The following is a 225212-nucleotide window of genomic DNA, read 5'->3' on the forward strand; positions in this document are numbered from 1 at the left end:
AGCGCGGGTGACCGAGAAAAGCCATTCTGTCCGGTTCGCCAGGTCCGTGGAACGTGGCCAGACGTAATGGACCGAAGCGCTTTACCCGGCGAATGGCGTGGGTAATGTATACGGCGGGTGCAGTGGGTCAGCGGTAGCAGGAGGCCGAAGTGCAGGTCAAGAAGGTTCTTACGTACGGCGGTATTGCTTTTGTGGCGTTCTTCCTGTTCACCCGACCAGGTGACGCCGCCAGCACGGTGAGGAGCGCAATGGACACTGTGTACAACGCGGCCGACTCTCTGGCCCAGTTCGTCTCCCATCTCTCATGAGGCTCGTGACCCACGGGGACTCAGCTCCCTCGTCGGTCAACCGCTACCTGCTCCCCCACGAACACCAGGTCATCATGGTGCGGCGTCACCCGGCCGTGCTGCTCCGCCCCGTCGCCGAGGTCTTCGGCGGCCTGATCCTCGCCGGGCTGCTGAGCAAGTGGTTCGGCGACCAGGGCGGCGGCGCCGCCCTCGTCGTCGTGTGGTGGGCCTGGCTCCTGCTGCTGATCCGCTTCGTCTGGAAGGTGGCGGAGTGGTCGGTCGACTACTTCGTCGTCACGTCCAAACGGATGCTGCTCACCACGGGCCTGATCACCCGCAAGGTCGACATGATGCCGCTGGGCAAGGTCACCGACATGAGCTTCCAGCGGTCGCTGCTCGGCCGCATGATGGGGTACGGCGAGTTCGTCCTGGAGTCGGCCGGCCAGGACCAGGCCCTGTCGAGGGTCAACTACATCCCCTACCCCGAGACGCTCTACCTCGAGGTGTGCCAGATGCTCTTCCCCGGAGGCAACGACGATGATTAGTGCCTCTTCGTCCTTTGCGGAGGCACGTTAGAGAAGAGTCCACCCGATATTTTTCACGCGGGGTTACCTTATTCGACTGCTTCGTGCAATCATGGCGGGAACATTGACCATCCCCCGCCCTGAGAGATCAGATGCCGAGTCAGGGAACCATCGGTGACCGCGTCCGCGGACTGCGGCTCAGTAGGCGCATGTCTCAGGCCCAGCTGGCCGGGCCTGACCTCTCCGACAGTTATGTCTCTCTCATCGAGTCCGGCAAGCGCACGCCGACCCCGGTGGTCGCGCGCCTCCTCGCCGAACGCCTGGGCTGCACCACCGAGTTCCTGCTGCACGGCATCGAACCGCGTCAGCGCATCGACACCGAACTCGGGCTGCGCCACGCCGAGCTGGAACTGCTCCACGGCGACCCGTCCGTGGCCGCCGAGCGGTTCGGCGAGATCGTCAAGGTGGCCGGCGAGGAGAACGTCCTGCTGGGCGCGCACGCGCGGTTCGGCCGCGCGCGGGCCCTGGAGGCCCAGGGAAGGCTCGGGCCGGCCGTGGAGGCGTTCGAGTGGCTGCGCCGTGAGGCGGCGGCCCATCCCGAGCGTCTGGCGGACCTGCCCCTCACCGTGGCGCTGAGCCGCTGCTACCAGCGCGCCGGAGACATCCTGCGCGCCCGTGACCTGGCCGCCCAGGCGCTCGTCCAGGTGGAGAGGCTCGCGCTGACGCAGGGCGAGGTCGCCGTCGATCTCGCCGCGTCCCTCATGGAGACCGAGAGCCCCCGGCAGCCGCGCTCGCCGGGCATGGACTACATCCGCAGGGTGCTGACGGACAACGGCGTGCCCGTCGTGGCCAACCGCACCGCCGAGATCCACGCGCTGTGGCGGGCGAGCCTCGTCGCGGCCGAGGGCGAGGACTCCGCCCTGGCCGTGCACCTGGCCGACGACGCCATCGCGACCGGCCGTCCGGCCCGGATGGCGTTCCGGCTCGCCGGCGTCGCGACGAGCTGGGCGCGGCTGGCCGCATCCACCGGTGAGGAGTCGCTGGAGCAGGCCCGGGAGCTGGTGACCTCCGCCGGTCGCGTCTTCGCCGCGTTCCCCGGAGCCGTCCACGAGCACGCCCGGAGCCTCGTCGCCCTCGCCCGGGTACGGTTCACCGGCGACGCCCCCGAGGACGCCGCCCGGCTGGCCGCGTCCGTTCTCGCCATGCTGGACGGACGGGCCTGTCCCGTCGCGGCGACCGCGCAGCTCCTTCTCGCGGAGATCGCGCTCGCCCACGGCGACCGCGACGTGCCGGTCATCCTGCACCGGGCCGGCCAGCTGCTCGACGAGCCGCGCCCGGCGGGTTCCGCACCCGACAGGGAGGCGGCGCGGGCCTGGCGTGAGCTGGGCGACCTGTACGGACGAGTCGGCGCGGACGAGGAACGCTCTAACGCGTATCGTAAGGCTCTGGAAGCCGCCGGAGTGCGCAGCGCGATGGTGGGGGTGACGGTCGACTCCGCTCTGGCCCGGTAGAGATCGGCGCTCCGCCGAACCTGGATTTGTATTCACGCCTCCGGAATAATTAGGGTCTACCAGTCATTGACTCATAGGATGATTGGTTTCCCCGGAGGAGGCGGACTGTGAGTCTGCGTACGGCGCAGCGTGCGTCCCTCGTCGACCAGGTGATCGATCAGCTCAAGGAGCAGATCACATCGAACTCCTGGCAGATGCACGCGAAAATCCCTACCGAGACCGTGCTCGCCGAACAGCTCGGGGTCGGACGCAACACCGTACGCGAGGCCGTACGAGCGCTCACCCACGCCGGGTTGCTGGAGTGCCGTCAGGGTGACGGCACCTACGTCCGCGCGACGAGTGAGCTTTCGGGAGCCATGCAGCGGAGGCTGCGCGCCGCCGAGCAGCTGGAGATCCTGGAGGTACGGCGCGCCCTGGAGGTCGAGGCCGCCCGCCTCGCGGCGACCCGGCGCACCGACGCCGACATCGCCCGCATCCAGAGCGCGCTGGCCGAGCGCGAGCGGGCATGGGAGTCCGGCGGACCCGAGGCGTTCGTCGAGGCCGACCTCGCCTTCCACATCGCCGTCGTCGAGGCGACCCACAACCGGGTGCTGAGCGACCTCTACGAGGACTTCTCGGCCGCCCTGCGGGCCAGCATCACCGCCGCGGGCACCTCCATCAACAGCACCTACATCCCGCACGAGGCCATCGCCCGCGCCATCGCGGACGGTGACGTGGCCGCCGCGGAACGCGCCGGCCACGCGTGCATGGAGCACATCCTGATCTCCCTGACCGAGGCCCAGGAACTGTCCAACTGATCCGCGGGCCCTGCCGGCGCACCGGATGCGCCCCGTCTCCTCTCCCTTCGGGGAACATCGAGGAGGCGGGGCGCATCCGTGTGTGGTCCGTCGCCGGGAGGCCCCGGGGCGGTGTCACACCGCGCGCAGGGACATCGTGAGATAGCGGAAGGCGGGATCGGCGTCGCCCGGGACCTCGGTGATGAGCGCCGGGCGGCTGGAGGACTGCATGCTGATCCGGGCGAACTCGGTCTCGACCCCGTTCAGGCCGTCGAGCAGGAAATGCGACTGGAAGGCGATCTGGATGGGGTCACCGGACAGCTCGGCCTCCATGGACTCGGCACCGCGACCGATCTCGCCGCCGCCCGCCTGAAGGAACACCCGGCCGTGGTCGAACGACAGGCGGATCGCGGTGTTGCGCTCGGCGACCAGCCCGACCCGCCTGATCGCCTCGACGAACGGGGCGACCCGCACGTCGGCCCGGATCGGCCAGTCCTCGGTCAGCCGGGACCGGTAGTCGATGAACTGCTCGTCCAGCAGGCGGACCGTGGTGCTGCGGTCGACGCTCTCGAACCCGGCGACGCCGTCGCCCAGCCCGATCGACACCTCGCCCCCGCGCAACGACTTCGCCACCTCGACGAGTGCCCGGGCGGGCACCACGGCGGCCGCGGCCACGTCGGGCCGCTCCGGTCGCCAGTCGAACTCACGGGCCGCGATGCGGTAGCGGTCGGTGGTCGCCATGGTCACGGTCTCGCCGGTGATGTCGATCCGGACGCCGGTCAGCATGGGGAGCGCCTCGTCACGGCTGGCGGCGGGGGCCACCTGGCCGACCGCGCTCGCGAAGACGCCGCCGCCGATCGCGCCGATCCTCGCCGGTGTCGGAGGCAGGGCCGGGAAGTCCTCCACCGGCATGGTGGGCAGTCCGAACTCGGTGTCACCGCAGGTCAGAATCGCCTCGGATCCGCTGGTGACGATCTCCACCGGCTGGGCGGGCAGACTGCGGGTGATCTCCGCGAGGACCCTGCCGGGGACGAGCGCCCGGCCGGGCTCGGCCACGTCGGCCTCGGCCGACACCCGGGCGGAGACCTCGTAGTCGAAGGCGGAGAGCACGAGGTCGTCCCCGGCCTCCAGGAGAAGGCCGGACAGCACCGGAACCGTCGGGCGGCTCGGCAGCGCCCTGGCCGACCAGGCCACGGCGTCGGCCAGGACATCACGGTTAACCCGGAACTTCACCTGATCACCCCTTCGTCCTGAACGGCATGGCGGAATCGCGGGCCGTATCCATCAGAAGGTAGCCGGTGTGACCGACAGAACTCCCGCGAAGCCATGCGATCCGGTGCTTCCCGGAAGCCGGGCGGCTCCTGGGCGGAGCCGGAGTCTTTGGGGGAACGGATGCCCTTTGCGGGAACGGATGTCCGGTGAGGAGCCGGAGGCCCGGTGAGAGCACCGGGCCGGGTGCTCTCACCGGACGCGTCCTCCGGTCCGGCGTCCGTCTACCGCACGTACACGTTGGGCCGCGGCGGGGTGGCCATGCCGTCCCCGATGAAGAAGCTCGGATGCGGCGGCTGGTTGTAGGCGGTGTTCTGCCAGGCGATCGCCACCCGGTACTGGGTGTCGTGCATGAGCGTGTGGATCCGCCGGTCGGTGACCGCGGTGGTGGTGTGGATCCGGAGCGCCCTGTTGTCGGTGGTCGGCCAGACGACCTCCTCCCGCCAGTCGCCGAACAGGTCGCCCGACAGCGACGGGGTGGACTTGGTGCCGTTGTTGGAGTGCACGCCGCTCGCGGTCAGCAGGCGGCTCTCGCCGCTCGTGCCGTACTTGTCGATGCGCGTGCCGTCCAGCAGTTCACGGACCGGGTCGGCGTCCCACCAGGCGAGGAAGTTCATCGAGGAGGGCTTGCGGCCGACGTTCCGGCCCCTGGTGTCGTAGACGCCGTCCACGGCCGCCGACCAGGACTCGGCGCCGGGGCTGCCCGCCCACACGTCGGCCGACACGCCGCGGCCGTTGTCGCAGCCGCAGGAGGCGTTGCTCCACAGGGCCCTGCCGGTGGCGGCGTCGGCGAACCACGCGGCGGGCTTGCTCGTGTCCTCGGAGATCTTGAAGACCTCCAGCCCGGCCCGGGAGGGGTCGAGGTCGCCGACGTGCAGCGCGTCGCCGTGCCCGTAGCCGTTGTTCCACAGCGCCCGGCCGTTGTCGTCGATCGCCATCGCGCCGAACACGATCTCGTCCCTGCCGTCGGAGTCGACGTCGGCGACCGAGAGGTTGTGGTTGCCCTGGCCGCGGTACTGGCTTCCGGCGCTGTCGCTGTCGAACTTCCACCGCTCGACCAGCGAGCCGTTGCGGAAGTCCCAGGCCGCGATGACGGCGCGGGTGTAGTAGCCGCGCGACATGATCAGAGACGGCCGCGAGCCGTCCAGGTAGGCGGTGGCGGCCAGGAAGCGGTCGACGCGGTTGCCGTAGGAGTCCCCCCACGACGAGACCGTGCCGCGCGGCGGGTCGTAGTTCACGGTGGACAGGGCCGCGCCGCTCCGCCCGTCGAACATGGTGAGGTACTCGGGGCCGGACAGGACGTAGCCGCTGGAGTTGCGGTGGTCGGCCGAGGCGTTGCCGATCGTCCGGCCGGCGCCGTCGACCGTGCCGTCGGCGGTCTTCATCGCGACCTCGGCGCGGCCGTCCCCGTCGTAGTCGTAGACCTGGAACTGCGTGTAGTGCGCGCCGGCGCGGATGTTGCGCCCGAGGTCGATCCGCCACATCCGGCTGCCGTCGAGGCGGTAGGCGTCGACGTAGACGTTTCCGGTGTAACCGGACTGGGAGTTGTCCTTGGAGTTGGTCGGGTCCCACTTGAGGACGAACTCGTAGCGGCCGTCGCCGTCGAGGTCTCCCACGCTGGCGTCGTTGGCCGCGTAGGTGTAGGCGACGCCGTCCTGGGTGGTGCCGCCGGAGGGCGGCTGGATCGGCACGTCGAGGTAGTCGCCGCCGGTGAAGCGGAGGGACGCTCCGGAGGCCGCCTGCTCGACGCCGTCGACGACCGGGCGCACGGTGTACGACGCGTCGGCCGCGGCGCCGGCGTCGAAGTGGTTCGTCGAGCCGGTGATGGGGGTGGTGTTGACCTTCGTCCCGCCCCGGTAGAGGTTGAAGGCCACGTTCGCCGGGTCGGTGCCGAGCAGCCGCCACGCGACGAAGTTGCCGGTGCCCGACCGGGCGCTGATCAGTCCACGGTCGAGGTCCTCCACCTGCCGTGCTCCCGCGGGCGGCGTCGTGGGGGTCGCCGTCGGGGTCACCGTGGGAGTGGCCGTCGGCGTCGCCGTGGGCGTCACGGTCGGCGTCGCGGTGGGGGTGGCCGTGGGACCGGTGGAGCCGGTGCAGGCGACGCCGTTGAGCGCGAACGCCGCCGGGACGGGATTGGCCGAACCGGTCAGGGAGCCGTTGAACCCGAACGTCGCGGCGGCGCCGGTGGCCAGCGCCGCGTTGTATCCGGCGTCCTTGGCCGTCACCTGGGAGCCGCTCTGGGTGACGGTCGCGTTCCACGCCTGCGTCACCTGCTGTCCGGCGGAGAAGCTCCAGGTCAGCGTCCAGCCGTTGACCGGGTCGCCGAGGTTGGTCACCTTCACGTCGCCCGTGAAGCCTCCGCCCCACTGGGAGGTGACGGCGTAGTCGACGCGGCAGCCCGCCGCGGCGTGCGCCGTGACCGGTTGCAGGCCGGCGGCGAGCGCGACCCCGGCCACCGAACAGGCGGCGAGCGCGTGACGGAGGGATGGTCCGTGCTGTCTGTGCATTCTTCACCCCTGCGGCTGATCGGATGGAAGCGCTTCGACGACCACGGTGTCGGAAAGCGTTTTCAAAGGCCGATCAAACCGCCATCGGTCGCCGGCGCGCCACCCCTCCGGCCGGGCCGGCGCCGTACGGCGGGCCGGCGCCGCCCCGCACCGCCCCGTGAGCTGCGGCGTTCCGCCGGACGGCCCGGCCCCGCGCCCGGGGACGGGCCGAAAGTTTCACAGGTCCCGGGCCGCGTCGAGATAGGCCAGGACAGCGAGGACCCTGCGGTTGTCGTCGTCCGACGGGGCGAGGCCGAGCTTGCCGAAGATGCTCGCCGTGTGCTTGCCGACCGCGCTCTCGCTGAGGTACAGGCGCTGGGAGATGGCGGCGTTGGAGCGCCCCTCGGCCATCAGGGAAAGCACCTCCCGCTCCCGCGGGGTCAGCGCGCCCAGCGGCTCGTGCCGGGCGTTGCTGGCCAGAAGCTTGGCGATCACCTCGGGGTCCATCGCGGTGCCCCCGCCGGCGACCCGGCGGACCGCGTCGACGAACTGCCCGGCGTTGAACACCCGGTCCTTGAGGAGGTAGCCGATCCCGCCGGAGCCATCGGCGAGCAGCTCGCGCGCGTACAACTGCTCGACGTGCTGGGACAGCACGAGCACCGGCAGGCCGGAGACCTCCCTGCGGGCGGCCAGCGCGGCCTGGAGGCCCTCGTCGGTGAACGTGGGCGGCAGCCGTACGTCCACCACGGCGACGTCGGGGCGCTCGGCGACCAGCGCCCGCAGCAGCTCGGGGCCGCTCTCGACGGCCGCGACGACCTCGAACCCGTGGGCCTGGAGCAGATGGACAAGGCCCTCCCTCAGCAGGTGGAGGTCCTCGGCGATGACGATTCGCAGGCTCACCCGTCCAACCCTAGGGCCGGGCCGGCCCGTTCGATCAGCCGCCGGTGGGAGTGCGCGGAGGTGATCACCATGGCCGCGCCGTACATGGTCAGGCCGAGGAGGATGTTGAAGACGATCATCGGCCACTGCCAGGGCTCGGGCAGGTGGAGGGCGAGGAACCAGCTCTTCGCGTCGGATCCGAAGATCTTCATGCACATCGCGACCAGGCCCTGCGGGAACAGGGGGAGCCAGCCCAGCCCCCAGCCCAGGACCAGCACGGCGAGCCGCCAGCCCTTCGGCGCCGGCCCGCCCTCGGGCGCGTCCCCGCTCCCCTCGATCGGGAGGTCGATGGTGGCCGTGGTCGGGCCGCCGGGCGGGCTGTTCAGCGCGAGCACCCCGTCGAAGGCCGCCAGCCGCCGCTCGATCCCGCGCAGGCCGCTGCCCCGGGCGGGGTCGGCGCCTCCCGAGCCGTCGTCGGTGACGGTCACCCGCAGCGACCCGTCCCGGACGCCGATGTCGATCCACACGCGGTCCGCGCCTCCGTGCCGGGCCGCGTTGGTGAGCAGTTCGCTGATCGAGAAGTAGATCGCCGACTCGACGGGCGCCGGGGACCGCCTGCTCAGGTTCGCGGTGACCGTGACCTTCAGCGGGCTGTCCAGCGCCATGGCGCGTACGGCGTCGCCGAGGCCGCGTTCGGCCAGGACCGGCGGGTGGATGCCCCTGACCAGGGCGCGCAGCTCGGTGAGCGCCACCGACGACGCCTCGCGCGTCTTGGCGAGCAGGGCCTTGGCCGCCTCGGGGTCCGAGTCCATCAGCTCCTCGACCGCGCCCAGCGTCATGCCCATGGCCACCAGCCGGGCCTGTGCGCCGTCGTGCAGGTCGCGCTCGATCCGCCGCAGCTCGGCCGCCTGGGAGTCGGCCGTCTCCGTCCTGAGCTGGTCGAGCCGCCGGACCCGCCCGGCCAGGACGGACCTGGCGGTGGGCGCGAGGCACAGGCGGGTCCACCAGCCGTAGAGGCGCAGCAGCCAGGGCACCGCGGCCACCCCGGCCACGGCGACGACGACTCCCGACGGCACCGTCAGGGGTGTCCAGCGCCCCAGCAGGTCCAGACCGCACCAGACCGCGGCGAGAGGCAGCGACAGCAGGCTTCCGCCGACGATCGGGTTCAGGGAGAGCCAGGCCAGGTCCCGCCAGGTGGCCGGGTCGGTGAACATCCACTTCCAGCGCTCGTGCCACGCGGGCCACCGCGGCGTCTTGTAGAGCTGGCGCTCGTAGCGGTACCAGCCGTCGGGCTGGGGCCGGGGAGGGGGCGGGGGCGGCAGGTAGGGCGGTTCCGTCACGACGCCCAGCCACGTGCCGGTCAGACGTCTGGCGAGCATGGCTCGGCGCCTGACCAGACCGACCATGGGCATGAAGAAGAAGACCAGGCCCAGAGAGGCGAGAACGGCGGTCACCAGGGCCGCCGCGAGCAGGAGGACGTCCGTCAGGGCCATGCCTCCCAGGGCCAGGGCCCGGCCGAACGTCACCGCGTGTCGTCTCATGTCTGACAGTGTGGACGATCGGCGCCGTCCGCCCAATGAAGCCGGCCGCACTCCGCGGGGTGTGGCTGGGTACACCCCGCCGGGTGCCCAGCCGGATTCCGCCCGATCCGCCGGATTCCTAACGTCGTCGTCATGAAGGTCATCGAAGTCAGCGATCTCCGCAAGGGATACCGCGGCAGGAACGTGGTGGACGGCGTCTCGTTCACCGTCGAGGAGGGCGAGATCTTCGGCGTCCTCGGCCCCAACGGCGCGGGCAAGACCACCACCGTCGAGTGCGTGGCGGGCCTGCGCGCCCCCGACTCCGGCACCGTACGGGTGCTCGGCGGCCTGGACCGCGCCGAGGTCAGGAGGAACCTGGGCGTGCAGCTGCAGAGCTCCGCGCTCCCGGACAAGATCAAGGTGTGGGAGGCACTCGACCTGTACGCCTCCTTCTACCCGGCGCCCGCCGACACCGACGAGCTGCTGGAGCGGGTCGGGCTCACCGCCAGGCGGGACGCCCACTACGGCAAGCTCTCCGGCGGCCAGCAGCAGCGGCTGTCCATCGCCCTGGCGCTGGTCGGCCGGCCCCGCGTGGCGATCCTCGACGAGCTGACCACGGGTCTGGACCCGCAGGCCCGCCGCGACACCTGGGAGCTCATCGAGCAGGTCCGCGCCGACGGGGTGACGATCGTGCTGGTCACCCACTTCATGGAGGAGGCCGAACGGCTCTGCGACCGGCTCGCGCTGATCGACGCGGGCAAGGTGGTGGCCCTCGACAGCCCGGAGGGGCTGGTGTCGCGGATCGGCAGCCCGCAGCGCGTACGGTTCCGGCCCTCCCGCCCGTTCGACGACGCGGCGCTCCGCGCCCTTCCGGAGGTGACCGGGGTTCGGCACGAGGGAGGCCGGATCGAGGTCTCCGGCACCGGCGACCTCCTCCCAGCGGTCGTCTCCGCCCTGTCCGCCGCCGGTGTCACGCCCGCCGACCTGCGGGTCGATCAGGCCGGCCTCGACGACGCCTTCCTCGCACTGACCGGAAAGAAGATCTCCGCATGAACAAGATGATCATCACCGAGGCCAAGCTCTTCCTCCGCGATCCGGCCGGGCCGATCTTCGCCATCCTGCTCCCGCTGGCGCTCCTGCTGGGGCTGGGCAGCATCCCCGGCTTCGGCGAGCCGGACCCGGCGATGGGCGGCCAGCGGGTCATCGACACCCAGCTCCCCGGCATGATGGTGATCCTGTCGGTGGCCACGATGGCGCTGTCGGTGCTGCCGGGCACGCTGGTCGCCTACCGGGAGAGGGGCGTGCTGCGCCGCATGTCCACCACCCCGGTCAGCCCGGTCCGGCTGCTGGTCGCCCAGGTGGTGAACAACCTCGCGGTGGCGGTCGTCGCCACCGCCCTGCTGATCACGCTGGGTCACCTGTTCCTCGGCGTGGCCGTGCCCGGGAACCTCCCGGCGTTCGCGGTCGTGTTCGTGCTCGGCACCGCCTCGGTGTTCGGCCTCGGCCTGCTGATCGCCGCGGTCGCGCCCAACGCGAAGGTCGCGCCCGGGATCGGCTCGCTGCTGATGTTCCCGCTCCTGTTCATGGCGGGCATGTGGATCCCCCGCGAGCTGATGCCGGACCTGCTCCGGCGGATCGGCGACTTCCTGCCGATGGCTCCGTTCGGCCAGGCGATCCGCGACACCTGGGCGGGTCACGCGCCGCAGCCGCTGCACCTGGCGGTGATGGCGGTGACCGTACTGGTCACGGGCGCGGTGGCGGCACGGCTGTTCCGGTGGGAGTGACGCGGGCGGGTACCGGCGTCGCCACCCCGGTCACGCCGCCCTCCCGGATCGTGCCGCCCCGGTCACGGCACCGGGACGGCGCCGGCCTGGTCGCGGCGACCCGGGGCCGCGGGCCGGGTGGCGCCGTTGACGGTCAGCATGATCGAGTAGAGCGAGGTGGTGGCGGTGACGAGCAGCAGGTTGCGCTTGGCGCCGCCGAAGCACAGGTTGGACACCGCCTCGGGGAAGCGGATCTTCCCGATCAGCGTGCCGTCCGGGTCGAAGCAGTGCACGCCGTCCCCGGCCGCGGCCCAGATCCGCCCGCCGGTGTCCACGCGGAGGCCGTCGAAGACCCCGGAGGAGCAGGTGGCGAGCACCGCGCCGCCCGTGAGCGCGCCGTCCTCGCCCACCTCGAACGCCCGCAGGTGACCGGCCCTGGTGTCGACGACGTAGAGCACCGACTCGTCGGGGGAGAACGCCAGGCCGTTGGGGCGGACGAAGTCGTCGGCCACGATCGCGGCCTCCCCTGTGACCGGGTCCACCCGGTAGACGTGGCAGGCGCCGATCTCGCTCTCCGCCCGGTGCCCCTCGTAGTCGCTGTCGATGCCGTAGGACGGATCGGTGAACCAGACCGAGCCGTCCGACCGCACCACCACGTCGTTGGGGCTGTTCAGCCTCCGCCCCCGCCACCGGTCGGCGATGACCGTGACGGAGCCGTCGTGCTCGGTCCTGGTGACCCGGCGGTTCCCCTGCTCGCAGGAGACCAGCCGGCCCTCGCGGTCGACGGTGTGGCCGTTGGCGTGACCGGCGGGCTGCCGGAACGTGCCGACCGCGCCGGTCGTCTCGTCCCAGCGGAGCATCCGGTCGTTGGGGATGTCGCTCCAGAGCAGGTACCGGCCCGCGGGGAAGTAGACCGGGCCCTCGGCCCAGCGGCAGCCCGTGGCGAGCCGCTCGATGCGGTCGTCGCCCCGGCACGCCCGGAACCGGTCGTCCAGGACCTCGAACCGCGCCTCGATCACTTCCATGTCACACCCTCCGAATGGCATCCTGTGCGAACCTAATCTCACAGGACACCATTCGGTCAAGTTACGAAATACAGACTTTGGTTCGGCGCTACGATGTCATCGTGGACGACATCGACCGCGAACTCCTCGCCCTGCTCCAGGCCGACGCCACCCGGTCCTACGCGGCGCTCGGCGAGGCCGTCGGGCTGTCCAGCGGCGCCACCCACGAGCGCGTGCGCAAGCTCCGCCGGCGCGGAGTGATCAGACGGACCTCGGTGGAGGTCGACCCGGCGGCGGTGGGCAAGGGCGTGGCCGCGTTCGTGATGATCGACGCCAACGCGTGGGTGGGCGGCACGGAGACGGCGGAGGCGCTGGCCGCGCTCCCCTGGATCGAGGAGGCCCACGTCGTCGCCGGATCCGCCTCGCTGCTCGTGAAGGTGCGCACCTCCAGCACCGAGGACCTGCAGGCCGTGCTGAGACACCTGCACGAGGTGCCCGGCGTCACCGGCACCCGGACCGTGGTGGTGCTGGAGACCTTCTTCGAGCGCCCCCTCGACCCCCGCGGCGACCGGCCCTGACGCTCCTGGGGCACCTCGGATCCGCGGTCGTGGGACTCGCGGGCGGCGCACACCTGCGCGATGTGACTCTCGGCCCACGACTTGACGGCCCCGGCCCTCCGACGGTCCCGGTCCCCTGACGCCTCCGGCCCTCCAACGGCCACGATCCCCTGACGGCCCCGATCCCCTGAGCGGCCCGGCCCTCCCCGGAGACCTCCGGCGGCTCTCCGTTCACGCCCTCACGGACGGCCGTCCCGCCCGCACGCGTCCGGTCGTCACGCACCCGGCCGTCGGATCGTCACGCACCCGGCCGCCCGGTTCGTCACGCACCCGGCCGCCCGGCCGCGGTCGCGGCTCCGGTCTCTCCGGTCCCGGGGGCTCCCGCCTCGCGGTACCGCTGCGGGCTGACGCCGAGCACGCGCTTGAAGGCGGCACTGAGAGCGAACGGACCGCCGTAACCGACCTGCCGGGCCACCGCGCCGACGGTGGCGTCGGTCTCGCGCAGCAGGTCGGCGGCCAGGGCCAGCCGCCAGCCGGTGAGGAACGTCATGGGCGGCTCGCCGACCAGCTCGGTGAAGCGGCGTGCCAGCGACGCCCGGGACACTCCGGTCCCGGCGGCCAGCCCGGCCACGGTCCAGGGGTGGGCCGGGTCGTTGTGGATCATCCGCAGCGCGCGGCCGACCACCGGGTCGGCGTGCGCCCGGTACCAGGCCGGGGCCTCCGCCTCGGGCCGGGAGAACCACGTCCGCAGCACGGTGATGAGGAGCAGGTCGAGCAGCCGGTCGAGGACGGCCTCCTGGCCCGGGTCGTCTTTGGCGATCTCCCGGTCGAGCAGCGCGGTCAGGGGATGGTCGCGGGCCTCCCCCGGGAGGACCAGCATCGGCGGCAGCGCCGCGAGCAGACGCCCGCTGACCTCCCCTCGCAGCTGGTAGGTGCCGGTGAGCAGCACCGTCGATCCGCCGGGGCCGTTGCCCCAGGTGCGCACGCCGAGGCCCATCTCCTCCTCCAGCGGCTCGCCGCCCAGGGTGGTGCAGCGCTGGCCCGGATGGATCACCACCTGCCAGGGGGTGGCCGGGTCGTCGGCGACCGTGTAGGGCTCGGGCCCGCGCGCTATCGCGACGTCCCCCGCGTCCAGCCGTACGGCCTCACCGTCGTCGGGGATCATCCACGCCCGGCCCCGCGTCACGGTGACCAGGGTGAGCGGCGCCTCATCCTGGATCCGCAGGGACCACGGGGGATCCAGGATCGAGCGCAGCAGGAAGGCCCGGTGGGCCCGCGGCCCGTCCAGCAGCCCGGCGAGTGCGTCCATGCCTCCACGCTAGACGAGTGAATATGGAACTGCGCTTCCCGAGCATGGAGAGTCTCACCCGGAACGGCTTCACTGGAGGCAGTCGGTCTTACGGAGAAAGTGATGTTCGAGTTGTTCAGAAGCGCCGCCCTGATCGCGTCCACCCTCGCCATGGGCCTCACGGCCGGCCTGTTCGCCGCCTTCGCCTACGCGGTCATGCCCGGCCTGGGCCGCGGCGGCGACCGTACCTTCGTCGAGGCCATGCGTCAGATCAACGTGGCCATCCTCAACGGCTGGTTCGCCCTCGCCTTCGGCGGCGCGCTGGTGCTGACCCTGCTGGCGGCGGCGCTGCACCTGCGCGGGGACGGCCGGGGCGTGCTGCCCTGGATCGTGGCCGCCCTCCTGCTGTACGGCCTCGTCCTGGCCGTCACCTTCGCGGTCAGCGTGCCGCTCAACGACCGGCTCGCCGCGGCCGGAACCGGTGACCTCGCGGCGGCGCGCGAGCAGTTCGAGGCGGCGTGGGTGCGCTGGAACGTCGTCCGTGCGGCGGCGTCGACGGCGGCCTTCGGCTGCCTCGCCTGGGCCCTGGTGGTCCACGGGGCGTCGGCCGCCCCGGGCGTAGGGGCGTAGGGGCGGAGCGCACGGGGGCCGCCCGGATCGGGTCACGCAGGGCATCGCGCAGACCGTCCGGGCGAAGCGGGAAGGGGCCGCACGGCGGGATGCCGGAGGCCCGGCGGGCGCGCCGCCTCGGGGAACGGCGCCGGGAGAACGCCCGGCGACGGAAAACCCTTCGACGCCGCGGCCGGCCCCTTCCTAAGATGACCGGCATGGCTTCGCCCCGGATCTCCTAGCTCGGACACAGGTTCCGCGTCCTTCCTGTGTCCTTGAGCGAATCCGGAGCGTATCTCCATGCTTACCGTAAGCGATGTCCATGTCCGCGTCGGCGCCCGCACCCTGCTCTCCGGCGCCTCCTTCCGCGTCTCCCCCGGCGACAGGATCGGCCTGGTCGGCCGGAACGGTGCCGGCAAGACCACGCTGACGAGGATCCTCGCCGGTGAGGAACAGCCCGCCACCGGCGCCGTGACCGTCGTCGGTTCCGTCGGGCACCTCCCCCAGGACCCCCGGACGGGTGACCTGGGCGTCACCGCGCGGGACCGCATCCTGTCCGCCCGCGGCCTCGACGAGGTCGTCCGCTCGCTGCGCGCCGCCGAGCTCGCGATGGCCTCTGACGACCGGACGGCCCGGGAGAGGGCGATGCGGGCCTACGTCCGTGCCGAGGAGGAGTTCCTCGCCCGCGGCGGGTACGCCGCGGAGGCCGAGGCCGCCCAGGCGGCGTCCGGCCTCGGACTGCCCGGCCGGGTGCTCGCCCAGCCGCTGGGCACCCTGTCCGGCGGGCAGCGCAGAAGGGTCGAGCTGGCCCGCGTCCTGTTCGCCGGCCACGACACGCTGCTCCTCGACGAACCCACCAACCACCTCGACGCCGACTCGATCGGGTGGCTGCGCGACTTCCTCGCCTCCTACCGGGGCGGGCTGATCATGATCAGCCATGACACCGGACTGCTGGAGGCGACCGTCAACCGGGTCTTCCACCTGGACGCCGACCGCGCCGTCATCGACGTCCACAACGTCGGCTGGCGCGCGTACCTCACCCAGCGCGAGACCGACGAGCGGCGGCGCAGGCGCGAACGGGTGAACGCCGAACGCAAGGCCGGCTCCCTCCTCGCCCAGGCGGACAGGATGCGCGCCAGCGTCGGTACGGCGAGCGCGGCGAAGAACATGGCCCGCCGGGCCCACCGCATGCTCTCCGACCTCGAACCCGAACGGCGCGCCGCCAAGGTCGCCCGGATCCGGCTGCCCGAACCGGCCTCCTGCGGCAGGACCCCCCTCACCGCGACCGGCCTGTCCAAGTCCTACGGCTCGCTGGAGGTCTTCACCGGCGTCGACCTGGCCGTGGACCGCGGCAGCCGGGTGGTCGTCCTGGGCCTGAACGGCGCGGGCAAGACGACCCTGCTGCGGATCCTGGCGGGACGCGAGCGGCCCGACATCGGCGCGGTCGTCCACGGGCACGGGCTCCGCCTGGGCTACTACGCCCAGGAGCACGAAACGCTGGACCTCACGCGTTCGGTCCGGGAGAACCTGGCGGGCACCGCGCCGCACCTCACCGACGGCGAGGCCCGGCGGATCCTCGGTTCGTTCCTGTTCTCCGGCGACGACGCCGGCAAGCCGGCGGGAGTGCTGTCCGGCGGGGAGAGGACCCGGCTCGCCCTGGCCACTCTGGTCTGCTCCAGCGCCAACGTGCTGCTGCTCGACGAACCCACCAACAACCTCGACCCGGCCTCACGGCAGGAGATCCTCGGCGCGATCCGCGGCTACCGCGGGGCCATCGTGCTCGTCACCCATGACGAGGGAGCGGTCGAGGCGCTCGAACCCGACCGGGTCCTGCTGCTGCCCGACGGCGTCGAGGACCTCTGGTCGCCCGGCTACGCCGGCCTGGTGCCGCTCGACTGACGGGAGCCGCCGGGTCGGCTGTTCGGGCGGACTCGGTGCCTGTAGCCGCCGGTGAGTGAGCGCTCTGACCCGCCGTCCCGCCGCCCGGTCCCGTCCCGCCTCCCGGCGCACACACCGGGAGGCGGGACGGAGCCCTGGGGCGGGGAGGCCGGATGAACGGCCGCGCGGTCTCCGGGGGTACCCTTCAGCCGGTGAGCCCGGTGGAACCGGCCGCCCTTTTCGCGGGTCCGCCGTCCGCGAGGACACCGTCCGCCCCGGACGGGATGCCGGGCCCGACCCGAGCACGCCGCGGTGGGCCGTCCGGCCCGGCAGGAGATCACCCACGTTGTCCGAGCAGCGCGAACACGCCGAGCCCCGACCCGACGTCCAGGCCGCCCCGGGCATCCCGGGCATCCCGGGTACTCCGGGGGCTCCGGCTGCTTCTGACGCTCCCGGCGGCCCGGGCGCTCCGGCGCCTGTGGGCCGGCCCGGCCGCCGGGACCTGCGCGCCGACTGCGAGCGGTGCTTCGCGCTGTGCTGCGTCGCCCCGGCCTTCGCCGCCTCCTCCGACTTCGCCATCGACAAACCCGCCGGGAAGGCCTGCCCCAACCTCCGGGACGACTTCCGCTGCGGCATCCACCGCGACCTCAGGAAGCGGGGGTTCACCGGCTGCACCGTCTTCGACTGCTTCGGAGCCGGCCAGAAGATCTCCCAGGTCACCTTCGGCGGACGCGACTGGCGGCGGTTCCCGGAGACGGCCGGCCGGATGTTCGAGGTGTTCCCGGTCATGCGGCAGCTCCACGAGCTGCTGTGGTACCTCACGGAGGCGCTCGCCCTGCGCCCTGCCCGCCCGATCCACGCCGAGCTCGGCCGCGCGCTCGACGAGACCGAGCGCCTCACCCACACCGATCCGGAGGCGCTGCTGGAGCTGGACCTGGAGGCCCACCGGCGGGACGTCAACGCCCTGCTGCTGCGCGCGAGCGAACTGGCCCGTGCGGACGCCCCGGCGCGGGACGGCGGAGCCGGAAAGAGCCGGAGCAAGGGCCGGGGCAAGAGCCAGGGCAGGGGCGCGGGCAAGGGCCCGGGGAAGGACCTCCGCGGGGCGGACCTCATCGGCGCCAGACTCAGGGGGGCGGACCTGCGCGGGGCCAGTCTCAGGGGCGCCTACCTCATCGGCGCGGACCTGCGCGGCGGCGATCTGCGCGGGGCCGACCTCATCGGCGCGGACCTGCGCGGCGCCGACCTGCGCGGCGCGGACCTCACCGGGAGCATCTTCCTCATCCAGTCGCAGCTCGACGCGGCCCGGGGCGACGCCACCACGAAGCTGCCGCCGGCGCTCACCCATCCGGCGCACTGGTCACCCGCCGCCGAGGCCGCGGCCCGCTGACGCACGGACACCGCTGTGCGCGCCCGCTGTACGGCCCGCATCCCGGCGAAAGCAGGATCTCGCCCCGGCCGCGCATGACCCGCCGGACCCGTTCCCGGCCCGTGATCGGGCCCCGATACCGCGATGCCCGCCGGCATCGATCACCGGGAGAGCGGAGCGGGGCCGTCCGCGATGGCTTCGTCCCCGATGACGCCGGGATCGCTGTGGAGGACCTCCCGTTGCCATCGGTGTCGCGGCTGGGTGTGCAGCCTCCAGTAGTGCTCGGCGATGTCGTCGGGGTCGAAGGCCGTACCCGGGGCCACGGGACCGTCCACGGTGACGCCGGCGACGTGGACGCCGGAGCGTCCGTATTCCTGGTCGAGCAGGACCACCAGGGTTCGCACCCCCGCCTTGCCCAGTGAGAGGCTGACATACTGCGGCTTCGGCTCGGGCATTCCGCCGGTGATGATGAACGAACCGCTTCCGCGCCGGGCCATCGCCGGTGCGACGTGGGCGGCGGCGGTGATTGCTCCGACCACGTTGACCGCCCAGGCGTCCAGGTGGTCGCGGCCGCTCAGATCCCCGGCCCGGTCCGGCTGGATGATCGCCGCGTTGTAGACCACCACGTCAGGGATGCCGAACTCCTCGGCCGCCGTGTCGAGAGCGGCGCGCAACGCCGTCTCGTCGGTGCTGTCGGCGGTCAGCGAGACGGTCGGCACGCCGAAGGAGGAAACCGCCTCGGTCACATGGGTGAGCGTTCCGGTGGTCCGCGCGATGAGGGCGATCGGCAGTCCCTCCCGCGCGAACCGGCATGCGACCGAACGGCCGATCCCCGGACCCGCTCCGATGATCACTGCTCCCGGCATCGTTGGCTCCTCCGCTTTCCCTGGATGATTGCCGACGACCGGAACGTTAAGGTGTCACATCGATGTGAAGGTCAACCCCCGGGGGAGTCACATGCGGATCGGCACCCTGGCGGACAGGACGGGGGCCAGCCGGAGGCTGCTGCGCTACTACGAGGAGCAAGGGCTGCTCCGGCCGCTACGCCTCGCGAACGGATACCGTGAGTACTCCGAATCGGACGTCGCCACGGTGCGCCGTATACGCGTCCTTCTGTCCGCCGGCCTGCCCACCGCGGTCATCGCCCGCCTGCTGCACTGCGTTCACGACGAAGGCGAACGGCTCATACCGTCCGCCTGCCCCGGGGTGGTCACCAGCCTGCGGCAGGAGCGTCGCCGCATCTCGGATGCGATCACCCGGCTCCGGTCGTCCCAGCAAGCGCTCGACGCCCTTCTCGCCGCCGTCCCACGGCAGTCCGGCGACACGTCCGGCCGGCGTTGAGCAGGACCGTCGGGCCTGACCTCGGGAGCCCGGCACCGCCGCACGGGTGCCGCCGAGGCGCGACCGGCGTCGTGGTCGCCGTGGCGGCCAGGCCCCTACGGCATCGTGTGGATCAGTGCGGGGCCATGTCGACGAAGCGGCTGTAGTGGCCCTGGAACGCCACGGTGACCGTCGCGGTGGGGCCGTTACGGTGCTTGGCCACGATCAGGTCGGCCTCGCCCGCCCGGGGCGACTCACGCTCGTAGGCGTCCTCCCGGTGCAGCAGGATGACCATGTCCGCATCTTGCTCGATACTTCCGGATTCGCGCAGGTCGCTCACCATCGGCCGCTTGTCGGTTCTCTGCTCCGGGCCTCGGTTGAGCTGCGAGATGGCGATGACCGGCACCTCCAGCTCCTTGGCCAGGAGCTTGATCGCCCGGGAGATCTCCGAGACCTCGTTCTGGCGGCTCTCGGTCTTCTTCGGCGAGGACATCAGCTGGAGGTAGTCGATGATGACGAACCGCAGGTCGTTGCGCTGCTTGAGGCGGCGGCACTTGGCCCGGATCTCCATCATCGACATGTTGGGCGAGTCGTCGATGAACAGCGGCGCCTCGGCCACCTCACCCATCCGCCGGGCCAGCTTGGCCCAGTCGTCGTCGGTCATCGTGCCGGACCGCATGTTGTGCAGCGCCACCCGGGCCTCGGCGGACAGCAGACGCATCGTAATCTCATTTCTGGACATTTCCAGAGAAAAGACGACAGTCGTCATACCGTGCTTGATAGCGGCAGATCTGGCGAAATCCAGCCCCAAAGTGGACTTGCCGATCGCGGGCCGGGCGGCGACCACGATCATCTGGCCGGGGTGCAGGCCGTTGGTGAGGGCGTCGAGGTCCTGGAAGCCCGTGGGCACGCCGACCATCTGGCCGTTCCGGCCGCCGATGGCCTCCAGCTCGTCGAGGGCGCCCGGCATGATCTCGGCCAGCGGGACGTAGTCCTCGGAGGTGCGCCGCTCGGTGACCTTGTAGATCTCGGCCTGGGCGCGGTCGACGATCTCGTCGACCTCTTCGTCCTGCCCGCCGTAGCCGAAGGAGACGATGCGGGTGCCGGCCTCGATCAGCCGCCGGAGGATGGCCTGCTCGCGGACGATCCGGGCGTAGTAGCCGGCGTTCGCGGCGGTGGGCACGACGGCGGTGAGGGTGTGGAGGTAGGCGCCGCCACCGACGCGGGCCACCTCGCCGCGTTTCTGCAGCTCACCGAATACGGTGACCGCGTCGGCGGGGTCGCCCCGGCCGTAGAGCTCGGTGATGATGTCGTAGATGATCTGGTGGGCGGGGCGGTAGAAGTCGTCGGCCCGCACGACCTCGACCACGTCGGCGATGGCGTCCTTGGACAGCAGCATGCCGCCCAGGACGGACTGCTCGGCCTCGATGTTGTTCGGAGGGGTGCGTTCGAATCCGGACTCGAAGACCGGCGGCTCCGCGATGCTCACCGGGCACCCCCTCTTTCGAACAAATTTACGGCACCTCTATTGTTACCCGGCCGGTCTGACAGTCTCGCCGCTTCCCACGCCGCATCGCAACGCGGCCTGTCGACAGAGGTGTGGATAAGGTGTGCACTTCGTCCCCAGACATGTGGGCAGCCTGGGGACAGCGCTGTGGATAACTCTCCCTCGAAATCCACAACACCGCTTCTACCAGGGAAAACTTCATCCACCGCCTGTGGAGGAAAGAAAGTCGGCGCGACACGCCGTGACGCTCCTCACCTGGGGCCCGGCGGACCGGGAAACCATCGATGGGTAAGAGGCACAATGATTGGGTGCCTCTTACCCGCCCCGCGAGCCGCGAGCACGACCGGCAGATCCTCCGGTTGGCCGTACCGGCGTTCGGCGCCCTCGTCGCCGAGCCGCTGTTCCTGCTGACCGACACGGTCGTCGTCGGCCGCCTGCCCGGTCCGGCGCTCGGCGCGCTGGGGGTGGCGAGCACGGTGCTGAGCGCCGTCGTGGGCCTGTGCGTGTTCCTCGCGTACGGCACGACGGCGTCGGTGGCCCGGCAGATCGGGGCGGGCGACACCCGGCGGGCGCTCCGGCAGGGGGTGGACGGCCTGTGGCTGGCCGCCGGGACCGGGCTGGTGATCATCGCGGTGGTGTGGCCGCTCGCCCCCTGGCTCGTCCACCTGCTCGGCGCCGAGGGCGAGCTGGCCCGGCTGGCCCTGACCTACCTGCGGATCAGCCTGCTGGGGGTCCCGTCCATGCTGCTCGTGCTGGCCGGGACCGGCGTGCTGCGCGGCATGCAGGACACCGTCACCCCGCTGCTGGTGTCGGTGGGGTCCTTCGCGCTCAACGCGGTGCTCAACGCCGTCTTCGTCCTGGTCCTGGGCTGGGGGATCGCCGGATCGGCCTGGGGCACGGTGCTGGCGCAGTCGCTCGCCGCCGCGGTGTACCTCGCCCTGCTGTTCGTACGGCACCGGGCGCCGTTCCGTCCCGACCTGGCGGGCATCAGGTCGGCGGGCTCCGCCGGGGTCGCCCTGGTCGTCCGTACGGTGTGCCTGCAGGCGGTGCTGATCGTGGCCACCGCGCTGGCCACCCGGATGGGAGAGGCGCAGATCGACGCCCACACGATCGCCTCCAGGATCTGGACGCTGCTGGCGTTCGCCCTGGACGCGATCGCCATCGCCGGACAGGCCATCACCGGCCGCACGCTGGGCGCCGGGGACGTCGCCGGGACCCGGGCGGCCACCTGGCGGATGGTGGTGTGGGGGGTGGGTTCCGGGGTGGTCCTCCTCCTCGTCGTGGCCGCGCTGCGGCCGTTCACGCCCGCGCTGTTCGACGCGTCGCCGGAGGCGGCCCGGGAGCTGCTCGCCGTCCTGTGGGTGGTGGCGGCCCTGCAGCCGATCGCCGGGGTGGTGTTCGTGCTCGACGGGGTGCTGATCGGCGCCGGCGACCAGCGCTACCTCGCCTGGGCGGGGGTGCTGACGACGCTCGCCTACCTCCCCGCCGCCGTGCTGGTGGCGGAGTCCGGCGGCGGCCTGGTGGCGCTGTGGCTGGCGCTGGGGGTGTGGATGGCGGCCCGGCTCGTCACCCTGGGGACGCGGGCATACGGCTCCCGCTGGCTGGTGACCGGCGCGTGACCCACCGGGCCCGACAGGCCCGGCGGCCCCGGAGGACCGGCGATCGCCGGGGTCAGCGAACCCGGCGGGCCGGCCGGGACTCAGAGCCGCCGGGCGTCGAGCACGCTCCGCAGGAACTCCCGGGTGCGGGGCTGCCGGGGGTCGGTGAAGACCTGCTCGGGGGTGCCGCGTTCCAGGAGCACGCCGCCGTCGAGGAAGCAGACGGTGTCGGCGATCTCCCGGCAGAAGCCCATCTCGTGGGTGGTCAGGATCATGGTCATTCCGGTGTCCTTGAGCTCCCGGATGATCCCGAGCACCTCGGTGACCAGCTCCGGGTCGAGCGCCGAGGTCACCTCGTCCAGCAGCATCAGGCGGGGCCTGGTGGCCAGGGCCCGGATGATGGCGACGCGCTGCTGCTGGCCGCCGGAGAGCCGGTCGGGGTAGGCCAGGGCCTTGTCCGCCAGCCCGAACCTGCCCAGCAGCTCTCGGGCCTGCTCCTCGGCCTGCTCCCGGCCGGTCCCGTGCACCTTGCGCGGGGCCAGGGTGATGTTGTCCAGCACGGTCATGTGCGGGAAGAGGTTGAACGCCTGGAAGACGATGCCGATCCTCCTGCGCACGTCGTCGGCGTCGGCCCGGACGTCGGTGATCTCCTGGCCGTCCAGGTGGATCGTGCCGTCGTCCACGGTCTCCAGGAGGTTCACGCAGCGCAGCAGCGTGGACTTGCCCGACCCGGAGGCGCCGATCAGGCAGACCACCTCGTGCGCCCCGACCGACAGGTCGATTCCGCGCAGCACGCTGTGGCCGTGGTAGTTCTTCCAGACGCCGTCGATGGTCAGCAGGCTCATGAGGTCTCCTTCCCCGTCCGCCGGGCGGGTCGCGGGCGGCCGTCCCCTCCGCGCGGCGGCTCGCCGTACGGTGGGCCCTCATCCCGCGGGCCGGGCCGCGGACGGTCCGTCCGGCGGCCGGGAGCCGCGCGCCGCCCGCTCACTGGCCCCGCCGCCGCTGCGAGCGGGCCGCCAGATAGTCGGTGAAGCGGGCCATGGGGATGGTCAGCACGATGAACAGCAGCGCGGCGGCCAGGTAGGGCGTGTAGTTGAACGTGCTCGCGACGTGGATCTGCGCCTGGCGCAGCGCCTCCAGCGGGCCGATCGTGGCCACCAGCGCGGTGTCCTTCTGCAGCGAGACGAAGTCGTTGAGCAGCGGCGGCACCACGCGTCGTACGGCCTGCGGCACCACCACGTACCGCATCGCCTTGCCGTGGCTCAGCCCCAGGGACCGGGCGGCGGCCACCTGGCTGGGGTGCACCGAGTCGATGCCCGCCCGGAACACCTCTGCGACGTAGGCGCCGTACGACAGGGTCAGCGCGACGACGCCCAGCGTCGCCAGGTCCGTCGGGGTGCCCTGCAGGCCGAGGGCGGGCAGGCCGAAGCCGACGAGATAGATGACCAGGATCGTGGGCACGCCGCGGAACACGTCGGTGTAGGCGACCGCCAGGGCCCGCAGAGGGAAGAAGACCGGCGCCCTGAGGCTGCGGACCAGCGCGACCAGCAGCCCCACCACCAGGATCAGCGGCTCGGCGATCAGGAAGATCTTGATGTTGAGCAGGAACCCGCTCAGGACGTCCGGCAGCGCCGAGACGAACTGCTCGGGGTCGAAGAACGTCTCCCGGACCCTGGGCCAGCCGGGCGAGGCGGTGAGGACCCACAGCAGCAGGACGATCACCAGCACCGTCGAGGCCGTCGCGATCGAGCCCGAGCGGGCCGTCCGCCGCCTGCGCAGGCGCTCGCGCTCCACCTGCCGCGCGCTCTTCACCCAGTCCGGCGCGACCGCCGCGGTCCCGGCCGGAGCCTGCGCGCCGTCGTCGGCCGGGACCGCGGCGCCACCGGACGGGGAGGCCACCCCGTCACCCGAGGTCCGCGCGCCGGCGGCCGGGGGTCCGGCGCCGTCACCCCGGACCCGCGCGCCGCCGTCCGCCGGGGTCGCTCGGTCCCGGTCGCCGCTTCCCGTCACTTCAGCTCCGGCGCGCCCGCGGCCGACCCGAGCCACTCGCTCTCGATCTTCGCCAGCTCGCCGGAGGCGGTGAGGTCGTCGATGGCCTCGTTGACGCAGCCCACCAGCGGGCTGCCCTTCTCGAAGACCGCGCCGAAGACCTCGGGCGTACCGGAGACGGAGCCGAACTGGCCGACGATCTTGGAGTTCTCGACCTGGGCCGCGGTCACGTAGAACGCGGTGGGCAGGTCCACCACCACGGCGTCGACCTGCTTGTTCTTCAGCGCGTTCACCGCGTCGATCTGCTCGTTGTAGACGTTCGGCTCCTTGGCGGGCCGGATGACGTCCTTGACCGCCTGCAGCGAGGTGGTGCCGATCTGAACGCCGATCTTGGCGTCCCGCAGCCCGGCGAGATCCGTCGCGGAGGCGATGGGGGAGCCCTCCAGCGCGACCACGGCCTGCTTGACGGTGTAGTAGCCCTTGCTGAAATCGACGACCTTGGCACGGGCGGGGGTCACGGAGACCTGGTTGACGTCGAAGTCGAACTTCTTGGCGCCGGGGGCGAAGGCGGCGTCGAACTTCACCGTCGTCCACTTCACCTGGCCGCCCTCGAAGCCGAGCCGCTTGGCGATGGCGTGGGCCACCGCGCTCTCGAAGCCCTTGCCGTTGGCCGGGGCGTCGTCCTTGAACCACGGCTCGTAGGCCGGCTTGTCGGTGCCGATGGTCAGGGTGCCCGGAGTCTTCAGGGCGAGCCCTTCCTTGGCGCAGGCGTCCGCCGCCGGGGTGCCCGCCGTACCGGACGGGGCCGCCTGGGTCGTGTCCGAGGCCGGGGCGCAGGCCGTCACGGCCACCGCGAGGGCGCCGAGCGCGAACAGGATCGAGGGACGGACCACGACAAACCTCCATGAACGAAGCAACAGCTTCGAAATTGTATGAATTTTCCGCGTCACCGATGTCCCCGTCTCGGCATACGGATACATACGGAGAGGGGCCCCTCCCGAGAAGACGAGAGAGACCCCTTCGCGACCCCCTCCCGAGAAGACGGAAGGGGGTCCTGGTCAGGCATGACCGGTCAGGCCGCGACGACCTCGACGTCGACGGCGGCGGTGACCTCCGGGTGCAGCTTGACGGTGACCCGGTGCGAGCCGAGGCTCTTGATCGCCGGGGCGATCTCGATCCGGCGGCGGTCGAGCAGGGGGCCGCCGGCGGCCTTGACGGCCTCGGCCACGTCGGCGGTGGTGATCGAGCCGAACAGGCGACCCGACTCACCGGCCTTCGTGGTCAGGACCACGCGCAGAGCCTTGAGCTGGCCGGCGACCTCCTGGGCGGTGCCCAGGTCACGGATCTCGCGGGCGTCGCGAGCCTTCTTGATCGAGGCGATCTGCTTCTCGCCGCCGCGCGTCCACAGGATCGCGTAGCCGCGGGGGAGCAGGAAGTTGCGGCCGTAGCCGCCCTTGACCTCGACGATGTCGCCGGGGGCGCCGAGGCCCGAGACCTCACTGGTGAGAATGAGCTTCATCTGTCCGGACCTCCTTAGCGCGCGGTGCTCATGTACGGCAGGAGCGCCATCTCACGAGCGTTCTTGATAGCGGTCGCCACGTCACGCTGGTGCTGGGTGCAGTTGCCCGTCACCCGGCGAGCACGGATCTTGCCGCGGTCGGAGATGAACTTCCGAAGCAGCGCCGTGTCCTTGTAGTCGACGTAGGAGATCTTGTCGTGGCAGAACAGGCAAACCTTCTTCTTGGGCTTGCGCAGTGCCGGCTTGGCCATCGTGGTGCTCCTTTCAGAGCCCCGCCGCGAGGCGGGAATGGTCGCTGCGGATATGGACTGGGTTGTGGGACGCGGTCCCCGGCCGCCCCGGAGGGCGGCGCCGTGGAACTGCCCGGTGGACCCCCGCCGCGGCGGGGACCCGCGGAGCAGGTCCTAGAAAGGCGGTTCGTCGCTGAAGTCGTTGCCGCCGAAGCCGCCGCCGCCCTGCTGCTGGCCGCCGCCGAAGCCGCCGCCACCGCCGCCGCCGTAACCACCGCCGCCTCCCTGAGGCGCGGTCGGCGTGGCGGAGGCCCACGGGTCATTGGCCGGACCGCCGCCGAAGCCACCGCCGCCGCCACCGCCACCACCCTGCCGGGTGGTCTTGTTGACCTTGGCGGTCGCGTTGCGGAGGGAGGGGCCGACCTCGTCGACCTCGACCTCGTAGACCGTGCGCTTCTCGCCTTCCTTGGTCTCGTAAGACCGCTGGCGCAGCCGTCCCTGGACGATGACCCGCATGCCGCGCTGAAGGCTCTCGGCGACGTTCTCCGCCGCCTGCCGCCAGACGTTGCAGGTCAGGAACAGCCCTTCGCCGTCCTTCCACTCGTTGGTCTGCCTGTCGAGGAACCGCGGAGTGGACGCGATGCGGAACCGGGCCACGGCTTGCCCCGTGGGGGTGAAGCGCAGCTCCGGGTCGTCGACGAGGTTGCCGACGATGGTGATCTGAGTGTCGCCTGCTGCCATGGCTAGCGATGCCTTTCCTGCGGCCTTAGCTGTTATCGGCTCAGAGTACGGCTGCCACCCGACAAAAGCCGGGGATTAGTGCACGTCCGGGCGCAGGACCTTCGTGCGGAGGATGCCCTCGTTGAGGTTCATCTGCCGGTCGAGCTCCTTGACCGTGGCGGGAGTCGCGGTCAGATCGATCACGGCGTAGATGCCCTCGGGCTTCTTGGCGATGTCGTAGGACAGCCGCCGGCGACCCCACACGTCGACCTTCTCCACCGTGCCGCCGTCATTGCGGACGACAGTGAGGAACTGGTCGAGGGAAGGGGCCACCGTGCGCTCATCGAGCGACGGGTCGAGAATGACCATCACTTCGTAACGACGCATGCTGGCTTCCAACCTCCTCTGGACTTTCGCGGTCACGACACCGTGCCGTGACAGGAGGACGCTGACGTCTTCGCCCCGGCGCCCATTTCGGCGGCGGAGGCGGCGGGCGGGCGGAAACACACCCGCGCGACGCAGCCGTGCAAGCCTACCAGGGTGTCAAGGGTTGGGCCGCCACCTCGCCGGGCACCCCCTACCAGAAGGAAGCACAAGCCCCCCACCAGGAAGAACACAGGGAGAACACAGGGAAAGTGGTGGGTCATGTCGCAGACGTCTCGCCCCGTGCGCGGCCAGAGGTTCCGGCTGAGGATGAACAGCGACGGACGGCGGCACCCGCTGGAGAACCTCCTGAGCGTCGTCACGCTGGTCTTCGGCCTGGTGGCCTTCGCCTGCGGGTTCAACCCCGGAGCCCACGTGTTCGCGGCGTGGCTGGGCGTGCTGGGGTTCGTCGGCGGGCTCTACTCCCAGTACATCTCGGCGACCACGGCGGAGCGCTCGCTGAACATCGTCGGCATCGTCGCCTCGTTCGTCGGCCTGGCCTTCGGCGTCTACCACGGCGGCTTCTACCCGTGATCCGGTGACTCCGTGGACTCATGGGCCCACGGGCCGCCCGGCCCACCGGTCCGTACGGTGGCGAGCCCGTGCCCGCGCGGGCTCGCACCCGCGCGGGCCCGTGTCCACAGAACAGAACCTAGAACCGCAGGTCCACGCCCAGCAGGACGAGGAACCACAGGAAGATCGCCAGCAGTGCCCTGGCGACGTCCTTCAGCAGCGCCGGGGTGATGTAGTCGTGGACCCAGGCCACGTAGACGCCGATGATGATGTAGATCAGCCCGATCAGGCTGATTCCTCTGCTGCGGTAAGCCATCTCGACTCCTTGCGTCGGCCCGCCGGGGGCCGGTGTGGGGGGTACGCCGGGAGCGCGTGGGGCGCGCCGTCCGACTGCCCGTGCGCGGGGCCCTGAAACGGTTAGGCTCGAACACATGCCGCGTATCGGAGCCCATGTCTCCTCGGACGACCCGCTCGCCCACGCCAGGGCGTGCGACGCCGAGGCCGTGCAGTTCTTCCTCGGTGACCCGCAGGGCTGGAAGGGCCCGGTCGTCGAGGAGAAGACCCGCGAGATCAGGGACTCGGGGGTCGACGTCTACGTCCACGCCCCCTACGTGATCAATGTGGCCACGGTGAACAACCGCGTCCGCATCCCCAGCCGCAAGCTGCTGAGCGCCCATCTCGCGGCCGCCGCGGAGCTGGGGGCCAAGGGCCTGATCGTCCACGGCGGGCACGTGACGGCCGGCGACGACCCGCAGAAGGGCTTCGACAACTGGCGCAAGGTGTTCGAGCGTCTGGAGGAGCACGAGGTCCCCGTGCTCATCGAGAACACCGCGGGCGGCGGCAACGCGATGGCGCGGCGGCTGGACCGCATCGCCCGGCTCTGGGAGGCCCTCGACGGCTTCGACGTGGGCTTCTGCCTGGACACCTGTCACGCCCACGCCGCCGGGGAGGACCTGGCCGACGTGGTCGACCGGATCAGGGCGATCACCGGCCGGATCGACCTGGTCCACTGCAACGACTCGCGGGACGCCGCCGGGTCGGGCGCCGACCGGCACGCCAACCTCGGCGCGGGCCAGATCGACACCGAGCTCATCCTCCAGGTGTGCCGGAGCGCGGACGCGCCGATCATCGTGGAGACCCCGTCCGCCGGCCAGGCCGAGGACATCGCCCTGCTCAGGAAGAGGCTTTAGGGCCCGCTCCGCGGGTCCCCGCCACGGCGCGGATCCGCGGAGCGGCCGCGGGAGGAGGGCCCGGAAACGGCCCGCGAAGGGCCCCGCGCCGGCCCCGGGGCCTCCGGCGGATTCAATCCACAGCCTGTGGATAACTTTTCTGGATTATTCACCGCCGAAATCGGGTAAAGGTATTCAGCCCACCCAGGCGCCCTGCATGAAGCTCAGCGTGTTGAGCGCCATGAGCGGGCCCGCCACCAGCGCGTATACGGCGATGGTCCACCGTCGCCAGGGCGGCCCCGTGGCGCTCACCCGCGCGAGGAGCAGGAAGAGCGGCCACCACAGCAGCGCGGACCGCGGGATCGACAGGTAGAAGGCGGAGCAGATCAGGGCGCCCACCTGGAGCCCCACGTAGACGAACTCGCTCCATCGGCGCAGGTACAGCAGGACCAGCACCAGCCCGACCCCGACGAACGCCCCGGCGATCTCCATCCGGAACGCCCACGCGAACTGCCCGTCGCCCATCGCGGAGGTCCACGTCGTGGACAGCGACTGCCAGGGCCACACCAGCTGGCGGCCCCAGCCGGCCTCCTGCGCGTGTTTCCAGGCCAGCCAGTCGCCGGTGCGGGTGTAGTGGTAGGCCGAGTACAGCCCCAGCGGGACGAACGGCACCGCGAGCCAGGCCGCCTGCCGTACCGGCCGGCGGTGGGTGAAGAACTCCACCACCAGCGCGAGCGCCAGGAACAGGCCGGTGATCCGCACGCAGGAGGCGCCGGCGGCGAGGGCGGCGGCCAGCGGCCAGCGGCCCCGACGCGCCGCCAGCCAGGCCGGGAGCGCGAAGGCCAGGAACAGCGCCTCGCTGTAGCCGACGAACAGGAAGACCGACATCGGCCACAGCAGCAGCGTCAGCACGGCGCGCCACCCGGTCCCCGGCGGCCCCTCGAACTCCGCCAGCCGGGCCAGCGCCACCACGGCGACGGCCCCCGCGACCAGGGAGATCAGCAGCCCCGCGAGCGTCCAGTCGCCGACCAGGGGCCGTACCGCCCGCAGCGCCAGCGGCATCCCCGGGAAGAACGCGGGCAGCCCCGCGTCGGGCTTGGCCGCGGGGTCGCCGCCGTACCCGTGCTCGGCGATGATGATGAGCAGCTGGGCGTCCCAGTGCCGCCAGCGGTCCAGGAACGGCATGGACGCCACCTGCGACACGGCCCCGGCCCCCGCGGCGAGGGAGAGGACGACGACTCCCAGCCGGGAGCTCAGCCAGAGCAGCATCGCCTCCGTGCGGGCGTCGCGCGGCGCTGGCGGCGCCGACGGCGGCGCGGTCCTCCGCGCGACGGCGGTCTCGACCGGACCGCCGGCACCGGGCCCGCCGGCGTCGGAGGTCTCCTCGGGTCCGCCGTCGCCGCCGGTCGGCACCGGCTCCGGGCCGGGCTCAGGCGTGCGCGGGGTCATTGTCCGGGAGCACGAAGCCGGGGGAGCCGCCGAGGCGGAAACGGTCGGGCGCCTCGTCGAAGACGCCTCCGGACGGGTCGTCGACGCCGCTCCGGCGGACCACGTCCTTCTCCGGCCGCAGGATGTCGCGGACCACGAAGGCCATCATGACCACGATGGTGATCGCCCGCCCCCACACCGCGGTGAAATAGGTGTCACCGGAGATGCCGAGGTCGGCGTTGCCCGGCTGGAGGGCGACGAGATAGAGCCAGATCGCGAAGAAGTACCAGCACTCGGCGGCCATCCACAGCGCGAGCGGCTTCCAGTTCGGCCGGGCCAGCACCGCGAAGGGGATCAGCCAGAGCACGTACTGCGGCGACCACACCTTGTTGGTCAGCATGAACGCGGCCAGCGCCAGGAAGCAGAGCTGCATCAGCCGGGGCCTGGTCGGCGCGGCCAGGGCGAGCAGCGCGATGCCCAGGCAGAGCAGGCCCAGCGTGACGATGCCGAGGCTGTCGACCCGCTCGGGGTCGCCCAGCAGCGGCCACTGCTTCTGGGAGAAGAAGAACCAGATCGATCCCCAGTCGGCGGGGCGCTCCTGGCTGAAGACGTAGAACCGCTTCCAGCCGTCGAAGGCCAGGAGCATGATCGGCACGTTGACGACGAGCCAGATTCCGGCCGCGCCGGCGGCGGTCTGGGCGAACTCCTTCCACCGGCCGGTGCGCCAGGTCAGCAGGAACAGCGGACCGAAGAACATCAGCGGGTAGAACTTCGTGGCGACGGCCAGCCCGAGCAGGACTCCGGCGAGTACGTGCCGCCGCTTCGACCAGGCCAGCAGCCCGCCGAGCGCGAGCACCCCCGCGGCCAGGTCCCAGTTGATGTAGGCGGTGAGGATCAGCGCCGGGGCGAGCGCGTACCACGCGGCGTCCCAGCGCCGGGCCGGCCCGGCGAGCGCCGCCGTCAGCAGCACGCCCCCGACCAGGCAGACGGCCATCAGGACCGTGGTCAGGTCGTAGAACGCCGTCGGGGGATCACTCGTCGGCCCGACGAGCCTGCGGAAGAACTCCATGATCCCGCCGATGCCGACGGGGTACTCGACGGGGTGGTCGAAGTAGGGGACCTTGCCCTCGTTGAGCTTCTCGTTCCACCACAGCGGATAGATGTCCGTGTAGCAGAAGTTGGTGAACTGGAGGGTGCCGTCGTTCCATGCCCCGCCGAAGCGGCACGGCCACTTCCACAGGTAGGCGAGCGCCGCCCCCAGCCCCGCGAGCAGGGTCAGGGGGAGGTACGGGATCTCTCCGCTCTCACGGGACGTGGTGAGCCACCCGGGCCGGTTCGCCTTCATCAGGGCCGCCGGCGGGACGGCTCGGGGCTCGGCATGATCGCCGCTCCGGGGCTCGTGGTGCCGACGTCGCCGCTCCCGTTCCCGTTGCCGGGACCGTTGCCGTTGCCGGGGCCGTTTCCGCCGCCGTTGCCGGGACCGTTGCCGATGTCGCCGCCCCCGCCGTCGTCGGGGAGGGGCGCGTCGTCGGTGCTGTCCTGCGGCGTGTCGCAGGACAGGTCGCCGGGCTGGCAGCCCCCGTCGTCGACGGACGGGTTGTCCGGGTCGCCGTCGTTCGGCCAGTTCTGGTCGAACGGGTCGTCGGGCTGCTCCGACTCCGCCGTCGGCGTCGGGGTCGGCTTGGGGTCGACCAGGTTGTGCGGCTGACCGGCGTCGACCCGCGTCGGGAACTGCTCGACCGGGTCCTTGGCGGTGGCCAGGGCCATGTAGTCGTGCCAGATCTGGGTGGGGGTGCCGCCGCCGCCGATGAACGGCGGCATCGGCTCCTCGGCCCAGGACGGCTTGGCCTTCTTGCTGACCGGCTGGCCGTACTTGTCGACCTTGAGCGGGCGTCGGCCGGCCGCGCCGATCGGCTTGTTGTACGGCACGTCCTTGGACATGCCGACCGCGGTGACGAGCCGCGGGGTGAAGCCGACGAACCAGGCGTCCTTGTAGGCGTTGTTCGTGCCGGTCTTGCCGGCCACCGGACGGGTGCCGAGGTTCGCCGCGGTGCCGGTGCCGCTCTTGACGACGGCCTGCAGCGCGACGGTCACGTCGGCCGCGGTCTCGGGGGTGATGACCTCGCGGGGGTTGGCCAGCTCGGGCAGCACGACCCCCCCGTCGAGGTTGGTCACCTTGATGACGGTGTGCCAGTCGGCGTGCTTGCCGCCGTTGGCGAAGATCGAGTAGCCGGCGGCCTGCTCGACCGGGGTGACCGAGGCGACACCGATCGTGGTCTGGTACTTCTGCTCCTCGATCGCGTAGTCGACCGCGTTCAGGCCGCGGTAGGCCGGGTTCTTCTTGGCCTCCTCGCCGACCCCGGCGTCCTTGGCGATCTGGGCGACGGCATCCAGGCCGACCTCCTCGCCCATCTGCGCGAAGACGGTGTTCACCGAGTCGGCCATGGCCTTGACCATGTTGATCGGCCCGTACGGCGCGGCGTGGGAGTTGCCGATCTCCGTGGTGCCCGGCATCTTGATCTTCGACACGCCGTCAACATAACTGTCGAGGGAGTAGCCCTTCTCCAGCCACGCCGCGAGGACGTACGGCTTGAACGCCGACGCCGCCTGCTTGGGCGAGGTGAACGCGCGGTTGCCGTACACCTTGAGGTAGTCGTCGCCGCTGTAGAAGGCGACCACCCGGCCGTTCCTGGGGTCCACCGAGGCGATGCTGGCGTGGATGGTGGGGTCGAGCCCGGCGGTGCGGGCCTTGACCACCTTCTGGGCGTCCTCCATCTTCTGCTTGTCGAAGGTCGTGTAGACCTTCAGCCCCTGGGTCTCCAGCATCTCCTTGGTGATGCCGCGCCGGGCGAGCTCCTGGCGCGCGATGTCGAGCATGAAACCGCGGATGCCCTTGTAGATGTCGGTGGTCTTGACCTTGACGAACTTGAGCTTCTCGAAGGGGGTGTCGGCGTACTTGCCGTACTTGGCCGGGTCCATCTCGGCCATGTTCCGCAGCGCGACGGTGTAGCGCTCCTTGGTGGCGGCGAAGTTGCCTTCCTGCTCCAGCACGTCGAAACGGCTCGGGTTCTGGATGCGGCCCGCGAGGTAGGCGGCCTGCGGCGGGGTGAGCTGCCAGACGTGCCTGCCGAAGAACGCCTTGGCGGCGGCCTCGATGCCGTTGGCGCCGCGGCCGAAGTAGATCGTGTTCAGGTAGCGGGTGAGGATCTCGTCCTTGGAGAGCTCTTTGCTGATCTTGACGGCGACGAAGATCTCCTTGACCTTCCGCTTGATCGACACTTCCTTATCGAGGCCGTCGTAGTAGCCGCGGGCCATCTGCTGGGTGATGGTCGAGGCGCCCTGGAGCTGGGTGCCGGACGCGGTGCTCCACAGCGAGCGGGCCATGCCCTTGATGTCGATGCCGCTGTCGGTGCGGAAGGTCCTGTTCTCCAGGGCGATCACCGCGTCCTGGACGTGCAGGGGGATCTTCTCGATCGTCACCGGGGTGCGCTTGGTGCCCATGCGGGCGATGACGGTCTTGCCGTCGGCGTAGTAGAAGACGCTGCCCCGGTCGTCCACGCTGGCCTTGGCGTCCGCGTCCGACGGGACGGGCGTGTTGGCGTAGCCGACCGCGATCATGCCGAAGACGCCGGCGGCGACGACCACGAAGCCGGCCACCAGGATCTTCCAGCTCGGCAGGAACCGCTTCCAGCCCTTACGCCTGCCGTCACCGGGCCCGTCGTCGCCGGATCCGTCGTCACCGTGCCCGCCGCCGGGGCCCTCGGGACCGCCCGGTCCGGACGCCCCGCGCCCGCGTGCCCGCCTGCGCCTGGGGCCCGGCGTGCCCTCGGCCGCGAAGCGGCCGGCCACCTGGGTCTCGTTGGCGTCCAGGGAACGGTTCCCCGGGCCGGCGGCCCGCACCCGGGTCTCCTGAGCCGCCGCGCGGTCACCGGCCCGCGGCGCCTCCCGGCCGTCCGCGGAGGCGCCGCCCCGCGCCGCGGCGAGCATCGCCTGGGTGTCCTCGAAGGCCGCCTCCTGGCGGCGGCCGGCGGCCGGGCCGTACGGCGCGCGGGGGTCGGGCCCCGCGCCCTGTGGCAGCCGTACCGTGTCGTTCCGGCCCGAGCCGTACGGAGGCCGCCCCGGCTGTGCCTGGGACGGCCCGCGGTTCACGGCCATGTCGCCGGTTTGAGACGGTTGAGCCGGGGGAACCGGAGGAGAAGCGGCCCCCGCGCCGGAGCGGCGGCGCCGCCCCTGGCGAGCCGAAGGGTCCGGACTTCGCCGGTCTCCGCCCGGCTCCGGGTCATTGCTGCTGCTGTAACTCACGCGTCCTCGTTCGGTCGTCAAGGTCTACGGCGGCGTACAGGCGCGGCGAGGTTACCTCCCGCAGGCGGATGATCTCGTCGCCTTGGCCCACAACTGGCCGGCCCGTTCGGGTGGATCTCCGTTGCCGAGGACGATCGAGGTCTTCCGGTGACTCCCAGAACAACCTTGGCAGACCTCGGCCGCGACAGGCCGGGATTTCCCGTATCGACGGGCGGTCCAGGCCATGCGGGACCCGTCTCCCGACACGATCAGCCGTGACCACATAGCCGCCAGACTACGGCTTTTTACGCTTTCCTCCCAACCTCTTGAGAAAGTCGTTAATTGCGGAGATATGACGCGCCGACGTATCCTCCTGATGTATCGGAGCGATACATCGACGCGAGAGGTGGTGTTCCCCGGTGGCCAGCGGACGTAGCGGCGTGCTGGAGCTCGCCGTGCTCGGGTCGTTGCACGAGACTCCACTCCACGGCTACGAGCTGCGCAAACGCCTGAACTCCCTGCTCGGGATGTTCCGGGCGTTCTCCTACGGCTCGCTGTACCCCTGCCTCCGTCAGCTGCTGGCGGACGGCCTCATCGTCGAGGACGACGGGGCGGAGGATGCCTCTGCCCCGGCGGAGGGCTCCATAACGCTCACCGGACGGCGATCGAAGATCGTCTACCGGCTGACCGCAGAGGGCAAGGAGCGGCTCCAGGAGCTGCTGACCCAGGCCGGTCCGTCTGCCTGGGAAGATGAGAGCTTCGGCATCCATTTCGCCTTCTTCAGGCACACGGAGGCCGAGGTGCGTCTGCGCATCCTCGAGGGCCGTCGCAGCCGGCTCGAGGAGCGGCTCGACGGCGTCCGCACGGCCCTGGCCCGGACGAGGGAGCGGCTCGACAGCTACACCCTCGAACTGCAGCGTCACGGGCTGGAGTCGGTGGAGCGCGAGGTGCGCTGGCTGAACGAGCTGATCGCCACCGAGCGGCGCGAGTCGTCGGCGGCGGAGGCCCTGCGTTCGGCCGAGGACGCTCCACAAGAGGAAACACCCCGGGCGCCCGCGCCCGGATCTGATAACCGGGGACGGCGTTCCGCCCCGGACGGCAAATGACGAACTAACGACCAAGGGGAGCGAGTGCCATGGGTTCGGTGCGCGTAGCCATTGTCGGTGTTGGCAACTGTGCCTCGTCGCTCGTGCAGGGCGTGCACTACTACAGGGACGCCGATCCCGGCACCCGGGTGCCGGGCCTGATGCACGTCAAGTTCGGCGACTACCACGTCGGCGACGTCGAGTTCGTCGCGGCGTTCGACGTCGACGCCAAGAAGGTCGGGCGCGACCTGTCCGAGGCGATCGTGGCGTCGGAGAACAACACCATCAAGATCTGCGACGTGCCGCCGCTCGGCGTGACCGTGCAGCGCGGCCACACCTTCGACGGTCTGGGCGAGTACTACAGCGAGATGATCGAGGAGTCCGACGAGGCCCCGGTCGACGTCGTGCGGGTCCTCAAGGAGAACCGGGTCGACGTCCTCGTCTCCTACCTGCCGGTGGGCTCGGAGGAGGCCGACCGCTTCTACGCCCAGTGCGCCATCGACGCCAAGGTGGCGTTCGTCAACGCGCTGCCGGTGTTCATCGCCTCCGACCCCGAGTGGGCGCGGAAGTTCACCGAGGCGGGCGTGCCGATCGTCGGCGACGACATCAAGTCGCAGGTCGGCGCCACCATCACGCACCGCGTCATGGCCAAGCTGTTCGAGGACCGCGGGGTGGAGCTGCTCCGCACCTACCAGCTGAACTTCGGCGGCAACATGGACTTCATGAACATGCTGGAGCGCAAGCGCCTCCAGTCCAAGAAGATCTCCAAGACGCAGTCCGTCACCTCGCAGATCCCGCACGAGATGGGCAAGGCCGACGTGCACATCGGCCCGTCGGACCACGTGCCGTGGCTGGACGACCGCAAGTGGGCCTACGTCCGGCTGGAGGGCCGCTCCTTCGGCGACACCCCGCTGAACCTGGAGTACAAGCTGGAGGTCTGGGACTCCCCGAACTCCGCCGGCATCATCATCGACGCCGTACGGGCCGCCAAGATCGCCATGGACCGCGGCATCGCCGGCCCGATCCTGTCGGCCTCGTCCTACTTCATGAAGTCCCCGCCGGAGCAGTACTCCGACGACGAGGCTCGCGAGTACGTCGAGAAGTTCATCCGCGGCGAGGTCGAGCGCTGACGCCCCGCCGATGACGAAGCCCTCCGCCCACCGGGGCGGGGGGCTTCTTCCGCGCCGGGCCCCCTGTGACCGCTCAGCGCGCCGGGCTCTTCCCGTGACCGCTCAGCGGGCGGCGGGCGGCAGCTCCGCCGGGTCAGCGGCCGGCCAGGTCAGCGGGTCGGCGCCGAGGCGGTCGAGGTGGGGGATCTGCTCCCGGCACCACGGGGAGATCTCCAGACTGCCGTCGAGCACCCCGGCCGCGAACTCCTTCCACGGCATCCAGCGGACCTCGCCCACCTCCTCGGGGTTGGGCGCGGCGTCGCGGGCGACGACGGCGCGGTAGACCGGGCAGAGCTCGCGCTCGACGATCCCGTTGTCCATGACCGCGCGGTAGGAGAAGCGGGGCAGGATCAGATCCACCCGCTCCACCTCCAGCCCGAGCTCGTAGGAGAGCCGGCGGATCACCGCGGCGGGGAGCGGCTCCCCGGGCAGCGGGTGGCCGCAGCAGCTGTTGGTCCAGGCGTCCGGCCATGTGATCTTGTGTGACGCCCGGCGGGTGAGCAGCACCCGGCCCTGGTCGTCGAACACGTAGCTGGAGAAGGCCAGATGCAGCGGGGTGTCGGAGCCGTGCACCGTCGCCTTGGGAGCCGTGCCGATCGCGTTGCCGTCGGTGTCGACGAGCACGACGTGTTCATCACGTGTCACCCGACCGAGGGTACGTGACCGGGCAGGTCCGCCGGGTCCGATGAGCATTAGTTCATGAAAGGTCCGTGTAACGCGGTTAACACCGGTTCACGAAGACCCGCCCGCGGCTGAGAGGCTTCTCAGGGATTTCCCCGATGCCGCCGTCGGCGGCCCCGCGTACGCTGATCGCGTGTCGTTCCTCTCCGATCTCCGCGTCGTCCTGGAAGGCCGGGACTTCCGGCGGCTGTACGCGACCCGCCTGGTCTCGCAGTTCTCCGACGGGGTCTTCCAGTTCGCGGTGACCGGATTCGCCTTCTTCAGCCCGGAGAAGAACACGAGCGCCGCCGCCGTCGCCGCCGGTCTGGCCGTGCTGTTCCTGCCGTACTCGATCCTGGGGCCCTTCGTGGGCGTGTTCATCGACCGGTGGTCCCGGCAGCGGATCCTGGTGGTCTCGCCGCTGGTGCGCGGCGCGCTGCTGCTGGTGACCGCGGCCATCGTCGTCTCGGACGCTCCCGAGCCGGTCTTCTACGCCGCCGCGCTCGCCGTCCTCGGCGTCAACCGGTTCTTCCTGGCCGCGCTCGGGGCCGCGCTGCCGCACGTCGTCCCGCCCGACCGGCTGATGGTGGCCAACGCCGTCACCCCCACCTCCGGAACGGTGGTGACCTTCCTCGGCGTGGGCCTGGGCTACACACTGCGGCTGGCCGTCGGGGGCGACGACCGGGGCACGGCGGTGCTGCTGGCCTTCTCCGCGGTCGTCTTCTGCGTCAGCGGCCTGGTCGCCAGGACCATGGACCGCGGACTGCTCGGCCCGGCCGACGACCCCGAGCGGCCGCAGGCCCGCGAGGCGGTGCGCAACGTCGTCCGCGGACTGGCCGACGGCGTCCGGCACATCGCCCACCGCCGCGCCGCGAGCGCCGCCCTGGGGGCGATGGCGACCCACCGGTTCATGTACGGCATGTGCACGGCGATGCTGGTGCTGCTGTCGCGCTACTACTTCGCCGAGAGCGCCGAGAGCGCGCTGAACGCGGTCACCCTGGTGCTGGCCACCTCGGGGGTGGGTTACTTCCTCGCCATCCTGGTCACGCCGTGGGCGACCGCGCGCTTCGGCATCGAGACCTGGGTGCCGGTCATGCTCGCCACCGCGGGGGTGCTGACGTTCGCGCTCTGCGCGTCGTTCCACCAGTGGGCCTTCGCCGTCGGCGGCTTCGTGCTGGGCATCACCGGCCAGAGCATCAAGATCTGCGCGGACACGAGCGTCCAGCGCGACGTCGAGGACCTCTACCTCGGACGGGCGTTCTCGATCTACGACATGCTCTTCAACGGCACGTACGTGCTCGCCGCCGCCCTGGCCGCGGTGATGCTGCCGCCCAACGGGAAGTCGCTGGTCGTGCTCTCGGTCATCTGCGCCGGGTACCTGGCGGGCGCGCTGGTCTACCGGGTCGTCGCGCCGGACCGCCCGCGCGAGCCGCTGCCGTCGTCGTCGCCGTCGTGACCCCCCGGGGCCGCCCGTCGCGGCCGGTCCCGGGGAGCCGCCGCCGGTGTGATCCACCCCGGGCGGCCCGCCGTACGGCGGGGGAACCGGTCCCGCCGGTCGCGGGGCGGCGGGCGGGACCGGTCACTCCGCGGGGGGCGTCAGCCCGTTCTCCCGGGCCCACGCGAGCAGGGCCTCGGTGGCGGCCTCCCTGCCCACCACGCCCGACTCCAGCCGCATCTCCAGGAGGAACCTGTACGCGCGGCCGACGACCGGGCCCGGGGGGACGCCGAGGACGGACTGGATCTCGTTGCCGTCGAGCTCCGGGCGGATCTTGCCGAGCTCCTCCTCCTCGGCCAGCCGGGCGATGCGCTCCTCCAACTGGTCGTAGGTCCGCGACAGGGCCTGGGCCTTGCGGCGGTTGCGGGTGGTGCAGTCGGCGCGGGTCAGCTTGTGCAGGCGGTCGAGCAGGTGCCCGGCGTCGCGGACGTAGCGGCGCACGGCCGAGTCGGTCCACTCGCCGGTGCCGTAACCGTGGAAGCGCAGGTGCAGCTCCACCAGGCGGGACACGTCGGCCACCACGTCCTTGGGGAACTTCAGCTCGGTCATCCGCCGCTTGGCGAGCTGGGCGCCCACCACCTCGTGGTGGTGGAAGGAGACCCGGCCGCCCGGCTCGTGGCGGCGGGTCTTGGGCTTGCCCACGTCGTGCAGCAGCGCGGCCCAGCGCAGGATCCGGTCGGGACCGTCCTCCTCCAGGTCGATCGCCTGCTCCAGCACGATCAGCGTGTGATCGTAGACGTCCTTGTGCCGGTGGTGCTCGTCGATCTCCAGGCGGAGCCGGGGCAGCTCGGGCAGGACGTGCTCGGCGAGCCCCGTGTCGACCAGGATCGCCAGGCCGCGGCGGGGGTCGTCGCCGCAGATCAGCTTGTTGAGCTCCTCGCGGATCCGCTCGGCGGAGACGATGTCGATGCGCCCGGCCATCTCGCGCATCGCGGCGAGCGCCGCGTCGTCCACGGTGAAGCCGAGCTGGCTGGCGAACCGGGCGGCCCGCAGCATCCGCAGCGGGTCGTCGTCGAAGGACCGCTCGGGCGGCCCCGGGGTGCGCAGCACCCGGGCGTGCAGGTCGTCCAGGCCGCCGTACGGATCGACGAACTCCCGGGAGGGCAGCCGCAGCGCCATCGCGTTGATCGCGAAGTCCCGGCGGGCGAGATCACCCTCCAGCGTGTCGCCGTAGGACACCTCGGGCTTGCGGGAGGCGGGGTCGTAGGACTCGCTGCGATAGGTCGTGATCTCCAGCAGCCAGCCGTTCTTGCGCACGCCCACGGTGCCGAAGTCGATGCCGACCGTCCAGACGGAGTCGGCCCAGTCGCGCACCAGCGCCAGGACCGTCTCCGGGCGCGCGTCCGTGGTGAAGTCGAGGTCGTTGCCGATCCTGTCCAGGAAGACGTCGCGGACGGAGCCGCCCACGAGGGCGATCTGGTGTCCCTCGGCCGCGAAGAGCTCGCCGAGTTCGTCGGCCACGGGGGCGATCTTCCGGAACAACGCGGTCACGCCGCTCCGCTGGCTCTCGGTCAGATTTGAAAGGGACAAGCCGGGTAGGTCCTTCGGTTACGGAACATGTTCCCTGCGGGGATACACCTGAAGCGATCACCAGGTTACGGTCGGTAAGAGACCGTCGGGGGCCGTGCGTCGAGACAGTCGAGGCAAGGAGCACACACATGAAGGACGCCCTCGCGATCCACCGCTGGCTCCTCGCACACCAGGTCCACCATGAGATCGTACGCCTTCCCCGGGCGATGACGTCCGTCCGGGAACTTCCGGACCTGCTGTCGGTGAGCCCGGAGACCTGCGTGGAGGTCACCGTCTTCGAGGTCACGACCCGCATCGGCCGCGAGCCGGTGGCGGTCGTCTCCGCCGTGGGCACCCCGCCGGCCTCCGGCGTCGTCGGCGGCATCGTGGGGGCCCGCCGGGTCCGCCCGGCGACGGATTTCACTGTGAACTCCGTCACCGACTACGCCGCCGGGCTGGTGTGCCCGCTGCTGCTCCCGGAGACCCTTCCCGTCCTGGTGGACGAGCGGTTGTCCGGGACCGAGCGGGTCGTCCACACTCCCACCGGAGAGCGCCGTACGGCCCTGCGGATCAGGGCCGATCACCTGCTCGCCCTTGTCCCAGGGAAGACCATCGGCCTGGTCCAGTCCCGGTCACGGAGAGAGCCCGCGACCTTCCCGCTCGCCGGATAGGCCATAGCATTACGGGCGTGCGCCGTACTCCGACCCAGGCCCGCACGTGATCCGCAAGGCCGCGTTGCTCGCCATGATGACCACCACGATGCTCTCCTCCGCCGTCGTGGTCCTTCCTGGTACGGCGGACGCCCGGACGACCGCGGAGGCCCGCCCCGGAACGGCGAACGCCCGGACGGCCATGGCGGAGGCCCGCGAGGCAGGGGTGGGCGCCCGTCCGGCGGCCGCCCGCCAGGGACGCCAGGAGCCGCAGCTCGTGGTGGAGTCGATCACCCCCGACGTGCCGCGCGACCCGACGGCGGAGATCAGGATCTCCGGTTTCTTCGCCAACACCGGCGAGGCCCGCAACGGCCTGCGGATCCGGCTGCGTCACTCGTCGCAGCCGTTCACCCGCCGTGCCGACCTCGCGACCTACCTCGGGGGCGAGGGCGCGCAGCCCTACTCCTACCACGACCGGTACCTGGAGCCCACGGTCGCCCCCTCGGCCAAGGCGCCCTGGGAGTTCACGGTCACCCCGCAGCAGCTCGGCATCAACCGGTTCGGGGTCTACCCGATCCTGCTGGAGGTGCTGGACGGCTTCGGCCAGCAGGTCGCCGTCCAGCGCACCGTGCTGACCTACCTCCCCAAGGACGTCACGGTCCCCCGCACGAAGATCGCCATGGTCCTGCCGGTCATCGACCAGCCGCGCCGGGCCGACGACGCCACCTTCGTCGACGACACCCTGGCCAAGTACATGGCGTCCGGGCAGCGGCTGGGCGACCTGCTGAAGATCGCCCAGGACAACACCTCCGCCAAGGGGCTCACCTGGGTAGTCGACCCCGCCCTGCTCGACGACGCCCAGGCGATGGCGAGGACGCACACGGTCAAGACCAAGGACACGGTCGTGAAGCGGCCGGCCAGCGCCGAGGCCGGCCGGTGGCTGCGCGACCTCCGCGCCGCCCTCGCCAGGCCGCCCGTGATCGCCACCCCCTACGCCGACCCCGACGTGACGGCCCTGACCCACAACGGCGTGGACGACGCGACGCGCAGCGGCATCGAGGCGGCGGCCCGCATCGGCCGGGAGACCCTCGGCCGCGACGTCATCGACTACGTCAACTGGCCGGTCAACGGCGTGGTCGACTACGACGGGCTGGACGCGCTGGCCGACGCCGGCGTCGACACCGTGCTGCTCGACCAGCGCAACCTGCCGCCCGCGGCCGACCAGCCCTCCACCGTGCCGCCCGAGGTCCCGGCCACCACCGGCGGCACGACCCCCGACGCCTTCGCCCGTCTGGAGAGCGTGGACGGCCCGGTCACCGCGCTGGTCGCCGACCCGGCGCTGAGCGACGTCCTCGGCGCCGACACCTCGGCCCCCGGGGCCGCGGCGCTGAGCCGGCAGCGGTTCGTCGCCGAGACCGCGATGATCGGCGCCGAGCAGGCCGCCCCCGACACCACCGCCACCGGGACGGCCGGGGCCCCGAAGACCGCCGCGAAGACCGTCATCGCGGTCCCGCCGCGCCGCTGGCACCCGGACCCCGGCTACGTCACCGGGCTCGTCAAGGCGACCGCCACGCTGCCCTGGCTCTCCCCGGTCACGCTCGACGCGCTCAAGCGGCCCAAGTCGCCGGCCACGCCGCGGGCCGGCCTCACCTACACCGAGCAGGACCGGCGGGCCGAGCTCGGCAAGCCGTACATGTCGAGCGTCAAGCGGGTGAACTCCCGCGCCGACCTGACGACCGGCGTCACCACCGCGCAGGACCTCGACATCTTCGAGCCGGCGCTGCTGCGGCTGGCCTCCTCCGCCTGGCGCGGCCGGACCGAGGACGCCACCCCCTACGTCAGGCAGGTCGCCGCCGCCGTCGACGGGCGGATCGCCAAGGTCTCCATCAGCGGCAGCGACCAGCCGCAGTTCCGCACCCTGGCGGGCTCCGACGGCAACGTGCCGATCAGCGTCCGCAACGACCTGACGGGGCTGGGCAGCGAGATCGCGGTGCAGCTGCGGGTGACGTCCGACAAGCCGAAGCTGCTGGAGATCGACCCGTACGAGAGCGAGGACTCCCCCATCGTCATCGCGGGGGGCCAGAACCGCACGATCCGGGTCCCGATGCGGGCGACCGCCATCGGCGGCCAGACGACCGTGACGGTCCAGCTCGTCACCAGGGACGGCCACAAGTACGGCAAGCCCGCGAAGCTGACCGTGCGGACCACCGGCTACACCGGCATCGCGCTGTTCATCGTCGGCGCGGCCCTGGCGGTGATGCTGGCGGCCGTGGTCATGCGCGTGCTGCGGCGCCGCGGAGCCCGCCGCGGCGCGGCGTCCCGGGCGTCCCAGGCGGCCCCGACGGCTCCGCCACGGCCGGCCGGCGCCCCCGCGGGCACCGAGTCCTGAAAGGCCGGGTCCCCCAGTGGAAGGAAGCCCATGAGCAGGGTCCTGCGCGCGAGCGCGATCATGGCGGCGGGCACGATGGTCTCCCGCGTCACCGGGTTCGTCCGCTCGGCGGTGCTGGTGGCCGCGCTGGGCAGCGCGCAGATGGGCGACGCCTACACCGTCGCCAACATGATCCCGTTCATCCTGTTCGACTACCTCCTCGGCGGGGTGCTGAGCAGCGTCGTGGTGCCGTCGATCGTGCGGCGCCAGAAGACCGACCCGGACGGCGGCCGGGCCTACGAGCAGCGGCTGATGACCGCGGGCGTGCTCGGACTGCTGGTGCTGACCGTCATCGCGGTGCTGCTCGCCCGGCCGCTGATCGGCCTCTACACCCACGACTGGGGTCCCGAGCGGGTCGAGGTGACGGTCACGCTGGCCCGCTACCTCCTGCCGCAGGTCGCCTTCGTCGGCGTCGGGGCGCTCGCCGGGGCGATCCTCAACACCCGGGACCGGTTCGCCGCCCCGATGTGGGCCCCGGTGCTGAACAACATCGTGATGATCGCCGTCCTGGCCCTGTACTACGTGAAGGCGGGGCGGGCGGGCGCGGACGTCACCGCGGTGAGCGGCTCCGACCTCACCGTCCTGGGCCTCGGCACCACCCTCGGGATCGTGGCCCAGTGCCTGGTGCTGATGGTCTCGCTGCACCGGGCGGGCTTCCGCCTCACGCCCCGGTTCGACCTGCGTCAGGCCGGGCTGGGCGAGATGGCCAAGGCCGGCTCCTGGACCTTCCTGTACGTGACCATCACCCAGCTCGGCTTCCTGGTCACGACCAACATCGCCTCGGCGGCCGGTGACCGGGCGCCGGGCGCGGGCAACACCGCCTACTCCCAGGCGTTCCAGCTCTTCCAGCTCCCCTACGGGATCATCGCGGTCTCGGTGATCACCGCGATGCTGCCCCGGATGAGCCGGTCGGTCGCCGAGGGCGACCTGACCTCGGTCCGCGACGAGTTCGCCTCGGGCGTTCGGCTGGTGGCGTCGCTGCTCGTGCCCGCCGGGGTGCTGCTGATGGTGCTGGGCCCGGCCGTGACCGTGCTGATCTACTCCTGGGGCAACAACGACCCCGCCAACGCCCTGTACATCGGCAGCGTGCTGCAGGTCTTCGGGCTGGCGCTGGTGCCGTTCTCGCTCTTCCAGCTCCTGCTGCGCGTGTTCTACGCCTTCGGCGACACGAGGACCCCGGTCCTCATCGGGGCGGGCAACACGGCGGTGAGCATCGCGCTCAGCTTCCTCGCCGCCGCCGTCCTGCCCCCCGAGTACGTCGTCATGGGCCTGGCGTTCGCACTCACCGTCTCCTACGTCGTAGGCACCGCGGTGGCCTGGCGGATGGCCGCCCGCCGCGCGGGCGGGCTGAACGGGCGCGTGGTGGCCGCCGGGCTGTCCCGGATGTACCTCGCGGCCCTGCCGGCCGCGGCGCTCGCGCTCGGCGTGCTGTGGATCACCCGGGGACTCGCCGACCTGACCCCCTTCAACGCGGCCATCATGCTCGCCGCGGGCGGAGGTCTCGGTATGGTGCTCTATCTGGCCTTCGCGCACCGGATGCGCATCCCGGAGGTCGGCTCGATCGTTGGAATGGTGGCAGGACGGGTAGGCCGGTAACCCCAAGACTTGTCCCAAGCGTCTGACAAGCGGAAGACGGGCGGAACCGGCGCGGGACTACCATGGTGCGACGCGTGTGACGACATGCGGCTAATGGAAGCAGGAGGGCGTGGGCGGATCCACCCGGCATATTGTGATGTGTCTTGACGTGTCGGCCGTCGAGGTTGACGGTGTCGCGTCTCCAGTAGCGGAGACCTCATGAGCTCCGCCGCCGTCGAGCCGGGCACGAAGCTGGCCGACCGTTTCCGGCTCGAGGACCGGGTCCACGAGTCAGGCGGGGCCACCCTGTGGAAGGCGATCGACGAGGTGCTCGCCCGCCCCGTCGCGGTCCACACCTTCGACCCCGACTTCCCACGTCTCAACGAGGTCGTCACCGCCGCCCGCGCGGCGAGCCGGCTGACCGACCCGCGCCTGACCCAGGTGTTCGACGCCACCGAGGACGACGGGCGCTCCTACGTCGTCAGCGAGTGGGTGAGTGGCGAGACCTTCGGCGACATGGTCGCCTCCGGGTCGCTGGAGGCCGAGCGGGCCGCCGCGCTGGTCGCCGAGGCCGCCGAGGCGCTGGCCCACTCGCACGAGGCGGACATCGCGCACCTGTGCCTGACCCCCGACCACCTGGTGTGGACCTCCGGCAACACGGTCAAGCTGCTCGGCGTGGGGATCGACGCCGCCCTGGCGGAGGTCGCCAGCGACGACCCGGCCCGCGCCGACGCCGAGGGCCTCGGCCGCCTGCTGTACGCCGGACTGACCGGTCACTGGCCGGGCGAGGAGCAGGAGGGCGGGCTGCCGGCCGCCCCCGTGGACGACGGCCACTACTGCACGCCGCGGCAGGTCACCGCCGGGGTCCCGGGCTATCTCGACACCATCACCTGCCGGGCGCTGCTGCCGGCGAGCCGCAAGGGGCTCACCCCGCTGACCACGCCGGCGGAGTTCGCCGAGGCGCTCAGCTCGGTGCCGAGGCCCACGCCCATGCCCATGCCGCTGCCCTCGACGGCCCTGCCGCCGGTGACGGCCTCGCGCTCCGAGGCGCCTCCCGCCACGACGCAGGCGTCGGCCGGGCCCGGCGCTCCCGTCACCCGGCCGCCGTACCAGCAGTCGTACCAGCAGCCCTACCAGCAGCCGCGTCCGGCGGGCGGCGGGACGGTCAACAAGGTCGCCATGACCCTCGTCGTGCTGCTGGTGATGGTGGCCGTCGGGCTGGTCGCCTGGACGCTGGGCCGCAGCATCGGCGCCTCCGGGCCGCCCACGGCCGCCCCGACCGCCACGCCCACGCCCACGCCGGCCACGGCCACCCGCGAGGTCAAGGTCCAGAACGCCGACGGCTTCGACCCGCAGGGCGACGACAACGGCTACGAGCGTGACGAGCTGGCGCCGGGCGCGATCGACGGCAAGCCCTCCACCGACTGGCACTCGGCGTCCTACGACTCGGCCGACTTCGGCAACCTGAAGAAGGGAACCGGGCTGCTGCTCGACCTCGGTGAGAGCGTGCCGGTCAAGCAGGTCACGGTCGACTTCGGGGCGGGCTCCGGCGGCACGGCCGAGCTGCGGGTCGGCCCGTCCGCCGACCTCGACTCCCTGAAGCCGGTCCACAAGTTCACCGACCTCGGGGGCAAGAAGACCTTCAGCGCCGACTCCCCGCAGAAGGGCCGCTACGTGTGCGTCTGGTTCACCAGGATGCCGACCTTCCAGGGGAAGTACCGAGGAACGATCATAGATGTGAAGATCCTCGCCACCAAGTGAGAGCTGTACGGATTCAGACGCTTTTACCCTGCTTCTTGCCGATCATCAGAGATTTCGTGGCACCATCTATCCCGTAGTGGTGATTCTCCCCGGACCGGCAGCAGGACTTTCCTTGTGAACCTCCCACCAGAGACCCCGCCAGCGGCGGAGCAGATGGCGCGGCCAGCCGTGTCCGACGCCGATCTGCTGACCCGGCACATCGCCGGGGATCCGCACGCTTTCAGTGAAATAGTCAAGCGTCACCGAGACCGCATGTGGGCGGTCGCCCTGCGCACGCTGGGTGACCCCGACGAGGCGGCCGACGCCGTACAGGACGCGTTCGTCTCCGCCTACCGCAAGGCCGACAGCTTCCGCGGCGAGGCGGCCGTCACCACGTGGCTGCACCGCATCGTGGTGAACGCGTGCCTGGACCGCATGCGCAGGAAGTCCGTCCGCCCGGTCGCCGACGACGAGCTCGTCGAGGCCGCGGAGCGCGACACCCCCGTGCAGGACCAGACGGCCGAGCGCGAGGTCTCCATGGAGGTCTCGTCCGCGCTCCGGCTGCTGCCCGCCGACCAGCGCGCCGCGTTGGTGCTCGTGGACATGATGGGCTACTCCGTCGAGGACGCGGCCCAGGTCCTCGGGGTGCCGAGCGGCACCGTGAAGAGCAGATGCGCCCGCGGCCGGGCGAAACTGGCCCCGATTCTTTCTCACCTACGGAACCGATCAGACCTCACTCGCGTCTCATCCGCGAAGGGAGCAGAACTTCGTGACGGGTGACACGCACTACGACCTGGAGACCCTGGCCGAATTGGCCGAGGGTCTTCTCGACGCCGCCACGGCTCTGCAGGTACGCGAGCATCTCGCGATCTGCGATCCCTGTGGCGAAAGCCTCGCCGACCTCGCAGCGGTCCGTGAGGTGCTTGCCGCGACGCCCACCCCGGCCATGCCGATGGGTGTCGCCCTCAGGATCGACCGTGCGCTGGCCGCTGAGGCCGAGAGCTTCCGTGGAGGTGGAGTAGGCCTGGTGGAGGCACCGGCCTGGGACGACATAATGCGCGGCGCGCCGTGGGAGACGACGTCCTCCCCCGAGCCGGTGACGCGCCTCGGGATCGTCGGCGACGACGGCACCGTGGTCCCTGTCACGCGGCCGGGAACAGGTGGGGAAGGCGACGCCCCCGCCGTGCGGCCGGAGGTCGCCGGCGACGACCGCGACCGTGGTTTCGACGGTTTCGACGGCGAGCCCGCCGTGCCGGCCGCCCGCCTCGGAGTCGTCGGCGACGACGGCACCGTGGTCCCGGCGCCGGTCAGGCGGCGCCGTGGTTCCGGAGCCGCGCGGCGCCGGTGGGCCCTTCCCGCGGTGGCGGGCATGGCGGCCGCGGCGGTGATCGGCGCGACCGTGGTGTCGAGCAACATGTTCGCCGCCTCCGGACCGGGTCAGAACGACCCGATCGCCCTTTCTCCGTCGGCCAGCGAGCCCGCCTACCAGCTGACCGACAGCAACTGGAACTACACCGAGCAGGAGCTCAGCGGCTCGCTGCTGGAGTACATCGGTCCGGCGCAGATCGTGGACGCCGCCCAGGCGACCGACGCGTCCAAGATCGACCAGTGTGTGCAGCAGGTCTCCAAGAAGATCGGGAGATTCCCGTTCGCGGTGGACCAGGGCTTCTACAACGGGCAGGAGGCCAACATCATGGTCTTCTGGCAGAACAAGGCGAAGAACACCGTGCGCGTCCACGTCGTGGGCCCGCAGTGCGAGAACGTGCGCAAGCCGGCCTTCGCCCGGTGGAAGTAGGTCCGCGGGGACGACGATCCGCGAGGACATCGGGGCCCGGCACGGAGTCATCCGTGCCGGGCCCCGCCCGTCTTCGCGCAGGTGGACGCGCCGTTTCGGGTGAGGGAATCACCGGCGCCTAGTATCTGTTGACGCCACTGGCAACGACGACGGGAAAGGTCACCGCAGTGATGGACGTCCGGAATGTGATCATCATCGGCTCGGGTCCCGCCGGTTACACGTCGGCCGTGTACTCGGCACGCGCCGATCTGAAGCCCCTCGTCTTCGAGGGCTCGGTCACGGCCGGTGGCGCGCTGATGAACACCACCGAGGTGGAGAACTTCCCCGGCTTCCCCGACGGCATCATGGGGCCGGACCTGATGGACAACCTCCGCAAGCAGGCGGAGAGGTTCGGCGCCGAGCTGATCGCCGACGACGTGGTCGAGGTCGACCTGCAGGCCGACCCCAAGGTCGTCAGGACCGCCACCGACACGTACCACGCCAGGACCGTCATCCTGGCCACCGGCTCCGGCTACCGTGAGCTGGGCGTGCCCAACGAGAAGCGCCTGTCCGGCCACGGCGTCTCCTGGTGCGCCACCTGTGACGGCTTCTTCTTCCGCGACCAGGACATCGTGGTCGTCGGCGGCGGCGACACCGCCATGGAGGAGGCGACCTTCCTGACCCGGTTCGCCAGGTCGGTGACCGTCGTGCACCGCCGCGCCGAGCTGCGCGCCAGCAAGATCATGCAGGACCGGGCGTTCGCCAACGACAAGATCCGCTTCGTCTGGGACAGCGAGGTGGTCGACGTCCTCGGCGACACCAAGGTCTCCGGGCTCCGGCTGCGCAACGTCAAGACGGGTGAGGAGAGCGAGCTGGCGGCCACCGGCCTGTTCATCGCGATCGGGCACGACCCGCGCACCGAGCTCCTCAAGGGCCAGGTCGAGCTCGACGAGGAGGGGTACATCAAGGTCGACGCCCCCTCGACCCGCACGAACGTCGACGGGGTGTTCGCCGCCGGTGACGTCGTCGACCACACCTACCGGCAGGCGATCACCGCCGCCGGCACCGGCTGCGCCGCCGCGCTCGACGCCGAGCGCTGGCTGGCCGACCACGAGAGCTGACCCGACCGACACACCCGGACACACCGATACACGAAGAGGGAGCAAGACCTTGGGCGCCATCAAGAGCGTGACCGACGCCAGCTTCGACGCCGACGTCCTGAAGAACGACAAGCCCGTCATCGTCGACTTCTGGGCCGAGTGGTGCGGCCCGTGCCGCCAGGTCGCCCCGATCCTGGAGGAGATCGCCGGCGAGCAGGCCGACAAGCTGACCGTCGTCAAGCTGAACGTCGACGAGAACCCGGCGACCGCCGGCAAGTACGGTGTACTCCAGATTCCGACCCTGAACGTCTACAAGGGTGGAGAGGTCGTGAAGCAGATCATCGGCGCCAAGCCGAAGGCCATGCTGCTCCGCGAGCTCGAGGGCATCATCTAGGACCGCCCGCACGGTCCCGCTCCGGCGGGGCCGGACGGACGGGCCGGAGAAGGCCCCCTGCGGCACGGCGCACCCCACGGCGTGCGGGCCGTACCACCGCTTCCGAGCGGCACACCCACCCGCGAAAGCCCCCTGCCACCCACGGCGGGGGGCTTCCGCATGCGTGGCGGACGGCCGCGACGGCGTGCCGCGGAGTCGCGCCGGTCGCGCCCACCAGGCTGGGCCGTCGAGCGCCGGGCTGGGCTGTCGAGCGCCGGGCGTCCCGCCGCGTACGGCCGCGCGGGACGGAAGGCGACTGAGGCCGCCTCAGACCGGCCGCAGCGCCCTCTCCGGGCTCATGGAACCCAGCAGCCGCTCCAGGGCCACCTCGACGTCCTCACGCCACGACACGGCGGTCTTCAGCTCCAGGCGGAGCCGGGGGAAGCGCAGGTGCGGCCGGACGGTCTTGAAACCCACCGAGAGCAGGTAGTCGGCAGGCATCACGCACGCCCCCGGCTGCTCCCACTTCAGGTCGCCGAACGCCTCGATCGCCCGCACCCCGCGCCGGGTCAGGTCCTTGGCGACGCCCTGGACCAGCATCCGGCCCAGACCGCCCCCGGAGAACTCCGGGATGATGTGCGCGGTCATCAGCAGCACGGCGTCGGCGCTGACCGGCGAGGTCGGGAAGGCGACCGAACGGGGCACGTGGTGCGGGGGCGCATAGAGCACGAACCCGGCGGGCACGCCGTCCACGTAGACGATCTTCCCGCAGCTCCCCCACTCCAGGAGGGTGGAGGAGATCCACGCCTCCTTCTCCAGCGCCGGGTCCCCCGCCTCGACGGCGCGGTTGCCGCTCATGGGATCCAGCTCCCAGAACACGCACCGGCGGCACCGGTGCGGCAGGTCGTCGAGATTGTCGAGAGTGACGTTGGCCAGCCGACGCGACACCTGTTGGCCCCAATCCTGGCGAGACGAGTGCGAGCCATGACGAAAACCCCGCGAAAACGGCGTCCCCAGCTGGCATCGTAGCCCAGTGGGGGTCCGCGTTTCAGACTGTCGTATCCCCCCACGCAGACGACATCATTCACTGACGTACGCTGGTTTCTCTGGCATGAGCACTCGCGTGCTCCACATGAGCTAGGAGGTGGACCGTGCCCCACGATTCTGATCACGGTCGGACCGTCGCGCCCCAGGGTTCGCGGATCGACGCCTACGTCGACCGGTACGCCGCACGGGCAACCGGGATGGTCGCCTCCGAGATCCGGGCACTCTTCGCCGTCGCGTCGCGGCCCGAGGTGGTCTCGCTGGCCGGCGGCATGCCGTACGTCACCGCGCTGCCCCTCGACGTGGTGGGGGAGCTCGTCGCCGACCTCGTCTCCCGCCGCGGCCCGGTCGCGCTGCAGTACGGCTCCGGCCAGGGCGACCCGCACCTGCGTGAGCAGATCTGCGACGTCATGCGCCTTGAGGGCATCGAGGCGGGCGCCGACGACGTCGTGGTGACCGTCGGCTCCCAGCAGGCCCTCGACCTGATCACCCGCATCTTCATCGACCCGGGCGACGTCGTGCTGGCCGAGGGGCCGTCCTACGTCGGCGCGCTCGGCACCTTCTCCGCGTACCAGGCCAAGGTCGTCCACGTCGCCATGGACGACGAGGGGATCGTCCCCGAGTCGCTCGCCCAGACCATCTACGCGCTGCGGACGGCGGGCGCGCCGATCAAGTTCCTCTACACGATCCCCACCTTCCAGAACCCGGCCGGGGTGACCCTCAACGCGGTCCGTCGGCAGCAGGTCCTGGAGATCTGCCAGCGCGCCGGCATCCTGATCGTCGAGGACAACCCGTACGGCCTGCTCGGCTTCGACGGCGAGCCCATGCGGACGCTGCGCGCCGACAACGCCGACGGCGTGGTCTACCTCGGCTCCTTCTCCAAGACGCTGGCCCCGGGTTTCCGGGTCGGCTGGGCGCTCGCCCCGCACGCCATCCGCGACAAGCTGGTGCTGGCGATGGAGTCGGCGGTGCTCTCGCACTCCACCTTCACCCAGCTCGCGGTCGGCGAGTACCTCTCCGTGCAGCCGTGGCGCGAGCAGATCAAGACCTTCCGGGAGCTGTACCGCGAGCGCCGCGACGCCATGCTCGCCTCGCTGGACGCCCTGATGCCGGCCGGCATGACATGGACCCGTCCCCAGGGCGGGTTCTTCGTCTGGGCCACGCTTCCCGAAGGCCTCGATTCCAAGGCCCTGCTGCCGCGCGCGGTCGCCGAGCGGGTGGCCTTCGTCCCCGGCACCGGCTTCTACACCGACGGCGGCGGCGCCAGGAACATGCGCCTGTCCTTCTGTTACCCCGAGCCGGACCGCATCCGCGAGGGCGTCCGCCGCCTGGCCGGGGTGATCGAGCAGGAGCTCCAGTTGCGTGACACGTTCGGTCCGGGCGCCGCGCCGGACCACGTCGGGGTGGACACCCCCGGCCCCGACATCGCCTAGATTCTGCTTTGTGGATCTTCGCTCGGGCGGACACGGCCGGCGGGGTGATCCGCGGAGCAGGACCCGAACCGCTTCTCACCGTCCCGCGGAGTCCTCGCCCAGCCCGTCCCCCCGCGGGCCGGGCGAGCACGGACCGGCGCGGTGCCGTACGGTGACTTCCGCCGCCGTCGCACGGCGGACGGCCCGGCCGTGACGGGAGCGGACCCGGGACGCGGCAGGGGTGGGAAAAAGAGAGGTGTTTCGGGTGAGTGATCTGGGCCACGTCCTCGTGCTGTCGGGCGGGCTGTCCTACGAGCGTGAGGTGTCCCTGCGCTCCGGCCGCCGGGTGAGCGAGGTGCTGCGCGCGGCGGGGGTCCCGGTGGAGATCCGCGACACCGACGCCTCCCTCGTGCCCACCGTCCTCGCCGACCCGCCCGACGCGGCCTTCGTCACGCTGCACGGCGGGTCCGGTGAGGACGGCGCCATCCGCTCGGTTCTGGAGCTCCTCTCCGTCCCGTACGTGGGCGCCGGACCCGACGCCTGCCGGGTGGCCTACGACAAGCCCACCGCCAAGGCGGTCGTGCGTTCCGTCGGCCTCCGCACCCCCGAGTCGGTGACCCTGCCGAAGGAGACCTTCCACGACCTCGGCGCGTCCAAGGTGCTGTCCCGGATCGTCGAGCGGCTGGGCCTGCCGCTGTTCGTCAAGCCGTCCCAGGGCGGTTCGGCGCTCGGCGCGTCGGTCGTCCGCACGGCGGAGGAGCTGCCCTCCGCGATGGTCGGCTGCTTCGCCTACGGCGACACCGCGCTGATCGAGCAGTTCGTCGAGGGCGTCGAGGTGGCGGTCTCCGTGCTCGACCTCGGGGAGGGTCCGATGGCCCTGCCGCCCGTGGAGATCGTCCCGGACGGAGGGGTGTACGACTACGCGGCCCGTTACACCGCGGGCCACACCGAGTTCTTCGCGCCCGCCCGGCTGTCCCCCGAGGTCGCCGCGGCCTGCGCCGAGATGGCGGTGACCGCGCACACCGCCCTGGGACTGCGGGACATCTCCCGTACGGACCTCATCGTCGACCCTTCCGGTCTGCCGCACTTCCTGGAGGTCAACGTCGCCCCAGGCATGACCGAGACGTCCCTCCTACCGATGGCCGTCGAGGCGGCCGGAGACGACCTCGGCACCGTATGCCGGGTGCTGCTGGAGCAGGCCGCCGCCCGCGGCACGGCCTGACCCTCCCGCGACGCACCTGGCCTCACCCGACCCGCCGGGCCGGCGTGCGGGCGCGAGGCCGGACTCATCCGGCCTCGCGCCCGCACTGACGCCGCGCCACCTTACGAGCGGTGCGGCGCCGTCGCCCCGGGCCACCCGCGCCGAGTTCCGTTCCGTGGACTCCCGCCTCGGGGAAGACCCACGAAGCAGGTTCTAGGGTGGTCCCCGTGCTGACTTCCACCCCCTTCCCGAAGAGCTTCGCCAGCGACAACCACGCGGGCGTCCACCCGGCGGTCATGGCCGCCATCACCGAGGCGAACACCGGAGACGCCCCCGCGTACGGCGGGGACCGCTGGACCCGGGAGATGGAGGACGCCTTCCGCGCCGAGTTCGGCGACCGGGCGACCGTCTACCCCGTGTTCAACGGCACCGGAGCCAACGTCGTCGGCCTGAGTCTCCTCCTGCGGCCCTACGACGCGGTGCTCTGTCCCGTCAGCGCGCACATCAACACCAGCGAGTGCGGCGCTCCCGAACGCCTTCTCGGCACGAAGCTGGTCCCCCTTGCCACAGAGGACGGCAAGATCTCGGCGGAGGACGTCCGGGGACAGCTCTCGGCGCTGGGCAGAATCCAGCATTCACAGCCCCGCGTCGTATCCATCTCCCAGGCGACCGAGTGCGGCACCTGCTACACCGCCGACGAGGTCGCCGAGCTCGCGGAGTTCGCCCACTCCCGCGGTCTCCTCCTGCACATGGACGGGGCGCGGCTGGCCAACGCCGCGGCCGGGCTCGGCTGCTCGCTGCGCGCCCTCACAACGGACGCGGGGGTGGACGTCCTCAGCTTCGGCGGCACCAAGAACGGCGCCATGGGAGCCGAGGCGATCGTCATCCTCAACCCCGAGCTGGACGCCTCCGCGTTGTTCCTCCGCAAGCAGGCGATGCAGCTCGCTTCCAAGATGCGTTTCGTCTCCGTCCAGCTGGCCACGCTCCTCGCCGGTGAGCTCTGGCGCGAGAACGCCGCCCAGGCCAACGCGATGGCCCGCCGGCTGGCGGAGGGCGTCACCGGGCTTCCCGGGGTCTCGCTCCGCTACCCCGTCCAGTCCAACTCCGTCTTCCCGGCACTTCCGGAGAAGGTGATCACCGAACTCCAGCAGCGGCATCCCTTCCACGTCTGGAACGCCGAGGAGCACGTGGTCCGGTGGGTCACCTCGTTCGACACCACGGCTGAGCACATCGACGCCTTCCTCGCCGACATCCGGCTCACCGTACGGGCGGCTGCCGACGCCTGACCGGCTACGGGTCCCGGGCCACGGGTCCCGGGCCACGTCGACCGCGATCCGTGAACAGTCGCGGTGCGCGCCAACCGCGGCCCGTGACGGTCGCGGTTCGCGTCGCCCGCAACCCGCGACGGTCGCGGCCCGTGGCAGTCGCGACCCGCGACGCTCGTGACCCGGGGCGGCCGCTGCCCGCGACGCCCGTGGCCCCGCGACGGTCGCTGCCCGCGGTGGTCGCCGCCCGCACCGACTTTTCCGGGCCGCAAGGCCGACCGGCTGGCCCCGACGGTACGGGTCGGCCGACTCTCTCGACCGTACGGCCGGCCACCGCCGTCCGGCCGTACGATCACCGATACAGCCGAATGAACGTCAGGCCGCGCGGGCGGTGATGTTTCACGTGAAACACCGCCCACGAGCTGACCCCACGGAGCAATCCACGGCTTTCTCCGGAGAGCCGGTCACCGGGGTGGAGCGCCTATGGACGGCCACTGTTTCACGTGAAACATCGCCACCAACGGCTCCCGGCAAAACGACTACGGCCGTATCCGTCCCCCTGGACGGTGGTTGATCTGCACGTGAGGAAGGGTGAGCAGCCTCCGTGGATCGTCTCAGACGGCTTGGGGGAACGGATCGAGCCGCTGTGCCGAAGGCGGAGCGACGGCAGCGCCACCCCGGTCGCACGCGGCTGGATGACGCAAAGCCCCGTGGCATCCTGTTCGTGCTCCACACCGCGATCCCGTGGGAGTTCCTGCCCCGGGAACCCGGCTTGGGCTCGGGAATGACCTGCCGGCGGCGGCTGCGCGGCTGGCATCACGCCGACATGTGGGAATGACTGCGCCGGTTCCTGCTGGCCGCGTTGCACTGCGCCGACAGGCTCGACTGGTCCAGGGCGGCTGATCATTCTGTTGGGAGTCGCAGCAAAGCATTACTGGGAGGAGTTGCCGGTGAGCGCCGAGCGGGTCGCGTGCAATGACGCCAGGAGTTGCAGCCGGTCCGCGTCAGCGCTGCCCGGCTCGGCGGTGAAGACCAGCATGACCGGGCCGGGGTTGCCGGGCAGCGGATAGGTGTCCCAGTCCAGGACGATGTCACCGACCTCGGGAGCCCGGAAGGTCTTGGTGCCGCTGACCGACGCGCGTACGTCGTGCCGGGCCCACAGCCGCTGGAACTCGACGCTGCGGATGCTCAGCTCACCGACGATCGCGGTGGCGCGCGGATGGGTGGGGTCTGTGGCGACGGCGGCGCGCATCATGCCGATGTAGTCCAGGGCCTGCCGCTCCCAGTCCGGGCACCTCCGCTCGCCGGTCAGCGTGTCGTCGAACATCAGCAGGAGCATGTTGAGCCGGTGGGGCGGGTAAGCGTCCGGGGCACCGAGCAGCGCCTCCGCCATCGGGTTCCAGGCGAGCAGGTCGAGGTGCCAGCCGAGCACGACCGCCGGGGTGTCCATCACCCGCAGCAGCCGCCGTGTGCTGTCCGGCACTCTTTCCGGGCCCCGGTCCACCCGGGTGGATACCGGCCGGCGGGCGGCACGGGCCAGGGCGAACAGATGTCGGCGTTCCTCGCCGTCGAGGCCGAGCGCCCCGGCGAGCGCGTCCAGGACATCGTCGGACGGGCGCACTTCCCGGCCCTGCTCCATCCGCTGGTAGTAGTCGGTGCTCAGCCCGGCCAGCAGGGCCAGCTCCTCGCGCCGCAGCCCGGTGACCTTTCGCCGGCCGCCCGGCTCCAGGCCGACGTCGTGTGGATGCAGCCTGCCGCGCCGGGCTCGCAGGAAATCTCCGAGTTCACGAGCGTACGGATTGGTCATGCCGTAAGTGTGCTGCCTCACTGGGCCGTCCATGGTAGGTCCCGCAGACCTAGGCAGCCGGGAACGATCGAACCGGCCCGCGTTGCTCCTAGTGTCGTCGGTCTACCGTACCGATGCCCGCAGGAGCAGCAGATGACCGGATGGACCGCCGACCACGTCCCCGACCAGCACGGCCGGATCGCGGTCGTGACCGGCGCGAACTCGGGCCTCGGTCTGATCACCGCGACCGAGCTGGCCCGCCACGGCGCCCATGTCGTGCTCGCCGTCCGCAACACCGCCGCCGGAGAGGAGACCGCCCGCCGGATCGGCGGCGACGTCGAGGTGCGCGAGCTGGACCTGGCCTCCCTCGATTCGGTACGCGCGTTCGCCGCGAAGCTGGCCGCCGACCACTCGGTGATCGACCTGCTGGTCAACAACGCCGGCGTGGTGTTGCTCGGCCCGCGCCGCACCTCCGCCGACGGTTTCGAGCTACAGCTCGGCACCAACATGCTGGGCCACTTCGCGCTGACCGGCCTGCTGCTCAACAGGCTGGCGGCGGCGAGGCGATCCCGGGTGGTCAGTCTCAGCTCGATCACCCACAAGAACGCGCACCTCGACTTCGACGACCTGATGTTCGAACGTGACTACCGGGCCGCTCCCGCCTACGGCCGATCCAAGCTCGCCACCACGATCTTCGGCGTGGAGCTGGACCGCCGCCTGCGCGCCGCCGGATTGCCGATCGTCAGCACGCTGGCTCACCCCGGTCTCACCCGTACCAACCTGACTCCACGTGCCTGGGAGCACCGTGGCCGGTTCGGGCAGATGATCGCGCGGCTCGGCCTGCTGGTCACCCAATCGGTGGAGCAGGGCGCGCTGCCGCAGTTGCGCGCCGCGACCGAGCCCGGTGTGCGGGGCGGTCAGTTCTTCGGGCCGTCCAGACTCTGGGAGACACGGGGGCCGGTCACCGAGGCTCGGCTCAGCCGGGAGGCGGCCGATCCGGCCGTCGGCAAGCGGCTCTGGGCGGCGGCCGAGGAACTGACCGGCGTCAGCTACCTGTGAACCCTGTCGGCAAGCGAGCCCGGGCGGAGCCCGCAGGGGTGGCTGATGTTTCACGTGAAACGTCAGCCACCCCTGTACGACCCCGGAGGTCGCCCTCACCGAGATCGGACGAGTGGTCACCGAGATCACATCCGCGGTCGTGGAGGTGACAGCCCTCTCTGGATCCGACCGGATGGAACCACCAAGACAGGCCGGGTGGGCCGCCAAGACCGGCCGGGCCGTGGCCGGCCGGGCCGTAGCTGGGTGGGCCGTAGCCGGGTGGACGCGGCCGGGTGGACGCGGCCGGGTGGACGCGGCCGACCCGACCGTGGCCGGGTGGCCGTGGCCCGGCCGGGGCCGAGGCAGGGTTCAGCGCCGAAACGGCGGCGATTCGATTCGGCACGGTGATGACGGCCAGGCTACGGCTGGACGACGGCCCGGCCGCGGCCGAGCAGCGAACGGTCCTCGCGGGGAGGTGCGGTTCGACCTGGAGCGAAGACCACGGCGGCCCGATGTTTCACGTGAAACGCCGGGCCGCCGTCACAGCTGGACCGTCAGCTCTCGCTGTCCCCCATGGAGTCCGGGGCCATCGTCGCGATGATGCGCTCCAGATCGTCGATGGTGGCGAACTCCACCACGATGCGCCCTTTGCGGCGACCGAAGTCGACCTTCACCCGGGTCTCGAACCGGTCGGAGAGCCGGTCGGCGAGCTGGCGGAGAGCCGGCTCCTCGACGGGTTTCGCCCGAGGCGCCCGGGGAGCCGGGGCCGGAGCGGCCTTGGCGTCGCCGACGGCCACGATCTCCTCGACCTCCCGGACCGACAGCAGCTCCGCCACGATCCGGCTGGCGAGGTGCTCCTGGGCGGCCGGGTCGTCCAGTGTCAGCAGGGCACGGGCGTGCCCGGCGGTGATCGTGCCCGCCGCGACCTTCCGCTGGACGTTGGGTGGCAGCTTGAGCAGGCGCAGCGTGTTCGTCACGTGGGTACGGGAACGACCGATGCGGGTGGCGAGCTGCTCGTGGGTCGCGCCGAAGTCATCGAGGAGCTGCCGGTAGGCGGCGGCCTCCTCCAGAGGGTTGAGCTGCTCCCGCTGGAGGTTCTCGATGAGGGCGTCCAGGAGGAGCTTGTCCTCCTGGGTGTCGCGGACGATCGCGGGGACCTCCGAGAGCCCGGCGCGCTCGGAGGCGCGCCAGCGGCGTTCCCCCATGATGAGCTCGTAGGCGTCGTCGTCCACCGGCCGGACCACGATCGGCTGGAGCAGCCCGACCTCGCGGATCGAGATGGCCAGCTCGTCCAGCGCGTAATCATCGAAGATCTCGCGGGGCTGGCGCGGGTTCGGCCTGATCCTCCCGATCGGGATCTCCAGGAAATAGGCGCCCGCGACCGGCTGAAGGCCGGGCTGCCGCCCCTCCGGCGACTCGGGCTCCATGATGACCGTCGCTGCGGTCGCACCGGTGGTCACGACCGGCTCCTGGACCGGCGTCCGTACCTCCGTCATGGCCGGGCCGGTCGGGATGAGCGCTCCCAGTCCCTTGCCCAGTCCCCTCGGCGGCTTGCTCACTGCCTCTCCCGGCTCACGTCGGCGTCCCTGATGATCCTCGTAATGATGACAGCCACAGTCCCCTGGACGCTCACACCGCAGCGCCGCGGTAGGCGATTTCGCGTGCGGCGTCCATGTAGGCCATCGCGCCGCTGGAGCCCGGATCGTAGGTCATGACGGACTGGCCATAGCTGGGTGCCTCGGACACGCGGACGCTCCGCGGGATGACCGTGTTCAGCACGGTGCCGCTGAAATGCGACCGCACCTCCTCCGCCACCTGGGAGGCCAGGCGGGTCCGCCCGTCGTACATCGTCAGCAGGATGGTGGACAGGTCGAGCGTGGGATTGAGGTGGGCGCGGACCAGGTCCACGTTTCGCAGCAGCTGGCCGAGGCCCTCCAGCGCGTAGTACTCGCACTGGATCGGGATCAGCAGCTCGTTCGCGGCCATCAGGGCGTTGACCGTCAGCAGGCCGAGCGAAGGAGGGCAGTCGATGAGGACGTAGTCGAACTCCTGGGCCTTGTAGGCGTTCAGCGCCCGCTGGAGACGTGCCTCGCGGGCGACCATGGAGACGAGCTCGATCTCGGCGCCGGCCAGGTCTATCGTGGCGGGGGCGCAGTGGAGGCCCGGCATGTCCGGGACCTCCTTGACGACCTCCTCCAGCGGTACGTCCTCGACCAGGACCTTGTACATGTCCGGCACGTCACCGCGGTGGTCGACGGACAGTGCCGTGGAGGCGTTGCCCTGCGGGTCGAGGTCGACCACCAGGACCCGCTGACCGTGCATGGACAGCGCCGCCGCGAGGTTCACCGACGTGGTGGTCTTACCCACCCCGCCCTTCTGGTTGGCGACCGTGAAGACGCGGGTCTTCGGCGGACGCGGCCATACGGCGTCCCGGGGCACGCTGGAGTTTCCTGGAGCGGTCATGGTCGTCTGGGCCGATGTTTCACGTGAAACCACTGAACTGAGTGCCTCTCGTACCAGCGGCGAGTCGCCGGGGCTAAGGGGTGGCTGGGTCACCTGGGTCACGGTCGCCGCCCTTTCGATCGGCCGGGCCACGGCTTCGGAAGCCGGGACCGGCCAGCCCAGACCACCGGGGTGTCCCGCTGGCAGGGCGACGGAATTCTCGGGCCAGCCGAGACCGCGTGTCGCGCCCGAGATCGCATTTCCACGGTCATTCACTGGCTTCGTACTCGCTTTGCTCGGTCTTACCGGTGGCGCTGCCCGGCTGTCTACTGCTGCCGGGTCCGTTTCACCCGCGGAGTGCGGTCCTTCCCGCGGACCGCCTGGCGCGCTTTCCCGGGGGGCCGACCGGCGACCACCCGGATGAGAGTTGCCGGCGGCTCGACCTTACCCTGCCCGACGGACACAAGTTCGGCGGTTTGTACCCCACTGGCCCGCAACTGGGCTTCTGCGTCCGCCAGTTCCCCGGCCGCCCGCTCTCCCTTGAGCGCCAGGAGCTCACCGCCCTCGCGCAGCAGGGGGAGCGCCCATTTCAGCAACCGGTCGAGCGGCGCCACCGCCCGCGCGCAGGCCACGTCGAACTCCCGCCGGCCCGCGACCTCCTCCGCCCGGCCGCGCAGTACCTCGACGTTGCCGAGCCCCAGCGTGTCCACGCACTCCTGGAGGAACGTCGTCCGGCGCAGGAGCGGCTCCAGGAGCGTGACCTGGATGTCGGGCCGCACGATCGCCAGGACCAGGCCGGGAAGGCCGGCGCCCGAGCCGATGTCCACCAGACGCACACCGGCGGGGACGGCCTCGGCGACCACCGCGCAGTTGAGCAGATGACGGTCCCAGATCCGGGGCACCTCACGCGGGCCGAGCAGCCCGCGAACCACCCCTGGACCGGCCAGGAGCCCGGCGAACTCCTCCGCTCTCGACCAGGCGTCGCCGCTGAACACCTCGCGCGCGACCTCGGGCGCCTCGGGGATCTGCTCGCTCACTCGACGCTCACTCTTTCTCAGAAACTGTCATGGTCAGGGCGTTCCAAGGCTAACGGGCCGCTCTCGTCGACAGGCACCGAAGAGGGCCGGGGAAAAGGCCGTCGTGTCCGGGGGAGCGGTTCCCTGGCGAAAAGCCGTACCTGGAGAGGGCCGTTCATCGGGGCAGATCGTGACAGTCAGAGGAGGCGGTTCACCGGCGAAAGGCCATGCCCGGAGAGGGCACGGTTCGCCGGCGGGCAGGCCGTACCCGGAAGCCAGCCGGCGAAAGCCCTGGAGGAGGCCCTGGAGGAAGCCCTGGAGGTTCGTCGGGGAGAACCGTGCCCGGACGGCGTGGGAGGGGGACGGTCCGGTGACGAAAAAGGCCGCCGCCCCTGGACGGACCAGGGGCGGCGGCCGGTGCTCGCGTCCGCCGCGGGGAGTCAGGCGGGCAGGACCACCACGAAGCGCCGGGGTTCCTCGCCCTCGGACTCACTTCGCAGGCCCGCCGCCGCGACCGCGTCGTGGACGATCTTGCGCTCGAACGGGGTCATCGGCTGGAGCGCCTTGGGCTCGCCGCTGTCCCTGACGTCCGCGGCGACCTTCGTGCCGAGGTCACGCAGTTCCGCCCGGCGGTGGTCGCGGTAACCGGCGATGTCGAGCATCAGCCGGGACCGCTGGCCGGTCTGGCGGTGGACCGCGAGCCGGGTCAGCTCCTGGATCGCCTCCAGTATCTCGCCGTTGGCGCCGACGAGGTCACCGCCCTTGACGTCCACCACCGACACGACGGCGCGGTCGCCCTCGACGTCCATGTCGATGTCACCGTCGATGTCGGCGATGTCGAGCAGACCCTCGATGTAGTCCGCCGCGACCTCGCCTTCCTGCTCCAGCGCGGCGAGGTCCGGAGCCGTCTTGACGGTCTCCTTCTCGGCCTCGGTCACTCCGCCACTCCTTCGTGCTGTCGGGGCTGGGTCGTCATGACTTCTTGCTACCGGTCCGCTTGCTGCGGGGCTGACGGGTCGGCTGCTGGCGGACCACCTTGGGGCCCTGCTCGACGGGAGGAGCGGGGGGCTCCTCGGTCTTCCTGACCTTGCTCAGCAGGCCCGGCTTGGGCTCGGGGGTCACCACGTTCCCCTTGGCGTCGATCGTGGGCGAGGGGTTGCGGCTGTAGAACCAGTGCTGCTGGCCCAGCGTCCACAGGTTGGTGGTGACCCAGTAGAGGATCAGGCCGAGGGGGAAGTTCAGCGAGAAGATGGCGAACAGCGGCGAGACGTACATCAGGATCTTCTGCTGCTGCGCCATCGGGTTGTCCGGCATCTGCGCCGCCGAGCGGGTGACGCTCTGCCGGACGGTGAGGAAGGTGGTCAGCGAGCTGATCGCCACGAAGACCGCGAGCACGATCTTCGTCTGGATCGGGTTGGCGCCGCCCAGGGCCTGGATCTGCTCGGAGCTGGTCCAGAAGGTGGCCGGCAGCGGGGCGCCGAAGATGTGCGCCGCCTGGGCGCTCTTGACCAGCTCCCACGACATGCCGAACTTGGGCTGGCCGTTCACCGTCGCGCCGTGCGCCATCGCGTTCAGCACGGTGAACATCGAGATGAAGATCGGGAACTGTGCCACGATCGGCAGGCAGCCGCCGAGCGGGTTGGCCCCGGCCCCCTGGTACAGCGCCATGACCTCCTGGTTCATGCGCTGCTTGTCGTTCTTGTAGCGCTTGCGCAGCTCTTGGACCTTGGGGGCCAGCTCCTGCATCTTCTTCGACGAGCGCATCTGCTTGAGGAAGAGCGGGAAGATGAGCAGCCGCATCAGCACGGTCAGCGTGATGATGGTCAGCGCCCAGGTCAGCCCGCTGTCAGGGGCGAGGAAGCTGCTATAACCCTGGTGGATCCAGGTGATGACATGGGCGACGGCCGTGTACAGCCAGTTCAGCCAGGACAGCTCCACGGAGCTAGCTCCCTTGCGTTTCGTCGGACCGGACCGGGCGTGGGGGCACCGGGTCAAAACCTCCGGGATGGAATGGGTGGCAACGCCCGATTCTCCGGATCGTCAGCCATGTGCCGCGCAACGCGCCGTGAACGGCCAGGGCCTCCAGACCGTAGGCGCTGCACGAGGGGTGGAAACGGCAACGGGGACCCAGCAGGGGGCTCACGTAGGCCCGGTAGAGCCGGATAGGAGCCATCAGGGTCCTGGCGGCGGGAGTGCCGCCGTCGGTCTGCTGCGCCGTCATCATCGCCCATCCATGCGAGCCTTGGGAGGCTCTCGCCGCCTGAGTAAACGATCCAGCGCGACGTCGAGTTCGGCGGCAAGGCGCTCGCTTCGCGCGGACGCGGCCGGTGGATTGGCGCGTACAACCAGCAGGCTACCTCGCGGGAGACGATCCAGGCGTTCTCGCATGAGGTGTCTCAACCTGCGCTTGACGCGGTTGCGGACGACCGCGCCTCCCACGGCCCGGCTCACCACGAACCCCACCAGCGGCGGATCGCCGTTCTCCGGGCGCATGCCCAGATGCGCGACCAGGGTGGGACGGCCTGCTCGGCCTCCCCTTCTGACCGCGCCGGCGAACTCCTCGCCCCGGCGCATGCGGGATTCGGACGGCAACATGAGTGGGTCTTCGCGGGATCCGGGCAGGTACGGCTATCGCCCGCCGGCTGTCACGGCCGGCGGGCGAAGAGACGCTGCTGCCCCGGCCCGGCGAACCGGGCCGATGGATACGTCAGGCGGAGAGCTCGGCGCGGCCCTTGCGACGGCGGGCGGCCAGGATGGCGCGGCCGGCGCGGGTGCGCATACGGAGCCGGAAGCCGTGGGTCTTGGCGCGACGACGGTTGTTCGGCTGGAAAGTACGCTTGCTCACGAGTGGGCTCCAGGCTCAGGGCGCGGCCCCCAGCACATGGGGACGCTTGACAGAGTGGCTGGCTTACCGAAAGCGGGGCATGCGAAATAGCCGCCGCATGGTAAGCCGACCGTCGTACGTTACGGTGCCCGCGTGTCCCAGGTCAAACCGGCGAGCGGGCGCCGGACGGGTTTTCCACGAATCCACAGCCCCTTCGTCCACCGCCGCCCCGCCGTCCACAGGACGTGCACCCAGCCTCCCCCGTACTGCCACTAGGCTGTGGACAACGTCTTGAACAGAGATGTGGACAAGACTACTGTCGGCCCTTCCAGACCCACTCTCCGCTGCGACGATGCGCCGGGCGGCGGGCGCGGGGCTGTGTACACCGTGTGGATTGCCTGTGGATTCCGGATGGTGGCCCTCCGGGCCTCCGGGGCGCCCGGCGGGTGGACGGCGGGAGGATCCGGTGGAACCGGCGGCCGCCGGTTGTGGATAACGGGAATCGCGGTGAAGCTCGGTCGGGGGCCGCGTCTGAGGAGGTGAGCCGGGCCGTGGATGACGTGGATCTCGGTGCGATGTGGGCACGCGCGCTGGAGAACTCCCTCAACGAGAGCGTCCCGTCCCAGCAGCGTGTCTGGCTCGGCATGACCCGGCCGTTCGGCCTGATGAACGACACCGTGGTGCTCGCCGCGCCCACGGACTTCGCCCGTGACGTCCTGGAGAACAAGCTCCGTCCCCTGATAAGCCACGCGCTGTCGGCGGAGTTCGGCCGTCCCATGAAGGTCGCGGTCATGGTCGATCCCGGGGCCGCCGGCCCCGAGACCGCTGTCTCTCCCCGGCGCGACACTTTTCCACAGGCTCCGGCCCTGGGTTACGCACAGGGCCAGGGACAGCCACAGGGTTATGCACAGCCCATGTCCTCCCAGCTCGGAGACGGTTCCTCCGCTCAGGACGGCTACCGGGACCCGGGGTCCGGGGCGACGCCGTCCACCGGTTATCCACAGCATCAACCACAGGGTGGACGGTTTCCCTACCCGTACGGGCGGATGGACGAGCCGGCTCAGCCGTACCTTCCTCCGGACGACGCGGAGGCGGAGCGTCCGGGCGAGCGCGGCCCCGGCGGGCACGCCGGCCCCGCGGGCTCCGGCGGCTACGGCCAGGGAGGTCCCGACGGCTACGGCTCCGCGGGTCCCGACGGTTACCGGCCCGCGGGCGCGGGAGGCCCCGGCGGGCACGGAGGCCCTGGCGGTCCCGGCGGCTCCGACGGTTACCGGCCCCCGGGTGCGGGAGGTCCGGCGGGTCCCGGCGGGTACGACCCGCGGCCCGCGCCGCCCCGCCCCGAGAACGACGCCTTCGACCGGCCGTCACCCGTGCCGGGCCCGCCGCCAGCCCAGACGCAGAACAGGTGGGACGGCCGCGGCGGCCGTCCACAGGGGGAGCCGGCCAGGCTGAACCCGAAGTACACCTTCGAGACGTTCGTCATCGGCTCCAGCAACCGGTTCGCCCACGCCGCGGCGGTCGCGGTGGCCGAGGCGCCGGCCAAGGCGTACAACCCGCTGTTCATCTACGGTGACTCCGGCCTGGGCAAGACCCACCTGCTGCACGCGATCGGCCACTACGCCCAGAGCCTCTACGACGGCGCGCGGGTGAGATACGTGAGCTCCGAGGAGTTCACCAACGACTTCATCAACTCCATCCGCGACCACAAGGCCGACGGCTTCCGCGCCCGTTACCGGGCCGTGGACATCCTGCTCGTGGACGACATCCAGTTCCTGGAGGGCAAGGAGCAGACGCAGGAGGAGTTCTTCCACACGTTCAACACCCTCCACAACGCCAACAAGCAGATCGTCATCTCCAGCGACCGCGCGCCCAAGCAGCTGGTCACGCTGGAGGACCGGCTGCGCAACCGCTTCGAGTGGGGTCTGATCACCGACGTCCAGCCGCCGGAGCTGGAGACCCGCATCGCGATCCTGCGCAAGAAGGCGATCCAGGAGGGGCTGGCCGCGCCGCCGGAGGTGCTGGAGTACATCGCCAGCCGGATCTCCACCAACATCCGCGAACTGGAGGGGGCGCTGATCCGGGTGACGGCGTTCGCCAGCCTCAACCGGCAGTCGGTCGACCTGCAGCTCACCGAGGTCGTGCTCAAGGACCTGATCACCGAGGACGCCGGCTCGGAGATAACGGTCGCCACGATCATGGCGTCCACCGCGTCCTACTTCGGCCTGTCGGTCGACGACCTGTGCGGCGGCTCGCGCTCGCGGGTCCTGGTCACCGCCCGGCAGATCGCCATGTACCTGTGCCGGGAGCTCACCGACATGTCGCTGCCGAAGATCGGGCAGCAGTTCGGCGGCCGTGACCACACGACGGTCATGCACGCCGACCGGAAGATCCGTTCCCTCATGGCGGAGCGTCGTTCGATCTACAACCAGGTCAACGAGCTGACCACGAGGATCAAGCAGCAGTCTCGCGGCTGATGAGACTCGCCACTCCGTGATGCACAGGCTGTGGAAAACCTTGTGGACTGAAGGTGCGAGTCGCCCGAAGACGGATTATCGGGGCATTCGGCAGTGGTCATCACCTGCGAACGAACATGACTCGGCCTCATCGGCTGGGGACAAAGCTGGGGAGAACCTGGGGAAAAGCTGGGGAGAACTCGTGGACAACCTGTGGACGCCCTGTGGGGAGAGTTTTCCCCAAGGACAAAACGGTCTCTTACCCAGTGGATAACCTGGGGAAACCTCGTGGATAACCGGTGGATGAACACCCCTTGATCTGGGGACGGCCTGTGGGCAAACCTCGGCCGTCCACAGGCCGCCGGGTTCTCCACACCCTTAACCCACACCCCCGGTGGATGAAAAAACTATAGTTGACCTGCGGAAACAATGGTCTTCCACAGTTTCCACACCCCCTACTGTGATGACTCCATGTATCTCTCTAAGAACATCAAGACCCATAGAGGGGTCCCGGAGCACACAGGTGCGGGACAGTGAACACCCGAACCCAAGGCGGCGAGCGACGAGCGCTCGCCACACAGGAGGCAGATCCCCGTGATGTTCCGGATCGAGCGAGACGTCCTCGCTGAGGCGGTCGCATGGACGGCGCGCAGCCTTCCGGCGCGTCCCTCCGTGCCGGTGCTGGCCGGCATGCGTCTCGAGGTCACCGACGGCGGCCGGCTCAAGCTCTCCGGCTTCGACTACGAGGTCTCCGCCGAGGTGACCCTCGAACCCCAGAGCGGCGAGGCGGGCGTGGTGCTGGTCTCGGGCCGGCTCCTCGCCGAGATCACCCGGGCGCTGCCCGCACAGCCTGTGGACTTCGTGGTGGACGGCGCCAAGGCCGTCGTCACCTGTGGAAGCGCCCGGTTCACACTTCTCACCATGCCTGTGGAGGACTACCCCTCCCTGCCCGCCATGCCGCCGGCCGCCGGACGGGTGGGCAGCGATGTGTTCGCCTCGGCCGTGGGCCAGGTCGCCGTGGCAGCGGGCAAGGACGACACCCTGCCGATGCTGACCGGCGTGCGCATGGAGATCGAGGGCGACACCGTGACCCTCGCCGCCACCGACCGCTACCGGCTGGCCGTACGCGAGCTGAAGTGGCAGCCGGGGCAGCCCGACTTCTCGGCGATCGCCATGATCCCGGGCCGCACCCTCGCCGACGCCGCCAAGGCCCTGGGCAGCACCGGCGCCGAGGTCGAGATCGCGCTGAGCTCGGCGGGCGGCACCGGTGAGGGCATGATCGGCTTCTCCAGCGCCGGTCGCCGCTCCACCACCCGGCTGCTCGACCCGGAGTTCCCCAAGTACCGCTCGCTGCTGCCGACGGAGTTCTCCGCCCGCGCCGACCTGTCCACCAGCGCCTTCGTCGAGGCCGTCAAGCGCGTGGCCCTGGTCGCCGAGCGCAACACCCCGGTCCGGCTGGCCTTCCGCGGAGGCGAGGTCGTCCTGGAGGCGGGCACCGGCGACGAGGCCCAGGCGGTCGAGGTGCTGCCCGTCGACTTCGACGGCGACGACATCAACATCGCCTTCAACCACCAGTTCCTGCTGGAGGGGCTCGGCGCGATCGACTCCGACGTGGCCCGCCTGCAGATGACCACCTCCACCAAGCCGGCGATCCTCACCGGCGGCAAGCCCATGGAGGACGGCGGGACCCCCGACTACCGCTACCTGATCATGCCGATCCGCCTGTCGAGCTGACGCGGCCCGGGTCCCCGGCCGCTCCTGCCCCCGGAGGGCGGGGGCGCGCCAAGGGCGGGACGTGCCGAAGGACGGGACGCGCCGCCCGCCGGGTGAGTCCGCGGCGGGCCCGGGTACGGTTCACCGGTGACCGAGATCATGCTGAAGGCGTGCCTCAACGGTTCGAGGAGTCCCGGCGAGCACCCGGCGCTGCCCCTGACCCCCCTGCAGCTCGCTCAGGAGGCCCGTGAGGCCTGTGAGGCGGGTGCGGCGGCAGTTCACATGCACCCGCGCGACGAGACCGGCAGAGAGTCTCTCAGCGCCGCGCACATCGGCGCGGCCGTCCGCGAGGTGCGGCGGGCGTGCCCCGGCGTGCCCGTCGGCGTCAGCACGGGCCTGTGGATATCCGGCGGGGACGCCGGGGAGCGGCGGCGGGCCGTACTGGGCTGGGCGGAGCTGCCCGCCGGGGACCGGCCCGACTTCGCCTCGGTCAACCTCTCCGAGCCCGGCTTCGCTGAGCTCTGGCACGACCTGCGCGAGTTCGGGGTGGACGTCGAGGCGGGGGTCTGGTCCACCGCCGACGCCGAGGCGCTCGCCGCGAGCGGCCTGGAGTGCCTGCGGGTGCTGGTGGAGATCATCGGCGGTCCGGCCGCCACCGCCGTGTCCCGCGCGCACGCCGTCCTCGCCCGCCTGGACGAGCTGGGCGTACCCGGGCGGCGGCTCCTTCACGGCGAGGAGGAGCCGACCTGGATACTTGTGGATGAAGCGGGGCAGATGGGTCTGGCTACGCGCGTCGGCCTGGAGGACGTCCTCCACAGCCCTGTGGGCGACCCCGTTGCCGGAAACGCCGATCTGGTACGGCTTGCGATGGCGCGCCTGACGTAGATGGATGAAGAAACCCGAATAGAGGGGGTGCTCGTATGCAAATCGGCATGATCGGGCTGGGCAAAATGGGCGGCAACATGGCCGAGCGCCTGCGCCGCGGCGGCCACGACGTGGTCGGCTACGACCGCGACCCGTCGATCAGCGACGTCGCGAGCCTGAAGGAGCTGGTGGACCGGCTCCAGGAGCCGCGCGCGGTATGGGTCATGGTGCCGGCCGGCGCGCCGACCCAGGCGACGATCGAGCAGCTCGGCGAGCTGCTGTCGCCCGGTGACGTCGTCGTCGACGGCGGCAACTCGCACTATCTCGACGACCGCAAGCACGGCGAGGAGCTCGGCGCCCGGGGCGTCGGCTTCGTCGACTGCGGCGTGAGCGGCGGCGTCTGGGGCCTGCAGAACGGCTACGCGCTGATGACCGGCGGCTCCGACGAGGACGTCCGGAGGCTGATGCCGATCTTCGAGACCCTCAAGCCCGAGGAGGGCGGCTTCGTCCACGCGGGCGGCATCGGCGCCGGCCACTTCGCGAAGATGGTCCACAACGGCATCGAGTACGGCATGATGCAGGCCTTCGCCGAGGGCTGGGAGCTGCTGGAGGCGTCCGACGTCGTGACCGACGTGGCCGGCTCCTTCAAGAGCTGGCGCAACGGCACGGTCATCCGCTCCTGGCTGCTCGACCTGCTGGTCCGCGCCCTCGACGAGGACCCGGGCCTGGCGGACCTGAGGGGCTACGCCCAGGACTCCGGCGAGGGCCGGTGGACCGTCCAGGCCGCCGTGGACCACGCGGTGCCGCTGCCGGTCATCACCTCCGCCCTGTACGCCAGGTTCGCCTCCCGCCAGGACGACTCGCCGGCCATGAAGGTCGTCGCGGCCCTGCGCAACCAGTTCGGCGGTCACGCGGTCACCGCCAGGGAGGGCCAGGTCGCCAAGGGCGCCGACGCCCCGGGCGCCGACGTGGCCCCGCCGCCGGAGGCCGACAGGTGACGCGGTGCCCGTACGGCCGCGCACCCCGCCGCGAGAGGTGCGGGGCGCGCGGCCGTACGGGCACCCTCACGAACGCCCCCGCGCACGCCCTGCGGGGATCCGCCCGCCGCCCGCCGCCCGCCGTCGGCCGGTGACCCGTGACGGGCGCCGGCGACCGGCGGGGCCCGCCGTGAACGGTCGTGAACGGCCGTGGACCCCTGTGACCCGCTGTGGATGACAGGAGCGGCGTGCCGCGGTGGAAACCGGTGACCGGTGGGGCCGACCGCGGCTCCCGGGGTGCGGCTAGTCTTCGAGGGGTGTACGTCGCCCATCTCTCGCTGACCGACTTCCGGTCCTACGACACCGCCGACCTCGGCCTGGAGCCGGGCGTCACGGCCTTCGTCGGGCCCAACGGGCGGGGGAAGACCAACCTGGTCGAGGCGCTGGGCTACATCGCGACGCAGTCGAGCCACCGGGTGGCCACCGACGCGCCGCTGGTGCGGCACGGAGCGGCACGGGCGGTCGTCCGGTGCGTCGTCGTGCGGGAGGACCGCCGCGCCCTGGTCGAGCTGGAGATCAACCCGGGGAAGGCCAACCGCGCCCGGCTGAACCGCTCGCCCGTCTCCCGCGCCCGCGACGTCGTCGGGCTGCTGCGCACGGTCCTGTTCGCGCCGGAGGACCTCGCGATGGTCAAGGGCGACCCCTCGGAGCGGCGCCGCTACCTCGACGACCTGCTGGTGGCCAGGACGCCCCGCTTCGCCGGGGTCCGCGCCGACTACGACCGGGTGCTCAAGCAGCGGGGGGCGCTGCTGCGCACGGCGGCGCAGGCGCGGCGCGGCGGCCGGGGCGGACGCCGGGCCGAGAACGACGCGGGCTTCGCCGCCGCCGGGGCGGGTGACCCGCTGAGCACGCTGGAGGTGTGGGACGCCCACCTCGCCAGGCACGGCGCCGAGCTGCTCGCGGCCCGGCTGGAGCTGGTCGAGGCGCTGCGGCCGCTTGTCGCCGCCTCCTACGCCGCCCTGGCCCCCGACTCGGCCCCGGCCGACCTGGTCTACCGCGGCACGCTGCCCGGGGACGCGCCGGACGCCGGGGACGACGGGAACGCCGGAGGCGCCGGGGAGGCCCCGGCCGACCGCTCGGTCCTGGAGAAGCGGCTGCGCGAGGCGCTGGCCGAGGTCAGGAGCGCCGAGCTGGAACGCGGCGTCACCCTGGTCGGCCCGCATCGCGACGACCTGTTCCTGGGCCTGGGGGACCTTCCCGCGCGCGGCTACGCCAGCCACGGGGAGTCGTGGTCGTTCGCGCTGGCCCTCCGGCTGGCCGCCTACGACCTGCTGCGGGCCGACGGCGGCGACCCGGTCCTCATCCTCGACGACGTCTTCGCCGAGCTGGACAGCCGCCGGCGCCGCCGCCTGGCCGAGATCGTCGCCCCGGCCGAGCAGGTGCTCATCACCGCCGCGGTGCCCGCCGACGTGCCGCCGGAGCTGGCCGGGGCCAGGTTCGACGTGACCGAGGGGAGTGTCGGGCGTGTCCGCTGACGACGCCGCGCGGGACCGGCCGGGCCGGCCCGCGCGCGGCTCCGGGAACTCCGGGGACTCCAGGACTTCGAGGGCGGCCGGCGAGGGCGCCGTATCCGGTGCGGACGCCGGCACCGGTTCCGGTACGGGTTCCGGCGCCGGAAACGGCAGCGGGAGCGGTACGGGTTCCGGTACGGGGACCGGCGCCGCGGCGGCGGCCGAGGCGTCCGCGGACACCGCGGCCCGGGGCGCCGCACTGGCCAGGGAGAAGCTGGCCCAGGCCAAGGCCGACGCGGCCAAGCGCGGCAGGCTGCCGCGGCGCGAGCCCAGGCGCGCGGCGTCCGGCGCCCGCAGGGACGGCGGCGACCCCCAGCTCCTCGGCCGGGCCATCGCCGACCTGCTGGCCGACCGGGGCTGGGAGCGGCCCGCCGCGGTGGGCGGGGTGTTCGGCCGCTGGCCGGAGATCGTGGGCCCGGACCTGGCCTCCCACACCCGGCCGGAGACCTTCGCCGACGGGGAGGTCGTGGTGTCCGCCGACTCCACGGCGTGGGCCACCCAGGTGCGCCTGCTGGCCAGGACCCTGGTCAGGCGGCTGAACGAGGAGCTCGGGGACGGCACGGTGCAGCGGGTGCGGGTGCGCGGCCCGCAGCACGGACCCCGGCCCGGCGGCCTCCGGGTCACCGGCAGCCGAGGCCCAGGTGACACGTACGGTTGATCACGGAGGTCCGGCTGACGCCGAAAACGGATCAGCGGCCCCTCTCGCGCGATGACCCCCCACCCCCGAGGGGGGATGCCCAAATGGAGGGTGGACGCGCTAGAGAGGCTTCTGGAGCCCGTCAATGCCGCATCACGCGCTTCGAGCCGCTAGAATGGAACTGAATTCCGGACACGTCCGTTTGCGTGACACCCCGGCCTGTGAGGCCGACTCCCCCGGGTGGGCGCATCGGGGCATTCACGACGGTGACGGGCAGGGCGGGGCTGAATCGCGTCCCCGCTGCGTGTCCGCGGCAGGAGGATTCCGCACTTGTCCTACGACGCTAGCTCAATCACCGTTCTCGAAGGGCTCGAGGCAGTCCGCAAGCGCCCGGGAATGTACATCGGCTCGACCGGCGAGCGGGGTCTCCACCACCTCGTCTACGAGGTGGTGGACAACTCCGTCGACGAGGCCCTCGCCGGTCACGCCGACAGGATCGAGGTCACCCTGCTCGCCGACAACGGCGTGCGGGTCGTGGACAACGGCCGTGGCATCCCGGTCGGCATGCACCCCGTCGAGAAGCGTCCCGCGGTCGAGGTCGTCCTGACCGTGCTGCACGCGGGAGGCAAGTTCGACAGCAAGTCCTACGCCGTCTCGGGCGGCCTGCACGGTGTCGGCGTCTCGGTGGTCAACGCCCTGTCCAACCGGCTGGAGGTGGAGATCCGCACCGACGGCCACTACTGGCGGCAGAGCTACGCCGACACCAGGCCGACGCACCCGCTGGCCAAGGGCGAGCCGACCGACGAGACCGGCACCTCGATCACCTTCTGGGCCGACCCCACCATCTTCGAGACCACGACGTGGAACTTCGAGACGCTCTCGCGGCGCTTCCAGGAGATGGCCTTCCTCAACAAGGGCCTGACGATCTGCCTGCGCGACGAGCGCCCCGGCCACTCCGCCGGCGAGGACGGCGAGGACGGGCCGGTGGAGGTGACCTACCACTACGAGGGCGGCCTGTCCGACTTCGTCAAGCACCTCAACTCCAAGAAGGACGCGGCGCACGTCTCCGTGATCGACTTCGAGGAGAGCGGCGAGGGGATCTCGGTCGAGATCGCCATGCAGTGGAACAACTCCTACAGCGAGTCGGTCTACACCTTCGCCAACACCATCAACACGGCCGAGGGCGGCACCCACGAGGAGGGCTTCCGCGCGGCGCTGACGTCGATCGTCAACCGCTACGCGCGCGAGCAGAAGTTCCTCAAGGAGGGCAAGGACGACAACCTCACCGGTGAGGACATCCGCGAGGGTCTCACCGCGATCATCTCGGTGAAGCTGGCCGACCCGCAGTTCGAGGGCCAGACCAAGACCAAGCTGGGCAACACCGAGGCCAAGTCGTTCGTCCAGAAGGCCTGCAACGACCATCTGCGCGACTGGTTCGAGCGCAACCCCGGCGAGGCCAAGGACATCATCAACAAGTCCCTGCAGGCTTCCCGCGCCCGCCTCGCGGCCCGTCAGGCCCGCGACCTGACCCGGCGCAAGTCGCTGCTGGAGGCCGGTTCCGGGCTGCCCGGCAAGCTGGCCGACTGCCAGTGGAGCGACCCGGAGAAGTGCGAGCTGTTCATCGTCGAGGGCGACTCGGCCGGTGGTTCCGCCAAGGGCGGCCGCGACTCCAAGTTCCAGGCGATCCTGCCCATCCGCGGCAAGATCCTGAACGTGGAGAAGGCGCGGATCGACAAGGTCCTGAAGAACGCCGAGGTCCAGGCGCTGATCACCGCCATGGGCACCGGCGTGCACGACGAGTTCGACATCTCCAAGCTGCGCTACCACAAGCTGATCCTGATGGCCGACGCCGACGTCGACGGCCAGCACATCAACACGCTGCTGCTGACGCTGCTGTTCCGCTTCATGAGGCCGCTGATCGAGGCCGGGCACGTCTACCTGTCCCAGCCGCCGCTCTACAAGATCAAGTGGGACCGCCGGGGCGAGGACGCCTCCTACGCCTACTCCGACCCCGAGCGCGACGCGATCATCAATGAGGGCATCGGAAGGGGCAGGCGCGACCCGCGCCTGCACGACGGCGTCCAGCGCTTCAAGGGTCTGGGCGAGATGAACGCCGGCCAGCTGTGGGACACCACGATGAACCCCGAGACCCGCGTCCTGCGCCTGGTCACCCTCGACGACGCCGCACAGGCCGACGAGCTGTTCAGCGTCCTGATGGGTGAGGACGTGGAGGCGCGCCGCTCCTTCATCATCCGGAACGCGCGGGACGTCCGCTTCCTCGACGTGTAGCGGCGGTTCCCGATGTGTAGCGGCAGCCGTACAGATCTCTCTTCGAAAAGGACCCATCACCCGTGACGGACGTGAACACTCCGCCCGCAGAGCCGGCAGAGCCGACAGAGCGCATCGAGCCGGTCGACATCCAGTCGGAGATGCAGCGCAGCTACATGGACTACGCGATGTCGGTCATCGTGTCCCGTGCGCTGCCCGACGTCCGCGACGGGCTCAAGCCGGTGCACCGCCGCGTGCTGTACGCCATGTACGACGGCGGCTACCGCCCCGACCGGGGTTACTTCAAGTGCTCCCGCGTCGTCGGCGACGTCATGGGCTCCTACCACCCGCACGGCGACTCGTCGATCTACGGCACCGTCGTACGGCTGGCACAGCCCTGGGCGCTGCGCTACACCCTGGTCGACGGCCAGGGCAACTTCGGATCGCCCGGCAACGACATGCCGGCCGCCATGCGGTACACCGAGTGCAAGCTCGCGCCGATCGCCATGGAGATGATCCGTGACATCGACAAGGACACCGTCGACTTCCAGCCCAACTACGACGGGCGTTCGCAGGAGCCGCTGGTCCTGCCGTCGCGGTTCCCGAACCTCCTGGTCAACGGCTCGGCCGGCATCGCGGTCGGCATGGCCACGAACATTCCGCCGCACAACCTGCGCGAGGTCGCCGACGGCATCAAATGGTGCCTGGAGAACCCCGAGGCGGACGACGACGAGCTGCTGGAAGCGCTGATCGCCCGGGTCAAGGGCCCCGACTTCCCCACCGGCGCGCTCATCGTGGGCCGCCGCGGCATCGACGACGCCTACCGCACCGGCCGCGGGTCGATCACCATGCGGGCGATCGTGGAGGTCGAGGAGGACGCCAAGGGCCGCCAGTGCCTGGTCGTCACCGAGCTGCCCTACATGGTCAACCCGGACAACCTCGCGCTGTCCATCGCCGAGCTGGTGAAGGACGGCCGGATCAACGGCATCGCCGACGTCCGCGACGAGAGCTCCTCCCGGGTCGGCCAGCGCCTGGTGATCGTGCTCAAGCGCGACGCGGTCGCCAAGGTCGTGCTGAACAACCTCTACAAGCACACCCAGCTGCAGACCACCTTCGGCGCCAACATGCTGGCCCTGGTCGACGGGGTGCCGCGCACCCTGCGGCTGGACCAGTTCGTACGCCACTACGTGGCGCACCAGGTCGAGGTCGTGGTCCGCCGTACCCGCTACCTCCTGCGCAAGGCCGAGGAGCGCGCCCACATCCTGCGCGCGCTGCTCAAGGCGCTGGAGCGGCTGGACGAGGTCATCGCCCTGATCCGGCGTTCGCCGTCGGCCTCGGCGGCCCAGGGCGGCCTGATGACGATGCTGGAGATCGACGAGGTCCAGGCGCAGGCCATCCTCGACATGCAGCTGCGCAAGCTCGCCGCCCTGGAGCGGCAGCAGATCACCGACGAGCACGACGCGCTGATGACGCAGATCACCGACTACCAGGAGATCCTGGCCTCGCCGCAGCGGCAGCGGACGATCATCCTCGACGAGCTCACCGAGATCGTGAACAGGTACGGCGACGAGCGCAAGTCGGAGATCATCGCCTACGAGGGCGACATGTCGATCGAGGACCTCCTCGCCGAGGAGGACATGGTCGTCACGATCACCCGCGGCGGCTACGCCAAGCGCACCAACATCGACCTGTACCGGGCGCAGCGGCGCGGCGGCAAGGGGGTGCGCGGCGCCCAGCTCCGCCAGGACGACATCGTCGACCACTTCTTCGTCACCACGACGCACCACTGGCTGCTGTTCTTCACCAACAAGGGCCGCGTCTACCGGATCAAGGCGTACGAGCTGCCGGACGCCGCCCGCGACGCGCGCGGCCAGCACCTGGCGAACCTCCTGGCCATGCAGCCCGACGAGGTCATCATGGAGGTCCTGGACCTGCGTGACTACGACGTGGCCCCGTACCTCGTGCTGGCCACCCGGCACGGCCTGGTGAAGAAGACGCGCCTCACGGAGTACGACTCGCCGCGCTCGGGCGGTCTCATCGCCATCAACCTCCGGGAGGACGACGAGGTGATCGCCGCCCGGCTGGTGTCCGAGGACGACGACCTCCTTCTCATCTCCCGAGGCGCCCAGTCGATCCGCTTCACCTCCACCGACGAGGCGCTGCGCCCGATGGGCCGGGCGACCAGCGGCGTGATCGGCATGCGGTTCCTGGAGGGCGACGAGCTGCTGGCGATGAACCGCATCGCCGACGGCGACGACGTGCTGATCGCCACCGAGGGCGGCTACGCCAAGCGCACCCCGGCCGACCAGTACCCGGTCCAGGGAAGGGGCGGCAAGGGTGTCCTGACGGCTAAGATCGTCAGCTCCCGTGGCAAGCTTGTGGGTGCTGCCATGGTCAGGCCGGAGGACGAGGTCTTCGCGATCACGTCCAACGGCGGTGTCATCCGGACCAGCGCAGGAGAGATCAAGCAGTCCGGTCGCCAGACCATGGGGGTACGTCTGATGAATCTCGCGGAAGGTGACAGCGTCGTGGCGCTCGCGCGCAACGCCGAGGCCGCCGGGGCCCGTGACAATGCCGAGGCCCTCGCGGTCCCGGAGAACGGCGAAGGGGAGTGACACGTGGGTGCCCAGGGAAAAAAGGGTCCACGTTCGGCTTCCTCGTCGACACGCGATCAGGTAACGGAGAAGATGGACAAGACCGCGGGGGCCGAGGCCGCCGGAGCGGTCGAGTCACCGGCCGACGGTAGAACGCCGGGGACCGGTGAATCGGTGACCGACGATCTCAAGGGCAGGCAGAACGTGACGGCGATCGAGGACGGCAAACCAAGCGAGTCCGCGGTGCGTATCCGCCCGGCGTCCCCGGACGCGGGCAACTCCTCCTGGACTCCCGGGGACCTGTCGTCCTCCGGGTCGCCGGGCATCCCGGCCACCGACAAGAAGGTCGCCGAGGCCCCCGCGAAGGCGCCGCGCAAGGCCCATCTCGTGCTGCGCCGGGTCGAGCCGTGGTCGGCGATGAAGTTCAGCTTCGTGGTGTCGCTGGTCTGCTTCGTGGTGCTGTTCGTCGCGGTCGCCGTGCTCTACATGGCGCTGTCCAGCCTGGGGGTGTTCGACAACATCATCCAGATGGTGAACCAGGTGACCACGGCGGACGGCAAGTCCACCGGCGGCATCGACGCCGCCTCCTGGTTCGAGCCGGTGCGGATCCTGGGCTACACCGCCCTGATCGGCGCGGTGAACGTCGTGCTGATCACCGCCCTGGCCACCCTCGGCGCCGTGATCTACAACATCGCCTCCGACCTGGTCGGCGGTGTCGAGGTCACCTTCAGCGAGGCTGAATAGCCGTCCCGCGCCGTGTCCCCGGCAGCCCGGCCGTCCCCGGTTCGCGGGCCGGGGACATGGCGCGAACGGGTGCCGGAAGAGGGTAAGCTTTTCCCTGTTCGAACGAACGGATTCGCCTCCGCAGAGCGGATGCGATACCGTTTCTTCGCGACGAGGGGCTATAGCTCAGTCGGTTAGAGCGCTTCCCTGATAAGGAAGAGGTCCCAGGTTCAAGTCCTGGTAGCCCCACCACGAAAAAGCGGTTCAGAGGCCGGTTCCCGAGATTCGGGAGTCGGCCTTTCGGTTGTCCGACCGTCATCTGGCCGTCGCGCCGTCCGCCACGAGTGGGCGCTGACGTGTTCAAGAGGTCCTCCCGGCGTCCTGGGTGTCATCCTGCCGGCCCGTATGTACTTCACCGGGCGCGGCCGCCGTTGGGCGCCCTCGTTGAGGCGAGGGGTCCGAGCCTTCCTGCCGGACGGTGAACGGCTCAGGCGAGAGACCGGGCGGAGCAGGTTCGTGCGCGAGCTTCGCGGACCACGGGCGGCGTCCCGGTCGTGCTTTCCGTACCGCACACCTCGGTTCCGTCGTCGGGTCCCCCTGGCTTCTGTTGGAGTAGCACCGAGTTCTGTTCATTCGTGGCGAAAGTCGTTAATCTCGTCGTAATCGGCCCCGCGGGTCCGAGCCGCATCTCCCCATCCAGGGGTCGTACCTCATGGAGCGAGAAGTGATGATGGCGCGCTGCCTGGGCCGGTTGCTTCTGGTGGTCGTCGTCGGCGCGCTGGCGACCGCCGCCCTGGCGGCGCCCGCTTCCGCCCACGGCCAGCTCGCGATGTCGACGCCGGTCAAGGGCGGCACGGTGCGCGAGCCGATGAAGTCCCTCGCGCTCTACTTCACCGAGGTGCCCGCCTCGAACGCGTACTTCGCGGTCACGGCTCCCGGCGGCGCCCGGGTCGACCGGCCCTGGACGCACGGCCGGCCCAAACGCCTCGACAAGCCGGTCCAGGAGTACAACCTCGTCAACGGGGTGTGGGAACCGAGCGTGTACAACACCGGATTCCCGGCGGAGATCCCGGTCGCCTACTGGCCCGAGCGGGGCGAGTACGTCGTCCGGTACCTGTCGATCGCCTCCGACGGGGAGCCGGTGCGGGGAGAGCTGCGGTTCACCTACAAGGGCGGGACCTCGGGGCCGCCGAAGGGCTGGCGGGCTCCGGACAACGAGCCCGACCCCGCCCTGCTCGCCTCGGCCGGGCCCGGGAACGGCACCCAGGCCCCGGTGCCCGAGACCGGCGGCAGCCCGGCGGCGATCGGCCCGGCGGCGCCGCAGACCGGCGGCACCCAGGCCGCGGTTCCCGAGACCGGCACGGCCGGTGCTCCCACCGGCGACGCGCAGCCGGCCGGCTCCGGCACCGGGTCGTCGGTATGGCTGGTCCCCGCGCTCCTCGTCGTCGGAGCGGGCGTCCTGGTGGTACGGGCCGCGCGGCGGCCCGCACCCGCCGCCGCGGCGGCCCGGCGGCCTTCCAGCCGCCCGCAGGCCAGGGCGCCCTCACGCGCGCCGGCGTCACGCACCCCCCACCGCCCCAGATCCGCCAAGCGACGCTGACTCGCCGCCCTGCCCCCAGGAGAACCCCCCCATGACGATCGTGCCCGCGCGCCTGCGCCCGCTGCTCGCCGCGCTCCCGCTCGGCGTGGCCCTGCTGACGGCCACGTCGGCCTGTGGAGGGCCGGATGCCGCCGCCCCCACCCGGTCCGCCGCCCCGGGATCCGCCGAGACGGCCGCCCCCGCTCCCGCGGAGCCGGATCCCGCGACCTCCGGAGAGCCGGCGTCCGCCGCCCCCGCGGACCCGGCGGTGAAGGAGATCACCGTCACCATCGCCGGCCGGAAGGTCACGCCGCCGACGAGACGGATCGAGGTGGCCAGGGGCCAGACGGTGCGGATCACGGTCACCGGCGACACCGCCGACGAGGCGCACCTGCACGGGTACGACAAGGAGGCCCACCTGAAGCCCGGCACCCCCGCGAGCATCGAGTTCGTCGCCGACGAGACCGGGCTGTTCGAGATGGAGACCCACGAGTCGGGGCTGCAGCTGTTCCAGCTCGTCGTCCGTTAGGCCGGCCGGGATGTGGCCGGCTCACGGCGTCGGCGGTCGTCAGGACCTGCCGATTCCGTTCTCGGCCGCGCTGACCGGCGCGGCCCTCGCGTTGCTGGTGTCGTTCGTGGCGCTCGGCGCGCTGTGGAGGGAACCACGGCTGGGCGCCGCCCTCGCCGGTGCCCGCTCGTTGCCCGCCGCCGTCCGGACGGCGATGACCGCGCCGGCCTGGCGGTGGGTCTGGCGAGCCGCCGGGCTCGTCGCCGCGGCGTACTTCTGCATCGGGCTGATCTTCGGTCCCGATCGGGCCGACAACCCCACGGCCGGGGCGTTCTACGTTCTGTTCTGGGTCGGCCTGGTGCCGCTGTCACTGCTCTTCGGCCCGGTGTGGCGCGGCCTGAACCCGCTGCGGACGCTGCACCTGCTGGCCTGCGAGGGGCTCGGGCGCGACCCGGAACTCGGCCTGCGGCCGCTGCCCGCGGACGTCGGATACCGGCCCGCCTGCGTGGGACTGTTCGCCTTCGTCTGGCTGGAACTCGTCGCCCCGGAGCGGGCCACCCTGCCGGTCATCGGGGCCTGGCTCGCGGCCTACGCCGTGCTCACACTCGCCGGGGCGGTGGTCTTCGGCTCCCGGTGGTTCGACCACGCGGATCCGTTCGAGGTCTACAGCGACCTCGTGGGCAGGCTCGCCCCGGTGACCGGACACCGCGACGGCGTGCTGGTCTGGCGCAACTCCCTGGACGGCATGGCGGGGCTGCGACCGGCGCCGGGGCTGACGACACTGGTGGTCGTGCTCCTGGGCTCGACCATGTACGACAGCCTGTCCAACGCCCCGGTCTGGGTGCGCTTCACACAGGAGAGCGCGGTGCCGGCCCCGGTCACGGGCACCGCCGGCCTGGTCGCCGTCATCGCCCTTGTGCTCGCGGCGTACCGGGCCGCGACGGCGCTGGCCGGCCGGTGGGGTGCGGCGGAGCCGGGTACGACGGCGGGAGAGATCGCCCACTCGATGGTGCCGATCGCCGTCGGGTACGTGGTGGCCCACTACTACACCCTGTTCCTCCTGGAGGGGCAGCGGACCATCGCCCTGCTGTCCGATCCGCTGGACACCGGCGCCGACTGGCTGGGCACCACCGGGTGGACCGTCCAGGCGCTCGGCACCACCCCCGCGGGGGTCGCCACCCTCCAGGTCACGGTCATCGTCGTCGGTCACGTGCTGGGCACCGTACTGGCCCATGACCGCGCGCTGGCCCTGTTCCCCCGGCGTACCGCCGTCCTCGGGCAGATCCCCCTGCTCGTGCTGATGGTGGTCTACACCGTGGCGGGCCTGCTTCTCCTGTTCGCCGCCTGAGCCGCTCGGGACAGGCGGCGGCCCAGGGACTGGGCCGGGCGCTCGACGACCCGGTAGGTCAGCTCCGCGCAGCCGAGCACCACCGCCAGCAGCAGGACGGCCATGACGAGCCGTTCGGCGAGGGGGAAGCGGGCGGGGTCCGCCGTCAGCCGCCGGAGGACCTGGATCGCGAGGGGATGCAGCAGGTAGACGGAGTAGCTGATCATGCCGAGCCGGACGAGGAGACGGGGCATCGCCCGGTGCCGCAGAAGACGGGCGGCCAGGAAGGTCGCCCAGGCCGCCGCGACGGCGGCGGTCCAGCCCCAGGTGAAGGCCCGCGCCTGGTCGTCGGGCATGCCCCAGCCCGGGCCGAACGCCCACGCGGCTCCGGCGGACGCGACCGGCACGAGGCCGAGCAGCCACCCGGTCCTCCTCCAGCCGGCCTGTCCCTGGTCGAGGCGGTAGAAGACGGTGCCGGCGAACATCGTCGCGAGGATGGCGAGACTCTGCCACGCCCCGACCCGGCTGTTGACGCCGAGCAGCACCAGGGCGAGCACGGCCGCCGCCGCGGTGCCGTACCGGCGGAGGCTCCCGCCGCAGGCCAGAGACGCGGCGGCCGCGAGCAGCACGACCGCGGTCGTCACCACGACCGGCGTGGTGCCCAGGCCGTGTGACAGCGCGCCCGCCGGGAGCAGCCCTCCCACGGTGACGGCCGCCACGGCGAAGGCGAGCATGCCGGTGACGCTGAAGCGGTGCACGCCGGCCGTGAACATGGCGGTCACGAGGAGGTAGAAGACCATCTCATAGGAGAGGGTCCAGAACACGTTGACGACGCCGTTCACCTGAAGCAGGTCCTGGAGCATCGTCAGGTGCGCCAGGGCCGCGACGCCCGGGGCGTCCGCCAGCTGGTCCGGCAGCGGGGTGTACACGCCCGCGACACCGAACGCCGTCCCGGCCGCCGCGGCGACGAGCCACAGGGGGTACAGCCGGAAGACCCGGTTGATCCAGAACCCGCCGACGCTGCCGCGCCGTTCGAGCGAGACCGGCACCACGTAGCCGCTGACGAGGAAGAACACGAGCACGCCGTACTGGCCGAAGTCGAACCACGGGCCGGCGGTCGCGCGCACCTCCGGGAGGAGCGCGTCCAGGGAGTGCTCGAACACCACGACCAGCGCGGCCATGCCGCGCAACGCGTCCAGCCACCCCTGCCGTGGTGCGGACGACGGCCGCGACCGCGGGGGCGGGGCCTCCTCCCGGGCAACGCTCCGACTCGTCTCCACAGCTCCGGCGAACATCCGGTCAGGCTAGGCGGTCATCCTGGGAGATTCGTAAACGCATCCTGAAGGCGGGCTCGACGGACCGGCGCCGGTACCGCCTGGCCCAGCAGGACCGGGCCAGGGCCATGGTGCTCGACGAGCGGGCCCGCATCGCCGAGGAGCTGGACGTCATCGCGCGGCGGGCCGCCGGCGGATTCGACGATCAGGTTTCATGCCTTTTCTTCATCGTCCTGCTTGTTCAACGAGACCATGAGCCGTGCTCCCGTTTTAGGAGAGCGTAAATATTCACAACTCATGCGTTCTGACGTGCTTATTGCTATCTTGGGGATAAAACTCCTTATTTATATTTTTATGCCCCCGATAAAGATTAAAAAACGGTAATGTGCACGGCTGACGTCGTCATGAGGAGGACCTGTGCTTGATGCTCGCTCGCGCCGCCGGCGCACATTGCTGGGGGCCGGACTGGCCGCTTCGGTGCTCGTCGCCACCGGCGTCGGCGCCGCCGGGGCGGCTCCCCTGGCAGGCGACCGGACGGACGCCGCGAAGGGGGCGATCCAGGGCGGCAGGGCCCGCAACGTCATCCTTTTCGTGGGTGACGGCATGGGTGACAGCGAGATCACCATGGCGCGCAACTACGCCAAGGGCGCCGACGGCCGGCTGAACATGGACATGCTCCCGCTCACCGGTGCGTACACGACGTACTCCCTGCACAAGGACACGGGCAAGCCCGACTACGTGACCGACTCCTCGGCCGGCGCCACCGGCTGGGCGACGGGCACGAAGACCTACAACGGAGCCATCTCCGTGGACCGGTTCGGCAGGGACCTGCCGACGGTCCTGGAGCTGGCGCAGAAGGCCGGCTACGTCACCGGCGATGTCACCACCGCCGAGCTCACCGACTCGACCCCCGCCGCCATCGCCGCCCACGTCCCCGACCGCAGCTGCCAGGGCCCGGCCGACATGAAGGAGTGCCCGCAGGACGCCAAGGAGAAGGGCGGCCCGGGTTCGATCGCCGAGCAGCTCGTCGACCACGGCGTCGACGTCCTCATGGGCGGTGGGAAGCGGCGGTTCGACCAGACGGTGACCGGCGGGAAGTACACCGGTCAGACGGTGCTCGCCCAGGCTCAGGCGCAGGGGTACACCACCGTGTTCGACAGCGCGGGCCTGACCGGCGTGCGGAAGGACCAGAAGGTCCTCGGCCTGTTCAGCCCGGGCATCATGCCGCCCCGCTGGAACGGCCCCGCCGCGACGCCGTTCACCGCGGAGGGCGCGGACAACACGGTTCCGCAGCCCTGCCCCGACACCTCGAGCGCTCCGGCCGGGCAGCCCACCCTGGAGCGGATGACCGCCGAGGCCCTGAGGCTGCTCGACGCCAAGGCCGAACGGAACAAGGACGGCCGCGGCTTCTTCCTGCAGGTCGAGGGTGCCGGGATCGACCTGCTGGGCCATGTCTCCAACCCGTGCAGCCAGATCGGTGAGACGGTCGGCTTCGACGACGCGATCGCACTGGGCAGGGCCTACGCGGCCAAACACCCCGACACCCTGGTGATCGTCACCGCGGACCACGCGCACGCCAGTCAGATCGTCGAGTACCCGCAGACCGCCGGGAACCACTCGGCCGGCGGCATCCGGACGCTGCTCACCACCGAGGGCGCCCCGATGGTCATCAGCTACGCGACGAACGCGGGCGCCCCGGAGGCCATCCAGGGCCACACCGGCAGCCAGGTCCGCGTCGCCGCCCAGGGGCCGCAGGCGGCGAACGTGCTCGGCATCACCAACCAGACCGACCTGTTCCACACCATGTCCCGCGCGCTCGGCCTGAGGTAACGGTCCCGCCCGCCGCGCACCCCATGCGTATGGCGTCGTCCCGCGCGGACGGCTTCCCCCTTCTCCGCGGTCTTCGCGCGGTCTCCGGCCCGGTCGCGAGCGTGACCGGCCCGGAGGCGCCCTTCCGGCCGGTGCCGGAGGGGCCCTTCCGGCCGGTGCGGGACGCCCGCGGCGGGCCGCTCCCGCCGTGTTCCCGCTGAGCCCGCTGTTACCTGGTTATTCGTATGGGTATGCGATCCGGTGACCGATATGGCCCTCGGATGGCCGTGACCTCCACGCGGAAGAGGAAAGTCCCATGCGCGCCTTGCTGATCACCCTGGGAGTCGTCGCGGTGGTGTTCATCCTGCTCGGCCTGTTGCTCAAGGCCCTGAAGTGGCTGCTCATCATCGGTCTGATCGCCCTGGTCGCCGCGGTCGTGATGGGCGTCGTCGAGGCCCGTCGCGCCGGCCGCGAGCCGTAGGCGCGCACGAGGACCTCCGGCCCCGCCGCCGCGCCGTACGCCCCGGGGCGCTTCAGTGCCCGCCGCTGCGGGCCGTACGGCGGGCGCCGGTGCGGGCCGCCAGGAACGCGACGAGGCCGACGCCGAGGAAGACGGCGGGAAGCAGCAGGACGGAGCCCACGGCCCACAGCCCGCTGTCGTCGGACGTGGCGGCGCCGACCGTCCAGGCCAGCCAGGTCACGCCCGCGACGGCGAGGGTGCCGGACTTCGGGACGCCGTACCGGCCGGCGAGGAAGGCGAGCACCCCCAGGACGACGACGAAGCCCGCCACCTGCCACGGCTGGTAGGGGCCGCTGACGCCGCCGTCCGGCGCGACGTCCTTCTGCCGGTCCCAGCCCAGCCAGGCGAGGTAGTTCGCCAGGGAGGCCACGGCCAGGATCACACCGATCCGGGCGCTCCGCGCGGCGCCCGCGCGGGATCCGTTGTCTTCGGGCACCGTTCCACGGTAGCCCGCCGGGGGCCCGTCGCCCATATGTTCACGCCGCCGGGGTTCACGGCCGCGCGAAACGGGACGGGCCGTTCTCCAGGCCGGCGATGATGAGGTCCACGGCCACCGCGAACGTCGCGTCGGCGTCGTCCACGCCGTCGAGCTCCGCGAGCTCCGCGAGCTCCGCGAGGAGGCCCTCGCTCTCGGCGGTGATGAAGCCGGAGACGAACGTGAAGAGCGCCGTGCGGGTGTGGGCGAGCCGGTCCGCGGGGACCCCGGCGGCGACCAGGATGCGGTTGTAGACCACCCAGAGCGCGCCCGACTGGTCCACGACGTCGGGGTGGGTGTTCATGTGGGACCACAGCGAGGGGTGGGAGCGGGCGATCGAGCGGTAGACGTGCGCCAGGGCCCGGAGCTGGTCCTGCCAGGGGGCGCCGTCGTCGGGGGGCAGTCGCACCTCGGCGGCGACGAGGGCGCAGACGCCGCGCAGCAGGTCGGTCCGGTCATGGACGTGGTGGTAGAGGGACATCGGGTTGACGTCGAGCTCGGCCGCCAGCTTGCGCATGGACAGCTTCTCCACGCCCGCGGCATCGATCAGCCGCAGAGCCGTCATGTGGATTTCCTCCGGAGTCAGGGGTCGTCCCCTGCGCGCGCTCACTGCCATACACCGTATGATAGCTTCCATACGGTGTATGGCTGGCGGTGTGGAAGCCGCCGCCGAAGGAGGGATTTCCATGGCCGCGACTCGGTCGATTCCCACCCCCCGTGGGCTGCCCGTGCTCGGTAACACCCTGCAGGTCCCGGCGCACTCGCCCGCCGCGTTCTTCGACGAGACCGCGGCGGAGCACGAGGAGGGGATCTTCCAGCTCGATCTGCTGGGCCGCCGGGTCCTGTTCGTCTACGACCCCGACCTGGTCGCCGAGGTCTGCGACGAGACGCGCTTCTACAAGGGCATCGACCCGCCGCTGTCGATCGTGCGCGACTTCAGCGGCGACGGGCTGTTCACCGCCCGCCACGACGAGCCCGTCTGGGGGCAGGCGCACCGCATCCTGATGCCGGCGTTCGGCCAGCGGTCCATGAAGACGTACTTCCCGCAGATGCTGGAGGTCGCCGAGGCGCTGGTGGACAAGTGGTCGCGGTCCGACCGGGTCAACGTACCCGAGGACATGACCCGGCTCACCCTCGACACGATCTCGCTGACCGGGTTCGGCTACCGGTTCGACTCCTTCTCCTCCGACGAGCTCCACCCCTTCCTGCGGTCCATGGGCAACGCGCTGACCGAGGCGATGCTCCGCAACCGGCAGTTGCCCGTCGTCACCAGGATGAAGAAGAGGCGCGAGGAGGACTACCGCGCAGACATCCGCGTGATGCAGGACCTGGTGGACGACGTGATCAGGCGGCGCCGCGAGGAGGGCGGCGGGGGCACGGGCGACCTGCTCGGCCTGATGCTGGAGGCCGCCGACCCGCGCACCGGCGAGCGGCTGTCGGACGAGAACATCCGCAACCAGGTCCTCACCTTCCTGATCGCCGGGCACGAGACCACGAGCGGCCTGCTGTCGTTCGCGCTGTACAACCTGCTGCGCAACCCGCACGTGCTCGCCCTCGCCTACGCCGAGGCGGATCGGCTGCTGCCCGGCGACACGGCGCCGACATACGAGACGATCATGAAGCTGGACGTGATCCCGCGCATCCTGGAGGAGACGCTGCGGATCTGGTCCCCGATTCCGGCGTTCGGCGTCAAGGCGTTCGACGACACCGCGATCGGCGGTTACCCGGTCCGCAAGGGGCAGACCTGCGTCGTCCTGCTGCCGTCGCTGCACCGGCACCCGAAGGCGTGGGACCGGCCGGAGGAGTTCGACATCGACCGCTGGCTGCCGGAGAACAAGGCGGCCCACCACCCGGCCGCCTACAAGCCGTTCGGCAACGGCGAGCGGGCCTGCATCGGGCGGCAGTTCGCGCTGACCGAGGCCCGGCTCGCCCTGGCGATGGTGCTGCAGAGGCTCGCGGTCTCCGACCCCGGCGCCTACCGGATGCGGATCAAGCAGACGCTCACCCTCAAGCCCGACGACTTCACGATCGGCGTGCGGGAGCGCAGGCCGTACGAGAGGGGGACGGCGGGGGCCGCGGCGGACACCGGGCCGGACGCCGCCGAGGCCGCCGAGACGGCGCTCGCCGTCGGCTCCGGCACCGCACTCACCGTCGCCTACGGTTCCAACCTCGGCAGCTCGGCCGACATCGCCGAGCGGCTGGCCGACCGGGCCGCGCGGTCCGGGTTCGCGACCACGCTGACCACGCTCGACGACCTCGTCCCGCCGTCCGAGGGGGCCCTCGTCGTCGTCACCTCCACCTACAACGGCAAGGCTCCCGACAACGCCCAGCGCTTCGACGCGCTCGACGGCCTGTCGCCCATGGACGGCGTACGGCTCGCGCTGCTCGGCTGCGGCAACACCCAGTGGCCGACCTACCAGGGTTTCCCCCGCCGCGCCTTCGACAAGCTCGTCGGCGCCGGAGCCGTGCCCCTGGTCGAGCGGGGCGAGGCCGACGCCGACGGCGACTTCGACGGCGACGTGTCGGCGTGGACCGCCGGGCTGTGGGCGGCGCTGGCGGCCGAGTACGGCACCGCCGCCGCCGACAGCGCGCCCCGCTACGAGATGGAGGTCCTCACCGAGGCCGACGTGCGTCCTTCCGTCGTGTCCCCGGAGGCGGTCCCGCTGACCGTGCTGTCCAACGAGGAGCTGACCGGCGACCCGGCCGGGCTGTGGGACTTCTCGCTGGAGGCCCCACGGCCGGGGGTGCGCTCCATCGTGGCCGAACTGCCGGAGGGCGTGACCTACACCGCGGGCGACCACCTGGCCGTCTTCGGCAAGAACGACCCCGAGCTGGTCGAGTGGGCGCTGCGCTGCCTGCGCGTCCCGCGCGACCAGGTGGTACGGCTCCGCGCGCGGGGCACGACCCACCTGCCGGTGGACACCCCGGTGACGGCCGGGCTGCTTCTGTCGGAGTTCGCCGAGCTGCAGGAGGTCGCCACGCGTTCCGACCTCGCGGCGCTGGCCGCGCACACCGGGTGCCCCTGGACCACGGAACGGCTCGCCGCCCTCGCCGACGACTACGCCGACGAGGTCCTGGCCAAGCGGGTCTCGGTGCTCACGCTGCTGGAACGCTTCCCGGCGATCACACTGCCCCTGCCGGTGTTCCTGGAGCTGGCCGGCCCGATCCGGCCGCGCTACTACTCGATCTCGTCCTCGCCGCTGGCCGGCCCCCGCCGGGTGCGGATCACCGTCGGGCTGGTCGAGGGCCCGGCCTGGTCGGGCGGCGGCTCCTACCGGGGGATGTGCTCGGCCTACCTGGCGGGGCTGGAACCCGGCGAGGTGTTCTACGGCTACGTGCGGGTCCCCGCCCCGCCGTTCCGGCTGCCCGACGACCCGGCCACGCCGGTGATCCTGGTGGGGCCGGGCACCGGGTTCGCGCCGCTGCGGGGCTTCCTGGAGGAGCGGGCGCTGACCGGCGCGACCGGCCCGGCCGAGGTGTTCTACGGCTGCCGCCACCCCGGGCACGACTGGCTGTACCGCGACGACCTGCGGGCGTGGGAGGACGCTGGGACCACCGGGGTGCACCTGGCGTTCTCCGCCGTGCCCGGCCACCCCTCCCGGTTCGTCCAGGACGCGATCGCGGCCCGCGCCGACCGGGTGTGGGAACTGCTGGAGCGGGGCGCGCACGTCTACGTGTGCGGTGACGGCCTGCGGATGGCGCCCGCCGTACGGCGGGCCCTGGCGGAGATCCACCGGGAGCGGACCGGTGGCGACGGCGAGGAGTGGCTGCGCGCCCTGGAGGCCGAGGGCCGCTACCAGCAGGACGTCTTCGCCTGACCCTCCCGGCCCGTGTCACGCCGTGGCCGTCGGGACGGGCGGCCGCCCGTGGTCCGGCCCCGGTCCGGCGGTGCCGTCCGGGGTCGCGGCTCTGGAGTGGAGGACCTCGCGGCCCTGCTCGGCGGCGCGGATGAGCCCTTCGCTGACGAAGTCGAGGAAGCGGGCCGAGTTCTCCAGGCGGACGGCGGCCGGGGTGCCGGGGCCGAGGACGGCGACGCCCTGCCGGGCGGTCTCGATGAACCGGTCGTTGGCCCGGGCGCTGGCGATCATGGACTGGTACCAGAGTTCGTCGTCGACGACGTAGCGCTCACGGCGGCGTTCGTCGCGCTCCCGGCGGACGAGGTCCTGGCCCTCCAGGAAGGCGATCGCCTTGGAGACGGAGGCGGGGCTGACCTGGAGACGCCGGGCGAGTTCGGAGGCGGTGAGACTGCCGGCGTCGGTGGTGTAGAGGCAGCCCATCACCCGGGCCATCATCTTGGGCAGACCCGAGGCCATGAGGACGGTGGTGAGGGTCTCCTGGTAGTCGCGCACGGCCTCGGCGTCGCGCCCGTGGGGCTGCGGGGACGCCTGCGCCCCTCCGGGCGAGGACTGCCCGCGCCGGCGGGTGCGCTGCTGGGCGGTGCGGTGGGCCAGGTCGGCGCGATAGCCGGTGGGGCCGCCGTTGCGCATCACCTCACGGGTGATCGTGGAGGTGGGGCGGTCGAGACGGCGGGCGATCTCGGCGTAGGCCAGGCCGTCGGCCAGTCCCAGTGCGATCTGCTGGCGGTCCTGCTGGGTGAGCCTGCCTCCCGGCATCGTGATCTCCTTCGTGCCCCGTGGGCGCCCGGTGCTCCCTGACGCCTCCACCATAGCGTTCACTTTCAATTCGTTGCAACGGACAACGACTCCGCAGTTGCGTTAAGCGAGAGGCGACTGCAACGATTAATCTGCGTTTACCTGCTGAAACACTGTTTCAAAGCAAAGATTTTGTTGCATGAATATAGAAAGCAACGTAGCTTTTCCATTGTTCGAAACACCGAGCCGCAAGCACGACGGAGAGCCACGATGCACACGTTCGACACCCCCGCCCCGATCACCGCCGTCCTCGACATCCCCGCCGGACGCGTCCGGCTCATCGCCGCCGACCGGACCGGCACCACGGTCGAGGTCCTGCCCGCCAACCCCGCCAAGGACCGTGACGTCACCGCGGCCGAGCAGACCACCGTCGGATACGCCGACGGCGTCCTGCGGATCGAGACTCCCGCGAAGAACCGGCACTTCGGCCCGACCGGAGCCGTCGAGGTGACGGTCAAGCTGCCCGCCGGCTCCCGCGTCGAGGCCAAGACGGCCGCCGCCGAACTCCGGACCGTCGGCCGCCTCGGCGACGTCGTCTTCGACGGCGCGTACCACCGGATCAAGCTGGACGAGACCGCGAGCCTCCGTCTCACCGCGACCGACGGCGACGTCGAGATCGGCCGGCTGGGCGGCCCCGCGGAGATCGCCACCGAGAGGGGCGACATCACCGTCGCCGAGGCCGTCAGCGGCAAGGTCGTGCTCCGCACCCAGTCCGGCGACATCTCGATCGGTGCCGCCGCCGGCGTCTCCGCCACCCTGGACGCCGGCACCTCCCACGGCCGCATCGTCAACGGTTTCAAGAACGACGGCACCGCCGGCCTCGACGTCCACGCCACCACCACCAGCGGTGACATCACCGCCCGCAGCCTCTGACCCACGGCCGGCCCGCGGCACACTCTGCTCACCCCGTCCCGGCGCACAGGGACGGGGCACGCGAGATCGAAAACCACACTTGAGGAGATTCACGATGAGTCAGGTCGACGGCGGATTCTCGGCGACGGGGCTGCGCAGGCTGCGCGAGGTGCTGGAGCGGCACGTCGAGTCGGGGAGGATCCCCGGGCTCGTCGCCCTGTTCAGCCGGGGTGAGGAGACGCACGTCGAGGCGATCGGGACGATGCGCCACGACGGCGGCGCGCCGATGGGCCGGGACACGGTCTTCCGGATGGCCTCCACCTCCAAACCGGTCTCGATCGCCGCGGCGATGGTGCTGCTGGACGAGTGCCGGCTGCGGCTGGACGACGTGGTGGACCCGTGGCTGCCCGAGCTGGCCGACCGCCGGGTGCTGACCCGGCCGGACGCCGAGCTGGACGACACCGTGCCGGCCCGCCGCCCGATCACCGTCCGGGACGTTCTGACCTCCACCTTCGGTCTCGGCCTGGACTTCACCGCGCTGGGCAAGCCGATCATGAACGCGGTCTTCGAGCAGGGGCTCACCCCCAACCTGCCGGTCGAGGTGCCGGAGCAGGACGAGTGGATGCGCCGCCTGGGCGCGCTGCCGCTGGCGTACCATCCCGGCGAGCAGTGGCAGTACCAGATCGCCAGCGACCTGGCCGGCGTGCTCGTCTCCCGGGTCAGCGGCCGGTCGTTCGAGGAGTTCCTGCACGAGCGCGTCTTCGAGCCCCTGGGCATGAACGACACCGGCTTCCACGTGCCCGCCGACCGGATCGACCGGCTGCCGCCGCTCTACGCCCCCGACCCGGCCACCGGTGAGTTCCTCGTCTGGGACGAGCCCCGGGACGGCCGCTGGAGCAGGCCCCCGGCATTCCAGGGCGGCGGTGGCGGCCTGGTCTCCACCGCCGACGACTACCACGCCTACTTCCGGATGCTGCTCAACGGCGGGGTCCACGAAGGCCGGCGGATCCTGTCCCGCCCCGCCGTGGAGCTGATGACGACCAACCGTCTCACGCCCGAGCAGAACGCCGCCCGCACTGCCCTGGCCACCGGCAACGTGCACATCTCCTTCGGCCAGGGGCAGCAGGGCGGCTGGGGCCTCGGGATGGCGGTGCGCACCTACCGCGGCGACTACGCGCCCGTCGGCCAGTTCGGCTGGGACGGCGGCAGCGGCACCTCGGCCTACGCCGACCCGGCCAACGACCTCGTCGGCGTCCTGCTCTGCCAGCTCGGCTACACCGTCCCGAACCCGGCACACCTGATGAACGACTTCTGGACCACGCTCTACCAGGCCCTCGACGACTGACGGCGATGATGGAACGGGCGCCTTGCCCGCGGTGCACGGTTGATCCCGGACCTTCGACGGGACCGGCCGGGCTCGCGCGGGGAGGCGCCCGTCCGCGTTTCCCGGACGTCGGGGGAGCGGGTCAGGGAGAGGCCGTGCCCTGGCGCGGTCGCAGACCGTTGAGAGCGGTCTCGACGACGCTGTCGGCGTATTCGGTGGTGAGTGCTCCACCGCGCTGGAGCCATCGGTTGAGCAGCGGTCCCCACAGCATGTCCACGGCCACGTCGAGGTCGAGGTCGTCGGCCAGCTGGCCGGCTCGCTGAGCGCTGCGCAGCCGTTGTTTCTTCAGCTCTCGCATCGGGCCGTCCAGCCGCTCCGCGTAGAGGGCGGCGAGCGCCGGGTCATGCGTGATCTCCGTGTTCAGGGCGCGCATCGGCTCGTCGTACCGCGGGTCGTTGAGTTCTCCGACCGTGGCGCGCAGTACCGCCTTCAGGTCCACCTCCAGATCACCGGTGTCCGGCAGGGCCGCCTCTCCGTCGTCCGGCCGCTCGCTGAGCATGAGAAAGGCGTCGAAGAGGACCGCCCCCTTGGAGGGCCACCAGCGGTAGATCGTCTGCTTGCCGACACCGGCACGGGCCGCGATGCCCTCGATGCTCAGCTTGGTGTATCCCACCTCCTGCACCAGATCGAACGCCGCAGTGAGGATGGCCCGCCGGGATCCCTCGCTCCGGCGGGCCGTGCTGGAGAGGGGCTTGTGCGCTGGCGTCATGGCGTCAAATCTAACAAAGAGCTAGACGAGACGGTCCGTCTTGACGCAGTCGCCGAAGACCATTACTGTTCACATTGTCCGAGACGGACCGTCTCGTCTTGGATAATGTGAACACAATCGATGGGAGCCCCCGTATGCGTACCCCGGCCACCGCCTCCCCCCGCACCTGGTTCATCACGGGAGCCAGCCGCGGCCTGGGCCGCGCGTTCGCTCTCGCCGCGCTGGAGAGCGGCGATCGAGTGGTCGCCGCCGCCCGCACCGTCACCCGGCAGGACTTCGGCGACCGGTACGGAGACCGGCTGCTCGCCCTTCCCCTGGACGTGACCGACCGCGCCGCGGTCTTCGCCGCCGTGAACACCGCCGTCGAGCACTTCGGCCGGCTCGACATCGTGGTGAACAACGCGGGAACCATGTCCTCGGGCATGGTCGAGGAGTTCACCGAGGCCGAGGCGCGCGCCCAGCTCGAGGTCAACTTCTTCGGGGCGATGTGGGTCTGCCAGGCCGTCCTGCCGCACCTGCGCGAGCAGGGATCCGGCCACATCGTGCAGGTCTCCAGCATCGCCGCCCTGGGCGGCTTCCCGAGCACCGGCATGTACAGCGCCAGCAAGTTCGCATTGGAGGGCATGAGCGAGGCGCTGGCCATGGAGGCCGCGTCCTTCGGCGTCAAGCTCAGCATCGTCCAGCCCGGCGGCTACTGGACCGACCTCTACACCAGCATGACGACGACGTCACCGCTGGAGGAGTACGGCCCGCTCCGCGCCGAACTGGAGAAGCAGTGGGCCGAGGGCTCGATCGACAGCGAGCCGCGTCTGGCGGCCGAGGCGCTGCTCGAACTGGTCGGCAGCGAAGACCCGCCGCTGCGGCTGCTACTCGGCAGCATGGTCTACGACCTGGCCTTCGACATCTCCCGCCGGCGGATGGAGACCTGGGCCGCCTGGGAACGGGTCAGCCGCGCCGCCGAACACGCCGTGCCGGCCCCCGGCGGACCCGGCCCGGCGGAGCAGCCGCACGACGTCTCCTGATCCGAAGGAGATCACCGTCAGCGGATGATACGCGAGGAGGCCCGCCCCGTCCCGGGGCGGGCCTCCTCGCGTATCCGGGGCTACAGGTCCATGACGTCCACCCGTACAGCGCGGTCACCGGGGACGACGATGGGGTCGGCGACCTCGACGACGCGCTCGCCCGAGTAGGTATGCCGGGTGATGGAGAACACGGGTACGCCGGAACCGATCCGCAGTCGCTCCGCCTCCTCCGGCGCCGGCATGCGAACCGCGGTCGTCTCCTTGATCCGGGTCACCTCGATGCCGAGGCTGCGCAGTTGCCCGGTGTTGCCTCCGGGCCAGGGCTCGTTGCGCGGGTCCGCCAGCGGCGTCCCCTCGACGTCGGACGCCAGCAGGCAGGAGCGTGACAGCTGCGACGGCTCGTCACCGGCGTAGAACACGAATCTGCGCTCCAGCACGCGGGTTCCGGTCGCGACGCCGAACAGACCGGCGAGTCGCTCATCCGCTTCGATCCACGCGAACGCCTTGTCGAGGCGGTACTGCGACCAGGTGATGCCCGCGTCGTGCGTGAACGACGTCTGCGGGTTGGCCATCGATCCCGTGGCGTCGGCGAGATAGCGATCCATGGAGAGCCGGCGGACCGGTGGGCGGATGCGGACACGGCTGCCCGATCCCTGCCGGGATTCGATGAGACCTTCGTTGCGGAGGATGTCGAGCGCGCGGCGGATGAGGATCTCTGAGACACCCTGCTCCTCGGCGAGAAGCCGCTGCGATGGTAGCTTCTCGCCCGGTTTGAACTGTCCTGAGCGGATGCGATCTCGCAGGTCATCGGCTACGCGGAGGTAGGCGTGTGTCCGACCGGTCACGCTCCCCCTCCAAATCTTCGTATCTGGCTTGACGGGAGCGTACACGATCAGGAAATTCCGTATACGAACATGTTGTTCAGGTATACAAGACTGAGTTTGGATTTCAAATGCCCGTCCCTCATGCTCCGGTCCGTCGTGCCTGCTCGTCCCATGGGTGGCAGGACGGACAGCGGCACCTCGTCGACGCGCCCGAGTCGGCCGTCATCCTGATCGACGACCACATCCTGGATGGCGACGATCCCGGGAAGCTCGCCATCGCCCTGCACGAACAGGCGGAGAAGCCATGAAGGCTCAGCCCCCTTGGAGTGCCGCCACCGCGGTTGCGAGCCGGAGCGCAGGGTCGGGCCGAACGGTCCTGTCCACCTGCGGCGGGTCGGCCGCTGGGACCTCGACACCGACCGTGTGCCCTGTGTCGAGCCGGAGACCACCGGCAAGCACGAGCCGACGCCTCATCAGGAGTCGCCGGTCGTCGACACCCTCTGACCTCAGCCTGTCACCACTGCTCCAGACCCCCGGCGCTGTGAGCGGGGTAAGGGCCCATCACAGGCTCCCGGCACGCCGGTACCCCCAGGCGTGACCGGGCCGGCCCGCCCCGCGTCCCCTCGGGGCGGGCCACATCGGACGTCCGGCCGGGCGCGGCATCCGGGGGCTATCGGACGCAGCAGGTGGAGCAGGGGTCGGCGTCCGGGAGGGTGACCCACAGGCAGCAGGTGCGGCGGCGGTAGCCGTCGCCGTCCGGGACGAGCAGGCCGTCCACGGGCGGGCCCATCTCGGCGAGCAGCCGGGTCACGTCGTCCCGGGGGACGAGCGGCAGCAGCGGGTGGGCGATGGCTTCGGCCGTCGAGCCCCACAGGGTGCGCTCACCGAGCCTGGTCTGCGTGCAGAGGGCGCGGATCAGGGGGTGCTGGCCGTCGAGGAGCGCGTCCCGTAGGGCGGAGGCGAGGCCGGGGACGACGACCGTCCCGGGGGCGCCGGCCAGCGGGTCGCCGGGGAGCACCGCGACGGTCACCGCGCTCCCCGTGGCCGCCGCGATCGTCACCCCGGCGTCCGACGGCCTGACCAGCGTGTCGGCGAGGCGCATCAGCGGCACGCGGCGTTCCAGCGCCCAGCCCAGCACCATCGGCAGGGTGTGCCAGTAGGTGTAGGTCTTCCACAGCAGGGCCGCGGCGACGTGCCGCGGCGCGCTCCACCGCTCCGCCGTCTCGTCCACCAGGGCGAGCAGCGGCCCGTACGGCTCCCGCGTCAGCTCGGGGACGGGGATCCATCCCGGGGAGTCGTCGGCCACCAGACCGGGCGGCACCCCCAGGACGCCTCCCCGCTCGCCGGCCAGTTCGCGGAGGTGCTCCGACAGGGCGGGCAGCGGGATCATGCCTCCCTCAAGCGGTGACATCTCTCCCTCACGAGGCGGCAGGGCGGCAGGCGGAACCGTACTCCCCTCGTGCGACGTCCGGGGCTCCGGCGGAGCGGTCAGCGGCATCGGTCCTCCCCCGTGGGATATCCATCATTCCGTCTTAAAAGCTGAAAAATGGTCATATACGGCCTGCTCTCCGCCTGGCGGTGAGCAGCCAGACGAGGTATCCGCCGCCGAGCAGGCCGGTCAGAACGCCGACCGGGAGCTGACGATCGGCGAACAGCCGTTGCGCGGCCCAGTCCGCGCAGAGCAGCAGGGCCGCGCCCGCGAACATCGAGGCGAGCGGGCCTGGGCCCGCCGTACGGGTGGTCCGCCTGGCGAGCTGGGGCGCGGTGAGCGCCACGAAGGCCACCGGTCCGGCGGCGGCCGCCGCGAAGGAGGCGAGCAGCACGGCCGCCGCCGACAGGGTCAGGCGCAGCGCGCCGAGCCGTACGCCGAGGCCGAGCGCCACGTCGTCGCCCATCTCGGCGACCGCCAGAGCCCGCGCGCAGCCGAGCGCCACCGGGACCAGCACGGCCATGGCGACGAGCAGCGGCAGGGCGTCCCTCCAGCCCCGGCCGTCCAGGCTGCCGGTGATCCACAGCAGGGCGCGCGCCGCCTCCATGAGCTGGGCCCGGGTCATCAGGTAGCCGTTGACGCCGGTGAGGATGGCGGCGGCGCCGATGCCGGCCAGTACGAGGCGGTGCCCGTGCACGCCGTTGCGCCAGGTCAGGGCGAGCAGCACGGCCCCGGTGGCGACGCCCCCGGCGGCCGCCCCGGCCGCGAGCGCCACGCTGCCGCCGCCCGCGACGACCGCGAGCAGCGCCCCCGCACTGGCGCCCTGGGTGAGGCCGAGCAGGTCGGGGCTGCCGAGCGGGTTGCGCACGAGCGACTGGAGGAGGGCTCCGGCCAGGGCCAGGGAGGCGCCGACGAGCAGGGCGGTCACCAGGCGGGGCAGCCGGAGCTCGTTGACGATGAAGTCCTCGGCGGGCGTGCCGCCTCCGGTGAGGATCCGCAGGACGTCGGACGGGGTCATCGGGTCGTCACCGCCGCCGAGGGTGAGCGCGGCGGCGGCGAGCGCCAGCAGCGCCCAGCAGACGCCCGCGACCAGGGCCCGCGGCCGGAAGGCCACCGAGCGGTCCCCCGGGAACCGCAGGACGGCCGCCGAACCGCTCCGGACCGGGAGCGAGCCGATGGCGGAGCCGCCACGAGTCGTTCGCGGGGCCGCCGCGGGGACGTCCGGGGCCGTTGCGGAGGCGTCCCCGGCCGGTCGCGGGTCGTTCGCGGAGCCGCCGCGCGCGGAACGGGCGGAGATCACAGCTGCGCCGTCCTGGTCCGGCGGATGAGGTACAGGAAGAACGGGCCGCCCAGCACCGCGGTCACGATGCCGGCCTGCAGCTCGCCGGGCCGGGCCACCACCCGGCCGAGGACGTCCGCGCCGAGCAGCAGCACCGGCGCGAGCACCGCGCAGTACGGCAGCAGCCAGCGCAGATCCGGGCCGGTCACCGCCCGTACCAGGTGGGGGACCATGAGTCCCACGAAGACGATCGGCCCGCAGGCCGCGGTGGCGGCCCCGCACAGCAGCGTGACCGCCACGATCGAGACCGTGCGGATCCGCGCGGGGCGGACGCCCAGCGCGCGGGCGGTGTCGTCGCCGAGCGAGAGGGTGCCGAGCGGACGGGCCAGGGCCAGGGCGAGCAGCAGGCCCGCGCCGATGAACGGCAGCACCTTGGCGACGGTCACGGGTTGCGCGCCGGCCAGCGAGCCGACCGTCCACATGCGCATCCGCTCCAGCGAGCCGCTGTCCAGCAGCATCACCGCGCTCACGTAGGAGTAGAGCGTGGCGTTGAGGGCGGCGCCGGCCAGCGCCAGCCGGGCCGGGGTCGCCCCGCGCCCGCCGCCGACCGTGTGGATGAGCAGCGCGACGGCCGCGGCTCCGGCCAGCGCGAACCACACGTAACCGTCGAACGTGGCGACCCCGAGGAAACCGGCTGCCGTGGCCACCGCGGCCGAGGCGCCGGCGTTCACCCCCAGCAGTCCGGGGTCGGCGAGCGGGTTGCGGGTCAGCGCCTGCATCAGGCCGCCGGCCGTACCCAGGGCGGCTCCGGCGAGCAGGCCGAGCAGGGTGCGCGGCAGGCGCATCCCGTGCACCACGGTGGACGCCGCCGAGTCTCCGGCCACGAGCCCCTGCCACACCTCGGACGGGGAGAGCTGCCTCGCGCCGAACCCGACGCTGAGCACCAGTACGGCGAGCAGCACGAGGGCGGCGCCTGCCAGACCGGCGGCCCGCGCCGCGTTCCCGGTCCCGTTCCGGGCTCCCTTCCCGGTTCCGGGCGCGCGCCTCCGGGCCACCCGCCGGTCCGTCGCGGCGGACCCGGCCGGCCCGGTGGACGCGGCCGGCGGGACCTCGGCGGGTTCGGTGACAGGCAGGGCGGGCTCCGGTGCGACGAGGGCGGCAGTGGCGGCAGTGGCGGCGGGGACGGTGGGCAGGGCGGGTGCGGCGTTCCTCGGGGGCCGGTGCGGTGTCCCCTCCGGTCAGGTTAGGTTAACCTAACCAAAATCTCCTTTAGGTTAGCCTAACCGAACTCACGAGAGAAGGCCGGATCATGCCCAATCCCGGGGTCGTCCCCCGAATGTCCCGCCGCGGGCTCCTCACCGCGGGCGGCGCAGCCGCCCTGGGCGTCCTGCTCGGCGCCTGCGGCGGGAACGACGGGAAGCCCTCGTCCGCCGCGCCCTCCGGAACCGGAGACGGTGCCGCGGGCGGATCGTGGTCCTTCACCGACGACCGGAAGCAGGCGGTCACCGCCGCCGCGGCCCCCTCACGCGTCGTCGCCTTCACCGGTACGGCGGCGGCCCTCGCCGACTTCGGCCTCTCCCAGAAGATCGTCGGTGTCTTCGGCGAGACCGTCCGCAAGGACGGCACGCCCGACCCGCAGGCCGGCTCCCTGGACGTGGGCGGGCTGGAGATCCTCGGCAACGCCTGGGGCGAGTTCGACATCGAGAAGTACGCCGCGCTGCGGCCCGGCCTGCTGGTCACGCACATGTACGACCCCGGCGCCCTCTGGTACGTCCCGGACGAGAGCAAGGACAAGATCCTGAAGCTCGCGCCCAGCGTCGCCATAACGGTCGCGCGGGTCCCCCTCCCCGAGCCGATCGAGCGGTACGCCGAACTCGCCGCGTCGCTCGGCGCCGACCTCGGCGCACCGGAGGTCATCGCCGCCAAGGCCCGCTTCGAGGCCGCCGCCGAGTCGCTGCGCCGCGCGGCGGCGGGGAACTCCGGGATCAAGGTCATGGCCGTCTCCGGAAGCCCCGACCTGATGTACGTCTCCAACCCCGAGGTCAACACCGACCTGATGTACTTCGCCGAACTCGGGGTGGACGTCGTCCGCCCGGAGAAGACCGACACCGGCGGCTACTACGAGAGTCTGAGCTGGGAGAACGCCGACAAGTACGACGCGGACCTGATCCTCCTCGACAACCGCTCCACCGCCCTGCAGCCTCCGGACCTCGCCTCCAAGCCCGCGTGGACCCGGCTGCCCGCGGTGAAGGCGGGTCAGGTGGCCTCCTGGGACACCGTGCCCCGCTTCTCGTACGCGGGCGCCGCTCCCCTGCTGGAGAACCTGGCCAAGTCGGTGGGCGAGGCCGAGAAGGTCCGCTGACCCGCGCGGACATCTGTACGGCGGAGCACCGGGAAGCCCGGCCGTACGGCCACGGCGTCCGGCCGGGGCGGTCCGGCGCGCCCGCGGGCACCCGGGACGCCCGCCGTACGCGGTCCCGGACGCCCGCCGTACGCGGTCCGGGACGCCCGGCCTGCGGCGCGCCGGGCCGTCCGCCGGGTTTCCGTGATCCATCGACCCGATGACGGTAGTTTGTCCGTCATGGACAGCGGTACGGAGATCGGCCGGCGCCGGGCGCGCCTCGCACCCTGGGCCGCGCTGCTCGCCGTCGCCGCGCTCGCCGCCTGCGGCACGGACCCCGCGGGCACGGCCGCGGTGGCCCCGTCCGCCCCGGCGTCCGCCGCGGAGCGCACCTCGCCGGCCCCGCGGTCCTCGCCGTCCGGAGGGGAGGGCGGGGAAGCAGGTGGACGGGCCGCGTCGCCGGACGAGGCGGACCTGCCCGCCCCCGGCGAGCCGATCCCCCGGGACCCGGCGAAGCTCGCCAGGGCGCTGGAGACCACCACGCGGCGGCTCCACGACGCCGTCGACGGCTGGACCGGCGGAGGGACCGGCGGGACCGGTGGCGGGACCGCGAAGGGCCGCCCGCCGCGGGCGGTCGTGCTGGAGGCGCTGTACCAGCAGCGGATCTACCGCTTCACCGCCCGCAACCCCGGCGTGGCCTCCCGCGCCTTCGCCCGGCTGCCGGCCCGGCTCGCCGCCGAGGCCCGCGACAACACGACCGCCATCCGCGGGCTGCTGGCGCTGGCCCACCCGGTCAAGGACGCCTCGAAGTTCCGCATCGAGGAGCCGCCGGCCGCCTCCGCCCTCCTCGGCCACTTCAAGAAGGCCGAGCGGCGGTTCGGCGTCGAGTGGGAGGTCCTGGCGTCGGTGATGTTCGCCGAGACGAAGTTCGGCCGGGTGCGCTCGCCGAGCTACGTGGGGGCGAAGGGCCCGATGCAGTTCATGCCGGGCACGTGGAAGGCGTACGGCATGGGCGGCGACATCCACGACCCCGGGGACGCCGTCATGGCCGCCGCCAACTACCTCCACGCCTCGGGCGCGCCCCGCGACTACCGGCGGGCGCTGTACGCCTACAACCACTCCACGGCGTACGTCGACGCCATCCTGCTGCACGCCCGTCAGATGAAGCGGGACCCGCGCAACTACTACGCGTACTACAACTGGCAGGTGTTCGTCATCACCACGAAGGGCGAGCGCCGCATCAGCGGCCCCTGATCCGGCGCCGCCGGGTCTGGAAGCGGACGAGGAGCGGGTCAGTGCGAGACATCACCGTGTTCGGCGGCGGCGCCCACCCCCGGCTGGCCGCCGGCATCTGCTCCCACCTCGGGACGCCGCTGCACCCGGTCCGGGTCACCCGCTTCGCCAACGACTGCCTGGAGGCGCAGCTGCAGGCCAACTGCAGGGAGCGGGACGTCTTCATCATCCAGCCCCTCGTCCCGCCGGTCCAGGAGAACCTCGTCGAGCTGCTCCTGATGCTGGACGCCGCCCGGGGTGCCTCGGCGGCCCGGACGACCGTGGTGATGCCGCACTACGCCTACGCCCGGTCGGACAAGAAGGACGCCCCGCGCATCTCCATCGGGGGACGCCTGGTCGCCGACCTGCTGGTGACCGCGGGGGCGGACCGGGTGCTCACGATGGCGCTGCACTCCCCGCAGGTGCACGGTTTCTTCAGCGTCCCGGTGGACCACCTGCACGCCCTGCGCGAGCTGGCGGCGTACTTCCGCCGGTACGACCTGTCGAACACCGTCGCCGTCTCCCCCGACCTCGGCTACGCCAAGCAGGCCGCGGCCTTCGCCCGGCTCCTGGGCGTCGGCGTCGCGATGGGCGCCAAGCAGCGGCTCAGCGACGACCGCGTCGTCATCGGCTCGGTGATCGGCGACGTCGCGGGCCGGGACGTCATCGTCGTGGACGACGAGATCGCGCGGGGGACGACCGTGCTCGAACTGCTCGACCGGCTCCGCGACCTCGGGGCCGGCTCGGTGCGGGTGGCCTGCACGCACGGTCTCTTCACCGCCGGGGCCGTGGACCGCATCGGCGGCCGGCCCGAGGTCGAGGAGATCGTCTGCACCGACACCGTGCCGGTCCCCGAGGCCGCGCCCGGGTCCAAGCTGCGCGTCCTGTCGGTCGCCCCGGCGTTCGCCGAGGCCATGCGCCGCATCCACGACGGCGAGTCGGTCAGCGCCCTGTTCGACGCCTCCTGATCGCGGCTGTTGACGTTATCGGGGGAAAGATATACGTTCCGGTAGATTTCACGGTTGTCCGAGGGAAATCCGGTGAGATGCCGGTGCGGACGCGCCACTGTATCCGGGACTGAGATCCCGGGAGCCAGGTCGCTCGGGCGATCGTGACCTCACTGACCGGGACGCGTCATCCCTGAGGAGGCACTGATGAGCGATATCTCCGCTCCTTCCGCGATACCCCTGCCGCGCCTGCGCCCCTGGCTGTTGCTGGCCGTACCGGTGCTGCTGCTGATCGCCTACCTAGTTCTGATGGACAACGGCGCGATCTCGCAGACCGGCACGTTCCTTCACGAACTCATGCACGACGGGCGGCACCTGCTCGGCGTGCCCTGTCACTAGGGGCGGAAATGATCCGCACCCTGTTGGTCAGGGGCCTGCTCGTAGGGCTCCTGGCCGGATTCGTCGCGGGCGCGTTCGCCTTCGTCCTCGGAGAACCGCGTGTGGACGCCGCCATCGCCCTGGAGGAGGCCGAGGCGGCGGCCGGACCCGGAACCGGGCCCGCGTCCGCCGGGGAGGCCGGTCACGACCACGCCGGGGCGGCGGGACACGACCACGGTGAGGGGGCCGTCGTCAGCCGGCCCGTGCAGAAGGCCGGGCTCTTCCTCGCGACCGGGCTGTACGGCCTGGCCGCGGGCGGGGTGTTCGCCCTCGTGTTCGCCGGCCTGCGCGGCCGGTTCGGGCCCCGCGGTGACGGCGCGCTGGCGCTCGCCGCGGCGGCGACGGCGTTCGTCGCGGTCATTCTCGTGCCTTTCCTGAAATATCCGGCCAACCCACCGGCGGTGGGCGACCCCGAGACGATCAACAGCCGGACGGCCCTGTACGTGGTGATGATCATCGTCGGGCTGGCGGCCGTGGCCGTGGCGGTGGCCACCGCCAGAAGGGTCACCGCCGGACCATGGCAGCGCCGGGTTGCGGCCGGCGTCGCGTTCCTGGTGCCCGTCGTCGCGGCGTGGCTGCTGCTGCCGGCGGTCGACGAGGTTCCCGGCGGGTTCCCCGCCTCGCTGCTGTGGGACTTCCGGCTGGTCTCGCTGGGCACGCAACTCGTCTTCTGGACGGCCTTCGGTGTGCTGTTCGGCTGGGTCAGTGACCGGGTGGCGGGGCGGTCCGCGCTCTCGCCGGCCGCGTCGAGCGGCTGAACGGGATGCTGTTCCTCCGGCAGGCCGGCACGCCCGGCACGCGTTCGGCGTGCTTCCCGACGGACGAGCCCGCCGACGCGGCGAGCCTGCGGAAGGCCGCGAGCCTGCGGAAGGCCGCGAGCCTGCGGAAGGCCGTGGGACCGCGGAAGGCGGGGAGCCCGGCCCCCGCGTGGACCGCGGCCGTGACCTGGGTCGCGCCGGTCACGGCCGCGCGGCAGACCGCCGCCGCCCTCGGGTGCGAGGCGCTCGACGCGCCGGAGCTCGCCGAGGCGGACGCCGGTCGTTGGCGCGGCCTGCCGTACGCGCGGGTCGCCGAGGCGGAGCCGGGCGGTCTCGCCGCGTGGCTCGGCGACCCGGAGGCGGCCCCGCACGGCGGGGAGAGCCTGGCCCGTCTCGCCGCCCGGGTGGCCCGGTGGCTCGACGCCGCCGCGGCCGACGCCGTCGTCATCTGCGACGTCGGGGTCATCAGGGCGGCGCTGGGCCACGCGCTCGGCCTCGGCCCGGCGGCGACCGCGCGGTTCGACGTGGCGCCGCTCTCGACCACCGAACTCGTCCCCGTACGCGGCGGCTGGCGCGTCGCCCACGTCAACCGGAAGGTCGTCACTTGACCGTCACCTATCCCTTCAGCGCCGTGGTCGGCCTCGACGACCTCAAGCTGGCGCTGATCCTCAACGCCGTCTCCCCACGGGTGGGCGGGGTGCTGGTGCGCGGAGAGAAGGGCACCGCCAAGTCGACGATCGTGCGGGCCCTGGCGGCCCAGCTTCCGGCCGTCGACGTCGTCCGCGGCTGCCGCTTCGCCTGCGACCCGGCCGCGCCCGACCCCGGCTGCCCCGACGGCCCGCACGCTCCGGACGCTCCGGACACGGAGCGGGTACGGCGGGCGGCGTCGCTCGTGGAACTGCCGGTCGGCGCCTCGGAGGACCGGCTGGTCGGCTCGCTGGACCTCGAACGGGCGCTCACCGAAGGGGTGAAGGCGTTCGAGCCGGGTCTGCTGGCGGCCGCGCACCGCGGGGTGCTCTACGTCGACGAGGTCAACCTGCTCCACGACCACCTGGTCGACCTGCTGCTCGACGCGGCCGCCCTGGGGACCTGCTACGTCGAGCGTGAGTCGGTGTCGGTACGGCACGCGGCCCGCTTCCTGCTGGTCGGCACCATGAACCCGGAGGAGGGCGAGCTGCGGCCGCAGCTGCTCGACCGGTTCGGGCTGACCGTCGAGGTGAGGGCGTCGCGCGATCCGGACGAGCGGGCCGAGGTGGTCCGCCGGAGGCTGGCCTTCGAGTCCTCGCCCACCGGATTCGCCGAGCGGTGGGCCGGGCGGGAGGCGGAGCTGGCGGGGCGGATCGCCGCGGCGCGCGAACTGCTCGCCTCGGTCCGCCTGCCCGACGCCCGGCTGCGGCAGATCACGGCCGTCTGCGCGGAGTTCGAGGTGGACGGCCTGCGCGCCGATCTGGTCGCCGCCCACGCCGCGATCGCGCACGCGGCCTGGCACGGCCGGACTGCCGTGGAGGTGGAGGACGTCCGGGCCGCGGCGCGGCTGGCCCTGCCGCACCGGCGGCGGCGCGACCCGTTCGACGCGCCGGGACTGGATGAGGACAGGCTGGAGGAGGTGCTGGAACGGACCTCCGGGGACGACGACGAGCCGCCCCCCGGACCGCCGGGGGGAACGCCTCCGGAAACCGGTCCGCGCGGCGGCCCGGAGGAACCGGGAAGGCGCCCCGAACCCGGCCCGGGTGACCCGGAAGGCCGGGGGGAGTCCGCCGGCCGGGGGCCGGAACCGGCTGATCGGGGTCCTGAACCGGCCGCACCGGGACCGGACCCGTCCGCGACGGATCCGGGACGGGCCTCTCAGGGTCCGGCACAGGCCGGACCCGGCTCGGAACCGGTCGTCCCGGGTCCCGGACGCCCTTCCCTGGAAACGGCCGGCGCCGCCGCGCCGTACCGGGTGCGCCTGCTGGCCGTACCCGGTGTGGGCGAAGGCGCCGCCGGACGCCGCTCGCGGGCCCGCACCGGGCGGGGCCGGAGCACCGGCTCCCGCCTGCCGGAGGGCAGGGCCCGTGACCTGCACGTGCCCGCGACCCTCCTGGCCGCGGCCCCGCACCAGGCACGGCGGGGACGGCGGTCGGCCGGGCTGGTGCTGCGCGCGGGCGACCTGCGGGAGAAGGTCCGCGAGGGCAAGGAGGGCAACCTCGTCCTGTTCGTGGTCGACGCCAGCGGCTCGATGGCCGCGAGGAAACGCATGACCGCGGTGAAGACCGCCGTGCTGAGCCTGCTGCTGGACGCCTACCAGCGCCGGGACAAGGTCGGCCTGGTCACCTTCCGGGGCGGCTCGGCCCGGCTGGACCTGCCGCCGACGTCGTCCGTGGAGACGGGCGCGGCCCGGCTGCGGACGCTTCCGACCGGGGGCCGCACCCCGCTGGCCGCGGGGCTGGCGAAGGCCGCGGAGGTGCTGCGCCTGGAGGGCGTGCGCGATCCCGCGCGCCGTCCGCTGCTGGTCCTGGTCACCGACGGGCGGGCGACCGCGGGAGGGGACGTGGAGCGCGCCGCCGGGTCGCTGCGGGGCGTGGCGAGCGTGGTCGTCGACTGCGAGAGCGGTCCGGTCAGGCTCGGACTGGCGCGGCGGCTGGCGGCCCTGCTGGGCGCGCCCGCCGTACCGCTGGAGGACCTCGGATCGGTGGTCCGCGACCACCGGAAGGCGGTGTGAGATGCCCCAGGGAAAACCGGACGTCGTGCCGGACGACGGCCTGACCACGAGGCAGCGGCGCAACCGGCCGCTGCTGATGGTCCACACCGGGCCGGGCAAGGGCAAGTCCACCGCGGCCTTCGGGATGGCGCTGCGCGCCTGGAACCAGGGCTGGCCGGTCGGGGTGTTCCAGTTCGTGAAGTCCGCCAGGTGGCGGGTGGGCGAGGAACGCGCGCTGCGGGTCCTGGGTGACAGCGGCGAGGGCGGCACGGTGGCCTGGCACAAGATGGGCGAGGGCTGGTCGTGGATCCAGCGGCCGGGCGCCGACCACTCCGATGACGCCCGCGAGGGCTGGGCGCAGATCAAACGCGACCTGGCGGCCGAGACCTACCGCTTCTACGTGCTGGACGAGTTCACCTACCCGCTCAAATGGGGCTGGCTGGACCTCGACGACGTGGTGGAGACGCTCACCGGCAGGCCGGGCGCGCAGCACGTCGTGATCACCGGTAGGGACGCCCCGCAACGGCTGGTCGAGGCCGCCGACCTGGTGACCGAGATGGGCAAGGTCCGCCATCCCATGGACGCCGGGCAGAAGGGGCAGAAGGGCATCGAGTGGTAGTGCCCCGGCTGGTCGTCGCCGCGCCCGCCTCGGGCGGCGGCAAGACGACGGTGGCCACCGGCCTGATGGCCGCGCTGCGGAGCCGGGGCCTGCGGGTCTCGCCCCACAAGGTGGGCCCCGACTACATCGATCCCGGCTACCACGCCCTGGCCAGCGGGCGCCCGGGACGCAACCTCGATCCGTGGCTGGTGGGCGAGGAGCGGATCGCGCCGCTGTTCCGGCACGGCGCCCGCGGCGCCGACCTGGCCGTCGTCGAGGGGGTCATGGGGCTGTTCGACGGCCGGGGCGGCACGGACTTCGCCTCGACGGCGCACGTCGCCCGGCTCCTGGACGCGCCGGTGGTCCTGGTCGTGGACGCGGCGGGGCAGAGCCGGTCCGTCGCGGCGCTCGTGCACGGCTTCGCCGGCTTCGACCCGCGGGTGCGGGTGGGCGGTGTGATCCTCAACCGGGTCGGCTCCGCCCGGCACGAGGAGATGTGCCGGGCGGCACTGGCCGGCGTGGCGCCCGTACTGGGCGCGCTCCGGCGCGACGACGCCGTCGAGACGCCGTCCCGCCACCTCGGGCTCGTCCCCGCGGCCGAACGCGCGGGGGAGGCGGCCGCCGCGGTCGCCCGGCTGGGCGGGCTCGTCGCCGGTTCCTGCGACCTGGACGCGCTGGTACGGCTGGCCGCGAGCGCGCCCCCGCTGCCCGGCCCCGTCTGGACGCCGCCGGAACCGGCCGGCGCCCCGGAAGCGGCGGGCTCCGTGACCACGGCCCCGGCGGCCACGACCCGGGCGGCCGGATGGGGCGCGGGACCGGCCGCCGCGCGGGGCCCGCGGTCCGGGCCGGTCGTCGCCGTCGCCGGTGGGGCCGCCTTCACCTTCGGTTACACCGAGCACGTGGAGTTGCTGCGCGCGGCCGGGGCGGAGGTGGCCGTGTTCGACCCGCTGCGCGACGAGCGCCTGCCCGAGGGGACCGGAGCCCTCGTCATCGGCGGCGGCTTCCCCGAGGTCTACGCGTCCGAGCTCGCGGCCAACGAGGCGCTGCGCCGCGAGGTCGCGGCCTTCGGCGGGCCGATCGCCGCCGAGTGCGCCGGGCTGCTCTACCTGTGCGAGGAGCTCGACGGCAGGCGCATGTGCGGGCGCGTCCCGGCCGGTGCGCGGATGACGCCCAGGCTGACCCTCGGCTACCGGGAGGCCGTGGCCGGGCCGTCCCTGCTGACGCGTCCGGGCGAGCGCTACCGCGGCCACGAGTTCCACCGGACCGCCGTGGACCCGCCCGGCGAGCCGCTGTTCCGCTGGGAGGGCGGCGCCGACGGCTACGGCGACGCCCTCCTGACCGCCTCCTACCTGCACCTGCACCTGCACTGGGCGGGCGCGCCGGAGGCGGCTCAGCGGCTGGTGTCGTCCTCCAGGTCGCCCTCGGTTTTGAGGTAGACCTCTTGGAGACCACGCAGGATGTCCGGGTCCGGATGCTCCCACATGCCCCGCTCGGCGGCCTCCAGCAGGCGCTCGGCGACGCCGTGCAGCGCCCAGGGGTTGGACCGCGCCATGAACGCCTGGTTCTCCGGGTCGAGCACGTAGGTCTCGGCGAGTTTGTCGTACATCCAGTCGGCCATGACCCCGGTGGTGGCGTCGTAGCCGAACAGGTAGTCCACGGTCGCGGCCAGCTCGAAGGCCCCCTTGTAGCCGTGGCGCCGCATCGCGGCCAGCCACCGGGGGTTGACCACGCGGGCGCGGAAGATCCGCGACGTCTCCTCCGAGAGGGTCCGGGTGCGGACGGCCTCGGGCCTGGTGCTGTCGCCCACGTAGGCTGCCGGAGCCCTGCCGGTCAGCGCCCGCACAGTGGCGATCATGCCGCCGTGGTACTGGAAGTAGTCGTCGGAGTCGGCGATGTCGTGCTCGCGGGTGTCGATGTTCTTGGCGGCGACCGCGATGCGGCGGTAGGCGCTCTCCATGGCGGGACGCGCGGGCACGCCGTCCAGGTCGCGGCCGTAGGCGTAGCCGCCCCACACGGCGTAGACCTCGGCCAGGTCGGCGTCGTCGCGCCAGTTGCGGCTGTCGATCAGCGGCAGCAGCCCGGCGCCGTACGCCCCCGGCGCCGAGCCGAAGACGCGCAGCGTGGCGCGGCGCTCGTCGCCGTGGCCCTCGGCGCGTACGTGGGCGCGCACGTGGTTGTCCTCGTCGTCCTCCTCCAGCCCGGCGACGAGCCGCACGGCGTCGTCGATCAGGACGACCACGTGCGGGAAGGCGTCGCGGAAGAAGCCGCTGATGCGCACCGTCACGTCGATCCGGGGACGGCCCAGCTCCTCCAGCGGAACCGGTTCCAGACCGGTGACGCGCCTGGACGCCTCGTCCCACCGGGGCCGTACGCCGAGCAGGGCGAGGACCTCGGCCACGTCGTCGCCCGCCGTGCGCATGGCGCTGGTGCCCCACACCGACAGGCCCACCGAGCGCGGCCACTCGCCGTGGTCGGCGCGGTAGCGCTCGAGCAGAGAGTCGGCCATGGCCTGCCCGGTCTCCCAGGCGAGCCTGCTGGGCACCGCGCGCGGATCGACGGAGTAGAAGTTGCGCCCGGTCGGCAGCACGTTGACCAGGCCGCGCAGCGGCGAACCGCTGGGTCCGGCGGGCACGTAACCGCCGTCGAGGGCGTGCAGCACATGGCCGATCTCGTCCGTCGTACGGCTCAGCCGGGGCACGACCTCGGTGGCCGCGAACTCCAGGACGCGGGTGACGAGCGGGACGCGGTCCCCGGCTCCGACGTCCGAGGTTCCGACGTTCGCGGTGCCGACTCCCGAGGTTCCGACGTCCGCGCTTTCGACGTCCGCGGTTCCGGCTTCGGTTTCGGCTCTGGCTTCGGTGGAGCCGGTGGGCGCGAGTACGGTGCCGGCCACCTCGGCGGCGGCGGCCGGGTCCCAGCCGCGCTCCTCCATCGTCTCGACGAGCGTCCTGGCCACCGCCTCGACGCGGTCCACCTCACCCAGCGCGGCGCTGCCGTCCTCGGCCAGCCCGAGCGCCTCACGCAGGCCGGGCAGCGTCCGCGCGCCCGCCCACATCTGCCGGGCGCGCAGCATCGCCAGTACCAGGTCCACCCGCGCCGGGCCCTCCGGGGCCTGGCCGAGCACGTGGAGGCCGTCGCGGATCTGCGCGTCCTTGACCTCGCAGAGCCAGCCGTCGACGTGCAGCAGGAAGTCGTCGAACTCGGCGTCGTGCGGCCGGTCGGTCAGGCCCAGGTCGTGGTCGAGCCTGGCCGCCTGGATCAGCGTCCAGATCTGCGCCCTGACGGCGGGGAGCTTGGCCGGGTCCATGGCGGCGATGGAGGCGTGCTCGTCGAGCAGCTGCTCCAGCCGGGCGATGTCGCCGTAGGTCTCGGCCCTGGCCATGGGCGGCACCAGGTGGTCGACCAGGACGGCGTGCGCCCGCCGCTTGGCCTGGGTGCCCTCGCCCGGGTCGTTGACCAGGAACGGGTAGACGAGCGGCAGGTCGCCGAGCGCGGCGTCGGTGCCGCAGGAGGCGGACATGCCCGCGGACTTGCCCGGCAGCCATTCCAGGTTGCCGTGCTTGCCCACGTGCACCATGGCGTGCGCGCCGAAGGACGACGACAGCCAGCGGTAGGCCGCCAGGTAGTGGTGGCTCGGCGGCAGGTCGGGGTCGTGGTAGATCGCGATCGGGTTCTCACCGAAGCCGCGCGGCGGCTGCACCATCACGACCACGTTCCCGGAGCGCAGCGCCGCCAGCACGATGTCGCCCTCGTGCACGAACAGCTCACCGGGGGGCGGCCCCCAGTGGCGCTCCATCCCCTCACGCAGGTCCCCGGGAAGGGTGGCGTACCACTCCGCGTAGTCGGCGGCGGCGATGCGGATCGGGTTGCCCGCGAGCTGCTCCTCGCTCAGCCAGTCGGGGTCCTGGCCCCCGGCGGCGATCAGGGCGTGGATCAGCGCGTCGCCGTCCTGTTCGGCCACCCCCGGGAACCCCTCGCCCAGGTCGTAGCCCGCCTCGGCGAGGCGGGCGAGCAGGCGCACGGTGCTGGCGGGGGTGTCGAGGCCGACGGCGTTGCCGACGCGCGAGTGCTTGGTCGGGTAGGCCGACAGCATCACCACCAGGCGACGCTCGGCGGGCGGGGTACGGCGCAGCAGGCCGTGCCGTACGGCGATGCCGGCCACCCGGGCGGCCCGCTCGGGGTCGGCGACGTAGACGGTCAGGCCGTCGGGGTCGATCTCCTTGAAGGAGAACGGCACGGTGATGATCCGACCGTCGAACTCCGGGATCGCCACCTGCGAGGCCGCGTCCAGCGGGGAGAGGCCGTCGTCGTTCTCCTCCCACGCCTTCCGGCTGCTCGTCAGGCAGAGACCCTGCAGGATCGGGACGTCGAGCCGGGCGAGCGCGCCGACGTCCCAGGCCCCGTCGTCGCCGCCCGCGCCGGCCGCCGCCGGGTTGGAGCCGCCCGCCGCCAGCACGGTGACGACCAGCGCGTCGGCCCGGCGCAGCGTTTCGAGCAGGCCGGGCTCCGCCGTGCGGAGCGAGGAGCAGAAGACCGGGAGCGCCCGGCCGCCCGCGGCCTCGACGGCCCGGCACAGGGACTCGACGAAGGCGGTGTTGCCCGCCATGTGGTGGGCCCGGTAGTAGAGCACCCCGATCACCGGACCGGTCGTGTCCGCCGCCTCGCGCTCCAGCGGACCCCAGGCCGGGGCCGGCAGGGGCGGTTCGAAGCCCCGGCCGGTCAGCAGCACGGTGTCGGTCAGGAAGGCGTGCAGCTCGGCCAGGTTGGCGGGGCCTCCGTGGGCCAGGTAGGAGTGCGCCTGCGCGCAGACGCCGCCGCTGACGGTGGACAGCTCCATCAGTTCGGCGTCGGGGGCCTGCTCGCCGCCCAGGACGACGACCGGCCGGGGCCCGGCCAGCAGCGCGTCGAGGCCCTCCTCCCAGGCGCGGCGCCCGCCCAGCAGGCGCACCACGACCAGGTCGGCGCCCTCCACGAGGCCGGGGACGTCGTCGGTCAGGAGCCTGGCGGGGTTGCCGAGCCGGTAGCCGGCACCGCTGGCCCTCGCGCTCAGCAGGTCGGTGTCGGACGTCGACAGCAAAAGGACTGTGGGCACGGGGATGTCCTCCCTCGGGGTCCTCGCCCCGGTCGCGGGTGTCGCGACGGCCGGAGTCTCCTGGCTCCCGGATCGACGCTCACCCCGGCCTTCCCTGTGACGGTGGCCTGCGGTGGGGTTCGCTCCCCGGTGACAGTGGCGGGACCGCGCCGGACTCACACCGGCTTCCTCCTGACCTTCGCCTCCGGCAAGCCTATGACGGGAGATCCGCCATGACCATCCACGACTTCCCCCCGGACGGCCGCCCCGGACGGACCCGCCCTGACGGACCGCCACGCCCTGACGGACGGGCGAGTCCCGGTGGGCGAGCACGTCCCGACGCCTGCCCGGGGACGGTCCAGGTGCACCAGGCCGCCGACGGCCCGCTGGCCCGGGTGCGCACGCCGGGCGGCATCCTCACCGCGTCACAGCTGCGGGAGCTGGCCCGCTGCGCCCGCGACCTCGGCTCCGGGGTGATCGAGCTGACCTCGCGCGCCAACGTGCAGGTACGGGGCCTGCGCGACCCCGCCGCCTTCGCCGCGCGGATCGCGGAGGCCGGGCTGCGGCCGTCGGACACGCACGAGCGGGTGCGCAACATCGTCGCCGCGCCGTCGGTGGACGGCGCGCTCGTGGCCGAGCTGGACCGGTCCCTGTGCGCCCGGCCGGAACTGGCCGGACTGCCCGGCCGGTTCCTTTTCGCGCTGGGCGGCACCGGGCTGCCCGCCGACGCGGCCTCCGTCGACGGCCGGCTGCTGCTGGCCGGGTACGAGGTGGACGGCGTGCCGGGCACGGTCCACGGCCTGCTGGAGGCGGCGGCGGCCTTCCTGCGGCTGCGTACCGACGAGTGGCGCGTCTCCGAGCTGGTGGACGGCCCGGCGAGGATCGCCGCCGAGCTGAACGGGACGGCGGGCGCGTACCGGCCGCCCCTCCATCCGGAGCGGCCCGCCGGACTGGTGGAGGCACTGGTGCCGCTGGGCCGCCTCACTCCGGAACAGGCCCTGGCGCTCGCCGGCCTCGCCGAGCGGGCCTCGACGCCCGCCGGTCCCGCCGGTCCCGCCGAGCGGCCTCCGGAGCCGCCGACGCCGGGGCGGCCCGTCGCGCACCCCGGCCCCGCCGGGCGGGTCACCGTACCCCCCGACTCCGAGGTACGGCTGTCGCCCCGCCGTACCGTCTTCGTCGCGGACCGCCCTGGCGTCGGCGGCGCGCTGGAGGCGGCCGGGCTCATCACCGACCCGGACTCCCCCTGGACGGGCGTGACCGCCTGCGCGGGACGGCCCGGATGCGCCAAGGCCCTGGCCGACGTGCGGGCCGACGCCGCGCGCTGGGTGCCCCGGCGTCACACGGAGCTGCCCGTGCACTGGGCGGGCTGCGAGCGGCAGTGCGGGCTGCCGCCCGGCCGGGTCGTGCGGATGGTCGCCACCGCCGACGGATACGAGGAAAGGCATCAGTGACCGACTACATACGCGACGGCGCCGAGATCTACCGGCTGTCGTTCGCCACGATCCGCGCCGAGAGCGACCTGGACGGCCTGCCACCCGAGGTCGCCCGGGTGGCGGTACGGATGATCCACGCCTGCGGCATGACCGACCTGGTGCGCGACCTGGACTGGTCGCCCGGGGCGGTCGTCCGGGCCGAGCGGGCGCTGCGCGCGGGCGCGCCCGTGCTCTGCGACGCCATGATGGTCGCCTCCGGCGTGACGCGCCGTCGTCTCCCCGCGGGCAACGAGGTCGTCTGCACGCTCGGCGACCCGCGCGTCCCGGAGCTGGCCGAACGCCTGGGCACCACGCGCAGCGCCGCCGCCCTGGAGCTGTGGCGGGACCGGCTGGAGGGCTCCGTGGTCGCGATCGGCAACGCGCCCACGGCGCTGTTCCGCCTGCTGGAGCTGGTCGCCGAGGGGGCGGGACGCCCGGCGGCGGTCCTGGGGATCCCGGTCGGCTTCGTCGGCGCGGCCGAGTCCAAGCGGGCGCTGGCCGACAGCGACCTCGAACACCTGGTGGTGCACGGCCGCCGCGGCGGCAGTGCGATGACGGCGGCGGCGGTCAACGCCATCGCGAGCGAAACGGAGTGAGTCACATGTCGGGACGCCTGTACGGCGTCGGCCTCGGGCCCGGCGACCCCGAACTGGTCACCGTCAAGACAGCCCGGCTGATCGGCGAGGCGGACGTGGTCGCCTACCACGCCGCGCGGCACGGGCGCAGCATCGCCCGGTCCATCGCCCGGCCGTACCTGCGGGAGGGGCAGATCGAGGAGGCGCTGCAGTACCCGCTGACCACGGAGACCACCGGCCATCCGGGCGGCTACCAGGGAGCGCTCGACGACTTCTACGCCGAGTGCGCGGCCCGGCTCGCCGCGCACCTCGACGCGGGGCGGACCGTGGTGGTGCTGAGCGAGGGTGACCCGCTCTTCTACGGCTCCTACATGCACATGCACAAACGGCTGGCGCACCGCTACCCGACCGAGGTGGTGCCGGGCGTCACCTCGGTCAGCGCCGCGTCGGCGGTGCTCGGCCGCCCGCTCGTGGAGCGCGACGAGGTGCTGACCGTGCTGCCCGGCACGCTGCCGGGCGAGGAGCTGGCCGAACGGCTGCGCGGCACGGACTCGGCGGCCGTCATGAAGCTGGGACGCTCCTTCGCCAAGGTGCGCGACGCCTTCGCCGAGGCCGGACGGCTCGACGACGCCTGGTACGTCGAGCGGGCCACGATGGGCGGCGAGCGGGTCGCGCCGCTCGAAGACGTGGACCCCGAGGGGGTGCCGTACTTCTCCCTGGCGCTGCTGAGCAGCCCGGCGGAGCGCGCCTTCGTGCCGCGACCCGTGCCGGACCCGGTCCCGGGCACCGCGGCCGGGGAGGTCGTCGTGGTCGGGCTCGGCCCGGCCGGGCGGCCCTGGCTCACGCCGGAGGCCCAGGACGCGCTGGCGACCGCCACCGACCTGGTCGGATACGGGCCCTACGTGGACCGGGTCGAGCCGAACCCGCGCCAGCGGCGGCACCGAACCGACAACCGGGTGGAGGCGGAACGGGCCCGGCACGCCCTGGAACTGGCCGGTGAGGGACGCCGCGTCGCGGTGGTCTCCTCGGGCGACCCGGGGGTGTTCGCCATGGCCAGCGCGGTCCTGGAGGCCGCGGCCGGCTTCCCGGACGTGCCGGTGCGGGTGGTGCCGGGGCTGACGGCCGCCCAGGCGGTCGCGGCCAGGGCGGGCGCGCCGCTCGGGCACGACCACTGCGTGATCTCGCTGTCCGACATCCTCAAGCCGTGGGAGGTGGTCGCCGAGCGCCTGTCCGCCGCCGCGCGGGCCGACCTGGTGCTGGCGATCTACAACCCGGCCTCGCGCAGCCGTACGTGGCAGTTGTCCGCCGCCCGTGACCTGCTGCTGGAGCACCGTGATCCGGGTACCCCGGTGGTGATCGGCCGCGCCGTCGGCGGCCCCGACGAGAGCGTCACCGTCACCTCGCTCGGCGAGCTGGACCCGGCCGCGGTGGACATGCGCTGCCTGCTCATCGTCGGCTCCTCCACCACCCGCGTCACCGGGACGGGCGCGGTCTACACGCCGCGCCGCTATCCCTGAGCCCGGCCGGCGGACACCCCGCCGCGTCGCCCTCGGGACCGGCTCGCGGGCACGGCCCGCGCCGCTACCCCTGAGCCCAGTCCGCGGCCTCGGCCACGGTGGCGACGCGGCGCAGGCCCGGTGGTGGCGGCGGCCGGTCCACCATGACCACCCGGAGGCCGGCCCGCCGTGCGGCGACGAGCTTCGCGGTGGTCATGGAGCCGCCGCTGTCCTTGGTGACGAGGACGCCGAGCCGGTGGTCGCGGATGAGGGCCAGCTCGCCCTCCACCGTGTACGGCCCGCGGCTGAGGATCACGTGGACGTTGTCCGGGACCGGCGGCTCCGGCGGGTCCACGGACCTCGCCAGGAACCACGCGCCGGACAGACGCGTGAAGACCGGCAGGCTGCGGCGGCCGGTGGTGAGGAACACCCGGTCACCCGCGCCGATCAGCCCGGCGGCCCCCTCCAGCGTGGGCACCCGCAGCCAGGCGTCCCCCGGCTCCTCGTGCCAGCCGGGCCGCCGCAGGATCAGCAGGGGGACGCCCGTGCGGTCGGCGGCCTCCGCCGCCGACGCGGTCATCCTGGCCGCGAAGGGGTGGGTCGCGTCCACCACCGCGTCGATCCGCTCGGCGCGCAGCCAGGCCGCCAGCCCGTCGGGGCCGCCGAAGCCGCCCTCGCGGACCTCCCCGACGGGCAGGCGCGGGTCGGAGACCCGGCCCGCCAGCGAGGAGACGACGCGCACGCCACACGCGGTCAGCTCTCCGGCCAGGGCGCGGGCCTCCGCGGTGCCGCCGAGGATCAGGACGCGCCGCACGCGCGGTCCCGTTCGGCGCTGTAGAGGTGGCTGTCCGGGAACCGGCTCGCGGTGAGCGCCCGGCCCACGACGATCACCGCGGTGCGCCTGATCCCCGCCTCCTTCACCTGCCCGGCGATGCCGGACAGCGTGCCGCGCAGGATGACCTCGTTCTCGCGGCCCGCGTAGGCGACCACGGCGACCGGGCAGTCCCCGCCGTAGTTCGGCAGCAGCTCCGCCACGACGGCGTCGATGCGCTGGACGGCCAGGTGCAGCACCATCGTGGCGCGGCTGGCGCCCAGCGTCGCCAGGTCCTCGCCGGGCGGCATCGGGGTGGCCCTGGCCGAGGTCCTGGTGAGGACGACCGTCTGGGCGACCCCCGGGACCGTCAGCTCCCGCCGCAGGGAGGCGGCCGCCGCGGCGAAGGCGGGCACGCCGGGCACCACCTCGTACGGCACGCCGAGCTCGTCGAGCCTGCGCATCTGCTCGGCCACCGCGCTGAAGATCGACGGGTCGCCCGAGTGCAGCCGGGCCACGTCCCGGCCGCAGGCGAGCTCCTCGACGATCTCGTCGAGGGTGAGACCGGCGCTGTCGACGAGCCGGGCCCCGGGCGGGCAGGCGTCGAGCAGCTCGCGCGGCACCAGGGAGCCCGCGTACACGCAGACCGGGGCCTTCTGGAGGACACGCAGCCCCCGTACGGTGATCAGGTCGGCCGCGCCGGGACCGGCGCCGATGAAGTACACGGTCATGGGGTGTCCTTCCTGACGGACCAGACGGTGACGGGCATCGCCGCGCGCCAGCCGGTGAAGCCCCCGACGGGCGAGGCGCGCTGTACGGCCAGGCGCACGAGGTCGCCGCCGAGCCTGCCGTACCAGCCCGCGACCACCGCCTCGGACTCCAGCGTGACGGCGTTGGCCACCAGCCGGCCGCCCGGAGGCAGCGCGGCCCAGCACGCCTCGACGAGGCCGGGCACGGTGACGCCGCCGCCGACGAAGACCGCGTCGGGGCGGGGCAGCCCGTCCAGCGCGGCGGGCGCGGCGCCCTCGACCACCCGCAGGGCGGGCACGCCGAGGGCGTCGGCGTTGCGCCGGACGCGGGCGGCCCGTTCGGGACGGCTCTCCACGGCGACCGCCCGGCAGGACGGGTGGGCGCGCATCCACTCGATCGCGACGCTGCCCGCGCCCGCGCCGACGTCCCACAGCAGCTCGCCGGGGAAGGGCGCGAGCCGCGACAGGCTCACCGCGCGGACCTCGCGCTTGGTCAGCTGGCCGTCGTGCTCGAAGGCGTCGTCGGGCAGGCCCGGCACCCGGGCGAGCGGCCGCGACCCGGGCGCGGCCACGCAGTCGATCGCGATCACCCTCAGATCGCTTCCGGTCGTCCGCGGACCGTTCCCGGTCGTCCGCGGACCGTCCCCGGTTACCCGCGGGTCGTCCCCGGCCGTCCGGGGGTCGTCCCCGATCGCCTGCGGGCCGCTTCCGGCCGTCCGCGGGTCGCTCTCGGCGACCACCGTCTCCGTCGGCGCGCCCAGGTCGGACAGGACGACGACCCGGCTCGGGCCGTACCCGGCCTCGTCCAGCGTGTCGCCGACGACGGCGGTGGAGCCGCCCAGCACCAGGACGCGGCGGCCGGGCTGCAGGGCGGCGCGGAGGGCGGCGGGCGGGCGGCCGACGAGGTTGACGACCTCGACGTTCTCCATCGGCCAGCCCAGCCGGGCGCAGGCCAGCGACACCGACGACACGTGCGGCAGCACCCGGACCCGCTCGGCCCCGAGCAGCCGGACCAGCGTGGAGCCGATCCCGTGGAACATCGGGTCGCCGCTGGCCAGCACGCATACGACCCGTTCCGGTGGTGGGCCCGATGACGGGTCCGGCGGTGAGCCCGGTGGTGAGCCCGGTGGTGGGTCCAGCAGCGAGTCCAGCAGGCCGGGGAGGTTCGGCAGAAGCGGCGAGGGCAGCGGGACGCGCTCCGCGCCCGTCTCGGGCACCAGGGCGAGCTGGCGGGCGCTGCCGACCACGACGTCGGCGGTCTCCACCGCGCGGCGAGAAGCGGGGACGAGCCCCTCCCAGCCGTCGGCGCCGATGCCCACGACGGTGATCACACGTCGCCCGGAACCGGCCACATGCCGTCCGGTGTCGGCCACACGCCGCCCGGCGCGCGCGTGACCCGAATTCCCGGCGTCGTCCGGGCCTCGGCCGACCAGGTTCACCTGACTCCTTGAGGCTGATAGCAGGAAATATCGTACAAGTCGCCGCGTGACAGACTGTGGACCGTGAAGCGGCTACTGATCATCGGCATCGGCGCGGGCGACCCCGACCATCTCACCATCCAGGCTTCCAAGGCCATCGCCGCCACCGACGTCTTCTTCGTCATCGGCAAGGGCGAGGAGAAGGACGACCTGGTAAGGCTGCGCAGAGACCTCATCGAGGAGCACGGCCGCCCGCCGTACCGGATCGTCGAGGGCCGCGACCCCGAGCGGGACCGGACCGCGGACGCCTACGCCGAGGCCGTCGAGGACTGGCGCGCCCGGCGGGCCGCGCTCTACGAGCGGATGATCGACGACTCCCTGGCGGACGGCGAGACCGGCGCCTTCCTCGTCTGGGGCGACCCCGGCGTCTACGACAGCACCCTGGCCATTCTGGAGCGGCTGCCCTTCCCCTTCGAGGTCGTCCCCGGCATCAGCGCCGTCTCCGCGCTGACCGCCCGCCACCGCACCACCCTCACCAGCGTCGCCAGACCCGTGCACATCACCACCGGCCGCCGCCTCGCCGAGGAGGGGCCGACCGCGGACGACATGGTCGTCATGCTCGACGCCCGCTGTGCCTTCTCGGGCCTGGACGACTTCCACATCTACTGGGGCGCCTATCTCGGGACCGAGGACGAGATCCTGGTGGAGGGGCCGGTGGGAGAGGTCGGCGACCGGATCCGTGAGCTGCGGGCCGAAGCGCGGGCCCGGAAGGGCTGGATCATGGACACGTATCTCCTGCGCCGCCGCACCTGACGGACGCGGAACTTCTCCCCCGCGGATTCGTTGGAACAGATCATGCCGGTCCCCCTGAAAGACCAGACGTTGCGCTACCCCGCCCGCTCCCTGGTGATCCTGACGGGGCTGCCGGGTGCGGGGAAGTCCACCCTGCTGTCGCGGCTGTACGGCCTCGACGCGGCGGCGAGCGAGCCCGTCGTCGTCGGGAACACGGTGGTCATCGACTCCTACCAGTCGCGTAACCGGTGGGCGGGGCGGCTGCCGTCGGCCCCCGCGCCGGTGCGCCGCGCCGTCGTGTTCGCCACCCATTTCTGGCGGATCGGCCGCTCGGTCGCCCGCGGGCACCCGGTGATCGCCCACAACCGGGGGTGCGGCCCGCTCGTGCTGTACGGGTTCGCCCTGCTGGCCCGCAGAAGTAAAGCGCAGCTGCACCTGCTGATGCTCGACGTCGAGCCGGAGACGGCGCTGGCCGGTCAGCGGGCCCGCGGCCGGGTGGTGGACGAGGTCACGTTCGACCGGCACCGCCGCCGCTGGGAGGCGCTGGCCGGCCGGGCGCGGGCCGGGAGACCGGTTCCCGCCTCGGGGGTGACGGTGATCGACCGGAGCGTCGCGAGCCGGCTCCGGTCGATCGACTTCGGCTGACCGCGCCCCGACCGGCCCGCCGGCCCGGCCCCGCCCACCGGCCCGGTGTCCCGGGCGCGCGGCGGACCGGGGTCAGGGCTGGAAGCGGTAGCCCATGCCGGGCTCGGTGATCAGGTGGACGGGACGCGCCGGGTCCCTCTCCAGCTTGCGGCGGAGCTGGGCCAGGTACTGGCGCAGGTAGTGCGTCTCCCTGACGTACCGCTCGCCCCAGACCTCGGTCAGCAGCTGCCGCCGGCCGACCAGTTTGCCGGGGTTGCGCACCAGGATCTCCAGCAGGCGCCACTCGGTGGGCGTCAGCCGCGTCCCGCCGGAGACGGTCTTGCCGCTCAGGTCGACCACGTGGTCGCCGATCCGGACGCTGGCCGGCTCGGCCTCCCGTACGGCGGAGCGGCGCGAGACCGCGCGGACGCGGGCGAGCAGCTCGTCGATGCCGAAGGGCTTGGTGACGTAGTCGTCGGCCCCCGCGTCCAGCGCCTCGATCTTGTCCTGGCCACCGGCGCGGCCGGACAGCACGATGATCGGGACACTGGTCCAGCCGCGCAGGCCGCAGATGACCTCCACCCCGTCGAGGTCGGGCAGGCCGAGGTCGAGGATGACCAGGTCGGGATGCCAGTCGGCGGCCTGCCGCAGCGCCGAGCCGCCGTCGGCGGCGACCGCGACCTCGTAGTGGCGGGCGACGAGGTTGATCCGCAGCGCGCGCAGGAGCTGGGGCTCGTCGTCGACGACGAGGATCCGGGTCACGACGGCGCCCGCACGGCCTGTGCCCGCGAGGAGACGGGCATTCTCAGGATCATGGTCAGACCTCCTCCGGGTGTCTCCTCCGGCGTGAGGGTGCCCCCCATGGCCTCGGTCAGGCCGCGGGAGAGCGCGAGCCCCAGCCCGACGCCGGTGTGGTTGTCGCGGTCGCCGAGACGCTGGAACGGCATGAAGACCCGCTCGTACGCCTCCGGCGGGATGCCGGGGCCGCGGTCGACGACGCGGATCTCGACGTGGTCGCCGTACAGGCCGGCGGTGATCAGCGTCTTCTCCCCGGGCGGACTGTAGCGGACGGCGTTGGCCATCAGGTTGACCAGCACCCGCTCCAGCAGGGCCGGGTCGGCGACGACCTCGGGGAGCTCCACCGGGATGTCGCCCTCGACGCCGTCGCGGAGCGGGCCGAGGTCGTCGACCGCCCGGGGCACGATCTCCTCCAGCCCGACGGGCTGCAACGCCAGGCCGAGGACCCCGGCCTGAAGGCGGCTCATGTCCAGGAGGTTCGCCACCAGCCGGTCCAGCTTGACCAGGGACTCGTCGGCGGTGGCCAGCAGTTCCTCCCGGTCCTCGGGCGACCAGTCGATCTCGGTGTTGCGCAGGCTCTCGACCGCGGCCCTGGCCGAGGCGAGGGGGCTGCGCAGGTCGTGGCTGACCGCGGCGAGCAGCGCGGTGCGCATCCGGTCGGCCTCGGCCAGCGGCCTGACCCGCTCGGCCTCCGCGCGGAGCCGTTCCTGGCGCAGCGCCACGGCCGTCTCGGCGGCGAACGCCTCCAGCACGCGGCGGTCGGCGGCCTGGAGCAGCCCGCCGGAGGCGGCGAGGGAGAGCTCGTCGTCGATGACCACCTCGGTGCCTGCGGCGGCCGGGCACGTGCAGGGCGGGCCGCCCGCGGTGGCGACGATCCGCCACGCCTCCGGGTCACCCTGGTCGTCGGGCGTCCGGCGCGCCTCGGGCCGCCGTTCGAGCAGCGTCACCGACTCCAGGCCGAAGGTCTCCCGGATGCGCGCCAGCAGCGACGGCACGGCGGCGTCGCCGCGCAGGACGTGCCCGGCCATCGTCGCCAGGGTCTCGGCCTCCGCGCCGGCCCGCGCGGCCTCCCTGGTACGGCGGGCCGCGAGGTCCACGACGGCGCTCACCACCACCGCGACCAGGACGAAGACCACCAGTGCGAAGAGGTTCTCCAGCGCGTAGATCGTCAGGGTGTGGACCGGCGGGGTGAAGAAGTAGTTCAGCAGCAGCGAGCCCAGCACCGCCGCCGTGACGGCCGGCCACATGCCTCCGACGAGCGCGACGCCCACGACCGCCGTCAGGAACAGCAGGATCTCGCTGGGCAGCGCCAGCCGGTCCCGGAACGGGACGAGCGCCGCGGTGAGCGCCGGCATGCCGGCGACCGTGATCGCCCAGCCGGCCAGCCGGCGCGTCCGGGTCAGCGCGGCGGCCGACCGCGCCCGGCCGCGGCGGCCCCTCTTCGCCTCGGCATGGGTGATCATGTGGACGTCGATGGAGCCGGACCGCGCGGTGGTCTCCACCCCCACCCCGCGGGAGAGGATCTGCGCGAACCGGCCGCGGCGGGAGGCGCCGAGCACGAGCTGGGTGGCGTTGACGCCGCGGGCGAAGTCGAGCAGCGCGCCGGGTACGTCGTCGCCGACGACCTGGTGGTAGGTGCCGCCCAGGTCCTCGACGAGGGTGCGCTGACGGACCAGGCCGGCCGGGTCCGCGCCGGTCAGGCCGTCACCGCGGACCACGTGGACGGCCAGCAGGTCGGAGCCCTTGGTCCGCGCGGCGATCCGGGCGGCCCGCCGGATGAGCGTCTCGCCCTCCGGGCCGCCGGTCAGCGCGACGACGACGCGCTCGCGGGTCTCCCAGGTGCTCTCGATGCCGTGCTCGGCGCGGTAGCGGTCGAGCTGGTCGTCCACCTTGCCCGCCACCCACAGCAGCGCCAGCTCGCGCAGCGCGGTGAGGTTTCCGACCCGGAAGTAGTTCGCCAGGGCGGCGTCCACCTTCTCCGGGGCGTAGACGTTGCCGTGCGCCATCCGGCGGCGCAGCGCCTCGGGCGCCATGTCGACCAGCTCCACCTGATCGGCCCGCCGTACGACCTCGTCCGGAACGGTCTCGCGCTGCGGGACGCCGGTGATCTCCTGGACGACGTCGTTGACCGACTCCAGGTGCTGGACGTTGACGGTGGTGATCACGTCGATGCCGGCGTCGAGGATCTCCTCGATGTCCTGCCAGCGTTTGGCGTTCCGCGACCCCGGCACGTTGGTGTGGGCCAGCTCGTCGACCAGCGCGATCCCTGGGCGGCGGGCGATGACCGCCTCGGCGTCGAGCTCGGCGAAGGTCGTTCCCCGGTGGGACAGGACCTTGCGGGGGACCACCTCCAGATCGTCGAGCAGCTCGGCGGTGCGGGGACGGCCGTGGGTCTCCACCAGGCCCACGACCACGTCCTGCCCGCGGTCCCGCCTGCGCCGGCCCTCGGCGAGCATCGCGTACGTCTTCCCGACGCCGGGAGCGGCGCCCAGGTAGACACGCAGCCGCCCGCGTGGCACGTCGATCACCACTTCTCGTCGAGGGCCAGGTTGAGCAGGAGCACGTTCACCGCCGGTTCGCCCATGAAACCCAGCGCGCGCCCCGTGGTGTGCTCGTCGATGAGCGCCTTCACCTTATCCACGGGGACGCCGCGTTCCTTGGCGACCCGGGGCGCCTGCAGCTCGGCGTAGGCCACCGAGATGTGCGGGTCGAGGCCCGAGCCGCTCGCGGTGACGGCGTCCGCCGGCACGGCGGGCGTCCCGGCCCCGCCTCGCACCGGGACGGTACGGCCGGCCGAGTAGTCCTCGCCGGGCCTGCCGCACTCGACCTCGACGCCGCGGTAGACGGCGACGAACGGCGTGGCCGGACACGCCTGGTTGACGCTGACCGCCCGGGTGGGCGTGCCGACGGCGGGGAAGACCTTGAGCACCGCGCCGACGCCGTCGGCCGTGCAGTACGGCCGGGCGCCGCTGACGCCCTCCAACTCGCCGACGGCCTTCGACCGCGCGCACACCTGGGTGAGCAGCGACAGCCGCCCCTCGTCGGGGTCGCCGCCGGCGTCCCTGGCGCCGGGCACCGGCAGGGTGTCCACGACGTCCTCGGGTCCGAGGTTGCTCGCCCCGGAGGCCAGCGGGTCGTAGCCGTTGCCGGCGGCCGACGGGCGGCTCTGGAAGTACTTCCTGACCGGGGCGCCGTCGGCGTCGGTGAAACTCTGGCCGATGGCGGCGCTGCCGACGGCCCGGCCGTTCCGTTCGATCAGTGATCCGTCCGCCCTGTCGCCGAGCAGGACCTGGGCGATCCCGGTCACCGTGAGCGGGTAGGCGAGGCCCAGCAGGACGGTCAGGACGACGATCGCGCGGACGGCGGCGAGGTGCCGGCGGATCCAGCCTGGCATGCGTTCCATTTAAGACATCCCCGGAAGGAACTGGATGAGGAGATCGATGATCTTGATTCCGGCGAACGGGGCGACGATGCCGCCGAGGCCGTAGACGCAGAGGTTGCGGGAGAGCAGCTTCGACGCGCTGGACGGCCGGTACCGCACGCCCCGCAGGGCCAGCGGGATCAGCGCCACGATCACGATCGCGTTGAAGACGACCGCGGACAGGATCGCCGACTGCGGGCTGGACAGGCGCATGACGTTGAGCGCGTCGAGGCCCGGGTACACCGCCGCGAACATCGCCGGGATGATCGCGAAGTACTTGGCGACGTCGTTGGCGATGGAGAAGGTGGTCAACGCGCCCCGGGTGATGAGGAGCTGCTTGCCGATCTCGACGATCTCGATGAGCTTGGTCGGGTTGGAGTCGAGGTCGACCATGTTGCCGGCCTCCTTGGCGGCCGACGTGCCGGTGTTCATGGCCACGCCGACGTCCGCCTGGGCGAGCGCGGGGGCGTCGTTGGTGCCGTCGCCGGTCATGGCGACCAGCCGGCCGCCCTCCTGCTCCTTCCTGATCAGGGCGAGCTTGTCCTCGGGCGTGGCCTCGGCCAGGAAGTCATCGACCCCGGCCTCATCCGCGATCGCCCTGGCGGTCAGCGGGTTGTCTCCGGTGATCATGACGGTCCGGATGCCCATCCGGCGCATCTCGTCGAACCGCTCCCGCATGCCCTGCTTGACGACGTCCTTGAGGTGGACGACGCCGAGCACGTGATCCCTGTCGGCCACCACCAGCGGGGTGCCGCCCGAGCCGGAGATGGCGTCCACGAGGTGGCCGACGTCGTCCGTCGGGTGACCGCCTTTCTCACGGACCCACTTCATCACCGCGGTCGCGGCGCCCTTGCGGATCTCGCGGCCGTCGAGGTCGACGCCCGACATGCGGGTTTGCGCGGTGAACGGCACCCACTTGGCGTGGACCAGCTCACCCGGCGCGCGCTCGCGCAGGCCGTAGCGCTCCTTGGCGAACACGACGATCGAGCGGCCCTCGGGGGTCTCGTCGGCGAGACTGGACAGCTGCGCCGCCTCGGCCAGCGCCTCCTCGGTCACCCCCGCCACCGGGACGAACTCCGCCGCCTGGCGGTTGCCCAGCGTGATCGTTCCGGTCTTGTCCAGCAGCAGCGTGCCGACGTCGCCCGCGGCCTCGACCGCGCGGCCGCTCATGGCCAGGACGTTGCGCTGGACCAGCCGGTCCATGCCGGCGATGCCGATGGCCGACAGCAGCGCGCCGATCGTCGTCGGGATGAGACAGACCAGCAGCGAGACGAGCACGACGCCGGTGACGCCGTCGCCGGTCAGCGCGAGGGAGTCGGGCACGCCCGGGTTGACGTTCTTGGAGTGGATCGCGAACGGCTGCATGGTGACGGTGGCGACCAGGAAGATGATCGTCAACGCGGCCAGCAGGATGTTGAGTGCGATCTCGTTCGGCGTCTTCTGCCGATCGGCGCCCTCGACCAGGGCGATCATCCGGTCGATGAAGCTCTCACCGGGCTTCTGGGTGATCCGCACGACGATCCGGTCGGAGAGCACCTTGGTGCCGCCGGTCACCGCGGAGCGGTCGCCGCCGGACTCCCGGATGACGGGTGCGGACTCACCGGTGATGGCCGACTCGTCCACCGAGGCGATGCCCTCGACGACGTCGCCGTCGCCGGGGATGATCTCTCCGGCCTCGACGACGACGAAGTCGCCCTGCGTCAGCTCCGGGGCGCCGACGACGTCCCACTCGGCGGAGTCGCGGCCCTTGAGCCGGCGGGCGGTCATGTCGCGTTTGGCCGCGCGCAGCGTCGCCGCCTGGGCCTTGCCCCGGCCCTCGGCGACCGCCTCGGCGAGGTTGGCGAAGAGCACGGTCAGCCAGAGCCATACCGCGATGGCCCAGGCGAAGAACGACGGGCCGAGGACCGCCAGGACGGTGGTGAGCGCCGCGCCGATCTCCACGATCAGCATGACGGGGTTGCGCCAGAGGGTGGCGGGGTTCAGCTTGACCAGCGCGCCGGGCAGAGAGGTGAGGAGCTGCCTGGGGTCGAGCAGCCCGCCGCCGACCTTGCCGTTCCGTTCGGGGGCCGTGGGGCGGCCCCGGGCGGGGACCTGGGTGGTCATGAGAAGAGTCCTTCTGCGATCGGCCCGAGCGCCAGGGCGGGGAGGAAGGTCAGGGCGACGAGGATGATCGTCACGCCGACGACCATGCCGACGAACTGCGGCCGGTGCGTGGGCAGGGTGCCCGCCGACTCGGGGACCGGGGTCTGCCGGGCCAGTGATCCGGCCAGGCCGAGTACGAAGACGATGGGCAGGAACCGGCCGAGCAGCATGCACAGGCCGAGCGCCACGTCATACCAGGGGGTGTTGACGGTGAGGCCGGCGAACGCCGAGCCGTTGTTGTTCGAGGCGCTGGTGAAGGCGTAGAGGACCTCGGAGAGGCCGTGCGGGCCGCCGTTCAGCAGGCCGGCCAGGCCCGCCTCGTTGCCCATGGCCAGCGCGGTGCCGACCAGGACGAGGATCGGTGTGACCAGGAAGTACATCGAGGCCAGCTTGATCTCACGGGAGCCGATCCTCTTGCCGAGGTACTCGGGCGTGCGGCCCACCATCAGGCCGGCCACGAAGACCGTGATCACGGCCAGCACGAGCATGCCGTACAGGCCGGAGCCCACGCCGCCCGGCGCGACCTCGCCCAGCATCATGTTGAACATCGTCATCATGCCGCCGAACGGGGTGTAGGAGTCGTGGAAGGAGTCCACGGCGCCGGTGCTGGTCAGGGTGGTGGCCGCGGCGAAGGTGGCCGAGTTCGCGACGCCGAACCGGGTCTCCTTGCCCTCCAGCGCCGCGCCGGCGGCCTGCGGGACGGTCGCGCCGCCCTGCAGCTCGAAGACGTTGGTCAGGGTGACGCTGACCAGGGCGATCGTCGCCATGACGGCGAGGATCGCGTAGCCCTGGCGGACCTGGCCGACCATCTTCCCGAAGGTGCGGGGGAGCGAGAACGGGATGACCAGGATCAGGAAGATCTCGAACCAGTTGGTCCAGCCCGTGCCGTTCTCGAAGGGGTGGGCGGAGTTGGCGTTGTAGAAGCCGCCGCCGTTGGTGCCCAGCTCCTTGATGGCCTCCTGGCTCGCCACCGGGCCGCCGGTGATGCTCTGCGTGCCGCCGGTCAGGGTGGTCAGCTCGTGCGGGGCGGCGAGGTTCTGCACCACGCCGCCGGCCACCAGTACCAGCGCGCCGGCGAACGCGATCGGCAGCAGGATCCGGACGGTGCCGCGCACCAGGTCCGCCCAGAAGTTGCCGACGGTGTCGGCGTTCCGGCGGGCGAACCCGCGGACCAGGGCGATCGCCACGGCCATGCCGACCGCGGCCGAGACGAAGTTCTGCACGGCCAGGCCCGCCATCTGGACCAGGTGGCCCATGGTGGACTCGCCCGAGTACGCCTGCCAGTTGGTGTTGGTGACGAAGCTGACCGCGGTGTTCCACGCGATGTGGTCGGTCACCGGGGGCAGGCCGAGGGAGAGCCAGAGTCTGTCCTGGAGGCGCTGCATGCCGTACAGGGCGAGGAGCGAGACGGCGGAGAAGGCGAGCAGGCTGCGCGCGTAGGCGCCCCAGTGCTGCTCGGCGTCGGGGCGGACGCCGAGCAGCCGGTAGATCAGGCGTTCGGGCGCGGCGTGCCGGTCGCCGGTGTACACCCGGTACATGTGGTCGCCGAGCGGCTTGTGCACCAGGGCCAGCGCCAGGACGAGGGACGCGATGAAAAGGGCCGCCATGTCAGAAACGCTCCGGGAAGAGGAGGGCGGCGACCATGAAGATCACCAGCACGACGGCGACTGCCAGGCCGGTGGCGTTGATCACGCTCACAGGCGCTCCACCGCCCTGACGACGAGCCCCAGGATCACGAACAACGCGATCGTCAGGGCGACGAAGACGACGTCGGCCATCTCCACTCCTCGAATCCGGATCGACTGCTGACGGCCGTCCATGGACGGAGGGCCATGAAGCAAGCAAATCGCTGGATTTGTCGCACTTTGCGGTTCTTGACGGGTTCCATACGGCATCCGGCCGAGAATTGACGGGATCCGTACACGTGCCCCCGCGGAGCGGGCCGCCCCGGTGGGGGAGACGGGAGCGGAACCGGCGAGCGAGCGGTCCGGCCGGATCCCGGCGACGGCCGTGAGAGGCCGCGTGACGGGCGGACGACGGCCTCGCCGTAGGCTTGCCCCGGTTCGGAGGGGCGGGGGTTCTGAATGTCGCGGGTTCCGGTGCCCCGCCTGGCGCGGATGATCGCCGGCGTGGTGTTCGCCGGTTTCGCGGCCGTCTACGTCCTCGCGGGCTCACCGCTCGCCGCCGTGGCCTTCGGGCTCCAGCTCGTCCACGTGTCGCCCGGCCTGCGGCGGTTCAGGCGGCCGTGGCTGCCGGCCGTACAGGTGCTGGTCTGCTACACGGCCGTCCTCGGCTTCGGCACCTCCGTCGGGATCCTGGGGTTCGCCGGCGGGTCCCTGCTGCTGACCCGCGCCTGGCCGCTGGCCGTGCCGGTGGCGGTCAGCGCCGCCGTCATCGGCCCGGCGGACTCGGTGATCAGCATGGTGCTCGTCTCGCTGGTGATCTGCGGCCTCACCCGGCTCGCCGAGCGGGTGGAGGAGGTGCACGCCGCCCGTCTGGCCTTGGCGATGGCGGCGGCGGCCGAGGAGCGGCTGCGCATCGCCGCCGAACTGAACGACGGCATCGGCCGGGGGCTCGCCGGGATCGCCGGGGGCGTCCGGCTCGCCCTCGACCGGCCGGAGAACGCCGGTGAGGTGCTCGGCGAGGTCGTCGGCGCCGCCCGCCGCTCGCTGGCCGACGCCAGGGCCGCCGCCGCCGGCTACCGCGCCACGTCCCTGACGCCCGAGGTGACGACGGCGCGGGCGATGCTGGCGGCGGCGGGCGCCGAGGTGGAGGTCCGCGCCGGGCACACCGAGCCGCTCGGCCCGGCCGGCGCGCTGCTCGCGACCGTGCTGCGCGAGGTCGTGGTCGGGGCGGTGCGGCAGAACACGGTCAGGAAGTGCCTGATCGAGACCGTCGCGGCACACGGGACGGTACGGCTGCGCGTCGTCCACGACGGCGCCCGCACGGCCGACGGCGAGGGCCTCGCCGAGTCGGCCCGGCAGGCCGCGCTGGCGGGCGGCGGCCTGTCGACGGACCTGACGGCCGAGGGATGGCTGACCGTCGAGACCGTGCTGCCCGCGCCGGCCGCGGACCAGGGGCCGTCAGCGCCCGCCGAGGACCCGCGCGCCTACCGGCTGTCCGTCGTGCTGCTGGTCGCCGTGCTGCTCGGGTTCTCGGCCAAGGCGCTGCTGACCGTCCCCGCGCATCTGTTCGCGCCGGCCGCCGCCTGCCTCGCGGTGATCGCCTTCATGCAGGTCCGTTCGGTCACCGGGCGGCACATGGCCGCGCTCGCGGTGATGGCGCTGCTGGCCTTCGCGCCGATCCCGGTGTTCGGCAGGGCGTGGCTGGGCGTGTCCGGGTTCCTCGCCGGCCCGGTCCTGCTCGCGTTCCCGGCGGCGGTGGCCTGGCCGCTGACCGGGTGCGTGGTCGCGGGCACGGCGGTCGCCGCGGTGCTGCTCGGCCTGCCGGTCCCGGTGACGGTCAACTTCACGGTGAGCACGCTGGTGACCGGACTGGTGATGTACGGGCTGGTCAGGCTCGCCCAGCTGGTCAGGGAGCTGCGGGAGGCCAGGCAGGGGCTGGCCCGCTCAGCCGTGGTCGAGGAGCGCCTGCGCGCCGCCCGTGACCTGCACGACCTCCTCGGCTCCAGCCTGGCCGCGATCCTGCTCAGGTGCGAGCTGGCCAGGCGGCTGGACCCGGAGCGGGCCCGCGCCGAGCTGGTGGAGGTCCTGGCGATGACCCGGAAGGCCGAGACGGACCTGCGGGTCGTCTCCGGTGAGCGCGCGGCGGTGTCGCTGGCGGACGAGGTGGAGACGGCGCGGTCGGTGCTGGCCGCCGCGGGGGTCCGCGCCGAGGTCTCCCTCGCGCACGGCGCGCTTCCCGGCGAGGTGGACGCCGTGCTGGGCACGGTGCTGCGGGAGGCGGTGACCAACGTGCTGCGGCACAGCGCGGCCCGGCACTGCGTGATCACGACGGCGGCGGAGGAGGGCGGCGTACGGCTCGACGTGCGCAACGACGGCGCGGACGGCGGGGCCGGGGTCCGGCGGGGCTCGGCGGGGCTCGGCAACCTCACCACCCGCGTGGCGGCCCTGGACGGACGGCTCGGCACGGCCCGGGACGGTGACCGGTTCGAGCTGACGGCCTGGGCGCCGTACCGACCGGCGGGCGGGTCGGTACGGTGACCGGTTCGAGCCGGCGGCCTGGGCGCCGTACCGACCGGCGGGCGGGTCAGATCCAGCCGGCCTCGGTGGCGATGCGGACGGCGTCGGTGCGGTTGCGGGCGTTGAGCTTGGCCACGATGGCGGTCAGGTAGTTGCGCACCGTTCCGGCCCCGAGGAAGAGCCGGGTCGCGATCTCGGCCGCGTCGGCGCCGCTCGCCGCCAGCCGCAGCACGTCGGCCTCCTGGGGGGTCAGCGGGTTGTCGGCCAGGTTCCAGGCGGTGACCGCGAGCGAGGGGTCCAGCACCCTCCGCCCCGCCATGACCGCGCGGATCCCCGCGACCAGGTCCTCCGGCGGTGCGGTCTTCAGCAGGAACCCGTCCACCTGGGCGCCGAGCGCGCGGCGCAGGTGACCCGGTTTGCCGTGCCTGGTCAGCATGAGGGTGCGGCAGCCCGGCAGCCTCTCACGCAGCTCGGCGGCGGCGGCCAGGCCGTCGAGCGCGCCGGGCATGTCGATGTCGAGCACCGCGACGTCCGGACGGTGGACCAGGGCCGCGGAGAGGGCCGCGTCGCCCGAGTCGACGGCGGCCACGATCTCCAGGTCCGGTTCGAGGCCGAGCAGTGCGGCCAGGGCGCCCCTGATGATGTGCTGGTCCTCGGCGAGAAGCACACGGATCACAGGGATATGTCTACCAGTGTCCGGATCATGATGAGGTCATGCCCGATCGGTGATCACCTCCGTGGTCCGCGCCGAGCCCCGCCGCGAGGGTTGGAGACATGACGGACGTGGTGCGGTTGGACGCGGTGAGCAAGGTGTACGGGAAGGGACAGGGCGCGGTCGCGGCCCTGCGCGAGGTGTCGGTGGGGATCCCGCGCGGGAGCTTCACCGCGGTGATGGGACCTTCGGGGTCGGGCAAGAGCACGTTCCTGCACTGCGCGGCGGGACTGGACGTGCCGTCCTCGGGGTCGGTGCGGCTCGGCGGCACCGAGCTGTCCGGGATGGACGAGACCGCCCTGACCGAGCTGCGCAGGCGGCGGGTCGGCTTCGTGTTCCAGGCGTTCAACCTGGTCTCGGCGCTCACCGTGGAGGAGAACATCACGCTGCCGCTGCGGCTGGCCGGGACGCGGGTGGACCGGGCGTGGCTGGACGAGGTCGTCTCCCGGGTGGGCCTGCGGGGGCGGACCGGCCACCGGCCCGCCCAGCTGTCCGGCGGCCAGCAGCAGCGGGTCGCCATCGCCCGCGCGCTGGTCACCCGGCCCGAGGTGGTGTTCGGCGACGAGCCGACCGGGGCGCTGGACACGATGACCGCCCGGGACGTGCTGACGCTGCTGCGGGAGATCGTGGACGCCACCGGGCAGACGGTGGTGATGGTCACCCACGACCCGATGGCCGCCTCCTACGCCGACGCGGTCCTGTTCCTGGCGGACGGCCGGATCGTGACCTCCATGACGGCCCCCACCTCCGAGAAGGTGGCCGAGCGGATGACCCGGCTGGGAGCGTGGGTGTGATGATCTCCCTGGCGATGAGGACGATCCGGCACCGCGGCGCCGCCTTCGCGGGCGCGTTCGTCGCCCTGCTCTGCGCCGCCGCGCTGGTCTGCGCCTGCGGCATGCTGCTGGAGACGGGGCTGCGCGGAAGCGTCGCCCCGGAGCGCTACGCGGGCACCCCGGTGGTCGTCACCGGCGACCGGTTCGTCCGCGAGACGATCAGCAAGTCGGCGGAGAAGACCAAGACCAAGGCCAAGCCGCTGGCCGAGCGGGCGTGGGTTCCGGTGTCCCTGGCCGAACGGCTGCGCCGCCTCCCCGGCGTCTCGCGGGTGGTCACCGAGGTGACGTTCCCCCTCTACGTCGCCGGCCGCCCCTTCGAGGGGCACGGCTGGGAGTCGGCGGCGCTGACCCCGTTCACCCTGAGCGCGGGCCGTGCGCCGCGCACGGACGGAGAGGTGGCCGTGGAGGCCGGGGCGGGCCTGGCGCCCGGCGCGCGTGTGCCGGTGCGGACGCCGGACGGTGACCGGACCTACCTGGTCACCGGCGTCACCGACCGGGACCTGCCCGGCGGGGAGACGCTGTTCCTCTCTCCCGCCGAGGCCCGCCGCCTGGCCGGACGGCCGGGCATGGTCAGCGCGGTCGGCGTCTTCCCGGCGGTGGACGTGTCCGCGGCGCTGCGCGAGGCCGCCGCGGCCCCCGGCGGCGTCCGGGCGCTCGCCGCCACCGGGGACGAGCGCGGTGTCGTGGAGTTCCCGGACGCCGAACAGGCGAGGGTACGGCTGATCAGCCTCGGCGGCGCGCTCGGCGGCACCTCGCTGCTGGTGGCGATCCTCGTCGTCGTCGGCACGTCCGCGCTGTCCGTCCAGCAGCGCCAGCGGGAGATCGCCCTGCTGCGGGCCGTCGCGGCCACTCCCCGCCAGGTGCGGAAGATGCTGGGCGGCGAGGCGCTGCTGGTCGGCGCGGTGGCCGGGCTGGTCGGCGCGGCGGCCGGTGTCGGCCTGGGATTCTGGTTGCGTTCCCGGTTCGTCGCGCTGGGCGCCATGCCGCCGAACCTGCGGCTGGTCGTCAGCCCGTTCCCGGCGTTCGTGGCGCTCGCGGCGACCATGGTGGCGGCGTGGGCGGCGTCCCGGCTCTCGGCCCGCCGCGCCGTACGGATCCGCCCGGTGGAGGCGCTGGGCGAGGCGGCGGCGCCGGCCGCGCTGCTGCCGGTGGGCAGGCTGGTCGCCGGCCTGCTGTGCGCCGGGGGCGGTCTCGCGCTGACATTGGTGCTGTCGTCCCTGTCGGCCGAGGCGGCGGCGACCCCGGTCACCATGCTCACCACGCTGGTGTGGACGGTCGCCGTGGCGCTGCTCGGCCCACTGGTCGCCCGGGGGGCGGCCGGCCTGCTCGGAACGCCGCTGCGGGCCTTCCGGGCGAGCGGGCACCTGGCCGCGGCCAACCTGCGGACCGGCGCGCCGCGCCTGGCCTCGATCATCACACCGCTCAGCCTGATGGTGGCGATGACCTGCACGATCCTGTTCACGCAGACCACCGTGGAGGACGCCGCCCGGCGGGAGGCGGCGGCCGGCACCGTGGCCGGGCACGTCCTCGGTCCGCACCTGCCCTCGGGGGCGGCGGCGGCCCTGCGCGGCCTCCCCGGCGTCGAGGCGGTCACCGAGACGCTGCACACCTCGGTGCGGGTGGGCCTGGAGAAGTACGGCGCGCAGGGCGTCACCGGTGAGGACCTCGGCAGGACCCTCGACCTGGGCGTGGTCGCCGGACGGCTGGACGGCCTCGGCGAGGACGCGGTCGCGGTCAGCCGTAAGGCGGCCGAACGGCTCGGCGTCCGGGTGGGAGGGAGGCTCCGCCTGACGCTCGGTGACGGAACCCCGGCCGACCTGCGCGTCACCGCGATCTACCGCCGCGGGCTGGGATTCGGCGACCTCACGCTCTCCCACGCGCTGGTGGCCCGGCACGTGGACGACCCGCTCGGCACCGCGCTGGTCTCGGCGCCCTCCCTGACCCGGGCGGACCTCGCGCGTGCCGTGCCCGGCACCGGCGTGGCGGAGACGGCCGGGGCCGCCTGGGCCGTCCCGGCGAACGCCGAGGTGAACTACGTCGCGATGGGCCTGATCATCGCGTTCACCGCGATCGCCGTGGTCAACACCCTGGCCATGTCCACCTCGGCGAGGTCACGGGAGCTGGCGCTGCTGCGCCTGGTCGGCACGACACGGCGGCAGGCGCGCCGGATGCTCGGGCTGGAGACCCTGGTCGCGCTCGTGGCCGCGGTGACGCTGGGAACCGGCATCGCGCTGATGACGCTCACGGCGTTCAGCGCGGGCATGACGGGGTCGGCGGCGCCGTACGTCCCGCCGCTCGGCTATCTCGCGGTGATCGGCACCGTCGCCGTGCTCGCCTTCGCGGCCACCGCGCTGCCGGCCCGCGTCGTCCTGGGCCGGCGCCCGGCGGAGGCGGTCGGCGCGCGGGAGTAGGGGCGGGAGCCCGGGACCCGGAGCCCGGACGGGCTTCGGACCCCGGCGGTGGACCGGGGCGGGGCCGGGCGGCCGCGGCCCGGCCCGCGTTCCTCCGGCCGTTCCGTTTGTCCTCGTCACCCCGGGTATGGCCACTGAACTGGAACGAAGGCGTCGAGGAGGCAACGATGACCAGGTTCGGATACTTCCTCTCCAGCGAGGAGCACGACCCCAAGGAGCTGGTACGGCAGGCGAAGCTGGCCGAGCGGGCCGGGTTCGAGGGGCTGTGGATCTCCGACCACTACCACCCCTGGATCGACGAGCAGGGGCAGAGCCCGTTCGTGTGGTCCGTCATCGGCGCCATCGCCGAGGCGACCTCGCTGCCGATCACCACGGCCGTCACCTGCCCGCTGGTCCGCATCCACCCGGCGGTCATCGCCCAGGCCGCCGCCACCAGCGCCGTGCTCACCGGCGGCCGGTTCCGGCTCGGCGTCGGCACCGGAGAGGCGCTGAACGAGCACATCATCGAGTCCCGCTGGCCCCCGGTCTCCGAGCGGCTGGAGATGCTGGAGGAGGCGGTCGAGCTCATGCGGGAGCTGTGGTCGGGCAAGCTGGTCACCCATCGCGGCGTCCACTACGACGTCGACAACGCCCGCCTGTACACGCTGCCCGACAGCCCGCCGCCCGTCTATGTCTCCGGCTTCGGCGAGAAGTCCGTGGAACTGGCAGGGCGGATCGGCGACGGGTACATCTGCACCGGCCCCGCGGGCGAGCTGGTGGAGCGGTTCCACAAGGCCGGCGGTGAGGGAAAGCCCACCCAGACCGGCCTGAAGGTCTGCTACGCCACCGACGAGGCCGAGGCCCGCAGGACCGTGCACCGGCTCTGGCCGAACCAGGGCATCCCGGGGGAGGCGTCCCAGCTCCTGCCGCTGCCGCGGCACTTCGAACAGCTCGCGGAGATGGTCACCGAGGAGCAGGCCACCGCCTCCACGCCCTGCGGACCCGATGTCGAGAAGCACGTCCAGTCGATCAAGGAGCACGTGGACGCGGGCTTCGACGAGGTCTACATCAGCCAGATCGGCCCCGACCAGGACGCCTTCTTCGACTTCTACGCACGCGAGGTGCTGCCCCGCGTGCGCTGAGGCCGGTGCTCACGCCGCCTCCGCGCACCGGAGGCGGCGTTCCGTCCACGATCCGCCGGCCGGTGACGCCGCTCCGCGTGTGCCGAGGCGGCGGAACCGGAGTGGGATCCGCGCTCCCGGGAAAACAGAGAAGGGTGACGGATGAGGGTCTCGTTCTCCTGATCGCCTGGGGGCAGCTCGCCGTACTCCTCGGCGTACTGGCCTATTTCCTGCTGAGAAGGCGCACGTGAGGCGCGCCTCCGGGCGGGCGGAGCAGGCCGCCGTGACCCGCACGGCGGCGTGGGTCGCCATGGCCCGTACGGCGGCCCGCCCTGCCGTGGCCCGCGCGGCCGTCCTCGCGGCGGCCCGCGCCGCGGTCCTCACAGTGGTCCTCGCGGCGGTCCTCGCGACGGCGGGATGCGTCAGCCCGGCCTGGGACGACCACGACTACGCGCTGAAGGCCGCCGCGTCGGCCGAGACCGCCGCCTCCGGCACCGAGCTGGTACGGCTGGCCGTGCAGCGGCAGGACGAGCTGTTCACCCCCTACCTGAAGACGGTGCTGACCGAGAGCGCCCGGGAGCTGGGCAGCGTCAACGACCAGTTCGGCGGTGTTCAGCCGCCCTCCGACGCCTCCGACCGGGTCCGCGAGGAGCTGATGGGCCTGACGACCCGGGCCGAGGACGAGGTGGACGCGCTGCTCGTGCAGGTCCGGCGCGGCGGCGTGAAGGACCCGGCGCGGGCGGCGGCGGAGCTGCGGGACCTGGCGGCGCGGCTGCGGCGGTTCGGCGAGGAGCACCGCTCGTGAGGCCGCGCGGCACGGCGGAGAGCGGGAGGGAGCCGGGCGCGGCGACCCCGTGGACGCACGGCACGGGACGGACCGCGTTCCCGGCGAGTCCGGCGATCCCGGCGATCCCGGCGTGGGCACGCGGCGTGGGACAAGGGCGGTCGCGGTGAAGAAGCTGTTCGCCGTGACGCTCGGCATCCTGACCGCGTTCGGCGGGTTCGTCGACATCGGCGACCTCGTGGGCAACGCCCTGGTCGGCTCCCGCTTCGGGATGTCGCTGGCCTGGGTGGTGGTCGTCGGGGTCGTGGGGATCTGCCTGTTCGCCGAGATGTCCGGCAGGGTCGCCGCGGTCTCCGGCCGGCCCGTCTTCGACCTGGTCCGCGAGCGCCTCGGACCCCGGGCCGGCCTGGTCAACCTGGCGGCGTCGTTCTTCGTCAACGTCCTCACCCTGGCCGCCGAGATCGGCGGCGCCTCCTTGGCACTGGAGCTGGCGACCGGGGTGAACTACCTGCTGTGGGTGCCCGGGGTCGCGCTGGTGGCCTGGCTGGTGATGTGGCGGGTGAGGTTCGAGACCATGGAGCGGGTCTTCGGGCTGGCCGGGCTCGCCCTGGTGGTCTTCGCCGTGACGCTGTGGACGCTCGGGCCCGACTGGGGTGAGCTGGCCGGGCAGCTGGCCGGTCCGCCGCAGGACGAGGGCGCGCCGACGTACTGGTACTACGCGATCGCGCTGCTGGGCGGCGCGATGACCCCGTACGAGGTGTTCTTCTTCTCCTCGGGAGGCGTGGAGGAGCGCTGGAGCGCGCGGGATCTGGCGGTCGAGCGGGCCAACGTGTTCATCGGCTTCCCGCTGGGCGGATTCCTCTCCCTGACGATCGCCGGGTGCGCGGCGACGGTCTTCCTGCCGCTCCAGGCCCAGGTCTCCAGCCTGAGCCAGATGGTGCTGCCGGCCGGGATCGGGCTGGGCGGGATCGGCCTGGCCCTGGTGATCTTCGGGATCTTCGCCGCCACGTTCGGCGCGACGCTGGAGACCGCCCTGTCGTCGGGATACACCCTCAGCCAGTACTTCGGCTGGCAGTGGGGCAAGCGGCTGCGGCCCAGGGACGCGGCCAGGTTCCACGCGGTGGTGCTGGTCGTCATGGTCGCCGCGACCGCGCTCATCCTCACCACCATCGACCCGATCACGGTCACGGAGTACTCCCTGGTCTTCTCCGCCGCCGCGCTGCCCCTGACCTACCTGCCGGTTCTGATGATCGCCAACGATCCCGACTACATGGGAGACCGGGTCAACGGCAGGTTCGCCAACACCCTGGGAACGCTGTACATGGTGCTGCTCTGCGTGGTGGCCGTGGCGGCGGTGCCGTTGCTCATCGCCACCAAGGCGGGCCAGTGACGGCGGCCCGTCGGGCTCCCGCGGGGGCTTCCCCGGCGAGGAGGGAGGACCGATGACGGCGGCCCGGTGCGTCCACGCCCAGCTGCACCTGCTGGACCGCCAGGTGGTCCGGGCCGGAGACGGCCGCCTGCTGTGCAAGGTCGACGAGCTGGAGCTCCTGCCGGGACCGGACGGCCGGCCGTACGTGGCGTCGATCCTGGCCGGACCGCTCGCCCTGGGGCCCCGGCTCGGCGGGGTGCCGGGCCGGCTGACGGTCGCGGTGACGGAGCTGTTCCGGCCTGAGGAACGTCCCGGGCCGCGGCGGATCCCCATGGCGCTCGTCTCCGAGATCGGCAGCGCGATCAGGATCGGCGGGGAGACCGGGGACCTCGCTCTGGAGCGCTGGGTCCGGGACCACGTCATCGCCCCCATCCCGGGCAGCGGTGAGACCGGAGCCCCGGAGCGGGCCGCGTGGCCGCCGCCCGGGGAGTCCGCCGCGGACGCGAGACGGCTGAGCGCCCTCCTCGGCCGGAGGGTCGTGGACGCCGCGGGCGAGCCCGCCGGACGGGTGGCCGACGTACGGCTCAGCCAGGACGGGCCGATGCTGGGCGAGGTCCAGCGGGCCTTCCGGGTCGAGGGGCTGATCGTCGTCCCCCGACGCGCCGGGCGGCTGTTCGGCTACGAGCGGGGCCCGGGCGGGAAGGCTCCGTGGCTGGTCAACAGGCTGATCAGGTGGCTGAACCGGGGCGGCCGGTTCGCCACCTGGGAGCAGATCGCCTCGCTGGGCGATCCGGAGCGCGGGGACGGCGACGGCGAGCCGGTACGGCTGGCCGTACCGGCGGGGGAGCTCGCGCCGCTGGACGAACTGTACGAGCGGGCCCCCGGCTGACCCGCCCGTCGACCGTCCGCGGGCCGGACGCGCCACGCCTCGCATCCGTACGGTCCCGGCGCGTGTACGGGACGTATTCGCGCCGGTGTGACTTACGGGAACGCCGGGGTAGAGGGAGCCGATGAACAGTCGAGCAATTTCATTGGCATTGATGTCATTGGTTGTGATTTTGACTGGTTGTTCCTCTGCCGAGCGTGAGACCGCGGAACAGGCGGCCATCCGTTTCTACGGCGCGGTGCACGACCGCCAGGGAGAGCAGGCGTGCTCGCTGCTGGCGCCCTCGGCGGCCGAAGGGCTCAGCACCGGCGGCCAGAGGTGCGCCGGCGCCGTCCTCGACCTCGAACTGCCCGGCGGCCGGCCGGTGGACACCGAGGTCTGGGGCGACGAGGCGCAGGTACGGCTGTCACGGGACACCGTCTTCCTGCACAGGTTCCCCCAGGGCTGGCTGGTGCGCGGCGCGGGTTGCACGGCCCGCGACGAACTCCCCTACCGGTGCGAGGTGACGACCTGACATGCGCGTCATGTTCATCGTCACTCTGGTCCTGATCGGCGTCGGCCTGGCCTATTTCCTCGCCATCGGCCTTCTGCAGCGTTAGGGGGGCTCCGTGAAGGACTCCGTGAAGAAGTTCGTCAAGAACAACGCCCTGAGCCTGTTCTTCCTCGTCGCGTTCCTGCTGTCCCTGGTGGGACAGTCGTTCGCCGGGAACGCCGCCGCCAACCAGGAGCGGCTCGCCGAGGGCGGCGCGCCGCTGTCGTGGATGGCCTACGTGACCTCATCCGACTTCACCACCGACGTCGCGGAGAACTGGCAGTCGGAGTACCTCCAGTTCCTGCTGTTCATCCTCGCGACGGTCTGGCTGGTGCAGCGCGGCTCCACCGAGTCGAAGAAGCCGGGCGAGGAGGGCGGCGAGAGCGACGCCGAGCAGAAGACGGGCCGGTACGCCGAGCCCGGCAGCCCCGCCTGGGCCGCCGCGGCCGGGTGGCGCCGGTCGCTGTACGGCAACTCCCTCGGCCTGGTGATGGGAGCCGTCTTCCTGCTGTCGTGGCTCGCGCAGTCGGTGTCGGGCCAGGCCTCCTACAACGCCCGGCAGCTCGCGCAACTGGAGGACCCGGTGGGCTGGGGCGGCTACGTCGTCTCGGCCGACTTCTGGAACCGCACGCTGCAGAACTGGCAGTCGGAGTTCCTCGCCGTGCTGTCGATGGTCGTGCTCTCCGTGTACCTGCGCCAGCGCGGCTCGACGCAGTCCAAACCCGTCGGGGCCGCCCACGACGCGACCGGCGTCGAGGGGTGACGCCGCCCGGGGGCCGCGCGCCCCCGGGGCGGCACCGGACCCCCGTACGGCGGGTCCTCCCGGACCGGATCATCACGCGACCGGATCCTCATGAGCCGAATCGGCGCCGGAGAGGCCGTCAGACCTCCAGGCACCTTTCCCCCGCCACGATCTTCGCCCCCATGTTGCGCTCCATCATCCGCAGCGAGGCGTCCGCCAGGTCGGCGTGGATGCCGGCCACGCAGTCGCGCGGGACCCTGATCGAGAAGTGCCGCACGTAGGCGTCGAGCGCGCTGTAGAGGACGCACTGCTCGGTGACCTGGCCGGCCAGCACCACGGTCTCGACCTCCTCCCGTCGCAGCAGATACTCCAGGGAGGTGCCGTAGAACGCGCTGTGGCGAACCTTCTGCAGGAAGGGCGCCTCCTTCGGGGGCAGCACCGGCTCGACCAGTTCGGGCCGCCGGCCCGCGAGCGCCCGCTCCGCCAGATCCTCCCGGGTCACGGAGAAGTCCCCGTAGTTGTCGTTGACGTACACCAGCCCGACGTCGTCGCGCTCGTGCGCCCGGCGCATCAGATCGGCCAGGGGACCGACGATCCCGGCGACGTTCTCGGCGAGCGGTTCCGCGTCCTTGTGGTCGTAGGGGTTCAGCATGTCCACCACGACCAGCGCAATCTTTCCCATGCATCGCTTCTCTCCCTTTCGGCCCCGTTCATTCGGCCCCGGTTTCATCGGTGGACCCCCGGGTAGCCGCAGAGGCTCCGGAGCACAGAAAGGAGCGAGGATGACGACCGCACGCGAGATCATGACGCCGAACGCCGAGTGCGTGAGGGCCGACGAGACCGTGCTCGATGCGGCCACCAAGATGGCTCGCCTCGATGTGGGCTCCCTGCCGATCTGCGGCACGGACGACCGGCTCAAGGGCATGCTGACCGACCGCGACATCGTGGTGAAGGTGCTGGCCCAGGGCAAGGATCCGAAGTCCTGCCAGGCCGGTGAGTTCGCCCAGGGCGAGGCGGTCACCATCGGCGCCGACGACGATGCCGGGGAGATCCTCACCACGATGGCCAAGCACAGGGTCCGCCGGCTTCCGGTGATCGACGGACACAAGCTGGTCGGGATGGTCGCCCTGGCCGACGTGGCGCGGGCGCTGCCCGACGCGCCGGTGGGTGACCTCATGGACGCGGTCACCTCCGACTGACCCCGGCCGACCCTGGCCGACCCACTGCCGGCGCCCCGGATCCTGCGTCTCCGGGGCGCCGGGCTCTTCACCGGCCCGGATCCGTGTCTCCGTGTCTCCGGGTGCCGGACGCTCGCCGCCCGGATCCCGCGTCTCCGGGTGCGGGGCCCTTCGCCGCCCGGGTCGCCTCCCGGGTCTTCTCACGCCCTTCACCCGGGCCTTTCCCGCCGGTGCTCTTCACCGGGGCCTTTCCCGCCGGCCGACGTGGTCTTCCCGCCGGTTCGCCGTGTCTGCCGTACGGCGGGCTCCCCGTGCCCGCCGTACGGCGGAGCGCGCAGCTCTGAACGGCCAAATATTCCCCGAAATGTCACTCTAAGCAGCGATTCATTACAGAGTGTAGCGTACGCTGAGAGGCATGGTCGTATCGATACGGCGGTGCGTGCGGCCCGGAGGCATCCTCCGGGCGCTGTACTCGACCGTGCTCGGTGCCGCCGTCCTGCTCCACCTCGTGCTGTGCTCCCACGCCCACTCGGCGCACGTCCATTCGGCCCACGCTCACTCGGCCCCCACCCACTCGGTCCCCGCCCACTCGTTCCACCACCATCGTCACGAGCTCCGGACCGTATCCTCCGGGGAGACGTGCCACGGAGAGGCCCGGGGCGTGACCACCGGCCCCCGGAGCACCGCCGGTTCCCTCGTCGCAGCCGTCATCGGTCCCCGGCTCGCCGCCGGTTCCCTCCCCGCAGCAGCAGCCACCGCAGCCGCCACCGGCCCCCGGACCGTGTCCGGCTACCGTGCGATCGCCCGCCACCGCACCGTGTCCGGCGCGGTGGCGTACTGCGGCGGCACCCCGTGTCCCCTGCGTCCCCTGCTGCCCGCGGGCGAGGACCACACGCTGTGCGGGGCGGCGGCCGGGCCGTCGATCACCATCCTCCGTGTCCTGCTCCCCGCCGGCCGCGCCGCCTGCGACGCCGCGACCGCCGAGGTGACCGCCGAAGCCCCGGCCGTTCCGGCGGCGCGGCGCGCCTCCCGTCCGGTCCGCCCGCTTCCGGGCGCGGCCCTGCTCCTGCTCAAGTCCGTTTCCCGGGTGTAGCCGGTCCGGCGGCGCGCCCCGTCGCCCGTGCCATCGGCGCGGGCCGTATCTCCGGCGTGCCCTGAGGCGGATCATCCGATCACGTTCGAGGGAAACGGACCATGACCTACACACTCAACTCACCGGACATCTCACTGCTCCCGGCCGGCCGGCTGGTCACCGGGAACACCTGCCACACCCCGGAGCACGTCGTCGGCAACACCCCGGTCCTGTGGATCCCGGAGCTCGTCACCGGCCGGGGCCGCGGCTTCTGGGCGAAGCTGGAGGGCGGCAACCCCGGGGGCATCAAGGACCGGCCCGCCCTGCACATCGTCGACCGGGCACGCCGGTCGGGCCTGCTGCGCCCGGGGGCGCCCATCGTGGAATCCACCAGCGGGACCTTCGGCCTCGGGCTGGCGCTCGCCGGCATCGTCCACGGACACCCGGTGACGCTGGTGACCGACCCGGGGATGGAGCCGCTGATGCGTCACCTGCTCGCGGCCTACGGGGCCCGGGTCGTCGTCGTCACCGAGCCGCACCCGGTGGGCGGCTGGCAGCGGGCACGCCAGGACCGGGTGCGCGAGCTGCTGGCGGGGCACCCGGACGCCTACTGCCCGGACCAGTACGGCAACCCCGACAACGTCACCGCCTACGCGGGACTGGCCGCCGAGCTCGCCGGTCAGCTCGGCCGGATCGACGTCCTGGTGTGCAGCGTCGGAACCGGCGGCCACAGTGCGGGCGTCACCCGGATGCTCCGCCGCTTCTATCCGGACCTGCGGCTCGTCGGCGTCGACTCGACGGGATCGACGATCTTCGGCCAGCCGGCCCGTCCCCGGCTCATGCGCGGCCTGGGCAGCAGCATCCACCCGCGCAACGTGGCCTACGAGCTGTTCGACGAGGTGCACTGGGTCGCGCCCGCCGAGGCGGTGTGGGCGTGCCGCCGCCTGGCGGCCCTGCGGTACGCCACCGGCGGCTGGAGCGTCGGGGCGGTGGCCCTGGTGGCGTCGTGGCTCGCCCGCACGCTTCCCGGCCACACGCGGACGGCGGCGGTCTTCCCCGACGGGCCGCACCGCTACTTCGACACCGTGTTCAGCGACGACTACTGCGCGGCCAACGGCCTCCTCGGGGCGCCGCCGGCCGCCGGCCCGGAGGAGATCGGTCACCCCGCGGAGCGCGAGCCGGTCCGCTGGACGCGGTGCAGGACCGTGGTCGACCCCCTCGCGGGCCCGCCGCCGGGCGCCCCGTCCGGTACGGCGGGTCCGCATCCCGCAGGCACGGCCGGCGCGGACCAGGCCGTGGCGGGTCAGGCCGTGGCGGGCCCCGCCGGAGAGGACCCCACCGTAGGGGACCTCGCCGGAGAGGACCCCGGTACGGCGGGCGCCGTCTGGGAGGATCGGTGACCGGCGCCGAAGAGGGGAAACCGATGACCGGGACCCCCGCGCTCATCCGGTCCTTCGACCGGCCGGTACGGCTGCTGCTGGTCAACCAGCTCACCATCAACACCGGCTTCTACATGCTCATGCCGTACCTCGCGGGTCACCTGTCCGGGACGCTGGCGCTGCCCGCGGCGCTGGTCGGGCTCATCCTCGGCGTCCGCAACCTGAGCCAGCAGGGGTTGTTCCTGGTCGGCGGGACGCTCGCCGACCGGCTCGGCTGCAAGCCCGTGATCGTGGCCGGATGCGGGGTGCGGGCCGTGGCGTTCCTGATGCTGGGGGTGGCCGGCTCGATCCCCGCGCTGGTGGCGGCCTCGGCGCTGACCGGGTTCGCCGGGGCGCTGTTCAACCCGGCCGTGCGGGCCTATCTCGCCAGGGAGGCCGGTGAGCGCAGGGTCGAGGCGTTCGCCGCCTTCAACGCCTTCGGCCAGCTCGGCATCCTGGTCGGGCCCCTGGTCGGGCTGCTGCTCAACGGGGTGACGTTCACCCTGGTCTGTCTGACCGCCGGGACGATGTTCGCGGTCCTCACGGTCGCCCAGATGCGGGCGCTGCCGCCGGGCGCGGGGGCCGGCTCGGGCGGTCCGGCCGGTCCGGGAACGGCCGGCGTCCCCGGAGCGGCGACCGGCGAGGGGAGGGCCGGTGACGAGGAGAAGGCCGGTGACGAGCGGATCGCCGAAGACGAGCGGAAGGCCAGGGACGAGCGGGTCGCCGGCCGGCGGGCGGCCCGGCTCCGGAGGCGTGTCCGGTCCCGGGAGCGTGTCCGACCCCGGAGGCGTGTCCGGCGTCCGGAGCCGTCCCTTTGGCGGGAGGCGGCCGCCAACCGGTCCCTGCTGCGGTTCTCGCTGGCCATGGCGGGTTCCTACGCGCTGAACTTCCAGATCTACCTCGGCCTGCCGCTGGAGGTCAGGCGGGTGACGGCCGGCGAACTCGGGGTCACGCTCGTCTTCGTGGTCTCCGGCGTCATGACCGTCGCCGGGCAGGCCCGGGTGACGGCGTGGGCGGGCCGGCGCTGGGGACCGTCCCGGGCCATCGCCCGGGGACTCGTCCTGATGGGCCTGGCATTCGTCCCGCTCGCGGTGGCCGCGCCGCTGACGGCCACCGCCGACGCCGCGGATCCGCCGTCCGCCGCCGTCCGGTTCCTCCTCCTGCTGCCCGTGCTGGGCACGGCGGTGCTGCTGAGCCTGGCCACGATGATCATCTACCCCTTCGAGATGACGACCGTCGTCGCGCTCGGCCCCGAGCACGCGGTGGGCACCCGCTACGGGCTCTACAGCACCCTGGCGGGTCTCGGCGTGGCCGCGGGCAACCTGCTGTCGGGGTGGGCGCTGGACCTGGGCAGGGCGGTCGGCCTGCCCAGTCTGCCGTGGCTCGGCCTGACGGCGGTCGGCGCCGGGTGCGCGGCGGCCGTACACGCCCTGAACCGGGCCGGACGGCTGCCGGAGCACCCCGCGGCCACCCCGGACGGGGCGTCTTCGGAAGAAGCCTCCTCTGGGCAGGACCCCCGAGATCCGCTCTCCCCGGACGCGGCTTCCCCGGACACGGCCTCTTCGGACGCGACCTCCCCGGACCCGTCGTCTCCCGGTACGACCTCACCGGCCGCCGCCCCGGCCGCGGCGGTACGGCCGCCGTCCGGTCCGCTCGCGCGGGCGCGCTCGTCCGGAGCCCATCTCAGGGACGCAGCCGCCGGGCGAGGTCGTGCAGGGCGGTGGCCAGGAGGTCGACGTCGTCACGCGAGGTGAAGAGCGCCGGCGTCACCCGGACGCAGTCACCCCGGACGGGCCCGCCCCGGCGCACGGTGAAGATCCGGTACCTGGCGTACAGGTCATCGGTGATCGCGACGTTCTCGGCCTCCGACGTACGGCCGGCGAACCGGAAGGCGGTGATCGCCCCGTACATCGCCGGGTCCTCCGGGGTCAGGATCGCAAGGCCCGGGATGTCGCGCACCCGGTGGACCCAGCGGTCGCGCAGGAAGCGCAGCCGCGCCTGCTTGGCCGCGGCGCCCAGCGCGTCGTGGAAGTCCAGGGCCGCGTCCACCGAGAGCACGGCGGCGGCGTCCAGCGTGCCGGAGTGGACGCGCGAGCGGATGTCGGTGGCCGGGTAGGTCTCGTCGGCGAACGCGAGGTCGATGTCGGGCAGGCGCTCCTTCCGGATGTGCAGGAAGCCCGTGCCCAGCGGCGCCCCCATCCACTTGTGCAGGGAGAACACGGTGAAGTCCGATCCGAGGTCGCCGAGGGTGAAGTCGAGCTGGCCCCACGAGTGCGCGGCGTCGACGATCACGTCGGCGCCGCGGGCCCGCGCCATCTCGACGATCTCCCGGACCGGCGTCACCAGCCCGGTGCGGTTGTTCATGTGGCTGAGCAGGAGAAGCCGTACCCGCGGGTGGTCGCGCAGCGCCGCGGCGTAGGCGTCCAGCACGGCCTGCCGGGTCGCCGGCTCGGGGATCGCCAGCCGCTCGACCGTGACGCCGCGCCGGTCGCGTAGCCAGTTCATCGCGTACCGGGCGCTGTGGTAGTCGAGGTCGGCGTACATCACCGCGTCGCCCGGCCGCAGCCGGTTGTAGCCGCCGATCAGGTTCTGCAGGGCCTCCGTGCCGCCTCGGGTGAGGGCGATCTCCTCGGCGGAGACCCCGAGGAGGGCGGCGACCCGCCGCCTGATCCGGTCGGCCCGCTCCTTGTAGTCCGTGCGCAGTAGACGGGAGTTCTGCTCGTTGAGCAGGTCCACGTTGCGGTGGTAGGCCAGGCGCACCGGCTCGGGCATGATCCCGTAGTAGCCGTTCTCCAGGTTCACGAAGTCCGGGCTGACGCGGTACCGCCGCGCGACGTCCCCCCAGAACGCCTCGTCCCCGGCCGATCGGCCCGGAGCACGGCCGGTGGCGGGGGTCCCGGGGATCGGAGCCGCCGCCGGTCCCCGGGCGGCGGGCGGCTCCAGGCCCGGCGGGGCCGCCGCGGCGAGGGAGGCGGTCAGCGCGCCCAACCCGGTGATCATCTTGCGTCTGGACACAGTCATCGAAATCCCCCGTACCGCATCAGCGGGCGACCGCGGCGCGCGCCGTCCGGCCGTCCCGGAGCGGAATCGGCGGGCCGGGCGGAATCACTCCGGCCCGAAACGGAACCGGCGGGCCGGGCGGATCACTCCGGGCGGGGCCGCGGCGGCACCCTGGTCGACGCTTCCAGTGTGCGGCGGACCGGCGCCGTCACGCCGTCACCGCCGGGGGCCCGGCGTGGCGCGGGCACCGGCGGTGACGGCGTGGACCGCCTTGTGACGAGGCCCCTCTCACGGCTCTCACGGCGGGCGTCGGCGGTGACGGCTTTTCAACGAGGACCGCTTCACGGCGAGCGCCGGCGGTGACGGCGGTGACGGCTGGGACCGTCTCGCGGCGGGGACCGCTTACTTGAAGCCGCGCAGCCGCAGGCTGTTGGTGACCACGAACACCGACGAGAACGCCATGGCGGCTCCGGCGATCATCGGGTTGAGCAGCCCCATCGCCGCCAGCGGCAGGGCCGCCACGTTGTAGGCGAAGGCCCAGAACAGGTTGCCCTTGATCGTGGCGAGCGTCCGGCGGGCCAGGCGGATCGCGTCGGCGGCCACCCGCAGGTCGCCGCGGACCAGCGTGAGGTCGGACGCCTCGATGGCCGCGTCGGTGCCGGTGCCCATCGCCAGCCCGAGGTCGGCCTGGGCGAGCGCGGCGGCGTCGTTGACCCCGTCGCCGACCATCGCCACCGACCGCCCCTGCGACTGGAGCCGCTTGACCACGTCCACCTTGTCGGCGGGCAGCACCTCGGCGATGACCTCGTCGATGCCCACCTCGGCGGCCACGGACCGGGCGACGGCCTCGTTGTCGCCGGTGAGCAGCACCGGGGTCAGGCCCAGCGCGCGCAGCCTCCGGACCGCCTCGGCGGAGGTGGGCTTGACCACGTCGGCGACCACGAGGATCGCCCGTGCCCTGCCGTCCCAGCCGACCGCGACCGCCGTACGGCCCGCGGCCTGCGCCTCCGCCAGGGCCCGCTCCAGCTCGGCGGGCAGGTGCTGCGACCACTCGGCCAGCAGGCGGGGACGGCCGACGAGGACGGCGTGCCCGTCGACGACGCCCTGGACGCCCAGCCCTTCGACGTTGGCGAAGTCCTCGGGGGCGGGCAGTTCGCCGACCCGCTCGGCGGCGCCCCGGGCCACGGCCTGGGCGATGGGGTGCTCGGAGGCGTGCTCCAGCGCCCCGGCCAGCCGCAGGACCTCGGCGTCGTCCTCGCCGTCGGCGGTGACGACGTCCACCAGGGTCATCCTGCCCTCGGTGACCGTGCCGGTCTTGTCCAGCACGACGGTGTCGACGCCGCGGGTGGACTCCAGGACCTCCGGCCCCTTGATCAGGATGCCGAGCTGGGCGCCCCGGCCGGTGCCGACCAGCAGCGCGGTCGGGGTGGCCAGGCCCAGGGCGCAGGGGCAGGCGATGATCAGCACGGCCACCGCCGCGGTGAACGCGGCGCCCGCGCCGCCGCCCGTGCCGAGCCAGAAGCCGAGCGTCCCGACGGCCAGGGCGATCACGATCGGCACGAAGATCCCGGAGATCCGGTCGGCCAGGCGCTGCACCTGCGCCTTGCCGGTCTGGGCCTCCTCCACCAGCCTGGCCATCTGGGCGAGCCGGGTGTCGGAGCCGACCCGCGTGGCGCGGACGACCAGGCGGCCTCCGGCGTTGACGGTCGCGCCGGTCACCGCGTCGCCGGGCCGTACCTCGACCGGGACCGACTCGCCGGTCAGCATCGAGGCGTCCACCGCCGAGGAGCCCTCCTCGACCACGCCGTCGGTGGCGATCTTCTCGCCGGGCCGCACCACGAACCGCGTCCCCACCGCCAGGCTGTCGGCGGGGACGCGGACCTCGGCGCCGTCGCGCAGCACGGAGACGTCCTTCGCGCCGAGCTCCAGCAGGGCGCGCAGCGCCGCGCCCGCGCGGCGCTTGGAACGGGCCTCGAAGTAGCGGCCCGCGAGGATGAACGCCGTCACCCCGGCCGCGGCCTCGAGGTAGATGTTGCCCGCGCCGTCGGTGCGCTCGATGGTGAGCGCGAACGGGTGGGTCATGCCGGGGGTGCCGGCCGTACCGAAGAACAGTGCCCACAGCGACCAGCCGAGCGCGGCGATCGTGCCGAGCGAGACCAGGGTGTCCATGGTGGCGGCGCCGTGGCGCAGGTTGGTCCAGGCGGCCTTGTGGAACGGCCAGCCGCTGTAGACCACGACCGGCGCGGCCAGGGTCAGCGACAGCCACTGCCAGTTCCTGAACTGCAACGCCGGGATCATCGCCATCGCGATCACCGGGACGGCCAGGACGACGGCGGTGATCAGCCTGGCCCGCAGCGGGGCGAGCCCGTCGGCCCCCTCTCCGGGCTCCCGGGACTCCCCGGCGCCCTCGGCGCGGGGAGGCGGGGGCAGCTCGGCGGTGTAGCCGGCCTTCTCGACCTCGGCGACCAGTTCGCGGGGGTCGAGATCGGCGGGGAAGACGACCTTGGCCTTCTCGGTGGCGTAGTTGACGGTCGCGGTGACGCCGTCGAGCTTGTTCAGCTTGCGCTCGATGCGGTTGGCGCACGACGCGCAGGTCATGCCGCCGATCGAGAGCTCGACCGCGCCGGTGTCCGGCGGCCGTTCGTCCGTGATGGAGGACATCACCTCTCCTTTCTCCGCGTCATGCCCTGGTCAGTGTGAGTGGTCGTCGGCGTGTTCCGCGCCGCTTTCCGACGGCTCGGGCGTGCCGTTCCCCGACGGCTCGGGTGTGCCGGACGGGCCGGTCGGGGCCTCGGACGGCGCCGGGACGTCCCCGGCGCGGACGGTGAAGTCCGCCGTGCGCACCTCGCCCCCGTGCTTGAAGTCCAGGAACAGCCGGTAGGTGCCCCGGCTGGGCGCCTCGGCGTAGAAGGTGACCTCCGGGCCGGAAGGCGTCCTGCCGTCGCCGGGCTCCCCGTCGGGGTGGACGTGCAGGTAGGCGAGGTCGCCGTCGCGCAGCGCCACGAGGTGGCCGTAGGCGCCGAGGTAGGGCTGCAGGTCGGTGACCGGCTTCCCGTCCTTGCTCACCTTCAGCGTAACCCTGCTGGAACGCCCGGGAACCAGGTCGCCCGCGAGGTCGACGGTGTACCCGTCCACCTTCGCCGTACGGCGCGGCTCCAGTGCCCCGGAGGGCTTGTAGTCGCCGCCGGCTCGCAGGTCGGCGCCGAGCGTCAGCGGGTGGCCGCCCTCGGGGGCGAAGTCGGCGAACGCGCGGTAGGCGCCCGCCTCCGGCAGTGTCAGCCGTACCGACCAGACGCCGTTCCCGGCCTCCTCGGGGTGCAGGTGCCGGAACTCGCCGAGGTCGCGTGAGACCACGATGAAGTGCAGCTTCTTCTCGTGCTGCGTCTGGTAGGCGGTGACCGGGCGGCCGTCCGGGCCGGTCACGGTGAACCGGAGCCCGGTCTCCTCGCCCGGGGTGAACACGGTGGTCTCGGGGACGAGGGTGTAGCCGTCCTGGGAGATCTGCAGGCCCGCCGGGACGGACGCCACATCGTCGCCCTGTTCGGCGCCGGTGTCGCCGTGGCCGCCGTGCCCGGCGTCCGGGCTCCCGGTGGGCGCGGCGTGCGCCGGGTGGGCGGTCTCCGCGGGCGGCGCGGCGGCCGGGCCCACGGCCCGGCCCGCGCCCAGCGCGCCGCCGAAGACCACGGCGAGCCCGAGGGCGTAGGCCCCGATCCGGACCGGGGTGTTCACGACGTGGCCGCCACTTCGTAGCCGGCCTCCTGGACGGCGGCGGTGATCGCGGCCGCGTCGACGGGGGCGTCGCTGCTGACGGTCATCGCACCGGTGGCGAGATCGACGTCGACGCCGGTGACACCGGGAACCTGGCCGACCTCCTCGGTGACCGAGCTGACGCAGTGGCCGCAGGTCATGCCGTTGACGGTGTAGGTGGCGGTGGTCATGTCCGGCCTCTTTCCTCGCTATTTTTACCCTGGGGGGGTATCCGTATATCGACAACATACCCCTCCCCCGTTCTATTCCTCAACTCCGGCACCCGCTGCGGACGGCCCCGGGGCCCGATGCGGACGGTCCCTGCGCTCGGTGCGGAAGGCCTCCCGGGCCCGGCGCGGAGGGCCTCCGGGCCCGGCGCGGACGGCCCCCGGGGCCTCTGGGCCTGGCGGTGGCCCGCGGAAATGGGCGCGACAGCGCGGCCGGGGAGCGGGAGGATGGTCTCCCCCGACATCCGTGAACCGGCGCGTGGCCCGGTGCGTCACGCGGCCGTGAGAAGGAGACCCCCGGTGCACAGCTTCAGGAGCGACCTCGCGTTGCTCCGGGACAGGCGCTTCGCCCTGTTGTTCGCGGCCCGCACCATCTCGGTGCTCGGCGGCTCGTTCGCCCCGGTGGCCCTGGCCTTCGGCGTCCTCGGGCTTCCCGGGGCCACGCCGGGGACGCTCTCGGTGGTCCTGACCGCCGAGGCGCTGCCCACCGTGGTCTTCATGCTCGCGGGCGGGGTGATCGCCGACCGGTTCCCCCGGCACCGGGTGATGATGACCGGTGACGTGCTCAACGCGGTGGCGTTCTTCTCCATCGCCGCGATGATGCTCACGGGGTGGACCCCGGTCCCCGTCCTGGCGGCGGCCGCGGCGCTCAGCGGGGTGGCGATGGCCGTCCTCTTCCCCGCCCTGGCCGGAATCGTCCCCGATGTCGTCCCCGCCGACCGGCTGCAGACCGCCAACGCCCTGCTGGGACTGGGCGTCAACAGCTCGCGCGTCGCCGGGCTCGTGCTGAGCGGTGCCACGGTGGTCCTCATCGGCGGCGGCTGGGCGCTGGCCGTCAGCGGCGTCATGTTCACCGTGGCGGCGCTGCTCGTCGCCGCGCTGCGCCTCACCCCGGCCGGACGCGCCGCGGGGGAACGGCACTCCGTCCTCGCCGACCTGCGCGGCGGCTGGCGCGAGTTCGTCTCCCGGCAGTGGCTGTGGGTCGTGGTGGCGCAGTTCTCGGTGCTGGTCATGGCGGCGCAGGCCGCGCACGGGGTGCTCGGCCCGCTGGTGGCCAAGGAGAGCCTCGGCGGAGCCGCGGCCTGGTCCGCGGTGCTGACGGGCGAGGCGGCCGGCATGATCTTCGGCGTCTTCCTGGCGCTGCGGCTGCGCCCCCGCCGCCCCATCCTGGTCGGCACCGTCCTCACCGTGCCGACGGGACTCCCCTACCTCCTGCTCGGCGTCGGAGCCCCGCTGTGGACGGTCGTCGCCGGAGCCGTGGTGATGGGCGTCTGCTTCGACCTCTTCGGCGTGCTGTGGAACACCACGATGCAGCGGGAGATCCCGCCCGCCTCCCTGTCGCGGGTCAGCTCCTACGACGCCCTGGGCTCGCTGATGTTCGGCCCGCTCGGACTGCTGCTGGCCGGCCCGATCGCGATCACGGCCGGTCCCCGGCCCGCCCTGGTGGGATGCGCCGGGATCATCCTCGTGGTGTCCCTGGCCGCGCTGCTCTCCCCCGGTGTCCGGAACCTGCGGGCCCCGGACACCGCCGCGGCGGACCGGGCCCCGGGCACCGCCGGAGACCGGGAGCCCGGCACCGCCGCCGGGGACCGGGAGCCGGTCGGGGACGCGGCGGGGCCGGAGGCGGCGGACCCGAAACCGGCGGCGGACGCGGTGGACACGGCGGACGCGGTGGACATGGTGGCCCGGGGGCCGGTGGCGGACGCGGAGCCCGGCTCACCGGCCCGTCAGTAGCCCGCCGTACGGCCTCGGCAGCCCCGCCGTACGGGCCCGTCGGTGACCGGCTCTGCGGTCCGTCAGTAGCCGAGGGCGCGGTCGGTGAAGCGCTTGGCCAGGAAGGGCGACTTGAACTTCGGGTAGGCGACCGTCTTCGGATCGCCGTCGGAGGTGTAGCGCTCGTCGGGGTGCGCCTTCAGCCAGTCGAGCCAGGCGGTGGAGCAGAACTTCACGCAGTCGCCCTTCTTGTCCATCGACCTGATCCGCGGGATGCCGACCGGGTCGAACTTCTTGCTGAACGGCGACTCCGCCGGGGTGTAGCCGGCGAGGAACACCCCGCCGAAGTCGTAGCCGGCCTTCCCCGACCCGCCCTTCAGGCCCCAATCCTTGGTGCTCGGCTGGTTGCCGTACGGCAGGGCCAGCGTGACCGGCTTGAAGCCGATCAGCTTGTCGATCAGCTCCTGACCGGCGCCGATCTCGGCCGTCACCTGTTCCTTCGACTTGCCGTGCAGGTTCTTGTGGTCCCGCGTGTGGTTGCCGATGTCGTAGCCCCTGTCGCGCAGCCAGAGCAGGATCTGGGCGGCCTCCTCCGGGAGGTTCTCCTTCCCGAACAGGTCACGGATCACGTAGAACGTCGCCACCGGGCGGAACCCGGGGTTCTTCTTCGCGACGTCCTCCAGGATGCCGACGGCCGTGTCCGGCATGGGGTTCCCCGCGCCGTCCAGGGTGACCTGTGAGGGGGAGGAGTCGTCGAAGGTGAGCACGACCGGGTGTTTGCCGGCCGGGATGTCCATGTGCCCGGTGACGTACTCCGCCGCGGTGACGGGGACGTAGCCCTCCCGGGCGAGCCGCTCCAGTTCGGTGCGGAACTGCTGAGGAGTGCGGTCGTCCTGGGTCGCGGGCTTGTCCACCACGCGGTGGTACATCAGGACCGGTATCTGACCCAGCTCGTTGGCGTGGGCCTCCGCGGCCTTCGCCAGCTTGGCCTTGAGGGTCGCCTGCTGGGCGGCGGCGGCGGATTTGGCCGCGGCCGGCTTCGCGGCTCCGGCGTTCGTGTCGTGTGCGTCGTTCTGCCCGGACATGCATCCGGCCAGCAACGAGCCCGCCGCCGCGGCGACCATACCGGTCCTGACCACTTTAAGACGGTTCATTGAATCCCCCCAGCGCACTGATCAAGTGCCTGTTATCCCCCGCTGACCTGCGGATGGATCTCCACGTGGAGCAAAGGATTCATACCCGCGGGACAGAAATCGCAGGCAGTGACGATGGTCAAGGATTGAGAGCGCCGGGGCGAGGATGACCTACGAAGCCAGGGGGGCGCCAGCCGTACTTCCGGGCAGGAGTCTGCGAAAGGGACAGATGGTACGGCGGCGCGTCCCGGCCGGGAGAGTGCGGACGGCGGCTCCTTCGGGAGGCTCCCGGGCGCCGGTGGCGTCCATGGGAGGCGCCCGGGGCGTCAGCCGGTGGCGCCCTTGAGGGCGGAGCGGTCGATGAGCGACATCCCCGGTACGGCCCGCATGCCCAGCCGCGCGTAGTAGGGCTGGAGCCGCTCCTCACAGAGGAGATCGACGGAGTAGAAGCCCTCGGCGCCGGCCAGGATCCTGCGCATCAGCTCGGTCCCGATCCCCCGCCCCTGGTACTCCGGCAGGACCTCCAGCCACGGGATGTAGGCCGTCAGGACACCGTCACTGATCATGTTGACGAACCCGACGACGCGGCGGGTCTCCTCGTCGATCGCGACGACCGCGCGGTGGCTTCCCCGCAGGACGGCCAGATGCTGCTCGGGCGAAGCCGGCGTCGGCCACCCCACGAAGAAACCGGTGAGCCGGTCGGCCTCGATCGCGTCGACGTCGTCGGTGTAGCGGATCATGGTAACTCCTCGCGGCAGGGCGCCGGCATCGGCCGATCACGCCGGGCCCGTAGAAGATATCCACCGGCTGTTCCGGCCGTCGATCGGATTTCCGGACGACCGGAACAGCCGGGCGGGGCGGCGCGGGGATGCGGCGGCGCTCAGCGGACGGACGCGGCGGGTGAGCCGGGCACGGCCGACGCTCGACGGGCACTCGATGTGCGCTCGATGTGCGCCCGGAGGATGAGCGGCGGGCAGGTGCTCAGCAGGCGGGCGCGGAGTCCAGGCGCATCCGGAGGCGGACCCGGGACCCCTCGTCGGCCTGGTCGATGGTGAGCTCGTCGCAGAGCTGGCTCATCAGCCACAGCCCGAACCCGCGCACCGTGTCCGTGGGACGCTCGGGCGGCACATGCTTGGCCGCCAGATCCCCCGAGTGGTCGGTGATCTCCACGGTGACGCAGGCGGCGTTGTGCCAGATGCTCAGCGTGCCCTCACCCCCGCCGTGTTCCAGGACGTTGATGACGGCCTCGTTGGCGGCGAGCAGCAGGTCGTCCAGCCGGTCGCCGCGCATGCCCGCCAGGGTCGCGTGCCGGAGGAGGCGTTCGCGCAGGGCGGTGAGGTCGTCATCGATCGGCCAGTGCTGACCGCGCTCGCCGGTCACGACACCCCCCTTGGCTCCGCCCTGTACGGCGACCACCGGGGGGAGCGGACCCGCTCCTCCGGAACCGGACGTCGCCGATGACTTGTCGATGCCGGACATCTGCCCGCTCGGAGCGGGCTTACGACCGTGCGGGCGGACGGAATATCCCTCGGGTCGCCGTTCGCCGTACCGTTCGCGGGGAACCTGCCCGTTCACTCCGAATTCCCGTTTCGCCGCAGGAACCCGACGGCCTCCTCGACCGTGGGATGTACGGCGAAGGCATCGGTGAGCCCGGTCAGATGGAAGATCCGCTGTATCCGGGGATGCGGACTGGCCATGGCGAGGTTGCCCCCGCGGTCCTGAACGAGCTTGCGGACGGCCAGGAAGACCCGGATGCCGGTGGAGTCGCAGAACGACAGCCCGGCGAGGTCCATGACGAGGTGCCGCCGATCGGAGCCGATGGCCCCCAGAAGGTCGTGGCGGAACCGCTCGGCGTTGGTGTAGTCGAGCTCGCCCGACACGGCCAGGAGGGACACCCCCTCCGCCGGGCCGCCGGACGTCGTCACGGCGTCCTCGGGCACGATGCTGATGTGGACGGCAGTGCTCACGGGCGACCTCCACAGCCGGCCGAAGGGGAAGGGGACGGTGGCGGGGCCGTCACCCGGACGGCGCGAACGCGGACCGGCGGGCGTCCGCCGGGCTCCGGGGCGCGGTGCGCCGGGACCGGGACGGCGCGAACGCGGACCGGCGGGCGTCCGCCGGGCTCCGGGGCGCGGTGCGCCGGAACCGGGATGGTCTGCTGGACGCCGACATCGTTCACCCGCAATCTCGATTCCTCTCGCGAGGCCGCCGACCACATCGCGGCGTCCCGCCGCGGAGACGGGCCGACCGTGATCGCTCTAGCCTATTGAATCCCCAAATTTCATGCTTGACACCCCTTTGTCGGGCGACCGGCCCACGCCCTGGGCGGGGCCTGAACGCCTCCGCGGGCTCCGGCCACCGGACGGCGCCGGCCGGAGCGTCCCGGACCCTCCGGGACGCATACCTTGCCCGCTTCGGGAATGAACACCGCTTCGGGAATGAACACCGCTTCGGGAATGAACACCGCTTCAGGAATGAACACCGCTTCGGGAATGAACACCACGGAGAATCGGCTGACCCAGCGCCGCCGTCCGGCGGCCGGAGAAGGGAGAACCCATGCAGGTCGACGTCAGGCTCCTGCCCGGTGGAGGTTCCTACGCGGCGGAGGTCGGCGGCGAGCGGGTGGGGCGGCTGGACCTCAGCCGGCGCGACGGCGCCATCGCCTACACCCACACCGAGGTCGATCCCCGTTTCGAGGGCAGAGGCGTGGGCGGCGCGCTCGTCCGGGTGGCGCTGGACGACGCCCGAGCCGAGGGCGCGAAGGTCGTCCCGCTCTGCTCGTTCGTCGGCGCCTGGATCCGGAAGCACCCCGAGTACGCCGATCTGGTGAAGAACACCTGACCGAGTCCCTCCCCGGAGCCGTGTCCATGTCCGAGGGCGCCTGACCAGATCCCTCCCTGGGGCCGTATCCAAGGACGGACCGGATTCCTCCCTGAGAGCCGTGTCCGAGGAGGCCTGGCCGGCCCTCTCCGGGATCGCCTCCGGGGAGAGACCCGCACCGGGCCCGGGCGCGCGGCGCCCGTCCCGGTCCGGCAGCATGGGCGCATGCTGCATCACGTCGAGCTCTGGGTGCCCGACCTCGACCGCGCTGTGCGGTCGTGGGGATGGCTGCTCGGGGAGCTGGGATACCGGCCCTTCCAGGAGTGGGAGGCGGGCCGGAGCTGGATACTGGACGGCACCTACGTCGTCGTCGAGCGGTCGCCCGCCCTCACCGCGTCCACGCACGATCGATGCCGACCCGGTCTGAACCATTTGGCCTTCGGCGTAACCGGACAGGCACGGGTGGATGAGCTGGTCAGCGCATCAGCCGGGCACGGGTGGACACTGATGTTCCCTGATCGACACCCCTACGCGGGCGGAACCGGCCATTACGCGGGTTATCTTGAGAACGAGGACGGCTTCGAGGTCGAACTCGCCGCGGTTCGCGAGTGCTGAGCGCGGCCGTACGTCATGACTGTAAATCACCTGGTTGATGCGGGTTTGCCACGTGGGCTTACCGTGTGAACCAGATCATGGCCCGATCCCTTGCTAGGCTGCAGGGAACCGTTTGAACCGGGCGTTGTCTCACCCCGGCAGGTGAGACCGTCGAGAAGTGGGGTCACACCGTGAAGAAGCTGCTCGTTCTGGTGCTCGTCGCCGTTGGGGGACTGCTGGTCTGGCGGAAGGTGCAGGCTGATCGCGCCGAGCTCGACCTGTGGACCGAGGCCACCGGCGGAGAGAACTGATCAACGCGGCTACCGATTTGGGTGCTTTCATGATCCCTGCCCGCGATGGGGAAGCAATGCCCATCAGGCTCGCCTGTCTGGATCTGGCAGGCACCACGATCGGTGATATCGCCATGGTTGAGCGGGCGTTCGCCGACGCGATCGCCACTCAGGGCATCGTTCCCGGGACCGGTGCGTACGCGCGCGCCATGGTGCACGTGCACCGGTCCCGGGGATGCCCGACCATCGAGGTCTTCCGTGGCATCTTCCCCGACAACGAGGCCCAGGCGCGGGCGGCCGACCTCACCTTCGAGCGCTCCTACCAGGGTGCCATCGGCCGTGCGGGCCTGGTCCCGGCGCCCGGTGTCGCCGAGGCGCTGGACGACCTCCGCGACGCGGGCATCAAGGTGTGCCTCACCACCGGCTTCAGCCGGGTGATGCTGGGAGGCGTCCTGGAGGCGCTGAGCTGGTCCGGCAAGGCGGACCTCGTCCTGAGCCCGGAGGACGTCGGGCGCGGCCGCCCCATGCCCGACATGGTCCTCGCCGCGGTCATGCGTCTCGGCATCGAGGACGTCCGGCAGGTGGCGGTGGCCGGTGACTCCGAGAGCGACATGATCTGCGGCCGCCGCGCGGGCGCCTCAGTGGTCGCCGGCGTCCTGACCGGGGCCCACAGCAGGGAGCGCCTCCTCAAGGGCGGAGCCACCCATCTCATCGGCTCCGTCGCCGACCTCCCCGCCCTGCTCCTCGGCGGCAGGCCGCTCCAGCCCACCGCCACCGCCTCCGCCGCCCTCTGACGGTCCGGAAGGCACGGCGGGCCTTCGCCCTCCGACCGTCCGGAAGGTACGGCTGGCCTCCGCCGTACGGCTCCGCCGTGGGGCCGTAGCCGAGTGGCGCCGAAGCGGGTCCTGTTGCTACGGTGTACGACTGGAAGCGAGCCGCGTCCCGGAAGAATCCGGCGACCCCGACGGCTCACCGGGGGCCTTAGCTCAGTTGGCAGAGCGCCTGCTTTGCAAGCAGGATGTCAGGAGTTCGAATCTCCTAGGCTCCACCACTCTCACGACACGAAGAAGCTCAGGTCAGGCATGGTCGCCTCACCCGGGCTTCGATCTTCATCCGGCCTTCTTCCGCTCTCGTGCCCATTGCGTACACCCAGGTGCAGATTCGGTTCGCAAAGCCCGACGGGCTGGGGCCGTGTACCGCACATCTCACTGCGCGGCCTCCCTTGAAAGAGCGGAGGCGGGTCGAGCACGAGCAAATCCAAGATGCAGGACGCTTCTGGGTCCGTACGGCGGACCGGCGCGCGTTGATTCACGGTTGATACACGGCTGAGCCGTCGTGGAGGTCCGGCATCGGCACCATGGACACCTGCGCCGCAGGGCGGCCGAGGCGCGCTATCGCGGCGTACTCCTCGTCAGAGAGGGCCGACGACGTCTTTCGTACCTCCACGAAGAGAGTCCTTTTATAGTTATTTATCAACTATCGACAGTATTTGGGGAGAAATGTCGGTTTCAGATGTCGGTAGCAAACCGTCGACCCCTGTCACCGTGCTGCTCGTCGAGGACGACGAGGTGATCCGCAAGACGGTCGCGATGGCGCTGGAGCGCTACGGCTATCGCGTGAGCACGGCGGGCGACGGTCTGACCGGCCTCGAACTGTTCAGGGAGCAGCGGCACGACGTGCTGCTGCTGGATGTGATGCTGCCGGGACTGGACGGCATCGGGCTGTGCCGGAAGGTCAGGGAGTCCAGCATGGACCCGATTCTGATGATGTCCGCGCGTGGTGACGCTCTGGACGTGGTGTCGGGTCTGGAGGCGGGAGCCGATGACTACGTCGTCAAGCCGGTCGACACCTCCGTACTGGTGGCCAGGATCCGTTCCCTGCTGCGCCGAGCCTCCTTCGCCCCAGGCCCTGAGCGCACTCCGGAGCCCGCTCCCGGCGGTGGCACCGACCTGGTCTTCGGGGATCTGGCCATCGATCCCCAGGGTCTGGAAGTGCACCGGGCCGGTGAGCCGGTCGCGCTGGCTCCCACCGAGCTGCGCCTGCTGCTGGAGTTCGCGGCGAATCCGGGGATCGTGCTGGACCGGCAGACGCTGCTGCGCAACGTTTGGGACTACGGCTGGGACGGGGACAGCCGCGTCGTCGACCTGTGTGTGCAGCGGCTGCGCAAGAAGATCGGCTCCGACCGGATCGAGACGGTCCGCGGCTTCGGATACAAGCTGCGGCGCTGAGGTGGGACACACCATCGCCCGGGCGGCACGTGGGCTGCTGAACTGGAGGTCGCTACGCTGGAAGATCGCCGCGCTGGTGGCCATGGCGTCCTGCGCGGTCGCGCTGGCCCTCGGGGTGCTGGTCCACCAGAGCACCTTTGAGCGTTCCATGACCCTGGGCAGGGATCGGGCTTTCAGCAAACTACTGGTCGAGGTGGACGGCTACCGGCGTACGGGCAGGACGTCGGCTGATGCGGATCCCGCAGAGATTCCGCCCGTACTGCTCCAGCAGGCCGGGAGCGCCGGGCAGTACATCACCTGGTACGACGATCGTCGGCCGGACATCCCCTGGATGTGGGCGATGCAGCCAGTCGACGGCCAAGCGCTGGCTGTGAAGATCGACATGGGGGCCGAGATGCGCAGTCTACGGGCCCTGGACCGGCACATCGTGATGGCCTCGCTGGCTGTGCTCGCCATTGTCGTGCCCCTGGCGGCGTTGGTCGCCGAGTTGCCCAACCGGCGGCTGAGGAGGGTGGCCCGGACCGCGCGGCGTATCGCGGAAGGCGACCTGGATGCCCGGAGCATGGTGGGCGGCCGGGGCGGCGACGAGATCACCGATATCTCGGCCACCGTCGACTCGATGGCCGACAGTTTGCGGGACCGGCTGCTCAGTGAACAGCGCTTCACCGCCGATGTCGCCCATGAGCTGCGTACCCCGCTGATGGGCCTGGTCACCTCGGCCGAACTGCTCCCGGAGAGCGAGGTGACCGAGCTGGTCAGAGGTCGGGTGCGGGTGCTGCGGACGCTGGTGGAGGACCTGCTGGAGATCTCCCGCCTCGACGCGGGCGTGGAGCGGGCCGATAGCGCTCGGGTGCCGCTGGGCCGGGTCGTCGAGGAGTCCGTAGGCCGGACGGGGCTGCAGGTCCAGCTAACGGTGGCCGGTGATCCGGTTACCGACACCGATTCGCGGCGCCTCGACCGGATCATCGCCAACCTGATCATCAACGCCCACCGCCACGGACGCTCTCCGGTCGAGGTCATCGTGAACGGCACGGTGATCGTCGTACGCGACCACGGCCCCGGATTCCCCGACGAGCTGCTGGCGGACGGACCGCAGCGCTTCCGCACCGGTGCGGCCGAACGCGGCCGGGGCCACGGCCTGGGCCTCATCATCGCCCTTGGCCAGGCCCAGGTGATCGGCGCCGGGCTCGCCTTCGCCAACGCTCCGGACGGCGGCGCGGTCGCCACGCTTCACCTGCGGGGCGATGCCAGCTCCGAGGGCTGATACATGTCTGATGCTCCCCGAAGACCGCTGAAAGCCGGGCGATCCGCGGCCGAGGGCTGACACACACCCGATACCTGTCCAAGCGGCCGCGGATACGCGACCGTGACAGCGCGGACAACCGCACCGCGCATGGTGGCTGACGTGCGCTACCGCGGCGTACCGACCTCTCGGAGCGAGAGCTTTCCATGTGCTCTGCCCACCACTCGTTCCGATCGCAGGTCGACCATGGCAACGAAAGAAGACCATGCCGAGCACACTTCACCTACCTCGTACTCGCGTCGCACTCGCGGCCTTCGCCTGCCTCGCGGGCCTGCTGGCCGGTTGCGGTAACGCCGACGAGTCGAGCGGCACGCCGAACAACTCGTCGGGTGCCGCGTCTGATTCCGATTCCGCCGGTACGGCCGACCAGAAGTACACCGAATGGGAGGCCAAGTTTCGGTCGTGCCTGAGCGACAAGGGCTTCGAGCTTCCGAAGGAGGCCGGAAAAATCGACTTCGGTGACCGGCAGGACGCGTACGAGGTAGCGAGGGAAGCCTGTATCAAGAAGATCGGCAAGCCGCCGACGGCCGCTGACGACCAGCCCGCCATGTCCGACGAAGAAGCAAAGGAGAAGGAGCTCAAGACCCTCCAGTGCCTCCGCGACCACGGGTACAACGTCAAAGATCCTGCCCCCGGGGAGGCCGCCCAGGTCGAGGTGCCTGATGGCGTCTCGCAGGACGGCTTGAAGGAGTGCTACGGCGAATGACGTCCGAGCATTCCTCCGGAAAGTCAGGAGATGGGCCTGCGCCGCGGGGACATGGCCGCACGTGGCTGCCGGTGATCGCATCCCTCGCCGCCATCGCCGTCGGCGCGGTCGCGACCTTGACGGTGAGCCGGTCCGGGGGCGGCGCTGCCGAGGAGATCGAGCGGAAACACGTGGCGAACACCGCTGTCGTGGAACGGAGGACGCTTCGAGAGACCATTACCTCGCCCGGATCGCTGAGCTACGGCGCGTCGGGTCGGCTCGTCGCCGGCCGCGCCGGCACCATCACCCGCCTACCGCGGGAAGGCGGCAAGGTGAAGCCCGGCGGTGTGCTGCACTCGATCGACAACCAGCCAGTGGTGTTGCTGCGCGGCAGGCTTCCCGCGTGGCGGTCCTTTGAGAGCGGCATGAGCAACGGGCCGGATGTGCGGCAACTGGAGCGGAACCTCAAAACCCTGGGCCACTTCGCCGGGAGGCCCGACGCCCATTTCGACTGGTACACGAAGGTCGCGATCCTGCGCTGGCAGGATGCCATCGGCATGAAGGAGACCGGGTCGATCAAGCACGGGCAGATCCTCTTCGCCCCACGCGAAGTGCGTGTCGCGGAGACCGTGGTGCACCTCGGCGACCAGGTCGCAGCGGGTACCGCTGTGGCGAAACTGTCGGGGCTCACAAAGATCGTTACTGCCGAGCTCAAGGCGGCGAACCGGGCCGTCGCCAAGGTGCGCGGCAAGGTGACCGTGAACCTGCCCGGCGGCAAGGCGACGACCGGCACCGTCTCCAAAGTCGGCGCTCCCAGGCAACGGGAAGACGGCAGCGACAAGAAGATCATCGTCCCGGTGGACATCACCCTCGACCGTCCTGCCGCCGCCGGTTCCCTCCAAGAGGTCTCGGTGTCGATCGATTTCCCCACCGCCAGTCGCAAAGACGTCTTGACCGTGCCCGTCGCCGCTCTCATCGCCCTGCCTGACGGCGGGTACGGCGTCGAGGTGGTTCGCGACGCCGTGACGACCCAGGCGGTCGCGGTGAAGACCGGACTGTTCGCCGGCGGCTCCGTGGAAGTGACCGGCAACGGACTCGACGCGGGGCAGAAAGTCGTGGTCCCGACCCTATGAGTGATTCCGTCATCGAACTCGATCAGGTGGTCCGCGATCACGGCAGTCCACCGGTGCGAGCGGTCGACCATGTGTCGTTGTCGGTCACTCGCGGCGAATTCGCCGCCATCGTCGGCCCCAGCGGCTCGGGCAAGTCGAGCCTGCTCAACATCATCGGTACCCTCGACCGGCCCACGAGTGGACGTACGACCATCGACGGCCATGACGTCGACACGATGAGCGACGCGGCACTCTCGGCGCTGCGCGCGTACCGAATCGGGTTCGTCTTCCAGCAGTTCCATCTCACGGACGGGGTCAGCGCGCTCGACAACGTCGCGGACGGTCTCATCTACACGGGAACATCCCGCGCCGAGCGGCGGCGCCGGGCGGCGGCGAGCCTTACTCGCGTCGGCCTGGCACACCGCCTCGACCACAAGCCCCACCAGATGTCCGGCGGCGAACGGCAGCGCGTCGCCATCGCCCGGGCGACGGTGTCCGATCCGACGCTGCTGCTGGCGGACGAGCCCACTGGCAACCTCGACCAGCGCTCCGGCGCGAGCGTGATGGAGTTGCTCCACGAGCTCAACGCCATGGGCACCACCATCCTCGTGATCACGCACGATGTGCAGCTCGCCGAACAGGTTCCGAGACGAATCACCATCCGCGACGGTCGCGTCGTCGATGACGATCAGGAAGCTTCGGCATGAGTCGTGGCAACCAGACCGAGATACGCCGGTCGCGCCTGCTCCGCTCCGATGTCTACCGGTTGGGCGTATCGGGGCTGAGATCACGGCCCACCCGGGTCGTCCTCTCCGCGCTCGGCATCGCGATCGGCATCGCAGCGATGATCGCCGTCGTGGGCATCTCCACCTCGAGCCGGGCGAAGCTGGACGCCCAGCTGGCGTCGCTGGGCACGAACCTGCTCACCGTCCAGCCGGGTACGTCGCTCACGGGCCAGGACACCACTCTGCCCGCCGAATCCACCGGTAAGGTCAGGCTGATCCGAGGGGTCTCGATCGCCGGAGCGATCGCGACGTTGCCGGACGTCAAGGTGTACAGGAGCCGGCTCATCGACGCGGACAAGTCCAGTGGCCTCGTCGTGCAGGCCGCCGACCCGCATCTCCTCGGCCTCCTCGACGGTACGCTCCGCCAAGGAGCATGGCTCACCAAGGCGACCGCGAACTACCCCACCGTCGTGCTCGGCAGCATCTCCGCCGATCGGCTCGGCATCGTGAGTCCGGGAAGCCAGATCTGGCTCGGCGACACCCGGTTCACGGTCATCGGGATACTCGACGCCCTGCCTCTCGTCCCGGAACTGGACACCTCCGCGTTCATCGGTGAGGCGTTCGCCGCCGCGCGGTTCGACTGGGACGGCAAACCGACCACCATTTTCGAGCGCTCGGCCGACGCGGAGGTGGAAACAGTGCGCAAGCTCCTGCCTCGCACCGTGAACCCGGAGAATCCCGAGGGTGTGAGCGTTTCGCGGCCCTCCGACGCTCTGGCGGCGAAGAACGCCGCGGACCTCGCATTCACCGGCCTTCTGATCGGGCTGGGCTCCGTCGCGCTGCTCGTCGGAGGGATCGGCGTCGCCAACACAATGGTGATCTCCGTCCTCGAACGTCGCAAGGAGATCGGGCTGCGGCGTGCTCTCGGCGCCACCCAAGGACACATTCGGACCCAGTTCCTTGCCGAAGCCCTCCTGCTGTCCACGCTCGGCGGGCTTGCCGGGACGGCCATCGGGTTCGGAGTCATCGCGGTGTTCGCCGTGACGAACGGCTGGCCCATCTCGGTGCCTCCCGTCGTGTTCGCCGGTGGCATCGGCGCGACCATGCTGATCGGAGCAGTCGCCGGCCTCTACCCGGCGATCCGGGCGTCGAAGACGCCTCCAACGGTCGCCCTGAACGGTTGATCGCACCATCGGCAGGAACCCGCTCCAACCGAAATGCGGAGAAATGGAGTGGACGCATCGCGTCCCTCCGTTTCCAGGGTCAAGCGAATTTCATCGCCATGCGATTCGGTCCGCCGAACGCAGGTATCCGCCCCCGACGCCGATCAGAAATGGGATCTCTCATGGATGAGGAATTCGGTACACGCCCCACCCTGATCCGCCGGAACCCCGCCGTCGCGCGTGGGAAGCGGCTCAAGCGCATGCTCATCGCCGTATCGGCGATCACCGTCATCATCGGTCTCGGTTCGGCGGCATTCGTCTTCGGTACCCGATGGGCGGACACCGCTTCACCCTCGGACAGCTCAGGTACTTCCGTCCCGCGGGGGAGCACCGACCATACCGTCGGCCTCAAAGACGAAGTCATTCCGGACGGCGGGCGCCTTTCCCCCCACGACACCGGGCAGCCCGCGATCGCAAGCTTGAACCCGAAGCTCCTGCACGCCGTACGGCAGGCGGCGGATGACGCGGCCGACGACGGCATCGACATGTTCCTGACGGCCGGCTGGCGGAGCAAGGTGTACCAGCAGCGGTTGTTCGACGAAGCAGTCGTCGAATACGGCAGCGAGCGCGAGGCCCGCCGTTACGTCGGCACCCCCGAACAGTCGCACCACGTCACCGGCGATGCGGTGGACATCGGTCCGACCGACGCGGACAGCTGGCTCAGCCAGCACGGGACCGACTACGGGCTATGTCAGATCTACGCGAATGAGATGTGGCACTTCGAACTCGCCACGACGCCCCGAGGTGTCTGCCCCGAGATGCGCTCCGACGCGAGCAACGGATAGCCCGGCCGCGCTGTCCGGGGACAGGCTCCCAACCGGCTCGTGCCCAAGCCGCCGGAGGGCTCATTGAGGACGAGGTCAGTGGTGACCCCGAAAGGCCGGCGTGACGGCAAGGCCTCCGGTCAACATCACGATCACAGGACGCGAAGATGTGCTTCCAGCGAGGGATTCCGAATCAGGGGTGATCACCGTGCGGAGTGCCAGGGCCGCAGGTTACTGAGCTGGAAGCCTGATCATCCCGCCTGCGACATGGCTGACCTGATCACGGCGTCGCGAGACGGGTGCGGCGGCGCGGGCACGGGGAAGAGACCGCGCCGCCGCACCGTCAGCAGTGACGCCGATGGATCCCGCGGGGGAACGCCGGGGCTCCATCACCACCAGGGCGTCACTGAGCACGGTGGTCACCAGGGAATCGCCCGCCGGGAACTCGCAGCTGAGCCGCCTCCAACGCCGACGGGTGTGCCCACGGGCATTGCGTTCATGGCTCCAAACCCTCCTGGCCACGGAGCTGCTGAGCGAGTTCGGGAACGTTGTCGGCATCGATCGTCTGACAGAGACCGCGGCTTACCTCTTCATCCGTGAGGTGCCGGCCATTCCGGGTAGCCCACAATCGGCCTTCGAAACTTCGCCAGATGCACCAGCCGGGGAAGGCCGCCTGAAGATCTTCCAGAATCACGGGAGCCGACATGGATTAAAAGTCATTCGGCGGGAGTGACGTACCCACCTCATTCCAGAGACGTCTAGGACGCTTCAATATTAGAGTCGAAAACGTCCCTGACGTCCTCGATTCCATGAGGTGAACAGTGGCTAATGTCGCTTTGCGCCGCGCAATGCTGGACGCAAAAGTGAACGACCAGCGCCTCGCGGATCATTGCGGGGTGGACGTCAAGACTGTGGCACGCTGGTTGCAGGACGAGACACGCATCCCGCATCTCCGACACCAGTGGGCCGCCGCTGAGATCTTGGGAGTTGATTCGGCAGTGCTGTGGCCAGAGGCGATCCGCAACACCGTGAAGACCGGTCCCGACAGGGAGATCTTGACCGTCTACCCTTACCGGTCGGCCTGCCCCAAGTCCGTCTGGCGTGGTCTGATCACGTCGGCCCGCAACGAGATCGTGTTCGCCGGGTACACCAATTACTTCCTGTGGCTGGAACACCCCAACCTCGCCAAGATCCTCAAGCGCAAGGCCGAGCAGGGCTGCAAGGTCCGCTTCCTGGTCGGTGACCCGGACAGTGAGGTCACCCGTCGCCGTGAGGAGGTGGAGAACGTCCCGCTGACCGTCTCCACTCGTATCCGGATCACCCTGTCCGAGATCGAGCAGGTTCGCAGGGTGCCCGGCATCGAGGCGAGGTTCAGTGACGAGCACATCGCCATGAGCGTCTTCCGGTTCGATTCCGAGATGCTGGTGATGCCGCACCTGGCGAAGCTGGTCGGGCATGATTCGCCGATGCTGCACCTGCGCCGCTACCAGGATGACGGCTTGTTCGACCGGTTCGGCTACCACGCCTCCGAGCTGTGGACCAACGGCCGGAACGTCTGGGCGGAGGAGCCGAAAGAGCGCGCCGAGAGCGCCAGCCCTGGGTGACCAGCTGAGTGACGACGACCACGGACGATGCCGGACGACCACGGATCGCCGTGGACCATATGCGCAGGTGGGAGCGGGTATTCGCCATGGCCCCGCCCCCACCCGAGGTGCTTTGCAAGCAGGATGTCAGGAGTTCGAATCTTCTGGGCTCCACCCCACATCAGAGGCCATTTCCCAAGATCAGGAAGTGGCCTTTTTGATCTTGTACAGCAGCAAAGTACAGCCACGGCGACAGTGGCTGTCATGTGCTCCCGCCCTGATCATCTCGCCTATGTGTGGCTGCTCCCACGGGACGCGCATCGGGCTCACCTCATCTCCCGCTGGGATGATCCACCCCATGAACCGGGGTCTCGCCGCTGGGTCTTGAGTCCTGAGCAAGATCTGTACGATCAGTGCGTGTCAGAGGGCAACGGAAGTTCCCCGAGCGCGGACTTGAGCCCCGGCGAGCTCGATTGAGGGTCCGGGCGTGGGCGCCGAGACAGTGACGATTGACACCCGCCGACCCGGCTGCGATGACGGAGCGGGATGGTCGGGTGACGGTGCCTACGCAGGACCGTCCAGCATCGCCACGTGCGACTCGGTCAGCAGTTCATGGCCGGCCGCGCGCAGCAGCCATCGTTCGGCTCGATCGAAGGTCCAGCCGCGGTCGCCGACCAGACTGCACCAGGCGTTCTGGCCGAAGTGGAACCACAGCACGTCCACCGCGTCGGTAACGGTGATCTCAGGCCGGAGGCCGTTGAGTTCCCACAGCCGGCGCGCGATCGCGGTGAGCGCCTCCAGGCATTTGGCCGTGATGTTGGCGATCGCCTGCTGGGCCAGCGCCTCGTCAGGCGGATATCGCATCAGCTTGTAGATGAGGTCCCAGTATCGTTCCTGACCGTGGCGGGCGGCCCGCGCGCACAGGGTCAGCACCTGTACCGGATCGTCGGCCGACCGCGCCGCGGTGCCGGCGGCCGCGGCTGCCGGGTCGTTGATGGCCGGTCGCAGCAGCTCCGCGAACATCGCCGCCTTGCCGCCGGCGCTCGTGTAGACCGTCTGCGTGGCCACCTGTGCGGCGCGGGCGATCTCGGGCACCGTGGTGGCGCCGTAGCCGCGTTCGAGGAACAGCTCGCGGGCGCACGCCAGGATCGCCGCGCGTGTCTCAGCGGCAGCGTCCTCGCGCCGCGGTGAGTGATATCGACCTCCCATGATGTTCAGACCTTATATCCGCAGTGCACTAACTTGACTAGAGGATCCTCTATTCAATAGCGTCACATCGGCGCCAGCCCGGCGCCGAGTGATGCCGAGTGATGAGGTTGAGATGAGCCTGCCGTATGTGGCGCGAGCCGCCGACCACGAGCAGTTGGAGTGGCTCGGCGGTGGCGTCATGCGCATACTGCTCGACGGCGCGAAGACCGACGGCCAGTTGGCGATGATTCGGTCCGACGCGGCGGGAGGATCGGCGTCGCCGGTGCATGTCCACGCCGACGAGGACGAGGTGATCGTGCTTCTGAGCGGCAGCGGCATCTTCTGGGTCGGCGACAAGCGCTTCGAGCTTTCCGAAGGTGGGGTCGCATTCCTGCCGCGCAGGCTCCCTCACGCGTACCGGTTCACGTCCGAGGTCGTCGACATGCTCGCCGTGTGCACACCGGCCGGAACCGAGAACTTCTTCCGGGCGGCCGGTTGGGACCTGTCTCGTCCCAAGCCGTACGGCTGGCAGATCACGCCGGCTGATATGGCGGCGGCTGCCGCGGCCACCGGTCAGACGGTGCTCAGGCCGCCGCTGGCCGCCGACGAGATGATCCCCGAAGAATTTCTGACCGGGCATCAGGGTGGTCTCGCGAGCTGACCCCACCGGGCGACCGGCGACGGCCACCGGCACGGCGCAACCGGAGGCAGTCCGGTTCTACCAACGTGAGGGCTATCGGCCGACCGACGGCCTCGGTCCGTTCGCCGTGCGAGTCGATTGACAGGCAGCGGCTCAGAATTCTTGGCCGTACAGCCACGAGTACAGCCAAGAGAGCGAATGACAGCGGAACTCGACGGACGCCCAAAGACACCATTCTCAAAGGTCAAGGCCTCTGTCCTTGATCGAATCGACTACTTTTAATCCACAGGTTTCTGGGTCGCCCTATCTCCCTGGGGCAAAGGGTGGTGACGGTCTCCGGTGCTGTCCAGCATCCCCGGCATCGTGCCCGATCGCCTACGGCAAGCCGTACCCATGCGGTGAGGCGCGGCGCAATTCCGGAGACCGTCTCAGTGAGAATACCGCGGGGAACATCGGGAAGTCGCAGGGAATACGGCCAGTGCCGTGAGCTGTGCATTCGCAGGTCGGGCAAGAATGGCATGCGCCTTTGCAGGCAGGATGTCAGGAGTTCGGATCTCCTGGGCTCCACCACCCTCACGACACGAAGAAGTTCGGGTCGGGAATTGTCTCCTCCCCTGGATTTCGATTATCGGTCCGGGTGGTGACGTGTCGTCAGGTCAGGTGGATCCGCACAGCCTGTCGAGCTCCGCGACGTCCGTGTTGATATCCGCGATCACCTGGTCGGGGTCGCCGCCGGTCATGCCGGTCAGGCGGAAGTTCAGCTCCTGGAACTCGGCGGCCAGCCGACTGATCTTCGCCCCCACCACCCCCTGCGCGTCGAGGGCCGCGCCCATCAGGTCGCGGTACGTCTGCTGGGCCGCGGCCGCCTGGCTGCTGCGGACGGTCCCGGCGTTGCGGCTGTACGCGGTCAGCGCCGTCGCCGCCTCGTCGCAGCCGCCGGGCCGGGCCGCCGGCAGCAGCGGGGTGGAGACCGGGGCCGCCCGCGTGGGGCGCGGTGGCTGGGGCGCGCTGGACTCGGGCGATGACCTCGAGGCCGGCGGTTCATGCCGGGCGGTGACCGGATCCGGTGACGATGACTGCGGGACCGGAGTGGGAACCACCGTGCCGGGCTGGGGCTGCGGAGTCGGGGCCGGCGGCATCAGGTAGGCGACCAGTGCGATCACGGTGGCGATCGCACCCGCCAGAGCGCTCACCGCCGTCCAGTTCAGTCGCGAGCCTGCTCCTCCGCCCGCTGCCGACGGCCGCGCCGATCCCCTTCCGGTCATGTCCTCATCGTGGCCGAGCCGCCGGGTCCGGTCCAGGGATTCCTCTGCTGACCCGTGGGCGCGCGTGCGCTGCGTGCTCGACGAGGCGGGGCAAGGCAGCCGAAGGGCTGCATGTCGACGAGATGAGCCTGCTCCTACCGTGCCTATCCCTGGCAGAGTGTGGCTGGCCCGCGAACCGGTCGCGAATACTGTGAGCCATGAACAGCAGACGACAGCTCGGGGCGTTCCTTCAGACAAGGCGCTCTCAGCTGCGACCCGAGGACGTGGGGGTGGCCACCTACGGTGACCGGCGCCGGGTCCCCGGGCTGCGTCGGGAGGAACTGGCACTGCTGGCGGGCGTGAGCGCGTCGTACTACTCACGGCTGGAGCAGGGCCAGGCGTCCAACGCCTCGCCCGACGTACTCGACGCGCTGGCCCGAGCCCTGCGCCTGGACGACGCGGAGCGCCTGCACCTGCATGAACTGGCCGCCGGTGGCCGCCGCCGGGGCACCGTACGCCGTGCCGCGGCCGAACGGGTCAGCCCCGCGACACGTCAACTGGTCGCGGTGCTCGGTGACGTGCCCGTGCTGGTGCTCGGCCGGAGCGGTGACGTGCTGGCGTGGAACACGCCGGGCCATGCCCTGTACGCCGGCCATCTGGCCCCGGAGGGTCCGGAGACACCCCGGCAGCGGCCCAACATGGCTCGCCTGGTGTTCCTGGACGCGCACACCCGCGACCTGTACACCGACTGGCCCGCGAAGGCACGGGGCGTCGTGGCGACCCTGCGCATGGCCTCCGGCCGTCATCCGGACGACCCACTGCTGGCTTCGCTGGTCGGAGAGCTGACGGTCAAGAGCGCGGAGTTCGTCACGATGTGGGCCGACCACCGCGTCAAGACCGGAGGCGACACGGTCTACGAGATGCGGCACCCGCTGGTGGGCGCCATGCGAGTGACCCAGCAGACCCTTCGGACCACCGATGACCAGACGGTGGTCGTCGCCACCACCGAACCCGGCTCGCCCTCGCACTCCGCGATGACGCTGCTCGTCCACAGCGCCCTGACGGGTCGGTCGTCCCGGCGCACCCGAATCACCAGCTGACCCCGCACGTTCCCCAGGCGCTTCGACCGGAGCGCCCGATGTCGCACGCCCTCATTCAGACAGGACCAGGTATGCGCACCAGATTGCTCGCCCTCGTGATCGCCGCCGGAATCGGCCTGACGACCGTATCCCCGTCATCCCCTTCGGACGCGGCGACGTCCCGGATAGCGGTGCACTTCGACGTGACGAAGGGCCGGCAGCCGGAGAACATCGCCCTCTCCCCGGACGGCACGGCCTATGTCACCTTCGCCGCCGCCCGCCAGGTCGCCGCGATCAGCCCGAAAGGCACGGTCCGGATCCTGGCGACCCTCCCCGCCCCGGCTGACGGCGGCGCACCGGCCCTCGGGTTCGCCCTGACCACCGGCATCGTCCGCACCGCCGACGGCACGCTCTATTTCCTGTACGCCAGCGGCGACGCCGCGACCACCGGCCTTTACCGGCTGCGCCCCGGCGGGGGACCGCAGCGCATCGCCGCGCTCCCGGCGAACGGCCTGCCCAACGGCCTGGCCTACGACGAACCGGCGGAGACCTTCTACCTCACCGACTCGGTCCTCGGCTCCATCTCCACGGTGCCCCTGCACGGCGGCCCCGCCCGGACCTGGTCGTCGGCACCGGAGCTCGCCGCGGCCGGATTCCTCGGCGCCAATGGCATCAAGGTACGGCACGGCGCGGTCTGGGCCACCAATCTCGACCAGGGCACCCTGCTCAGGATTCCGATCGGACAGGGCCGCCCCGGACCCGTCCAGGTCAAGGCCACCGGCCTGGTCGGCATCGATGACATCGCCTTCACCCGCGACGGGGACGACCAGGTCATCGCGGCCCTCAACGCCCCGAACAAGGTGGTGCGCATCGACACGGACGGCCGTGCCGTGACCCTTCTCACCGCCGGACTCCAGAACCCCACCTCGGTGGCGGTGCGCGGCCGGACCCTCTACGTGCTCAGCGCCGCCTACCTCACCGGCACCGACCCCAACCTGATCCTGGCCACCATCGGAGCGCCCCATGCATGAGATCAAGCTCGGCGACGTCACCGTCACCCGCGTCGAGGAGACCCACGGCCCGATCACGCCTACCAGGGACTTCTTCCCGGACCTGCCGATCAGGGAGTGGGCACCCTTCAGCCGCCACTGACCGTGCCGTCCGTGCCGTCCGTGCCGTCCGTGCCGTCCGTGCCGTCCGTGCCGTCCGTGCCGTCCGTGCCGTCCCGCCGTTCGCGGCGGGACGGCGGGACCGGCGAAGGCGCCCATGTCCTTGAGCGCGCCCGCCCATCGTGGTCACCCGCCTTGACAGGCAACCATATGGCTGCCTAATTTATAGGCAGCCGAAAGGCTGCATATCGGCGGACGGCGACCCGGATACGAGGGCGGGCATGGACGAGGTGTTCAAGGCACTGGCCGATCCGAGCCGGCGCGCGCTGCTCGACTCGCTCAACGCCCGCAACGGGCAGACGCTGCGCGAGCTGTGCGCCGGGCTCGACATGGCCAGACAGTCCGTCAGCAAGCACCTCGCGGTACTGGAGGAGGCCGGGCTCGTCACCACCGTGCGGCGGGGCCGGGAGAAGCTGCACTACCTCAACGCCGCGCCCGTGCACGAGATCGCCCACCGGTGGATCAGCCGTTACGACCGGGCCAGGGTCCAAGCCCTGGCGGATCTGAAACTCGCCCTGGAGGAGCCCCCGATGGACGCGCCGACCTTCGTCTACACCACCTACATCCGCACCACCCCGCAGAAGCTCTGGCAGGCGCTGACCGAGCCCGCCTTCACCCGCCGCTACTGGGCCACGGAGTTCATCACGGACTGGTCCACCGGCTCGCCGATGACCTGGGACAACCACGGCGTGGTGATCGAAGACCCGGAGCAGGTCGTGCTGGAGGCCGATCCCTACAACCGGCTCTCCTACACCTGGCACTCCGTCACCCCGGAGCTCGCCAAGCGCTTCGGCTGGGATGAGGAGACGCTCGCCCGGTTGTCCGGCGAAGCCCGCTCGAAGGTCACCTTCACGCTTGAGGAGGTTTCCGGGCAGGTCGTGAAGCTCACCGTCGTGCACGACGGCTTCGAGGCCGGATCGAGCATGGTCGAGATGCTCAGCCACGGCTGGCCGAACGTGGTGGCGAGCCTGAAGTCACTGCTGGAGACCGGTGAACCGCTGCCGGCCGACGCGTGACCTCCCTGCCGGGGCCGGAGACTCCGCTGGAGGACTCAGCGCCGCACCAGCGCCAGCACGCTCAGCCCGAACATCAGGACGCCCAGGGGGAGATGGGCCGACGGCACGTGCATGATGCCGAGCAGAACCTGGGCGGAGGCGAGGACGAGGAAGCCGGACGCGTGCAGGACGGGCCGGGGCGAGCCGCCGCCCGGCTTCCACGCCAGCACCGCCGCGAGCACGTACAGCACCGACGCCCCGTACATGACGCGGGCTCCGGCGCTGTGCAGGGTCTCTCCGTAGGGCGTGGTCAGCAGCAGCCCGGCGGAGACCGCCTGCAGGAAGATGGTCAGGGTCTGCAGGGCGATCGCGATCCGCAGAAACGAGAAGCGGCGTCGTGCCGTCGCCTGGGTGGTCATGCCGGCCATGTCACGGGCCCCCTGTTCCGCCCCCGGGGGCGGTGGATCGATAAGGTCTCACCGACCTGACGACGCGGGCCTGCGAAAGGTAAGGCGGGAAGGCGGCCGGGAGCATGGTGACGACCGGGACGGGCACCGACGAGACGGCCGGTGAGCGGCGCCGGCTGATCAACGTCGCCTACCGGCTGCTCGGTTCGCTGGCCGAGGCCGAGGACGCCGTACAGGAGGCCTACGCGCGCTGGTACGCGCTGCCGCGGAGCCGGCGGGAGGAGATCGTGTCCCCCGGCGCCTGGCTGACGACGGTGACCGGCCGCGTCTGCCTGGACGCGCTCGGCTCGGCGCGGGCCCGGCGTGAACGCTATGTCGGCGCGTGGCTGCCCGAGCCGCTGCCCGACCGCGCCGGGCAGGGGTACGGCGCCGGCCTCGGCAACCCCGGCGACCCCGCCGATCAGATGGTCCTGGACGAGTCGGTGACCATGGCCTTCCTCGTCGTCCTGGAGTCGATGACGCCCGCCGAGCGCGTGGCGTTCGTCCTGCACGACGTCTTCCGTTACCCCTTCGCCGAGATCGCCGCCGTCCTCGGCCGGACCCCCTCGGCTTGCAAACAGCTGGCGTCCTCCGCCCGGCGGCGGGCGGAGGACGCGCGCGCCCCGGTGACGGCGGCCGGGCGGGCCGACGTGGTGCGGCGCGTCAAGCAGGCATGGGAGACGAAGGACATCGCGGCCCTCGTCGGCCTCCTCGACGCGGCCGCCGTGATGACCGCCGACGGCGGCGGCAGGGCCGGCACCGTTCCGCATCCGATCGAAGGCGGCGCGCGCATCGCCCGGTACATGGCCGCCATCGCCGGCAGGGCTCCGGGGCTCGAACTCCTGGAGCGGTCGGTCAACGGCACGCCGGGCCTGGTGGCCCGGGTCGCGGGCGTCGTCACGACCGTGGCCTCGTTCGACGTCGCCGACGGCCGCGTCACCCGGATCTGGGTGGTCCGCAACCCGGAGAAGCTGCGACCGTGGACGCGGGAGGGTCTGGACCCGGCGGTGCGATCGGCGTCGCGTTGACGCGGACCGCCGTGCTCCGTGCGGTTCATCGGACATGTCGGGATCGGAAGGGCGGGCTCGGCGCATGCCCGCCGTACCTCGGTGTCTCACCGGCCGTCCATGCAGCCCGGATCGATTCCCGCGTTGGGGGACGCCTTGGTCCCGGGAGGCGGTGGGACTCGTTCAGGACCGGCTGCGGGGGCTTCGCCTGGCGGTGATGTCCGCCGCGATGAGCAGTCCGGCGGGGATGATCGCGAAAAGGAAGCCACTCGGTCCGATCAGGCCGACGGCCAGCGCCGCCCAGACGAGGATCACCCATCCGACGTACCCGGGGACGTGCTGCCCCCGCCGGCCCGCCCGTGACACCAGCAGTCCCAGCAGGACCAGCACCACGACGAACCCGCCGGGCAGCGCCCAGAACGTCGCCACCGAGTCGCTGTCCGCGGAACGGTCGCGGAGGCTCCCGGCGAGCCAGTCACCCCAGGGGGCGAGACGGACGAATACGACGGTGTGCAGCGCGGCGATCAGGATCATGGTCCGGCCGGCCCATACGGTGAGCAGGCTCGGGGACGCGGACGGTTCAGACGGGCGGGTGACGGGTGCGGTGCTCATGGTGGCCAGTCTCTCCAGGCGGCGGTCCCGGCGTATTCCCCCGCGGGAGGGGTGTGGCTCCCTCGCTCCGGGGAGCGGAGCACGGGTGCGGCGCCCACCGCCGCAGCCAGGCCCGCCGGTCGATGACGGAGGCCGTTCCTCCAGGAAGACCCGCGCGCACGCGCACGGACGCCGTAGGCCGCGCCGTGGAGGCAGGAGAGACACAGGTCACATTCAATGGGTGTTATGTCTTCGCCGGGTCGCGTGTCCTAGGGGGTGGAACAGCAGGAAGGCGGCGCCGGTCCCGGAACGCCGCACCACGCGAAGAACGGAAAAGACATCATGAGCAAGGTCTGGTTCGTCACCGGTTCGTCGCGCGGCCTCGGCCGTGAGTTCGTCGAGGCCGCGCTGTCCCGCGGTGACAGGGTGGCCGCGACCGCCCGGAACCCCGCAAGCCTGGAGGAGCTGGTCGCGGCCTACGGCGACGCGGTGCTGCCGCTCGCGATGGACGTGACCGACAGGGCCGCCGTCTTCGAGGGTGTGAAGCGGGCCAGGGAGCACTTCGGCCGGCTCGACGTCATCGTCAACAACGCGGGCTACGCCCAGGTCGGCGCGGTCGAGGAGCTGACCGAGCGGGAACTGCGCGACCAGATGGAGACCAACCTGTTCGGCGCGGTGTGGGTGGTCCAGGCCGCGCTGCCGTACCTGCGTGAGCAGCGTTCGGGACACATCATCCAGCTGTCCTCGGCGGCCGGGGTCATCGCCATGCCGCTCGGCGGCGCGTACCACGCCTCCAAGTGGGCCCTGGAGGGTCTGAACGAGGCCCTCGCCGGCGAGGTCGTCGACTTCGGCGTCAAGGTGACCATCGTCGAGCCCGGCGGCTTCGCCACCAGGGACGGCAGGAACCCCGACCCGCTGGCCAACGGCCACATGGCCGAGACCGATCCGGCCTACGACGGTCTGCGCCGGCGTCTCGGCGCGTTCACCGGGAAGCAGCCCGCCGGTGACCCGGCCACCGCGGCCCAGGCGCTCCTGAAGCTCGTCGACTCCGGCAACCCGCCCCTGCGGGTGCTCTTCGGCCGGGGCTTCTATCCGGTGATCCAGCAGGCCTACGCCGACCGGCTCCGGACCTGGGACGACTGGCAGGGCCTGTCGGCGGAGGCTCACGGCGACCGCGACCAGAGCGATCGCTGACACCGGTCCGGCGCGCCGGGCGGTGGGGCGGATCGAGTGAAGGACCCCGCCGCGGACGCGCGTCCGGACGTCCCGGGCCGCCGGGGCCGGCCACCGAGGAGAAGGACCGAGACATGAGCGACCACGCCGCCGACGAGGCGACCGAGACCTTCCTCGCCCACCGCAACCTGCTGTTCACCGTCGCCTACGAGATGCTCGGCTCGGCGGCCGACGCCGAGGACGTCCTCCAGGAGACCTGGCTGCGATGGGTCAGGGCCGACCTGGCGCGGGTGCGCGACCGGCGCGCCTACCTGATCCGGATCACCACCCGGCAGTCGCTCAACCGGCTGCGCAGCATGAGGAGCCGCAAGGAGGCGTATGTCGGCCCCTGGCTGCCCGAGCCGCTGCTCACCGCGCCGGACGTGGCCGAGGACGTCGAACTCGCCGAGAGCATGTCGATGGCGCTCATGCTCGTGCTGGAGACGCTGTCGCCGACAGAACGCGCCGTCTTCGTGCTGCATGAGGCGTTCGACGTCGGCTACGACGAGATCGCGGCCGCCGTCGGCAAGAGCCCCGCCGCCGTCCGCCAGATCGCCTACCGCGCCCGCCGGCACGTCGACGCCCGCCGTCCTCGTGAAGCGGTCTCCTCCGGAGAGACCAGGGCGGTCCTGGAGTCGTTCCGGAACGCGCTGGAATCCGGGGACCTGCGGGGCCTGCTCGACGTGCTCGCCCCCGACGTCGTCCTGGTGAGCGACGGCGGCGGCATCAGGCAGGCCGCGCCGCGGCCCGTCGTCAGCGCCGGCAAGGTCGCCCGCTTCATCGTCGGCGGCATCGGCAAGAACGAGGTCTCGCTCACCGGTGAGCCCATCGTGGTCAACGGCGGCCCGGCGCTCCTCATCCGCGTGGACGGCGAGATCGACGGCGTCGTCACGATCCGTGTCGAGGACGCCCGCATCACCGGCCTCTACTACGTCCGCAACCCGGAGAAGCTGCGACCGTGGACGCGGGAGGACCTGGACCCGGCTGTGCGACCGGTATCGCGTTGATGCGGGCCGCCGTGCTCCGTGCGGTTCGTCGGGCATGTGTGATCGGAGGAGGGCGGGGCCGCCACTCCTGCCTGCCGGGACCTCACGCCGTGCGGATGGAGCGCCTCCCGACGAGAGAGGTGACGCCGAAGGTGACGCCGACCCCGATCACGATGGTGACCGCGTAGGGCAGGGGCGCCGCCGCCTGCAGGGGATCACCGGTTTTGACGATGGCGAAGGGCAGGACGGTGATGAACGCTCCCGTGCTTCCGGCGATGACGCTGACGGCGGTGGCCGCACCGACCTCGCGTACGAGCATCCGCTGCGTTTGGGCGTCGGTCGAGCCGATGAGGGACATGACCGCGAACTCCGGGCGGCGCTGGGTGATGGAGGCGACGAGGTTGTTGGTGAGGGCGATGGCCATGAACGCCGCGATCAGGGCGACGACGAAGTAGTTGATCGTGGCGAGGACCTGGGCCGTGCTGTTCGCCGTGCCGACGCCGTTCTCGATGCCCTGCATGCTGAGGGTGCCCGCGGCGACGCTGACGAAGAGGGTCAGGAAGGTCACGGCCGGTCGCATCCGGTCCGGGGCCGCGGAGAGGTTGATCGCGGCCAGATGGGAGGGGGCGGCGGCGTGTGCTGAGCGGAGGGCGTTGAGCGTGGTGTTCGCCGTGGCGATGAGCTCCGGGGCGAGGACGCACAGACCGACGGCGACGAGCACGCAGCCGGGCCCGGTCATCGCGGTGGTGAGCACGTCGGCCGGATCCATGGCGAATACCGCGGCCGATGAGGTCAGACCGGCGGCGATCGTGATCGCCGCGGCGATCCGGCGTCGCCGTCCCGGATGCCGTCCCGTACGGCGGCGTGGGGGCGGGGAGGCATCGGCCACCGGGCTGCGGTGGGCGAGGGAGCGGCTGCCCACCCATGCCGCGAGTACGCTCGCGGCCAGAACGATGAGCACACCGAGGGCCGGGAGGAGCACGCCGGGTGCGAAGACCGAGGCCGCGTCGGTGAGTCCGGCGGAGTGGATGCTCCGTGTGACGATCCAGCCGACGAGGTAGCCGATGGCGAGTCCCGGGAGCGCCGTGATGGCCGTGACGGCCGCCGTCTCGATGACGAGCATCCGCTGCACCTGCCGGGGGCTCGCGCCGATGAGACGGATGCCCGCGATCTCCGCGGCGCGGCCCGTGAGAGCGACGCTGATCGTCGAGACCATGGCGAACAGGACGATCGAGACCGCCCAGCCGCCCATGATGAGCGGGAACTGCACCAGGAACGGGCGGTCGGCGGCGACCGTGCTCGCGGCCAGCCCGGTGCCGAGCAGGCACATCATGCCCGTCACCAGGACGGTGCCGACGAGCGCGACCAGGCCGGTGGTGACCGCGGAGGTGCGGTGATGCGCGAGAGAGCGCGCGGCGATCCTGATCACCGGTGCGCCGCCGCGTCGTGGACGGCCTGTTCCGCCGACTCGACCAGGACGGCCATTCTGCCGGCGACCTGCTGCGCGGTGGGACGCGGGAGGTGGTCGACGATCCGGCCGTCGGCGAGGAAGAGGACGGCGTCGGAGTAGGAGGCGGCGACCGGATCGTGTGTGACCATGATGATCGTTTGGCCGTGGTCCGCGAGTTCACGCATCAGTCGCAGGACCTCCCTGGCGCTGCGGATGTCGAGGGCGCCTGTGGGCTCGTCGGCGAAGACGATGTCGGGATCGGCGATCAACGCTCGCGCGACCGCGACGCGTTGCCTCTGGCCGCCCGACAGCTGATGCGGGCGGTGGCCGCCCCGGTTGCCGAGCCCCACGCGGGTGAGCAGCCGAGTCGTGCGCGCGGATTCGGTCTTCCGGGAGTCGAGGCGCAGGGGGAGTTCGATGTTGTCGACGGCCGAGAGCGCGGGCAGAAGGTTGAACGACTGGAAGACGAATCCGATGCGGCGCCGGCGCAACCGCGCGAGCTGTGCCTGGTCGAGCCCGCGAAGGTCCTGGCCGTCGAGCTCGACGGAGCCCGACGTCGGATTCTGCAATCCGGCGGCGCAGTGCAGGAGGGTGGTCTTACCGGATCCCGACGGCCCCATGATCGCCAGGAAGGACGACCGGGCGACGTCGAGGTCGACGGAGCGCAGGGCGTGGACGGGGCCGGCCTCCCCTGGATATTCGCAGCTGAGCGCGCGGATGCGCAGTATGGGCGGCGTGGACGCGGCGGTGGCGTACGGAGTCATGGAGCCCCCTGAAGCATCGTTTTAAACGATCGTTTCATACGAATGTTTATTTGATACGGTAGGGCATGTGAGTGCCAAGGACAAGCTGCTGCTGGCGGCGCGGGACTGCCTGCTGGCCAAGGGGTACGCGCACACGACCGTGCGGGACCTGGTCGCGGCGTCGGGGGCGAACCAGGCGTCGATCAACTACCACTTCGGGTCCAAGGAGCAGCTGCTCACGCGGGCTCTGCGCGACCTCAACACGGAGTGGGGCGAGCTGCTGTTCACGGTGCTCGAGGAATCCGGCCCCGCCGGCGAGACGCGGTCCCGGCCCGGCGATCAGGTGGACCTGTGGAGCCGGATCATCGACTCGATCCAGGCCAATCGATCACTGTGGCTCGTCAACTTCGAATCCGTCGCGTCCGTACGGCAGGACGACGAGATCCGGGGGATGATCGCCGACGGCCAGAAGCTCGCGAGGGCCTCGCTGGCGCGGGCGTTCGCCGGCCTGGGGCCGGACAGTGATCCGGAAACGGTCCACGCGGCCGGATCACACTATCTCGCCCTGCTCGTCGGGCTCGCCGCGCAATGGCTCACCGACCCCGAACACGCGCCGACGGCGGAGCGGTTCGCCGCTGCCGGCCTCGGCTCCGGCGACCGCCGCTGACGGCGGGGCTCCTGGCGAGGCGGACAGCCGTCGTCGCTGGCAGCGATCATGGGCCGCTGAAGAGCGAGGCGCTTCTTTTTGCACCGTTTTGGGAACCCTAGGCAAATTGTGCTGATCCGCAGTACGTCTCAGCCCGCGGGCCCTTCAACGGCCGGCGCCGTCCCCCAGATAGGCCAGCGCCGAGACCACGGCCGCCTGCACGCCGGTGTCCAGGGTGGGCTGGATGACCGGGGCGAAGGCGGCGTTGTGGTTGCCGGGGACATCGGTGGCGATCGTGCCCTCCGCGGCCGCCTTCGCGTACAGAGCGGGGTCCGTGCCGCCGAAGCCCCAGTACGTGAACGGCACGCCGAGCGCCTTCGGTATCTCGCTGAAGTCCTCGCTGGCCGTCTGGAGATCGAGGGCCCCGGCCCGGTCGCCGAAGAAGGCGGCGAAGGACGCCGCGACCTTCCGGGTGGTGTCCTCGTCGTTGATCGTGGCGGGGAAGGCGCCGAAATGGTCGATATCGGGGGGCTTGGGGGCGTTCGAGGCGGCGCATTCGGCGTGGGCGATACGTGCGATGGCGTCCTTGACGCGCTGCCGCACGTCCTCCCGGTAGGTGCGCACGTTCAGCTGGATCTCGGCCGTCTCCGGGATGTTGTTGGGGTTGGCTCCGGAGTGGATGCTGCCCACCGTGAGCACGACCGGGGTGAGCGGGCCGACCTCGCGGGAGACGACCGTCTGCAGGCGGACCACGAGCATCGAGGCCATCACCACCGGGTCGATGCCCCGATCGGGAGACGAGCCGTGGGCCGAGCGGCCGTACAGGGTGATGCGGTAGTCGTCGGCGGCCGACAGCGCGGACCCCGGCCGGGTGAGCACCTGGCCCGCCGGGTAGGGCAGCACGTGCTGGGCCAGGCAGACGTCGGGTCTGGGAATCCGGTCGGCCAGCCCGTCGGCGATCATGCCGCGGGCGCCGTCGCCCGGCTCCTCCGCCGGTTGGAACAGCGCGATGTGCGTGCCCTTCCAGGCTTCTCTGGCCCGCGACAGCAGCCGGGCCGCGCCCAGCAGGGCGGTGACGTGGGTGTCGTGCCCGCAGGCGTGCATGATCGGATGACCGTCGTCGCCGGTGGCCGTGCTGGCGTACGGCAGGCCGGTCCGCTCCTCGATCGGCAGGGCGTCCATGTCGGCGCGGAACAGCACGCCCGGCCCGTCTCCGTTGGCCAGTACGCCGACCACGCCGGTGCCGCCGACCTGGTCCTGCACGTCGTAGCCGTACGCCCGCAGCCGCTCGGCCACCCGGGCCGAGGTCCGTCTCTCCTGGTGCCCGAGCTCGGGATGGGCGTGCAGGTCACGGTAGTACGCCTCCAGGCCGGGTCTGATGGCGTCCAGTCCGGCCAGCACCGTGTCGACGGACATCGACCGCTCCCCTCAAGCTTCCCCTGCGGGGGATGCTTTCCGGGTATGAATCCCTACTACTCCAAACGGCGGCAAACGTTCGGCCGGCCGGTGAGCGGGCCGGCGCCGGTTCTCCGGGAGCGTCCCTAAGCTTCCTGCCTGTGCGGGTCGAGACGATCACGACGGTGCTGGACCTGGTCGGAGTGTTCATCAACAGCCTGCTCGGCGGCTCGGTGGCACGCCGCCGGGAGCTGGACCTGTTCGGGTACGTCGTGATCGGGGTGGTGTCCGGCCTGGGCGGCGGACTGATCCGTGACGTTCTGCTGCAGCACGGGCCGCCGCTCGCCCTGACCAACCCCCTCTACATCCCGATCGCGCTGGCCGGGGCCGGGGTCGCTTTTCTGCTGAAGTTCACCGAGCGGGAATGGAACCGGCTCTTCTATGTGCTGGACGCGATCGCGCTGTGCGTGTGGGCCGTCGCGGGGGCGCAGCGGACGCTGGCCGCCGGGCTCGGCTGGCTCCCGGCGATCCTGCTGGGGACCATCACCGCGGTCGGCGGCGGGGCCACGCGTGACCTGCTGGTGCAGCGCGTTCCGGTCGTGTTCGGAGGGAACGGCCTGTACGCGTCGGTCGCCGCCCTGGTCGCCGCGGTGCAGGTGGTCTGCTCGGCGTTCGGCGTGTCCATGGTGGTGGGCACGTCCCTGGGGGTCGTCGCGGGTACGGCGCTGCGGCTGGTCGCCTACCGGCGGGGGTGGGAACTGCCCGCCGGCAGGGAGTGGGAGGCGCGTGACGTCCTCGGCAAGGCCGTCCGTCCGGTGCGCCGCCGTCGCGACCGGCGTCACGACGACGGTGGCTGAACGAGGACGCAGTCGGTCCGTGTTCTTTCGCGGGCGGGACGTCAGGGGTCCGGGCCCAGGCTCCACCGCCCTCCCGGCGCGAAGAAGCCCAGGTCAGGCGTTGCCGCCTCACCTGGGCTTCGATCTTCGTTCCGTCCGGCGCTCCTTCCGCCGTCCGAGCGGCCCGATTTTCGTTTCCCGACCGTACGGGCTCCTTTCGTTACTTGACCGCACGGATGCCGACGATGGCGGGGTTGGTCCGGAAGTCATCCCAGAACGGGTCGTCGCGGTCGGCGGGCAGCACCGGAGGAACGATCTCCACCGAGCGGAACCCCGCGTCGCGCAGGGCGGTGACCACCGGTTCCTCCTCCCAGAAGCAGGCCTGGAATGAGATGGGCGGGTTCACGTGCGCTGTGACCGTCAGCTCCTTTCCGCCGGGGAAGTCCGCGTCGGGCCGGTGGGTCAGGCCGTACTTGGTGGCCAGGGGGCCGTCCCAGTCGAAGTTCGGGTTCATCTCCAGGCCGGTGTAGACGCCCCCGGGGGCGAGGTTGTCGTGGATGGTGCCGGCCATGGCGGCGAGGTCGGACCGGTCACGGGCGTAGCACAGCAGCCACACCGCGTTGACCTGGTCGAACCGGCCGACGGCCCCGAGCGTCCGGGCGTCGTGGACCTTGTAGGAGATGCCGAGCGGCTCGCGGGCCTCGGTGTGCTCGGCGACGGCGACCATCTCCTCGGAGATGTCCACCCCCAGCACCGAGGCCGCGCCGGCGCGGGCGATGATCCTGCTGTACCAACCGGTGCCGCACGCCAGGTCCAGCACGGACCTGCCCGCCACCGCGCCGGTCAGGGCCTCGACAGTGGCCCGTTCGGGGCCCCTGGCCAGGGGCATCTCCCGCTTCAGCCGCTCGTAGGATCGGCCGATCTCGTCGTACTGGGTCCGCATCAGGCCGCCCTGCCCACGGGGGCCACCCGCTCGCGGACGGCGGCGACGACGTCCTCCCTGGCGTAGCTCTGGGCGTTGTAGAGGGAGCGGAGAGGGTCGCGGATCCTGCGCCTGCCGTGCATGAGCCGGCTGTTGTCGACCAGCGCGACGTCACCCGCGTGCCAGTCGATCTCCTCGGTCTCCAGTTCGGTCGCCTCGATGATCTGGCGCATCAGCATGGCGTCCAGGGGACGGCCGTCCTCGAACTCGATCACCGGGGGCTCGTAGTTGACCGACGGGGTCAGGATGCTGTTGGTGAACACGACGTCCCCGCCGAACAGCGTGGTGTGCGCGGCGTAGGTGAAGTACTTGTAGTGGACGGAGCCGTCGGGGCGCAGCCGGTACTTGACGTCGACGTCGTCGTCGGTCACCGCGAGCAGGTCGTCGAAGACGACCTCGTCGGCGGTCTTGGCGCCGTCGAGCAGGCGGACGACGAGGTTCTTCCACTTGTCCTCGGGCATCGGCCTGGCGAAGGTGATCCGGGTGGACAGGAACAGCTCCTGGGTGCGCGCCGGCAGCCGGTCCCACACGTGCAGCCCGTCGCAGATGGTGGTCTGCGAGCCGACCTTGGCCGGGGTCTCGCAGTAGAACCACACCAGGTCCGGCACCCACGGCGTGGCGCCGTTCTCCACGTGCAGGCCCTGGGGCACCAGCCCCGCCTCGATCTTCTGCGCGACGTTGCCTCCGGCGAACTTGCGCGCCGGGTCCAGGGTGATCTTCGAGGAGACGCTCTGGATGAGCGTGGAGAAGGTGGCCGGGTCGGTGTCGAAGCCGCGCAGGAGGACGTAGCCGTGTTCGGCCAGCGCGGTCATCAGCTCGACGCGGTCGACGGTGTCGAGTCCGGCGCGGTCGGCGGCGGTGACGACCAGGCCCTTGCCGTCGATGTGGTCGGTGGTGGTGAAGTCGCTCAGCATTTCTCAGACCTCCGTCAGGCCGAAACGGCCGGTGGTGAGTGCTTCCTTGATCTCTTTGCGGCGAGGGCGTCCGGTGACGGTGAAGAACTCGGCGTAGAACGTCTCGTCGGCCTCGACGAACGCGGCGCTGCCGACCTGTTCGATCTCCGAGAGGACCTCGGCGTTGACGTGGCGCACGTCGGCGAGCGCGGTGGCGGTGTCGGCGCCGCGGCTGACGACGAAGACCGCGATCAGCCGCTCCATGTTGTCGCCGAACACGGCGGCGGCCTCGATGCCGGGCCGGCTCTTGTACTGCGCCTCGACCCATTCCGGGCTGACGTTGCGCCCGTTGGAGGTGATGATGATGTTCTTGAGCCTGCCGGTGATGGTGACGTAGCCGTCGTCGTCGATGTCGGCGATGTCACCGGTGTGCAGCCAGCCCTCCGTGTCCAGCGGGAGCGCGGTCGGGTCGTCCGACCCGAGATAGCCGGTGAGCAGGGACGAGCTGCGGATGAGGAGCTCGCCGTCGTCGGACCGTTTGACCTCGCAGTGGCGCAGGGGCTTGCCGACGGTGCCGAGCCGGACGAGGCCGGGGCCGTTGAGCGTGGCGACGGAGCCGTTCTCGCTGAGGCCGTACGCGACGTACACCGGCAGGCCGCGGTCCCACATGACGCGCAGGACCTCGTCGGACACCGGGGCGCCGCCGCTGAACAGCAGCATCGGGTCCTCCCTGCCGTACACCGCCAGCGACAGCTCGCGGGTGGTCGCGTCCGGGAGGGTCCTGGCGTGCGCCGCGATGGACTCCACGAGGGACGGCGGCACCAGCGACACCGTGGGCCGGGCCTCGGCGAGCAGCCCGCGGACCTGCTCGACGTCACCGCCGGCGGTGCCCAGCGGCTTGGCCTCCTCGGGCAGGAACACGACCGTGCCGCCGGCGAGGAAGGTCAGGTAGACGGCGAAGACCTGCTCCACCAGCAGGCTCGTCGGCACGACGGAGACGTAGCGCTGCCACGCCTCGACGCCGACCCGGCTGGTGACGGAGTCGATCAGGTCGTCCACCGCGCCGCGGCGGAGCATCACGCCCTTCGGGGTGGAGGTCGTGCCGGACGTGTGGACGATCTTGCAGATGGCGGACTCGTCCAGCGTCGCCGCGGCCCGGACCCTGGCGGCGATCTCCTCCGGGGCGTACCCGTCCTCCCCGACCGTGATCGTGATGACCTCGCACCCCTCGGGGAGGATCCTCTCCTCGCCGCCCCACTCCGCCAGGCGCTTGCGCCCCTGCTCGTCGACCAGGCAGACGATCGAGTGCGACAGCAGGTGGCGGGCCTGGTCCCGGCCGAAGGCGATCGGGATGGGCACCGACCGCACGCCGGTCAGCAGGCAGGCCAGGTCACCGACGACGCCCTCCACGCCGTTGCCGGTGAGCAGGCCGATCGTGCTGCTGCCGGTGTCCCGCCCCTCGGCCGCGGCGACGACCGCGTCACCGGTACGGATCGCCGCGCCGAGCACGGTCCCGTAGGTGTAGGGGCGGGACGGCCCGGACGACCTCATCTCCTCGACGGCCACTTTCTCCAGTGAGCCGAGGCGGTTGAGGGCATGGTCAAGCCAACGCATGAGCGGACTCCTTCTACGCGTTCTTCTGTGCGTTCTTCTGTGCGTTCGGATCGCGGTGTCGTCGAAAGCCCGGCTGGAGTTCCCGGCCGAAAGCCCGGCTGGAATTCCGGGTCGAAAGCCCGGCCGGAGGAGACGCCGTCAGCCGGCGGCCCGCGGGACCGCGTCCCGCCCGCAGCGGAGGATTCCCGTACGGGGCCTCGCGGAGTAGTAGGTGCCCCAGTCGATCTCACCGGCCCCGGTGAGATCGGCGCGGCGGGCGTTGGTGAGGGTGTGGAACTCCCAGCCCGCGGCCCTGGCCACGCCGTGGAGCTTCTCGGTCAGCGTGGACAGCAGGAAGTCGTACCCCAGGTGGAGGGCGATCCCCGGCAGGGCGCGCATGAGGAACAGGCCGGCGCCGGGGTGGAACGACGCGATCGGGCCCATCTCCACGACGCGGCGGCGGTCGACGCGGGTCCCGGGAGCCAGGTCGGCGCAGGCCCGCTCGACCGGGACGTCGAGATAGTCCTCCGAGAGCAGTCTGCGTCCGGCGGCGGTGGTGAGCCCCGCGACGCCCAGGATGCGGCCGGAGGTCGGCGAGTCGCGGGCGCCGTCCCACGCGGTGACGAACAGGTCGGGGCCGGGGGTGACGACGGCGCCGTACCGGTCCAGGTACTTGCGCTTCACGCTGTCGACGCAGAACCGGTAGTTCGGCGTGCCGGGACTCGCGAACCCCGTCCGCAGAAGCGGGCCCGGCCGGACCGCCTCCAGCGACGGCAGGGATACGGACAAGGAGTCGGACGTGATGCCAGGTCTTGCCATTTCCTCATCCTCATCTCGAAGTGCCGATCTGCTTGCTCATGCACAACTCTGCGTGACCCCGGGTCGCCGGGACAGGAGTTTCGGGTGCAGCAAACTGCCCAGGGCTGCAGTTTTCTGCCAATGACCGGCGCTTGACATGCCGTGCGGCCCCGCGCGGGACGATGCCGCGGCTCCAGGGGATCTCCGTACACGCAGGTGGGGGCGGGGACAGGCACCCGCCGGCGGACGACCGGCATGGAGCGGGCGTACGACCGGCATGAAGCAGCCCCGCACGGAGGGTCGTCCGTACGGGGCTGTTCCGCGCCGGAGGGGCGCACGGCGGGGCCGCGCCCGTCCCCGCGCCGGGCCGGGCTTCGGCGCCGTCCTGTGCGCCGGTCAGGCCACGGTGCAGGGAACGCCGTTGAGGGTGAAGGCGGTGGGTTTCGACGTGTTGCCGTTGTGGGTGGCCTGGAAGCCGATCTCGATGGTGGCCCCGGGGGCGATCGTGCCGTTGTAGTCGACGTTGCGGGCGCTCACCTGACCGCTGGAGGGCGAGTACGTGGCGTTCCAGCCCGAGGTGATGGACTGCCCGGAGGGCAGGGTGAAGGCCAGCGTCCAGCCGTTGATCGCCGAGGTGCCGGTGTTGGTGATGGCGATGTTCGCGGTGAAGCCGTTGCCCCAGGCGCTCATCGTGTAGGCGACCCGGGGTCCCGTCCCGGGGTCGCCGGTGGGCGTCACGGTCGGGGTCGCCGTGGGGGTCACGGTGGGCGTCGCGCTGGGTGAGGGGCCGCCGCCGTTCACGGTGGTCACGAAGGTCGTCACGCTCCGGGCGAGAAGGGTGACGGTGAGGGAGCCGTTCGACACGGGGACCGCGCCCTGCGGCGCGACGTTCCTGCTCGCGTCGGTCAGCCAGGACGAGGCGCCGGAGATCGCGGTGTTCGCCACGGTGAACTGCTGGCTCACCGCGGAGGTCCCCTTGTTGACGGCGACGATGACGATCGTGTCGCCGCCCCGGTACGCCGAGACGTAGACGTTCGACGCCGGGTTCGCCGTCGCGCCGATCCGCACGTATCCGGGGCGGACGAACCTGGCGAAGTGCGCCATCATCGCACCGCGCTTGCTGATCTGGCCGTCCTCCCGCATGGGGCCGTAGCTGCGCCGGATGTACCACCAGACGTACGCCTGGAACTCGGCGTCCACCATGGCGTGGTGGATGTGCTCGCCCACGTCGAGCGCCTGGGGCCACAGGTCCGCCGAGTCGCTGCTGTTGGGGTAATAGACCTCGGTCATCCAGAGCTCTTTGCCCGCGCCCTTCTGCTGGAAGAGGGGGTAGGGGAAGTTCGAGTACGCCGTGCCGTAGAGGTGGGCCCCGATGATGTCCACGTTGGCGAGCGCCACGGGGTCGTTGAGGATCGGGTCCGACATGTTCTTCAGGTACTGGAAGGACTCGGGGGCGATGACCCTGGTGTTGATCGAACCGGCGTTCTCCCGGAGGAACCGCACCATCTCCGTGGGCGTCCACCACGTCCAGTCGTGCGCGTAGTCGGGCTCGTTCTGCACGGATATGCCGTACAGGTTCACCCCGTTGTCCCGCATGTAGGCGTTGAAGGAGTTCAGGTACTGGGCGTAGGCGGCGTACTGGTCGTACCGCAGGCGTTTCGCGTTGGTCTGGCTGCCGCGGGTGAAGGTCTCGATCATGCTCGCGGGCGGGTTCCACGGCGACGCGAAGACGGTCACCCCGAGTTCGGCCGCGCGCTTCGCCGTCGCCAGGTCGCGGCTCCAGTCCGACTGGCTCTCGCCGACGGGGATCCGCAGTACGGAGAACCCCAGCCGGCCCTCGCCGGTGCCGAACGCCGTGTCCCGCTGGGCGGCCGTCAGGTCGCCGATCCAGGCCGCGTGGGCCATGCCGCCGAAGCCCCGGATGGTCTGCCGCCGCACCGACGGGTCGATGACCGCCGTCGCGGCCGCGGCCTCCGACGCCCCCAGGACCGACGCCGTGGCCGTGAGGACCGGCAGGGCTCCCATCGTGGCCAGGACGGCTCTTCTGCTCAGCAGTCTTCGTTCGCCGCTCACGGGCTCGTTCTGGCCTTGCGTCATGTCTTCTCCTCCTGGCTGCCGGCGCCGATCCGCGTCTCCCGGCCCGGCCGGCGTCGCGGACGGCATTCCGGCTCTGATCGGCTCCCGCTGTTGTTAGCGTTAACAGGACTTCGGCGGCCCGGCACGCGAGAACGAGGAGGGCGGGGACCGCTCACGTGGTCGCGTGGAGGGTGACGCTCCGGCGGAGTGTGGTTCCGGCCCTCGGCGGGGGTCAAGCGGGAGACGGCCCGGCGGGCGGGCGAACTGCGTGAACGGCCCGCCGGACCGTGAAAATTTCACCTCGGGAACCCGCGGCCCGGGTTCCGGCCGGTGGATCGCCTCGCCCGCCGCGGCCATCGGGGCGGGCCGCCGCCCCGATGGCCCCGCTCATGACGCCTCGCCGCCCTGCCGCCGCACCATCTCGGTGATCCAGACGGGCGCGAACGGAGACGTGCAGCCCGGGGAGGTCGGGTAGTCCTTGAGCACCCCCAGACGTTCACCGATGCCGATCGCCCGGGCGCGATGCCCGGCGTGCTCGATCCCGATCCGGGCCAGGCAGTCGTTCATCGCCCACTGCAGGCGGTCCGGGGCGTCCTTCATCTCCGCCTCGATGACGTCGAGCAGTCCCGCCAGGTCGAGGCCCCCGGGGTTCTTCGTCACCCGCTCGGCGGTCAGGGCCCAGCCGGCGGCCGCGACCGCCGGATCCGGATCGGCGGACCAGGCCAGGCGCAGCTCCTCGGAGTGCGGGCTCTTCTTCACCACGTAGTTCACGAGCCAGTCGTGCACCTTGGGCGTGCGGGCCTGGCGCACCATGTCGTCCAGTTCGTCGCGCCCGAACGCCTTCGGGCGGCAGATCAGGAGGGCCAGCAGCCTCGCCGCGGTGTCATCCGTGTCCCATAGCCGGCGCGAGAGTTCGTGCTGCGTCCTCAGCCTCTTGGCGAGCGCGCGCAGCCTGCCGAGGTTCACGCCGTGGTCGTCACCGTGTCTCTCGTTCACCTCGCGTGCCCGCGGGTCCTCCAGCCCGGCCAGCTCGGTCATCACCTCGGCCACCGTCGTCCCGGTCGGCGTCGTCTCGGCCACCTCGGTCTCCTGTCCGTCCCGTGCGGGATCCGCCCCGCCACGGATCGATCGCGCGTACGGGGCCAACGGTCTCACCCAAGGCTTATATAAGGCAAGGCTGAACTAGGTCGGGGCGCCGGATGTAGCCTGGCTCCAGGACGTCGTACATCGCATCGGCCGTCGCCGTCGCCTCGACCGATGCGGCCGGCTCGGCCGGTTCCACGTCCGGCGCGTCGCGGGAAGGGCGCGCTTCCGCCGCGTCATGCACGACCTCGGAGGTGATCACGGTGCATCCGGTCTTGTGACGGCCCCATCCCGGGGCGTCACGGAGCCGAAAGGTGACCGTATGAGCAAGACCGACAAGACCCGGCCCTGGTGGGTGCGGATGGCCGACGCGCCGATGGCGACCAGCCTCCCCGTGCACGACCACCGGTTCGGGCCCTGCACGCTGCCCGAGGAGATCACCCCCGGGAGCGCGTCCCTGAACCGCCTTACGAGCGGTTGCCACTGGGGTGCTCCCGTCCCCTACGTGTTCGGCAACCTCACCAAGGGCGGCAACCGGGAGTGGTACCGCTTCCGGCGTCAGGAGCGCCGCCGCAACCGCCGTCTGGCCCGCCGCGAGCTGCGCGCCTACCGCGGCGAGGACTGAGCGAAGGCGGGTCTCCCGCCCGGGCGCCGCCTGGGACATGAGAAACCCGGGGGAGGCGCGGTCGCCTCTCCCGGGTTTCCTCAGCGGACGCCGCCCGGTCCGGTCTATTCCGCGGTGACGGCCCGGTAGACGCACACGTTCGTGCCCGCGGCGTTGGTGGCCGTGGAGGCCAGTTCGAACGTGCGCAGCACGCCGTCGTCCGGGAAGATCTTCTTGCCGCCGCCGAGGATGACCGGCATGACCACGAGCCGGAGTTCGTCGACCAGGCCCTCGCTCAGGAGGGTGCGCACGAGCGTGACGCTCCCCATGACGACCACGTCGCCGCCCTCGGTCTCACGCAGCTTCCTGAGGTGGGCGACGGCCTCGCCGCCGGGGAGGAGCGTGGTGTTGTTCCACGTCAGGTCGTCCTCGCCCAGCGTGCCGGAGACGACGTACTTCCGGACGGAGTTCATCCGGTCGGCGAACGGGTCGCCGGCCTGACCGGGCCACGCCGCCGCCATCGTCTGCCAGGTACGGCGTCCGAACAGCAGGGCGTCGGCGTTGCTCATCGTGTCGTCGAAGAAGCCGCCCACGACCTCCGGGTCGAAGAACGGGTGCGTCCAGCCGCCGTGGGCGAAGCCGCCGTCGGTGTCCTCGTCGGGTCCGCCCGGTGCCTGCACGACGCCGTCGAGGCTGATGAACTCGCTGACCAGGATGCGCATGGGAGGTGCTCCTTCGGGTTGTGTCGTCCGGATGGCGGGTTCTCCGCCGGATGGGCCGCGGCCGTTCCGGTCGCGAGGTCCGGCCCGGTGGGTCCGGCGGAGCCCCGTCGGCCGGTTTCCCGGCTGCGGCGTTCCGCGTGATCTCAGACTAAGGCCGACAATTTTTATTGTCAAGGAGGAAATGATTGTCGGTAGTCCCGGGGGACGGCGCCGGGCCGGGAGCGTGCCGGGGCACGCGGCCTCGTGCGGATGCGCGGCCGTGGGTCCACGCGTCGAGGCGGAGGCCGGGCCGCACCGTACCGTCACTTCTGACGGTTTCGGCGGCGGCCGCCTCCCACACGTCCGGAGACCTCCGCCGACGCCTCCCTTTCCCCGCCCCGGCCCGGTTCCCGGGACGCATCTCGGATAGCGTCGGGGCATGCGGCTTCATGTGGGATGCGCGATGTGGACCCACGCGCCATGGCAGGGGCGCTTCCTGCCCCACCCGCTTCCGCCCGGCGAGCGCCTGCGGGCCTACGCGACCTGGTGTGACGCGGTGGAGGGCAACACGACGTTCTACGCGACCCCGGCGCGGAGCACGGTGGAGTCGTGGGCGCGGCAGACCTCCCCGGACTTCCGCTTCGTGGTCAAGCTGCCCAAGTCGATCACGCACGAGCGCCGCCTCACCGGTCCCGGCGCCGACGAGGAGCTGGGGGCGTTCCTGGAGGCGATCGAGCCGCTCGGGCCGCGGGCCGAGGCACTCTGGGTCCAGCTTCCCGGGTCCTTCGGCCCCGCCGACCTCGGCGTCCTGGCGGGTTTCCTCCGCGGGCTCCCCCGCTCGCACCGATACGCCGTCGAGGTACGGCACCGCGCGTTCTTCGAGGACGAGCGCGCCGGGCGGCTGCTCGAAAGGGTCCTCGGCGGCGTGGGAGCCGAGTGGGTCCCGTTCGACACGACCGTCCTGTTCCGGAGCCCGCCGACCAGCGATGCCGAGCGGGAGGCGTGGACGAGGAAACCGCGTCTGCCGCGCCGGGCGGCCGCCCTCACCGACCGTCCGATCATCCGTTACCTCGGCCGGGACTCGGCCGGGCACACGGTCGAGGGCTGGCGGCCGTGGGTCGGCGCGGTCGTCGAATGGCTGCGAGAAGGCCGCTCGCCGACCGTGTTCATCCACACGCCCGACAACGCCGACGCGCTGATGCTCGCCCGCCGCTTCCACGACGAGGTACGGGCCCTCCTGCCCGAGGTCGAGCCGCTCCCCGAGCCCATGCCGTCGGAGCCGCTGACCCTCTTCTGACCGCCGTACCTCCCACGCCGCCCGTGCCCGTCGGCGGATCCGGCACGGCGACAGCGACCATTCGCCCCTTCCGACCGCTTACGGGGGCTCTAGGCTGTCTGCCGTGACGTCCGGGCGGGTTGTGATCGACAACCGTTTCGAGCTGCTGGAGCGGCTGGGGAGCGGTGGAATGGGCACGGTGTGGCGCGCCCACGACCTCGCCCTCCACCGGGAGGTCGCCCTGAAGGAGGTCCGTCCGTCGGGAGCGGCGGAGGACGATCCGGGCAGGGCGCGGATGCTGCGCGAACGGGTGCTGCGCGAGGCGCGGGCGCTGGCCCGGCTCAGCCACCCCAACGTGGTGACCATCCACCACATCGTGGACACGGGCGAGACGGCGCACCCGTGGATCGTCATGGAGCTGGTGCGCGGCCGTTCGCTGCAGGACCGCCTGGCGGAGGGGCCGCTGACGCCGGCGGAGGCGGCGCACCTGGGGAGAGGCGTCCTGGCCGCTCTGCGGACCGCTCACGCGGCGGGCATCTGCCACCGCGACGTGAAACCGGCGAACGTCCTGCTGCGCGAGGACGGCAGCCCGGTGCTCACCGACTTCGGCATCGCGGCGCTGCACGACGCGCCCAGTCTCACGGCCAGCGGTCAGCTGGTCGGCTCGCCCGAGTACATCGCGCCGGAACGGCTGCGCGGACGGGAGGGCGATCCGGCCTCGGACCTGTGGTCGCTGGGCATGCTGCTGTACGTGGCGGTGGAGGGGTACCACCCCCTGCGCCGCGAGACCACCATGGCCACGCTCGCGGCCGTGCTGAACGGCCAGGTCCCGCCTCCGCGCCGGGCCGGACCGCTGGCGCCCGTCCTGGCGGCCCTGCTGACGCAGGATCCCGCCGCCCGCCCGCCGGCCGTGGAACTCGACCGGATGCTGGGCTGGGCGGCCCACCCTGCCTCGGACACGAACCCCGGGCGTCCGGTGCCGCGCGGCGGTTCAGGCCGGCGCGGCGGCTCAGGCCGGTTCCGTGCCGCGACGGTCGCCGGGACCGTCACGCTCAGCGTGGCCCTCACCGCCGTGGTCCTCCTCAACGTTCCGGGCGTGTTCGGAGACGGCACGACGCCGGGGGCGTCGCAGCCCACCGGCGGCTCCGCGAGCGCCTCGGTCACCGGTGGCGCGAAGCGGTCGGGAAAGAGCGCGGCCCCCGAGCCCAAGGAGAGCACCGCCCCGGAACCGAAGGCGAACGCCGGCTCCGGAACGCTGCTGGACCCGGCCCGGGTCAGGGAGGCGACCAAGGTGCTGAGGAAGGCGACGGGCGGCACCGACTTCGTGGGATTCGTCGTGTACGACGATTACGTGGTCGCCCAGGCCCTCGTCCCCGGTGAGAAGAAGCTCTACGACATCTACACCTATCGGGATGGGAAGGTCAGCAAGGTCAAGGGAAGCACCGTGACACCGCTCCAGAAGCCGGTGCGGCCGGAGTCGTTCCGCTGGGAGGCTCTTCCGGCGCTGCTGCGCACGGCGGACCGGAAACTCGGCATCACCCGTCCGACCGGCCATTACGTGATAGCGGAGGGCGGCTGGGTCTTCGCGGGCGGCGAACCGGTCCTCCTCGTCTATGTCTCCGACGACTACGGCGGCGCCTACCTGGCGGCGAGCGCGAAGGGCAAGGTGCTGCGGATGACGCCGCGGGACTGACCGGGGAGCACCGGCCGAAGGAACGGGCGGGGGAGCATGGGCCAGGGAACACGGACCGGGCCGGTCCCCTCGCGAGGCGCCCGGCCCGTGGAGGCGTCGTACCCGGTCGTCCCCAGGTTCTGTTTCGTGGATCTTCGCCTGGGCGACCGCAGCAGACGAAAAGATCCGCCTAGATCGTTGACCGGTAATTCTGGGCAGGTCATCAATGGTCGTAGGCGATCAAGGAGCGTTTGACGGGTGCGTCGATGGTCCAGTTGTGCCAGATCGCGGCGTTGAGGGCGAGCAGGCGTTGCAGGACACGGGTCCATAGGCCGGCCGGTACCCACCCGCCGTGTTGTTCCAGGCCGAGTTGATTCTTCAACGTCCAGATGATTGCTTCGATGCGTTGGCGTAGCCAGTTCGGGAAGGTTCTGGGGGTTTTCTCGTCCTTGCGGGCCGGGCGGATCAGTAGCAGGCCCAGGTCGGTGAACAGTTGCTCGCTGCCCTGGCCGGACAAGCCCTTGTCGGTGACCACGGTGGTGCCCGGGGCGGGCTGGTTAGCGGGCTGGCGGGTCAGGATCTGGCGGGTCGCTTCGCGTTCGCCGAACAGTTGGGGGTTGGCCAGGCCGAACCCGGTGACGGTGCCGTCGGCGGTGGTGATCAGCAACAGTTTGACCCCCCAGTACCAGCGGCTGTGCGCCGACTCGTAGCCGTAGCCGGCCCAGCCGAACAGATCCGAGCGTTGGCTGGTGGTGCGTGACTGCCCGCAGGGGATCGGGGTGGCGTCCATCAGGCGCAGCGGTTCAGCGGATGCATCGGTGTGTTCGGCCAGCCACCGCAGCGCGGCCTCCATCAGCGTGGCGGCCTGCTTGAGACGCTGGTTGTACTCGCTTTGCGCCAGCAGCCGGGGGAACAGGTGGCCCACCCGGGCCGACGCTGCCCGCAGCCAGTGCCGTTCATCGTTGTACCGCAGCAGGACCTGCGCGACCGCCGGGCAGACCGGTTCGGCGTCGGTGACCTGAGGTGGGCGGCCCGGTCCCGACCGGCGCGGCTGGTGGGCGGGGATGATGTGATCGACCAGTTCCACGTACAGTGCGATGAGAAGGGTGTCCAGGTCGGCGATCATGTAGGCCTCACGGTCGACGTGTGTGGAAACGTCGATCCTGGACACCCTTCATCCGTCTGTCACGCAACCACCGCGACGTGTCACACCTACCACATCAACACCACCGGCGAATTCTGCGTTTGGCCCGTCAAACGAGTACGCGGACGGTGTAGCAGTGGACCTCCCGGAGCATCACGCATACTCCTGTTCCAGGATGGCCAGGTCACGGTCGGCGAACTGCACGTGCGCCCACTGGTCGCTGAAGATGACTTGCAGGCACTTGACCGCCGTACGTTCGGCGGGCGGCGGGCAGCCGATCGCGGTGTTCGGCCCCCGCACGCGGTCCAGCTCCTCCTGCGTGACCTGCGCCAGATATGCGCGCAGATCGGCGATCCGCTCGGCGCGCACGGCGAGGATTTCGCCGAGGGTGGGCGCGGCCGACTCGTCGATGCCGAACTCGGTGCCGTTGGTGGTGAACGATGCGGGTACGCCGATCGGATGGAACGGGTTCGGGCGAAGGGCCGCCGCGTGGCCATACCAGGCGTCCACGACGAAGATCGTGTGGCGCAGGGTTTGGGCGAGCGACCATTCGTCGTTCACTGATCTGTGGACGGCTTCCTCTGGCAGCACGCTTGCGCGTCGCAGCGTCGCTTGCCACAGCTCCTCGATGACATCCACCGCATCGCGCATCGTCTCGGGTGTGGTTGGCTGCAGTCGAAGCCGTTCGGGGTGCAGGCGATCCAGCTCGGCCTCGATCAATGGCATGACCTCCACGCCGTTGACGCGCAGGCCGTCGATCGCCCCGTCGATGTCGGCGTCCAACAGCAGCACGCCACGCATCCGGGCGCCGCTGAGATCCACCTCGCGGAAGGTTGCGCTGGCCATTGACAGGTCGATGAACTCCGCACCCTCGTAGTCGGGCTGCTGCACGAATCGCGTCATCGGCACATCGTAGGGGCCCGGTACGACAAGACCACCAAATCAAGATCCCAGCATTGGGCTGCCCGGAGGTTTCCGGACAGGGCTTCCATTCGGGACCATTGACCGGGAGCGGAGGAGATAGTAGTGGCACGAGTGAAGAGGAGAAATACCGGTCAACGATCTAGGGGAGCGCGGCCGGTTTGCGGGCCAGCACGAACGCGTGCGGGAACCCCCGCTTCTCGTCCTCCTCCGGGGCGATCACCATGCGGGCCACCTCGGCGATCCCGGCCTCGCGCAGCAGGCCGGCGATGCGGTCGGGCGGCCAGCGGTAGGCGAGTGCCACGACGTGGTCGAACGCCTCCGGCGACGCCGAGGGGTCCTCGTGGGCCTGGAAGCCGATCAGCAGATGACCGCCCGGAGCCAGCACCCGGGAGAACTCGGCGAACACCTCCGGAATCCGCTCCGGCGGGGTGTGGATGATCGAGTAGTTGGACAGGACGCCGCCGAGTGCGCCGTCCGGCAGGTCGAGGGCGAACATCGACCCCTCCTCGAACCGCAGGCCCGGATACGTACGGCGGGCCAGCGCGACCATCTCCGGTGACAGGTCGACGCCGAGGACGTCCAGTCCGAGGGTGCTCAGGTGGGCCGTCACGTGGCCGGGTCCGCAGCCGAGGTCGGCCACCCGCCCGCCGGAGGCCCCGACCAGCTCGGCGAACGGCGTGAGCATCGCACGGACCAGCGGCATCTCCGCGAACTTCGCGCCGGCGAACTCGGCGTAGCGGTCGACGATCGCGTCGTAGGCGGTGCGGGTGGCGCTCAGGAAGCTCGGCTCGATCATGGTCGGCCATCGTAGCCCCGCCCCCCGCCCGCGCGGGCCGGCCGTACTCGGATCGGCCGGATACGGGTCGTTCGGACATGGGCCGGCCGTACCGGGGCCGGGATCCGGGACGTCCCGGATCCCGGCCCCGGTACGGCCGGCGGTCCCTGGGTTCCGCTTCAGACGACTCGCCGGAGCGCGGCCAGCCGGTCCGCCGCGGCCACGCCGGTCCATGCCATCGCGACCAGCACGCCGACGCACAGGGTGAGGGAGCCGGCCCGGCCGCCCGACATCGCCCAGCCGTTGCCGAGGACAAGGGCGGCGCCGCTGATCCGCGAGGCCACGGCGAAACCGGTACGGCCGGCACGGGAGAAATGGCGGCCCAGCACGAAGCAGGCGGCGATGAGCGCGGCGAACGCGATGGACCCGGCGGCCATGTGCGCCATGGCGTGCCAGCTCATCGTCGTCGGCTGTCCCAGCGGGGTGCCGGCCGGGAAGCCGTCGCCCGGATCCATGACGAACACCCCGGCGACGACCAGCATGACGCCGTTGACCGCAAGCAGCGGGGGAGCCCAGGTCCCGCCGGGCGTGCCGCGCATGACGCGGCGCAGCCCGGCCGCCCCGGCGATCGTCAGCGCGCCGGAGACCAGGAAGTTCGTGATCTGGATCCAGCCGAGGTCGCCGGTGCTGAGCATGCTCAGCGGGTGGCGGAGCAGGTCGAAGCCCTCACGGGTGAAGACCTGGGCCAGCGACACGAACCCGAAGACGGGTGTGGCGGCCACCAGGCAGGCGAGCAGGAGACGTGTGGCCGGGACGGCGGTGCCGGGCTGTTCGGCGGTGCCGAGGCGGGCGGTGCGGGTGGCGGGGGAGGCGTCGGTGCGGGCGGCGCGTCGGGCGGGGGTGGAGGGGCCGGGCTGGACGGCGGTCATGCTGCTTCTTCCTCTCCTGCGGCGGGCTTCCCGCCGCGGTGTTCCGGTGGCCGGATTCCGTCCGGCCTCGCTGACGCGTCGAACGGGGCGCCCCGGATTCGACACCGTCGCGCCGTCATGCCTCGAACCCACGCTGACCTGCCGCATCATGCGTTCCCTGTCACATCGCGTTCCCTGTCACATCGCACGATCCCCCAGGTCGGGAACCGGATGTCGATATCCGTCCGCCTCGCTCGACGCGTAGCCGGAGACCGGAGAGAATCGGTCACCCCGGCGGAGTCCGGTACGAAAGCCAGGCACGACAGCCCGGTGAACAAGGGAGATACGACGATGCGGTTCCTGATGACCACCAAGGGCGCCGACGCGCCTCCTCCGACCCAGGAGACCATGGCCGAGATGGCCGCCTTCGTCGAGGAGATGACCCGCGCGGGCGTGCTGCTCGCCACCGGCGGCCTGGACCCGGCCGGCGTCCACATCTCGGCGTCCGGCGGAAAGATCACCGTCACCGACGGGCCGTTCACCGAGGCCAAGGAGGCGATCGTGAGCTTCGCGCTCGTCGAGACGCGCTCCGTGGAGGAGGCCGTCGAGCTGTCCCGCCGCTTCTGGAAGATCGTCGGTGACGGCGAGGGCCACATCCAGCAGGTCTTCGGCCCGGAGGACTGACCCCGTGCCCGCGCGCCGGCCGTCCCCGGCGGAGAGGGGCCGCCCAGGTCCCGCTGCCGGTCCCGCGCTTGCGCGCCGGACCGGGCACCGCCGATGATCGGGCACATGACGTCCGGGAACGGGAACGGAGACGTGCGGGTGTCCTCCCCGGACGGGGACGAGGACGTGCGGGTGCCCTCCCCAGACGGGGACGGGGACGGGCGTGCGGCCCCCGGGAACGGGTACGGAGACGACGCCGGCGACGGGAGCCGGGCCGGAGCCGGCAGCGGGGGCGGCGACGTCCACGGCGTGGTCGGCGCGGTCTGGAGGATGGAGTCGGCGAGGATCGTCTCCGGCCTCGTCCGGATGGTGGGCGACGTGGGACTGGCCGAGGAGCTCGCCCAGGACGCGCTCCTCGCCGCCCTCGAACAGTGGCCCGGGTCGGGCGTGCCGGACAATCCGGGCGCCTGGCTCATGGCCGTCTCCAAACGCCGTGCCGTCGATCACCTGCGGCGCGGCGAGCGGCACGAGCGCGGCAACGAACTGCTCGCGCACGACCTCGCCACCCGGCCGGACACCGGTGGGAGCGGGGTCGACGAGGCCCTGGGAGCACTCGACGGCGAGGTGGGCGACGACGTCCTCCGCCTGATGTTCGTCTCATGCCATCCGGCGCTGTCCACCGAGTCCCGGGTGGCCCTGACGCTGAAACTGATCGGCGGCCTGCGCACCGAGGAGATCGCCCGCGCGTTCCTCGTCTCCGAGGCGGCCGTCGCGCAGCGCGTCGTACGGGCCAAACGCGCCCTCGCCGACCTCCGGATCCCCTTCGAGGTCCCGGAGGGCCCGGACCGGGCGGCGCGTCTGTCGTCCGTACTGGAGGTCGTCTACCTCGTCTTCAACGAGGGGTACGCGGCGACCGCGGGCGAGGACTGGACGCGCAGGGACCTCTGTCACGAGGCGCTGCGCCTGGGCCGCCTGCTGGCCGGGCTCGCGCCGGGCGAGGCCGAGGCGCACGGCCTGGTCGCGCTGATGGAGCTTCAGACGTCCCGGCTGGCCGCCCGGAACGACCCGTCCGGCCGGCCCCTCGCGCTGCACGAGCAGAACCGCGGACGCTGGGACCGGCTCCTCATCCACCGCGGCTTCGAGGCCCTGCTGCGCGCCAGGGAGTGCGGCGGCCCTCTGGGACCGTACGTGCTCCAGGCCGGCATCGCCGCCTGCCACGCGCGGGCGGCCACGGCGGAGGAGACCGACTGGGGGCAGATCGCCGCCCTGTACGAGGTGCTGATCCGGGTGCTGCCCACACCCGTCGTGCGGCTCAACCGCGCGGTCGCGCTGGCCATGGCGTACGGTCCCGAGGCGGGCCTGGCCGCCGCCGACGCGCTGGCCGGCGAGCCGGCGTTCAGCGGCTACCATCGCCTGCCCAGCGTGCGCGGTGACCTGCTGGCCAGGCTCGGTCGCCACGAGGAGGCCCGGCACGAGTTCGAACGCGCCGCGGCGCTCACCCGCAACGTGCCCGAACGCACGGTCCTCCTGGAACGCGCGGCGGCCTGTGCCGACGCGGCGGCGGCCGTGCGGGTGCCTCCGGGCGGGTCCGTCACGCTGGGCGCGGCGGCGGACGCCTTCCTCGCCCGCGAGGACCTGGACGCCGCGACCGTCCGCTCCTACGGCCAGACCATGGGCCGCCTGCGCCGCGAGATCGGCGACGACGTCCCCTTGGCGGACGTCTGCGCGGGGCGGGTGGCCGAGGTCTTCGCCGCGGCCTGGGGAAACGCCGCGGCGGCGACGTGGAACCGTCACCGCGGCGCGGTCCGCTCCTTCTCCGCCTGGGCCGCGATCCGGTACCGGCCGGCCGACGACTCGGCCGGTGATCCGGATGGAGGTTCGGCCGGAGGTCTGGCGGGTGGCTCGGGTGGGGGTCCGGCGGGCGGCGTCGGTGGAGGCTCCGCGGCCGGTCCTGCCGGTGGTGCGGGCGGTGACCTGGCCGCCGGGGTCCCCCGCCGGTTCGAACCCCGGGGACGCACCCGTCCCCTCGACCGGCCGCAGGTCGAAGCGCTGCGCGGGCGCGCCGATCTCGCCCCCCGGGAACGCGCCCTGTGGCTGCTGATCCACGAGAGCGCGGCCGGCGCCGGTGCGGTGCTCGCGCTCAACGTCGAGGACCTCGACCTGCACGGAAGACGTGCCCGTACGGCCGGCGGGTCCGGCTGGATCCACTGGGGGGACGGCGCCGCCGAGTTGCTCCCCGGGCTCGTCGCGGGCCGGCGCCGCGGCCCGCTGTTCCTGTCCGACCGCCGGCCCGGTCCCGGCCGTCCCCCCGCCCCCGGCGACCTGTGCCCCGAGACCGGCCGTCGCAGGCTCTCCTACGAGCGTGCCGAGTACCTGTTCAAGCAGGCCACCGGTCACACCCTCGGCAGGCTCCGCGCCAGGTAGCGGCGGCGCGCACCGTCTCGCGTGCCGTCCGTCCGGACGGGCCGCCTGTTTCGTGCACCGTTCTTCTGGATGAGCCGCCCGTCTTCTGGATGAGTCGCCCGCTTCATGCGCCGTTCGTCCGGACGGGTCGCCCGCCTCGCTCCCGGCCGGTTTCGCCGAGCCGTGCCACTCCCTCATTCCCCGCCGGGAATTGCCGGTCCGCGGCCCCGGCCGCAGGGTGGGACCGGAACACGAGAACACCGACACACCAGCCGAGGAGGAACGGTGACCGACATCCGGGTCCGGGAGCTGACCGAACGCTACGTCGCCCTCTGGAACGAGCCGGACGGCGGGCTGCGCCGCAAGATGATCGAGGAGTTGTGGACCGAGGACGGCGTCCATGTCCTGCAACCGCCCCAGGAGATCCGGGAGACCGCCGCGAAGCTGGGCTTCGACCACTCGACCCTCCAGGCCCGTGGACACGACGAGATCGACGTCCGGGTGAGCCGGGCCTACGAGGAGTTCGTCGCCCCCGGTGAGTTCGTCTTCCGGCAGGGAGGCGAGTCCGTCCGCCTGGACGACGTCGTCAAGCTGACCTGGGAGATGGCGCCCGCGGGCGGAGGTGAGGCGCTGGGCGGCGGACTGGAGATCCTCGTCCTCGACGGCGAGGGCCGCATCGCCGCCGACTACCAGTTCCCGGGGTGACGGCCGGCCCGCCGGCTTCGCGGATGGCCGGACACCGGCGCCGGTCCGCGGGGCGGCGGGCTCACCGTGCCGGCGCGTCCGTCCGGGAGCCGTCCGTACGGAAACCGCTCGTCCGGGAGTCATCCGTCCGGGAGTCCTCCGGCCGGTGCGCGCTCCCCGGGGCGCCGGCCCGGCGCGCCGTCCGGGAGCCGTCGGCCAGTGCCGCCGCGGTGGCCGCGTCGGCGGGCAGGAACGCCTCCAGCTTCAGCTCCGCCACGGTCACGTCGAGCGCGGTCGCGAACGTCGTGATCGTGGTCGTCAGCCGCAGCTCGCCGCGCGCCGAGCGAAGCCGCACCGGTACGGCGAAGCCCACGTGATCGTGTCCCGGCTCGGCGTGCGGCACGTAGCCGGACAGTTCCTCGCGCAGCTCACCCGGGGGAACGCGGTCGATGATGTGCCGCGCCCACTGCGTCAGGTTCATGATGCGCGGCGCCAGACCCTCCGGGTGCAGGGAGAGGCGTAGCACGTTGACCGGCGGACGCAGCAGGTGCCCGGCGACCCCCTCGGTGAGCAGGCCGAACGCGTCGTTGGCCAGCACCAGCTCGTGATCGGCGTCCACGACGACCGCGGGATAGGGAAGATGGCCGGCCAGGATGTGCCCCAGCGCGGTGCGCACGTGCGCGAGGCCCGGGTCGTCGAGCGGGGTCCGCGGGTAGACGGGGGCGTAACCGGCCGCGGACAGGAGCTCGTTGCGCTCCCTGAGCGGCAGTTCCATCGACTCGCCGAGCCGTACCACCATGGTCCGGCCCGGCCGGGAACGGCCGCTCTCCATGAAGCTCAGGTACCGCTGTGTCGTGCCGGCGCGCAGGGCGAGGTCGAGCTGGCTGAGATGCCGGCGTCGCCGTGCCGCGCGCAGCGTCTGGGGGAAGTCCACACATCCAGTGTGCCCAAGCCGTCCATTCCCTCGGGGGAATTGCCGCGATTCCCTATGGAGAGCACGATCCCCGCTGTGAACACGCGACTCGGGGTCCTGCTCCCCACCCAGTACAGCCAGTGGAAGGACGCCCGGCGGCTCCTCGACTTCGGGCGCCGCGCCGAGCGGCTCGGATACGACTCGGTCTGGGCCAACGACACCCTGATCGGCGCGCGTGCCGAGCCGCTGGCCACGCTCTCCGCGCTCGCCGCGGTGACCGAGCGGGTCACGCTCGGCACCGCGGCACTGCTGCCCGCCTTCCGCCGCCCTGTCCTGGCCGCACAGGAACTCGCCACCGTCGACCACCTGTCGGCGGGCCGGCTGGTCGTCACCGTGGGCGCGGGCTTCCCCGGCCGGTCCGAGACCGAGTACGCCGCGTCGGAGGTGCCCTGGGAACGCCGCTTCGGCCGGTTGCACGACACGGTCGCGCTGTGGCGGGCGCTGTGGTCGGGTGAGCGGGCGTTCCACGGCGCGGTGCTGCGCTTCGACGACCTGCCCGAACCCACTCCCTCCCACCGGCCCGGCGGCCCGCCGATCTGGCTGGGCGGGACGAGCCCGTCGGCTCTGGAACACGCCGGGCGGCTCTACGACGGCTGGCTGCCCTACCCGCCCGACCCGGGCGGCTACCGTACCGGCCTGGCCACGGTACGGCGGGCCGCCGCGGAGGCGGGGCGGCCCGCCGATGCGGTCACCCCGGCGCTGTTCGTCACGGTCCTGGTGACAGACGACGTGGCGCGGGGCGAACGGGAGCTCGACGCCTACTGCCGGGCCACGTACGGCGTGCCGTACGAGGTGGCGCGGACGATCCAGGCGATGGTCGCGGGCCCGGCCGAGCACGTGGCCGCCACGCTGGGCCGTTACCTGGAGGCGGGTGCGGAGCACCTGGTCTGCCGCCTCGCCGCGCCGGACATGTCCACGCAGACCGAGCAGCTGGAACGGGTCGCCCAGATCGTCCACCCGGTCCCGGCCGGGTGATGACCGGCCGGGACGCGGAGCCGTACGGTTCCAGGTGAGGAGTCGACCGCCCCGGGTATGGCGACGGATCACCGACCGGCCCGAGCGGCTCGTGCGGGCCGGTGGCCGGGCATCGGCACGATGCCCGGAGGCCGGAGGACCATGAGGAGGCCGGATGACGGAGACGCTGCGGATGACGCTGACGGCCACGGTGCTGGGCGCGCCCGACGCCCGGGAGCTGGCGGCCTTCTACCGGCGGCTGCTCGGGTGGGAGGTCCGCGAGGACTCGCCCGACTGGGTCTCGCTCGCCGCACCCGGCGGCGGAGCCGGGCTGTCCTTCCAGACCGAGAAGGACCATGTCCGGCCGATATGGCCTGCGGGGCCCGGTGACCAGCAGATGATGATGCACCTGGACATCGAGGTGGACGACCTGGACATCGCCGGGGCGCACGCGGTCGCCGCGGGGGCCGCCCTCGCGACCTACCAGCCGCAGGAGGACGTGCGGGTCTACCTCGACCCCGCCGGTCACCCGTTCTGCCTGTGGAAGCGTTAGCGGGGACCGGTCACCACGGCCCTCTCACGCCGGGCCGCCGGGGACCGCGACGCCCGTCTCGTAGGCGGCGATCACCGCCTGCACGCGGTCGCGCAGGCCCAGCTTGGTCAGCACGTTGCTGACGTGCGTCTTGACCGTGTGCTCGCTGACCACCATGGTCCCGGCGATCTCGGCGTTGGACAGCCCGCGCGCGATCAGCCGGAGCGTCTCCCGCTCCCGGGCGGTCAGCACGGAGAGCCGCTCGGCGGACGGCGCGGCGGGACGCGGAGCCGTCCGGGAGACGAACTCGGTGATCAGCTTCCTGGTGACGGCAGGGGCGAGCAGCGAGTCCCCGGCCGCGACCACCCGGACCGCGTGCACGAGGTCGTCGCGGCGGACGTCCTTGAGCAGGAACCCGCTCGCGCCCGCACGCAGCGCGTCGTAGACGTAGTCGTCCAGATCGAACGTGGTGAGCATCAGCACCCGGCAGTCGCTTTCCGCGCACACGATCCCGGCCGCCTCGATGCCGTCCATCACGGGCATCCGGATGTCGAGGAGGACCACGTCCGGCCGGTGCTCGCGGACGGCCGCGACGGCCGCGGCGCCGTCCCCGACCTCGGCGACGACCTCGATGTCCGGCTGGGCGCCGAGGATCATGCCGAACCCGGCCCGCACCAGCTCCTGGTCGTCGGCCACCACGACCTTCACCGTCATGCCGTCACTCCGTTCTCCCTGTTCTGCCGCGTCCCGGTTCTTCTTCGTCCGGCCGCCAGTGGCAGCCGCGCGGTCACCCGGAAGCCGGGACCGTCCGTACGGGGTCCCGCGACGGCCGAGCCGCCGCAGGACTCGGCGCGTTCGCGGACGCCGGCCAGGCCGTTCCCGCCGGAGGGGAACGACGACGCCGAACCGCGGCCGTCGTCGGTGACGTCGATCACGAGCGCGTCGTCCTCCCAGCGGAGCCGGACGTCGGCGCGGGTGGCGCCCGCGTGCTTGACGACGTTGGTGAGAGCCTCCTGGGTGATCCGGTAGGCGGCGACCTCGACGTCGGGGAGCAGGGGGCCCGGTTCCCCCGAGGCGGAGCAGACCACCTCGATCCCGGCGCCGGAGACCTGCTCGGCCAGTTCGGCCAGGGCGGCGACGGTCGGCTGCGGAGTTCGCGGTCCCGCCTCCTCCTTGAGCACGTTCAACGTCCGGCGGAGCTGCACCATGGCGTCGCGCCCGGCGGCGGCGATCGCGTCGAAGGCCGCCTCGGCGCGGGCCGGGTCGCTCCTGACCACGACCGGACCGGCCTCGGCCTGCACGACCATGAGGCTGACCGCGTGGGCGAGGATGTCGTGCATGTCACGGGCGATCCGGGCCCGTTCGCGTTCGGCGGCCCGCTCGGCCTCGACCACGCGCTCACGCTCCAGCCGTACGGCCCGCTCCTCCAGGGCGGCCGCGTACGCGCGGGAGGTGGCGGAGGCGCGGCCGATCGCGTAGGCGGCGACGAACAGCACGATGCCGCGCAGCGCGGTCTCCGAGGAGCCGACCAGCAGCACGCCCCCGACGAGGGTGCCGAAGAGGATGGCGACGCGCGGCCACCGGGGGGAGTGGACGGCGACCGTGTAGGTCGCGACGAGCCCGCCGTACCAGATGGGCTGGGAGGCGACGTTGTCCGAGAGGTCGTAGAGGGAGGTCGCCGTGAGGCTGGCCAGCAGGGTGGCGATGGGCGCGCGGCGCCGCCACACCAGCGGCACGACGGCGGCCACCACGACCGCGTACCCCCACCAGCTCCACTGCCCGCCTCGCGGGGCGTCCCGGGAGAGGAGCGGCCACAGCTGCACGACCAGCACCGCTACGGCGAGCGTCGCGTCCGCCCACAGGGGCGGCAGCGACCTCAGACGATCACGGAGAGGACCGAGGAGGGACGAAACCGGCACAGATCCCAATCCTGCCCTCTCCCACCGGGGCCCGGACACCCCGGCCGGCCGAAGCCGTCGCGGGGTCTCCTTCGCGCGCGGGGCGTCGTCCGCGTGCGGGACGTTCCTCACGGGAGGGCGTGGGCGGGCCGGGCGGCACGGACGGGCCGGGCCGCCTCCCTGGCGAGGGGAAGGAACGACACGAGCAGGAAGACCGCACCGAGGGGGATGAGGTCCTTGCTGACGAACGGGACGCTGAGGTCGAGCAGGACGAGCAGCGGTGTCCAGACCTTGACGCGGCCGAGGACGGCGAGTTGGACGACGAGCGCGAGCTGACCGAGGTAGAAGAGGAACGGCCCGCCGTCGTAAACCATCGGGGAGACACCCGGAACCGCCTTGACCTGCTCGAACAGCGGGCTCATGGCCGCGTGATCGGCGGACATGAAGCCGACCGCGATGTCGATGGCGAACTGCGCGAGAAGGGCGAGGGCGCCGGCCGTCCCGGTCACCGCGCTCGCCGTGGCCAGGGCTTTCCCGCCCGCCATCCGGCGCATCCGCCAGAAGATCGGGACGAACAGCGCGAGGGCGGCGATGAAGGCGAGGTGCCCGGAGGTCCAGGCGAGACCGGGGCCGCGGCTGCCGTCGAGCCCGTCGAGGATCCGGATCACCCCGTAGGCGAAGACGAGCAGCGGGGCGGCGACGAACGCGACCCGGAAGAAGGAGGAGCCGGGGACGGCGGAGGCAGCGGGGACGGAGCCGGACCCGTCGGGAACGGCGGAGCCGGCGGGGGCAGAGACGGCGGGGGCAGGGGTGCGGGATCTCATCGGGAGGGCTCCTCGGTGGCGTTTTCCTGCGTCGATCCTGGTCGTCCGCGGTCCGGAGGGGATCGCCGGGAAGAGCGATTCCGGCGCTCCCTCCCGCGGGGGAGCGCCGGTTCGAGGGAGACCCCGGAGAAGGATCCGACGGGATGTTCGCGGGCCGGGTCAGGCCCTGCCGGTCGTCGCGAGCCACTCGTCCCTGGTCAGCGCGTACTCCACCTCGCCGTGCTCGCTGCCCGGGATGGCCTCCGGCCAGTCGGCGTGGAAGGTGCGGACGAAGCGCAGGCCCGCCTTCTCCATCACGTTCCGCGAGCCGGTGTTGACCGCCATCGTCCGCGCGACGACGCGCTCGACCCCGAGCCCGGCGAAGCCCTCGCGAACCAGCGCCCGCGCCCCCTCGGTGGCGTAACCCTTCCCCCAGGCCGTACGGCGCAGCCGGTAACCCAGCTCGACGGACTCCGGAGCCTCCTCCTCCACCAGTGGCCTCAACTCGAACCAGCCGATGAACTCCCCGGTGGACCGGATCTCGGCCGCCCAGTACCCGGGACGCCCGGAGACGTCGTGGCGGTGCAGCATCCGGGGAAGCACCCGGTCCAGGATCTCCTCGCGCGGGGTGGGCTTTCCCCCGTTGAGGTAGCGCATGACCTCCGGGTCGCCGTCGAGCTCGAACAGGTGGTCCGCGTCGGCCCCGGTCAGCTCGCGGAGCGTCAGCCGGTCGGTCTCCAGAAAGATCTTCACGGTCTCATCGTCGTCCAACGGGAGCCGGCCCCGCCAATCGTTTTGCCCCGGCGCGGAGCATAGCGGGGCGTCCCGGACGCGTCTGTAGGGCGTAACCAACAGTGGAGGTGGTCGTGGACGCCGCAGAGGAGCGACGTTTCCGCGAGTTCGTCTCGGCGCGATCCCCCGCGCTGATGCGCCTGGCCTTCCTGCTGACCGGGGGCGACCAGCACGCGGCGGAGGACCTGCTGCAGAGCGCGCTGGCCAGGACGGTCACCAGGTGGCGGACGGTGGACACGCCCGAGGCGTACGTCCGCCAGGTGATGTACCGCCAGCAGGTCTCGTGGTGGCGGCGGCACCGGGAGACGGCCGTACCCGAGCCGCCCGACCGGGCCGCGGCCGACGGCTCGGACGGGGTGGAGCTGCGGATCGTCATGCGGCGCGCGCTGGCGAGGCTGACGGCGAGACAGCGGGCCGTCCTGGTCCTGAGGTACTACGAGGACCTGCCGGAGGCCGAGGTCGCCGGGATCCTCGGCTGCTCGGTGGGCACGGTCCGCAGCACCGCCCACCGGTCCCTGGCCAGGTTGCGGCAGCTCGCGCCCGAGCTGCGGGAGCCGTACATGATCTTCGGGGAGGCGAAGTGATGACCATCGACGAGCTCGTCAGGCGGACCCTCCGCGACTGGTCGGAGGAGGCGCGGGACCCCGCCGACCTGGCGTCGCGGGCGCTGGGGAGGCGGCGGCGTTCCAGGGTGCGGACGTTCGCGGTGGTCGCGGGGGCGACCGCGGCCGTCGTCGCCGGAGCGTTCGCGGTCCCGGGCCTGGTCGCCGGAGGCGTTCCGGGACCGGACGGCACCGAGCCCGCCGTCGCCGTCGCCACCGGATCGGACCCGTCCACCGCGCCGGACCCGTCCGCGGGGACCCGGGAGACCCTGGGGGACGCGGACTCCGCGACGCCGGAGACCCTGGTGGCCGCGGGGGACACGGCGGTCTACGCCTACTACACCTGGAGGAACGAGAAGGTCGTGGGCAACCGGGAGGCACGCCGGCTCACCTGGTACCTCCACGACGGCGACTCGGGAACCTACGAGAAGACCCCCTGGGCGTGGCTCGACCCCGCGCCGGGCGGGGAGTCCGCCGCGGTGCTGGAGTCGATCCCGGCGAACCGGGTCGGGGTGGTGACCGTACGGGGCGGTGAAGTGCGGTGGTTCGACCTCGAACACCCCGCGGGGGCGTTGTCGTGGTCACCGGACGGCACGCGGTTGCTGGTCACCAACTACGACGACGACCCGGACCAGGTCGAGGTCACGGGGAAGGACAGCTGGAACGTGGTCCCGGCGACCCGGACCGGCTTCACCCTCATCGACCCCGCCGCCGGACGGCAGGACTTCCGCCCGATCGCGGCCGGGGACAGTGGGTCGGTAAGCCGCCGGGACTTCTTCTGGAACGCGGACGGCACCCTGATCTGGGAGTGGAACAACGGCGCCCCCTCCGACGGGGGCCCCGACCGGAATCCCCGGAAGTTCTACGGCCCGGACGGTGCCCCACGCTCCGTGCCCCCGGACGATTCGGTGGGCCGAGGCCAGAGGCAGCAGGCCGGGCTGTCGCCCGGCGGCCGGTGGCTCGCGTCCGACAGTCCGGACCGGACCGCGGTCACCGCGCTGAAGGACATGAGGACCGGCGAGGTCAGGCCGCTCAAGCCGATCGACGGCTACTGGATCGAGCAGCTCGCCGCCTGGGCCGACGACGAGCACGTGATCGCCTGGGCGTGTGAGCTCAAGGGGACCGACGGCTGTGTGAAGAGCGAGTTCCGCAACCGGCTGCTCCTCGTCGACGTCCAGGGCGGCGCGGTCGTGCCGCTCACCGGCTACCGGGAGAACAGCCAGCGGCCCGGAGCCTGGGTGCCGGTCTTCTCCCGCCGCTGAGCCGGCCGCTCCCGCCGTACGGTCCGCATGCCCCGGTGCGGGCCGTACGGCGGTGCGCGGTGCGGGCCGTGCGGTGGTGCGGGCCGTATAGCGGCGCGGGCCGTACGGTGGAAAACGTCTCGCGGTGCGGGATGACGTCCTTTAGGGTGCGACCCATGACCCTCCAGTGGCGACCGCTGACCAAGGACGACGTCGAGCGGTGGGCGGAGTTGCTCGCGGAGGTCGAGAAGGCGGACCGGGCGGGGGAGAACTACGGGGTCGAGGACCTCGCCGACGACCTCGACAACCCCCTGCTCGACCTGGCCGAGGGCACCCTGTCCGCCTGGGACGGTGACCGGATGGCGGCCTTCGGCGTGACTCCGTGCGCCAACGCCGCGGACCCGGTCCACCCGATGCACCTGTGGGGCGCGGTCCACCCCGGATACCGCCGCCGGGGTCTCGGCCGTCACATGCTCGACTGGGCGATCCGCAACACGCCGGTGCTGCACGAGCGGCGTCACCCAGGGCGTCCCCTCGAGTTCCACGCCAGCGTCTTCGACGGCAACGAGGGCGCGGACGCGCTGATGCGGGCGGTGGGGATGACCCCCGTCCGATGGTTCCGCACCATGGGCCGCGACCTGGCCGCCGAGATCCGTCCGGTGGCCCTGCCCGCCGGCCTGCGGATCGTCCCCTACCGCGCGGACCTCGCCGACGCCGCCCGCGAGGTGCGCAACGCCGCCTTCACCGACCACTGGGGCAGCGTCCCGCACACCCCGGAGAGCTGGGAGCGGAGCATCGTCGGCGTGCACGCCTTCCGGCCGGAGGTCTCCCACCTCGTACAGGACGGGTCGGGCCGGAGCGTGGCCGTGCTGATCACCCACTACTACGAGGCGGACACCAGGGCCACCGGGATCCGCGAGGCGTGGATCCAGATCATCGGCACGCTGCGCGAGTGGCGGGGCAGAGGAGTGGCCGGGGCACTGCTGGCCCACGCCCTCGCGGAGTTCCGTGAGCGGGGCTACCAGCGGGCCGCCCTGGGCGTGGACGCCGACAACCCGACCGGCGCCCTGGGCGTCTACACCCGCGCCGGGTTCGAGACGGAGAAGCGCGCGACCACCTACATGCGCCGGCTCGTCGGGGAGACGCCCGTGGGCTGACCGCGGTCCGCCGCCGGCGGTCGCGGCTCGGAGAACGTGAACGTCCGCCGTGGGCGGTTCGCAGGCGGAGAACGCGAGACCGTCAGCGGTTCGCGGCTCGGAGAACACCGGGATCCGCCGCCTGGTCGCCCGCTCGGAGAACGCGAGTGCGGCCTGCCCCACAAGGGGGCAGGCCGCACTCGCGTCGCTCAGGACAGCTTGTTCGAAGCCTGGTCCGCCTGGGCCTCGCTCTTGTCGGCGTGCCCGCCCGCCTCGGGGCCGGTCTTGGAGGCGGTCTTCTCCGTCATCTCGCTGATCTTCTGTGTTCCGGTGTGAGCCTTCTCACTCATCCAGCGGGAGGCGTCGGAGGCGTTCTCCTTCAGCATGTCGGTCCACTGCTCGGAGTTCTTGCGGTACATCGCGAAGCCGGCGGCTCCGACCGCGATACCCGCGAGCAGCAGGAACACGGGCCAGCTGCGTGACTTTCCCTTGGGTGCGGGATCGACCTTGGCCGCGGCCTGGGACAGCATCGCGCTGACCCTGGGCGCGAGCTGCTCCTCCACGGAGTGAGCGGCCGCGTCCAGCCTCGGCGCGGCCCATTCGCGCGCCACGTAGAGCCTGTCCTGCGCCACGTCCCTGGCCTGGGCGGCCATCGGCGCCATCCTGTCGGCGGCGCTCGCGACCTGAGACTTCATCTGATTCAGCTTCATCTGCGTCATCAGCCGTGCATCCGTCGGCATGATCTTCTCGATCTTTCGCTTTCTCAGCAGTTCAAGAGGCACATCAACCTCCCCAGTCGTCGGGGCCCCGTTGCGTCCCCTTCCCGCTCGAAGGCGGCTCAATCATTACCGGCCGTGGGAGGATGCTAGATGGACCGGCTCCGGCCGCAGCCATCACAAGACCACAAAACAGCACCTCGCACAGACTGAGAATGAGACCCGAAGGGGGCAGTCCCTCGTGGCTGAGAAGTTGATCGCTACCCTGAACACCAACCGCGGCACCGTGAAGGTTCAGCTCTTCCCGGACCACGCGCCCAAGACGGTGCGCAACTTCGTCGAGCTGGCCGAGGGCACCCGTGAGTGGGTGCACCCGGAGAGCGGCCAGAAGACCACCGACAAGCTCTACGACGGCACGGTCTTCCACCGCGTCATCGACGGCTTCATGATCCAGGGCGGCGACCCGCTGGGTCAGGGCATCGGCGGGCCGGGCTACAAGTTCGACGACGAGATCCACCCGGAGCTGTTCTTCAACCGCCCCTACCTGCTGGCCATGGCCAACGCCGGCATCCAGGGCGGTCGCGGCACCAACGGCTCGCAGTTCTTCATCACCGTGGTGCCCACGCCGCACCTCAACGGCCGCCACACCATCTTCGGTGAGGTCGTCGAGGGCCAGAACGTCGTCGACGCCATCGCCAAGACCGACACCGACGCCCGTGACCGGCCCACGGAGCCGGTCGTCCTGGAGTCGGTCACCATCGACCGCGTGCAGGGCTGATCCGGCGGGACCGTGAGGCGGCCGGCGACCCCGCGCACGGGGTCGCCGGCCGCCTCCACGGCGCGGGCGCCCGCGTCCGCCGTACGGCCGTCGGCGGCCCGCCGTGTCCGCCATCGCGCCGGGCGTCCGCTCCCGTCGTGCCCACGCGCCGGACGCCCCCGCCCGCCGTACGGCCGTTCCCGGCCACTGTGGCGTGCGCGGACACCCGGGATCCTTAATAGGCTGGCAGTCTGTGGACAACAGCACGGTCGAAGGGGCAGCGAGACGCCATGACCACCCAGCCTCCCGGCGAGCCTGAAACCACGGCCGTCCCCACCTGTTACCGCCATCCCGGCCGTGAGACCTACGTGCGCTGCCAGCGCTGCGAGCGTCCGATCTGCCCCGACTGCATGCGGGACGCCTCGGTGGGCTTCCAGTGCCCCGAGTGCGTGGCCGAGGGCAACAAGACGGTACGGCAGACGCGGGCGGTCTTCGGCGGCAGGCCGGTCGGCACCCCGTACGTGGTCTGGACGCTCCTGGCGGTGAACGTCCTGGCCTACGGCGCCCAGTTCCTCGACCCGGGGGTGATCGGCACCTTCTCCACCCTCTCCCCGGCCATCTACGAGGGCGAGTGGTGGCGCCTGGTCACCGGCGCCTTCCTGCACGCGCAGCCGGGACAGGGCTTCTCGATCACCCACATCCTGTTCAACATGCTGGCGCTGTACGTCATCGGCCCGCAGCTGGAACGCAGCCTCGGCTCGCTGCGCTTCCTGGCCCTCTACCTGCTCTCCGCACTCGGCGGCTCGGTCGCGATATACCTGTTCGGCATCAACGCGGTGGGCGCCTCGGGCGCGATCTACGGGCTGTTCGGCGCGCTGTTCGTGGTGGGCCGGAAGCTCCGCTACGACGTCACCGGCGTGCTGTGGCTGATCGGCATCAACGTGCTGATGACGTTCACCCTCAGCGGCATCAGCTGGCAGGGCCACCTGGGCGGCCTGATCACGGGCGTCGCGGTGGCGGCGATCCTCGTCCACGCGCCGCGCGGGAACCGCACCCTGTTCCAGCTGGCCGGCTGCGTGGCGGTGTTCCTGCTGCTGGTCGCGGCGGTCACGCTGCTGCCGCCGCTCGCCTTTCAGGCTCGGTACGGCCTTCCCGTCTGATCATCCACACCCCGGAACTTCCCCAGGGTGTGGATAACCCTGTGGAAAAAACTAACGCCAGCGGGTGGACAACACCACACCGAAGATGATGAAAACGAACCCGATGAACAGGTTCCAGTTGCCGAGGGCGCCGATGAGGGGCGCGGTGGGGGCCACATAGTAGACGGCGATCCACAGGATGCCGATGATCCAGGAAGCCACCATGACCGGCGCGAGCCAGCGCGGGCTCACCTTGACCGTCTGGGCCGTCTGCGGCGGCGTGTAAACCGCCTTCTTACGAGTCTTGGACTTGGGCACTGGGCTCTCCTGCGTCAACCCTGCGCGGTCCGGATCGTGCGCAGGCCATTTCAGCCAGCGTAGTCGCTGGTGGGTGAAGTCCCGAGTAAGAATAGTCCGCACACATGGGACATGGCGATCCCACGGGTGATCAGTACGGGGCAAACCTTGCGCCAACGGCGCGCTCCGCTCCGGTTCCGGGCGGCTCCTCCCGCCTAGCCTGATCGCATGAGAGCCGCGCTGAGAGCCCTGGGGGAGACGGGCGCCACGCTGGGCGCGGTCCTGTTGCTCTTCTGCGCCTACCTCGTCTGGGGGACCGGCTCCTACACAGGTGAGCAGCAGGTGCTGCTGCGCAGGCAGCTCGTCGAGGCCAGGAAGAACATCGTGCGATCCGGCAGGCTCGGCGAGGTCCCGGTGGGCGGGGCGCTGGCCATGCTGCGGATCCCCCGGCTCGGCGATCTCTACCGGTACGCCGTGGTGGAGGGGGTCGACTGGGAGCAGCTGCGGATGGGGCCCGGTCACTATCCCGGCTCCGCCCTACCCGGAAAAATTGGAAATTTCGTTATTTCTGGGCATCGAACCACCTACGCCGCCCCGTTCAATCGCCTCGACGAGCTCCACCGGGGCGACTACATCGTGGTCGATGCCCGTGACGCCCGCTACACCTACCGGGTCACCCACAAGCATGTGGTCGATCCCACCGACCTCGACGTCATCGCCCCGAACCCCGCCCATCCCGACCGCAGGCCGACCAAGGCCCTGATCACGCTGTCCACCTGCCACCCGGAGTACTCCGCCGCCCAGCGGCTGATCGTCATCGGTGAGCTGGAGAATCGCCGGGACCACCGTCCCTGGATGGTCGATCGGAAGCGCGAGTCACCACGGGCCGGCCGGAAGCCGGAACCGCTCCGGGCCGGCCGGAAGGAGCGGAAGCCGGAACCGCCGAGGGCCGCCCACCGCCCACCGGACGGCCCGGTCGTGGGAACGGACGCGGCGGGGGGCCGCGCCGCGGACGGGCACCGACACCCCTCCACGCGCGGTCCGGCGATGCATGATCAGGCGGCCGCGCACGACACGAGGCACGGTCCGGCGGTTGCGCACGACACGAACCATGATCAGGCGGCCGCGCACGACATGAGGCACGGTCCGGCGGTTGCGCACGACACGAGCGAATGAGGAGGGTCGCGTGTACGGGTGGATCTGGCGCGTGCTTCCCGGCGGTCCCGTCGGCAAGACGGTCGGGGCGCTGACGCTGGCCGGGCTGACGTTGGCCGTACTCTGGTTTCTCGTGTTCCCCTGGATCGAGTCCCGGATTCCCTTCGACCACGTCACGATGGTCCGATGACCTCGCGTCACCCGATGACCCAGCATGACCGGACGGTCCCGTACGACCGGGCGGCCCCGGGTGACCGGATGACCCCGTGCGGGCCGGAGTCGGCGCCGCGCGTCCTCGTCGTGGACAACCACGACAGCTTCGTTCACACGATCGTCCAGTACCTCCGCGAGCTGGGCGCCTCCTGCGACGTGCGCCCGCGTGACCTCGTCGCGGCCGAGGACGCCGACGGGTTCGACGGGGTCCTGATCAGCCCCGGCCCCGGCACCCCCGAGGACGCGGGGGTGAGCGTCCCGCTCGTCGGCCGCTGCCGGGACCGTGGCCTGCCGCTGCTCGGCGTCTGCCTCGGCCACCAGGCCATCGCCGTGGCCCACGGCGCCACCGTCGCACGGGCCCCCGAGCTGATGCACGGCCGGACCAGCGCGATCGTCCACGACGGCAGCGGGGTCTTCGCCGGACTGCCGTCCCCGGTCACCATGACCCGCTACCACTCGCTGGCCGTCGTCCCGGGAACCGTACCGCCCGATCTCCGGGTGACCGCGACCACCGCGGACGGCACGGTGATGGGCCTGCGGCACCGTGACGCGCCCGTCGAGGGTGTGCAGTTCCACCCGGAGTCGGTGGTGTCCGAGTACGGTCACCGGTTGCTCGGGAACTGGCTGGGTGAGATCTGTAACACCCGCGTCCGCCTGAACGACTAACCAGTGAGCCCTTCCGCCATCGCCCCCGAGTGACGGAAGGGCTCACTACTTCTCTCTCCTTCCTCCGCTCCGGGCGGCCCCGCTCCGGACAGCCGACCCCGAGCGGCCCGGTTCCGAGCGGCCCGGTTCCGAGCGGCCCGGAGTGGTTCACGGGGCCGGTGAACGACGAAGGAGCCCCGCCGTACGGCGGGACCCCTTCATCGCGGTGCGGACCGGTCGCTCAGTTGCCGTCGCCGGGCGGCGGGTTGTCGAAGACGTCGCCCCCGCCGTCGTCCTGGCCTCCGCCGTCGTTGTTGCCGCCGTCGGTGTTGGTGTCGTCCGGCTGGGGCTCGTTGAAGGTCGGCTCGTCGCTCGGGGTCGTCGGCTGCTCGGTCGGCCGCGGCGCCTCGCCGCTGGACACGACCAGCGTGATCGTGGTGCCCGGCTGGACCTTCGCCCCCGCCTCGGGGCCCTGGCTGAGGACGGTGTCCTTGGGCAGTTCGCTCGCCTGCGGGACGACCTTGGCCTTCAGCCCGGCCTGCTGCAGCAGCCGCTTGGCGTCCTGGACCGTGAGGTTGACCACACCCGGCACGTCCACGGCCGCCTTCGGGACGTAGATCCGGACAGTGCCGCCCTTGGCGGCCCGCTTGCCCGCCTCGGGGTCGGTCTTGAAGACGACGCCCTCCTTGCCGCTGGAGACCTGGGGCAGCACGCTGACCTTGAAGCCCTTCTCCTCCAGCGCGGAGGTGGCCTCCTCGGTGGTCATGTTGACCACGTCGGGCACCGCGACCTTCTCCGTGCCCTTGGAGACGACGAGGGTGACCTCGCTGCCCTTGGCCACCTCGGTGTCGGCCGGTGGGTCGGTCTCGATGACCGTGCCCTTCGCCATCTCGTCGTCGTACTTCTCGCTGACCTTGACCTTGAGATCCATGCCGGTGAGCGTCTTGGTGGCCGCCTCCTCGGTCTGCGAGATCAGCGCGGGGATCTTCACCTTGGTGCCCTTGGCGGTGTCGCCGGGGGAGCTCAGGAACTTGTAGCCCACGCCGATGAAGGCGCCGATGATCAGCAGCGGGACCAGGATCCACGCGGCGGTCTTGACCGCGGCGTTGCCGTTGCCCTGCTGGCGGCGCCGGCCGCGCTCGCCGCCTCCGCCGCCGGCCCCTCCGGCCACCTCGGTGCCGTACTCGTACGCCGGAACGGAGGTGGTGCGCTGGGTGGCCGGGCCGCCGGCACCTCCCGGAGGCTGCTGCATGGTCCGGGTGGCGGAGCCGTAGTTGGTCATCGCCATCGTCTGGGCGTCCATCGGCATCCCGGACAGCGCCCGCTGGATGTCGGCCCGCATCTCCCCGGCGTTCTGGTAGCGGTGCGCCGGGTCCTTGGCCATCGCCTTGAGAACGATGGCGTCGGCCCACTTGGGGATCTCGGGGTCGATCTGCGACGGCGGGATCGGGTCCTCGCGGACGTGCTGGTAGGCGATCGCCACGGGGGAGTCGCCGGTGAACGGCGGCTGCCCGGTCAGCAGTTCGTACAGCACGCAGCCGGTGGAGTAGATGTCGCTGCGGGCGTCGACGCGCTCGCCCCGGGCCTGCTCCGGCGACAGGTACTGGGCGGTGCCGATGACCTGCGCGGTCTGCGTCATCGTCGCGGCCGAGTCGGCCATCGCGCGGGCGATGCCGAAGTCCATGACCTTGACGTCGCCGTTGCGGGTGATCATGATGTTCGCCGGCTTGATGTCCCGGTGGACGATGCCGCCGCGGTGGCTGTAGTCCAGCGCCCGCAGGATCCCGTCGACCAGCTCGGCCGCCCGCTCGGGCATCAGCCGCCGGTCGGCGCGCAGCAGGTCGCGCAGCGTGCGGCCGTCGACGTACTCCATCACGATGTACGGCACCGGCGCGCCCTCGGAGACGTCCTCACCGGTGTCGTAGACCGCGACGATGGACGGGTGGTTCAGTGACGCGGCGGACTGCGCCTCCCGGCGGAACCTCGCCTGGAAGATGTGGTCCCTGGCGAGGTCCGCGCGGAGAGTCTTGATGGCGACGACCCGGTCCAGCCGGATGTCTCGAGCGCGGTACACCTCGGCCATGCCGCCGCGTCCGACGACACCGTCGAGCTCGTAGCGATCGCCGAGGCGTCGGGGCTGAGTCATTTCCTGCACTGTCCCTTACCGTTCATCTTGGGTGCCGGTGATCCCTTGGTCCACCGGTGTCCATCATCGACCCCGTGCCGCATTACGTCTCCCCGTTCGGCGGGTCTGTTTCGCCGGGGCCGGGGGTGGTGCTGGTCGTGGTGCTCGGCGTCGCCGGAGGGGCGGTGGGGGTCGGGGGCGGGGCGGTCGGAGTGGGGCTGGGCGTCGGCGACGTGCTCGGCTGTGCGCTGGGCGTGGCCGATGTGCTAACGGTAGCCGACGGCGTGGGTGAAGGCCGGTGCTGCTTCGTCGGCACGGCCGACGGCCGGCTCCGGACCGGCTTGGGGCGCGTCGGCGTGGGCGACGGGGAGGCGGTGATGATCGGGCTCATCGGGACGACCGGCGAGCCGGACCCGGGATCGCCGTTCCGGTGCGTCAGGTCCTGGGCGACCAGCGCGCCCAGCCCGACGGCCGCCGCGCATCCCGCCACCGTCGCGGCGATCACCGTCGTACGGCGCAGCCCCCTGCGGGAGCGCCGCCCGCCGCCCGCGGTCTCCGCGCCGGGGCCGTACGGATCCGAGCCCGCGACACCCGCACCCGCGGCGCCCGAGCCCGCGACACCGGTGCCCGCGACGACCGGTCCCGTACCCGCGGCGCCCACGGGGCCCGTGCCGGCCGTACCCGCGGCGCCCGTGCCGCCCGTGTCCGCGTCGTCCGCGTCGACGGGGGTCGGCGTCCCGGCGTCCGCGTCCGCCGGGGCGGGAACGACGTCGCTCGGCCACTCGCTCGCGGGCTCCGCCCGCCACCCGTGCGGGTCGGTCAGCTGCGCCAGCCCGGCCGCGCCTGCGGCGGCGAGCGACTCGCGCAGCGCGCGGGCCCGCCCGGCCAGCTCGTCGGCCTCGGCCGGGCGGCTGCCGGGGTCCTTGGCCAGGCACCGCATCACCAGGTCCCGAACGGCCTGCGGCACGCTCTCGGGCAGCGGCGGCGGCTCCTGGCCGATGTGCATGAGCGCGATCGCCACCTGCGTCTCGGAGACGAACGGCGGCCGGCCCGCGAGGCACTCGTAGGCGACCACGCCGAGCGAGTAGACGTCGGTGGCGAGGGTCAGCCGCTCTCCCGACGCCTGCTCGGGGCTGATGTACTGGGCGGTGCCCATCACGGTGCCCGTCCGCGTCATGGGCGCGGCCTCCAGCGCCCGGGCGATGCCGAAGTCGGTGATCTTCACCGTTCCGGTCTCGGTGACCAGCAGGTTGCCGGGCTTGATGTCGCGGTGGATGATCCCGGACCGGTGTGCGGCGGCCAGGCCCCGGGCGGTCTGCTCGACCACGTCCAGGGTGTTCTCGACGCCCAGCGGGCCGCCGCGCTTCAGGATGGCCGCCAGCGACTCGCCGGAGACCAGCTCCATCACGAGGTAGGCGACGTCGTCGGCCTCGCCGTAGTCGAAGACCTGGGCGATGCCGGGGTCGGACAGGCCGGCCGCGATCCTGGCCTCCATCCGGAACCGCTCACGGAAGTCGGGGTCGGCCGCCACGTGGCGGCGCAGCAGCTTCACCGCCACCTCGCGGCCCAGCAGCTCGTCGCGGGCCCGCCAGACCTCGCCCATGCCGCCCGTCGCGATCCGCCCCAGCGGGCGGTATCGGTCCCCGAGCAACGCGGTCATCGTCTCAGCACCGCTTCCATCACGCTCTTGGCGATGGGGGCGGCGGTGTGGCCACCGGTGGCCTCGCCACCGGCGCTCCCGGACTCCACGATGAGCGCGACCGCGATCTTCGGGTCCTCGGCGGGGGCGAAGGAGATGAACCAGGCGTGCGGCGGCTTGCCGGGGGCGTTCTCGGCGGTGCCGGTCTTGCCGCCGACGGACACGCCGGGGATCTTCGCGGCGCCCGCGGTGCCCTTCTCGACGACGTTGACCATCATCTCCCGCAGCTTGCGCGCGGTGTCCTCGCTCACCGCCTGGGAGAGCTCCGTGGGGTCGGCGGAGTCGATCTCGCCGCCCTCGGCGTCGGCGATCTTGTTGACGAGGTACGGCTTCATCACGACGCCGTTGTTGGCGATGCCCGCGGCGACCATGGCCATCTGCAGCGGGGTCATCTGGTTGTTGCGCTGGCCGATGGAGGTCATGGCGAGCGCCGCGTCGTCCTCTTTGGGGCCGATCCCGCTGCCGGCGACCGGGAGCGGGATGCTCAGCGGCTCGCCGCCGATGCCGAACTTCTCGGCCTGGTCCTTGAGCGCGTCGTAGCCGAGGTCCATGCCGATCTTGGCGAACGGCGTGTTGCACGACAGCTCCAGGGCGAACGACAGCGTCACCCGGCCGCTGCCGCACGACTCGCCGGCGTAGTTGGGCAGGTCGTGGCTGGTGTTGGGCAGGTCGAGCACCGGCGGGGCGTCCACCTGGCTCTCCGTGCCCAGGGAGTCGTCCTTCTCCAGCAGGGCGGCCAGGGTCACCACCTTGAAGGTCGAGCCCGGCGGGTAGGTGCGCTCGATCGCCCGGTTGATCAGCGGCTTGTCCCCGTCCTTGTCCAGCTTGGTGTACGCCTTGTTGACGTCGGCCTTGTTGGGCACGGCCAGCGGGTTGGGGTCGTAGGACGGGACCGAGACCATGGCACGGATCGCACCGGTCTTCGGCTCGATCGCGACCAGCGCGCCCTTCTTGCCGCTGGCGCTCAGCGCCTCGTAGGCGGCCTTCTGGGCCTCGGGGTCGATCGTCAGGTCGACGTTGGCGCCCTTGGTCTTCTTGCCGCTGAACAGGTCGATGCCGCGCCGGAGCATCAGGTCGGCGCTGGAGCCGCTGAGCAGGCCGTTCTCGGCGTGCTCCATGTCGCGCTCGCTCTCGGGCGCGAAGAAGCCGGTGACGGGCGCGTAGACCTTGCCGCCGGGGTAGCGGCGCTCGAAGCGGTAGTCCTTGTTGACGCCGGTGTCGACCGACTCGGCGAGCACCTTGTCGCCGGCGGTGATCCGGCCGCGCTCGACCTCGTAGCGGGCGAGGAAGTTGCGCTTGTTGCGCGGGTCGGAGCTCAGCTTGTCCGCCTTGACGGCCTGCAGGTAGTTCACATTGAACATGAGCAGGCCGAACATGAGCAGACAGGCGATGGCGACGCGCTTGAGGGGACCGTTCATCGCTGGAACACCTGCGTCATTCCTTCGTCCTGGATGGCCTGGGGCGGCGGCTGCCTGGCCGCGTCCGACGTGCGCACCAGCAGCGCGATCAGGATCCAGTTGGCCAGCAGCGCCGAGCCGCCCTGCGACATGAAGGGCGTGACCAGGCCGGTGAGGGGGATCAGGTTGGTGACGCCGCCGACGATGATGAAGACCTGCCAGGCGATGATGAACGACAGGCCGCCCGCCAGCAGCTTGGAGAACGGGTCGCGGGCCGCGAGCGAGGTGCGCAGGCCGCGCTCGACCAGCAGCGCGTAGAGCATCAGCAGGGCCATCACCCCGGTCAGGCCGAGCTCCTCGCCGGTGGCCGGGAAGATGAAGTCGGAGATGGCCAGCGGGATCATGTCGGGGTGGCCCTGGCCGAGCCCGGTGCCGAGGATCTTCCCGGTGGCCAGGCTGAACAGGCCCTGCATGAGCTGCTCGCTGCCGCCGACCTGCTGGAAGAGCTCCTGGCTCTCGGGGTCGAGGAAGACCTCGAACCGGTTGTGCACGTGCTCGAAGAGCATCCCGGCGAGGATGGCGCCGCCGATGAACAGCAGGACGCCGATCAGCACCCAGGAGGTGCGCTGGGTGGCGACATAGAGCATCGCGATGAACGTGCCGAAGATGAGCAGCGAGGAGCCGAGGTCCTTCTGCAGGATCAGCACGCCGAGGCTGAGGCCCCAGACGATGAGGATCGGGCCGAGGTCGCGGGCCCGGGGCAGGTCGATGAAGAGCAGCCGCCGCCCGGCCAGGGCCAGCACGTCGCGCTTGGCGACGAGATAGCCGGCGAAGAACACGATCAGCGCGAGCTTGGCGAACTCGGCGGGCTGGAGGGAGAAGGCGCCGAGGTTGATCCAGATCCGCGCGCCGTTGATCTCCTTGCCGACGAACGGCAGCAGCGGCGCGATCAGCAGGGCGAGGCCGAGCGCGCCGGAGGTGTAGGTGAGCCGCTGCAACGCGCGGTGGTCGCGCAGCACGATCAGCGTGACGGAGAACATCACGACCCCGACGGCCGTCCACATCAGCTGGGTCGCGGCCGACGCGCCGAACGCCTTGGCCTCCTCCAGCCGGTAGATCATCACCAGCCCGAGCCCGTTGATCAGCGTCACCAACGGCAGGATCAGCGGGTCGGCCCAGGGGGCGAACTTCGCCAGCACCAGGTAGGCCGCCAGCATGAGGCCGCCCAGGCCGAGGCCGTAGCCCAGCATCCCCGCGGGGATCTTCTGGTCGACGGCCAGGCCGACGTTCGCGTACGCGAACATCACGATCGCGACCGCGAAGGCCAGCATCGCGAGCTGGGCCACCCGTCGCTTGGCGGGCATGGGAACGGGTTCTGCGGCAGGGGTGCTCATGTGTCTACTGCGACCTCGTGGGTTCCGGGGTTGCGCTCTCGCTGGGCTGGGCGGTCTGCCTGGCCTTTCCCTCCGGCTTCCGTGCGGACGACTTCAGCTCCTGGATCTTCCGCAGGCCGGCGTCGACGTTGGGGACGGGGATGCCGTCGCGGACCTGGCCCTGTTGGAAGGCCCCGAGGGCCGTCACCGACTCGGCGGTGCTGCGGGCGACATCGAAGAGCTCGATGGGACCGAGGTTGGTCTTCACGCCCTGGAAAACCACGATCTCATCCCCTTTCGCCCCCACGAAGTACTGGTCGTCGAGCCACTGGTTTCCGAAGTACCACCCTAGGCCGCTGCCGACCAAGACGACGCCCCCGGCGGAGGCCAGAAGGGGCCACAGACGCCGCCGCCGCTTCGCCGGACGTCCCGCGGCCGCGGCCTTCGCGGCCCGGGGGGCCGCGGGCTCGTCGTCCTCGTCGTCGGTGATGACCGGCTGCGGCATGGTGATCGCGGCGGCGCGGCCCGCCGGGGTGTCCGGCGGCTGCGATTGGGGCCGGGTCGAGCCCGCGGCGCCGACCACGGCCGCCTCGACGACCGGGACGGCTCCCTCGTCCACCTCCAGGACGTCGGCGACCACGCAGGTGATGTTGTCCGGGCCGCCGCCGCGGTTGGCCAGGTCGATGAGCGCGCGGACCACCGCCTCCGGGTCGTCCACCGTCGAGAGCGTGTGGTGCAGCGTCTCGGCGCTCACCACCCCCGACAGCCCGTCGGAGCACAGCAGGTAGCGGTCGCCGATCTGCGCCTCGCGCAGGGACAGGTCGGGGTCGACCTCCCCGCTGCCGTCGAGCGCCCGCAGCAGGATCGACCGCTGCGGGTGCGTGGCGGCCTCCTCCAGGGTGATCCGCCCGTCGTCCACGAGGGACTGCACCAGCGTGTGGTCGTGCGTGATCTGGTAGAGCTCCCCGGCCCGCAGCAGGTAGGCGCGGGAGTCGCCGACGTGGACCAGCGCCACCCGGGTCCCGGACCACAGCATGGCGGTGAGCGTGGTGCCCATGCCCTTCAGGCTCGGGTCGCGCCCGACCATCTCGTGCAGCCTGCGGTTGGCGTCGCGGACCGCCGCCTCGATGGCGCTGAGCAGGTCGCTCCCGGCCGCGCCCTCGTCGAGGGAGGACATCGCGGCGATGGCGACCGAACTGGCCACCTCGCCGTGGGCATGACCGCCCATGCCGTCGGCGACGGCGAGCAGACGGCCGCTGGCGTACGCCGAGTCCTCGTTGCCCTCGCGGAGGAGCCCGACGTCGGAGCGGGCGGCGTAACGGAGTGCGATGGTCATTTGCGCAATTCGATGACGGTCTTACCGATGCGGATCGGAACACCGAGCGGCACCGGAGTCGGACGGGTGACTTTTGAGCGTTCGAGATACGTGCCGTTGGTCGAGCCGAGATCTTCCACGATCCACTGACCGTCCTGGGGGAAGAGCCGGGCGTGCCGGCTGGAGGCGTAGTCGTCGCTCACCACCAGCGTGGAGTCGGTCGCCCGGCCGATGGTGATCGTCGCCTCACTGAGGGGGATGGTGGTGCCCTGAAGGGGGCCGCCGGTCACGACCATCTGCCGCGGCTCGCCCCTCTTGGGCTTGGCCGCGGGTTTGGCCGGTTTGGGTGTCTTGCGGGCTGATGCGGTGCCTGCCGTCTGGGAGCCGAAGAGGTCCGTCCGGATCACGCCGACCGCGGCGATCACGAAGAACCACAGCACCGCGAGGAAGGCGAGCCGGATCAGCAGCAGCGTGAGCTCGGACATGGAGCGTCTGTTTACCTCTAATCGCGCCGGAAAACCAGTGTCGTGCGTCCGAGCGTCACGCGAGTGCCGTTCTGGAGCTCGACCCGGCGGACCGGCTGGCCGTTGACGAAGGTGCCGTTCGTGGAGCCGAGGTCGACGAGCACGACCTGGGGGCCCTCCACTCGCAGCTCGGCGTGGTGCCGGGACACACCCGGGTCGACCAGCCGTAGATCGCAGTCGGTGCCCCTGCCGAGCAGGGTCACCGGCGTGGTGAGATCGTAGGAGCGCTGCCCCTGCGGGTCGTCCTGGGTGGAGACCAGCAGCCGGGGCTGCCCGCCGAAGGCGCGCGGCCGGGGCGCGGGCACGTCGCTCGGAGGGTGGCGGATCTCGTCCTGCTCGACCGTCGCGCCCCGGATCACGCCGGAGCGGATCCGGAACAGCCCGACCGCCAGGTCCTCGGCGGTCTCGAAGCGCACCCGGACGGGTCCCACGAACGAGTAGCCCTGTTCCTTGGCGTACTCCCTGGCGAGGTTGGCGAGTTCGTGGCCGATGCTGTCGGCGTACACCTCGAGGCGCTCGCTGTCGGTCACGGACAGCTCGACCACGAAGTCGTTCGGCACGAGCGTGCGCCCCTGCGCGACGATCGCGGCCCGTTCGTCCATCTCCCGCTGGACCGCGCTGGCGACCTCGACCGGCTGAAGGTCAGATTTGAACGCCCGCGCAAAGGCCCCCTCGACCAAGCCTTCGAGCCTGCGCTCGAAGCGCTGAAGGACTCCCACCGGGTACCTCCCTTCTTCCGTCCTATGTGGGTCACGGCCGCTGGGGGGCTCGTTCCTCGCTCTCCTGCACTCAAGCTCCTCCGCTCCGCGTCTAGGAGGATCGTATCCGGGTTCGTGGGTAGCGGCTGATTCGTGCTAATGTTTCGACCGCACCCAGCAAGGGCGGGTGGCGGAACGGCAGACGCGCACGGTTCAGGTCCGTGTGTCCGAAAGGACGTGAGGGTTCAAATCCCTCCTCGCCCACACGGAACCGTCGATGGAATCGACGAATCCGAATTCTCGACGAAGGGCCCCGGTTCATCAGAGCCGGGGCCCTTTCGTATGTCACGGCGGTCTCCCGCGGGGGTCAGGGCGGGAGCCGTACGGTGACCGATCATGACCTGCTGTCTACCCCGAGCCGCTTGCAGTGAGCTTTCGGTGCGCTTTCTGGAGATTCACCCTGTTCGCCCTCAGCTTAATGAGCATGGCCGACCCACCCGCCCGGAACGGCCGGGACACCGGCGAACCGCACGTTGATCCGCATGTCGATCCGTCCGCCGGCCCGCGCGTCGCCCGCCGGAAGAGGACACCCGGGCCCGGCCGGTGGAGCCGGGCGGCGGTGGACGCGGACGGCGGCGGAGCCGGGCGGGCCGACGGAACCGGGCGGGTGGAGGCGATCCGCCCCACCGCTGCCCGGCTCCGTCTCCCGGCGTCCCTGACGACCCGGCCGCGTCTCCCGGCGGCCCCTAACGGGCGGCCCCTAACGGGCGGCCAGGACGCGGACGTCGAGGAGCTCGCCCACCAGGTCGGTGAGGCTCACCATGCCGGCCACCTCGCCGCCCTCGTCCGTGACGAGGCCCACATGGGCGTGGGCGTCCTGCAGGACGGCGACCGCCTCGGAGATCGTCGTGGTCTTCGCCAGCCGGGGCACCGGCCGGGCCAGCTCCGCGGGGCTCTCCCCGGGCCGGACCAGCAGGTCCCTGACGTGCAGCACACCCACCACCTCCGAGCGGCGCCCCGCGTTGACCAGCAGGCGCAGGTGCCCGCTCTCGGCGGCGGCGCGGCGCACCTCGGCCTCCCCGGCGTCACCGGCCACCGAGGCGGCCCGCTCGATGGGCAGCATCAGCCGCTCGACCGGCTGCTGGTGGGCGCGCAGCGCCCGGGTGAGCAGGTCGTGCTCGGTGCGGTCGAGCAGGCCCATCCGCCCCGACTCGCCGACCAGCATGGCCAGCTGCACCGGCGTCCTGGTC

211 protein-coding genes, 3 tRNA genes, 1 pseudogene and 2 riboswitches (2 of these 217 only partly in view) are annotated in these 225212 nt (G+C 71.8%); of the genes and pseudogenes, 121 read left to right on the forward strand and 94 right to left on the reverse strand.

The annotated features are described in order from the left end of the window. The 5 genes from ACFYSC_RS15505 to ACFYSC_RS15525 form a co-directional block, all read left to right on the forward strand. On the forward strand, positions 1-11 hold the end of the coding sequence (locus tag ACFYSC_RS15505; RefSeq protein WP_362932563.1) for a hypothetical protein. It extends 220 nt beyond the left edge of the window; 11 of the gene's 231 nt are visible here — the last part of the coding sequence; the start codon falls outside the window, past its left edge; it ends in the stop codon at positions 9-11. A gap of 138 nt (positions 12-149) precedes the next feature. Then, positions 150-308: a hypothetical protein gene (locus tag ACFYSC_RS15510; RefSeq protein ID WP_179821737.1), complete on the forward strand. Its 159-nt coding sequence runs from the start codon at positions 150-152 to the stop codon at positions 306-308. Then, positions 305-832: a PH domain-containing protein gene (locus tag ACFYSC_RS15515; RefSeq protein WP_389961463.1), complete on the forward strand. Its 528-nt coding sequence runs from the start codon at positions 305-307 to the stop codon at positions 830-832. Before ACFYSC_RS15510 ends, ACFYSC_RS15515 begins: the two co-directional genes overlap by 4 nt. 131 nt (positions 833-963) lie before the next feature. Continuing rightward, complete coding sequence (locus ACFYSC_RS15520; protein ID WP_389961465.1) at positions 964-2322, forward strand: helix-turn-helix domain-containing protein; 1359 nt, start codon at positions 964-966, stop codon at positions 2320-2322. A 107-nt stretch (positions 2323-2429) separates the two neighbouring features. Beyond that, entirely contained in the window at positions 2430-3119 is a 690-nt protein-coding gene (locus ACFYSC_RS15525; RefSeq protein ID WP_362932557.1) for a FadR/GntR family transcriptional regulator, read from the forward strand. A 114-nt stretch (positions 3120-3233) separates the two neighbouring features. Here ACFYSC_RS15525 and dnaN (ACFYSC_RS15530) read toward each other — a convergent pair whose 3' ends face one another. The 4 genes from dnaN (ACFYSC_RS15530) to ACFYSC_RS15545 all read right to left on the reverse strand — a co-directional run bounded on the left by dnaN (ACFYSC_RS15530) (position 3234) and on the right by ACFYSC_RS15545 (position 9273). After that, positions 3234-4331, reverse strand: a complete 1098-nt coding sequence (gene dnaN / locus ACFYSC_RS15530) for a DNA polymerase III subunit beta (protein ID WP_362932555.1) — start codon at positions 4329-4331, stop codon at positions 3234-3236. Between the two features lie 260 nt (positions 4332-4591). Then, positions 4592-6874: a cellulose binding domain-containing protein gene (locus ACFYSC_RS15535; protein WP_389961468.1), complete on the reverse strand. Its 2283-nt coding sequence runs from the start codon at positions 6872-6874 to the stop codon at positions 4592-4594. Between the two features lie 216 nt (positions 6875-7090). Next, a complete protein-coding gene (locus tag ACFYSC_RS15540; protein WP_389961846.1) occupies positions 7091-7747 on the reverse strand; it encodes a response regulator in 657 nt (218 codons plus the stop codon). Positions 7748-7749: 2 nt separating this feature from the next. Continuing rightward, positions 7750-9273 (reverse strand): sensor histidine kinase, encoded by a 1524-nt coding sequence (locus ACFYSC_RS15545; protein ID WP_389961470.1) that lies wholly within the window; start codon positions 9271-9273, stop codon positions 7750-7752. 132 nt (positions 9274-9405) lie between these two features. Here ACFYSC_RS15545 and ACFYSC_RS15550 point away from each other — a divergent pair, with 132 nt between their 5' ends. Together ACFYSC_RS15550 and ACFYSC_RS15555 are read left to right on the forward strand one after the other, a co-directional pair. Then, entirely contained in the window at positions 9406-10305 is a 900-nt protein-coding gene (locus ACFYSC_RS15550; protein ID WP_389961472.1) for an ABC transporter ATP-binding protein, read from the forward strand. Beyond that, complete coding sequence (locus ACFYSC_RS15555; RefSeq protein WP_389961474.1) at positions 10302-11036, forward strand: ABC transporter permease; 735 nt, start codon at positions 10302-10304, stop codon at positions 11034-11036. The genes ACFYSC_RS15550 and ACFYSC_RS15555 overlap by 4 nt, the downstream gene beginning before the upstream one ends. Positions 11037-11098: 62 nt before the next feature. On the opposite strand, the gene ACFYSC_RS15560 is transcribed toward ACFYSC_RS15555, so the two are convergent. Then, complete coding sequence (locus ACFYSC_RS15560) at positions 11099-12040, reverse strand: SMP-30/gluconolactonase/LRE family protein (RefSeq protein WP_389961476.1); 942 nt, start codon at positions 12038-12040, stop codon at positions 11099-11101. A gap of 101 nt (positions 12041-12141) precedes the next feature. On the opposite strand from ACFYSC_RS15560, the gene ACFYSC_RS15565 reads away from it, so the two are divergent. Further along, the gene (locus tag ACFYSC_RS15565) at positions 12142-12597 is read left to right on the forward strand and encodes an Lrp/AsnC family transcriptional regulator (protein WP_389961478.1); all 456 of its coding nucleotides are present in this window, start codon (positions 12142-12144) and stop codon (positions 12595-12597) included. Between the two features lie 301 nt (positions 12598-12898). Here the strand turns inward: ACFYSC_RS15565 and ACFYSC_RS15570 are convergent, their stop codons facing one another. Beyond that, positions 12899-13885 carry an AraC family transcriptional regulator gene (locus tag ACFYSC_RS15570; protein WP_389961480.1) on the reverse strand — a complete coding sequence of 329 codons (987 nt, stop codon included), beginning with the start codon at positions 13883-13885 and terminating at the stop codon, positions 12899-12901. A 102-nt stretch (positions 13886-13987) separates the two neighbouring features. Between ACFYSC_RS15570 and ACFYSC_RS15575 the strand changes: the two genes are divergently transcribed. The 3 genes from ACFYSC_RS15575 to ACFYSC_RS15585 all read left to right on the forward strand — a co-directional run bounded on the left by ACFYSC_RS15575 (position 13988) and on the right by ACFYSC_RS15585 (position 17738). Beyond that, positions 13988-14494, forward strand: a complete 507-nt coding sequence (locus tag ACFYSC_RS15575; RefSeq protein ID WP_389961482.1) for a DUF1772 domain-containing protein — start codon at positions 13988-13990, stop codon at positions 14492-14494. A gap of 279 nt (positions 14495-14773) precedes the next feature. Then, a complete protein-coding gene (locus tag ACFYSC_RS15580) occupies positions 14774-16372 on the forward strand; it encodes an ABC-F family ATP-binding cassette domain-containing protein (RefSeq protein WP_389961484.1) in 1599 nt (532 codons plus the stop codon). 481 nt (positions 16373-16853) lie between these two features. Further along, positions 16854-17738 (forward strand): pentapeptide repeat-containing protein, encoded by an 885-nt coding sequence (locus ACFYSC_RS15585; RefSeq protein ID WP_389961848.1) that lies wholly within the window; start codon positions 16854-16856, stop codon positions 17736-17738. A 140-nt stretch (positions 17739-17878) separates the two neighbouring features. Here ACFYSC_RS15585 and ACFYSC_RS15590 read toward each other — a convergent pair whose 3' ends face one another. Next, complete coding sequence (locus ACFYSC_RS15590; RefSeq protein ID WP_389961486.1) at positions 17879-18583, reverse strand: SDR family NAD(P)-dependent oxidoreductase; 705 nt, start codon at positions 18581-18583, stop codon at positions 17879-17881. A gap of 91 nt (positions 18584-18674) precedes the next feature. On the opposite strand from ACFYSC_RS15590, the gene ACFYSC_RS15595 reads away from it, so the two are divergent. Continuing rightward, complete coding sequence (locus ACFYSC_RS15595; protein WP_389961488.1) at positions 18675-19058, forward strand: MerR family transcriptional regulator; 384 nt, start codon at positions 18675-18677, stop codon at positions 19056-19058. Positions 19059-19170: 112 nt separating this feature from the next. On the opposite strand, the gene dnaB is transcribed toward ACFYSC_RS15595, so the two are convergent. Then, positions 19171-20526 carry a replicative DNA helicase gene (gene dnaB, locus ACFYSC_RS15600; protein WP_362932526.1) on the reverse strand — a complete coding sequence of 452 codons (1356 nt, stop codon included), beginning with the start codon at positions 20524-20526 and terminating at the stop codon, positions 19171-19173. Between the two features lie 326 nt (positions 20527-20852). On the opposite strand from dnaB, the gene ACFYSC_RS15605 reads away from it, so the two are divergent. Beyond that, on the forward strand, positions 20853-22163 hold the full coding sequence (locus ACFYSC_RS15605) for an MATE family efflux transporter (RefSeq protein WP_389961491.1): 1311 nt from the start codon (positions 20853-20855) through the stop codon (positions 22161-22163). A gap of 80 nt (positions 22164-22243) precedes the next feature. Here ACFYSC_RS15605 and ACFYSC_RS15610 read toward each other — a convergent pair whose 3' ends face one another. The 7 genes from ACFYSC_RS15610 to rpsF all read right to left on the reverse strand — a co-directional run bounded on the left by ACFYSC_RS15610 (position 22244) and on the right by rpsF (position 26987). Further along, positions 22244-22987 (reverse strand): amino acid ABC transporter ATP-binding protein, encoded by a 744-nt coding sequence (locus ACFYSC_RS15610; protein WP_362932522.1) that lies wholly within the window; start codon positions 22985-22987, stop codon positions 22244-22246. A 139-nt stretch (positions 22988-23126) separates the two neighbouring features. After that, on the reverse strand, positions 23127-24041 hold the full coding sequence (locus tag ACFYSC_RS15615) for an amino acid ABC transporter permease (protein WP_389961493.1): 915 nt from the start codon (positions 24039-24041) through the stop codon (positions 23127-23129). A 107-nt stretch (positions 24042-24148) separates the two neighbouring features. Next, positions 24149-25024 (reverse strand): ABC transporter substrate-binding protein, encoded by an 876-nt coding sequence (locus ACFYSC_RS15620; protein ID WP_389961495.1) that lies wholly within the window; start codon positions 25022-25024, stop codon positions 24149-24151. A gap of 179 nt (positions 25025-25203) precedes the next feature. Then, on the reverse strand, positions 25204-25650 hold the full coding sequence (rplI, locus tag ACFYSC_RS15625) for a 50S ribosomal protein L9 (RefSeq protein ID WP_362932516.1): 447 nt from the start codon (positions 25648-25650) through the stop codon (positions 25204-25206). 14 nt (positions 25651-25664) lie between these two features. Continuing rightward, positions 25665-25901 (reverse strand): 30S ribosomal protein S18, encoded by a 237-nt coding sequence (rpsR, locus tag ACFYSC_RS15630; RefSeq protein ID WP_012895699.1) that lies wholly within the window; start codon positions 25899-25901, stop codon positions 25665-25667. A gap of 153 nt (positions 25902-26054) precedes the next feature. Further along, the gene (locus tag ACFYSC_RS15635) at positions 26055-26621 is read right to left on the reverse strand and encodes a single-stranded DNA-binding protein (protein WP_389961498.1); all 567 of its coding nucleotides are present in this window, start codon (positions 26619-26621) and stop codon (positions 26055-26057) included. A gap of 75 nt (positions 26622-26696) precedes the next feature. Then, positions 26697-26987, reverse strand: a complete 291-nt coding sequence (gene rpsF / locus ACFYSC_RS15640; protein WP_189246906.1) for a 30S ribosomal protein S6 — start codon at positions 26985-26987, stop codon at positions 26697-26699. Between the two features lie 258 nt (positions 26988-27245). Here rpsF and ACFYSC_RS15645 point away from each other — a divergent pair, with 258 nt between their 5' ends. After that, complete coding sequence (locus ACFYSC_RS15645; protein WP_389961501.1) at positions 27246-27557, forward strand: hypothetical protein; 312 nt, start codon at positions 27246-27248, stop codon at positions 27555-27557. Between the two features lie 118 nt (positions 27558-27675). On the opposite strand, the gene ACFYSC_RS15650 is transcribed toward ACFYSC_RS15645, so the two are convergent. Then, a complete protein-coding gene (locus ACFYSC_RS15650) occupies positions 27676-27852 on the reverse strand; it encodes a hypothetical protein (RefSeq protein ID WP_362932510.1) in 177 nt (58 codons plus the stop codon). Positions 27853-27967: 115 nt separating this feature from the next. On the opposite strand from ACFYSC_RS15650, the gene ACFYSC_RS15655 reads away from it, so the two are divergent. After that, positions 27968-28726: a deoxyribonuclease IV gene (locus tag ACFYSC_RS15655; protein ID WP_362932508.1), complete on the forward strand. Its 759-nt coding sequence runs from the start codon at positions 27968-27970 to the stop codon at positions 28724-28726. Between the two features lie 174 nt (positions 28727-28900). Here the strand turns inward: ACFYSC_RS15655 and ACFYSC_RS15660 are convergent, their stop codons facing one another. The 3 genes from ACFYSC_RS15660 to ACFYSC_RS15670 form a co-directional block, all read right to left on the reverse strand. Next, positions 28901-29974 carry a mannosyltransferase family protein gene (locus ACFYSC_RS15660; protein ID WP_389961503.1) on the reverse strand — a complete coding sequence of 358 codons (1074 nt, stop codon included), beginning with the start codon at positions 29972-29974 and terminating at the stop codon, positions 28901-28903. A gap of 160 nt (positions 29975-30134) precedes the next feature. Continuing rightward, complete coding sequence (locus tag ACFYSC_RS15665; protein WP_389961505.1) at positions 30135-31478, reverse strand: glycosyltransferase family 87 protein; 1344 nt, start codon at positions 31476-31478, stop codon at positions 30135-30137. Continuing rightward, entirely contained in the window at positions 31478-34288 is a 2811-nt protein-coding gene (locus ACFYSC_RS15670) for a transglycosylase domain-containing protein (protein WP_389961507.1), read from the reverse strand. The genes ACFYSC_RS15665 and ACFYSC_RS15670 overlap by 1 nt, the downstream gene beginning before the upstream one ends. Positions 34289-34833: 545 nt before the next feature. On the opposite strand from ACFYSC_RS15670, the gene ACFYSC_RS15675 reads away from it, so the two are divergent. Together ACFYSC_RS15675 and ACFYSC_RS15680 are read left to right on the forward strand one after the other, a co-directional pair. After that, positions 34834-35520 (forward strand): helix-turn-helix transcriptional regulator, encoded by a 687-nt coding sequence (locus tag ACFYSC_RS15675; RefSeq protein WP_389961509.1) that lies wholly within the window; start codon positions 34834-34836, stop codon positions 35518-35520. Positions 35521-35549: 29 nt separating this feature from the next. Then, complete coding sequence (locus ACFYSC_RS15680; RefSeq protein WP_389961511.1) at positions 35550-36629, forward strand: inositol-3-phosphate synthase; 1080 nt, start codon at positions 35550-35552, stop codon at positions 36627-36629. Positions 36630-36731: 102 nt separating this feature from the next. Here the strand turns inward: ACFYSC_RS15680 and idi are convergent, their stop codons facing one another. Beyond that, positions 36732-37313: an isopentenyl-diphosphate Delta-isomerase gene (gene idi, locus ACFYSC_RS15685; RefSeq protein ID WP_362932496.1), complete on the reverse strand. Its 582-nt coding sequence runs from the start codon at positions 37311-37313 to the stop codon at positions 36732-36734. Between the two features lie 169 nt (positions 37314-37482). Between idi and ACFYSC_RS15690 the strand changes: the two genes are divergently transcribed. After that, on the forward strand, positions 37483-38784 hold the full coding sequence (locus tag ACFYSC_RS15690; RefSeq protein WP_389961513.1) for an MFS transporter: 1302 nt from the start codon (positions 37483-37485) through the stop codon (positions 38782-38784). Between the two features lie 123 nt (positions 38785-38907). Here ACFYSC_RS15690 and ACFYSC_RS15695 read toward each other — a convergent pair whose 3' ends face one another. Then, complete coding sequence (locus ACFYSC_RS15695) at positions 38908-40353, reverse strand: CCA tRNA nucleotidyltransferase (RefSeq protein ID WP_389961515.1); 1446 nt, start codon at positions 40351-40353, stop codon at positions 38908-38910. Positions 40354-40481: 128 nt separating this feature from the next. Between ACFYSC_RS15695 and ACFYSC_RS15700 the strand changes: the two genes are divergently transcribed. From ACFYSC_RS15700 to trxA, 8 genes are all read left to right on the forward strand, one after another. Beyond that, a complete protein-coding gene (locus ACFYSC_RS15700) occupies positions 40482-41003 on the forward strand; it encodes a YbaK/EbsC family protein (RefSeq protein WP_362932490.1) in 522 nt (173 codons plus the stop codon). A 46-nt stretch (positions 41004-41049) separates the two neighbouring features. Further along, positions 41050-43371, forward strand: a complete 2322-nt coding sequence (locus ACFYSC_RS15705) for a hypothetical protein (RefSeq protein ID WP_389961517.1) — start codon at positions 41050-41052, stop codon at positions 43369-43371. A gap of 30 nt (positions 43372-43401) precedes the next feature. After that, positions 43402-45006, forward strand: a complete 1605-nt coding sequence (gene murJ / locus ACFYSC_RS15710; protein WP_389961519.1) for a murein biosynthesis integral membrane protein MurJ — start codon at positions 43402-43404, stop codon at positions 45004-45006. A gap of 198 nt (positions 45007-45204) precedes the next feature. Continuing rightward, positions 45205-46746, forward strand: coding sequence for a protein kinase family protein (locus ACFYSC_RS15715; protein WP_389961521.1), 1542 nt, complete (start codon positions 45205-45207; stop codon positions 46744-46746). Positions 46747-46899: 153 nt separating this feature from the next. Further along, a complete protein-coding gene (sigM, locus tag ACFYSC_RS15720; protein WP_179821653.1) occupies positions 46900-47505 on the forward strand; it encodes an RNA polymerase sigma factor SigM in 606 nt (201 codons plus the stop codon). Then, positions 47495-48520 carry an anti-sigma factor family protein gene (locus tag ACFYSC_RS15725; protein WP_389961524.1) on the forward strand — a complete coding sequence of 342 codons (1026 nt, stop codon included), beginning with the start codon at positions 47495-47497 and terminating at the stop codon, positions 48518-48520. The genes sigM and ACFYSC_RS15725 overlap by 11 nt, the downstream gene beginning before the upstream one ends. 167 nt (positions 48521-48687) lie before the next feature. After that, positions 48688-49620: a thioredoxin-disulfide reductase gene (gene trxB / locus ACFYSC_RS15730; protein ID WP_389961526.1), complete on the forward strand. Its 933-nt coding sequence runs from the start codon at positions 48688-48690 to the stop codon at positions 49618-49620. A 49-nt stretch (positions 49621-49669) separates the two neighbouring features. Beyond that, positions 49670-49993, forward strand: a complete 324-nt coding sequence (gene trxA / locus ACFYSC_RS15735; protein ID WP_362932476.1) for a thioredoxin — start codon at positions 49670-49672, stop codon at positions 49991-49993. Positions 49994-50299: 306 nt separating this feature from the next. Here trxA and ACFYSC_RS15740 read toward each other — a convergent pair whose 3' ends face one another. Further along, on the reverse strand, positions 50300-50920 hold the full coding sequence (locus tag ACFYSC_RS15740; protein WP_389961529.1) for a GNAT family N-acetyltransferase: 621 nt from the start codon (positions 50918-50920) through the stop codon (positions 50300-50302). A 296-nt stretch (positions 50921-51216) separates the two neighbouring features. Between ACFYSC_RS15740 and ACFYSC_RS15745 the strand changes: the two genes are divergently transcribed. The 4 genes and pseudogenes from ACFYSC_RS15745 to ACFYSC_RS15760 form a co-directional block, all read left to right on the forward strand. Next, on the forward strand, positions 51217-52449 hold the full coding sequence (locus ACFYSC_RS15745; RefSeq protein ID WP_389961850.1) for a PLP-dependent aminotransferase family protein: 1233 nt from the start codon (positions 51217-51219) through the stop codon (positions 52447-52449). Positions 52450-52693: 244 nt separating this feature from the next. Next, the gene (locus tag ACFYSC_RS15750) at positions 52694-53650 is read left to right on the forward strand and encodes a D-alanine--D-alanine ligase (protein ID WP_389961531.1); all 957 of its coding nucleotides are present in this window, start codon (positions 52694-52696) and stop codon (positions 53648-53650) included. 206 nt (positions 53651-53856) lie between these two features. Continuing rightward, positions 53857-54915, forward strand: coding sequence for a threonine aldolase family protein (locus ACFYSC_RS15755; protein WP_389961536.1), 1059 nt, complete (start codon positions 53857-53859; stop codon positions 54913-54915). Between the two features lie 625 nt (positions 54916-55540). Next, positions 55541-55795: pseudogene (locus ACFYSC_RS15760) on the forward strand (transposase); the annotation flags it as partial. Between the two features lie 30 nt (positions 55796-55825). On the opposite strand, the gene ACFYSC_RS15765 reads toward ACFYSC_RS15760, so the two are convergent. Continuing rightward, positions 55826-56701 (reverse strand): helix-turn-helix transcriptional regulator, encoded by an 876-nt coding sequence (locus tag ACFYSC_RS15765; RefSeq protein ID WP_389961538.1) that lies wholly within the window; start codon positions 56699-56701, stop codon positions 55826-55828. Positions 56702-56833: 132 nt separating this feature from the next. On the opposite strand from ACFYSC_RS15765, the gene ACFYSC_RS15770 reads away from it, so the two are divergent. After that, on the forward strand, positions 56834-57739 hold the full coding sequence (locus tag ACFYSC_RS15770; RefSeq protein ID WP_389961540.1) for an oxidoreductase: 906 nt from the start codon (positions 56834-56836) through the stop codon (positions 57737-57739). Between the two features lie 533 nt (positions 57740-58272). Here the strand turns inward: ACFYSC_RS15770 and ACFYSC_RS15775 are convergent. The 8 genes from ACFYSC_RS15775 to rpmH all read right to left on the reverse strand — a co-directional run bounded on the left by ACFYSC_RS15775 (position 58273) and on the right by rpmH (position 64021). After that, positions 58273-59277 (reverse strand): ParB/RepB/Spo0J family partition protein, encoded by a 1005-nt coding sequence (locus ACFYSC_RS15775; protein ID WP_362944768.1) that lies wholly within the window; start codon positions 59275-59277, stop codon positions 58273-58275. A 70-nt stretch (positions 59278-59347) separates the two neighbouring features. Continuing rightward, a complete protein-coding gene (locus tag ACFYSC_RS15780) occupies positions 59348-60181 on the reverse strand; it encodes a ParA family protein (protein ID WP_389961542.1) in 834 nt (277 codons plus the stop codon). A gap of 305 nt (positions 60182-60486) precedes the next feature. Then, positions 60487-61197, reverse strand: coding sequence for a 16S rRNA (guanine(527)-N(7))-methyltransferase RsmG (gene rsmG / locus ACFYSC_RS15785; protein ID WP_362944772.1), 711 nt, complete (start codon positions 61195-61197; stop codon positions 60487-60489). Positions 61198-61616: 419 nt separating this feature from the next. After that, on the reverse strand, positions 61617-62114 hold the full coding sequence (locus tag ACFYSC_RS15790; protein WP_389961544.1) for a protein jag: 498 nt from the start codon (positions 62112-62114) through the stop codon (positions 61617-61619). 34 nt (positions 62115-62148) lie between these two features. Next, positions 62149-63114 (reverse strand): membrane protein insertase YidC, encoded by a 966-nt coding sequence (yidC, locus tag ACFYSC_RS15795; RefSeq protein WP_389961546.1) that lies wholly within the window; start codon positions 63112-63114, stop codon positions 62149-62151. A gap of 4 nt (positions 63115-63118) precedes the next feature. After that, positions 63119-63397: a membrane protein insertion efficiency factor YidD gene (gene yidD / locus ACFYSC_RS15800; protein ID WP_362944847.1), complete on the reverse strand. Its 279-nt coding sequence runs from the start codon at positions 63395-63397 to the stop codon at positions 63119-63121. Further along, positions 63397-63771, reverse strand: coding sequence for a ribonuclease P protein component (gene rnpA, locus ACFYSC_RS15805; protein WP_389961548.1), 375 nt, complete (start codon positions 63769-63771; stop codon positions 63397-63399). The genes yidD and rnpA overlap by 1 nt, the downstream gene beginning before the upstream one ends. 112 nt (positions 63772-63883) lie before the next feature. After that, entirely contained in the window at positions 63884-64021 is a 138-nt protein-coding gene (gene rpmH / locus ACFYSC_RS15810) for a 50S ribosomal protein L34 (RefSeq protein ID WP_010849920.1), read from the reverse strand. Between the two features lie 530 nt (positions 64022-64551). On the opposite strand from rpmH, the gene dnaA reads away from it, so the two are divergent. The 13 genes from dnaA (at position 64552) to ACFYSC_RS15875 (ending at position 81235) form a co-directional block, all read left to right on the forward strand. Further along, positions 64552-66474, forward strand: a complete 1923-nt coding sequence (dnaA, locus tag ACFYSC_RS15815; protein ID WP_389961550.1) for a chromosomal replication initiator protein DnaA — start codon at positions 64552-64554, stop codon at positions 66472-66474. 573 nt (positions 66475-67047) lie between these two features. Next, complete coding sequence (gene dnaN / locus ACFYSC_RS15820) at positions 67048-68187, forward strand: DNA polymerase III subunit beta (protein WP_389961552.1); 1140 nt, start codon at positions 67048-67050, stop codon at positions 68185-68187. Positions 68188-68313: 126 nt separating this feature from the next. Beyond that, the gene (locus tag ACFYSC_RS15825) at positions 68314-69051 is read left to right on the forward strand and encodes a 3-keto-5-aminohexanoate cleavage protein (RefSeq protein ID WP_389961554.1); all 738 of its coding nucleotides are present in this window, start codon (positions 68314-68316) and stop codon (positions 69049-69051) included. Positions 69052-69086: 35 nt separating this feature from the next. Next, on the forward strand, positions 69087-70028 hold the full coding sequence (gene gnd / locus ACFYSC_RS15830; protein WP_389961556.1) for a phosphogluconate dehydrogenase (NAD(+)-dependent, decarboxylating): 942 nt from the start codon (positions 69087-69089) through the stop codon (positions 70026-70028). A 296-nt stretch (positions 70029-70324) separates the two neighbouring features. Then, on the forward strand, positions 70325-71542 hold the full coding sequence (recF, locus tag ACFYSC_RS15835; protein WP_389961558.1) for a DNA replication/repair protein RecF: 1218 nt from the start codon (positions 70325-70327) through the stop codon (positions 71540-71542). Next, on the forward strand, positions 71532-72236 hold the full coding sequence (locus ACFYSC_RS15840; RefSeq protein ID WP_389961560.1) for a DUF721 domain-containing protein: 705 nt from the start codon (positions 71532-71534) through the stop codon (positions 72234-72236). The genes recF and ACFYSC_RS15840 overlap by 11 nt, the downstream gene beginning before the upstream one ends. A gap of 309 nt (positions 72237-72545) precedes the next feature. Further along, entirely contained in the window at positions 72546-74504 is a 1959-nt protein-coding gene (gene gyrB / locus ACFYSC_RS15845) for a DNA topoisomerase (ATP-hydrolyzing) subunit B (protein ID WP_389961562.1), read from the forward strand. A 62-nt stretch (positions 74505-74566) separates the two neighbouring features. Then, positions 74567-77098 carry a DNA gyrase subunit A gene (gene gyrA, locus ACFYSC_RS15850; protein WP_389961564.1) on the forward strand — a complete coding sequence of 844 codons (2532 nt, stop codon included), beginning with the start codon at positions 74567-74569 and terminating at the stop codon, positions 77096-77098. 72 nt (positions 77099-77170) lie between these two features. Further along, positions 77171-77821 carry a DUF3566 domain-containing protein gene (locus ACFYSC_RS15855; RefSeq protein ID WP_389961566.1) on the forward strand — a complete coding sequence of 217 codons (651 nt, stop codon included), beginning with the start codon at positions 77171-77173 and terminating at the stop codon, positions 77819-77821. Between the two features lie 154 nt (positions 77822-77975). Continuing rightward, a tRNA-Ile gene (locus ACFYSC_RS15860) sits at positions 77976-78052 on the forward strand. 460 nt (positions 78053-78512) lie between these two features. Then, on the forward strand, positions 78513-79400 hold the full coding sequence (locus ACFYSC_RS15865) for a copper resistance protein CopC (protein WP_389961568.1): 888 nt from the start codon (positions 78513-78515) through the stop codon (positions 79398-79400). Between the two features lie 31 nt (positions 79401-79431). Continuing rightward, positions 79432-79908 carry a hypothetical protein gene (locus tag ACFYSC_RS15870; protein WP_389961570.1) on the forward strand — a complete coding sequence of 159 codons (477 nt, stop codon included), beginning with the start codon at positions 79432-79434 and terminating at the stop codon, positions 79906-79908. A 10-nt stretch (positions 79909-79918) separates the two neighbouring features. Continuing rightward, positions 79919-81235 (forward strand): hypothetical protein, encoded by a 1317-nt coding sequence (locus tag ACFYSC_RS15875; protein ID WP_389961572.1) that lies wholly within the window; start codon positions 79919-79921, stop codon positions 81233-81235. Here ACFYSC_RS15875 and ACFYSC_RS15880 read toward each other — a convergent pair. Next, entirely contained in the window at positions 81196-82509 is a 1314-nt protein-coding gene (locus ACFYSC_RS15880; protein ID WP_389961574.1) for an acyltransferase family protein, read from the reverse strand. The genes ACFYSC_RS15875 and ACFYSC_RS15880 overlap by 40 nt on opposite strands. 107 nt (positions 82510-82616) lie before the next feature. On the opposite strand from ACFYSC_RS15880, the gene ACFYSC_RS15885 reads away from it, so the two are divergent. The 3 genes from ACFYSC_RS15885 (at position 82617) to ACFYSC_RS15895 (ending at position 84778) form a co-directional block, all read left to right on the forward strand. Next, on the forward strand, positions 82617-82772 hold the full coding sequence (locus ACFYSC_RS15885; RefSeq protein WP_389961576.1) for a hypothetical protein: 156 nt from the start codon (positions 82617-82619) through the stop codon (positions 82770-82772). 133 nt (positions 82773-82905) lie between these two features. Then, the gene (locus ACFYSC_RS15890) at positions 82906-84318 is read left to right on the forward strand and encodes an alkaline phosphatase (protein ID WP_389961578.1); all 1413 of its coding nucleotides are present in this window, start codon (positions 82906-82908) and stop codon (positions 84316-84318) included. Positions 84319-84613: 295 nt separating this feature from the next. Continuing rightward, complete coding sequence (locus tag ACFYSC_RS15895) at positions 84614-84778, forward strand: hypothetical protein (RefSeq protein ID WP_362944804.1); 165 nt, start codon at positions 84614-84616, stop codon at positions 84776-84778. 52 nt (positions 84779-84830) lie between these two features. Here ACFYSC_RS15895 and ACFYSC_RS15900 read toward each other — a convergent pair whose 3' ends face one another. Next, complete coding sequence (locus ACFYSC_RS15900; protein WP_389961580.1) at positions 84831-85253, reverse strand: hypothetical protein; 423 nt, start codon at positions 85251-85253, stop codon at positions 84831-84833. Positions 85254-85308: 55 nt separating this feature from the next. Continuing rightward, positions 85309-85857 (reverse strand): TetR/AcrR family transcriptional regulator, encoded by a 549-nt coding sequence (locus ACFYSC_RS15905; RefSeq protein WP_389961582.1) that lies wholly within the window; start codon positions 85855-85857, stop codon positions 85309-85311. A gap of 121 nt (positions 85858-85978) precedes the next feature. On the opposite strand from ACFYSC_RS15905, the gene ACFYSC_RS15910 reads away from it, so the two are divergent. Next, positions 85979-89110, forward strand: a complete 3132-nt coding sequence (locus tag ACFYSC_RS15910) for a bifunctional cytochrome P450/NADPH--P450 reductase (RefSeq protein ID WP_389961584.1) — start codon at positions 85979-85981, stop codon at positions 89108-89110. Between the two features lie 15 nt (positions 89111-89125). Here ACFYSC_RS15910 and ACFYSC_RS15915 read toward each other — a convergent pair whose 3' ends face one another. Next, entirely contained in the window at positions 89126-89905 is a 780-nt protein-coding gene (locus ACFYSC_RS15915; protein WP_389961586.1) for a helix-turn-helix domain-containing protein, read from the reverse strand. A gap of 249 nt (positions 89906-90154) precedes the next feature. On the opposite strand from ACFYSC_RS15915, the gene ACFYSC_RS15920 reads away from it, so the two are divergent. Then, positions 90155-90817 carry a DUF4097 family beta strand repeat-containing protein gene (locus ACFYSC_RS15920; RefSeq protein ID WP_389961588.1) on the forward strand — a complete coding sequence of 221 codons (663 nt, stop codon included), beginning with the start codon at positions 90155-90157 and terminating at the stop codon, positions 90815-90817. Positions 90818-90911: 94 nt separating this feature from the next. Next, positions 90912-92141, forward strand: a complete 1230-nt coding sequence (locus tag ACFYSC_RS15925; protein WP_389961590.1) for a serine hydrolase domain-containing protein — start codon at positions 90912-90914, stop codon at positions 92139-92141. A gap of 121 nt (positions 92142-92262) precedes the next feature. Here ACFYSC_RS15925 and ACFYSC_RS15930 read toward each other — a convergent pair whose 3' ends face one another. After that, on the reverse strand, positions 92263-92889 hold the full coding sequence (locus ACFYSC_RS15930; protein ID WP_389961592.1) for a TetR/AcrR family transcriptional regulator: 627 nt from the start codon (positions 92887-92889) through the stop codon (positions 92263-92265). 134 nt (positions 92890-93023) lie between these two features. Here ACFYSC_RS15930 and ACFYSC_RS15935 point away from each other — a divergent pair, with 134 nt between their 5' ends. Beyond that, a complete protein-coding gene (locus ACFYSC_RS15935) occupies positions 93024-93911 on the forward strand; it encodes an SDR family oxidoreductase (RefSeq protein ID WP_389961594.1) in 888 nt (295 codons plus the stop codon). 80 nt (positions 93912-93991) lie between these two features. Here ACFYSC_RS15935 and ACFYSC_RS15940 read toward each other — a convergent pair whose 3' ends face one another. After that, complete coding sequence (locus ACFYSC_RS15940) at positions 93992-94756, reverse strand: GntR family transcriptional regulator (RefSeq protein WP_389961595.1); 765 nt, start codon at positions 94754-94756, stop codon at positions 93992-93994. Between the two features lie 107 nt (positions 94757-94863). Here ACFYSC_RS15940 and ACFYSC_RS15945 point away from each other — a divergent pair, with 107 nt between their 5' ends. Further along, entirely contained in the window at positions 94864-95043 is a 180-nt protein-coding gene (locus ACFYSC_RS15945) for a hypothetical protein (RefSeq protein ID WP_389961597.1), read from the forward strand. A gap of 13 nt (positions 95044-95056) precedes the next feature. After that, entirely contained in the window at positions 95057-95239 is a 183-nt protein-coding gene (locus ACFYSC_RS15950) for a hypothetical protein (RefSeq protein ID WP_389961599.1), read from the forward strand. 166 nt (positions 95240-95405) lie between these two features. Here ACFYSC_RS15950 and ACFYSC_RS15955 read toward each other — a convergent pair whose 3' ends face one another. From ACFYSC_RS15955 to ACFYSC_RS15965, 3 genes are all read right to left on the reverse strand, one after another. After that, positions 95406-96146, reverse strand: coding sequence for a hypothetical protein (locus tag ACFYSC_RS15955; protein WP_389961601.1), 741 nt, complete (start codon positions 96144-96146; stop codon positions 95406-95408). A 139-nt stretch (positions 96147-96285) separates the two neighbouring features. Continuing rightward, entirely contained in the window at positions 96286-97278 is a 993-nt protein-coding gene (locus tag ACFYSC_RS15960; protein WP_389961603.1) for a FecCD family ABC transporter permease, read from the reverse strand. Between the two features lie 182 nt (positions 97279-97460). Next, complete coding sequence (locus ACFYSC_RS15965) at positions 97461-98498, reverse strand: FecCD family ABC transporter permease (RefSeq protein ID WP_389961605.1); 1038 nt, start codon at positions 98496-98498, stop codon at positions 97461-97463. A gap of 254 nt (positions 98499-98752) precedes the next feature. On the opposite strand from ACFYSC_RS15965, the gene ACFYSC_RS15970 reads away from it, so the two are divergent. The 9 genes from ACFYSC_RS15970 to ACFYSC_RS16010 all read left to right on the forward strand — a co-directional run bounded on the left by ACFYSC_RS15970 (position 98753) and on the right by ACFYSC_RS16010 (position 107913). Next, a complete protein-coding gene (locus tag ACFYSC_RS15970; protein ID WP_389961607.1) occupies positions 98753-99805 on the forward strand; it encodes an ABC transporter substrate-binding protein in 1053 nt (350 codons plus the stop codon). A gap of 219 nt (positions 99806-100024) precedes the next feature. Beyond that, positions 100025-101038 (forward strand): transglycosylase SLT domain-containing protein, encoded by a 1014-nt coding sequence (locus ACFYSC_RS15975; protein WP_389961609.1) that lies wholly within the window; start codon positions 100025-100027, stop codon positions 101036-101038. 41 nt (positions 101039-101079) lie between these two features. After that, positions 101080-102024 carry a ribose-phosphate diphosphokinase gene (locus ACFYSC_RS15980; protein ID WP_389961611.1) on the forward strand — a complete coding sequence of 315 codons (945 nt, stop codon included), beginning with the start codon at positions 101080-101082 and terminating at the stop codon, positions 102022-102024. 36 nt (positions 102025-102060) lie between these two features. Then, positions 102061-102208, forward strand: a riboswitch (adenosylcobalamin (AdoCbl) riboswitch). Between the two features lie 2 nt (positions 102209-102210). Next, positions 102211-102402 (forward strand): CbtB-domain containing protein, encoded by a 192-nt coding sequence (locus tag ACFYSC_RS15985; RefSeq protein WP_362940179.1) that lies wholly within the window; start codon positions 102211-102213, stop codon positions 102400-102402. Between the two features lie 8 nt (positions 102403-102410). Continuing rightward, positions 102411-103199 carry a CbtA family protein gene (locus ACFYSC_RS15990; protein WP_389961614.1) on the forward strand — a complete coding sequence of 263 codons (789 nt, stop codon included), beginning with the start codon at positions 102411-102413 and terminating at the stop codon, positions 103197-103199. Between the two features lie 5 nt (positions 103200-103204). Further along, positions 103205-103807, forward strand: coding sequence for a histidine phosphatase family protein (locus tag ACFYSC_RS15995; protein ID WP_389961616.1), 603 nt, complete (start codon positions 103205-103207; stop codon positions 103805-103807). After that, entirely contained in the window at positions 103804-105900 is a 2097-nt protein-coding gene (locus ACFYSC_RS16000; protein ID WP_389961618.1) for a magnesium chelatase subunit D family protein, read from the forward strand. The genes ACFYSC_RS15995 and ACFYSC_RS16000 overlap by 4 nt, the downstream gene beginning before the upstream one ends. 1 nt (position 105901) lies before the next feature. After that, entirely contained in the window at positions 105902-106498 is a 597-nt protein-coding gene (gene cobO / locus ACFYSC_RS16005; RefSeq protein ID WP_389961619.1) for a cob(I)yrinic acid a,c-diamide adenosyltransferase, read from the forward strand. After that, a complete protein-coding gene (locus ACFYSC_RS16010; RefSeq protein ID WP_389961621.1) occupies positions 106492-107913 on the forward strand; it encodes a cobyrinate a,c-diamide synthase in 1422 nt (473 codons plus the stop codon). The genes cobO and ACFYSC_RS16010 overlap by 7 nt, the downstream gene beginning before the upstream one ends. Here the strand turns inward: ACFYSC_RS16010 and cobN are convergent. After that, positions 107868-111569, reverse strand: a complete 3702-nt coding sequence (gene cobN, locus ACFYSC_RS16015) for a cobaltochelatase subunit CobN (protein WP_389961623.1) — start codon at positions 111567-111569, stop codon at positions 107868-107870. The genes ACFYSC_RS16010 and cobN overlap by 46 nt on opposite strands. A gap of 53 nt (positions 111570-111622) precedes the next feature. Beyond that, a riboswitch (cobalamin riboswitch) is annotated at positions 111623-111742 on the reverse strand. Positions 111743-111910: 168 nt separating this feature from the next. Here cobN and ACFYSC_RS16020 point away from each other — a divergent pair. Genes ACFYSC_RS16020 through ACFYSC_RS16030 form a run of 3 tightly spaced genes read left to right on the forward strand, consistent with a single transcriptional unit; the run spans position 111911 to position 115112 of the window. After that, positions 111911-112999 (forward strand): precorrin-3B synthase, encoded by a 1089-nt coding sequence (locus tag ACFYSC_RS16020; RefSeq protein WP_389961625.1) that lies wholly within the window; start codon positions 111911-111913, stop codon positions 112997-112999. Then, positions 112996-113616 carry a precorrin-8X methylmutase gene (locus ACFYSC_RS16025; RefSeq protein ID WP_389961627.1) on the forward strand — a complete coding sequence of 207 codons (621 nt, stop codon included), beginning with the start codon at positions 112996-112998 and terminating at the stop codon, positions 113614-113616. Before ACFYSC_RS16020 ends, ACFYSC_RS16025 begins: the two co-directional genes overlap by 4 nt. A gap of 5 nt (positions 113617-113621) precedes the next feature. Further along, positions 113622-115112: a precorrin-2 C(20)-methyltransferase gene (locus tag ACFYSC_RS16030; RefSeq protein WP_389961629.1), complete on the forward strand. Its 1491-nt coding sequence runs from the start codon at positions 113622-113624 to the stop codon at positions 115110-115112. 64 nt (positions 115113-115176) lie between these two features. Here the strand turns inward: ACFYSC_RS16030 and ACFYSC_RS16035 are convergent, their stop codons facing one another. The 3 genes from ACFYSC_RS16035 to cbiE are packed head-to-tail and all read right to left on the reverse strand — an operon-like array spanning position 115177 to position 117982. Next, positions 115177-115905: a cobalt-precorrin-6A reductase gene (locus ACFYSC_RS16035; protein WP_389961631.1), complete on the reverse strand. Its 729-nt coding sequence runs from the start codon at positions 115903-115905 to the stop codon at positions 115177-115179. Further along, the gene (gene cobM, locus ACFYSC_RS16040; RefSeq protein WP_362940207.1) at positions 115890-116633 is read right to left on the reverse strand and encodes a precorrin-4 C(11)-methyltransferase; all 744 of its coding nucleotides are present in this window, start codon (positions 116631-116633) and stop codon (positions 115890-115892) included. Before cobM ends, ACFYSC_RS16035 begins: the two co-directional genes overlap by 16 nt. Next, a complete protein-coding gene (gene cbiE, locus ACFYSC_RS16045; RefSeq protein ID WP_389961633.1) occupies positions 116630-117982 on the reverse strand; it encodes a precorrin-6y C5,15-methyltransferase (decarboxylating) subunit CbiE in 1353 nt (450 codons plus the stop codon). Before cbiE ends, cobM begins: the two co-directional genes overlap by 4 nt. Positions 117983-118153: 171 nt before the next feature. On the opposite strand from cbiE, the gene cobF reads away from it, so the two are divergent. Beyond that, the gene (gene cobF, locus ACFYSC_RS16050; RefSeq protein WP_389961635.1) at positions 118154-118882 is read left to right on the forward strand and encodes a precorrin-6A synthase (deacetylating); all 729 of its coding nucleotides are present in this window, start codon (positions 118154-118156) and stop codon (positions 118880-118882) included. 42 nt (positions 118883-118924) lie between these two features. Continuing rightward, complete coding sequence (locus tag ACFYSC_RS16055) at positions 118925-119506, forward strand: AAA family ATPase (RefSeq protein ID WP_362940216.1); 582 nt, start codon at positions 118925-118927, stop codon at positions 119504-119506. A 72-nt stretch (positions 119507-119578) separates the two neighbouring features. Here the strand turns inward: ACFYSC_RS16055 and ACFYSC_RS16060 are convergent, their stop codons facing one another. Genes ACFYSC_RS16060 through ACFYSC_RS16090 form a run of 7 tightly spaced genes read right to left on the reverse strand, consistent with a single transcriptional unit; the run spans position 119579 to position 127666 of the window. Further along, positions 119579-120247, reverse strand: a complete 669-nt coding sequence (locus ACFYSC_RS16060; RefSeq protein ID WP_389961637.1) for a response regulator — start codon at positions 120245-120247, stop codon at positions 119579-119581. Next, on the reverse strand, positions 120244-122802 hold the full coding sequence (locus ACFYSC_RS16065) for a DUF4118 domain-containing protein (protein ID WP_389961852.1): 2559 nt from the start codon (positions 122800-122802) through the stop codon (positions 120244-120246). Before ACFYSC_RS16065 ends, ACFYSC_RS16060 begins: the two co-directional genes overlap by 4 nt. A gap of 5 nt (positions 122803-122807) precedes the next feature. Then, positions 122808-123686 carry a potassium-transporting ATPase subunit C gene (locus ACFYSC_RS16070; RefSeq protein WP_389961639.1) on the reverse strand — a complete coding sequence of 293 codons (879 nt, stop codon included), beginning with the start codon at positions 123684-123686 and terminating at the stop codon, positions 122808-122810. Beyond that, on the reverse strand, positions 123687-125807 hold the full coding sequence (gene kdpB / locus ACFYSC_RS16075) for a potassium-transporting ATPase subunit KdpB (protein ID WP_389961641.1): 2121 nt from the start codon (positions 125805-125807) through the stop codon (positions 123687-123689). It lies immediately after the preceding gene. Continuing rightward, complete coding sequence (gene kdpA, locus ACFYSC_RS16080) at positions 125804-127453, reverse strand: potassium-transporting ATPase subunit KdpA (protein WP_389961643.1); 1650 nt, start codon at positions 127451-127453, stop codon at positions 125804-125806. Before kdpA ends, kdpB begins: the two co-directional genes overlap by 4 nt. A gap of 1 nt (position 127454) precedes the next feature. Next, positions 127455-127544 (reverse strand): K(+)-transporting ATPase subunit F, encoded by a 90-nt coding sequence (kdpF, locus tag ACFYSC_RS16085; RefSeq protein ID WP_389961645.1) that lies wholly within the window; start codon positions 127542-127544, stop codon positions 127455-127457. Next, positions 127541-127666, reverse strand: a complete 126-nt coding sequence (locus ACFYSC_RS16090) for a hypothetical protein (RefSeq protein ID WP_362940234.1) — start codon at positions 127664-127666, stop codon at positions 127541-127543. Before ACFYSC_RS16090 ends, kdpF begins: the two co-directional genes overlap by 4 nt. A 264-nt stretch (positions 127667-127930) precedes the next feature. Between ACFYSC_RS16090 and ACFYSC_RS16095 the strand changes: the two genes are divergently transcribed. After that, positions 127931-130009, forward strand: coding sequence for a sensor histidine kinase (locus tag ACFYSC_RS16095; RefSeq protein WP_389961648.1), 2079 nt, complete (start codon positions 127931-127933; stop codon positions 130007-130009). 46 nt (positions 130010-130055) lie between these two features. On the opposite strand, the gene ACFYSC_RS16100 is transcribed toward ACFYSC_RS16095, so the two are convergent. Further along, the gene (locus tag ACFYSC_RS16100) at positions 130056-130664 is read right to left on the reverse strand and encodes a response regulator (RefSeq protein WP_389961650.1); all 609 of its coding nucleotides are present in this window, start codon (positions 130662-130664) and stop codon (positions 130056-130058) included. Positions 130665-130762: 98 nt separating this feature from the next. On the opposite strand from ACFYSC_RS16100, the gene ACFYSC_RS16105 reads away from it, so the two are divergent. The 8 genes from ACFYSC_RS16105 (at position 130763) to ACFYSC_RS16140 (ending at position 139378) form a co-directional block, all read left to right on the forward strand. Then, positions 130763-131494, forward strand: coding sequence for an ABC transporter ATP-binding protein (locus ACFYSC_RS16105; protein ID WP_389961652.1), 732 nt, complete (start codon positions 130763-130765; stop codon positions 131492-131494). Further along, a complete protein-coding gene (locus ACFYSC_RS16110) occupies positions 131494-133944 on the forward strand; it encodes an ABC transporter permease (protein WP_389961855.1) in 2451 nt (816 codons plus the stop codon). Before ACFYSC_RS16105 ends, ACFYSC_RS16110 begins: the two co-directional genes overlap by 1 nt. Before the next feature lie 167 nt (positions 133945-134111). Further along, positions 134112-135065, forward strand: coding sequence for an LLM class F420-dependent oxidoreductase (locus ACFYSC_RS16115; protein WP_389961653.1), 954 nt, complete (start codon positions 134112-134114; stop codon positions 135063-135065). Positions 135066-135291: 226 nt separating this feature from the next. After that, positions 135292-135849 carry a hypothetical protein gene (locus ACFYSC_RS16120; protein WP_389961655.1) on the forward strand — a complete coding sequence of 186 codons (558 nt, stop codon included), beginning with the start codon at positions 135292-135294 and terminating at the stop codon, positions 135847-135849. 145 nt (positions 135850-135994) lie between these two features. Continuing rightward, positions 135995-137218 (forward strand): NRAMP family divalent metal transporter, encoded by a 1224-nt coding sequence (locus tag ACFYSC_RS16125; RefSeq protein WP_389961657.1) that lies wholly within the window; start codon positions 135995-135997, stop codon positions 137216-137218. A gap of 52 nt (positions 137219-137270) precedes the next feature. Beyond that, positions 137271-138086 carry a hypothetical protein gene (locus ACFYSC_RS16130; RefSeq protein ID WP_389961659.1) on the forward strand — a complete coding sequence of 272 codons (816 nt, stop codon included), beginning with the start codon at positions 137271-137273 and terminating at the stop codon, positions 138084-138086. Positions 138087-138237: 151 nt separating this feature from the next. Beyond that, entirely contained in the window at positions 138238-138597 is a 360-nt protein-coding gene (locus ACFYSC_RS16135; RefSeq protein WP_389961661.1) for a hypothetical protein, read from the forward strand. A 94-nt stretch (positions 138598-138691) separates the two neighbouring features. Continuing rightward, positions 138692-139378 (forward strand): DUF6766 family protein, encoded by a 687-nt coding sequence (locus ACFYSC_RS16140; protein WP_389961663.1) that lies wholly within the window; start codon positions 138692-138694, stop codon positions 139376-139378. A 118-nt stretch (positions 139379-139496) separates the two neighbouring features. Here ACFYSC_RS16140 and ACFYSC_RS16145 read toward each other — a convergent pair whose 3' ends face one another. Then, on the reverse strand, positions 139497-140039 hold the full coding sequence (locus ACFYSC_RS16145) for an isochorismatase family cysteine hydrolase (RefSeq protein ID WP_362940256.1): 543 nt from the start codon (positions 140037-140039) through the stop codon (positions 139497-139499). A 100-nt stretch (positions 140040-140139) separates the two neighbouring features. Between ACFYSC_RS16145 and ACFYSC_RS16150 the strand changes: the two genes are divergently transcribed. From ACFYSC_RS16150 to ACFYSC_RS16165, 4 genes are all read left to right on the forward strand, one after another. Next, entirely contained in the window at positions 140140-140556 is a 417-nt protein-coding gene (locus tag ACFYSC_RS16150) for a CBS domain-containing protein (RefSeq protein ID WP_389961665.1), read from the forward strand. Between the two features lie 394 nt (positions 140557-140950). Next, complete coding sequence (locus ACFYSC_RS16155) at positions 140951-141628, forward strand: hypothetical protein (RefSeq protein ID WP_389961667.1); 678 nt, start codon at positions 140951-140953, stop codon at positions 141626-141628. 101 nt (positions 141629-141729) lie between these two features. After that, positions 141730-143007 (forward strand): PLP-dependent cysteine synthase family protein, encoded by a 1278-nt coding sequence (locus ACFYSC_RS16160; protein WP_389961669.1) that lies wholly within the window; start codon positions 141730-141732, stop codon positions 143005-143007. A 23-nt stretch (positions 143008-143030) separates the two neighbouring features. Further along, positions 143031-144779 (forward strand): MFS transporter, encoded by a 1749-nt coding sequence (locus ACFYSC_RS16165; protein ID WP_389961671.1) that lies wholly within the window; start codon positions 143031-143033, stop codon positions 144777-144779. Here ACFYSC_RS16165 and ACFYSC_RS16170 read toward each other — a convergent pair. The 4 genes from ACFYSC_RS16170 to ACFYSC_RS16185 all read right to left on the reverse strand — a co-directional run bounded on the left by ACFYSC_RS16170 (position 144709) and on the right by ACFYSC_RS16185 (position 149963). Then, entirely contained in the window at positions 144709-146046 is a 1338-nt protein-coding gene (locus ACFYSC_RS16170) for an aminotransferase class V-fold PLP-dependent enzyme (protein WP_389961673.1), read from the reverse strand. The genes ACFYSC_RS16165 and ACFYSC_RS16170 overlap by 71 nt on opposite strands. 381 nt (positions 146047-146427) lie before the next feature. Then, positions 146428-148686, reverse strand: coding sequence for a heavy metal translocating P-type ATPase (locus ACFYSC_RS16175; protein ID WP_389961675.1), 2259 nt, complete (start codon positions 148684-148686; stop codon positions 146428-146430). Between the two features lie 30 nt (positions 148687-148716). Next, positions 148717-149754 (reverse strand): hypothetical protein, encoded by a 1038-nt coding sequence (locus tag ACFYSC_RS16180; RefSeq protein WP_389961677.1) that lies wholly within the window; start codon positions 149752-149754, stop codon positions 148717-148719. Beyond that, positions 149751-149963, reverse strand: a complete 213-nt coding sequence (locus ACFYSC_RS16185; protein ID WP_362940280.1) for a copper ion binding protein — start codon at positions 149961-149963, stop codon at positions 149751-149753. Before ACFYSC_RS16185 ends, ACFYSC_RS16180 begins: the two co-directional genes overlap by 4 nt. A gap of 336 nt (positions 149964-150299) precedes the next feature. Between ACFYSC_RS16185 and ACFYSC_RS16190 the strand changes: the two genes are divergently transcribed. Next, complete coding sequence (locus ACFYSC_RS16190) at positions 150300-151733, forward strand: MFS transporter (protein ID WP_389961679.1); 1434 nt, start codon at positions 150300-150302, stop codon at positions 151731-151733. A gap of 62 nt (positions 151734-151795) precedes the next feature. On the opposite strand, the gene ACFYSC_RS16195 is transcribed toward ACFYSC_RS16190, so the two are convergent. The 4 genes from ACFYSC_RS16195 to ACFYSC_RS16210 form a co-directional block, all read right to left on the reverse strand. Then, a complete protein-coding gene (locus ACFYSC_RS16195) occupies positions 151796-152851 on the reverse strand; it encodes a polysaccharide deacetylase family protein (protein WP_389961681.1) in 1056 nt (351 codons plus the stop codon). 320 nt (positions 152852-153171) lie between these two features. After that, positions 153172-153585: a GNAT family N-acetyltransferase gene (locus tag ACFYSC_RS16200; protein ID WP_389961683.1), complete on the reverse strand. Its 414-nt coding sequence runs from the start codon at positions 153583-153585 to the stop codon at positions 153172-153174. A gap of 241 nt (positions 153586-153826) precedes the next feature. After that, entirely contained in the window at positions 153827-154225 is a 399-nt protein-coding gene (locus ACFYSC_RS16205) for an ATP-binding protein (protein ID WP_389961685.1), read from the reverse strand. A gap of 191 nt (positions 154226-154416) precedes the next feature. Continuing rightward, positions 154417-154812: an STAS domain-containing protein gene (locus tag ACFYSC_RS16210; RefSeq protein WP_389961687.1), complete on the reverse strand. Its 396-nt coding sequence runs from the start codon at positions 154810-154812 to the stop codon at positions 154417-154419. 589 nt (positions 154813-155401) lie between these two features. Between ACFYSC_RS16210 and ACFYSC_RS16215 the strand changes: the two genes are divergently transcribed. The 13 genes from ACFYSC_RS16215 (at position 155402) to ACFYSC_RS16275 (ending at position 166193) form a co-directional block, all read left to right on the forward strand. Beyond that, complete coding sequence (locus ACFYSC_RS16215) at positions 155402-155686, forward strand: GNAT family N-acetyltransferase (protein WP_389961689.1); 285 nt, start codon at positions 155402-155404, stop codon at positions 155684-155686. A gap of 204 nt (positions 155687-155890) precedes the next feature. Continuing rightward, the gene (locus ACFYSC_RS16220; protein WP_389961690.1) at positions 155891-156280 is read left to right on the forward strand and encodes a VOC family protein; all 390 of its coding nucleotides are present in this window, start codon (positions 155891-155893) and stop codon (positions 156278-156280) included. Between the two features lie 170 nt (positions 156281-156450). Next, positions 156451-156570: a DLW-39 family protein gene (locus ACFYSC_RS16225; protein ID WP_229811953.1), complete on the forward strand. Its 120-nt coding sequence runs from the start codon at positions 156451-156453 to the stop codon at positions 156568-156570. A 56-nt stretch (positions 156571-156626) separates the two neighbouring features. Then, positions 156627-157343 carry an HAD family hydrolase gene (locus ACFYSC_RS16230; protein WP_389961693.1) on the forward strand — a complete coding sequence of 239 codons (717 nt, stop codon included), beginning with the start codon at positions 156627-156629 and terminating at the stop codon, positions 157341-157343. A 181-nt stretch (positions 157344-157524) separates the two neighbouring features. Continuing rightward, a tRNA-Ala gene (locus ACFYSC_RS16235) sits at positions 157525-157600 on the forward strand. Positions 157601-158048: 448 nt separating this feature from the next. Continuing rightward, on the forward strand, positions 158049-158777 hold the full coding sequence (gene cseB, locus ACFYSC_RS16240; RefSeq protein ID WP_389961695.1) for a two-component system response regulator CseB: 729 nt from the start codon (positions 158049-158051) through the stop codon (positions 158775-158777). A 1-nt stretch (position 158778) separates the two neighbouring features. After that, positions 158779-160041 (forward strand): ATP-binding protein, encoded by a 1263-nt coding sequence (locus tag ACFYSC_RS16245; RefSeq protein WP_389961697.1) that lies wholly within the window; start codon positions 158779-158781, stop codon positions 160039-160041. Between the two features lie 244 nt (positions 160042-160285). Next, the gene (locus ACFYSC_RS16250) at positions 160286-160786 is read left to right on the forward strand and encodes a hypothetical protein (RefSeq protein WP_389961699.1); all 501 of its coding nucleotides are present in this window, start codon (positions 160286-160288) and stop codon (positions 160784-160786) included. Continuing rightward, on the forward strand, positions 160783-161898 hold the full coding sequence (locus tag ACFYSC_RS16255; protein ID WP_389961701.1) for an efflux RND transporter periplasmic adaptor subunit: 1116 nt from the start codon (positions 160783-160785) through the stop codon (positions 161896-161898). Before ACFYSC_RS16250 ends, ACFYSC_RS16255 begins: the two co-directional genes overlap by 4 nt. Then, entirely contained in the window at positions 161895-162584 is a 690-nt protein-coding gene (locus ACFYSC_RS16260; RefSeq protein ID WP_389961703.1) for an ABC transporter ATP-binding protein, read from the forward strand. Before ACFYSC_RS16255 ends, ACFYSC_RS16260 begins: the two co-directional genes overlap by 4 nt. After that, positions 162581-163786 (forward strand): ABC transporter permease, encoded by a 1206-nt coding sequence (locus ACFYSC_RS16265; protein ID WP_389961705.1) that lies wholly within the window; start codon positions 162581-162583, stop codon positions 163784-163786. The genes ACFYSC_RS16260 and ACFYSC_RS16265 overlap by 4 nt, the downstream gene beginning before the upstream one ends. Before the next feature lie 161 nt (positions 163787-163947). Further along, a complete protein-coding gene (locus ACFYSC_RS16270) occupies positions 163948-164610 on the forward strand; it encodes a M15 family metallopeptidase (protein WP_389961707.1) in 663 nt (220 codons plus the stop codon). A 977-nt stretch (positions 164611-165587) separates the two neighbouring features. Beyond that, positions 165588-166193, forward strand: coding sequence for a hypothetical protein (locus ACFYSC_RS16275; RefSeq protein ID WP_389961709.1), 606 nt, complete (start codon positions 165588-165590; stop codon positions 166191-166193). 543 nt (positions 166194-166736) lie between these two features. On the opposite strand, the gene ACFYSC_RS16280 is transcribed toward ACFYSC_RS16275, so the two are convergent. After that, entirely contained in the window at positions 166737-167381 is a 645-nt protein-coding gene (locus ACFYSC_RS16280; protein WP_389961711.1) for a TetR/AcrR family transcriptional regulator, read from the reverse strand. Positions 167382-167493: 112 nt separating this feature from the next. Here ACFYSC_RS16280 and ACFYSC_RS16285 point away from each other — a divergent pair, with 112 nt between their 5' ends. Next, a complete protein-coding gene (locus ACFYSC_RS16285; protein WP_389961713.1) occupies positions 167494-168021 on the forward strand; it encodes a cupin domain-containing protein in 528 nt (175 codons plus the stop codon). Positions 168022-168656: 635 nt separating this feature from the next. Here the strand turns inward: ACFYSC_RS16285 and ACFYSC_RS16290 are convergent. Beyond that, on the reverse strand, positions 168657-169193 hold the full coding sequence (locus tag ACFYSC_RS16290; protein ID WP_389961715.1) for a hypothetical protein: 537 nt from the start codon (positions 169191-169193) through the stop codon (positions 168657-168659). Positions 169194-169462: 269 nt separating this feature from the next. On the opposite strand from ACFYSC_RS16290, the gene ACFYSC_RS16295 reads away from it, so the two are divergent. The 4 genes from ACFYSC_RS16295 to ACFYSC_RS16310 all read left to right on the forward strand — a co-directional run bounded on the left by ACFYSC_RS16295 (position 169463) and on the right by ACFYSC_RS16310 (position 172508). Then, positions 169463-170344, forward strand: coding sequence for a helix-turn-helix domain-containing protein (locus ACFYSC_RS16295; protein ID WP_389961717.1), 882 nt, complete (start codon positions 169463-169465; stop codon positions 170342-170344). Between the two features lie 71 nt (positions 170345-170415). Further along, positions 170416-171354, forward strand: a complete 939-nt coding sequence (locus ACFYSC_RS16300) for an SMP-30/gluconolactonase/LRE family protein (RefSeq protein WP_389961719.1) — start codon at positions 170416-170418, stop codon at positions 171352-171354. Continuing rightward, positions 171347-171475, forward strand: coding sequence for a hypothetical protein (locus ACFYSC_RS16305; RefSeq protein ID WP_389961721.1), 129 nt, complete (start codon positions 171347-171349; stop codon positions 171473-171475). The genes ACFYSC_RS16300 and ACFYSC_RS16305 overlap by 8 nt, the downstream gene beginning before the upstream one ends. Positions 171476-171713: 238 nt before the next feature. Then, the gene (locus tag ACFYSC_RS16310; RefSeq protein ID WP_389961722.1) at positions 171714-172508 is read left to right on the forward strand and encodes an ArsR/SmtB family transcription factor; all 795 of its coding nucleotides are present in this window, start codon (positions 171714-171716) and stop codon (positions 172506-172508) included. Positions 172509-172543: 35 nt separating this feature from the next. Here ACFYSC_RS16310 and ACFYSC_RS16315 read toward each other — a convergent pair whose 3' ends face one another. Beyond that, entirely contained in the window at positions 172544-172906 is a 363-nt protein-coding gene (locus ACFYSC_RS16315) for a hypothetical protein (protein ID WP_389961724.1), read from the reverse strand. A 113-nt stretch (positions 172907-173019) separates the two neighbouring features. Between ACFYSC_RS16315 and sigJ the strand changes: the two genes are divergently transcribed. Next, positions 173020-173961 carry an RNA polymerase sigma factor SigJ gene (gene sigJ / locus ACFYSC_RS16320; protein WP_389961725.1) on the forward strand — a complete coding sequence of 314 codons (942 nt, stop codon included), beginning with the start codon at positions 173020-173022 and terminating at the stop codon, positions 173959-173961. Between the two features lie 162 nt (positions 173962-174123). On the opposite strand, the gene ACFYSC_RS16325 is transcribed toward sigJ, so the two are convergent. After that, a complete protein-coding gene (locus tag ACFYSC_RS16325; protein ID WP_389961727.1) occupies positions 174124-174552 on the reverse strand; it encodes a DUF6463 family protein in 429 nt (142 codons plus the stop codon). A 321-nt stretch (positions 174553-174873) separates the two neighbouring features. On the opposite strand from ACFYSC_RS16325, the gene ACFYSC_RS16330 reads away from it, so the two are divergent. Together ACFYSC_RS16330 and ACFYSC_RS16335 are read left to right on the forward strand one after the other, a co-directional pair. After that, on the forward strand, positions 174874-175725 hold the full coding sequence (locus tag ACFYSC_RS16330) for an SDR family NAD(P)-dependent oxidoreductase (RefSeq protein WP_389961729.1): 852 nt from the start codon (positions 174874-174876) through the stop codon (positions 175723-175725). Positions 175726-175838: 113 nt separating this feature from the next. Continuing rightward, positions 175839-176750: an RNA polymerase sigma-70 factor gene (locus tag ACFYSC_RS16335; protein WP_389961731.1), complete on the forward strand. Its 912-nt coding sequence runs from the start codon at positions 175839-175841 to the stop codon at positions 176748-176750. Positions 176751-176832: 82 nt separating this feature from the next. Here the strand turns inward: ACFYSC_RS16335 and ACFYSC_RS16340 are convergent, their stop codons facing one another. Both ACFYSC_RS16340 and ACFYSC_RS16345 read right to left on the reverse strand, forming a co-directional pair. Then, positions 176833-178158 (reverse strand): FtsX-like permease family protein, encoded by a 1326-nt coding sequence (locus ACFYSC_RS16340; protein ID WP_389961733.1) that lies wholly within the window; start codon positions 178156-178158, stop codon positions 176833-176835. After that, positions 178155-178943 (reverse strand): ABC transporter ATP-binding protein, encoded by a 789-nt coding sequence (locus ACFYSC_RS16345; protein ID WP_389961735.1) that lies wholly within the window; start codon positions 178941-178943, stop codon positions 178155-178157. Before ACFYSC_RS16345 ends, ACFYSC_RS16340 begins: the two co-directional genes overlap by 4 nt. A gap of 67 nt (positions 178944-179010) precedes the next feature. On the opposite strand from ACFYSC_RS16345, the gene ACFYSC_RS16350 reads away from it, so the two are divergent. Beyond that, positions 179011-179589 (forward strand): TetR/AcrR family transcriptional regulator, encoded by a 579-nt coding sequence (locus ACFYSC_RS16350; protein WP_389961737.1) that lies wholly within the window; start codon positions 179011-179013, stop codon positions 179587-179589. A 144-nt stretch (positions 179590-179733) separates the two neighbouring features. Here the strand turns inward: ACFYSC_RS16350 and ACFYSC_RS16355 are convergent, their stop codons facing one another. Continuing rightward, entirely contained in the window at positions 179734-180984 is a 1251-nt protein-coding gene (locus ACFYSC_RS16355; protein ID WP_389961739.1) for an amidohydrolase, read from the reverse strand. A 140-nt stretch (positions 180985-181124) separates the two neighbouring features. On the opposite strand from ACFYSC_RS16355, the gene ACFYSC_RS16360 reads away from it, so the two are divergent. Continuing rightward, a complete protein-coding gene (locus ACFYSC_RS16360) occupies positions 181125-181820 on the forward strand; it encodes a TRIC cation channel family protein (RefSeq protein ID WP_362940380.1) in 696 nt (231 codons plus the stop codon). Positions 181821-182019: 199 nt separating this feature from the next. Here ACFYSC_RS16360 and ACFYSC_RS16365 read toward each other — a convergent pair whose 3' ends face one another. The 6 genes from ACFYSC_RS16365 to ACFYSC_RS16390 all read right to left on the reverse strand — a co-directional run bounded on the left by ACFYSC_RS16365 (position 182020) and on the right by ACFYSC_RS16390 (position 189179). Beyond that, positions 182020-182742, reverse strand: a complete 723-nt coding sequence (locus ACFYSC_RS16365) for a class I SAM-dependent methyltransferase (RefSeq protein WP_389961740.1) — start codon at positions 182740-182742, stop codon at positions 182020-182022. Next, a complete protein-coding gene (locus tag ACFYSC_RS16370; protein ID WP_362940388.1) occupies positions 182742-183695 on the reverse strand; it encodes a TauD/TfdA family dioxygenase in 954 nt (317 codons plus the stop codon). Before ACFYSC_RS16370 ends, ACFYSC_RS16365 begins: the two co-directional genes overlap by 1 nt. 3 nt (positions 183696-183698) lie before the next feature. Then, complete coding sequence (locus ACFYSC_RS16375; RefSeq protein ID WP_389961742.1) at positions 183699-185288, reverse strand: AMP-binding protein; 1590 nt, start codon at positions 185286-185288, stop codon at positions 183699-183701. Positions 185289-185426: 138 nt separating this feature from the next. Further along, a complete protein-coding gene (locus ACFYSC_RS16380; protein WP_389961744.1) occupies positions 185427-186056 on the reverse strand; it encodes a thermostable hemolysin in 630 nt (209 codons plus the stop codon). A gap of 405 nt (positions 186057-186461) precedes the next feature. Further along, on the reverse strand, positions 186462-188162 hold the full coding sequence (locus ACFYSC_RS16385) for a cellulose binding domain-containing protein (RefSeq protein WP_389961746.1): 1701 nt from the start codon (positions 188160-188162) through the stop codon (positions 186462-186464). Positions 188163-188528: 366 nt separating this feature from the next. Next, positions 188529-189179, reverse strand: coding sequence for a DNA alkylation repair protein (locus ACFYSC_RS16390; RefSeq protein ID WP_389961857.1), 651 nt, complete (start codon positions 189177-189179; stop codon positions 188529-188531). Between the two features lie 367 nt (positions 189180-189546). Here ACFYSC_RS16390 and ACFYSC_RS16395 point away from each other — a divergent pair, with 367 nt between their 5' ends. After that, positions 189547-189849, forward strand: coding sequence for a hypothetical protein (locus ACFYSC_RS16395; protein WP_389961748.1), 303 nt, complete (start codon positions 189547-189549; stop codon positions 189847-189849). A gap of 104 nt (positions 189850-189953) precedes the next feature. Here the strand turns inward: ACFYSC_RS16395 and ACFYSC_RS16400 are convergent, their stop codons facing one another. Then, a complete protein-coding gene (locus ACFYSC_RS16400) occupies positions 189954-190550 on the reverse strand; it encodes a dihydrofolate reductase family protein (protein ID WP_389961750.1) in 597 nt (198 codons plus the stop codon). 418 nt (positions 190551-190968) lie between these two features. Between ACFYSC_RS16400 and ACFYSC_RS16405 the strand changes: the two genes are divergently transcribed. Together ACFYSC_RS16405 and ACFYSC_RS16410 are read left to right on the forward strand one after the other, a co-directional pair. Next, positions 190969-191826, forward strand: a complete 858-nt coding sequence (locus ACFYSC_RS16405; RefSeq protein ID WP_362940403.1) for a DUF72 domain-containing protein — start codon at positions 190969-190971, stop codon at positions 191824-191826. Between the two features lie 103 nt (positions 191827-191929). Then, positions 191930-193498 (forward strand): serine/threonine-protein kinase, encoded by a 1569-nt coding sequence (locus ACFYSC_RS16410; RefSeq protein WP_389961752.1) that lies wholly within the window; start codon positions 191930-191932, stop codon positions 193496-193498. 202 nt (positions 193499-193700) lie between these two features. On the opposite strand, the gene ACFYSC_RS16415 is transcribed toward ACFYSC_RS16410, so the two are convergent. From ACFYSC_RS16415 to ACFYSC_RS16430, 4 genes are all read right to left on the reverse strand, one after another. After that, positions 193701-194648, reverse strand: a complete 948-nt coding sequence (locus ACFYSC_RS16415; RefSeq protein ID WP_389961754.1) for a hypothetical protein — start codon at positions 194646-194648, stop codon at positions 193701-193703. A 126-nt stretch (positions 194649-194774) separates the two neighbouring features. Further along, complete coding sequence (locus tag ACFYSC_RS16420; protein WP_238681319.1) at positions 194775-195524, reverse strand: DinB family protein; 750 nt, start codon at positions 195522-195524, stop codon at positions 194775-194777. A gap of 160 nt (positions 195525-195684) precedes the next feature. After that, complete coding sequence (locus tag ACFYSC_RS16425; protein ID WP_389961757.1) at positions 195685-196341, reverse strand: class I SAM-dependent DNA methyltransferase; 657 nt, start codon at positions 196339-196341, stop codon at positions 195685-195687. A 158-nt stretch (positions 196342-196499) separates the two neighbouring features. After that, complete coding sequence (locus ACFYSC_RS16430; RefSeq protein ID WP_389961759.1) at positions 196500-197249, reverse strand: DUF998 domain-containing protein; 750 nt, start codon at positions 197247-197249, stop codon at positions 196500-196502. A gap of 330 nt (positions 197250-197579) precedes the next feature. Here ACFYSC_RS16430 and ACFYSC_RS16435 point away from each other — a divergent pair, with 330 nt between their 5' ends. The 3 genes from ACFYSC_RS16435 (at position 197580) to ACFYSC_RS16445 (ending at position 200999) form a co-directional block, all read left to right on the forward strand. Continuing rightward, positions 197580-197912: a YciI family protein gene (locus ACFYSC_RS16435; RefSeq protein ID WP_389961761.1), complete on the forward strand. Its 333-nt coding sequence runs from the start codon at positions 197580-197582 to the stop codon at positions 197910-197912. A 105-nt stretch (positions 197913-198017) separates the two neighbouring features. After that, the gene (locus tag ACFYSC_RS16440) at positions 198018-200315 is read left to right on the forward strand and encodes an RNA polymerase sigma factor (protein WP_389961763.1); all 2298 of its coding nucleotides are present in this window, start codon (positions 198018-198020) and stop codon (positions 200313-200315) included. Between the two features lie 264 nt (positions 200316-200579). Next, positions 200580-200999, forward strand: coding sequence for a hypothetical protein (locus ACFYSC_RS16445; protein ID WP_389961765.1), 420 nt, complete (start codon positions 200580-200582; stop codon positions 200997-200999). A gap of 61 nt (positions 201000-201060) precedes the next feature. Here ACFYSC_RS16445 and ACFYSC_RS16450 read toward each other — a convergent pair whose 3' ends face one another. After that, on the reverse strand, positions 201061-201912 hold the full coding sequence (locus ACFYSC_RS16450) for a helix-turn-helix domain-containing protein (RefSeq protein ID WP_389961767.1): 852 nt from the start codon (positions 201910-201912) through the stop codon (positions 201061-201063). Between the two features lie 75 nt (positions 201913-201987). On the opposite strand from ACFYSC_RS16450, the gene ACFYSC_RS16455 reads away from it, so the two are divergent. Together ACFYSC_RS16455 and ACFYSC_RS16460 are read left to right on the forward strand one after the other, a co-directional pair. Continuing rightward, entirely contained in the window at positions 201988-202926 is a 939-nt protein-coding gene (locus tag ACFYSC_RS16455) for an LLM class flavin-dependent oxidoreductase (RefSeq protein WP_389961769.1), read from the forward strand. Between the two features lie 154 nt (positions 202927-203080). Further along, positions 203081-203458 (forward strand): VOC family protein, encoded by a 378-nt coding sequence (locus ACFYSC_RS16460; protein WP_389961771.1) that lies wholly within the window; start codon positions 203081-203083, stop codon positions 203456-203458. Positions 203459-203482: 24 nt separating this feature from the next. Here the strand turns inward: ACFYSC_RS16460 and ACFYSC_RS16465 are convergent, their stop codons facing one another. From ACFYSC_RS16465 to ACFYSC_RS16480, 4 genes are all read right to left on the reverse strand, one after another. After that, positions 203483-204151 carry a response regulator transcription factor gene (locus ACFYSC_RS16465; protein ID WP_362946984.1) on the reverse strand — a complete coding sequence of 223 codons (669 nt, stop codon included), beginning with the start codon at positions 204149-204151 and terminating at the stop codon, positions 203483-203485. Further along, positions 204148-205356 (reverse strand): sensor histidine kinase, encoded by a 1209-nt coding sequence (locus ACFYSC_RS16470; RefSeq protein WP_389961773.1) that lies wholly within the window; start codon positions 205354-205356, stop codon positions 204148-204150. Before ACFYSC_RS16470 ends, ACFYSC_RS16465 begins: the two co-directional genes overlap by 4 nt. Positions 205357-205463: 107 nt before the next feature. After that, positions 205464-206159, reverse strand: a complete 696-nt coding sequence (locus ACFYSC_RS16475; RefSeq protein WP_389961775.1) for a hypothetical protein — start codon at positions 206157-206159, stop codon at positions 205464-205466. A gap of 159 nt (positions 206160-206318) precedes the next feature. Beyond that, positions 206319-206891, reverse strand: a complete 573-nt coding sequence (locus ACFYSC_RS16480) for a GNAT family N-acetyltransferase (protein WP_389961777.1) — start codon at positions 206889-206891, stop codon at positions 206319-206321. A 113-nt stretch (positions 206892-207004) separates the two neighbouring features. On the opposite strand from ACFYSC_RS16480, the gene ACFYSC_RS16485 reads away from it, so the two are divergent. The 3 genes from ACFYSC_RS16485 (at position 207005) to ACFYSC_RS16495 (ending at position 209930) form a co-directional block, all read left to right on the forward strand. Next, on the forward strand, positions 207005-207514 hold the full coding sequence (locus ACFYSC_RS16485) for a SigE family RNA polymerase sigma factor (RefSeq protein WP_389961779.1): 510 nt from the start codon (positions 207005-207007) through the stop codon (positions 207512-207514). After that, positions 207514-208794, forward strand: coding sequence for a hypothetical protein (locus tag ACFYSC_RS16490; RefSeq protein WP_389961781.1), 1281 nt, complete (start codon positions 207514-207516; stop codon positions 208792-208794). The genes ACFYSC_RS16485 and ACFYSC_RS16490 overlap by 1 nt, the downstream gene beginning before the upstream one ends. Positions 208795-208949: 155 nt before the next feature. Further along, positions 208950-209930 carry a GNAT family N-acetyltransferase gene (locus ACFYSC_RS16495; protein ID WP_389961783.1) on the forward strand — a complete coding sequence of 327 codons (981 nt, stop codon included), beginning with the start codon at positions 208950-208952 and terminating at the stop codon, positions 209928-209930. Between the two features lie 188 nt (positions 209931-210118). On the opposite strand, the gene ACFYSC_RS16500 is transcribed toward ACFYSC_RS16495, so the two are convergent. After that, complete coding sequence (locus tag ACFYSC_RS16500) at positions 210119-210604, reverse strand: hypothetical protein (RefSeq protein ID WP_389961785.1); 486 nt, start codon at positions 210602-210604, stop codon at positions 210119-210121. 262 nt (positions 210605-210866) lie between these two features. Here ACFYSC_RS16500 and ACFYSC_RS16505 point away from each other — a divergent pair, with 262 nt between their 5' ends. Both ACFYSC_RS16505 and ACFYSC_RS16510 read left to right on the forward strand, forming a co-directional pair. Further along, positions 210867-211403 carry a peptidylprolyl isomerase gene (locus ACFYSC_RS16505; RefSeq protein WP_389961787.1) on the forward strand — a complete coding sequence of 179 codons (537 nt, stop codon included), beginning with the start codon at positions 210867-210869 and terminating at the stop codon, positions 211401-211403. A 269-nt stretch (positions 211404-211672) separates the two neighbouring features. Further along, positions 211673-212542 carry a rhomboid family intramembrane serine protease gene (locus ACFYSC_RS16510; RefSeq protein WP_362944043.1) on the forward strand — a complete coding sequence of 290 codons (870 nt, stop codon included), beginning with the start codon at positions 211673-211675 and terminating at the stop codon, positions 212540-212542. 51 nt (positions 212543-212593) lie between these two features. Here the strand turns inward: ACFYSC_RS16510 and ACFYSC_RS16515 are convergent, their stop codons facing one another. Continuing rightward, complete coding sequence (locus tag ACFYSC_RS16515) at positions 212594-212839, reverse strand: cell division protein CrgA (protein WP_189250144.1); 246 nt, start codon at positions 212837-212839, stop codon at positions 212594-212596. Positions 212840-213046: 207 nt separating this feature from the next. Between ACFYSC_RS16515 and ACFYSC_RS16520 the strand changes: the two genes are divergently transcribed. From ACFYSC_RS16520 to ACFYSC_RS16530, 3 genes are all read left to right on the forward strand, one after another. After that, positions 213047-213994 carry a class E sortase gene (locus ACFYSC_RS16520; protein ID WP_389961790.1) on the forward strand — a complete coding sequence of 316 codons (948 nt, stop codon included), beginning with the start codon at positions 213047-213049 and terminating at the stop codon, positions 213992-213994. 10 nt (positions 213995-214004) lie between these two features. After that, the gene (locus ACFYSC_RS16525) at positions 214005-214163 is read left to right on the forward strand and encodes a hypothetical protein (protein ID WP_389961792.1); all 159 of its coding nucleotides are present in this window, start codon (positions 214005-214007) and stop codon (positions 214161-214163) included. A gap of 68 nt (positions 214164-214231) precedes the next feature. Continuing rightward, complete coding sequence (locus ACFYSC_RS16530) at positions 214232-214852, forward strand: anthranilate synthase component II (protein WP_389961859.1); 621 nt, start codon at positions 214232-214234, stop codon at positions 214850-214852. Between the two features lie 220 nt (positions 214853-215072). On the opposite strand, the gene pknB is transcribed toward ACFYSC_RS16530, so the two are convergent. The 7 genes from pknB to ACFYSC_RS16565 all read right to left on the reverse strand — a co-directional run bounded on the left by pknB (position 215073) and on the right by ACFYSC_RS16565 (position 223983). Continuing rightward, positions 215073-216977: a Stk1 family PASTA domain-containing Ser/Thr kinase gene (pknB, locus tag ACFYSC_RS16535; RefSeq protein ID WP_389961794.1), complete on the reverse strand. Its 1905-nt coding sequence runs from the start codon at positions 216975-216977 to the stop codon at positions 215073-215075. Between the two features lie 82 nt (positions 216978-217059). Then, positions 217060-218616: a serine/threonine-protein kinase gene (locus tag ACFYSC_RS16540; protein ID WP_389961796.1), complete on the reverse strand. Its 1557-nt coding sequence runs from the start codon at positions 218614-218616 to the stop codon at positions 217060-217062. Further along, on the reverse strand, positions 218613-220073 hold the full coding sequence (locus tag ACFYSC_RS16545) for a peptidoglycan D,D-transpeptidase FtsI family protein (protein WP_389961798.1): 1461 nt from the start codon (positions 220071-220073) through the stop codon (positions 218613-218615). Before ACFYSC_RS16545 ends, ACFYSC_RS16540 begins: the two co-directional genes overlap by 4 nt. Continuing rightward, a complete protein-coding gene (locus tag ACFYSC_RS16550; protein WP_389961800.1) occupies positions 220070-221416 on the reverse strand; it encodes an FtsW/RodA/SpoVE family cell cycle protein in 1347 nt (448 codons plus the stop codon). Before ACFYSC_RS16550 ends, ACFYSC_RS16545 begins: the two co-directional genes overlap by 4 nt. Before the next feature lie 34 nt (positions 221417-221450). Continuing rightward, the gene (locus ACFYSC_RS16555; protein ID WP_389961802.1) at positions 221451-222761 is read right to left on the reverse strand and encodes a PP2C family protein-serine/threonine phosphatase; all 1311 of its coding nucleotides are present in this window, start codon (positions 222759-222761) and stop codon (positions 221451-221453) included. Next, positions 222758-223225 carry an FHA domain-containing protein gene (locus tag ACFYSC_RS16560; protein ID WP_389961804.1) on the reverse strand — a complete coding sequence of 156 codons (468 nt, stop codon included), beginning with the start codon at positions 223223-223225 and terminating at the stop codon, positions 222758-222760. Before ACFYSC_RS16560 ends, ACFYSC_RS16555 begins: the two co-directional genes overlap by 4 nt. Before the next feature lie 17 nt (positions 223226-223242). Next, positions 223243-223983, reverse strand: coding sequence for a DUF3662 and FHA domain-containing protein (locus ACFYSC_RS16565; RefSeq protein ID WP_362944023.1), 741 nt, complete (start codon positions 223981-223983; stop codon positions 223243-223245). A gap of 160 nt (positions 223984-224143) precedes the next feature. Here ACFYSC_RS16565 and ACFYSC_RS16570 point away from each other — a divergent pair. Further along, positions 224144-224226 (forward strand) — tRNA-Leu (locus ACFYSC_RS16570). Positions 224227-224722: 496 nt separating this feature from the next. Here the strand turns inward: ACFYSC_RS16570 and ACFYSC_RS16575 are convergent. After that, positions 224723-225212, reverse strand: the 3' end of a protein-coding gene (locus ACFYSC_RS16575) for a hemolysin family protein (protein WP_389961806.1). The gene runs 545 nt beyond the window's last position; 490 of the gene's 1035 nt are visible here — the last part of the coding sequence; its start codon lies off the right edge, out of view; it ends in the stop codon at positions 224723-224725.

The organism is Streptosporangium sp. NPDC004379 (assembly GCF_042873875.1).
Taxonomy (GTDB): domain Bacteria; phylum Actinomycetota; class Actinomycetes; order Streptosporangiales; family Streptosporangiaceae; genus Streptosporangium.

What these genes read in the sequence shown, in the direction of transcription:
- ACFYSC_RS15655 (WP_362932508.1), top strand. Translation starts at nt 27,968, where the DNA reads ATGCCGCGTATCGGAGCCCATGTCTCCTCGGACGACCCGCTCGCCCAC.
- ACFYSC_RS16185 (WP_362940280.1), bottom strand. Translation starts at nt 149,963, where the DNA reads ATGACCACCGCCACCTACACCGTCAACGGCATGACCTGCGGCCACTGC.
- ACFYSC_RS16145 (WP_362940256.1), bottom strand. Translation starts at nt 140,039, where the DNA reads ATGGGAAAGATTGCGCTGGTCGTGGTGGACATGCTGAACCCCTACGAC.
- ACFYSC_RS16105 (WP_389961652.1), top strand. Translation starts at nt 130,763, where the DNA reads ATGACGGACGTGGTGCGGTTGGACGCGGTGAGCAAGGTGTACGGGAAG.
- ACFYSC_RS15550 (WP_389961472.1), top strand. Translation starts at nt 9,406, where the DNA reads ATGAAGGTCATCGAAGTCAGCGATCTCCGCAAGGGATACCGCGGCAGG.
- ACFYSC_RS15650 (WP_362932510.1), bottom strand. Translation starts at nt 27,852, where the DNA reads ATGGCTTACCGCAGCAGAGGAATCAGCCTGATCGGGCTGATCTACATC.
- ACFYSC_RS16345 (WP_389961735.1), bottom strand. Translation starts at nt 178,943, where the DNA reads ATGACTCCGTACGCCACCGCCGCGTCCACGCCGCCCATACTGCGCATC.
- ACFYSC_RS16260 (WP_389961703.1), top strand. Translation starts at nt 161,895, where the DNA reads ATGAGTGATTCCGTCATCGAACTCGATCAGGTGGTCCGCGATCACGGC.
- ACFYSC_RS15945 (WP_389961597.1), top strand. Translation starts at nt 94,864, where the DNA reads ATGCCCGTCCCTCATGCTCCGGTCCGTCGTGCCTGCTCGTCCCATGGG.
- ACFYSC_RS16365 (WP_389961740.1), bottom strand. Translation starts at nt 182,742, where the DNA reads ATGCGGACCCAGTACGACGAGATCGGCCGATCCTACGAGCGGCTGAAG.
- ACFYSC_RS15770 (WP_389961540.1), top strand. Translation starts at nt 56,834, where the DNA reads ATGACCGGATGGACCGCCGACCACGTCCCCGACCAGCACGGCCGGATC.
- cobM (WP_362940207.1), bottom strand. Translation starts at nt 116,633, where the DNA reads ATGACCGTGTACTTCATCGGCGCCGGTCCCGGCGCGGCCGACCTGATC.
- ACFYSC_RS16355 (WP_389961739.1), bottom strand. Translation starts at nt 180,984, where the DNA reads ATGTCCGTCGACACGGTGCTGGCCGGACTGGACGCCATCAGACCCGGC.
- ACFYSC_RS15590 (WP_389961486.1), bottom strand. Translation starts at nt 18,583, where the DNA reads ATGCCGGGAGCAGTGATCATCGGAGCGGGTCCGGGGATCGGCCGTTCG.
- ACFYSC_RS15910 (WP_389961584.1), top strand. Translation starts at nt 85,979, where the DNA reads ATGGCCGCGACTCGGTCGATTCCCACCCCCCGTGGGCTGCCCGTGCTC.
- ACFYSC_RS15560 (WP_389961476.1), bottom strand. Translation starts at nt 12,040, where the DNA reads ATGGAAGTGATCGAGGCGCGGTTCGAGGTCCTGGACGACCGGTTCCGG.
- ACFYSC_RS16400 (WP_389961750.1), bottom strand. Translation starts at nt 190,550, where the DNA reads ATGCGCATCCTGGTCAGCGAGTTCATCAGCCTCGACGGCGTCGTGCAG.
- ACFYSC_RS16280 (WP_389961711.1), bottom strand. Translation starts at nt 167,381, where the DNA reads ATGGGAGGTCGATATCACTCACCGCGGCGCGAGGACGCTGCCGCTGAG.
- ACFYSC_RS16550 (WP_389961800.1), bottom strand. Translation starts at nt 221,416, where the DNA reads ATGCCCGCCAAGCGACGGGTGGCCCAGCTCGCGATGCTGGCCTTCGCG.
- ACFYSC_RS15580 (WP_389961484.1), top strand. Translation starts at nt 14,774, where the DNA reads ATGCTTACCGTAAGCGATGTCCATGTCCGCGTCGGCGCCCGCACCCTG.
- ACFYSC_RS16130 (WP_389961659.1), top strand. Translation starts at nt 137,271, where the DNA reads ATGACGGCGGCCCGGTGCGTCCACGCCCAGCTGCACCTGCTGGACCGC.
- ACFYSC_RS16315 (WP_389961724.1), bottom strand. Translation starts at nt 172,906, where the DNA reads ATGACCACCCAGGCGACGGCACGACGCCGCTTCTCGTTTCTGCGGATC.
- ACFYSC_RS15955 (WP_389961601.1), bottom strand. Translation starts at nt 96,146, where the DNA reads ATGTCACCGCTTGAGGGAGGCATGATCCCGCTGCCCGCCCTGTCGGAG.
- ACFYSC_RS16495 (WP_389961783.1), top strand. Translation starts at nt 208,950, where the DNA reads ATGACCCTCCAGTGGCGACCGCTGACCAAGGACGACGTCGAGCGGTGG.
- ACFYSC_RS15635 (WP_389961498.1), bottom strand. Translation starts at nt 26,621, where the DNA reads ATGGCAGCAGGCGACACTCAGATCACCATCGTCGGCAACCTCGTCGAC.
- rnpA (WP_389961548.1), bottom strand. Translation starts at nt 63,771, where the DNA reads ATGTTGCCGTCCGAATCCCGCATGCGCCGGGGCGAGGAGTTCGCCGGC.
- ACFYSC_RS15970 (WP_389961607.1), top strand. Translation starts at nt 98,753, where the DNA reads ATGCCCAATCCCGGGGTCGTCCCCCGAATGTCCCGCCGCGGGCTCCTC.
- ACFYSC_RS15920 (WP_389961588.1), top strand. Translation starts at nt 90,155, where the DNA reads ATGCACACGTTCGACACCCCCGCCCCGATCACCGCCGTCCTCGACATC.
- ACFYSC_RS16430 (WP_389961759.1), bottom strand. Translation starts at nt 197,249, where the DNA reads ATGACCGCCGTCCAGCCCGGCCCCTCCACCCCCGCCCGACGCGCCGCC.
- ACFYSC_RS15545 (WP_389961470.1), bottom strand. Translation starts at nt 9,273, where the DNA reads ATGAGACGACACGCGGTGACGTTCGGCCGGGCCCTGGCCCTGGGAGGC.
- ACFYSC_RS15700 (WP_362932490.1), top strand. Translation starts at nt 40,482, where the DNA reads ATGAAGGACGCCCTCGCGATCCACCGCTGGCTCCTCGCACACCAGGTC.
- sigJ (WP_389961725.1), top strand. Translation starts at nt 173,020, where the DNA reads ATGGTGACGACCGGGACGGGCACCGACGAGACGGCCGGTGAGCGGCGC.
- ACFYSC_RS15520 (WP_389961465.1), top strand. Translation starts at nt 964, where the DNA reads ATGCCGAGTCAGGGAACCATCGGTGACCGCGTCCGCGGACTGCGGCTC.
- ACFYSC_RS16555 (WP_389961802.1), bottom strand. Translation starts at nt 222,761, where the DNA reads ATGACCATCGCACTCCGTTACGCCGCCCGCTCCGACGTCGGGCTCCTC.
- ACFYSC_RS16500 (WP_389961785.1), bottom strand. Translation starts at nt 210,604, where the DNA reads ATGAAGTCTCAGGTCGCGAGCGCCGCCGACAGGATGGCGCCGATGGCC.
- ACFYSC_RS15975 (WP_389961609.1), top strand. Translation starts at nt 100,025, where the DNA reads ATGGACAGCGGTACGGAGATCGGCCGGCGCCGGGCGCGCCTCGCACCC.
- ACFYSC_RS16220 (WP_389961690.1), top strand. Translation starts at nt 155,891, where the DNA reads ATGCTGCATCACGTCGAGCTCTGGGTGCCCGACCTCGACCGCGCTGTG.
- ACFYSC_RS15535 (WP_389961468.1), bottom strand. Translation starts at nt 6,874, where the DNA reads ATGCACAGACAGCACGGACCATCCCTCCGTCACGCGCTCGCCGCCTGT.
- ACFYSC_RS15885 (WP_389961576.1), top strand. Translation starts at nt 82,617, where the DNA reads ATGGTGCTCGACGAGCGGGCCCGCATCGCCGAGGAGCTGGACGTCATC.
- ACFYSC_RS15665 (WP_389961505.1), bottom strand. Translation starts at nt 31,478, where the DNA reads ATGAAGGCGAACCGGCCCGGGTGGCTCACCACGTCCCGTGAGAGCGGA.
- ACFYSC_RS15610 (WP_362932522.1), bottom strand. Translation starts at nt 22,987, where the DNA reads ATGAGCCTGCTGACCATCGACGGCGTCTGGAAGAACTACCACGGCCAC.
- ACFYSC_RS16200 (WP_389961683.1), bottom strand. Translation starts at nt 153,585, where the DNA reads ATGATCCGCTACACCGACGACGTCGACGCGATCGAGGCCGACCGGCTC.
- yidD (WP_362944847.1), bottom strand. Translation starts at nt 63,397, where the DNA reads ATGACGGCGCAGCAGACCGACGGCGGCACTCCCGCCGCCAGGACCCTG.
- ACFYSC_RS16090 (WP_362940234.1), bottom strand. Translation starts at nt 127,666, where the DNA reads ATGGACGGCCGTCAGCAGTCGATCCGGATTCGAGGAGTGGAGATGGCC.
- ACFYSC_RS15895 (WP_362944804.1), top strand. Translation starts at nt 84,614, where the DNA reads ATGCGCGCCTTGCTGATCACCCTGGGAGTCGTCGCGGTGGTGTTCATC.
- ACFYSC_RS15985 (WP_362940179.1), top strand. Translation starts at nt 102,211, where the DNA reads ATGAGCGATATCTCCGCTCCTTCCGCGATACCCCTGCCGCGCCTGCGC.
- sigM (WP_179821653.1), top strand. Translation starts at nt 46,900, where the DNA reads ATGGCGCGGCCAGCCGTGTCCGACGCCGATCTGCTGACCCGGCACATC.
- ACFYSC_RS16110 (WP_389961855.1), top strand. Translation starts at nt 131,494, where the DNA reads ATGATCTCCCTGGCGATGAGGACGATCCGGCACCGCGGCGCCGCCTTC.
- ACFYSC_RS16530 (WP_389961859.1), top strand. Translation starts at nt 214,232, where the DNA reads ATGACCCCGTGCGGGCCGGAGTCGGCGCCGCGCGTCCTCGTCGTGGAC.
- ACFYSC_RS16230 (WP_389961693.1), top strand. Translation starts at nt 156,627, where the DNA reads ATGCCCATCAGGCTCGCCTGTCTGGATCTGGCAGGCACCACGATCGGT.
- ACFYSC_RS16115 (WP_389961653.1), top strand. Translation starts at nt 134,112, where the DNA reads ATGACCAGGTTCGGATACTTCCTCTCCAGCGAGGAGCACGACCCCAAG.
- ACFYSC_RS15880 (WP_389961574.1), bottom strand. Translation starts at nt 82,509, where the DNA reads ATGTTCGCCGGAGCTGTGGAGACGAGTCGGAGCGTTGCCCGGGAGGAG.
- ACFYSC_RS15670 (WP_389961507.1), bottom strand. Translation starts at nt 34,288, where the DNA reads ATGGCCGTGAACCGCGGGCCGTCCCAGGCACAGCCGGGGCGGCCTCCG.
- ACFYSC_RS16305 (WP_389961721.1), top strand. Translation starts at nt 171,347, where the DNA reads ATGCATGAGATCAAGCTCGGCGACGTCACCGTCACCCGCGTCGAGGAG.
- ACFYSC_RS16375 (WP_389961742.1), bottom strand. Translation starts at nt 185,288, where the DNA reads ATGCGTTGGCTTGACCATGCCCTCAACCGCCTCGGCTCACTGGAGAAA.
- ACFYSC_RS16175 (WP_389961675.1), bottom strand. Translation starts at nt 148,686, where the DNA reads ATGTCCTCCATCACGGACGAACGGCCGCCGGACACCGGCGCGGTCGAG.
- ACFYSC_RS16300 (WP_389961719.1), top strand. Translation starts at nt 170,416, where the DNA reads ATGCGCACCAGATTGCTCGCCCTCGTGATCGCCGCCGGAATCGGCCTG.
- ACFYSC_RS15905 (WP_389961582.1), bottom strand. Translation starts at nt 85,857, where the DNA reads ATGACGGCTCTGCGGCTGATCGATGCCGCGGGCGTGGAGAAGCTGTCC.
- ACFYSC_RS15715 (WP_389961521.1), top strand. Translation starts at nt 45,205, where the DNA reads ATGAGCTCCGCCGCCGTCGAGCCGGGCACGAAGCTGGCCGACCGTTTC.
- ACFYSC_RS16325 (WP_389961727.1), bottom strand. Translation starts at nt 174,552, where the DNA reads ATGAGCACCGCACCCGTCACCCGCCCGTCTGAACCGTCCGCGTCCCCG.
- ACFYSC_RS16330 (WP_389961729.1), top strand. Translation starts at nt 174,874, where the DNA reads ATGAGCAAGGTCTGGTTCGTCACCGGTTCGTCGCGCGGCCTCGGCCGT.
- ACFYSC_RS15870 (WP_389961570.1), top strand. Translation starts at nt 79,432, where the DNA reads ATGACGATCGTGCCCGCGCGCCTGCGCCCGCTGCTCGCCGCGCTCCCG.
- rplI (WP_362932516.1), bottom strand. Translation starts at nt 25,650, where the DNA reads ATGAAGCTCATTCTCACCAGTGAGGTCTCGGGCCTCGGCGCCCCCGGC.
- ACFYSC_RS16160 (WP_389961669.1), top strand. Translation starts at nt 141,730, where the DNA reads ATGACCTACACACTCAACTCACCGGACATCTCACTGCTCCCGGCCGGC.
- ACFYSC_RS15570 (WP_389961480.1), bottom strand. Translation starts at nt 13,885, where the DNA reads ATGGACGCACTCGCCGGGCTGCTGGACGGGCCGCGGGCCCACCGGGCC.
- ACFYSC_RS16465 (WP_362946984.1), bottom strand. Translation starts at nt 204,151, where the DNA reads ATGACGGTGAAGGTCGTGGTGGCCGACGACCAGGAGCTGGTGCGGGCC.
- ACFYSC_RS16440 (WP_389961763.1), top strand. Translation starts at nt 198,018, where the DNA reads ATGACGTCCGGGAACGGGAACGGAGACGTGCGGGTGTCCTCCCCGGAC.
- ACFYSC_RS16370 (WP_362940388.1), bottom strand. Translation starts at nt 183,695, where the DNA reads ATGCTGAGCGACTTCACCACCACCGACCACATCGACGGCAAGGGCCTG.
- ACFYSC_RS16155 (WP_389961667.1), top strand. Translation starts at nt 140,951, where the DNA reads ATGGTCGTATCGATACGGCGGTGCGTGCGGCCCGGAGGCATCCTCCGG.
- ACFYSC_RS16285 (WP_389961713.1), top strand. Translation starts at nt 167,494, where the DNA reads ATGAGCCTGCCGTATGTGGCGCGAGCCGCCGACCACGAGCAGTTGGAG.
- ACFYSC_RS16475 (WP_389961775.1), bottom strand. Translation starts at nt 206,159, where the DNA reads ATGAGATCCCGCACCCCTGCCCCCGCCGTCTCTGCCCCCGCCGGCTCC.
- kdpA (WP_389961643.1), bottom strand. Translation starts at nt 127,453, where the DNA reads ATGGCGGCCCTTTTCATCGCGTCCCTCGTCCTGGCGCTGGCCCTGGTG.
- ACFYSC_RS15990 (WP_389961614.1), top strand. Translation starts at nt 102,411, where the DNA reads ATGATCCGCACCCTGTTGGTCAGGGGCCTGCTCGTAGGGCTCCTGGCC.
- ACFYSC_RS16295 (WP_389961717.1), top strand. Translation starts at nt 169,463, where the DNA reads ATGAACAGCAGACGACAGCTCGGGGCGTTCCTTCAGACAAGGCGCTCT.
- ACFYSC_RS16385 (WP_389961746.1), bottom strand. Translation starts at nt 188,162, where the DNA reads ATGACGCAAGGCCAGAACGAGCCCGTGAGCGGCGAACGAAGACTGCTG.
- ACFYSC_RS16095 (WP_389961648.1), top strand. Translation starts at nt 127,931, where the DNA reads ATGTCGCGGGTTCCGGTGCCCCGCCTGGCGCGGATGATCGCCGGCGTG.
- ACFYSC_RS15925 (WP_389961590.1), top strand. Translation starts at nt 90,912, where the DNA reads ATGAGTCAGGTCGACGGCGGATTCTCGGCGACGGGGCTGCGCAGGCTG.
- ACFYSC_RS16425 (WP_389961757.1), bottom strand. Translation starts at nt 196,341, where the DNA reads ATGATCGAGCCGAGCTTCCTGAGCGCCACCCGCACCGCCTACGACGCG.
- ACFYSC_RS15875 (WP_389961572.1), top strand. Translation starts at nt 79,919, where the DNA reads ATGTGGCCGGCTCACGGCGTCGGCGGTCGTCAGGACCTGCCGATTCCG.
- ACFYSC_RS15865 (WP_389961568.1), top strand. Translation starts at nt 78,513, where the DNA reads ATGGAGCGAGAAGTGATGATGGCGCGCTGCCTGGGCCGGTTGCTTCTG.
- ACFYSC_RS16405 (WP_362940403.1), top strand. Translation starts at nt 190,969, where the DNA reads ATGCGGCTTCATGTGGGATGCGCGATGTGGACCCACGCGCCATGGCAG.
- ACFYSC_RS16395 (WP_389961748.1), top strand. Translation starts at nt 189,547, where the DNA reads ATGAGCAAGACCGACAAGACCCGGCCCTGGTGGGTGCGGATGGCCGAC.
- ACFYSC_RS15660 (WP_389961503.1), bottom strand. Translation starts at nt 29,974, where the DNA reads ATGCTGCTCTGGCTGAGCTCCCGGCTGGGAGTCGTCGTCCTCTCCCTC.
- ACFYSC_RS15930 (WP_389961592.1), bottom strand. Translation starts at nt 92,889, where the DNA reads ATGACGCCAGCGCACAAGCCCCTCTCCAGCACGGCCCGCCGGAGCGAG.
- ACFYSC_RS16510 (WP_362944043.1), top strand. Translation starts at nt 211,673, where the DNA reads ATGACCACCCAGCCTCCCGGCGAGCCTGAAACCACGGCCGTCCCCACC.
- rpsR (WP_012895699.1), bottom strand. Translation starts at nt 25,901, where the DNA reads ATGGCCAAGCCGGCACTGCGCAAGCCCAAGAAGAAGGTTTGCCTGTTC.
- ACFYSC_RS16250 (WP_389961699.1), top strand. Translation starts at nt 160,286, where the DNA reads ATGCCGAGCACACTTCACCTACCTCGTACTCGCGTCGCACTCGCGGCC.
- ACFYSC_RS15680 (WP_389961511.1), top strand. Translation starts at nt 35,550, where the DNA reads ATGGGTTCGGTGCGCGTAGCCATTGTCGGTGTTGGCAACTGTGCCTCG.
- ACFYSC_RS16435 (WP_389961761.1), top strand. Translation starts at nt 197,580, where the DNA reads ATGCGGTTCCTGATGACCACCAAGGGCGCCGACGCGCCTCCTCCGACC.
- gnd (WP_389961556.1), top strand. Translation starts at nt 69,087, where the DNA reads ATGCAAATCGGCATGATCGGGCTGGGCAAAATGGGCGGCAACATGGCC.
- ACFYSC_RS16265 (WP_389961705.1), top strand. Translation starts at nt 162,581, where the DNA reads ATGAGTCGTGGCAACCAGACCGAGATACGCCGGTCGCGCCTGCTCCGC.
- cobO (WP_389961619.1), top strand. Translation starts at nt 105,902, where the DNA reads ATGCCCCAGGGAAAACCGGACGTCGTGCCGGACGACGGCCTGACCACG.
- cseB (WP_389961695.1), top strand. Translation starts at nt 158,049, where the DNA reads ATGTCGGTTTCAGATGTCGGTAGCAAACCGTCGACCCCTGTCACCGTG.
- ACFYSC_RS16030 (WP_389961629.1), top strand. Translation starts at nt 113,622, where the DNA reads ATGTCGGGACGCCTGTACGGCGTCGGCCTCGGGCCCGGCGACCCCGAA.
- ACFYSC_RS16490 (WP_389961781.1), top strand. Translation starts at nt 207,514, where the DNA reads ATGACCATCGACGAGCTCGTCAGGCGGACCCTCCGCGACTGGTCGGAG.
- ACFYSC_RS16150 (WP_389961665.1), top strand. Translation starts at nt 140,140, where the DNA reads ATGACGACCGCACGCGAGATCATGACGCCGAACGCCGAGTGCGTGAGG.
- ACFYSC_RS15995 (WP_389961616.1), top strand. Translation starts at nt 103,205, where the DNA reads ATGCTGTTCCTCCGGCAGGCCGGCACGCCCGGCACGCGTTCGGCGTGC.
- ACFYSC_RS16165 (WP_389961671.1), top strand. Translation starts at nt 143,031, where the DNA reads ATGACCGGGACCCCCGCGCTCATCCGGTCCTTCGACCGGCCGGTACGG.
- ACFYSC_RS16270 (WP_389961707.1), top strand. Translation starts at nt 163,948, where the DNA reads ATGGATGAGGAATTCGGTACACGCCCCACCCTGATCCGCCGGAACCCC.
- murJ (WP_389961519.1), top strand. Translation starts at nt 43,402, where the DNA reads ATGAGCAGGGTCCTGCGCGCGAGCGCGATCATGGCGGCGGGCACGATG.
- ACFYSC_RS16255 (WP_389961701.1), top strand. Translation starts at nt 160,783, where the DNA reads ATGACGTCCGAGCATTCCTCCGGAAAGTCAGGAGATGGGCCTGCGCCG.
- ACFYSC_RS16390 (WP_389961857.1), bottom strand. Translation starts at nt 189,179, where the DNA reads ATGACCGAGCTGGCCGGGCTGGAGGACCCGCGGGCACGCGAGGTGAAC.
- ACFYSC_RS15765 (WP_389961538.1), bottom strand. Translation starts at nt 56,701, where the DNA reads ATGACCAATCCGTACGCTCGTGAACTCGGAGATTTCCTGCGAGCCCGG.
- ACFYSC_RS15915 (WP_389961586.1), bottom strand. Translation starts at nt 89,905, where the DNA reads ATGCCGGGAGGCAGGCTCACCCAGCAGGACCGCCAGCAGATCGCACTG.
- ACFYSC_RS15745 (WP_389961850.1), top strand. Translation starts at nt 51,217, where the DNA reads ATGGTCGCCTCCGAGATCCGGGCACTCTTCGCCGTCGCGTCGCGGCCC.
- ACFYSC_RS15515 (WP_389961463.1), top strand. Translation starts at nt 305, where the DNA reads ATGAGGCTCGTGACCCACGGGGACTCAGCTCCCTCGTCGGTCAACCGC.
- ACFYSC_RS16560 (WP_389961804.1), bottom strand. Translation starts at nt 223,225, where the DNA reads ATGTCCGAGCTCACGCTGCTGCTGATCCGGCTCGCCTTCCTCGCGGTG.
- ACFYSC_RS15935 (WP_389961594.1), top strand. Translation starts at nt 93,024, where the DNA reads ATGCGTACCCCGGCCACCGCCTCCCCCCGCACCTGGTTCATCACGGGA.
- ACFYSC_RS15645 (WP_389961501.1), top strand. Translation starts at nt 27,246, where the DNA reads ATGTCGCAGACGTCTCGCCCCGTGCGCGGCCAGAGGTTCCGGCTGAGG.
- ACFYSC_RS16055 (WP_362940216.1), top strand. Translation starts at nt 118,925, where the DNA reads ATGCCGGTCCCCCTGAAAGACCAGACGTTGCGCTACCCCGCCCGCTCC.
- kdpB (WP_389961641.1), bottom strand. Translation starts at nt 125,807, where the DNA reads ATGACCACCCAGGTCCCCGCCCGGGGCCGCCCCACGGCCCCCGAACGG.
- ACFYSC_RS16520 (WP_389961790.1), top strand. Translation starts at nt 213,047, where the DNA reads ATGAGAGCCGCGCTGAGAGCCCTGGGGGAGACGGGCGCCACGCTGGGC.
- ACFYSC_RS15595 (WP_389961488.1), top strand. Translation starts at nt 18,675, where the DNA reads ATGCGGATCGGCACCCTGGCGGACAGGACGGGGGCCAGCCGGAGGCTG.
- ACFYSC_RS15555 (WP_389961474.1), top strand. Translation starts at nt 10,302, where the DNA reads ATGAACAAGATGATCATCACCGAGGCCAAGCTCTTCCTCCGCGATCCG.
- pknB (WP_389961794.1), bottom strand. Translation starts at nt 216,977, where the DNA reads ATGACTCAGCCCCGACGCCTCGGCGATCGCTACGAGCTCGACGGTGTC.
- ACFYSC_RS16335 (WP_389961731.1), top strand. Translation starts at nt 175,839, where the DNA reads ATGAGCGACCACGCCGCCGACGAGGCGACCGAGACCTTCCTCGCCCAC.
- ACFYSC_RS15855 (WP_389961566.1), top strand. Translation starts at nt 77,171, where the DNA reads ATGGACAAGACCGCGGGGGCCGAGGCCGCCGGAGCGGTCGAGTCACCG.
- ACFYSC_RS16540 (WP_389961796.1), bottom strand. Translation starts at nt 218,616, where the DNA reads ATGACCGCGTTGCTCGGGGACCGATACCGCCCGCTGGGGCGGATCGCG.
- ACFYSC_RS16135 (WP_389961661.1), top strand. Translation starts at nt 138,238, where the DNA reads ATGTCATTGGTTGTGATTTTGACTGGTTGTTCCTCTGCCGAGCGTGAG.
- ACFYSC_RS15780 (WP_389961542.1), bottom strand. Translation starts at nt 60,181, where the DNA reads ATGACCGCTCCAGGAAACTCCAGCGTGCCCCGGGACGCCGTATGGCCG.
- ACFYSC_RS16215 (WP_389961689.1), top strand. Translation starts at nt 155,402, where the DNA reads ATGCAGGTCGACGTCAGGCTCCTGCCCGGTGGAGGTTCCTACGCGGCG.
- ACFYSC_RS15575 (WP_389961482.1), top strand. Translation starts at nt 13,988, where the DNA reads ATGTTCGAGTTGTTCAGAAGCGCCGCCCTGATCGCGTCCACCCTCGCC.
- ACFYSC_RS16070 (WP_389961639.1), bottom strand. Translation starts at nt 123,686, where the DNA reads ATGGAACGCATGCCAGGCTGGATCCGCCGGCACCTCGCCGCCGTCCGC.
- ACFYSC_RS16545 (WP_389961798.1), bottom strand. Translation starts at nt 220,073, where the DNA reads ATGAACGGTCCCCTCAAGCGCGTCGCCATCGCCTGTCTGCTCATGTTC.
- ACFYSC_RS16170 (WP_389961673.1), bottom strand. Translation starts at nt 146,046, where the DNA reads ATGACTGTGTCCAGACGCAAGATGATCACCGGGTTGGGCGCGCTGACC.
- ACFYSC_RS16420 (WP_238681319.1), bottom strand. Translation starts at nt 195,524, where the DNA reads ATGACGCGATTCGTGCAGCAGCCCGACTACGAGGGTGCGGAGTTCATC.
- ACFYSC_RS16310 (WP_389961722.1), top strand. Translation starts at nt 171,714, where the DNA reads ATGGACGAGGTGTTCAAGGCACTGGCCGATCCGAGCCGGCGCGCGCTG.
- rpsF (WP_189246906.1), bottom strand. Translation starts at nt 26,987, where the DNA reads ATGCGTCGTTACGAAGTGATGGTCATTCTCGACCCGTCGCTCGATGAG.
- ACFYSC_RS16460 (WP_389961771.1), top strand. Translation starts at nt 203,081, where the DNA reads ATGACGGAGACGCTGCGGATGACGCTGACGGCCACGGTGCTGGGCGCG.